The 230686-nt window shown below is 68.1% G+C and carries 201 protein-coding genes and 3 tRNA genes (2 of these 204 cut by a window edge); 107 read left to right on the top strand and 97 right to left on the bottom strand.

Features of this window, described 5'->3' with window-relative positions; genetic code table 11:
• Positions 1–877, bottom strand: the 5' portion of a protein-coding gene (locus tag QO015_RS09305; protein ID WP_266282392.1) for a thiamine pyrophosphate-binding protein. It extends 1541 nt beyond the left edge of the window; only the first 877 of its 2418 coding nucleotides appear in the window; it begins with the start codon at positions 875–877; the stop codon falls past the left edge of the window.
• Between the two features lie 147 nt (positions 878–1024).
• On the opposite strand from QO015_RS09305, the gene QO015_RS09300 reads away from it, so the two are divergent.
• Positions 1025–2116 carry an Ldh family oxidoreductase gene (locus tag QO015_RS09300; RefSeq protein ID WP_266279865.1) on the top strand — a complete coding sequence of 364 codons (1092 nt, stop codon included), beginning with the start codon at positions 1025–1027 and terminating at the stop codon, positions 2114–2116.
• An 11-nt stretch (positions 2117–2127) separates the two neighbouring features.
• Here QO015_RS09300 and QO015_RS09295 read toward each other — a convergent pair whose 3' ends face one another.
• On the bottom strand, positions 2128–4260 hold the full coding sequence (locus QO015_RS09295) for an acyltransferase family protein (protein ID WP_266279866.1): 2133 nt from the start codon (positions 4258–4260) through the stop codon (positions 2128–2130).
• A 178-nt stretch (positions 4261–4438) separates the two neighbouring features.
• Between QO015_RS09295 and QO015_RS09290 the strand changes: the two genes are divergently transcribed.
• Positions 4439–5407, top strand: coding sequence for an alpha/beta hydrolase (locus tag QO015_RS09290; protein ID WP_266279868.1), 969 nt, complete (start codon positions 4439–4441; stop codon positions 5405–5407).
• Positions 5408–5934: 527 nt separating this feature from the next.
• Here the strand turns inward: QO015_RS09290 and QO015_RS09285 are convergent.
• The 4 genes from QO015_RS09285 to QO015_RS09270 form a co-directional block, all read right to left on the bottom strand.
• Entirely contained in the window at positions 5935–6744 is an 810-nt protein-coding gene (locus QO015_RS09285; RefSeq protein ID WP_266279869.1) for a hypothetical protein, read from the bottom strand.
• A gap of 182 nt (positions 6745–6926) precedes the next feature.
• Positions 6927–8726 (bottom strand): sulfatase family protein, encoded by a 1800-nt coding sequence (locus tag QO015_RS09280; protein ID WP_266279870.1) that lies wholly within the window; start codon positions 8724–8726, stop codon positions 6927–6929.
• 245 nt (positions 8727–8971) lie between these two features.
• On the bottom strand, positions 8972–10789 hold the full coding sequence (locus tag QO015_RS09275; RefSeq protein WP_266279872.1) for an amidohydrolase: 1818 nt from the start codon (positions 10787–10789) through the stop codon (positions 8972–8974).
• Positions 10790–11077: 288 nt separating this feature from the next.
• A complete protein-coding gene (locus QO015_RS09270) occupies positions 11078–11281 on the bottom strand; it encodes a DUF3329 domain-containing protein (protein WP_266279873.1) in 204 nt (67 codons plus the stop codon).
• 242 nt (positions 11282–11523) lie between these two features.
• On the opposite strand from QO015_RS09270, the gene QO015_RS09265 reads away from it, so the two are divergent.
• The gene (locus QO015_RS09265; protein ID WP_266279874.1) at positions 11524–13347 is read left to right on the top strand and encodes a putative bifunctional diguanylate cyclase/phosphodiesterase; all 1824 of its coding nucleotides are present in this window, start codon (positions 11524–11526) and stop codon (positions 13345–13347) included.
• Here the strand turns inward: QO015_RS09265 and QO015_RS09260 are convergent.
• Positions 13331–14353: an FUSC family protein gene (locus tag QO015_RS09260; RefSeq protein WP_266279875.1), complete on the bottom strand. Its 1023-nt coding sequence runs from the start codon at positions 14351–14353 to the stop codon at positions 13331–13333. The two genes, QO015_RS09265 and QO015_RS09260, sit on opposite strands and share 17 nt — an antisense overlap.
• A 10-nt stretch (positions 14354–14363) precedes the next feature.
• Positions 14364–15344, bottom strand: coding sequence for an HlyD family secretion protein (locus QO015_RS09255; protein WP_266279876.1), 981 nt, complete (start codon positions 15342–15344; stop codon positions 14364–14366).
• Positions 15345–15514: 170 nt separating this feature from the next.
• On the opposite strand from QO015_RS09255, the gene QO015_RS09250 reads away from it, so the two are divergent.
• Both QO015_RS09250 and QO015_RS09245 read left to right on the top strand, forming a co-directional pair.
• Positions 15515–16882, top strand: coding sequence for an aminotransferase-like domain-containing protein (locus tag QO015_RS09250; protein WP_266279878.1), 1368 nt, complete (start codon positions 15515–15517; stop codon positions 16880–16882).
• Between the two features lie 185 nt (positions 16883–17067).
• Complete coding sequence (locus QO015_RS09245; protein ID WP_266279880.1) at positions 17068–17433, top strand: DUF983 domain-containing protein; 366 nt, start codon at positions 17068–17070, stop codon at positions 17431–17433.
• Between the two features lie 4 nt (positions 17434–17437).
• On the opposite strand, the gene QO015_RS09240 is transcribed toward QO015_RS09245, so the two are convergent.
• On the bottom strand, positions 17438–18802 hold the full coding sequence (locus QO015_RS09240) for a M24 family metallopeptidase (RefSeq protein ID WP_266279881.1): 1365 nt from the start codon (positions 18800–18802) through the stop codon (positions 17438–17440).
• Between the two features lie 69 nt (positions 18803–18871).
• Complete coding sequence (locus QO015_RS09235; RefSeq protein ID WP_266279883.1) at positions 18872–19894, bottom strand: LacI family DNA-binding transcriptional regulator; 1023 nt, start codon at positions 19892–19894, stop codon at positions 18872–18874.
• Positions 19895–20087: 193 nt separating this feature from the next.
• Between QO015_RS09235 and QO015_RS09230 the strand changes: the two genes are divergently transcribed.
• The 5 genes from QO015_RS09230 to QO015_RS09210 all read left to right on the top strand — a co-directional run bounded on the left by QO015_RS09230 (position 20088) and on the right by QO015_RS09210 (position 27212).
• A complete protein-coding gene (locus QO015_RS09230; RefSeq protein ID WP_266279884.1) occupies positions 20088–21356 on the top strand; it encodes an ABC transporter substrate-binding protein in 1269 nt (422 codons plus the stop codon).
• 252 nt (positions 21357–21608) lie between these two features.
• Positions 21609–22514 (top strand): carbohydrate ABC transporter permease, encoded by a 906-nt coding sequence (locus tag QO015_RS09225; protein ID WP_266279886.1) that lies wholly within the window; start codon positions 21609–21611, stop codon positions 22512–22514.
• 12 nt (positions 22515–22526) lie between these two features.
• Complete coding sequence (locus tag QO015_RS09220) at positions 22527–23381, top strand: carbohydrate ABC transporter permease (protein WP_266279888.1); 855 nt, start codon at positions 22527–22529, stop codon at positions 23379–23381.
• A gap of 50 nt (positions 23382–23431) precedes the next feature.
• The gene (locus tag QO015_RS09215; protein ID WP_266279889.1) at positions 23432–26065 is read left to right on the top strand and encodes a GH116 family glycosyl-hydrolase; all 2634 of its coding nucleotides are present in this window, start codon (positions 23432–23434) and stop codon (positions 26063–26065) included.
• Positions 26066–26075: 10 nt separating this feature from the next.
• A complete protein-coding gene (locus tag QO015_RS09210; protein WP_266279890.1) occupies positions 26076–27212 on the top strand; it encodes an ABC transporter ATP-binding protein in 1137 nt (378 codons plus the stop codon).
• Positions 27213–27302: 90 nt separating this feature from the next.
• Here QO015_RS09210 and QO015_RS09205 read toward each other — a convergent pair whose 3' ends face one another.
• Complete coding sequence (locus QO015_RS09205) at positions 27303–28181, bottom strand: phosphotransferase family protein (RefSeq protein WP_266279892.1); 879 nt, start codon at positions 28179–28181, stop codon at positions 27303–27305.
• Complete coding sequence (locus QO015_RS09200; protein ID WP_266282393.1) at positions 28178–29077, bottom strand: amino acid ABC transporter substrate-binding protein; 900 nt, start codon at positions 29075–29077, stop codon at positions 28178–28180. The genes QO015_RS09205 and QO015_RS09200 overlap by 4 nt, the downstream gene beginning before the upstream one ends.
• Positions 29078–29169: 92 nt before the next feature.
• Here QO015_RS09200 and QO015_RS09195 point away from each other — a divergent pair, with 92 nt between their 5' ends.
• Genes QO015_RS09195 through QO015_RS09185 form a run of 3 tightly spaced genes read left to right on the top strand, consistent with a single transcriptional unit; the run spans position 29170 to position 33826 of the window.
• A complete protein-coding gene (locus QO015_RS09195; RefSeq protein ID WP_266279893.1) occupies positions 29170–30756 on the top strand; it encodes a transporter substrate-binding domain-containing protein in 1587 nt (528 codons plus the stop codon).
• Complete coding sequence (locus QO015_RS09190) at positions 30753–31907, top strand: ATP-binding protein (protein ID WP_266279895.1); 1155 nt, start codon at positions 30753–30755, stop codon at positions 31905–31907. Before QO015_RS09195 ends, QO015_RS09190 begins: the two co-directional genes overlap by 4 nt.
• Positions 31904–33826, top strand: coding sequence for a PP2C family protein-serine/threonine phosphatase (locus QO015_RS09185; RefSeq protein WP_266279897.1), 1923 nt, complete (start codon positions 31904–31906; stop codon positions 33824–33826). The genes QO015_RS09190 and QO015_RS09185 overlap by 4 nt, the downstream gene beginning before the upstream one ends.
• Positions 33827–33834: 8 nt before the next feature.
• Here QO015_RS09185 and QO015_RS09180 read toward each other — a convergent pair whose 3' ends face one another.
• Positions 33835–34179, bottom strand: a complete 345-nt coding sequence (locus QO015_RS09180) for an STAS domain-containing protein (RefSeq protein ID WP_266279898.1) — start codon at positions 34177–34179, stop codon at positions 33835–33837.
• Positions 34180–34366: 187 nt separating this feature from the next.
• Here QO015_RS09180 and QO015_RS09175 point away from each other — a divergent pair, with 187 nt between their 5' ends.
• From QO015_RS09175 to QO015_RS09160, 4 genes are all read left to right on the top strand, one after another.
• Positions 34367–36124 carry a uracil-xanthine permease family protein gene (locus tag QO015_RS09175; RefSeq protein WP_266279899.1) on the top strand — a complete coding sequence of 586 codons (1758 nt, stop codon included), beginning with the start codon at positions 34367–34369 and terminating at the stop codon, positions 36122–36124.
• Between the two features lie 42 nt (positions 36125–36166).
• Positions 36167–36979 (top strand): class I SAM-dependent methyltransferase, encoded by an 813-nt coding sequence (locus QO015_RS09170; RefSeq protein WP_266279901.1) that lies wholly within the window; start codon positions 36167–36169, stop codon positions 36977–36979.
• Between the two features lie 20 nt (positions 36980–36999).
• Positions 37000–37773 carry an SDR family NAD(P)-dependent oxidoreductase gene (locus QO015_RS09165; protein WP_266279902.1) on the top strand — a complete coding sequence of 258 codons (774 nt, stop codon included), beginning with the start codon at positions 37000–37002 and terminating at the stop codon, positions 37771–37773.
• 78 nt (positions 37774–37851) lie between these two features.
• Entirely contained in the window at positions 37852–38511 is a 660-nt protein-coding gene (locus tag QO015_RS09160; RefSeq protein ID WP_266279904.1) for a class II aldolase/adducin family protein, read from the top strand.
• On the opposite strand, the gene QO015_RS09155 is transcribed toward QO015_RS09160, so the two are convergent.
• From QO015_RS09155 to QO015_RS09110, 10 genes are all read right to left on the bottom strand, one after another.
• Positions 38487–39206, bottom strand: coding sequence for an HAD family hydrolase (locus tag QO015_RS09155; protein WP_266279906.1), 720 nt, complete (start codon positions 39204–39206; stop codon positions 38487–38489). The genes QO015_RS09160 and QO015_RS09155 overlap by 25 nt on opposite strands.
• 11 nt (positions 39207–39217) lie before the next feature.
• Positions 39218–40690, bottom strand: coding sequence for a mannitol dehydrogenase family protein (locus tag QO015_RS09150; protein ID WP_266279908.1), 1473 nt, complete (start codon positions 40688–40690; stop codon positions 39218–39220).
• Between the two features lie 82 nt (positions 40691–40772).
• Entirely contained in the window at positions 40773–41780 is a 1008-nt protein-coding gene (locus QO015_RS09145) for an ABC transporter ATP-binding protein (RefSeq protein WP_266279910.1), read from the bottom strand.
• Positions 41781–41800: 20 nt separating this feature from the next.
• Positions 41801–42631: a carbohydrate ABC transporter permease gene (locus QO015_RS09140; protein WP_266279911.1), complete on the bottom strand. Its 831-nt coding sequence runs from the start codon at positions 42629–42631 to the stop codon at positions 41801–41803.
• 12 nt (positions 42632–42643) lie between these two features.
• A complete protein-coding gene (locus QO015_RS09135) occupies positions 42644–43519 on the bottom strand; it encodes a carbohydrate ABC transporter permease (RefSeq protein ID WP_266279912.1) in 876 nt (291 codons plus the stop codon).
• Between the two features lie 156 nt (positions 43520–43675).
• Positions 43676–44995: an ABC transporter substrate-binding protein gene (locus QO015_RS09130; RefSeq protein ID WP_266279914.1), complete on the bottom strand. Its 1320-nt coding sequence runs from the start codon at positions 44993–44995 to the stop codon at positions 43676–43678.
• Between the two features lie 304 nt (positions 44996–45299).
• Entirely contained in the window at positions 45300–46241 is a 942-nt protein-coding gene (locus QO015_RS09125) for a sugar-binding transcriptional regulator (RefSeq protein ID WP_266279915.1), read from the bottom strand.
• A gap of 134 nt (positions 46242–46375) precedes the next feature.
• Positions 46376–47257: a nitrilase family protein gene (locus QO015_RS09120; protein ID WP_266279916.1), complete on the bottom strand. Its 882-nt coding sequence runs from the start codon at positions 47255–47257 to the stop codon at positions 46376–46378.
• Positions 47258–47267: 10 nt separating this feature from the next.
• The gene (locus QO015_RS09115; RefSeq protein ID WP_266279917.1) at positions 47268–48038 is read right to left on the bottom strand and encodes a glutamine amidotransferase; all 771 of its coding nucleotides are present in this window, start codon (positions 48036–48038) and stop codon (positions 47268–47270) included.
• 72 nt (positions 48039–48110) lie between these two features.
• Positions 48111–48713, bottom strand: coding sequence for a cupin domain-containing protein (locus tag QO015_RS09110; protein ID WP_266279919.1), 603 nt, complete (start codon positions 48711–48713; stop codon positions 48111–48113).
• A 158-nt stretch (positions 48714–48871) separates the two neighbouring features.
• Between QO015_RS09110 and QO015_RS09105 the strand changes: the two genes are divergently transcribed.
• From QO015_RS09105 to QO015_RS09085, 5 genes are read left to right on the top strand one after another with little or no spacing between them, the layout of a single operon-like run.
• The gene (locus QO015_RS09105) at positions 48872–50209 is read left to right on the top strand and encodes a hydantoinase/carbamoylase family amidase (protein WP_266279920.1); all 1338 of its coding nucleotides are present in this window, start codon (positions 48872–48874) and stop codon (positions 50207–50209) included.
• Complete coding sequence (locus tag QO015_RS09100; RefSeq protein ID WP_266279921.1) at positions 50206–51210, top strand: ABC transporter substrate-binding protein; 1005 nt, start codon at positions 50206–50208, stop codon at positions 51208–51210. The genes QO015_RS09105 and QO015_RS09100 overlap by 4 nt, the downstream gene beginning before the upstream one ends.
• Positions 51211–51232: 22 nt before the next feature.
• Positions 51233–51949 carry a M24 family metallopeptidase gene (locus tag QO015_RS09095; RefSeq protein WP_266279923.1) on the top strand — a complete coding sequence of 239 codons (717 nt, stop codon included), beginning with the start codon at positions 51233–51235 and terminating at the stop codon, positions 51947–51949.
• Positions 51946–52722, top strand: a complete 777-nt coding sequence (locus QO015_RS09090; RefSeq protein ID WP_266279925.1) for an ABC transporter ATP-binding protein — start codon at positions 51946–51948, stop codon at positions 52720–52722. The genes QO015_RS09095 and QO015_RS09090 overlap by 4 nt, the downstream gene beginning before the upstream one ends.
• Entirely contained in the window at positions 52715–53518 is an 804-nt protein-coding gene (locus QO015_RS09085; RefSeq protein WP_266279926.1) for an ABC transporter permease, read from the top strand. The genes QO015_RS09090 and QO015_RS09085 overlap by 8 nt, the downstream gene beginning before the upstream one ends.
• A 43-nt stretch (positions 53519–53561) precedes the next feature.
• Here the strand turns inward: QO015_RS09085 and QO015_RS09080 are convergent, their stop codons facing one another.
• Positions 53562–54986, bottom strand: a complete 1425-nt coding sequence (locus QO015_RS09080) for an arylsulfatase B (protein ID WP_266279927.1) — start codon at positions 54984–54986, stop codon at positions 53562–53564.
• Between the two features lie 279 nt (positions 54987–55265).
• Between QO015_RS09080 and QO015_RS09075 the strand changes: the two genes are divergently transcribed.
• Positions 55266–56924, top strand: a complete 1659-nt coding sequence (locus QO015_RS09075) for an electron transfer flavoprotein-ubiquinone oxidoreductase (protein WP_266279928.1) — start codon at positions 55266–55268, stop codon at positions 56922–56924.
• Between the two features lie 42 nt (positions 56925–56966).
• On the opposite strand, the gene QO015_RS09070 is transcribed toward QO015_RS09075, so the two are convergent.
• The 4 genes from QO015_RS09070 to QO015_RS09055 all read right to left on the bottom strand — a co-directional run bounded on the left by QO015_RS09070 (position 56967) and on the right by QO015_RS09055 (position 61442).
• Entirely contained in the window at positions 56967–57989 is a 1023-nt protein-coding gene (locus QO015_RS09070; protein WP_266279929.1) for an ABC transporter permease, read from the bottom strand.
• A complete protein-coding gene (locus tag QO015_RS09065; protein ID WP_266279931.1) occupies positions 57986–59503 on the bottom strand; it encodes a sugar ABC transporter ATP-binding protein in 1518 nt (505 codons plus the stop codon). Before QO015_RS09065 ends, QO015_RS09070 begins: the two co-directional genes overlap by 4 nt.
• Before the next feature lie 60 nt (positions 59504–59563).
• Positions 59564–60592: a sugar ABC transporter substrate-binding protein gene (locus QO015_RS09060; protein ID WP_266279932.1), complete on the bottom strand. Its 1029-nt coding sequence runs from the start codon at positions 60590–60592 to the stop codon at positions 59564–59566.
• Positions 60593–60761: 169 nt separating this feature from the next.
• The gene (locus QO015_RS09055) at positions 60762–61442 is read right to left on the bottom strand and encodes a GntR family transcriptional regulator (RefSeq protein ID WP_266279934.1); all 681 of its coding nucleotides are present in this window, start codon (positions 61440–61442) and stop codon (positions 60762–60764) included.
• Here QO015_RS09055 and QO015_RS09050 point away from each other — a divergent pair.
• From QO015_RS09050 to QO015_RS09035, 4 genes are all read left to right on the top strand, one after another.
• Entirely contained in the window at positions 61441–61884 is a 444-nt protein-coding gene (locus tag QO015_RS09050; protein ID WP_307289461.1) for a UxaA family hydrolase, read from the top strand. The two genes, QO015_RS09055 and QO015_RS09050, sit on opposite strands and share 2 nt — an antisense overlap.
• Entirely contained in the window at positions 61884–63092 is a 1209-nt protein-coding gene (locus tag QO015_RS09045) for a UxaA family hydrolase (RefSeq protein ID WP_266279936.1), read from the top strand. Before QO015_RS09050 ends, QO015_RS09045 begins: the two co-directional genes overlap by 1 nt.
• A 13-nt stretch (positions 63093–63105) precedes the next feature.
• Complete coding sequence (locus QO015_RS09040; RefSeq protein WP_266279938.1) at positions 63106–63762, top strand: RraA family protein; 657 nt, start codon at positions 63106–63108, stop codon at positions 63760–63762.
• A gap of 132 nt (positions 63763–63894) precedes the next feature.
• Entirely contained in the window at positions 63895–64860 is a 966-nt protein-coding gene (locus tag QO015_RS09035) for an acetylxylan esterase (RefSeq protein ID WP_266279939.1), read from the top strand.
• Positions 64861–64863: 3 nt separating this feature from the next.
• On the opposite strand, the gene QO015_RS09030 is transcribed toward QO015_RS09035, so the two are convergent.
• The 6 genes from QO015_RS09030 to QO015_RS09005 all read right to left on the bottom strand — a co-directional run bounded on the left by QO015_RS09030 (position 64864) and on the right by QO015_RS09005 (position 71850).
• Positions 64864–66378 (bottom strand): xylulokinase, encoded by a 1515-nt coding sequence (locus QO015_RS09030; RefSeq protein WP_266279940.1) that lies wholly within the window; start codon positions 66376–66378, stop codon positions 64864–64866.
• A 4-nt stretch (positions 66379–66382) separates the two neighbouring features.
• Complete coding sequence (gene deoC, locus QO015_RS09025; RefSeq protein WP_307289452.1) at positions 66383–67108, bottom strand: deoxyribose-phosphate aldolase; 726 nt, start codon at positions 67106–67108, stop codon at positions 66383–66385.
• Between the two features lie 79 nt (positions 67109–67187).
• On the bottom strand, positions 67188–68072 hold the full coding sequence (locus QO015_RS09020; RefSeq protein WP_266279942.1) for an SIS domain-containing protein: 885 nt from the start codon (positions 68070–68072) through the stop codon (positions 67188–67190).
• A gap of 29 nt (positions 68073–68101) precedes the next feature.
• Positions 68102–69106 (bottom strand): ABC transporter permease, encoded by a 1005-nt coding sequence (locus QO015_RS09015; RefSeq protein WP_266279943.1) that lies wholly within the window; start codon positions 69104–69106, stop codon positions 68102–68104.
• Positions 69107–69173: 67 nt separating this feature from the next.
• Complete coding sequence (locus tag QO015_RS09010) at positions 69174–70760, bottom strand: sugar ABC transporter ATP-binding protein (RefSeq protein ID WP_266279945.1); 1587 nt, start codon at positions 70758–70760, stop codon at positions 69174–69176.
• Between the two features lie 28 nt (positions 70761–70788).
• The gene (locus tag QO015_RS09005; protein ID WP_266279947.1) at positions 70789–71850 is read right to left on the bottom strand and encodes a sugar ABC transporter substrate-binding protein; all 1062 of its coding nucleotides are present in this window, start codon (positions 71848–71850) and stop codon (positions 70789–70791) included.
• A gap of 280 nt (positions 71851–72130) precedes the next feature.
• On the opposite strand from QO015_RS09005, the gene QO015_RS09000 reads away from it, so the two are divergent.
• Genes QO015_RS09000 through QO015_RS08980 form a run of 5 tightly spaced genes read left to right on the top strand, consistent with a single transcriptional unit; the run spans position 72131 to position 76158 of the window.
• Positions 72131–72751: a glucose-6-phosphate isomerase family protein gene (locus QO015_RS09000; RefSeq protein ID WP_266279948.1), complete on the top strand. Its 621-nt coding sequence runs from the start codon at positions 72131–72133 to the stop codon at positions 72749–72751.
• Between the two features lie 9 nt (positions 72752–72760).
• Entirely contained in the window at positions 72761–73408 is a 648-nt protein-coding gene (locus tag QO015_RS08995) for a bifunctional 4-hydroxy-2-oxoglutarate aldolase/2-dehydro-3-deoxy-phosphogluconate aldolase (RefSeq protein WP_266279950.1), read from the top strand.
• Positions 73405–74391, top strand: coding sequence for a shikimate dehydrogenase family protein (locus QO015_RS08990; protein ID WP_266279952.1), 987 nt, complete (start codon positions 73405–73407; stop codon positions 74389–74391). The genes QO015_RS08995 and QO015_RS08990 overlap by 4 nt, the downstream gene beginning before the upstream one ends.
• The gene (locus tag QO015_RS08985) at positions 74391–75338 is read left to right on the top strand and encodes a phosphoglycerate dehydrogenase (RefSeq protein ID WP_266279953.1); all 948 of its coding nucleotides are present in this window, start codon (positions 74391–74393) and stop codon (positions 75336–75338) included. The genes QO015_RS08990 and QO015_RS08985 overlap by 1 nt, the downstream gene beginning before the upstream one ends.
• Positions 75328–76158 (top strand): MBL fold metallo-hydrolase, encoded by an 831-nt coding sequence (locus QO015_RS08980; RefSeq protein ID WP_266279955.1) that lies wholly within the window; start codon positions 75328–75330, stop codon positions 76156–76158. The genes QO015_RS08985 and QO015_RS08980 overlap by 11 nt, the downstream gene beginning before the upstream one ends.
• A gap of 9 nt (positions 76159–76167) precedes the next feature.
• Here QO015_RS08980 and QO015_RS08975 read toward each other — a convergent pair whose 3' ends face one another.
• From QO015_RS08975 to QO015_RS08960, 4 genes are all read right to left on the bottom strand, one after another.
• Positions 76168–77331, bottom strand: coding sequence for a mandelate racemase/muconate lactonizing enzyme family protein (locus tag QO015_RS08975; protein WP_266279956.1), 1164 nt, complete (start codon positions 77329–77331; stop codon positions 76168–76170).
• Between the two features lie 67 nt (positions 77332–77398).
• Positions 77399–78286, bottom strand: a complete 888-nt coding sequence (locus tag QO015_RS08970) for a carbohydrate ABC transporter permease (RefSeq protein ID WP_266279957.1) — start codon at positions 78284–78286, stop codon at positions 77399–77401.
• The gene (locus tag QO015_RS08965; RefSeq protein WP_266279959.1) at positions 78283–79209 is read right to left on the bottom strand and encodes a carbohydrate ABC transporter permease; all 927 of its coding nucleotides are present in this window, start codon (positions 79207–79209) and stop codon (positions 78283–78285) included. The genes QO015_RS08970 and QO015_RS08965 overlap by 4 nt, the downstream gene beginning before the upstream one ends.
• 1 nt (position 79210) lies before the next feature.
• Positions 79211–80497, bottom strand: a complete 1287-nt coding sequence (locus tag QO015_RS08960; protein WP_266279961.1) for an ABC transporter substrate-binding protein — start codon at positions 80495–80497, stop codon at positions 79211–79213.
• Between the two features lie 690 nt (positions 80498–81187).
• Here QO015_RS08960 and QO015_RS08955 point away from each other — a divergent pair.
• From QO015_RS08955 to QO015_RS08905, 11 genes are all read left to right on the top strand, one after another.
• Positions 81188–81898 (top strand): FadR/GntR family transcriptional regulator, encoded by a 711-nt coding sequence (locus QO015_RS08955; protein WP_266279963.1) that lies wholly within the window; start codon positions 81188–81190, stop codon positions 81896–81898.
• A gap of 258 nt (positions 81899–82156) precedes the next feature.
• Positions 82157–83137, top strand: coding sequence for an aldo/keto reductase (locus QO015_RS08950; protein ID WP_266279964.1), 981 nt, complete (start codon positions 82157–82159; stop codon positions 83135–83137).
• A 260-nt stretch (positions 83138–83397) separates the two neighbouring features.
• Positions 83398–84555, top strand: a complete 1158-nt coding sequence (locus QO015_RS08945; RefSeq protein WP_266279966.1) for a mandelate racemase/muconate lactonizing enzyme family protein — start codon at positions 83398–83400, stop codon at positions 84553–84555.
• An 82-nt stretch (positions 84556–84637) separates the two neighbouring features.
• On the top strand, positions 84638–85534 hold the full coding sequence (locus QO015_RS08940) for an NAD-dependent epimerase/dehydratase family protein (RefSeq protein ID WP_266279968.1): 897 nt from the start codon (positions 84638–84640) through the stop codon (positions 85532–85534).
• A 94-nt stretch (positions 85535–85628) separates the two neighbouring features.
• Complete coding sequence (locus QO015_RS08935; protein WP_266279969.1) at positions 85629–85799, top strand: hypothetical protein; 171 nt, start codon at positions 85629–85631, stop codon at positions 85797–85799.
• 132 nt (positions 85800–85931) lie between these two features.
• Positions 85932–86606 carry an HAD family hydrolase gene (locus QO015_RS08930; RefSeq protein WP_266279970.1) on the top strand — a complete coding sequence of 225 codons (675 nt, stop codon included), beginning with the start codon at positions 85932–85934 and terminating at the stop codon, positions 86604–86606.
• Between the two features lie 308 nt (positions 86607–86914).
• Positions 86915–87919, top strand: coding sequence for an alpha/beta fold hydrolase (locus tag QO015_RS08925; RefSeq protein WP_266279971.1), 1005 nt, complete (start codon positions 86915–86917; stop codon positions 87917–87919).
• Between the two features lie 195 nt (positions 87920–88114).
• Entirely contained in the window at positions 88115–89014 is a 900-nt protein-coding gene (locus QO015_RS08920) for a DUF3313 domain-containing protein (RefSeq protein WP_266279972.1), read from the top strand.
• Between the two features lie 97 nt (positions 89015–89111).
• Positions 89112–89357, top strand: coding sequence for a DUF982 domain-containing protein (locus QO015_RS08915; RefSeq protein WP_266282394.1), 246 nt, complete (start codon positions 89112–89114; stop codon positions 89355–89357).
• 90 nt (positions 89358–89447) lie between these two features.
• Entirely contained in the window at positions 89448–90599 is a 1152-nt protein-coding gene (locus QO015_RS08910; RefSeq protein WP_266279973.1) for a Gfo/Idh/MocA family protein, read from the top strand.
• An 8-nt stretch (positions 90600–90607) separates the two neighbouring features.
• On the top strand, positions 90608–91369 hold the full coding sequence (locus QO015_RS08905; RefSeq protein ID WP_266279975.1) for an SDR family NAD(P)-dependent oxidoreductase: 762 nt from the start codon (positions 90608–90610) through the stop codon (positions 91367–91369).
• A gap of 6 nt (positions 91370–91375) precedes the next feature.
• Here QO015_RS08905 and QO015_RS08900 read toward each other — a convergent pair whose 3' ends face one another.
• Positions 91376–92158, bottom strand: a complete 783-nt coding sequence (locus QO015_RS08900) for a DeoR/GlpR family DNA-binding transcription regulator (protein ID WP_266279976.1) — start codon at positions 92156–92158, stop codon at positions 91376–91378.
• A 116-nt stretch (positions 92159–92274) separates the two neighbouring features.
• Between QO015_RS08900 and QO015_RS08895 the strand changes: the two genes are divergently transcribed.
• The 7 genes from QO015_RS08895 to QO015_RS08865 all read left to right on the top strand — a co-directional run bounded on the left by QO015_RS08895 (position 92275) and on the right by QO015_RS08865 (position 99389).
• Positions 92275–93528 (top strand): carbohydrate kinase family protein, encoded by a 1254-nt coding sequence (locus tag QO015_RS08895; protein WP_266279977.1) that lies wholly within the window; start codon positions 92275–92277, stop codon positions 93526–93528.
• Positions 93529–93574: 46 nt separating this feature from the next.
• Positions 93575–94603 carry a tagatose 1,6-diphosphate aldolase gene (locus QO015_RS08890; protein ID WP_266279979.1) on the top strand — a complete coding sequence of 343 codons (1029 nt, stop codon included), beginning with the start codon at positions 93575–93577 and terminating at the stop codon, positions 94601–94603.
• Positions 94604–94605: 2 nt separating this feature from the next.
• Positions 94606–95358: an SDR family NAD(P)-dependent oxidoreductase gene (locus tag QO015_RS08885; protein WP_266279981.1), complete on the top strand. Its 753-nt coding sequence runs from the start codon at positions 94606–94608 to the stop codon at positions 95356–95358.
• A 122-nt stretch (positions 95359–95480) separates the two neighbouring features.
• Complete coding sequence (locus QO015_RS08880; RefSeq protein ID WP_266279982.1) at positions 95481–96794, top strand: ABC transporter substrate-binding protein; 1314 nt, start codon at positions 95481–95483, stop codon at positions 96792–96794.
• Between the two features lie 62 nt (positions 96795–96856).
• The gene (locus QO015_RS08875) at positions 96857–97729 is read left to right on the top strand and encodes a carbohydrate ABC transporter permease (RefSeq protein ID WP_266279984.1); all 873 of its coding nucleotides are present in this window, start codon (positions 96857–96859) and stop codon (positions 97727–97729) included.
• Positions 97726–98562, top strand: coding sequence for a carbohydrate ABC transporter permease (locus QO015_RS08870; protein ID WP_266279985.1), 837 nt, complete (start codon positions 97726–97728; stop codon positions 98560–98562). Before QO015_RS08875 ends, QO015_RS08870 begins: the two co-directional genes overlap by 4 nt.
• A gap of 14 nt (positions 98563–98576) precedes the next feature.
• The gene (locus tag QO015_RS08865) at positions 98577–99389 is read left to right on the top strand and encodes a sugar phosphate isomerase/epimerase family protein (RefSeq protein ID WP_307289430.1); all 813 of its coding nucleotides are present in this window, start codon (positions 98577–98579) and stop codon (positions 99387–99389) included.
• 52 nt (positions 99390–99441) lie between these two features.
• On the opposite strand, the gene QO015_RS08860 is transcribed toward QO015_RS08865, so the two are convergent.
• Both QO015_RS08860 and QO015_RS08855 read right to left on the bottom strand, forming a co-directional pair.
• A complete protein-coding gene (locus tag QO015_RS08860; protein ID WP_266279987.1) occupies positions 99442–99720 on the bottom strand; it encodes a hypothetical protein in 279 nt (92 codons plus the stop codon).
• Positions 99721–99792: 72 nt separating this feature from the next.
• Positions 99793–100161: a hypothetical protein gene (locus tag QO015_RS08855; protein WP_266279989.1), complete on the bottom strand. Its 369-nt coding sequence runs from the start codon at positions 100159–100161 to the stop codon at positions 99793–99795.
• Between the two features lie 262 nt (positions 100162–100423).
• Between QO015_RS08855 and QO015_RS08850 the strand changes: the two genes are divergently transcribed.
• The 4 genes from QO015_RS08850 to QO015_RS08835 all read left to right on the top strand — a co-directional run bounded on the left by QO015_RS08850 (position 100424) and on the right by QO015_RS08835 (position 104041).
• Positions 100424–100672 (top strand): BrnA antitoxin family protein, encoded by a 249-nt coding sequence (locus tag QO015_RS08850; protein ID WP_266279990.1) that lies wholly within the window; start codon positions 100424–100426, stop codon positions 100670–100672.
• Positions 100673–100828: 156 nt separating this feature from the next.
• The gene (locus QO015_RS08845) at positions 100829–102922 is read left to right on the top strand and encodes an FUSC family protein (RefSeq protein ID WP_266279992.1); all 2094 of its coding nucleotides are present in this window, start codon (positions 100829–100831) and stop codon (positions 102920–102922) included.
• A 19-nt stretch (positions 102923–102941) separates the two neighbouring features.
• The gene (locus QO015_RS08840; protein WP_266279994.1) at positions 102942–103172 is read left to right on the top strand and encodes a DUF1656 domain-containing protein; all 231 of its coding nucleotides are present in this window, start codon (positions 102942–102944) and stop codon (positions 103170–103172) included.
• Positions 103163–104041, top strand: coding sequence for an efflux RND transporter periplasmic adaptor subunit (locus QO015_RS08835; protein WP_266279995.1), 879 nt, complete (start codon positions 103163–103165; stop codon positions 104039–104041). Before QO015_RS08840 ends, QO015_RS08835 begins: the two co-directional genes overlap by 10 nt.
• An 88-nt stretch (positions 104042–104129) precedes the next feature.
• Here QO015_RS08835 and QO015_RS08830 read toward each other — a convergent pair.
• The 3 genes from QO015_RS08830 to QO015_RS08820 form a co-directional block, all read right to left on the bottom strand.
• Positions 104130–104206 (bottom strand) — tRNA-His (locus QO015_RS08830).
• A gap of 160 nt (positions 104207–104366) precedes the next feature.
• Positions 104367–104867: a phasin family protein gene (locus QO015_RS08825; RefSeq protein WP_266279997.1), complete on the bottom strand. Its 501-nt coding sequence runs from the start codon at positions 104865–104867 to the stop codon at positions 104367–104369.
• Between the two features lie 286 nt (positions 104868–105153).
• Positions 105154–105534: a phasin family protein gene (locus tag QO015_RS08820; RefSeq protein ID WP_266279998.1), complete on the bottom strand. Its 381-nt coding sequence runs from the start codon at positions 105532–105534 to the stop codon at positions 105154–105156.
• Positions 105535–105744: 210 nt separating this feature from the next.
• On the opposite strand from QO015_RS08820, the gene QO015_RS08815 reads away from it, so the two are divergent.
• Positions 105745–108753, top strand: coding sequence for an ATP-binding protein (locus tag QO015_RS08815; RefSeq protein WP_266280000.1), 3009 nt, complete (start codon positions 105745–105747; stop codon positions 108751–108753).
• A gap of 8 nt (positions 108754–108761) precedes the next feature.
• Complete coding sequence (locus QO015_RS08810) at positions 108762–109691, top strand: glutaminase (protein ID WP_266280001.1); 930 nt, start codon at positions 108762–108764, stop codon at positions 109689–109691.
• A gap of 12 nt (positions 109692–109703) precedes the next feature.
• Here the strand turns inward: QO015_RS08810 and QO015_RS08805 are convergent, their stop codons facing one another.
• The 7 genes from QO015_RS08805 to QO015_RS08775 all read right to left on the bottom strand — a co-directional run bounded on the left by QO015_RS08805 (position 109704) and on the right by QO015_RS08775 (position 117682).
• Complete coding sequence (locus QO015_RS08805; protein WP_266280002.1) at positions 109704–110552, bottom strand: phosphogluconate dehydrogenase C-terminal domain-containing protein; 849 nt, start codon at positions 110550–110552, stop codon at positions 109704–109706.
• The gene (locus QO015_RS08800) at positions 110549–111949 is read right to left on the bottom strand and encodes a four-carbon acid sugar kinase family protein (protein ID WP_266280004.1); all 1401 of its coding nucleotides are present in this window, start codon (positions 111947–111949) and stop codon (positions 110549–110551) included. The genes QO015_RS08805 and QO015_RS08800 overlap by 4 nt, the downstream gene beginning before the upstream one ends.
• Positions 111946–113196, bottom strand: coding sequence for a ribulose-bisphosphate carboxylase large subunit family protein (locus QO015_RS08795; protein WP_266280006.1), 1251 nt, complete (start codon positions 113194–113196; stop codon positions 111946–111948). Before QO015_RS08795 ends, QO015_RS08800 begins: the two co-directional genes overlap by 4 nt.
• Entirely contained in the window at positions 113189–114235 is a 1047-nt protein-coding gene (locus tag QO015_RS08790) for a Gfo/Idh/MocA family protein (RefSeq protein WP_266280008.1), read from the bottom strand. Before QO015_RS08790 ends, QO015_RS08795 begins: the two co-directional genes overlap by 8 nt.
• Positions 114232–116133 carry a D-apionate lactonase family protein gene (locus QO015_RS08785; RefSeq protein ID WP_266280010.1) on the bottom strand — a complete coding sequence of 634 codons (1902 nt, stop codon included), beginning with the start codon at positions 116131–116133 and terminating at the stop codon, positions 114232–114234. The genes QO015_RS08790 and QO015_RS08785 overlap by 4 nt, the downstream gene beginning before the upstream one ends.
• Before the next feature lie 327 nt (positions 116134–116460).
• A complete protein-coding gene (gene nanR, locus QO015_RS08780) occupies positions 116461–117192 on the bottom strand; it encodes a transcriptional regulator NanR (protein WP_266280011.1) in 732 nt (243 codons plus the stop codon).
• A gap of 55 nt (positions 117193–117247) precedes the next feature.
• Positions 117248–117682 carry a DUF1801 domain-containing protein gene (locus QO015_RS08775; protein ID WP_266280012.1) on the bottom strand — a complete coding sequence of 145 codons (435 nt, stop codon included), beginning with the start codon at positions 117680–117682 and terminating at the stop codon, positions 117248–117250.
• 98 nt (positions 117683–117780) lie between these two features.
• Here QO015_RS08775 and QO015_RS08770 point away from each other — a divergent pair, with 98 nt between their 5' ends.
• Entirely contained in the window at positions 117781–118980 is a 1200-nt protein-coding gene (locus QO015_RS08770; protein ID WP_266280013.1) for an acetate/propionate family kinase, read from the top strand.
• Between the two features lie 3 nt (positions 118981–118983).
• On the opposite strand, the gene QO015_RS08765 is transcribed toward QO015_RS08770, so the two are convergent.
• From QO015_RS08765 to QO015_RS08700, 14 genes are all read right to left on the bottom strand, one after another.
• Complete coding sequence (locus tag QO015_RS08765; RefSeq protein WP_266280015.1) at positions 118984–120045, bottom strand: GGDEF domain-containing protein; 1062 nt, start codon at positions 120043–120045, stop codon at positions 118984–118986.
• Positions 120046–120151: 106 nt separating this feature from the next.
• The gene (gene arfA / locus QO015_RS08760) at positions 120152–121660 is read right to left on the bottom strand and encodes an arabinosylfuranosidase ArfA (RefSeq protein WP_266280016.1); all 1509 of its coding nucleotides are present in this window, start codon (positions 121658–121660) and stop codon (positions 120152–120154) included.
• Positions 121661–121745: 85 nt separating this feature from the next.
• Positions 121746–122687 (bottom strand): ArsR/SmtB family transcription factor, encoded by a 942-nt coding sequence (locus QO015_RS08755; protein WP_266280018.1) that lies wholly within the window; start codon positions 122685–122687, stop codon positions 121746–121748.
• Between the two features lie 271 nt (positions 122688–122958).
• Positions 122959–123684, bottom strand: coding sequence for an SDR family oxidoreductase (locus tag QO015_RS08750; RefSeq protein WP_266280019.1), 726 nt, complete (start codon positions 123682–123684; stop codon positions 122959–122961).
• 27 nt (positions 123685–123711) lie between these two features.
• Complete coding sequence (locus QO015_RS08745; RefSeq protein WP_266280021.1) at positions 123712–124485, bottom strand: SDR family NAD(P)-dependent oxidoreductase; 774 nt, start codon at positions 124483–124485, stop codon at positions 123712–123714.
• Between the two features lie 33 nt (positions 124486–124518).
• A complete protein-coding gene (locus QO015_RS08740) occupies positions 124519–125556 on the bottom strand; it encodes an NAD(P)-dependent alcohol dehydrogenase (protein WP_266280023.1) in 1038 nt (345 codons plus the stop codon).
• Between the two features lie 90 nt (positions 125557–125646).
• The gene (locus QO015_RS08735; protein ID WP_266280024.1) at positions 125647–125856 is read right to left on the bottom strand and encodes a DUF2160 family membrane protein; all 210 of its coding nucleotides are present in this window, start codon (positions 125854–125856) and stop codon (positions 125647–125649) included.
• A 19-nt stretch (positions 125857–125875) separates the two neighbouring features.
• Complete coding sequence (locus tag QO015_RS08730; RefSeq protein ID WP_266280026.1) at positions 125876–126712, bottom strand: carbohydrate ABC transporter permease; 837 nt, start codon at positions 126710–126712, stop codon at positions 125876–125878.
• Positions 126709–127590 (bottom strand): carbohydrate ABC transporter permease, encoded by an 882-nt coding sequence (locus QO015_RS08725; RefSeq protein WP_266280028.1) that lies wholly within the window; start codon positions 127588–127590, stop codon positions 126709–126711. Before QO015_RS08725 ends, QO015_RS08730 begins: the two co-directional genes overlap by 4 nt.
• A 108-nt stretch (positions 127591–127698) precedes the next feature.
• Positions 127699–129114, bottom strand: coding sequence for an extracellular solute-binding protein (locus tag QO015_RS08720; protein WP_266282396.1), 1416 nt, complete (start codon positions 129112–129114; stop codon positions 127699–127701).
• Between the two features lie 315 nt (positions 129115–129429).
• On the bottom strand, positions 129430–130353 hold the full coding sequence (locus QO015_RS08715; protein WP_266280029.1) for a helix-turn-helix domain-containing protein: 924 nt from the start codon (positions 130351–130353) through the stop codon (positions 129430–129432).
• A 170-nt stretch (positions 130354–130523) separates the two neighbouring features.
• Positions 130524–132155 (bottom strand): GMC family oxidoreductase, encoded by a 1632-nt coding sequence (locus QO015_RS08710; RefSeq protein WP_266280030.1) that lies wholly within the window; start codon positions 132153–132155, stop codon positions 130524–130526.
• Positions 132152–133246 (bottom strand): alcohol dehydrogenase catalytic domain-containing protein, encoded by a 1095-nt coding sequence (locus QO015_RS08705; protein WP_266280031.1) that lies wholly within the window; start codon positions 133244–133246, stop codon positions 132152–132154. The genes QO015_RS08710 and QO015_RS08705 overlap by 4 nt, the downstream gene beginning before the upstream one ends.
• Before the next feature lie 133 nt (positions 133247–133379).
• Entirely contained in the window at positions 133380–134396 is a 1017-nt protein-coding gene (locus tag QO015_RS08700) for a LacI family DNA-binding transcriptional regulator (RefSeq protein ID WP_266280032.1), read from the bottom strand.
• 181 nt (positions 134397–134577) lie between these two features.
• On the opposite strand from QO015_RS08700, the gene QO015_RS08695 reads away from it, so the two are divergent.
• From QO015_RS08695 to murJ, 7 genes are all read left to right on the top strand, one after another.
• Positions 134578–136935: a family 78 glycoside hydrolase catalytic domain gene (locus QO015_RS08695; RefSeq protein ID WP_266280034.1), complete on the top strand. Its 2358-nt coding sequence runs from the start codon at positions 134578–134580 to the stop codon at positions 136933–136935.
• A gap of 95 nt (positions 136936–137030) precedes the next feature.
• Positions 137031–138311: an ABC transporter substrate-binding protein gene (locus tag QO015_RS08690; RefSeq protein WP_266282398.1), complete on the top strand. Its 1281-nt coding sequence runs from the start codon at positions 137031–137033 to the stop codon at positions 138309–138311.
• A gap of 70 nt (positions 138312–138381) precedes the next feature.
• Positions 138382–139293: a carbohydrate ABC transporter permease gene (locus QO015_RS08685; protein WP_266280036.1), complete on the top strand. Its 912-nt coding sequence runs from the start codon at positions 138382–138384 to the stop codon at positions 139291–139293.
• The gene (locus QO015_RS08680; RefSeq protein WP_266280037.1) at positions 139290–140117 is read left to right on the top strand and encodes a carbohydrate ABC transporter permease; all 828 of its coding nucleotides are present in this window, start codon (positions 139290–139292) and stop codon (positions 140115–140117) included. Before QO015_RS08685 ends, QO015_RS08680 begins: the two co-directional genes overlap by 4 nt.
• Positions 140118–140270: 153 nt before the next feature.
• Positions 140271–140573: a hypothetical protein gene (locus QO015_RS08675; RefSeq protein WP_266280038.1), complete on the top strand. Its 303-nt coding sequence runs from the start codon at positions 140271–140273 to the stop codon at positions 140571–140573.
• A gap of 204 nt (positions 140574–140777) precedes the next feature.
• Positions 140778–141026 (top strand): hypothetical protein, encoded by a 249-nt coding sequence (locus QO015_RS08670; RefSeq protein WP_266280040.1) that lies wholly within the window; start codon positions 140778–140780, stop codon positions 141024–141026.
• Between the two features lie 143 nt (positions 141027–141169).
• Positions 141170–142807, top strand: a complete 1638-nt coding sequence (gene murJ / locus QO015_RS08665; protein ID WP_266280041.1) for a murein biosynthesis integral membrane protein MurJ — start codon at positions 141170–141172, stop codon at positions 142805–142807.
• A 43-nt stretch (positions 142808–142850) separates the two neighbouring features.
• Here the strand turns inward: murJ and QO015_RS08660 are convergent, their stop codons facing one another.
• The 5 genes from QO015_RS08660 to QO015_RS08640 are packed head-to-tail and all read right to left on the bottom strand — an operon-like array spanning position 142851 to position 148768.
• Positions 142851–144515: a GH32 C-terminal domain-containing protein gene (locus tag QO015_RS08660; RefSeq protein ID WP_266280043.1), complete on the bottom strand. Its 1665-nt coding sequence runs from the start codon at positions 144513–144515 to the stop codon at positions 142851–142853.
• Between the two features lie 23 nt (positions 144516–144538).
• Positions 144539–145432, bottom strand: a complete 894-nt coding sequence (locus QO015_RS08655; RefSeq protein ID WP_266280044.1) for a carbohydrate ABC transporter permease — start codon at positions 145430–145432, stop codon at positions 144539–144541.
• The gene (locus tag QO015_RS08650; RefSeq protein WP_266280045.1) at positions 145429–146352 is read right to left on the bottom strand and encodes a carbohydrate ABC transporter permease; all 924 of its coding nucleotides are present in this window, start codon (positions 146350–146352) and stop codon (positions 145429–145431) included. Before QO015_RS08650 ends, QO015_RS08655 begins: the two co-directional genes overlap by 4 nt.
• Before the next feature lie 60 nt (positions 146353–146412).
• A complete protein-coding gene (locus QO015_RS08645; protein WP_266280046.1) occupies positions 146413–147708 on the bottom strand; it encodes an ABC transporter substrate-binding protein in 1296 nt (431 codons plus the stop codon).
• Positions 147709–147754: 46 nt separating this feature from the next.
• Entirely contained in the window at positions 147755–148768 is a 1014-nt protein-coding gene (locus QO015_RS08640) for a LacI family DNA-binding transcriptional regulator (protein WP_266280047.1), read from the bottom strand.
• A gap of 171 nt (positions 148769–148939) precedes the next feature.
• On the opposite strand from QO015_RS08640, the gene QO015_RS08635 reads away from it, so the two are divergent.
• Positions 148940–149509 (top strand): hypothetical protein, encoded by a 570-nt coding sequence (locus QO015_RS08635; RefSeq protein ID WP_266280048.1) that lies wholly within the window; start codon positions 148940–148942, stop codon positions 149507–149509.
• Positions 149510–149534: 25 nt separating this feature from the next.
• On the opposite strand, the gene QO015_RS08630 is transcribed toward QO015_RS08635, so the two are convergent.
• Positions 149535–151820 carry an EAL domain-containing protein gene (locus tag QO015_RS08630; protein WP_266280049.1) on the bottom strand — a complete coding sequence of 762 codons (2286 nt, stop codon included), beginning with the start codon at positions 151818–151820 and terminating at the stop codon, positions 149535–149537.
• Positions 151821–152540: 720 nt separating this feature from the next.
• Between QO015_RS08630 and QO015_RS08625 the strand changes: the two genes are divergently transcribed.
• Positions 152541–152696, top strand: coding sequence for a hypothetical protein (locus QO015_RS08625; RefSeq protein ID WP_266280051.1), 156 nt, complete (start codon positions 152541–152543; stop codon positions 152694–152696).
• Positions 152697–152779: 83 nt separating this feature from the next.
• Here the strand turns inward: QO015_RS08625 and QO015_RS08620 are convergent.
• From QO015_RS08620 to QO015_RS08580, 9 genes are all read right to left on the bottom strand, one after another.
• A tRNA-Phe gene (locus QO015_RS08620) sits at positions 152780–152855 on the bottom strand.
• Between the two features lie 99 nt (positions 152856–152954).
• A complete protein-coding gene (gene yacG / locus QO015_RS08615) occupies positions 152955–153203 on the bottom strand; it encodes a DNA gyrase inhibitor YacG (protein WP_266280052.1) in 249 nt (82 codons plus the stop codon).
• Positions 153204–153229: 26 nt separating this feature from the next.
• Positions 153230–153883 (bottom strand): Maf-like protein, encoded by a 654-nt coding sequence (locus QO015_RS08610; RefSeq protein WP_266280053.1) that lies wholly within the window; start codon positions 153881–153883, stop codon positions 153230–153232.
• A gap of 329 nt (positions 153884–154212) precedes the next feature.
• Positions 154213–154623: an arsenate-mycothiol transferase ArsC gene (locus QO015_RS08605; RefSeq protein ID WP_266282399.1), complete on the bottom strand. Its 411-nt coding sequence runs from the start codon at positions 154621–154623 to the stop codon at positions 154213–154215.
• A 72-nt stretch (positions 154624–154695) separates the two neighbouring features.
• Positions 154696–155184, bottom strand: coding sequence for a UPF0262 family protein (locus QO015_RS08600; RefSeq protein ID WP_266280054.1), 489 nt, complete (start codon positions 155182–155184; stop codon positions 154696–154698).
• Between the two features lie 50 nt (positions 155185–155234).
• Positions 155235–156527 carry a histidinol dehydrogenase gene (gene hisD, locus QO015_RS08595; RefSeq protein ID WP_266280056.1) on the bottom strand — a complete coding sequence of 431 codons (1293 nt, stop codon included), beginning with the start codon at positions 156525–156527 and terminating at the stop codon, positions 155235–155237.
• Positions 156528–156632: 105 nt separating this feature from the next.
• Positions 156633–157097, bottom strand: coding sequence for a DUF2948 family protein (locus QO015_RS08590; RefSeq protein WP_266280058.1), 465 nt, complete (start codon positions 157095–157097; stop codon positions 156633–156635).
• Between the two features lie 111 nt (positions 157098–157208).
• The gene (murA, locus tag QO015_RS08585) at positions 157209–158498 is read right to left on the bottom strand and encodes a UDP-N-acetylglucosamine 1-carboxyvinyltransferase (protein ID WP_266280059.1); all 1290 of its coding nucleotides are present in this window, start codon (positions 158496–158498) and stop codon (positions 157209–157211) included.
• A 176-nt stretch (positions 158499–158674) separates the two neighbouring features.
• Positions 158675–158884 (bottom strand): hypothetical protein, encoded by a 210-nt coding sequence (locus QO015_RS08580; RefSeq protein ID WP_266280061.1) that lies wholly within the window; start codon positions 158882–158884, stop codon positions 158675–158677.
• Positions 158885–159388: 504 nt separating this feature from the next.
• Between QO015_RS08580 and QO015_RS08575 the strand changes: the two genes are divergently transcribed.
• Positions 159389–159463: transfer RNA gene (locus tag QO015_RS08575), tRNA-Thr, on the top strand.
• 18 nt (positions 159464–159481) lie between these two features.
• Here the strand turns inward: QO015_RS08575 and QO015_RS08570 are convergent.
• Positions 159482–160432: a LysR family transcriptional regulator gene (locus QO015_RS08570; protein ID WP_266280062.1), complete on the bottom strand. Its 951-nt coding sequence runs from the start codon at positions 160430–160432 to the stop codon at positions 159482–159484.
• 93 nt (positions 160433–160525) lie between these two features.
• On the opposite strand from QO015_RS08570, the gene QO015_RS08565 reads away from it, so the two are divergent.
• The 22 genes from QO015_RS08565 (at position 160526) to QO015_RS08460 (ending at position 182512) form a co-directional block, all read left to right on the top strand.
• Positions 160526–161530 carry a dioxygenase family protein gene (locus QO015_RS08565; RefSeq protein ID WP_266280063.1) on the top strand — a complete coding sequence of 335 codons (1005 nt, stop codon included), beginning with the start codon at positions 160526–160528 and terminating at the stop codon, positions 161528–161530.
• A gap of 3 nt (positions 161531–161533) precedes the next feature.
• The gene (locus QO015_RS08560; protein WP_266280064.1) at positions 161534–162493 is read left to right on the top strand and encodes a VOC family protein; all 960 of its coding nucleotides are present in this window, start codon (positions 161534–161536) and stop codon (positions 162491–162493) included.
• Positions 162490–163149, top strand: a complete 660-nt coding sequence (locus QO015_RS08555) for an alpha/beta hydrolase (RefSeq protein WP_266280065.1) — start codon at positions 162490–162492, stop codon at positions 163147–163149. The genes QO015_RS08560 and QO015_RS08555 overlap by 4 nt, the downstream gene beginning before the upstream one ends.
• Entirely contained in the window at positions 163146–164210 is a 1065-nt protein-coding gene (locus tag QO015_RS08550) for a maleylacetate reductase (protein ID WP_266280067.1), read from the top strand. Before QO015_RS08555 ends, QO015_RS08550 begins: the two co-directional genes overlap by 4 nt.
• Positions 164211–164236: 26 nt before the next feature.
• Entirely contained in the window at positions 164237–165508 is a 1272-nt protein-coding gene (locus tag QO015_RS08545) for an ABC transporter substrate-binding protein (protein ID WP_266280068.1), read from the top strand.
• 64 nt (positions 165509–165572) lie between these two features.
• Positions 165573–166289 carry an ABC transporter ATP-binding protein gene (locus QO015_RS08540; RefSeq protein ID WP_266280069.1) on the top strand — a complete coding sequence of 239 codons (717 nt, stop codon included), beginning with the start codon at positions 165573–165575 and terminating at the stop codon, positions 166287–166289.
• On the top strand, positions 166289–166993 hold the full coding sequence (locus tag QO015_RS08535) for an ABC transporter ATP-binding protein (protein WP_266280071.1): 705 nt from the start codon (positions 166289–166291) through the stop codon (positions 166991–166993). The genes QO015_RS08540 and QO015_RS08535 overlap by 1 nt, the downstream gene beginning before the upstream one ends.
• On the top strand, positions 166990–167853 hold the full coding sequence (locus QO015_RS08530; RefSeq protein ID WP_266280073.1) for a branched-chain amino acid ABC transporter permease: 864 nt from the start codon (positions 166990–166992) through the stop codon (positions 167851–167853). The genes QO015_RS08535 and QO015_RS08530 overlap by 4 nt, the downstream gene beginning before the upstream one ends.
• Before the next feature lie 10 nt (positions 167854–167863).
• Entirely contained in the window at positions 167864–168928 is a 1065-nt protein-coding gene (locus QO015_RS08525) for a branched-chain amino acid ABC transporter permease (protein WP_266280074.1), read from the top strand.
• Entirely contained in the window at positions 168928–170682 is a 1755-nt protein-coding gene (locus QO015_RS08520; RefSeq protein ID WP_266280075.1) for an FAD-dependent oxidoreductase, read from the top strand. The genes QO015_RS08525 and QO015_RS08520 overlap by 1 nt, the downstream gene beginning before the upstream one ends.
• A gap of 11 nt (positions 170683–170693) precedes the next feature.
• The gene (locus QO015_RS08515; RefSeq protein WP_266280076.1) at positions 170694–171584 is read left to right on the top strand and encodes an intradiol ring-cleavage dioxygenase; all 891 of its coding nucleotides are present in this window, start codon (positions 170694–170696) and stop codon (positions 171582–171584) included.
• 10 nt (positions 171585–171594) lie between these two features.
• Positions 171595–172413, top strand: a complete 819-nt coding sequence (locus QO015_RS08510) for an SDR family NAD(P)-dependent oxidoreductase (RefSeq protein ID WP_266280077.1) — start codon at positions 171595–171597, stop codon at positions 172411–172413.
• Positions 172414–172481: 68 nt separating this feature from the next.
• Positions 172482–173789 carry an ABC transporter substrate-binding protein gene (locus tag QO015_RS08505; protein WP_266280079.1) on the top strand — a complete coding sequence of 436 codons (1308 nt, stop codon included), beginning with the start codon at positions 172482–172484 and terminating at the stop codon, positions 173787–173789.
• 25 nt (positions 173790–173814) lie between these two features.
• The gene (locus QO015_RS08500) at positions 173815–174543 is read left to right on the top strand and encodes an ABC transporter ATP-binding protein (RefSeq protein ID WP_266280080.1); all 729 of its coding nucleotides are present in this window, start codon (positions 173815–173817) and stop codon (positions 174541–174543) included.
• Positions 174540–175268, top strand: coding sequence for an ABC transporter ATP-binding protein (locus tag QO015_RS08495; RefSeq protein WP_266280081.1), 729 nt, complete (start codon positions 174540–174542; stop codon positions 175266–175268). The genes QO015_RS08500 and QO015_RS08495 overlap by 4 nt, the downstream gene beginning before the upstream one ends.
• A complete protein-coding gene (locus tag QO015_RS08490; protein WP_266280083.1) occupies positions 175255–176112 on the top strand; it encodes a branched-chain amino acid ABC transporter permease in 858 nt (285 codons plus the stop codon). The genes QO015_RS08495 and QO015_RS08490 overlap by 14 nt, the downstream gene beginning before the upstream one ends.
• A gap of 2 nt (positions 176113–176114) precedes the next feature.
• Entirely contained in the window at positions 176115–177146 is a 1032-nt protein-coding gene (locus QO015_RS08485) for a branched-chain amino acid ABC transporter permease (RefSeq protein ID WP_266280085.1), read from the top strand.
• Positions 177147–177157: 11 nt separating this feature from the next.
• A complete protein-coding gene (locus QO015_RS08480; protein WP_266280086.1) occupies positions 177158–178174 on the top strand; it encodes a zinc-dependent alcohol dehydrogenase in 1017 nt (338 codons plus the stop codon).
• 12 nt (positions 178175–178186) lie between these two features.
• Positions 178187–178972, top strand: coding sequence for an alpha/beta fold hydrolase (locus QO015_RS08475; RefSeq protein WP_266280087.1), 786 nt, complete (start codon positions 178187–178189; stop codon positions 178970–178972).
• A 30-nt stretch (positions 178973–179002) separates the two neighbouring features.
• On the top strand, positions 179003–180223 hold the full coding sequence (locus tag QO015_RS08470) for an acyl-CoA dehydrogenase family protein (protein ID WP_266280089.1): 1221 nt from the start codon (positions 179003–179005) through the stop codon (positions 180221–180223).
• Between the two features lie 104 nt (positions 180224–180327).
• Entirely contained in the window at positions 180328–180876 is a 549-nt protein-coding gene (locus QO015_RS08465; protein ID WP_266280090.1) for a flavin reductase family protein, read from the top strand.
• Positions 180877–180883: 7 nt separating this feature from the next.
• Positions 180884–182512: a GMC family oxidoreductase gene (locus tag QO015_RS08460; RefSeq protein ID WP_266280091.1), complete on the top strand. Its 1629-nt coding sequence runs from the start codon at positions 180884–180886 to the stop codon at positions 182510–182512.
• Positions 182513–182524: 12 nt separating this feature from the next.
• Here QO015_RS08460 and QO015_RS08455 read toward each other — a convergent pair whose 3' ends face one another.
• The gene (locus QO015_RS08455) at positions 182525–183286 is read right to left on the bottom strand and encodes an IclR family transcriptional regulator domain-containing protein (protein ID WP_266280092.1); all 762 of its coding nucleotides are present in this window, start codon (positions 183284–183286) and stop codon (positions 182525–182527) included.
• A gap of 143 nt (positions 183287–183429) precedes the next feature.
• Between QO015_RS08455 and QO015_RS08450 the strand changes: the two genes are divergently transcribed.
• From QO015_RS08450 to QO015_RS08435, 4 genes are all read left to right on the top strand, one after another.
• On the top strand, positions 183430–184161 hold the full coding sequence (locus QO015_RS08450; protein WP_266280093.1) for a 3-oxoacid CoA-transferase subunit A: 732 nt from the start codon (positions 183430–183432) through the stop codon (positions 184159–184161).
• A 4-nt stretch (positions 184162–184165) separates the two neighbouring features.
• The gene (locus QO015_RS08445) at positions 184166–184837 is read left to right on the top strand and encodes a 3-oxoacid CoA-transferase subunit B (protein WP_266280095.1); all 672 of its coding nucleotides are present in this window, start codon (positions 184166–184168) and stop codon (positions 184835–184837) included.
• Between the two features lies 1 nt (position 184838).
• Positions 184839–186041 (top strand): 3-oxoadipyl-CoA thiolase, encoded by a 1203-nt coding sequence (pcaF, locus tag QO015_RS08440; protein ID WP_266280097.1) that lies wholly within the window; start codon positions 184839–184841, stop codon positions 186039–186041.
• Between the two features lie 118 nt (positions 186042–186159).
• Positions 186160–187203 carry a L,D-transpeptidase family protein gene (locus QO015_RS08435; protein WP_266280098.1) on the top strand — a complete coding sequence of 348 codons (1044 nt, stop codon included), beginning with the start codon at positions 186160–186162 and terminating at the stop codon, positions 187201–187203.
• 24 nt (positions 187204–187227) lie between these two features.
• Here QO015_RS08435 and QO015_RS08430 read toward each other — a convergent pair whose 3' ends face one another.
• Together QO015_RS08430 and QO015_RS08425 are read right to left on the bottom strand one after the other, a co-directional pair.
• Complete coding sequence (locus tag QO015_RS08430) at positions 187228–188697, bottom strand: DHA2 family efflux MFS transporter permease subunit (RefSeq protein ID WP_266280099.1); 1470 nt, start codon at positions 188695–188697, stop codon at positions 187228–187230.
• A gap of 108 nt (positions 188698–188805) precedes the next feature.
• Positions 188806–194406 carry a PDDEXK-like endonuclease domain-containing protein gene (locus tag QO015_RS08425; RefSeq protein ID WP_266280101.1) on the bottom strand — a complete coding sequence of 1867 codons (5601 nt, stop codon included), beginning with the start codon at positions 194404–194406 and terminating at the stop codon, positions 188806–188808.
• Positions 194407–194596: 190 nt separating this feature from the next.
• On the opposite strand from QO015_RS08425, the gene rhaM reads away from it, so the two are divergent.
• Both rhaM and QO015_RS08415 read left to right on the top strand, forming a co-directional pair.
• Positions 194597–194914, top strand: a complete 318-nt coding sequence (gene rhaM, locus QO015_RS08420; protein WP_266280103.1) for an L-rhamnose mutarotase — start codon at positions 194597–194599, stop codon at positions 194912–194914.
• Positions 194915–195036: 122 nt separating this feature from the next.
• Entirely contained in the window at positions 195037–195783 is a 747-nt protein-coding gene (locus tag QO015_RS08415; protein WP_266280105.1) for an SDR family NAD(P)-dependent oxidoreductase, read from the top strand.
• Here QO015_RS08415 and QO015_RS08410 read toward each other — a convergent pair.
• The 3 genes from QO015_RS08410 to QO015_RS08400 form a co-directional block, all read right to left on the bottom strand.
• On the bottom strand, positions 195777–196949 hold the full coding sequence (locus tag QO015_RS08410) for a dihydrodipicolinate synthase family protein (protein ID WP_266280107.1): 1173 nt from the start codon (positions 196947–196949) through the stop codon (positions 195777–195779). The genes QO015_RS08415 and QO015_RS08410 overlap by 7 nt on opposite strands.
• Before the next feature lie 108 nt (positions 196950–197057).
• Complete coding sequence (locus QO015_RS08405; RefSeq protein WP_266280108.1) at positions 197058–197714, bottom strand: TetR/AcrR family transcriptional regulator; 657 nt, start codon at positions 197712–197714, stop codon at positions 197058–197060.
• Between the two features lie 5 nt (positions 197715–197719).
• A complete protein-coding gene (locus tag QO015_RS08400) occupies positions 197720–199657 on the bottom strand; it encodes a beta-galactosidase (RefSeq protein ID WP_266280109.1) in 1938 nt (645 codons plus the stop codon).
• Positions 199658–199922: 265 nt separating this feature from the next.
• On the opposite strand from QO015_RS08400, the gene QO015_RS08395 reads away from it, so the two are divergent.
• The 5 genes from QO015_RS08395 (at position 199923) to QO015_RS08375 (ending at position 206203) form a co-directional block, all read left to right on the top strand.
• Positions 199923–200975, top strand: a complete 1053-nt coding sequence (locus QO015_RS08395; protein ID WP_266280110.1) for a LacI family DNA-binding transcriptional regulator — start codon at positions 199923–199925, stop codon at positions 200973–200975.
• A gap of 105 nt (positions 200976–201080) precedes the next feature.
• Positions 201081–202283, top strand: coding sequence for an ABC transporter substrate-binding protein (locus tag QO015_RS08390; RefSeq protein WP_266282401.1), 1203 nt, complete (start codon positions 201081–201083; stop codon positions 202281–202283).
• 93 nt (positions 202284–202376) lie between these two features.
• A complete protein-coding gene (locus QO015_RS08385; RefSeq protein WP_266280112.1) occupies positions 202377–203306 on the top strand; it encodes a carbohydrate ABC transporter permease in 930 nt (309 codons plus the stop codon).
• A complete protein-coding gene (locus QO015_RS08380; protein WP_266280114.1) occupies positions 203306–204169 on the top strand; it encodes a carbohydrate ABC transporter permease in 864 nt (287 codons plus the stop codon). Before QO015_RS08385 ends, QO015_RS08380 begins: the two co-directional genes overlap by 1 nt.
• A gap of 51 nt (positions 204170–204220) precedes the next feature.
• A complete protein-coding gene (locus QO015_RS08375) occupies positions 204221–206203 on the top strand; it encodes a glycoside hydrolase family 127 protein (RefSeq protein WP_266280115.1) in 1983 nt (660 codons plus the stop codon).
• 106 nt (positions 206204–206309) lie between these two features.
• Here the strand turns inward: QO015_RS08375 and QO015_RS08370 are convergent, their stop codons facing one another.
• A complete protein-coding gene (locus tag QO015_RS08370) occupies positions 206310–206720 on the bottom strand; it encodes a histidine kinase (protein WP_266280116.1) in 411 nt (136 codons plus the stop codon).
• A gap of 285 nt (positions 206721–207005) precedes the next feature.
• Here QO015_RS08370 and ppk2 point away from each other — a divergent pair, with 285 nt between their 5' ends.
• Positions 207006–207845 (top strand): polyphosphate kinase 2, encoded by an 840-nt coding sequence (gene ppk2 / locus QO015_RS08365; protein WP_266280117.1) that lies wholly within the window; start codon positions 207006–207008, stop codon positions 207843–207845.
• A 56-nt stretch (positions 207846–207901) separates the two neighbouring features.
• Here ppk2 and QO015_RS08360 read toward each other — a convergent pair whose 3' ends face one another.
• The gene (locus QO015_RS08360; RefSeq protein WP_266280118.1) at positions 207902–208927 is read right to left on the bottom strand and encodes a hydroxyacid dehydrogenase; all 1026 of its coding nucleotides are present in this window, start codon (positions 208925–208927) and stop codon (positions 207902–207904) included.
• 150 nt (positions 208928–209077) lie between these two features.
• Between QO015_RS08360 and QO015_RS08355 the strand changes: the two genes are divergently transcribed.
• The gene (locus QO015_RS08355) at positions 209078–209599 is read left to right on the top strand and encodes an MgtC/SapB family protein (protein ID WP_266280119.1); all 522 of its coding nucleotides are present in this window, start codon (positions 209078–209080) and stop codon (positions 209597–209599) included.
• Here QO015_RS08355 and QO015_RS08350 read toward each other — a convergent pair whose 3' ends face one another.
• The 5 genes from QO015_RS08350 to QO015_RS08330 all read right to left on the bottom strand — a co-directional run bounded on the left by QO015_RS08350 (position 209600) and on the right by QO015_RS08330 (position 222624).
• Entirely contained in the window at positions 209600–210169 is a 570-nt protein-coding gene (locus tag QO015_RS08350) for a DUF1345 domain-containing protein (protein WP_266280120.1), read from the bottom strand. It abuts the gene before it with no gap.
• Positions 210170–210300: 131 nt separating this feature from the next.
• Positions 210301–212532: a penicillin-binding protein 1C gene (pbpC, locus tag QO015_RS08345; RefSeq protein WP_370877408.1), complete on the bottom strand. Its 2232-nt coding sequence runs from the start codon at positions 212530–212532 to the stop codon at positions 210301–210303.
• A gap of 147 nt (positions 212533–212679) precedes the next feature.
• The gene (locus QO015_RS08340) at positions 212680–218181 is read right to left on the bottom strand and encodes an alpha-2-macroglobulin family protein (protein WP_266280123.1); all 5502 of its coding nucleotides are present in this window, start codon (positions 218179–218181) and stop codon (positions 212680–212682) included.
• Positions 218182–218345: 164 nt separating this feature from the next.
• Positions 218346–219269: a response regulator transcription factor gene (locus tag QO015_RS08335; RefSeq protein ID WP_266280124.1), complete on the bottom strand. Its 924-nt coding sequence runs from the start codon at positions 219267–219269 to the stop codon at positions 218346–218348.
• Complete coding sequence (locus QO015_RS08330; RefSeq protein WP_266280126.1) at positions 219262–222624, bottom strand: hybrid sensor histidine kinase/response regulator; 3363 nt, start codon at positions 222622–222624, stop codon at positions 219262–219264. Before QO015_RS08330 ends, QO015_RS08335 begins: the two co-directional genes overlap by 8 nt.
• Positions 222625–222924: 300 nt before the next feature.
• On the opposite strand from QO015_RS08330, the gene urtA reads away from it, so the two are divergent.
• The 5 genes from urtA to urtE all read left to right on the top strand — a co-directional run bounded on the left by urtA (position 222925) and on the right by urtE (position 228967).
• Positions 222925–224220, top strand: a complete 1296-nt coding sequence (gene urtA / locus QO015_RS08325) for an urea ABC transporter substrate-binding protein (RefSeq protein WP_266280127.1) — start codon at positions 222925–222927, stop codon at positions 224218–224220.
• A 201-nt stretch (positions 224221–224421) separates the two neighbouring features.
• Positions 224422–226041 (top strand): urea ABC transporter permease subunit UrtB, encoded by a 1620-nt coding sequence (gene urtB, locus QO015_RS08320; protein WP_370877456.1) that lies wholly within the window; start codon positions 224422–224424, stop codon positions 226039–226041.
• 214 nt (positions 226042–226255) lie between these two features.
• On the top strand, positions 226256–227413 hold the full coding sequence (urtC, locus tag QO015_RS08315; protein WP_266280128.1) for an urea ABC transporter permease subunit UrtC: 1158 nt from the start codon (positions 226256–226258) through the stop codon (positions 227411–227413).
• Positions 227410–228228 (top strand): urea ABC transporter ATP-binding protein UrtD, encoded by an 819-nt coding sequence (gene urtD / locus QO015_RS08310; RefSeq protein ID WP_266280129.1) that lies wholly within the window; start codon positions 227410–227412, stop codon positions 228226–228228. Before urtC ends, urtD begins: the two co-directional genes overlap by 4 nt.
• A gap of 43 nt (positions 228229–228271) precedes the next feature.
• The gene (gene urtE / locus QO015_RS08305; protein ID WP_266282403.1) at positions 228272–228967 is read left to right on the top strand and encodes an urea ABC transporter ATP-binding subunit UrtE; all 696 of its coding nucleotides are present in this window, start codon (positions 228272–228274) and stop codon (positions 228965–228967) included.
• Here urtE and QO015_RS08300 read toward each other — a convergent pair.
• The 3 genes from QO015_RS08300 to QO015_RS08290 all read right to left on the bottom strand — a co-directional run.
• Complete coding sequence (locus tag QO015_RS08300) at positions 228957–229151, bottom strand: hypothetical protein (RefSeq protein WP_266280130.1); 195 nt, start codon at positions 229149–229151, stop codon at positions 228957–228959. The genes urtE and QO015_RS08300 overlap by 11 nt on opposite strands.
• Positions 229152–229284: 133 nt before the next feature.
• Entirely contained in the window at positions 229285–229908 is a 624-nt protein-coding gene (locus tag QO015_RS08295) for a 2-dehydro-3-deoxy-6-phosphogalactonate aldolase (protein ID WP_266280131.1), read from the bottom strand.
• A gap of 8 nt (positions 229909–229916) precedes the next feature.
• Positions 229917–230686: the 3' portion of a 2-dehydro-3-deoxygalactonokinase gene (locus QO015_RS08290; protein ID WP_266280132.1), read on the bottom strand. 181 nt of this gene lie beyond the right edge of the window; 770 of the gene's 951 nt are visible here — the last part of the coding sequence; its start codon lies beyond the right edge, outside the window; its stop codon occupies positions 229917–229919.

Here is a 230686-nt window from a genome sequence, read left to right as displayed (position 1 = left end):
GGCTCGCGAGTTCGGCGTCGCTCCGCCGCTCGACGAGCGCCGTCACCGCCCCCTGGTCGCCGATCTCGTCGAGGAGGCGCCTGCGCCACGCTGCGCCGCCCTGGAAGCAGAGCGCGGAATAGAGCTGGTTGGGGCAGTTGTCGATCCAGTCGCGCAGGCGCTCGCCGCCCGGCTCCGCGAAGGCGGCCTCGAGCAGGCGGCCATATTTCAGGATCACGACGTCCCAGCCGAAATTGCCGAAGATCGCCTCGAAGCGCTCCCACAGGCCCTCGCGGACGACGGCATCGAGGCTCTGGCGGTTGTAGTCGACGATCCACCAGCAGTTCCGCAGGCCGTGCTTCCAGCCCTCGAGCAGCGCCTCGAAGATGTTGCCCTCGTCCATCTCGGCGTCGCCGACGAGCGCCACCATGCGACCCGCCTTGCGCCCGCCGGTCCAGCCCTTGGCGCGGACATAGTCCTGCACCAGCGCCGAGAACAGCGTCTGGGCCGCGCCGAGGCCGACCGAGCCGGTCGAAAAATCGACGTCGTCGGTGTCCTTGGTGCGGGAGGGATAGCTCTGCGCGCCCTTGAAGGCGCGGAAGGCCTCGATCTTCTCGCGGCTCTGGCGACCGAGGAGATATTGGATGGCATGGAAGGCCGGGCTCGCATGCGGCTTCACCGCGACGCGATCCTCCGGCCGCAGCGCCTCGAAATAGAGTGCCGTCATGATGGTGGCGAGCGAGGCGGACGACGCCTGATGGCCGCCGATCTTGATGCCCTCGTCGTTGGGGCGCAGGTGGTTGGCGTTGTGGATCATCCAGGCGGAGAGCCACAGGACCTTCTTCTCCAGCTCGGCGAGGATGGCGGCGGGCCGCCCGGTCTCGGTCAGGACATCCATCGGCACGGCAACCTCCCTTGCTCGTCGCGAACGAGAGATTATCGCCGCTTTGCGCCGACGTCGAACGAAGATGACGCGAGGCGCCGGTCCGTGATACTCGGCTTGCCCGGTAAGGCCCCGGCGCGGCGGCCGGCGAGGACGAGAAACATGACGGCAGCATCGGGCGCGGCTCCGGCGGCGGAATTCAGGGCGAGCGGCGCGGCCGTTCGCGGCTTCATCGAGACGGCGCTCAGCGCTGCCGGCAGCGAGGCGACTCAGGCCGCCTCGGTCGCCGATGCGCTGACGCAGGCGTCGCTCCGCGGCGTCGACAGTCATGGATGCCGGCTGCTCGTCCACTACGCCAAGGTCGTGCGCACCGGCCGCATCAACCCTTCCCCGGCACTCGGCGCCAAGCTCACCGGTCCCTCGACCGTCATCGTCGACGGCGACAACGGCTTTGGCCATCACGCGAGCTTCTTCGCCATCGACGAGGCCATGCGCCTTGCGCGCGAGACCGGCATCGCGGCGGCGGCGGTCGTCAACTCCTCGCATTTCGGCGCCGCCGGCTGCTATCCGATGCGCGCGGCGGCGGCCGGCCTGGTGTCGTTCGCCTTCTGCAATTCGGACAGCTTCGTGCTGCCGCATGACGGAGTCGCGCCGTTCCACGGCACCAATCCGCTGTCCTTCGCCGCCCCGGTGACGGGCAACCGCCCCTATCTCTTCGACATGGCCACCAGCATGGTTCCCTGGAACCGCGTTCAGGACATGGCTGCGAAGGGGCTGAAGCTTCCGGCCGATGTCGCGGTGGACGCGACCGGCAAGCCGACCGTCGAGCCGCTCGAATCGGCGGCGCTGCTGCCGCTCGGCGGCCTCGCCTTCGGACACAAGGGCGCCGGCCTCGCCTCGGTGATGGAGATCCTGTCCGCCGTCATGACCGGCATGCCGCATTGCGCCGACCTGCTCGGCATGGTCGGCCCGGACTGGACCACCCCGCGTCGCCTCGGCCATTTCTTCATCGTCATCGATCCGGAGCGCTTCGTTCCGCGCGCGCTCTACGACGCCGGCATGGCCGCCTATCTCGCCAATCTTCGCGCCTCTCCGGCGCGGGACGGCAAGAGCGTCATGGCGCCCGGCGATCGTGAGTGGAAGGTCGAGGCCGAGCGGAGCGCGAACGGAATTCCGGTCGCGCCGGCGCTGAAGGAGGCCTTCGACACCTTGGCCGGGGAACTGTCGATCGCGCCGCTGCCGCCGGTCGCCTGAGCGGCCGCGCGCTACGGCGCCGGCTGGCTCGCCGTCGCCGCCGCGGTTCCGAACGCCCAGGCGAAGTCGGCCGGAAAGGCGTCATAGACCGCCTTGGCGCCGATCGCGTTGACATGGTGGTCGTCGAAGAACGCGATCGCCCCGTTCTTCTGCGGCATGCAGAGGCGCGCATCGCAGAAGACGTCGATCGGGTCGACGAACCGGGCGTTGGCGAATTCGCCGACGATGCCGCGCATGATCGCCACCGTCTTGGCGCGCCGCGCGTCTTCCTCCGCGCGGGGAACGCCGCAGCGGTCGGTCGAGAAGCCGAGCGCCTCGCTGAGATCGATGCAGTTCAGCGGGTCGGTGCGCTCGAACTTCGGCAGCGGTCCGAGCACGAGCATCCGCCGCGTGCCATCGGCCGTGAAGCGCTGGAGCATGGCGCGGAGGGCGGAGCCGAAGCGCTCCTCGGCCCAGGCCGTGTCCGGCCCGTGATAGAAGCTCGGAACGGCTTCCCAATAGCCGTCGAAGATCGCGAAGCCCGCCTCGGTCCCGAGCTGCGGCAGGAAGCGGTCGAGCCGTTCGGCCATCGGCCCGCAGGCAGCATCGTCGCGGCTGGCAGCGGGATCGAGCATCAGGTTCTGAAGATTGCAGCCGGGGCCGGTGATCTGCAGCAGCCGCGTCCCGTTCCGCTCGGCCTCGAAGCCGAGGCGGGGCTGCATCGCCAGCGCATGCGAATCGCCGAAGAGAACTCCGAGCGACCCCGGCTCGGCGAGACAGGCCAACTGCGCGTCGAGCGATGTCGAAAGGCAGCCGCTGCGGCCGGCGACATCGGCCGCGTCGATGCGGGCCGTCGTCGGGTCGGTACGCGCGCGGTGATAGCCGAGCTCGGCGATCCCGGTGCCCGCGAGCGCCATGAATACGGAGGCGGCGACGCCGCCAAGCGTGATGCGCAAGGCGAGGCGGCTTCCCGGTGCGAGCGTGGAGCGGCGGCGCCAGGCGAGGATCGGCAGCTCGATGAGGATGCGCGTCGCCACGGCCAGCAGCACTGCGAGGGCGACCGCTACGGCGCTCACCAGGGCGGGCGGCGCATCGGTCGGCAGCAGGCGGCCGAAGACGAGCAGCGGCCAGTGCCAGAGATAGAGCGCATAGGAGATCTGGCCGACGAAGACGACCGGTGCCAGCGACAGCAGCCGGCTCGACGGCGACCGAGGATCGACGAGGCCGGACAGGATGACCAGCATGGCGCCGAGAACCGGCAGCAGCGCCGCATAGCCGGGATAGCCGAGCACGCGATCCTCGGTGCCGGTCCCGACGCCCAGCCAGCCGAGGCCGACGAAGCCGACGGCCAGAGCGATCATGGCGAGGCCGGCGAGCCCGGCAAGGCCAGCCATGAGGCGCGAGCTGCGCAGCCAGGGCGTCGCGGCGGCAGCGGCGATGACGCCGCCGGCGACGAATTCCCAGACGCGCCACCAGGCCAGGAAGAAGGCCGGGTTACGCTCGGCGACGCGCAGGTCGACATCGGGCGGCGTGAAGAGGATGCAGCCGATCAGGCTGGCGATCGCGATGATCGTGGCGGCGAGCCCGAGCAGGCGGCGAGGGCGCCACGAGCGCCGGCGGGCGAGGGCGAACAGCCCGGCCATCAGCAGCGGGACGACGAGGTAGAACTGTTCCTCGACCGCCAGCGACCAGGTGTGCAGAAGCGGCTTCAGATCGGCGCTCGTGTCGAAATAGCCGCTGCTCAGCCAGAAATAGACATTGCTGAGAAAGGTCGGCGCGAACACGGCCGATCGGGCGAGGCCGCGTAGGTCCGCTGGCGAGCGCAGGAGGATCGCGGCGATCGCGACCGTGACGGCCAGCATCACGAAATAGGCCGGCAGGATGCGCAGCGCGCGCCGGGCATAGAAATCGAAGATGCCGAAGCGCCCGGCCTCGAGGCCGGCCACGATCTGGTTGATGATCAGGAAGCCGGAGATGACGAAGAAGATGTCGACGCCGACGAAACCGCCGCCGACGCCCGGCACGCCGGCGTGATAGGCAACCACGGCCACGATCGAGATGGCGCGAAGGCCGTCGACATGGGGCTTGTAGCCGCTCTCGGCCGCGGTGACGGGCCTGCCGGGTGATCGGCTTTCGCCAGGGTGGGCATCGGCGCCGAGGCGCATGCGGTAGACCCCGCACTGGGGAGAAGGACGCCGCCTTATGCGTCAGCGGCCGCGCGCTCGCAAGCCTGCGGCAGCCGGGCCACCGGCTGGTCATGCCGCCGATATCGCCATCCGCCCGCTCCGCCTGCTATGTACGGCGCGGCCGGCCGATCGGCCGGCCGGAAGCGCGAGAGACGAAATGCGAGAAGACGACGTCATTCCTTCGGGAGCCCTGTCGCGGCCGCTTGCCGCGCCGCTCGTCGAGGCCGCGCGCCTCAGGGCGGAGGGGCCGCAACTCGACGAGCGCGACGTGGCGCTCTCCCGCCGCCAGTTCGTCGAAGCACGATTGCCGCTCCGGAGCGGCGACGGCATCGTCACCGAAGATCGCACCATCCCGGGTCCCGCCGGTCCGATTCCGGTCCGCCTCTATCGCCGCGCCGGCGCCGAGGGTCCTCTGCCGATCCTCGTTTATTTCCACGGCGGCGGCATGGTGCTCGGCAATCTCGATTCGCACGATCTCGTCTGCCGCCGCCAGGCGGAGCGCGCCGATATCCTCGTGATGTCCGTCGATTACCGTCTCGCGCCCGAGCATCCCTATCCCGCCGCCACGGAGGACGCCTATGCGGGCCTCGTCCATGCGGCGCGGTTCGGCGCCGAGCTTGGCGGCGACCCGGCCCGCATCGCGGTCTCGGGCGACAGCGCCGGCGGCATGCTGACGCTCGCCACCGCGCTGATGGCCCGCGACCGCGGCGGTCCGGCGATCCGTGCCCTGTTTCCGATCTATCCGATGGCCGATCTCGTCGATATCGGGCTGTGGCCGAGCTATGAGCGCCATGGCGATGGCTCGACCGGCCTCACCACCCGCGACGTCGCCTGGTTCGCGGCGCAGTACTGCCCCGATCCGGCCTTGCGCGCCGAGCCCACGGCCTCGCCCATCCGTGCCGATCTCGCATCGCTGCCGCCTGCCTTCATCGCCGTCGCCGAATATGACGTGCTCAGGGACGAGGGCGTCGCGCTCGCGCGAAAGCTCGCCGAGGCGGGTGTCGAGGTCGAGTTCGTTCAGGTCACGGGCGTCAATCACGGCTTCATCGGCAGCGATCTCGGCCTTCCCGAGGTGGACGCCGTGTTCGATCGCGCGATGCCCTGGCTGATGGACCGACTTCGCTGACAGCTCGCTCTGAGCCGAGCCTGCCCGGCGCGCTGAAGGCTCGCCGGGCAGAGCATGACATCACGGCGGACGTCTCCGCCGCCTCAGACCGTGCATTGACCATCCGGACAGATTGCTCGACCGGATGGTCGGGAGGTCACCGACGGCCGCCGCCGCAGTCGTTGATGTTGCTCCGACCGTCGCTGCCGCAGGCGTTCACGGGGACATCCATCATCTGAACAGCGGCCGCATTGTTGCCGCTGCTGGCGCAGCCCGACAGGCCGCAGATCGCCGATACGCTCGATATGACCGCGAGCGAAAGAAGCATTACGCGCATTAAAACCATCCCGTTCCCGATGATAATTCACACCGCCACCCGGCCGCCTCGGGGAATGGTGCGGCGAGGGTCCGGTCCTTCGATCGGCAAGGCCGCGTCGCTCTTCGCGATGCGCAGTCGCCGAAATTCCTCCCTTTGCTCGGCGCTGACGCGGCCGGAGACCAAATGACAGTGCAAACCGCCTCGCGGCTCGAGGCCACCGCGTGCCGGCCTAGAAGGCCACGCTGAGACTGCCGCCGACCGCCTGGTCGGCGCCGCCGTCATACCAGTTGTCCTGATAGAAGATCGACGTCCGAACCGACTGCGTGATGTTCAGGTGGAGCGTGCCGCTCACGGTATTCTGCACGACATAGTTGCCTGCGATGTAGTTGCGGTTCTCGGGCAGATAGGAAAGAACCGCATACAGCGGCTCGGCCGGATGCAGGACAGCCGTCATCGTAAGGCCGTTGACGGGTTGCGGCTGGTAATACTGGGTCTGCGTCTGGTCGGTCGAATTGCTGAACTCGCCCAGCGAATAGCCGACCTGAAGCTGCGGCAGCCACGGCGCCACGTTTACGCTGACCCGGGGCTGAACCTGCCGGAACGTGCCGAACTCGTACTGCTCCATGGTGAAATTGGCGCCGAGCGCGATCCGCTTCTGGTCGGCGATGACCAGCGGAAGCGTATATTGCGGCGAGACGTAAGCCGCCCACTGATAGGTGTAGAGCGTGCCGAGGCCGAAGCCGGCCATCATGTTCAGGCTGAACTCATCGTTCGGGTGGTAGCCGAAGCCTCCGACGAAATTCCACAGTTCGATGGACGATTGCCGCTGGTAGAGCTGCTGTCCGAGCAGGGACCAGTCATCCGTCAGCTTGAAAGAGAGCTGCGCGATCTCGGTGTAGAGATCGGGCTGTGCGGGACCGCTCGTCCACGCCTGCACATTGCCGGAGATCGTCACCGGAAGCGGCCCGCCCTGACGGCTGAGATCGACCTGGTCGCTCGTCGCCTGCAGATGACGCGGATTGCCGAAGAAGTTCGTCATCGGCTGCGTCGCCGGTGCCTCGGCCGTCGTGCTCCGGGACGTACAGGTCCCGCACGGGGCCGATTGCGCGGCCGCGTGCTCGACGGCGCAACCCGACGACACCGCGGCGAGAATGGCCAGGAGCGTCCGCGGCCGAAGCCGCGGGCGCTGCGTCACCATCGCGCGATCACGCATCGCAGCGCCTAACGCTCACTCTTGGTCGGGAAGTACCACTTGCCATCCTTGATCGGGAGGAAGGACCCGTCATCCACGCCGACTTCCGCAGCGATGAGATCGTTCATGACCTTGTTCAGCGACACCAGCAGATCGCCATTCGTCTTGGTATCCATGGCGAGATTGTTCATCTCCTCTGGATCTTCCTGAAGGTCGTAGAGCTCCAGATCGTTCTTGGCGATCAGGTCCTCGAGGGTCGTCGGCGTGTTGAAGTCGGTCTGCCCGAAATAGCGGGAGAAGCGATAGCGCCCGTCGAAGATGCTCCGGATCCCCACGCGCTCCGAGAAGTCCGGATCGTTCTTCAGATAAGTCTGGATCTTCTCGTCATTGCTGACGCTGCCGGAGAAGGTCATCTTGACGAAATGCTCGGCCCAGGTGACGTCCTGGTAGGAGAGCATGTTGTAGTTGAACAGCGAGGCCGGCCTGATCGCATCGACCTTGGCGGTCGTCGGCGACGTCAGCAGGCCGGAAAAGTCGTGTCCCTTGAGACCGTCGGCGGCCTTGGCCTGCAGCGACGGATCCGCGCCGGTCAGCGCGATCAGCGTCGGCGCAAGATCGAGCTGCGAGGTGATCGCCTCGCAGCTCACGCCGCCCGGATAGGCCGGATGATAGATGATCAGCGGCACATGGTTCTGCTCCTTGTAGGTGCAGTTGCCCTTGCCGCGCATCTGGTGATGGCCGCCGAGTTCGCCATGATCCGCGTTGAACACGATGATGGTGTTCTTGTCCATGTTGTTGTCCTCGAGCGTCTTGAGGACATGCATGATCTGGCGGTCGCAGTCGCGGATGCAGTTGTAATAGTAGTTGCGCAGCACGTGCCAGCGGCGATCTTCGTCGGGCCACGCGCCCACCATCATGTCCTGGATTTCCTGGTAGATGGCATGCGCCTTCGGCCGGCCCGGCGCATCGAGCGGCTGGCTGCGGCTGAAAGGCAGCGGAAGATCATCCCAGCGCTCCTGGTAGAGCTGGTCTTCGGGCGTCGGGAAGATCTTGATCGCCGCGTTCTTCCCCTGGACGACATGCCCCGGAAGATCCGAGTTGATATACATGACGTCGTGGGGATTGACGAAATTGACGGCGAGGAACCAGGGCTGCCCCTTGGCCTGCAGCGCCTGACCCTCGCGCCGCATCCAGCTCCTGACGCGGTCGGCCGTGAAACCGTCGAACGTATAGCCGCCAAGGCCGCTATCGATCAGGTCGCCGACGCCGAAGAAATCGTCGAAGCCGTAACTCTTGATGATGTCGCGATAATCCGACATCGGCGCGTCGATCGGGTTCGTCGTCTGGTCGAGATTGGCGCTCATGTGCCACTTGCCCTGATAGGTCGAGTGGTAGCCGAGCTCGCTCATGCGGCTGCCGATCGTCGTGACCGACGTCTCCATGTCCGGCTGCCAGAGGTAGTTGAGGTTGTCGAAGATGCCGGAATGCTGGATGTGCTGGCCGGTATAGATGACGGAGCGGGCCGGCGAGCAGACGCAGGACGCCGACTGGTGGTTGGTGAAGGTGATGCCGCGTTCCTTGAGCCACTCACGCGCCGGAACCGGGAACGGCCATTTCGGGAAGAAGTGCTCCTGGTCCACCAGGATGAAGAGAATGTTGTAGCCGCCGGGCGGCGAGACCGGCGCCTTGATCGGCTGCGCCTGAACCGTGTCGGCCTTGGCCGGCGCGGGCGTCGCGGAGCCGAGCATGGTTGCGCCGACCAGCGTTGCCGGGGCCTTGCCGAGCAGATCCCGACGAGAAATGCCGTTGGAGGAATTGTTTTCAGACATCGACTAACTCTCGCAAAGGATGGCGCCGAGCGCTGTTACCCCGATAGAAAGATACTTAGGCGGCTGCAAAACGCTGAAATTATTGGAGTTTAACGGGTGTTTCCGTGAGCATTCTTTGCCGAGTTACTCCTGTGCCGCAATGGCGCATCAGGAGATGACGGCTGCAAATCCTGCCCGGTGTGGCTATTCGGCCGATCCGGCCGGTCGTTCCGGACCGTCGGGTGCAACCGACGGCCCGGCTCCGGCTAGGCCTTGTGGCGGACGACGCCGTTCATCATCCCGAGATCGACCCTGGTCTTGTGGATCTCGTGCGGGTCGATCGTGAGGATGTTGCGGTCCAGCACGATCAGATCGGCCATCTTGCCCACCTCGATCGAGCCGATCTGGTCTTCCATGCGCAGCTGGTAGGCGGCGCCCATCGTGTTGGCGTGGATCGCCTCTTCGACGGTGAGGCGCTCGTCCGCGGGGCTGAGCACAGGCGCGTCCGGCTGCCCGATCAACTGGCGGGTGACGCCGACCTGGATGGACTTGAGCGGCTCGTAGGTCGAGAAATAGCCCGCCGCCGGCCAGTCCGTGCCGAACGAGACGCGTCCGCCCTGGTTGAGGATCGTCTTGGTGCGGTAGAGCTTGCTCGCGCGCGGCTGGCCGTAGCGGACGACCATGTTGCCGAGCGTGTCGGGATCGGCCGACGACCAGTTGGCCGAGAACTCCGCCGTGACGTTGAGCTTGGCGAAGCGGGGCGCGTCGGAATCCTCGACATAGACGAGATGGGCGATCGCGTTGCGCCGGTCGCGCGGCGGATTGGTCGCGATCGCCTTTTCGATCGCGTCGAGCGCAACGCGTGCCGTCCGTTCGCCGCAGGCATGGACATGCACGTCGAAGCCGGCGGCGTCGACCATGCCGATCAGCTCGTGCCACTGCTCTTCCGTGAAAGGCGAACCACCCGTCGAATCCGGCTTGTCGGCATAGGGTTCGATGAGCCAGGCCGTGTAACCACCCTGCGAGCCGTCGCCGACGATCTTGACCACGTCGACATGCACGAGCTCGCTCGCCATGCGCTTGTTGAGGTCCTTCATCGTCTCGACGGTGTTGTCGATCGGCATCGACTTCACGGAATAGGAGCACGACACGCGGAAGGGCAGGACTCCCCGCTTCTCGGCATCGATATAGCGCTCGATGATCCCGCCCTGGTCGCTGCCGACCGGCGGGACGCCGGCGTCGAACACCGTGGTGATGCCGGCGGCCGCCGCCTTGGGCAGCCAGGTCTCGAGCAGCTTCGCCATCGTCTCGGCGGTGATCGGCTCGACCGCGTTGACCAGCCCGAGCACCGCGTTGACCTCGAGCACATAGCCGGTCGGATCGCCCTTCTGGTCGCGGGCGTAGTAGCTGAAGCCCGGAATGGGGTCGGGCGTCTCGCGGCTGACGCCGGCCATCTCCAGCGCCTTCGAGTTCGCCCAGAGGCTGTGGCCGTCGATGGCGAAGAAGAAGGCCGGGCGGTCGGGCAGGATGCGGTCGAGATCGGCACGCGTCGGCCCCTCGGCCGGGAACATGTCGACGCGCCAGCCGAAGCCGCGGATCGGGCCGGTCGGATGCGCCTTCGCATATTCCTCGATCGCCGCGAGCGCCTCGGCGCTGTTGGCGAGCTGGAGATCGACGCCCGAAGTCAGGAACGCGCCGAGGAACGGATGGGTGTGCCCCTCGACGAAGCCCGGCATCAGCAGCCGGCCATTCAGGTCGATGATCTCGGTCTTCGGCCCGGCCATCGCCATGGCACCGGCCTCGTCGCCGACATGGACGATGGTCTTGCCGCGGATCGCGACCGCCTCGGCCGAGGGCGCCGCGCTGGAGACCGTGTAGATGGAGCCGTTGCGGAAGATGAAATCGGCCGGGCCGTCAGCGGCCGATGCCGTTTCCTGTGCCGAGACATCGGTCGCGAGGAATGCCGGCGCAAACGCGGCCGTGGCCGTGAGGGCCGCCCCGCCGCGCAGGATCGACCGGCGACTGAGCGTCCGCCTCTGGCCGAACGCTTCGAAATGGGGCGCCCAATCGCAGGCAATACACATGGATTCCTCCCAGAAGATGTATGAGCGCCGGGCGCACCGGCCGTAAATTGATGATCAGGCCGACGTGAAATCATTCGCCCCGAAAGTCAGGTCGATTTGCAGACAGGGGATGCTAATATTGCGTTGAGAAAAGATCGAAGACTTTTCTGTTTTTTAGGGGTCGGACAGGAGTCAGATTAGGGCCTCGCGGGGGATATCGTCCCTCCGCGCCTGAAAAGGCCCCTTGCCGCGGCTCTGTCGCGCGGCCGGCCCGCCTGCTCTCGAGCGGGCGCTCCCGTTCGCCAGGCGTCAGGCGGCGTCGCCGCTCTTGCCCGCTGCGTCCCAGCGCAGCAGATAGGTCCACACCGCATAGGCGAGCAGGCCGCCGACGATGACCATCCACATCTGCTCGCCCACGACGAGCGCCTCATAGGCGAACCAGGCGGCGACGATGGCGACCAGCAGGATGCGTCGCCACAGCGGCGCGAAGAATGTCCGGTCGTTGCTGTGCATCGCGATCTCCTCCGACGGCGCTTCGGGTGGCGCCTGAAGTCTTGTCGCGGCCGCTTGTCACGGCGTCAAGCCGTCGTGAAACGTTAATCCGGATCGACGCATGCTGGGACGATTGCGCGTCCTTCGGGCTGGCGCGATCATCGGTGTCGTTACGCGGGGCCGGAGCCGGGGAACCGGATGCCGGATCGGACATTCAGGTTTCGATCGGTCGCGAGCCGCTGCTCCGGCCGGGGAGGGGCGCCATGAGCGAACCGATCGGGAGCGTCGTCCAGCAGTTTCAGAATGAGATTCTGGAGGCGATCGCGCTCGGGACGCCCCTGGACGATGTCGCGAACCTCGTCTGCCGCCGCGTCGAGACGCTCGCGCCCGGCGCAATCTGCACGCTGGTCCGGATCCGTGGCGGCGCGCTCCATCCGCTCGCTGCGCCGAGTCTGCCCGCGTCCTATTCGCAGGCGCTCGAGGGGCTTGCGATCGGTCCGACCGTCGGCTCCTGTGGAACCGCGGCATGGCTTGCTCGTCCGGTGACGGTCCGCGACATCGCCGCTGACCCGCTGTGGGACGATTACCGCGCGCTGGCACTTCCCCTCGGCCTCGCCGCCTGCTGGTCAAGTCCGCTGCTCGCCACGGACGGAACGGTGATCGCGACCTTCGCCCTTTACTTCCGCGAGACGCGCGGCCCGTCTCGGTTGGAGAAGCAATTGGTGGAGGCTGTGGTGCATCTCGGCGCCATTGCCATCGAGCGGAGCGATGGCGAAGAGATCCGCCAGCGCCTCTCCCGCTTCGATCCCCTCACCAATCTGCCCAACCGTCGCTCCTTCGAGACGGTGCTCGGCGATCTCTGCGCCGATCCGGCCTCGCATTTTGGCCTGCTTCTCCTCGGCCTCGACAGGGTGGAAACCTTCGTGCCGGCCATCGATGATCCCGGCTCGGATCGGCTCGTCGCGGAAATGGCCGAGCGTTTGTCCCGCCTCGATCGCGGCTTCTGGCCGGCCAGCCTCGGAGGCGACCGCTTCGCCGTCATCGTCGATCCCTGCCTCGATCACGCCTCGCTGAAGGAGGCCGGCGAGTCCGTGATGGCAGCGCTGCATGGCCCCGCCGGACGATCGCGCTTCGGCCCCCTGGACCAGGGGGTCGCCATCGGCGGCGCGCTGTTTGGGCCTGATGGCATTGCGCCGGAGTTCCTGCGCCTCAACGCGGAACTGGCGCTCGCTGCGTCGCGGCGCAGCGGACGGCGCGGCTATCTCCGCTACGAGCCTTCCATGGGGGAGGTTGCGGAGCGGCGCCGTGCCTTGCTGCGCCAGGTGGCGACGGCCCTTGACGAAGATCGCATCCTGCCCTTCTACCAGCCATTGGTGCGCCTCGACAGCGGCCGTATCATCGGTCTCGAGGCCTTGCTGCGCATGCGCCGGCGAGACGGTGCCATCGTGACGGCGGGCGATTTCCAGGCGGCCTTCGCCGACCCCGGCCTCGCTCGCGCCATGACGGATCGCATGCTGGCGGAGGTTGCCCGCGACATGGCGGCGTGGCTCGATGCCGGCATCGATTTCGGCCATGTCGGCGTCAATCTCTCGATGGCCGATTTCGCCGAGGAGGGTCTGGCGGAGCGCCTCGTGGGCGCCTTTGCCTCTGCCGGAGTTCCGCCTGGTCGCGTCGTGCTCGAGATCACGGAACTGGTGGCGATGGACGATCCATTCCGCGACGTCGCGGACACGGTCGGCAGTCTGCGCCGGAGCGGCTTCCTCGTCGCGCTCGACGATTTCGGCACCGGCTTCGCCTCGCTGACGCATCTGATGGCGCTGAAGACCGACGTCATCAAGATCGACCGGTCGTTCATCGACCGGCTGCTGATCGACCATGACAGCGCCGTGATCGTCGCGGCGATGATCGATATCGCGCAGCAGCTCGACCGGCGCATCGTCGCCGAGGGCATCGAGACGCGGGCGCAGGCCGAGCGGCTTGCCGAGATGGGGTGCCGCCTCGGCCAGGGCTTCCTTTATGCCCGCGCGGCCGATGCCGCGACGACGCTGGTGCGACTCTCGGAAAGCGTCCTCACGCCGGCGGCCTGACGGCGTCGGCGGTCGGCTTCTTCCTGGTGATGGCCCAGGTCACCAGAGACATCAGCGAGACCCCGAGAACGATACCGACCAGCCTGCCGAAGGGCGGGCCGATCGAGGAGGGCGGCCCCGTATCCACGAGCGTCACGAGATAGGCGATGGCCGACTGGGTGCCGACATAGGCGTTGGGCGAGCCGGCGAGATGGATGCGCGCGAAGACGAAGAGGCCGATCGCGAGGCACATCAGCCACCAAAGGAAATTGGTCGCGTCGATCCCGATGACCACCAGGCCCGTGATGCCGCCGATGATGCAGCCGAGCACGCGCTGCAAGCCGCGCCGGCGGGTGGCGCCCGCGTCGATATCGACGACGATGAGGCTGGAGATCACGACCTGCGTCAATTGCGGCAGCTGGAACTGCGTCCAGCACACGAGGATCGCCAGCGTTCCGAGGCCCGCGGCGACGGCGAGCCGCATCGCGTCTTCCGGCCGGATGGTCGGCGGATGCGCGACCAGATGCGCGCCCTTGCGTTCGTCGCCGCCCAGCGCCCAGCGTGCGAGCGTCGCCACGACCACGCCGGTCATGATCTCGAAGCAGCGGTTCTCGGCGAAGGCGTGGAGCTCCGCCGGCGAGACCATGCTGGACACGATCACGATCAGGAAGGTGACGGCGCCGTAGAACCAGGCATAGGCATAGGCGCTGCGCTGGCGGGCATAGATTCCGAACCCGGCAGCGAGCATGGAGGCGAGCGCCTGCGCCACCGGCAGGCCCTCCAGCAGCTGCGCGCCGTAATAGCCGACGAACACGCCTGCGAATGTCCCTGCGATGCGCAATATCCCCTTCGTGAAGAGTTCGTCGCGGTCGGCATGCGCGATGACGACGGCGCTGAGGCCGGCCCAGTAGGGATTCTCGAAGCCGGCCGCGAGCGCGACGAGGACGGCCCCGACGACGCCGACCATGGTCGCGAAGGCGCGCCGCGTCAGCGGATCGATCCCGCTGCTTTCCGTTGGCGCGGCCACGCCTGGCGCCTCAGAACCAGATCAGCGCGCGGGCATCGGCGCCGAGCGGCAGCGCCTCCCCGGCGGGCAGGTCGTCCAGCGTGATCTCCACCGGGAAGCGGCGCGGCAGTCGCACCCAGTCCGTCGAGGGATCGACATAGGGGATGATCCGCTGCGCGTCGGGCGAGCGCGCGATTCCCGCCGCGATGCCGCTGACATGGCCGCCGACGATCCGCCAGGGGCGCGAGCCGATGGTGACCCAGACATCCTGCCCGAGCTTCAGATGGGAGAGATGCCGCTCCGCGACATTGGCGACGATCCGCGGCCGCTCGGCGGTGACGATGGCCATCACCTCGTCGCCGGCCGCGAGCGAGTCGCCCCTCCGCCGGGTGAAGGGGGCAATCCGTCCGTCCACAGGGGCCGCTATGTCGGTCTTCGAAAGCCGATAGCGCGCCTTGCCGAGCGCGGCCTCGGCTGCGCTGAGATCGGCATTGGCGACGGTCACGCGCTGGTTGGCGACGCCGAGATCGGACTGCGCGACGGAAAGGTTGGCGCTCGCCGTCGCTGCGTCGCGGACGGCCTCGTCGAGGGTCGCATCGGTCGAGAAGCCTTCGCCGCTCAGGGCGCGCGAGCGCGACAGCGCCGCATTGGCGTTGCTCAGCACCGCCTCGGCCGACACGACGGTCGCCTTCGCCGCCGCCACCTGGTCTGTAGCCAGCGCGAGCCCGGCCCTGGCCTGCGCCAGCGTCGCCTCGGCCTCGGTCACGTCGAGCGCATAGGGCGTCGTCTCGATGGTGAACAGCGGGTCGCCCGTCTTGACGGCCTGGTTGTTCTCGACCGCGATGGCCGCGATCGGTCCGTCGACCTCGGCAGAGAGGACCACCACGTCGGTCGTGACATAGGCGTCGCCGGTATAGGCGAAGAACTGCACCGAGAGTTCGTAGAGGGCGAAGAACAGGATCACCACGCCCACGATGAGGCGGACGGGGTGGTCGAGCAGCCGTCGCAGCATGCTGTCGTCTCTGCGGTTCGTGGGAGGACCGGTCGCTGCAATCTGCCGCGCCGGGCCGGGCCTGTCCATTGCCTCTCTTTCGTCGAGAAACGTTGACGAATGTTGACAAATGTCTTCCATACAATGCCATTTTGTATGGATATTCGGCATTCGAAACAGGCGAGGGCGCGTTGGCCGACTGGGTTCCGAAGGTGAGCGGCCGCTCCGGTCCGGTCTATCGGGCGATCGTCGATGCGCTCGGCGACGATATCGCCGCCGGCCGCATCGCGGAGGGCGAGCGGCTGCCGCCGCAGCGCCAGCTCGCCGCCGCGCTCGGCATCGATTTCACCACGGTGACCCGCGCCTATGCGGAGGCGCAGCGCCAGGGGCTCGTCGAGGCCCGGGTCGGGCGGGGAACCTTCGTGCGCCGCCGCGCCGCGCCGCTGCCGTCCGGCCGCATCGACCTCGCGATGAACCTGCCGCCGCGCCCCGTCGATCCGCGGCTCGCGCGGCGGCTGTGGCGGAGCATGACGGAGCTCGGCGACGAACGCGGCATCGACCTGCTGATGCGCTACCAGGCACCGGGCGGGACGGCGGAGGATCGCGCGGCCGGCGCCGCCTTCCTCGCGCCCCGGCTGCCGGGCCTCGATCCGGCCCGCGTTCTGGTCGCGCCGGGGGCGCAGGGAGCGCTCGCCGCGCTGATGCCGCTCGTCGCCGCGCCGGGCGAGACCGTCCTCGCCGACACGTTCACCTATCCCGGCTTCCGGGCGCTTGCGGCGCGGCTCGGCCTCGCCCTCGCGGGCGTTCCGGCGGACGAGGAGGGCATGGACCCCGCCGCGCTCGACGCGCTCGCCGGCACGACGGCCGCGAAAGTACTCTATATCAACCCCACGCTCGCCAATCCGACGACCGCGACGATCGGCACCGCCCGCCGCGCTGCCATCGTGGCGGTGGCGCGGCGTCGCGGTCTCGTGATCGTCGAGGACGATGCCTATGGCGCGCTGCCGGCCTCGCCGCCGCCGCCCTTCGCAGCGCTGGCGCCCGATCTCGCCTGGCATGTCGCCGGCCTTGCCAAATGTCTGTCTCCGGCGCTGCGCATCGCCTATTGCGTCGCGCCGGACGAGCGTTCCGGCGAGCGTCTCGCTGGCGCCATCCGCGCGGTCGCGACCATGGCTTCGCCGCTCGCCGCGGCGATCGCGACACGCTGGATCGGCGACGGGACGGCCGCCGCCATGCTGGAGGCGATCCGCGCAGAGACGGTCGCCCGGCACGCGCTCGCGACCTCGATGCTGCCGCCCGGGCTGCTGCGTGCGGACCCCGCCGCCTTCCATGGCTGGCTGACCCTGCCGCCGCGCTGGCGGCGCGGCGAATTCCTGGCCCGGCTGGGCGGCCTCGCGATCGGCGCCGTTCCGAGCGAGGCCTTCGCGCTCGGGCCCGCGCCCGAGGCGCTCCGCCTCGGCTTCGGCGTCGCGCCGGACCGCGAACGCTTCACGGAGGGCCTCGCCCGTATCGCCGCCCTCCTCGCCGAGGAACAGGCCGACGAGGCCCTGGTTGTGTGACAGACCGGCTGCGGCGCATTGTCAGGCTTCCGCAGGGCAAATTGTATGCATACATTACGCCCGTCCGGCTCCCCGGAGCGAGAGGGTTTTCGTCAATGTCCGATCGACAGGATTCAACGTCCGATCAACAGGATTCAACGAATCGCGACGTTTTCAGACGTTCCGAATGGCCGCCCATCAGTCCGATGCGCGCCGGTCTTCGTTGCCGCTGCCCGCGATGCGGGGAGGGTCGCCTGTTCGACGGGTTCCTCAAGCTTCGACCCTCATGCGAGGTCTGCGGTCTCGACTATTCCTTCGCCGACCCGGCGGACGGTCCTGCCTTCTTCGTCATCTGCTTCGGCTGCATCCCGAGCGTGGTCATGGCGCTGTGGATCGAGACGGCATTCTCCGCTCCCTACTGGGTGCATCTCTTCACCAGCCTGCCCTTCATGCTGCTGACCTGCATTCCCCCGCTGAGGCCGCTGAAGGGCTGGCTGATCGCCAGCCAGTATTATTACAAGGCCGAGGAAGGGCGCCTCGCCGACCCGCCCTCGTCGCGAGGCGCCGACTGAGCGCTCAGTCGCGCGCCAGCAGCCGGTCCGACGCCAGCCAGAAGGGCGGCAGGCAGAGCGGAGTCGAGGAGAGCGGAAGGATCGACGGCTTCAGGGCAACGCCGATCTCGTCCGCCATGAAGGCGCGCCGGGCCTCGATCCGCGCCGCCACCTCGGGATAGAGAGCGGCGAGTTCGGCGCGCAGCGAGGCGTCGGCGAAGGTGACGGCGTCCTCGCAGTTGAGCGCCCAGCCGTCGGGCATCGGCACCGGGATCACATCGATCTGGAACGGCATGCCCGAAGTAAGTCGCTCGGTCGAGCCGGGGCGGACGGGCGAATGCACCCATTCGTCGTGGCCGACGAGATGGCCCGGATTGAGGGCCGAGCCGAGCCCGCCGCGGGCGAGCGTCGCCGTGACCTCCTCGAAGAGGTCGCCGCCGGCGACGCCGATATCGGCGGTCTCGTACCACGATAGCAAGCCGGCGAAATAAGCCTTCGCGACGTCGAGGAAGGCGTCGTCGCCATCATTGGCGAGGCCGGCGCGCGAGGAGAGGCCGCCCCAGTAGCTGACCGCCGTGGTGACGCCGTCGCCGCGCCGCACGATCCGCCCCGTCGGGCTGCGCAAACCGACGACCGGCTCGCCGGCGCGGGCCGAGGCGAACATGACATGGGCGTTCAGAGCCTCGCCGGCATAGCCCATCCGCGCCGTGGCGGCATATTCGCTGTCGCCGTCGCGAAGGCCGGAGACGATGCGCCAGACGGCGGCGGAGGCGCGGGCGGCGCCCCATTCGCCGGCGGCGATCTGGTGCACGTCGACGACGGCTCTCAGGCCCGTCTCGGGATGCATCAGCACGGGTGTGACGTCGCTCACCGCAGCCGGATCGCCGACGACGAGGCGAAGCGTATCGACCACCAGCGCCGACGCCTGGAAGCTCGGCAGCGGCCCTTCCCATTCCTCGGCGCCGAGATACTTCCAGCCGGCGAGACCGATCGTGGCGCCGCGGCCGATGCCGCAGTCGCGCAGCACTGCCGCGAGATTGGGTTTCCGGCTCCGATCCTGGCCCATGAGGCTGAGGGTCTGGCAGAGCACGATCTCGATTCCCGCCAGGCCCGCAAGCGGCGCGTAGGACTGGCACTCGTTGCCGACGACGAGGATGCGCCGGTCGCCCGGTCCGAGCAGCAGCAGCGCCTCCTCGAAACGCGGCTCGAAGCCGGTGAGGAAAGCGATATTGGCGTTATGCTCCCGGTCGGCATAGACGACGACCCAGTCGGTCCCGGCGCGCTCCGTCAGCGCCCGCGCACGGGCTTCATAGGTCGCGGCCGGAATGGCCGGACGGTCGAGCGGCACGCCGAAATCGGGGATTCGGACGGTCCGCAGCGAAATGGTCATGACGTTTCCTCTGGCTTCTCGGCTCTTCCCGTCAGGCTGCCCGATCGGCGCGGGGCTGTCGAGCGGCGATCAGGCGGGAAGCGGCACGAGAGGGGCAGCGGTCGATTCGCGAATGACGAGCCTCGGATCGAACATGATTCGTCGTCCCGTTGGCGGGCGCTTGCTGGCGATTTGGTCCAGAAGGGTTTCGATGGCGCATTCGGCCATTTCGGCCGCCGGCATCGAGACGACCGTCATCTGCGGGTTCATGATCTCCGGCCACTCGAAATCACCGATTCCGACGAGGGATATGTCGCGCGGACATGCGAGGCCCGACGACACGACGGCTCGCATCATGCCCACCATCATGAGGTTGCTGAAGGCGAAGATGGCGCTCGGCGGCTCGGGGAGCGCGAGCAGCGCGCGGCAGGCCTCGAAGGCCTGGCTCTGGTCGAAATTGGCGGCCACGATCAATTCCGCCTGAGGCTCGATTCCATGTGCGCGCAGCGCATCGAGGCAGGCCTCCAGCCGCTCCTCATGGGTCGAGACATGCGGCCGCCCGCTGAGCACACCGATCCGGCGATGGCCGAGGCCGGCGAGATAATCGATCGCGATCCGGCTGGCCTTCGCCTCGTTGAGGGTGATGGCGTCATAGGGCGTCGCCGGGACATTGCTGCTGAAGAGCACGGTCGGCACATTGATTTCGCTCATGAGGCGCTGACCATGCTCGGCGTCAGACCGCGTCGAGATCAGGATCATGCCGGCGACCCGCTGCGCGCGCATCATCTTCAGGATGCGCATCTCGTGGTCCACGTCCTCGTCGGTATTGTAGACGAAGGTCATGTAGCCGGCCCGCATGCAGACCGTCTCGATGACGCGCGCGACCGTCGAGAAGAACGGGTTGGTGATGTCCGGCAGGATCAGCCCGATCAGCCGGGAATCGCCGCTCCGAAGCGCTTTCGCGGCGCCGTGGGGGAGATAGCCGATCGCGGCGATCGCGTCCTCGACCCGCTGGATCACCTCCTCGCTGACCGGCGCCGAACGGTTGATCACCGCCGAGACGGTCGATATGGCGACGCCGGCGCGCTGGGCGACATCCTTGATGGTAGGCACGATTCCTCACTTGCGTTCTCAGGTCGCCAGTGTATTACTCGAAACGTTTCGTGCAAGCGCCATGACGCAAGACGATCCGCCGAGGAGGGCTGATCGCCGGCCATTGGGCTCACGCGGCACGAAACGTTTCGACAACGATGGGGCAGCCATCGGACGCCGGCCCCCGAGGCTGGTGCGAGCGGAGGAGAGGAACGTGCTCAGGAAACTTGCGAAATATGCGCTGTCGGCCGCGCTCGGCCTTGCCGCTGTGTCGGCGGCGAGCGCCCAGTCCGACGAGACGGCGACGCTGAAGCTGATGTCCTTCGGCGGCGAGGCGCAGACGACAGCGATCAAGAACGCCATCGCGCGCTTCAACAAGAACTATCCGAACGTCAAGGTCGAGCTGACGATGGATCCCATCTCGACCGGCTGGGGCGACTATGTCACCCGCGTTCTCAGCCAGTTCAACGCGCGCAACGCCGCCGATGTCTACGGCACGGCGATCGAGACCTTCCGCACCTTCGAGACGAGGAAGCTCTTCATCCCGCTCGACGACTACATCGCGCAGAATCCGGGCTATTCGGATTTCGCGCCCAGCCTGTTCCAGCAGTCCTCCTGGGAAGGGAAGACCTATTTCATCCCGATCGGCTGGAACAACATCATGATCAACTACAACCGCACCCTGTTCAAGGATGCGGGGCTCGATTATCCGAAGCCGGACTGGACCTGGGACCAGTTCCGCGAGACGGCGAAGAAGCTGACCAAGCGCGACTCGGCCGGCAATGCCGTGCAGTTCGGCTATGAGGTGCCGAACCAGTTCTTCTTCGTCCAGCCCTGGTTCTTCTCGAACGGCACGTCGATCCTGACCGACGACTGGAGCCATTCGAACATGCTCGATCCGAAGGTCGCGGAATCGCTGCAGTTCCTCAAAGACCTGATCCATGTCGACAAGGTCTCGCCGATCCCCGGCAAGGATACGATGGACAACCAGTTCAATGCCGGCCAGGTCGCCATGATCTCGCGCGGCCACTGGATCATCGAGAACGCCAAACGCGCCAAGCTCGACATGGACGTGACCTTCCCGCCGCAGAAGGAGACCGGCATCACCGTGATCGGCTTCGGCGGCTATGCCGTGTCGCGCACCTCGGAACATCCCGAGCTCGCCAAGGCGCTGGTCACCGAGCTGACCTCCTTCGAGACGCAGAAGGAGGAAGGCGAGGGCGGCGGCGGCGTTCCGGGCCGCAAGTCGGCGGCCGATACCGAGGCGTTCCTCGCCTTCCCGCCGAGCGCCGCGCTCTATTACCAGTCGCTGCCCAATACCAAGCCCGTTCCCTCGCCGGCCAACTTCCAGGAAGTCGAGAAGATCTTCATCCGCAACTATCAGGCCATGATGGCGGACGAGATCTCGATCGCCGACGGCGTGAAGAAGACGCATGAAGAGCTCGAAGCCTCCTTCAAGCGCCTGGCCGCCAAGGGCGGCTAGGGGCGACGCGTCCGGCGGCGTTCGCCGGTCGCGGAGCTGACCTTCCCCCTCTCCCGCCGCGCGGGAGAGGGCCGGAACGAGGGCGTTCTTCGCCGTCTCACGGGGAGAGTCCGCAGCGAAGGTCCGGGTGGGCGGCATCGCCGGACGGTCCGAAAACCCTCGCCCGCCGCACGTTTCGAGCACGTCGACCTCTCCTTAAGCGAGGGGTGAAGGGCGCATGCCGCCTGTCACTGTCATTCACGGACGAGAGCCATGACCACGATCGCCGCCAATCGGCCGTCGGAACTGAGAAGGGCGCAGGCGCGCGCCGGCTATCTCTTCATCCTGCCGAGCTTCGTGCTGTACCTGACCTTCGTGCTCGCGCCGGTGATCGTCACCTTCCTGCTTTCCTTCACTTATTACGACGCGATCGACGGCGCGAGCTTTGTCGGGCTCGACAATTTCGTGCGCTTCCTGACCGACGAGCGCTCGCTGCAGATTTTCTGGAACACGCTGCGCTTCACCTTCTTCGCCGTCACCTTCAATGTCGGCGTCGGTCTGGCGCTCGCGATGGCGCTGAACCGCGCCATGCCGGCCTTCCTGCTCTATTTCTTCCGCCTCGCCTTCTTCCTGCCGGTGATCATCGCCGCCGCCTTCGTGTCGATCGTCTGGGGCTATTTCTATGGCGATGATCTCGGCGTCATCAATTACTACCTGATCCGCCTCGGCTTCGCCCCGGTGCGCTGGCTGACCTCGTCCTCGACGGCCATGATGTCGATCATCATCATGGATGTCTGGAAGAACACCGGCTTCTTCATGATCATCTTCATCGCCGCATTGCAGGGCGTGCCGAAGAACATCATGGACGCGGCGGTGATGGACGGCGCCAACTGGTGGCGGCGCTTCTCCAGGATCATCCTGCCGTTCATCTCGCCGGTGATCTTCTTCAACATCGTCTATGCCTCGATCGGCGCCATGCAGGTCTACGAGTCGATCGTGATCCTGACGCAGGGCGGGCCGGGCGATTCCACCCGCTCGATGTCGATCCTCATCGTCGAGGAAGCGTTCGGCTCCTTCGAGATCGGCTATGCGGCCTCGGTCTCGGTCGTGCTCACCCTCGTCATCCTCGTCATCACCTCGCTGCAGCTCATCGCCTCGCGGCGCTGGGTCAGCTACTGAGGCGCGCCAGCCATGTTCTCCAAGGGATTGCAGACAAGAGCGACGGCCCGCTGGGTCGACTGGGGCATCATCGCGGTGATGGCGGTGATCGGCGTCTTCATGCTGATGCCGTTCCTGTGGCTGTTCTCGATGTCGTTCCGCCCGGTGGCGGACGCCTACAAGATGCCGCCGAGCTTCATCCCGCCGACGCTCGACTTCACCAATTACCGCGCGGTGCTCGCCTCCGACGTGCCGTTCCTGCGCATCTACTGGAATTCGGTCCAGATCGCCGTGCTCGTCACGGTCGGCCAGCTGGTGACCTGCACGCTCGCCGCCTTCGCCTTCGCGCGCCTCTCCTTTCCCGGCCGCGACAGCCTCTTCTTCGTGATGCTGATCGGGCTGATGTTCCCGGCCCAGGTGACGATCATCCCGATCTATCTCGGCTATGCGCAGACGGGGCTCCTCAACCAGCCACTCGGCCTCGCGCTCATGTATCTGACCTCGTCCTTCGGCGTCTTCCTCGTGCGCCAGTTCATGCGCTCGCAGCCGAAGGCGCTGGAAGAGGCGGCGCTGATGGATGGCGCCGGCTATTTCAAGATCTTCTGGCGCATCTCGCTGCCGCAATTGCGGCCCGCGCTCTCCGCGCTCGGCATCATCACCTTCACGCAGACCTGGAACTACTATTTCCAGGCCCGCGTGCTGCTCGAGCCGCAGGACGCCATGACGCTGCCCGTGGCGATGGACATGCTGCGCGGCTTCATGGGGCAGGGGAACCTCTCCATGGTCATGGCCGCCATGAGCATGGCCGTGCTGCCCGTGATCCTCATCTTCCTTGTCGCGCAGAAGCTGGTGATCGAGGGCGTCACCATGAGCGGCATCAAGCACTGACGCGGCCCCGCGCTGCCAACAGACACGTCTTTCAAGAGGGAATGCCTTTGATGCTGGACGATCTCGACCGGATCGACGACCGCTTCGTCTTCCGCGGCGCCCGCCGCCGCTATGCCGTGTTCCCGCTCGGCGGCATCGGATCCGGCGGCTTCTCGCTGACCGGCGCCGGCCGGATGGTCGACTGGTCGATCCGCAACCGCCCGGAGCTGCACCAGTTCAACGGCTACAGCCATTTCGCCATCAAGGCGGAGCAGGACGGCAAGCTCCTGAAGGCGCTGGTGCTGAACGGACCCTATGAGGGGACGCCGACCGGCTCGCCCTCGATCCGCAAGTTCGACGGCTTCGGCTTCGGCGCCAATCGAGACTCGATGGCCGGCGTGCCGCATTTCTCGGACGTGACGTTCGTCGGGCGCTTTCCCGTTGCTGAATACGCCTTCCACGACGAGCGCTTCCCGGGCGACGTGACGATGCGGGCGCTCTCGCCCTTCATCCCGCACAACGACCGCGATTCCTCGCTGCCGGCGGCGATGTTCGCCTTCGAGGTCGAGAACACCACCGACGCGCCGATCACCTATGTCATCGCCGGCACGCTCGGCAATTTCGGCTGCGACAGCGGCATCCACCGCTTCGTGCAGGCGGACGGCACCTCGGCGCTGCACCTGACCTCGGCCGACGAGAACCGGCCGCCCGAGCAGCGCGGCGATCTCACGATCATGACCGACGCCGAGGATGTCGAGCATGTCGACTATCACTTCCGCGGCCAGTGGTTCGACAGCCTCTCGCTCTACTGGCGCGAATTCGCCCGCGCCGGCCGCATGCCCGAGCGTCACTACGACAAGCCGCGGCAGGTGAGGAACATGTTCGCGCAGCCCGAGCACGGCACGCTCGCAGCGCGCGTCACGGTGCAGCCCGGCGAGAAGAAGACGGTGCGCTTCGTCATCGCCTGGAACTACCCGCTCGGCTCGATCTACTGGTACCGCCGCGACAAGCCGGACAGTCTCGAGACCGAGGGCTCGAAGCCGACCTGGAAGAACTATTATGCGACCGAGTGGGCGGATTCGCTCGCCTCGGCGAACGACGCCTTTGCGCGCTGGGACAGCCTTTCGGGCGAGACCATGGCCTTCCGCGACGCGATGTTCGGCGCCGCGATGCCGGCCGAGATCATCGATGCCGCGACCGGCACCATGGGCCTGCTGCGCACCGCGACGGTGATCCGCCTCGAAGGCGGCGAACTCTGGGGCTGGGAGGGGCAGCACGAGCGCGAGGGCTCCTGCGAGGGATCCTGCACCCATGTCTGGAACTACCAGCAGGCGCTCGCCTCGCTGTTTCCGGCGCTGGAGAGGAGCCTCCGCGACACCGAATGGCGCTACAACCAGCTGCCGAATGGCGGGCTGACCTTCCGGCAGCGCCTGCCGCTCGGCTCGGGCTTCGACATCATCGGGCCCTGCGCCGACGGCCATTTCGGCGCCATCATCAAGACCTTCCGCGAATGGCGGCAGTCGGGCGACGATGCGTGGCTGGCCGGGCACTGGCCGAGCATCCGCCGGGCGCTCGACTATGCCTGGTCGAAGGACAATCCCGATCTCTGGGACCCCGAGAAGACCGGCATCCTCTGGGGACGCCAGCACCACACGCTCGACATGGAGCTGTTCGGGCCCAACTCCTGGCTGTCCTCGATCTATGTCGCGGCGCTGAAGGCGGCCTCCGAGATGGCGGCGGTGATGGGCGAAACGGACTTCGCGGCCGAACTCGCCGAGATGGCGAAGCGCGGCGGCGCCACGATCGACGAGACGCTCTTCAATGGCCGCTGGTTCGCCCAGGCGCTCGATCTCTCCGACAAGTCGTTCATCGAGCCCTTCGACAAGGGCCGCGCCGCCGGCGTTCTCGCCGACAGCTTCATGGATGCCTACTGGTCGGAGGAATACAGCGAGATCAAGTACCAGATCGGCGACGGCTGCCTCACCGACCAGATCCTCGGCCAGTGGCACGCCGATCTGTCCGGCATCGGCGACATCCTCGATCCGGCCAAGGTCGCGACGGCGCTGAAGACGATCTTTGACGAGAGCTTCCGGCCCTCGCTCGTCGATCACTTCAACCCCTGCCGCGTCTATGCCTATGAGAACGAGGGCGGCACGCTGCTCTGCTCCTATCCGGATGGCGCGCATGAGCCGGCGGTTCCCGCGCCCTATGCCGAGGAGGTGTGGACCGGTCTAGAGTACATGATCGCCTCCCACATGATCCTGCGCGGCCTCACCGAAGAGGGGCTCACCATCGTCCGCGCCGCCCGCGACCGCCACAATGGCGGCAATCGCAGCCCGTGGAACGACATCGAATGCGGAAGCTACTATGCCCGTTCGCTGTCGAGCTATGCGCTGGTCAAGGCCTGGACCGGCCTTTCCTTCGACCAGCGCGATGGCATCATCGGCTTCGCGCCGAAGGGCGCCGTCGAGGGCCGGCATTTCTGGTCGGCCGGCAAGGGCTGGGGCGAACTGGTCGTCGAAGGCGGCGAGGCGCGGCTCACGGTGAAGGGCGGCTCGCTCGAGATCGGCCGCCTGTCGCTGCCCTTCCTCGCCGGAGAGGTGACGGTGGACGGCACGGCGACGGCGCGGGAGGGCGATGTCGTCGTCCTGCCGCAGGCGGTGCGTCTCGGCGCCGGCGAGACGCTGACGTTGCGGGCGGGCTGAGGAGAGGACGATGGCAAGGCTGGAACTCAAGGCCGTCCGCAAGAGCTACCAGGCGGTCGAGGTGATCCATGGCATCGATCTGTCGGTGGAGGACCAGTCCTTCACCGTCTTTGTCGGGCCGTCCGGCTGCGGGAAGTCGACGCTCCTGCGCATGATCGCCGGCCTCGAGGAGGTGACCTCCGGCGAGGTCCATATCGGCGGCCGGCGCTGCGACCACCTTCTTCCGTCGGCGCGCGGCATGGCGATGGTGTTCCAGTCCTATGCGCTCTACCCGCATATGAGCGTCTACGAGAATCTCCGCTTCGGCCTCGTCAACCAGAAGACGCCCAAGGCGGAGATCGAGCGGCGGATCAACGAGGCGGCGGAGATCCTGCAGATCGGACATCTCCTGCAGCGCAAGCCCTCGCAGCTGTCGGGCGGCCAGAGCCAGCGCGTCGCCATCGGCCGCGCGATCGTCAAGGAGCCGGAGGCGTTCCTGTTCGACGAGCCGCTCTCCAATCTCGACGCCGAATTGCGCGTGAAGATGCGCAGCGAGATCGTCGCGCTGCACCGGCGGCTGAAGTCGACCATGATCTATGTGACGCATGATCAGGTCGAGGCCATGACCATGGCCGACCGGATCGTCGTGCTGCGCGACGGCGTCGTCGAGCAGGCCGGCGCGCCGATCGAACTCTATGCGCGGCCGAAGAACCGCTTCGTCGCCGGCTTCCTCGGCGCGCCGCAGATGAACTTCCTTGCGGCCCGGATCGAGGCGGCGACGCCGGACGGGCTGCGGCTCACCGTCGACGAGGGGCGAGGCACGATCCTCGCCGCCGTCGCCGGCAATGCCGGGCTTGTCGGCAAACCGGTGACGATCGGCATCCGTCCCGAGCACCTCGTCCATACCGATGACGGCCCGCTGCGCTGCCGCCTGTCGGCGCGGGAGCTGCTCGGCGCGGAGACGATCCTGTTCTCGCAGCTTCAGAGCGGCGAGCGCATCACCGCCTCGCTGCGCGGTATCCACGACATCGCCGAGGGCGCGATCGTCGGCTATGCGGCGCCGCCCGGCTATGTGCATGTGTTCGGCGAAGACGGTCTCGCGCTGCCGCCGCTCCGCTCGTGGCGCGAGGATTACGGCGCCGCCAAAGGCCGCGCCAGCGCGGCGTGACGCGCTGCGGTCTTGTCGTGAGGGGAATCGACGGTCCGAGAGGTGCCGACCGCAGCCGATCCGCCAGGCGTGCCGTCGCGACGCGCCCTCTCAGGCCGGTACCGGAAGCGCCGAGAACCGCTCGATCTCCGCTGCCATTGCCGCCGCTCCGTCGTCGCCGATTGCGCTGAATTCGGCGAATTCGGAGAGCCGCAGCATGGCGGCGAGGAGATGAACGCGCCGGCGGTCGATCGACAGGCCGGTGCGGGTCTCGTAGGCGTCGATGATGCGGGCCACGAGATCGGCGGAGATCCAGCCCGGATAGACGAAATCCTGGTGCAGCGGGCCGAAGCCGGAATCGGCGAAGTCGTAGAGGCCGTTCAGCTGTCCCGCCGCGTGGTCGAAGGCCATGTTCCAGCCATGGGTGTCGAACATGCCGAAGACCTCGCCATGCGGATCGGGCGGCAGGGCGGCAACGGCGGCGATCACCGCGACCGCCCAGTCCCGCAGGGCGTCGGGCAGCGCGTCCGCGCCGGCACGGATGGCATCGGCCGGCAGCCAGGGCTTGACCGGCCGGCCACCGGACAGCCGCATCGCCGCGCGGTCGAGGGCGTGCATCTCGGCATAGAAGAGGGCGAGGTCGGCCGCGAGCCTCGCGCGGGTCGCTTCATCCAGCCGGTCGTAGTCCGTGGCGAGCAGGTGGTCTCCGGCGATCTTGTGGTGGCGCGAGAAGAGCGGGTTGCTGGCGACGAGCACGAGATCGGGCACCGTCATCGTCAGGCGGGCGCGGATCGCGCCGAGCAGCGCGGCCTCGCGCAGCAGAGCCTGCTCGGCCTCCTGATGGCGGGGAAACCTGAAGACGAAACGGTCATCGACATCGAGCGCCACGCTGTCGAAGCCGGCACCGAGGATGCGGTGCGGCAGGCCGGCGAGGTCCGGGAAGACCTTCGCCACCCGCTCCATCAGGGCGTCCGGATCCGACTCCGTCATCGGGCCCAGATATTGGACTGCAGAAGATAGTCGCGGGTCGAGCGGTCGAGCGGATAGACCATGACGCCGCCGCGGCCGAACCACTTGTCGTGCAGTTCCATGTAGCGGCCGCGATAGTCGGCGAGCCCGTCCTCGAGCTTGACGATGGTGTGATTGACGAAGTCGCGCCAGTGGCTGTCGTCCTGCGGGAGGATGCAGGCCATGGTCTCGTTGCCGAAGGGCGCGGCGCGTGGCAGCAGCACGACGCTGCGACCCGGCTCGAACTTGCGCGACAGGCCGAGCAGCACGACGCCGATATTGGCGACGCCCTGCACCTCGCCCTTGCCGAGCGCGGCGAACGCCGCGTCCATGGTGGGGAAGCTCTTGATGCGGACGCCCGGCAGCGCCTCTTCCAGGATCGTGGCGGTCGTCGTGCCTTCGGCGACGCCGATCAGCATGTCCTTCGGGTTGGGCGTCGTGCGCAGCGTGTCGCGGAAGGCGAGGATGCGCGTGCCGTCGCGGAAGATCGGCACCGAGAAATCGACCTGCTTCTCCCGTTCCCAGGTCGGCGTCGTGATCTCGCAGACGATATCGAGCTTGCCTTCCGCGACCTGCTGGATGCGGTTGGCCGGCGTGATCACCGAGAGGTCGAGCGTGACCGGCCGGCCGAGCGACGCCTCGGCGGCGGCGCGAATCTCCTCGATCAGGTCGACCGAGAAGCCGACCGGCTTGCCGCTGCCGTCGTCATAGGCGAAGGGGATCGCGTCGGCGCGGGTCCCTGCGCGCAGCACGCCCGTTTCCTTCAGCCGGTCCAGCGTTCCGGCGGACGCAACCTGCAGGACTGCGAAGAGGGCGAGGAGCGCCGACAGAACGCGCCGGCCGAGGCGAGGCCGCCGAGCCGAGAAAAAGAGAACCATCACGCCGCGATGCTCCCGATGGAGAAGCCCTTCTTCATCGGATAGCCTTTATCATCGGTTCGGACAATCGACCGGCGGGCAGGGAGGCGGGGTTGGCGAAGGCGAAGCGGCAGGCGGGCGGCCCGGCGCTGCTGCTTTGCGCCCTTTTGCTCGGCATCGTGACCCTCGTCACGGGCGCGCTGCCGGCACGGGCCGACCGGCTCGACGAAATCCGCGCCCGCGGCACGCTCGTCGTTGGCGTCAAGACGGACTACGAGCCCTTCGGCTTCCGCGATGCGAGCGGCGAGACGGTCGGATTCGACGTCGATGTCGCCAGGGGCCTCGCCGATTCGCTCGGCGTCGGGCTGAAGCTCGTGCCGGTGACGAGCGCCAACCGGTTGCAGAAGCTCACCGGCGGCGAGGTCGACGCGGTGGTGGCGACGCTCGGCGACACGATCGACCGCCGCCGCATCGTGCGCATGATCGAGCCCGGCTATTACGGCGGCGGCGCCAGCGTGATGGTGCCGCAGCAAAGCCCGATCCGGACCTGGACGGATCTCCGCAACCGCTCGCTCTGCGCGGTCCAGGGCGCGCTGTGGAACCGCCTGATCGCCACGCGCCTCAATGGTCACATCGAGGCCTTCGGCAGCGTTCGCGACGCCGAACTGGCGCTGCGGGACGGCGCCTGCGAGGGCTGGCTCTATGACGAGGCGGCGTTGCAGCATCGCGTCGAGAGCGGCGAATGGCCGGGCTATCGCCTGCTGACGCCGGATTTCGTCTCGCCCTGGGCCATCGCGGTCGCCGGCGACGGTCGTCTCGCCACGGCGTTCGAGGATCAGGTCGCCGCATGGCTGCGCGACGGTCATCTGAAGGCGCTCGAGGCGAAGTGGAAGCTGCCGCCCTCGGCCTATCTCGTCGAGGCGGGGGCGCTCTGGTCGGCACGCGACGCCTCGGGCGACTATGTCTGCCGCCGGGGCGCGGATGGCAGCTGGCCGCTCGCCTGCCGCGAACTGAACCTCATCGAAGCTCAGCAGGTGGTCGGCCTCGCCGGCCTTGCGCTGGCCCTGCGCGACCGCCTCGGCCTCGACGTCACGCCCTTCTACGACCCCTATCACCGCGCTGGCCTGCTGCACGGACTTCTGACCACGCTGGCACTCGCCGCCTCGGTGCTCGTCGGCAGCCTCGCCGTCGGCGCGGGCGGCGCCTTCCTGCTCGCCCGCCGCCTGCCGCTGGCGACGCCGCTGCTCTATGGCGTCCTCGCGGTGATGCGGATGACCCCGCCGCTGCTCCAGCTCTATCTGGTTTTCTTCGGCATCGGCGGCCTCGTCGCCGTGCATGGGCTGACGCTCTCCGCCTTCTGGACCGCCGTCGCGGTTCTCTCATTCTATTCCGGCGCCGCCAACGCCGCCGTGCTCGCCGAGGCATGGGAGACGATCGCGCCGGGCTCCGCGCACCGCATGAAGCGCGTGCTGCGGCTCGCCCATCCGGCCGTGATGGGCTCCTGCATCAACATCGTGAAGGCGACGGCCATGGCAAGCGCCATCGCGGTTCCCGAACTCGTCCATGCCAGCGCGGCGATCGCCGCCGACTATGGCAATGGCGCGGTGATGATGAACATCCTGCTCGCCGTCTATGTGCTGATCGTGCTCGCGGTGGCGCATCTCTTCACGCTCGTCGAGCGGCGGATGCTCTCGCGATGAGCCCATCCGAAATCCTCGCGATGCTGTGGGCGTGGACGCCCTATCTCGGCGTCGGATTCCTGATCAATATCGGCATCTCGCTGCTGACCATGGCGATCGGTACGCCGCTCGGCATGCTGCTGGCGCGCGGCCGCCAGCGCGGCTCGCGGCTCGCCGGCGCGCTCACCGCCGCGGCGCGCGTCCCGCCGACCTTCGTGCTCATCTATTATCTCGCCTATGTCGTCCCGCCGCAGGTGACGCTCGGGAGCGTGGCGCTGCCGATCCCCGACTGGCTCAAGGCCTCGGTGGCGCTCGCCGTGGCGGTCACGGGCTTCGTCTCCGACAATGCGCTGTCGGCGTTGCGCCATCTGGAACGCGGCGAGCGGATCGAGGCGCTCTACTTCATCCCGGCCTGGACGACCTACCTGCTCATCATCGTGATGGCGTCCTCGACCGCCTCGGTGATCGGCGTCCCGGAAATCGTCCACCGCGCCAACACGGTCATCGCCGCGATCGGCGATCCGGGGGTGATCCTCTGGATCTATCTCTATACGATGCTGTGGTTCCTGGCGCTCTGCTGGCCGTTGGCCCGGCTGATGGGCTATGCCAAGCTGCGGCTCAGCCGGCGGGCCGGCTCGGCCACCGGGACGCGCGCCGATCTCGGCGAGACGACGCGCCTCGCCGAGGACGCCTTGATGGCCATGCCCGAAGGAGACGAACCCTTGAGCGGCGAACCGGTGCTGGACCTTGCCCTAGACCTGCCGGTCTCGAACGATTCGATCGCCGTCATCCAGTCGGGCGTCGAGGAGGCGGGCGAGGGCGTGCTCGATCCGGCGGCCGTCTTCCGGCTCACCCTCGCGGTGGAGGAACTGGTCACCAATGTCGTCAAATATGGCGGCGCGGCCGACGGCCGGCTGCAGGTCGGCATCTATCGCCGGCCGGACGACGTGACGGTCGAGCTCACCTATGGCGGCGAGGGTTTCGACCCGTTCCGCGACGCGCCGCCTCCCGATCTCGGCGCCTCGGTGGAGACGCGGCCGATCGGCGGCCTCGGCGTGCATCTCGTCTCGCAGATGATCGACCGCGCCTTTTATCGGCGCGAGGGGGACAGGAACGTGCTGCGCCTCGTCATGATGCGCGCCGGCGCCGTCAAGGGCGGGATCGTCGCGTGACCCTCACCAGCCGCCTCGTCGTCATGGTGGCGAGCTGCATCGCCTTCGCCATCATCGTCGTCTCCGTGGTGTTCGGCCTGCTCGGCCGCAACGCGCTGATCTCGCAGGCGGAGGCGCAGGCGACGGTTGTGGCGCGGATCATCGCCGAGAGCGCCCGCCTCTCCGAGGTGGCGCTCGAGGAGGCGCAGGAGGTGGTGACGGACGTCCTCACGACGACCGCGCTCACCGCCGACCATGTCGAGCAGTCGTCGCTGCCCGATCTCAGCGACCGCTTCGCGGAGATCGTCGCGCGCGGCAATCTCGACGCGATCTGGCTGATCGATTCGAACCTGCGCATCCTCGCTTCCTCGGTCGGCGACTATGACGCGGTGATCAGCGGGCAGAGGCTGCCCGAGCACCTCTCGCCCGAGGCGCTGCAAGCGCTCGTGAGCGGCCGCCGCTTCAGCGTCGATTTCGGGCCCGCCGTCGACGGCGTCCGCTATGTCGGCGTCCGCGCGGGGAAAGGCCATGCCGTCATCGTCGGCCAACCGGTCGCGGTGCTCGACGCCGTGCGGGCGGCGAACAGCGTCCCCGTGCTGATGGAAGCGCTGCTCGACCGCAACGACATCATCTCGATCGAGGTGCGCGACGACCAGCAGAAATCGCTTGGCCAGGTCGGCGCGGAGAAGACGCCGCCCGATCTCGCCGATCTCGCGGCCGACGTCGTCGCAAGCGGCAATCCCGCCTCGGAGCTGCATGGTCGCCATCTCTGGGTCGCGGCGCCGATCCGCGACACGGCGGGCATCGTCATCGGCTCGGTGACGATCGAGATGTCGGGCCAGCGGCTGGAGGAACTGCTCAACAACCTGCTCCTCTACGGCATCGGCGCGGCGGCGCTCGTCTTCGCGGTCGGCGCCGGCATCGCGGCGCTCTCGGCGCGGCGGATCGCACGGCCGGTCGCCGCCATGACCGAGGCCGCGCATGCGATGGAGGCGCGCAGCTTCGAGACCGGCAGCCTCGACACCGTGGCGCGACGCACCGACGAGGTCGGCACGCTCGCCCGCGTGTTCCAGGCCATGGCGGTCGAAGTGCAGCGCCGCGAGGAGGATCTCGAGGCGCAGGTGAGGGCGCGCACGCTGGAGCTCGAACAGAAGAACGAACTGCTCGAGGCCTCGGCCCGCCGCGTGGAAGCCGAGCTTCAGGCCGCGAAGACGCTCCAGGCCGCGATGCTGCCGACCGCCCTGCCGCCCAACCCTGCCTATGCCGGGACCGCTGCCATGGTGCCGGCGCGCGAGATGGGCGGCGATTTCTACGACTTCTTCTCGCTCGACGACAAAAGGCTCGGCATCGTCATCGCCGACGTGTCGGGGAAGGGCGTTCCCGCCGCCTTCTTCATGGCGATCTCGCGTACCGTCCTCCAGGCGAGCGCGCAGGACGGCGGCACGCCCGGCGTCTGTCTCGCCCGGGCCAATGCCGCGCTCTGCGCCCGCAACCCGATGGAGCTGTTCGTCACCGCCTTCTACGGCATCCTCGATGTCGAGACCGGCGAACTCGCCTATGCCAATGGCGGCCACAACCCGCCGCTGATGATCCGCCGGGCCGATGGCGACGTGGTCGAACTGCCGCGCACCGGTGGCATGGCGCTCGGCGTGCTGCCGGACATGCCCTATGCGGAGAAGTCCGCCATGCTGAGGGCCGGCGACACGCTCTTCCTCTATACCGACGGCATCTCGGAGGCGATGGACGGCGAGGGCCGCGAGTTCGGCGAAGGCCGCATCGAGGAGACGCTGCGCTCGGCGGCGCTGCTGCCGGTCGACCGGGTGCTGACCGCCGTCACCGGCGCGGTCAGCGCCTTCGTCGCCGGCGCCCCGCAATCCGACGACATCACCTGCCTCGTGGTCCGCTATTTCGGCCCGCCGGCCGAGGCGCTCGCTTCGTAGGCGGCGGCTCAGGCGCCTTCGCTGCGCTTCACGGCCTCGGCGCGGTTCGGCGCCACGTCGAGGATGTTCAGGAAGCCGCTGATCTCGAACACGTCCTTGATGTTGGGCTGGAAGCCGGTCAGCACCAGCCGGCGGCCAGCCTGCTTCATACGCTTGGCGACCACCAGAACGATTCGGAGGCCGGCGCTGGAAATGTAGTCGAGGCGCGAGAAGTCGATCACCACGCCGCCGCTTCCTTCCGCCAGCTTTCCGAGGAGCTGCTGTTCGACGGCAGACGCATTCGCGCTGTCGAGCCGGCCGAACAGATCGATGATATGGGCCGATCCGACGCTCTCGAACGTAACGTTCATCATCACTCCAATTTCATGAGGCTTGGCGGTAACGGTACGCCGGGGGGCCGCACCATCCGCAAAAAACCGTTTGCACCCTTTTCGCGACCGGGCAATCCTGCGAGCGGCGTCGAGCCGGGACGAGGAACAGCATGCATCGATCGGATTGTCGCGGCAATGTCCGCCGCGTTGGGAGCAGGCTCGTCCCGCAATGATCTCGCTGAAGCTGCCTCCCTCGCGGCCCCGCCGGCGGCCGCATGAGCTGTCCTTTTCCGCCGACGAGAAGCCCCCGCTCGCGACCTCGCTGACGCTGGGTTTCCAGCATGCGGTGATGGCGCTCGGCCTTCTCGCCTATACGCTGGCGCTCGCCCGCAGCGCCTCGCTCAGCGTCGACCAGACGCGCGACCTGCTCGCCGTCACCATCATCACCATGGCGATCGGCACCGCGCTTCAGGCCTGGGGTGGGCGATTCGGGTCCGGATCGCTGATGATCCACATGCCCTCGGTGTTCATGGTGCCGCTGGCGACGCCGGTGATTGCGGTCACCGGGCCGGGCGGCATGGTGACGATGACGGTCATCTCGGCGCTCGCGACGCTCGGCATCGCGCCGCTGCTGCCGCGGTTGCGCGGCCTGTTCCCGCCGATCGTCGCCGGCCTCGTCGTCCTCATCGGCGGCATGTCGCTGGTCGGCGAGGCGGTCGAGCATTCCTGGAGTCTCGGCCACGATTTCGTCATCGACGTTCCGAGCCTCGTGATGTCCTCGGTCACGCTGGCGCTGATCGTCGGCCTCTCCGTCTGGGGCAACAAGCGACTGAAGCTGCTGGCGCTGCTCATCGGCGTCATCGGCGGCATCGCCGCCGCGGCGGCCATGGGGCGGCTCGAAGGCGGGGCCGTGCTGCTCGCGGCGCCGCCCGTTTCGGTGCCGAGCCTCGTCGCGCCGGTCTTCGACGTGCCGATCAGCCTGCTCGTCGGACTCGCCTTCATCGCCATCCTGACGCAAATCGACACCGTCGGCAGCCTCATCCTGCTCGACCGAATGGACGATGCCGATTGGCGTCGGCCCGACATGAAGCAGGCGAGCCGCGGCGTGTTCGCGGCCGGCGTCGCCGATTTCATCGGCGGCCTGCTCGGCTCCATGCCGACCGCGACTTCCTCGGCCAATATCGGCCTCTGCCACGCAAGCGGCGTCACCAGCCGCGTCGTCGGCCTCGCCACCGCCGCCATCCTGATGCTGATCGCCTTCCTGCCGCAGGCGACGCTGGCGCTGACGCTGATCCCGACGCCGGTCATCGGCGCGATCGAGCTTTACGCCGCCGCCTTCCTGATGGCCGCCGGCATCGACCTCATCGCCTCGCGTGAACTCGACACGCGCGGCATCTTCGTCGTCGGCCTGTCGCTGCTCGGCGGCGTCACGATCCTGCTGATGCCGGGCCTCGCCGAGAAGGCGCATCCCGCGCTCCGCCATCTGGTCGGATCGGGCTTCATCGTCACCGGCGTCATCGCCATCGTCCTCAATCTCTTCTTCCGTCTCGGCATACGCCGCGAGGCCAAGGTCGCGCTGACCGCCGACGGCCCGCCGGTCTCGATCCAGATCACCGATTTCGTCGAGGAGATGGGCGGCGCCTGGGCGGCGCGGCGCGATGTGGTCCGCCGCGCGGCGCTCGCCGCCGTCGAGGCCGCCGAAGCGATCGATTCGGCCGGTGCCGACCGCCGAGTGAAGGCCATCGGCGGCAGCTTCGACGAGCTCAACCTCGATATCGTGCTGATCCATTCCGGGCCGCCGATGCCGGTCGGCGACGTCGCGGCGGCGGATCTCGCCAGCCTCCTCGACGGAGACGACGATTCGGCGATCGACGCCGCCATGTCCAGCATTTCCGGGACGCTCCTTCGCCGTCTCGCCGACCGCCTGTCGAGCGGTCCGGGCCCCGACCCGGGCACGTCGATGCTGCGCCTTCATTTCGAGCACTGAGCGCAGCCCGCGCGCCGCGATTGCGAAAGGCTGCCCATCGCCATGTCCGCAGGGAGAGGTCCGGAGGCCGGGGACGGCGAACTGCTGCCCGACATGGCCGAGAGCTACGACGCCTATTTCTCGTCGGGCCTCTATCAGCGCCGTTATCCGCGGCCGAACCGCCGCACATTGCGCTTCCTCGAGAAGCTGCTGCCACAGGGTGGCCGGCTGATCGACTATGGCGCCGGCGAGGGGCGCTACTGTCTGGCGCTCGCCCGCTCGCGCGCCGCGAGGGTCGTGGCGGTGGATATCAGCGCGGTGGCGCGCGCCCATCTTCAGGAGCGGATCGCGGCCGAGGGGCTTTCGGACCGGATCGCCGTGACCGATGCCGAGGGCGCCGCCTATGAGGCGCTGCTCCCCGGTCGGGCGAGCTTCGACGTGGCGCTGCTCGGCTTCGGTGTGCTCGGCCATGTCGCCGGGCGGGCGAACCGCATCGCGCTGATGGACGAACTGCGAGGGAACCTGAAGCCTTCGGGCCGGCTGGTGCTGGGGCTTCCGAACCGCCGTCGGCGCTTCCGCGCCGCACAGGCCGAGTCGGCTGGCCTCCCGGGTCTCGAGCCCGGCGATATCCGCTATCGCCGCGACGATGGCGGCCGCGCGATCGCGCTCTTCTACCATCTCTATGAACGCGAGGAGATCGGCGCCGAACTGGCGGCGGCAGGCTTCGCACTCGAGCGGCTCACCATCGAGAGCGTACTGCCGGAATATGCGGTGACCCACAATCCGCTCGCCGGCTGGCTGGACGACCGTCTGTCGGCGATCCTGCCGGTCGACCGGGGCTATGGTTATCTGGTCGTCGCGCGACCCGCGCGCTGACCGAGGAGGGAGGATCGATCATGACGAAGCTGCCGGATTTCAGCCTGTCGGGACGGGCGGCGCTGGTGACGGGGGCGGGGCGGGGCATCGGCCGTGCCTCGGCGCTGGCACTCGCCGCAGCCGGGGCCGATGTCGCGCTCGGCCTTCGCGATGCGTCGTCGGATGGCGGGCTCGTCGCCGAGATCGAGGCGCTCGGGCGCCGCGCGTTGTCGCTTCAGCTCGATGTCCGCGATCTCGGTGAGGGGCGCGCGGCGATCGATGCCACGATCGAGGCCTTCGGCCGGCTCGACATCCTCGTCAACAATGCCGGCGGCGGCATTCCCATGGCGCCGATCGAGACGGTCGGCGAAGAGGATTTCGACGCCGTGCTCGACGTCAATGTCCGCTCGACCTTCTTCCTGTCGCAGCATGCCGGCCGGCACATGATCGCCAACGGCCGCGGCGCCATCGTCAATATCGGCTCGCAGGCCGGAGCGGTCGCGCTGCCGGGGGAGGGCGTCTACTGCCTCTCCAAGGCAGCCGTGGCCCATATGACGAAGTGCTTCGCGGTCGAGTGGGGCCGCCACAATGTCCGCGTCAACTGCGTCGCGCCGACCTTCATCCACACCGACGGCACCAAAGCGATGCTCTCGGACCCGGATTTCCACGCCGACGTCATCGATCGCATCGCGGCGCTGCACCGGATCGGCGAGCCGCACGAGGTCTCCGGCGTCGTCGCCTTCCTCGCCTCCGACGCCGCCTCCATGATCACCGGCCAGACGCTCCTGGTGGATGGCGGCTGGACGGCACGCTGACGCCGCATTGACCGGCGGCGGACCGGCTGCCATGAGGCGGCCGGCCATTTCGCAGCCGCCCATCTTTCAGGAACGCCCATGACCGAGCTCGACCTCCGCCGGGAGATCATCGCCCATTGCCTCAGGATGAATGCGGCGGGGATCAACCAGGGCGTCTCGGGCAATATCTCCGTGCGCTTCGGCGAGCGCATGCTGATCACGCCGACCTCGATCCCCTATGACCGCCTCCTGCCGGAGGACATCGCGTCGATGTCGCTCGCCGGCAACGACGGCGCCTTCGAGGGACCGAAGCCGCCGTCGAGCGAATGGCGCTTCCATCTCGACATCATGCGCTCGCGGCCCGAGGTCGGCGCGATCGTGCACACGCACCCGACCTATTGCACCAGCCTCGCCATCGCGCGTCGCTCGATCCCGGCCTGCCACTACATGATCGCGATCTTCGGCGGGGACGACGTGCGCTGCGCCGACTATGCCACCTACGGCACCGAGCAGCTCTCGGCCAATGTGCTGAAGGCGCTGGAGGACCGCTCGGCCTGCCTTCTCGCCAATCACGGCGCCATCGCGACCGGCTACGACCTCGCCAACGCCTTCTGGCGCGCGGTCGAACTGGAGACGATCGCCCGGCAGTATTTCAATGCGCTGCTGATCGGCGGGCCGGTGCTGCTGACGGCGGAGGAGATGAAGGACACCTTCGCCAAGGGGCTCGGCAGCAACTATGCCGGACAGCGCGCGCGCTGAGCGCGGAGCGCGTCGAAGCGCGAGAGGACGGCCGGCATGTCGTCCATGCGGTCGAAGACGATCTCCGGCTGCAGGTCGAGGATGACCGGCCTGAGCTTGCCGGGCGCGACATGCGAGCCGCCGAGAAAGGCCGCGACGATCATGCCGGCGGCCTTTCCCGCCTCGATCCCGGCGGGGCTGTCCTCGATCACGAGGCAATCCTCGGGTGCGGCGCCCATCTTCCCCGCCGCAAAGAGGAAGAGGTCCGGCGCCGGCTTGCCGCGCGCGACCATGGCGGCGTTGAAGATGTTGGGCGCGAAGCGGTCGGCGATCCGCTCCTTGGCGAGCGCGACTCCGAGGCGCTCGATGGCGCTGGACGAGGCGATGCAGGTCGGACGGCCGAGCCCGGCGAGCGCCGCGACCACGCCCGGCATCGGCTGCACGTCGCGGCGGATGCGCTCCAGGAGCAGTTCCTTGTAGGCGGCGACTTCGACATCGGAGAGGCGGATGGCGTAGTCGCGGTCGAGCAGGGCGGTCACCGTCGCCCAGCTGCGGCCGAGGAACTTGCGGTAGACATAGTCCTCCGCGACCGGCAGGCCGATGCCCTGCAGGAACTCCGCCAGCGCGGCGATGGCCACGGGCTCGCTGTCGACCACGACGCCGTCGCAGTCGAAGATCACCAGTCCGGGGCCGAGCGGCGCGGGCTCGTCGCGCATGGGCGTTCCCGTCACCCCGCGAGATAGCGCTCGAGCGTCGCCCTGGTGCCGTCGCGCCACAGGGCGTTCAGCCAGCCGGCGAAGGCCTCGCGGAAGACGGCGTTGCGGCCGACGGCGCCATAGATGTCCTCCATGGCGAGCCAGGCGTCGGGGTTGTCCTTCGCTGCCGCCGCGGTCTCGGTCATCCGCTCCCAGTTCGGATCGTTCGGGGCGATGGTGGCGCCGCTCTCGGTGGTGCCGAAGCAGTAGCGGCACCACAGCGCCGATTCGAGCGCGAGGCCCGAGATCGGGAGGCCCTGATCGAGCCGGTCGGCGATGGTCGGGATGATGAATTTCGGCTGCCGGTTCGATCCGTCGAGGCAGAGGCGGCGCACGGTGTCGCCGATCTTCGGATTGGCGAAGCGGCGCTGGATCAGCGCGAAATAGGCGCTGGTATCGGTATCCGGCACCGGCGGCACCACCGGCACGATCTCCTCGCGCTCGATCTTCTCAAGGAAGGCGGCGACGAGCGGATTCTCCATCGCCTCGTGCACGAAATGGATGTCCATCAGACCGGCCGGATAGGCGATGACCGCATGGCCGCCGTTCAGGATGCGGATCTTCATCATCTCGAACGGCGTCACGTCCGGCACGAACTGGACGCCGACCTCTTCGAGGCGCGGCCGGCCGGCGGGGAAATTGTCCTCCAGAACCCATTGGCGGAAATCCTCGCAGAACACCGGCCAGGCGTCTTCGATGCCGAAATCGGCGGCGAGCAGTGTCCGCTCGCGATCGCCGGTCGCCGGCGTGATGCGGTCGACCATGCCGTTCGGGAAGGCGACGTTCTGGCGGATCCAGGCGGCGAAACCGGGGTCGGAAAGGGCGGCGACGCCGACGACGGCGTTGCGCGCGGCGGCGCCGTTATGGGGAAGGTTGTCGCAGCTCATGACGGTGAAGGGCGCGATGCCGGCGTCGCGGCGGCGGCGGAGGCCGGCGGCGATGAGGCCGAACACCGTCTTCGGGTCGGCGGGGTTGGCCCCGTCGGCAGCGATCTGCGGATGCGCCGGGTCGAAGGCGCCGGTCGCGGCGTTCACGAAATAGCCGCCCTCGGTCACCGTCATCGAGACGATGCGGATCGCCGGATCGGCGAGCTTGTCCAGGATCGCCGCGCGGTCCTCGGGCGGGATCGTCGCGATCATCGAGCCGGTGACGCGGGCGTCCGAGCGATGCGCCTCCTGCTCGACCAGCGTCGTCAGCAGGTCCTGGCCGGCGAGCACGGAGGCGATGCGCGTGTCGTGCTCGGTGACGCCGGTGCCGATGATCGCGAAGTCATGGTCGCGGCCGGTCGAAAAGAGATCGTCGAGATAGGCGGCCTGGTGGGCGCGGTGGAAATTGCCGATGCCGAAATGCAGGATGCCGGCCGAGAGGGCCGACCGGTCATAGCCGGGCACGCGCGCCTTCGCTGCGATGGCGGGCAGTGCTTCGGTGCTGAGCTTGATCGCCATGGCGGTCTCTTCCTGTTCGGGCTTTGGTTCGTTGAGTCGCGGCGGATCATCCACAGCCGCGCCGGCAGTTTCAATGTCCGTTTCAGGCGGCGCGGATGGCGCGGCCGTCGCGGTCGAAGCGATGCAGCCGCGCGGGGTCCGGCGTCAGCACGACGCTGTCGCCCGTGCGGAGCCCCGCTTCGCCCTGCGTGCGCACCGTGACGAGGCCGACATCCTTCACGTCGACATAGAGGAAGGTATCGCTTCCGAGATGCTCGGCGACGCTGATCGCGCCGCGCCAGCCCTCGCCCTCGCGCCCGACCAGCAGATGCTCCGGGCGGATGCCGACCGTCGCCGCGCCATAGCCCTCCGCGATGCGCCCGCCGACGAGGTTCATCTTTGGCGAGCCGATGAAGCCGGCGACGAAGAGATTGTCCGGCCGGTCGTATAGCTCCAGCGGCGAGCCGACCTGCTCGACCCGGCCTGCATTCAGCACGACGATCTTGTCGGCCATGGTCATGGCCTCGACCTGGTCGTGCGTCACATAGATGGCGGTGGTGGCGAGCGCCTTCTGCAGCCGCGCGATCTCGATGCGCATGTTGACGCGCAGCGCCGCGTCGAGATTGGAGAGCGGTTCGTCGAACAGGAAGCCCTTCGGCTCGCGCACGATGGCACGGCCGATCGCGACACGCTGGCGCTGGCCGCCCGAGAGCTGGCGCGGCTTGCGGTCGAGATATTGCGTGAGGTTCAGCGTCGCCGCCGCCGCCTCGACCTTGCGCGCGATCTCGTCCTTCGGCAGCCCGGCCATCTTGAGGCCGAAGCCGATATTGCCGCGCACGCTCATATGCGGATAGAGCGCATAGGACTGGAACACCATCGACAGGCCGCGCTTCATCGGCGGCAGGTCGGTGACGTCGGTGCCGTCGATGAGGATGCGCCCGCCGGTGACGTCCTCGAGCCCGGCGATGAGCCGGAGCAGCGTGGACTTGCCGCAGCCCGACGGCCCCACGAAGACGACGAAGGCGCCGTCCTCGACCGTCAGGTCCACATTGGAGATGACCTTGACGTCGCCGAAGTGCTTCTCGACGCCTTGAAGGACGATCTTGCCCATCTTGTTCTCCTCCCCCTCGGCTACTTGACGGCGCCGAATGTCATGCCGCGGACCAGTTGCTTCTGGCTGAACCAGCCGATCACAAGGATCGGCGCGATGGCGAGCGTCGAGGCCGCCGAAAGCTTGGCCCAGAACAGCCCCTCGGGGCTCGAATAGGAGGCGATGAAGGCCGTCAGCGGCGCGGCGTTCGCGGCCGACAGGTTCAGCGTCCAGAACGCCTCGTTCCAGGCCAGGATGATGTTGAGCAGCAGCGTCGACGCGATGCCGGGGATCGCCATGGGCAGCAGCACATAGACGATCTCCTTCCAGAGCACGGCGCCGTCCATGCGCGAGGCTTCGAGGATGTCGACCGGGATCTCGCGGAAATAGGTGTAGAGCATCCAGACCATGATCGGCAGGTTGATCAGCATCAGGATGCCGGTGAGGCCGGCGAGCGAATCGAGCAGGCCGAGATTCTTGAAGATGAGATAGATCGGCACCAGCACGCCGACGGCCGGCATCATCTTGGTCGAGAGCATCCACATCAGGATGTCCTTGGTCCGCCGGGTCGGCGCAAAGGCCATCGACCAGGCGGCCGGCACCGCGACCAGGAGGCCGATCAGCGTCGAGCCGACCGAGATCACCACTGAATTGAAGAAGTGGCGGAAATAGTCGGAGCGCGCCTGCACCTCGAAGAAGTTCTCGAGCGTCCAGTGCGGCGGCAGGAAGGCCGGCGGGAACAGGATCGCGTCACCCTCGGTCTTGAAGGCCGTGAGGATGGTCCACAGGATCGGGAAGAAGAGGATCAGCGCCACGATCCAGGCGAGGATCGTGAAGGTCCATTTCTTCTGCGGGCTGACGGCGCGGGCCATGGGTCTCTCTCCTCACGCTTCGAGGTTCTTGCCGACCAGGCGGACGAGGAAGATGGCGACGATATTGGCGAGGATGACCGCCACGACACCGCCGGCCGAAGCGCCGCCGACGTCGTAGTCGAGCAGCGCGAGGTGATAGATGAGATAGGCGATGTTGGTGGTGGCGTAGCCCGGCCCGCCGCCCGTCGTGACGAGGATCTCGGCGAAGACGGAGAGCAGGAAGATCGTCTCGATCAGGATGACGACCGTGATGGCGCGGGCGAGGTGCGGCAGCGTGATATAGACGAAGAGGCTCGCGAAGCCGGCGCCGTCCATGCCGGCCGCCTCCTTCTGCTCCTCGTCGAGCGATTGCAGCGCGGTCAGGAGGATCAGCGTCGCGAAGGGCAGCCACTGCCAGGCGACGATGAGGATGATCGAGAACAGCGGGTAGGTCTCGAGCCAGGCGACGGGCTGGAATCCGAGGCTCGTCGCGATCCAGGCGAAGATGCCGTAGTTCGGGTTCATCAGCATGTTCTTCCACACCAGCGCCGCGACGGTCGGCATGATGAAGAACGGCGAGATGACGAGGATGCGGACGATGCCCTGCCCGTAGATGAACTGGTCGAGCAGGAGGCCGAGCAGGATGCCGCCGACGACCGTGATCGCCAGCACCGACAGCGTGAGGATCAGCGTGTTGGCGAAGGCCTGGAAGAAGGCGGGGTCGGTCAGGAAGTAGCGGTAGTTGGACCAGCCGGCGAAGCCGACATTCTCGGGATTGAGCAGGCTGTAGTTCTGGAACGAATACCAGAGCGTCAGGACGAGCGGCACGATCATCCAGATGAAGAGGATCACCACCGCCGGCGTCAGCATGGCGCGCGCCAGCCGGCGCGTATTCACCGTCGCAGCCATTTCCTGCCTCCCCTCGCTTCCGTTCCCGTCCCGAATGCCCGGCGAGCGGCTCGCCTCGCGCCCCGCCTCCTCGGGCGGGCCAGGCCGGCTCTTCTTCCCGTCGGGCCCTGAAAAGATGCCCGGGACCGAGGTCCCGGGCCGTTGGTGTCGGGAGGCCTACTTGATGTAGCCGGCCCTGGTCATGGTGCGCGTCGAGGCGTCCTGCGCCTGCTTGAGCGCGTCGTCGACGCTGGTCTGCCCGGCGAGTGCCGCCGAGAAGAACTTGCCGACGGTGTCGCCGAGACCCTGGAACTCGGGGATGGCGACGAACTGGACGCCGGTATAGGGCACCGGCTTCACGGTCGGATGCGTCGGATCGGCGGCCTCGATCGAGGCCAGCGTCATCTCGGCGAAGGGCGCGGCGCTCGTGTAGTCCTTGTTGGCATAGAGCGAGGCGCGGGTGCCGGGCGGGACATTGGCCCAGCCGTCCCTGGAGGCGACGAGGTCGAGATAGCCGGGGCCGGTCGCCCAGGCGATGAACTTCTCGGCCGCCTCGGTCTTCTGCGAGCCGGCGGGGATGGCGAGCGACCAGGCCCACAGCCAGTTGCCGCGCTTGCCGAGCCCGGTGTCGGGAGCGAGCGCGAAGCCGACCTTGTCGCTGACCGTCGAGGCCTTCGGATCGGTCACGAACGAGCCGGCGACCGTGGCGTCGATCCACATGCCGCACTTGCCCTGCTGGAAGAGGGTCAGGTTCTCGTTGAATCCGTTCGACGAGGCGCCCGCCGGGCCGGCCGCCTTCATCAGGTCGACATAGAACTGAAGCGTGTTCTTCCATTCGGGCTGGTCGAACTGCGGCTTCCACTGTTCGTCGAACCACCGCGCGCCGAACGAGTTCGACATGGCGGTCAGGAAGGCCATGTTCTCGCCCCAGCCGGCCTTGCCGCGCAGGCACACGCCGTTGATGCCGTTGGCGCGGTCGGTCATCTTCTCCGCGGCCTCGCGGATGAAGTCCCAGGTCGGCGTCTCGGGCATGGTCAGCCCGGCCTTCTCCATCAGGTCCTTGCGGTACATGACGTAGCTCGACTCGCCATAGAAGGGCGAGGCGTAGAGCTTGCCGTCGGCCGAAAGACCGCCGCGGATCGCCGGCAGCAGGTCGTCGACCTTGTAGGCGTCGCCGAGATTGTCGAGCGCGACCAGCCAGCCATTCTTGGCCCAGATCGGAACCTCATAGGTGCCGATGGTCAGCACGTCGTACTGGCCGCCCTTGGTGGCGATGTCGGTCGTCACCTTCTGGCGAAGGACATTCTCCTCGAGCGTGACCCACTGCAGCTTGATGTCGGGATTGGCCTTGGTGAAGTCCTCGGTCAGGCCCTGCATGCGGACCATGTCGCCATTGTTGACGGTCGCGATCGTCAGCGTGGTCTCGGCGATCGCCGGTCCGGCCGCGACGAGCGCGAGCAGCGAGGCGACGCCCGCGAGGTGTCGGTAATGTCTCATAGCATCCTCCCTGTGCCGAGCATTTGCCCGGCGGACGGGAAAATACTCACAATTGGACGCGCACGGTCAACGAAAATCGATTGTGCGTCGCACAAGGGTTGTGGTGCGGCCGGAGATGTCCTTGAGGGCGAGGCCGAGCGCCGTCTCCTGTGCGACAGGAGGAAAAGGGACGCCTGCCCGGGCCCGGTCGGGGCATGCACGACGTGCCCGATGCTGGCGCCACGAGCGCCCTTCATTGGCGGAGACGAGCGCCGCCATGACCGGAGGTCTGGCTAAAGATGGGGCTCGATCATCCGTCGGCTCTTCAGCCGTCCAGCAGCATCGTCGCCATGGCCTCGTCAGTGATGAGGCCGTTCACGAGGCGGCCGGCGAGGGCGGCGCCGATGGCGCGGCGCTTGCGCTCGCCGGCGGCGATGCCGATCACCAGGCCGCGGTCGCGGTCGGGAATCGGCGCCGAGGCGACGCGGGCATTGCTGCCGATCTCGAGGATTCGTCCCTCGCCGTCGAAGGCCCAGCCAATGATCTCGCCGACCGCGCCGGATTTTTCCAGCGCCGCCTGCTCATCGGCGCTGATGAAGCCGTCCTGCACCATCGCCGCGTCGCTCGCCATGTGGCCGATGCCAAGGAAGGTCACTTCGGCGCGCTCGGCGAGGGCGAGCGTCGGACGGATCATGGGCTGGGCATGCAGCGTCTCGCGCTCGCCGCGCGAGGAGGCGACGACCGGGAAGGGCAGGGGAAAGGTCGCGCCGCTGATGCGCCCGGCAAGCGAGTAGATCACGCTGTGATGCGAGGTCGAGCCGTCGGGCAGGATCGAGCCGGTGAGCGAGACGATGCGATGCTGCGGACAGTCGATATGCAGCATTTCCTCGACGGAGGCCTGCAGCGAGCGGCCGGTGCCGATCGCCATCACGAGCGGCGCCTCGCGGCGCAGCCAGCGCTCCATCTCCGTCGCCGCCGCGCGGGCGATGCCGCCCACGGCGCCGGGCGCAGCCGGGTCCGAGGGGACGATCTCGCAATAGCTGAGGCGATAGCGTTCGGTCAGCCGCGCGGCGAGCTCGAGGCAGGCGGCGATCGGGTGATCGATGCGGATCTTGACGAGGCCCTCGGACACCGCCAGCGACACGAGGCGCTGCGCGGCCTGGCGCGAGACGCCGAGCTTCACGGCGATCTGGTCCTGCGTGTTGCCGCCGACATAATAGAGCCAGGCGGCGCGGGACGCCTCGTCCAGCCTCTCCGAAGAAACCATCCGCCTCGGGCCCCCGTTCCGTCGTCGCTCGCTGTCGCCGGCCCGAAGAGCGCGGCGCGGCGGCAGGCTAAGGGCGCGCCCCGGCCGCTGTCCACGCCGAATGCGACGGTGCGGCTACGTGGTGCCGGTGTTGTTCAGTACCAGCCGGGCTTCGCGCCGCTGCCCAGCATCTCGTCATAGACGTCGCGGCGGCGGTCGCGCATCACCTGGTTGAAGTCGTTCCAGTTCCGCTTGCGGCGCGCGTCGGCGAGGTTGATGGTCGCGACGAGGACTTCTTCGCTGTCGCGGCTCGCCGGGCCGGCGACCGGCCAGCCGGTGTGGCCGACGACGAGGCTCTGGCCGATGAAGGGCTGGCCGCGCTCAGTGCCGACGCGGTCGGCGCAGACGACGAAGAGGGAATTGCAGTGCGCCGCGCCCATGGCGATGATGTTGGCCATCGCCTCGCGGTTGGGGTCCTGGCCGGGGATCGGCACCCAGTTGGTCGGCACGCAGACGATCTCGGCGCCCTGCAGTGCCGCGAGGCGGAAGCTCTCGGGAAACCAGCAATCGTAGCAGATGTGGCAGCCGATCCGCCCGAAGGGCAGGTCGAAGACGGGGAAGCCGAGATTGCCGGGCGCGAAATGCAGCGCCTCGTCGCCCCACAGATGCACCTTGCGATAGCGCCCGATCAGCCCGTCCGGGCCGAGGATGACGGCCGAATTGTAGAGGAGCTCGCCCTCGCGCTCGGTGATGCCGGCGACGATGTGGAGACCGAGGCGGCGGGCCGTCTCGATCCAGAGCTGCGTCGAGCGCCCGTCCGGAATGCTCTCGGCGAGCGCGCGCGCCTCCGCCCGGCTCTCGAACACATAGCCTGTGTTGCAGAGCTCGGGCAGAACGACCAGCTTCGCGCCATGCCCCGCCGCCTCCTCGATGAGCGCGACGGAGCGGGCGAGGTTGGCTTCGACCTCGCCGATCCTCGGCTCCATCTGGATCGCCGCCACCGTGAGCGGCGCTTCCTTGACGCGGGTGGCTGGCATCGGCGTCTCCTCAGTCGCGGGCGGTCGCCCAGTCGATCATCTGCGCGAACAGCTTGCCGTAATCGGGCCAGGCGACGAATTCCGGCGGCAGCCAGTGCGGACCGACATCGGAGGTCCAGACGACGCTGCGCCCCTTGCCGTGGCGGCGGGTGGCGAGGAGCGGCAGCGCGCCATATTCGCCCGAAACGGTCGCGAGCACCTCGGCGTCGTCCTTGGCGACGACCTCGTTGAAGCCGAGCAGCGGCGGCCACTCGGCCGGGAGACCCGCGAGGATCGGATGCGAGGACGCGCCGGTCACCACCGGCGTGAAGCCCTCCGGCACCTCGATGCGGTCGTCATAGGGATGGCAGGTGACGGGCAGCACCGCCTCGACGGCCGTGCCGCGATAGCGCGCGGCGCCGTTGATGCCCTGGAACGAATAGTAGCCGCCGAACATCAGCAGCGCGCCGCCCTCGCTCACCCATTCGGCGAGCGCCTTCAGCCGGTTCGGCGTCCGCTTCGAGGCGAGCCAGGTGTCGGGATGCAGCAGCAGCGTGTTGGCGCCGATATCGGAGAGGATGACCGCGTCATAGGCGCCGATCGCCTCGACGGTCTGCGGGAAATCGCGCTGCGCCTCGTGCGAGGGCATGAAGGTGACGTCGTAGCCGAGACCCTTCAGCGCGGCGATCAGCGGATCGGCGCCGGTGTGATAGGTGACCGACTGGAACTGGTCGAAGCCTTTGACATGCGTCGCCGAAGACACCCACGATTCGCCCGCCAGCAGGATCTTGCGCCGCGCCATCAGTCGTTCTCCCTCTTGTTTTGCCGCGCCTACAGTGGCGGCGGTGAAGTCAAAGTCAAGTGACTTGAATGATTAGAAAGTGGGCGGCGTATTGACCCAGAAGATGCTGGCCCGGACGCTGCCCGGATTGCGGTAGTGGTGCGGCAGATCGGAGTCGAAGACGAAGCTGTCGCCCTCCTTCAGACGGAAGGCGCGCTGGCCGACGGTGAGCTCGACCTCGCCGCAAATGAGATAGCCCACCTCCTCGCCGACATGCCGGATCGGGCCCGCGCTCTCGCCGCCCGCCTCGATATGGTGGATGTTGCACTGGAGGAGGTGGCCGGGGGAATAGGGGATCACGCGTTCCAGCGTCACGCCGTCGCCCTGGCGCAGCGGATCGAGCGCGATCAGCGGCCGCGCGCCGGCGCGGAAGATGATGCCTTCCTCGCCGTCGACCTCCTCGAACATCCAGCCGATATTGGTTTCCAGCACCTGCACCAGCCTGTGGAGCATCGGCAGCGAGGGCGAGGCCTTGCCGTTCTCGATCTTGGAGAGGAGGCTCTCCGAACAGCTGGCCGCTTCCGCCACCGCCTTCAGCGTCATGCCGCGAATCTGCCGCGCCAGCTTCAGCCGCATGCCGAGCCGCATTTCGGCCGTGAGCACGACTTCGTCCGCGCGCATCGCCTTCCTGCTCATGTCCATTCCATCCCGATGGCGACGGCCGGCGCGGGGGCGGGGGACGTCGGTTCACGCACCTTGATTGACAAGCGTTCAAGTCTCTTGAATGATGCCGGGAAAAGCAGAGCCGGGCAAGCGCTGGACGCCGGTCGGGACGATAGCAGGGGTCAGGGGCCATGTCGCCCGCTTCAACCATGTTTCACGCCTCGGCGCGTGGCGACGGCGCGTCCGTTCCCCGGATCGACGGCGCGCGGCTGATCGAGCGGATCGCGGCCTTCGCCGCCCTCGGCGGGCTCGCGAATGGCGGCGTGAATCGTCCCGCCTTCTCGCAGGCCGACCGCGCCGCCCGCGCGCTCGTCGCGTCGATCGCGGCGGAGCGGGGCTTCCGCGTCTTCCAGGACCCGATCGCCAATCTCTTCCTCGCCCGGCCGGGCGCTCCCGATCTCCCGCCGCTGCTGATCGGCAGCCATCTCGACAGCCAGCCGACCGGCGGCCGCTTCGACGGCGCGCTCGGAACGCTGGCCGCGCTCTCGGCCCTCGAAGCGATCGAGGACCAGCGGATCGCGACCGGGGTCCCCGTCGAGCTGGTGGTCTGGGCGAACGAGGAAGGCAGCCGCTTCTCGCCGGGCACCATGGGCTCGCAGGCCTTTGCGCGCCGCGCATTGCCCGACGCTGGCCTTCGCGACGCCGACGGCGTGACTCTCGGCGAGGCGCTGGCCGCGACCAGGGACGCGCTTCCCGGCGCCGCGGAGCGCCCGCTCGGCTTTCCCATCGCCGGCTATCTCGAACTGCATATCGAGCAGGGGCCGATCTTGGAGGCGGCCGGCCTTCCGATCGGCGTCGTCGAGGCGGTGCAGGGCGCGCTCTGGCTCGAAGTCACGGTGACGGGCGAGACGGCGCATGCCGGAACGACGCCGCTTGCCGCCCGGCACGATGCCGTGGCGGCGCTGGTCGAGGCGCTCGCGCGGCTCGGCGCGACCGTCATGGAAGCGGACCCCGCCGCGCGGCTCACCATCGGCCGTCTCGCTTCCGAGCCGGATTCGATCAATGCCGTGCCGCGGCTCGCCCGCTGCACGATCGACCTCCGCCATCCCGATGCCAGCCGTCTCGCGCAGATGAGGGCCGAGGTCGAGGCCGCGGTCGCGGCGGCGGCCGCCGGCCATGGCTGCGCCGGCGACATCCGCCCGCTCTTCTCGGCGCCGCCCACGGCCTTCGACCCGATGATGGCAGACGCGATCGCGGGGGCCGCCGCGCGGCTCGGACTCGGGTCGATGCGCATGGTTTCGGGTGCGTTCCACGACGCGCTGCCGATCGCCGGGCTCGCCCCGGCGGCGATGATCTTCGTGCCCTGCCGCGGCGGGGTGAGCCACAACGAGCGGGAGCATGTCGAGCCGGCGCAGTGCATCGCCGGCGCCGACGTCCTGCTCGGGGCGGCGATCGAGGCTGCACAAGGGCTGGCCCGCGGCGCCAGCTCCGCGGATCGACTTCAACGCGACAAGAGGAACAGCGCATGAGCATGAAGCTGACGAGACGGAGCGTCGTGGCGGGCCTTGCCCTCGCCGCGGCCTTTACGGCGACGCTTGCGGCCCCCGTCCCCGGCGAGGCCGCCGAACTGAAGAAGGTGACCTTCGTCCAGGAATGGCCGACGCCGGACGGCTTCTGGATCCCGTGGATCCTCGGCTCCAAGAAGGGCTTCTATGCCGAGGAAGGCATGGAGATCGAGATCGTCGTTCCGCCGACGGTCGCCGACACGATGAAGTTTCTCGGCACCGGCCGCGCCGATGTCGCCTTCACCACCGTCATGGACGTAATCTTCGCGCGCGGCGAGCAGGCGCCGGTGGTGGCGATCGCTCGCTATGGCCGCGGCAACAACTGGGGCATTCTCAGCTCCGAGGGCAACAAGCTCACGGTCGCCGATCTGAAGGGCAAGCGCATCGGCATCTACAACGACGCCTGGACCAAGGCCCAGCTCGGCATGATGCTCGCCGACGCCAAGCTGACGCTCGACGATGTCGAGATGGTCGCCGCCGCCGACGACACCGTGCCGCTCCTCCTGCAGAAGCGGGTCGACGCCATCACCGGCATCACCAATGCCGAGGGCACCGGCATGGCGACCACCGGCGGCCAGAAGCCCGAATTCATCGCCGCCACCGACCATGGCGTGCCCAACACGCCGATCTTCATGCTGGCCGGCAACGAAGACTGGCTGAAGGCCAATCCGGATCTCGCCAAGGCCTTCCTGCGCGCGACGGCCAAGAGCATGCGCTACGCTGCCGAGCATCCTGACGAGGGCGTCGCGGCGTTCCAGGATCTCTATGCCAAGGCCTATGACGCGAAGTTCATCACGCAGCAGTGGAAGGACACGATCCCGCTGTTCGGCGCGCTCGGCGACGATCTGCTCGTCAACGACGAGAAGGACTGGACGGCACTGCTCTCCGCGCTGACCAAGTTCGAGGTCGTCAAGGACGTCGGCCCGGCGACCAGCTACTTCACCAACGCCTATCTGGCGCAGTAGGCGCAAAACGGAGGAAACGAGGATGTCCGGACAAGGCACCGTCAAGCGCATCACACCGGCCTGGACCTACAAGCCGGGTCCGGACGTCTCCGACACGCCTCCGCCCGGCCTGGTCCGGGCGCAGGCCCTCGCCCGGCAGGCGGCGGCCGTCGGCCTCGCCGCGCTCGATGTCGGCATGACCGAGGAGCATATCGACCTCGTCGTCAGCGAGTTTCTCGCCGAGAACGGCGTCGAGCATGTGTGGACGATCACCAATGTCGGGCTCGGCGAAAACACCAAGATCTGCTTCCCTACCAAAGGGCCGGGGCAGCAGAAGGCGGCCGAGCGCGACGTGCTGATGCTCGACGTGCACCCGATCACGCCCGACGGCCACTGGGCCGACTGCACGCGCTGCCGCGTGCTCGGCGACTGGCCCGAGGCGCGGAAGGCGCTCGCCGACCTCGAGGCGATCCACGCCAGGACGCTGGCCTTCTGCAAGCCCGGCATGCCGGCGAAGGACCTGTTCGGCTTCTGCCACGACCTGCTGAAGGCCGACGGCTTCGTGCTGCTCGACCTTCTGGGCAATATCGGCCATTCGCTCACGGCCGGCGCCGCCTATCTCCACAACTTCATCGATGCCGGCAACGACACGCCGATGTGGGGCGCCTGGGCGGTCGAGCCCTTCGCCGAGCGCGAGGGCATCGCGGTCAAGGTCGAGGATCTCGTCTGGTTCGGCCGCGAGAGCTGCGTGGTTCTGTGACCGACAAGCTGGCCCTCAAGGGCATTACGCAACGCTTCGGCGAGACGCTCGCGCTCTCGCCGACCGATCTCTCGATCGCGCCGGGCGAATTCGTCTCCGTCGTCGGCCCGTCCGGCTGCGGCAAGAGCACGATGTTCAACATCATCGCCGGCGTCCTGAAGCCGAGCGGCGGGCGCGTGCTCATCGACGGCCGCGACGTGACGGGCCGGGCCGGCGAAGTCGGCTACATGCTGCAGAAGGACCTGCTGCTGCCCTGGCGCACCGTGCTCGACAACATCGTGCTCGGCGCGCTTCTCAAGGGCACGGCGGGCCGCAAGGAACGCGAGGAGGGCGTCGCCCTGGCGCGCCGCTACGGCCTCGGGGACTTCATCAACCACTATCCCTCGGCGCTGTCGGGCGGCATGCGGCAGCGCGTGGCGCTGATGCGCACGCTCGCCATGCACCGCGACGTGCTGCTGCTCGACGAGCCGTTCGGCGCGCTCGACTCGCAGACCCGCTTTGCCATGCAGCAGTGGCTGCTCTCGGTCTGGGAGAGCGAGCGGCGGACCATCGTGTTCGTGACGCACGACATCGACGAGGCGGTGTTCCTCTCCGACCGCGTCGTCGTCATGTCGCCGCGGCCGGGCCGCATCCGCGAGATCCTCGACGTGCCGATCGCCCGGCCGCGTCCCGTCTCGACGCTGACGAGCCCCGTCTTCAGCGCCATCAAGCAGCGCGTCATCGATCTCATCTACGAGAAGACGCCGGACATCGCCGGAGGTGGTCATGACTGAGCGCGGCGCGCTGATCCTGAAGATCGCCTATCCGGCCATCGCCCTCCTGGTGGTGGTCGCCGGATGGCATTTCGCGGTCTCGTATTTCGCGATCCCGCGCTATGTGATGCCCTCGCCGGCCGACGTGGCCGCGCATATCGCCGACGACTGGCCGGCTCTGCTGCGCGGCTTCTGGGTGACCTTCGTCGAGTTCCTGCTCGGCTTCCTCGCCGGCGCGATCGCGGGCTTCGTCTTCGCGGTGATGATGGATGCGTTCCGACCGGTGCGCGGCATCCTCTATCCGATCCTCATCACCAGCCAGGCGATCCCGATCGTCGCCATCTCGGCGGCGCTGACGATCTGGCTCGGCTTCGGCCTCGCGCCGAAGCTGGTGATCGTGGCGCTGGTCGTGTTCTTCCCGGTGGTCGTGAACGTGCTCGACGGCCTCGCCTCGGTCGACCGCGACATCCTCAACCTCGTCCACGCCATGGGCGCGTCGCGGGCGAGTGTCTTCCGCCATGTGAAGCTGCCGGCGACCTATACGCCGCTCTTCTCCGCGCTGAAGCTCTCGGCGACCTTCAGCGTCACCGGCGCGGTGATCGCGGAATGGACCGCCTCGACCTCCGGCGGCATCGGCGCCTATCTGCTGCAGGCCAACTCGCGGCTCAACACGTCCGGCACCTTCGCGGCCATCGTGTTCCTGGCGCTGCTCGGCCTCGTCAGCTTCCTCATCGTCATCGCCGCCGAATATGTGCTGACGCCCTGGCGGCAGGGCTCCAAGGCCCGGCGCTGGTCTCCGAGCTACTGGAAGGACTGAAGCGGGCGACCGGCCGGAGGCGAACCCCCGGCCGGTCGGGCACTCAGTCGAACTGGTCGTAATAGGCTTCGGTGTTGGGCAGCACCGGATCGCCGGCATCGCGGCCGAGATAGGACTTGAACGTCGCCTCGAAGAACTGCGACGGCTTCATCTCCGCGGCGAGCTGCTGGATGCGCGCCTGCAGCTTCGCGACGATCTCGGGATTGGCGGCCGCGAGATTGGTCTTCTCGCCCGGATCCCTGGCGATGTCGAAGAGCTCGATCCTCGCCGGCAACGGCGTGTTCCAGACGAGCTTCCAGTCTCCGTCGCGCACCGCGCCGCGGAACATCTCGACATTGTAGACGACCTCGCTGCGCGGCGACGGTGCGCCGGTGCTGATCGCCTGCCACTGGTCGATGCCGTCGAGCGGCTTGGTTCCGTCCGTCGAGGCGCCGGCCTGCCTGGCGAGCGTCGGCAGCATGTCGACGACATGGATCGGGCCGTCCACCTCGCCCGCCTTGATATGGCCCGGCCAGTTGGCCAGCGCCACGACGCGCGTTCCGCCCTCGTAGAGCGAGCCCTTGCCGTCGCGGAACGGAGCGTTCGAGGCCGGCAGCTCGCCCTTCGGGCCCGTGCCCTCGCCGGCGAACAGCGCGTTGCGCACGCCGCCATTGTCGCTCTGGAAGACGATGATCGTGTTGTCGCGGAGGCCCTTCCGGTCGAGCGCCGCCAGCACGTCGCCGATCTGCCTGTCCATCGCCGAGACCATGGCGGCATAGGTGCGGCGGTTCGGGTCGGCGATGTCCTTGTAGGTCTCGACATCGGCCTCGGGCGCCTGAAGCGGCGTGTGCGGCGCGTTGAAGGCGAGATAGAGGAAGAACGGCTTTTCGGGGCTGCGGCTGTCGATGTAGCGCACCGCCTCCTCGCCGATCAGCGTCGTTGAATAGCCCTTCTCGTCGAGCGGCTTGCCATCGCGATACCAGTCCGGAACGCCGTGCACCTCGTGGGTGTAGTAGTCAATCTCGCCGATCAGCGGGCCATACTGGTAGTCGAAGCCGCGCGCGTTCGGCAGCAGCGCCTCATTGGCATGGCCAAGATGCCATTTGCCGATGATGGCAGTGTCGTAGCCGGCCGATTTCAGCACCTGCGGCAGCAGCTTCTCGTCGGTCGGGATGCCATAGGTCTGGTCCGGCAGGATGACGAAGCTCTGCAGGCCGTAGCGCAGCGGGTAGCGGCCCGTCATCAGCGCGGCGCGGGTCGGCGTGCACATCGGCTGCGCGTAGAACTGCTCCATCCGCGCGCCGCCGGCCGCCAGCTCGTCGATGCTGGGCGTGCGGATCTCTGATCCATGGAAGCCGACATCGGCATAGCCGAGATCGTCGGCGACGATATAGACGATATTGGGCGCGCGCTCCGCGGCGAGCCCGACCGTCGCCGAAGCGGCGATGGCGAGGGCCGCGATGGCGATCCTGCGCAACAGATGTGACACGTCGTTTCCCCGATCACTGGGCCCGCGCCCGGCGCGGGCCTTTCCCCGATATGCCGGCGGCCGTCCCACGACTGGCCCGCCCGGCAAGGCCCGTGGTTTAGCGTCCGCTTCGGGCGCAATCGTGACGATCCGGCACCTTCGAGGACGAAATTCGCCGGCGCCGGGCGATTGCGCGCCCGGCGCGCTGGCGGCTGCCGCCTCTCCTGGTGTATTGCGGGCGGGCGCCGGCCGTGCTCGCCACGGGCCGGCAACCCTCACGAAGCTTGCAGGGAGAAGGGGATGACGGCGGACGAATTGCCCGCGCGCGAGAGAATGGAATTCGACGTCGTGATCGTCGGCGCCGGCCCGGCCGGACTCGCCGCCGCGATCCGGCTCAAGCAGCGCGCGCCGGACCTCTCCGTGGTCATCGTCGAGAAGGGTTCCGAGGTCGGCGCCCATATCCTCTCCGGCGCCGTCATCGACCCCGTCGCGCTCGACCGCCTGCTGCCGGAATGGCGGAGCGAGGAGACGCCGATCCGGACGCCGGTCACCGAGGACCGCTTCCTCTATCTCGGCCCCGCCGGCAGTGTCCGCCTTCCGGCCTTCGTCATGCCGCCGCTGATGTCCAATCACGGCAACTATGTCGTCTCGCTCGGCAATGTCTGCCGCTGGCTGGCCGGCAAGGCCGAGGCGCTGGGGGTCGAGATCTATCCGGGCTTCGCCGCCGCCGAGTTGCTGTTCGACGAGAGCGGCGCCGTCATCGGCGTCGCGACCGGCGACATGGGCGTCGGCCGCGACGGCGAGCCGGGTCCGAACTACCAGCGCGGCATGGAGCTGGTCGGCCGCTACACGCTGATCGGCGAGGGCGCGCGCGGTTCGCTCGCCAAGCAGCTGATCGCCCGCTTCGGCCTCTCCGAAGGGCGCGAGCCGCAGAAGTTCGGCCTCGGCATCAAGGAACTGTGGCAGGTCGATCCGGCGCGTCACCGGCCCGGCCTCGTGCAGCACTCCTTCGGCTGGCCGCTCGACAATTCGACCGGCGGCGGTTCCTTCCTCTATCACCTCGAGGACAACCAGGTCGTGGTCGGCCTCGTCGTCCATCTCAACTACCGCAATCCCTATCTCTCGCCGTTCCGCGAGTTCCAGCGCTTCAAGACGCATCCGGCGATCGCGCCGCTGTTCGAGGGCGGGCGCAGGATTTCCTATGGCGCGCGCGCCATCACCGAGGGCGGCTGGCAGTCGGTCCCGAACCTCGCCTTCCCGGGCGGGGCGCTGATCGGCTGCTCGGCGGGCTTCGTCAACCTGCCGCGCATCAAGGGCAGTCACAATGCGATGCTGTCGGGCATGCTGGCCGCCGATCATGTCGCCGCCGCGATCGGCGCTGGCCGCGCCCATGACACGCTTGAGGACTACGAGGCCGCCTGGCGCGGCTCGGACATCGGCGCCGACCTCGCCAGGGTGAAGAACGTCAAGCCGCTCTGGTCGCGGCTCGGCACGTTCGGCGGCATCCTCGCGGGCGGCGTCGACATGTGGGCCTCGACGCTGTTCGGCGGCTCGCCGATCGGAACGCTGAAGCACGGCAAGGCCGATTTCGCGGCGACGGAGCCGGCGGCCAAGGCCCGCGTCATCGACTATCCGAAGCCCGACGGCGTCGTCAGCTTCGATCTCGCCTCTTCGGTGTTCCTGTCGAACACCAATCACGAGGAGGACCAGCCGGTCCATCTGAAGGTCGCCGACTCGCTGCTGCAGAAGACCTCGGAGCACGACGTCTTCGCGGGGCTGTCGCAGCGCTACTGCCCGGCCGGGGTCTATGAGTGGATCGAGGGGCCCGAGGGGCCGCGCTACCAGATCAACGCGCAGAACTGCGTCCACTGCAAGACATGCGACATCAAGGACCCGAACCAGAACATCACCTGGACGGTGCCCGAGGGCGGCGGCGGCCCGAACTACCCGAACATGTGAGTAAGGCCGCGGCGGGCTGCGAGCGCCGGCCGCGGCTGCCCCTCAGTTCTGCGGCGTGCCGGATGTCAGGCGCGCCACCATCAGCGCGCCGAGGATGATCGCGCCGTAGATGGCCTGGATCCAGAAGGACGGCACCTGCGCCAGCGTCAGCAGGTTCTGCACGACGCCGAGCAGCAGCACACCCGTGAGCGCGCCGAACATGGTGCCCTTGCCGCCGTCGAGCGAGATGCCGCCGATCACCGCCGCCGCGAAGACGGTGAAGATCATGCCGTTGCCCTGGTTGGCGCTGATGGCCCCGACATAGCCGGTGATGACGAGGCCGCCGATCGAGGCGAGCACGCCGGCCAGCACATAGACGCCCCAGGTGATGCGCTCGACGCGGATGCCGGCGGCGCGCGCGGCCTCCGGATTGCCGCCGATGGCATAGAGCGCCCGGCCGAGCCGATGATATTTGAGCACGATGCCGGCGATCAGGAAGGCGAGGGCGGCGAGCCACACCGCGAGCGGGATGCCGAGGAAGGTGACGATCATCAGCGCATAGAAGGCGTCCGGAAGGTCGAACAGCGTGCGTCCCTTCGAGGCGCCGACCAGCATGCCGCGCAGGATGATCAGCATCGCCAGCGTGACGATGAAGGCGTTGAGCTGCAGGCGGACGATCAGGAAGCCGTTGACGAAGCCGACCAGCGCGCCGATCGCCAGCACCATCAGGATGCCGACGAAGGTCGGCAGTTCGAGGCCGAAGCCGTTGCTCGCCACCGGCAGCACGACCAGCGCCCCGATCGCGGGGGCGAAGCCGGCGGTCGATTCGAGCGACAGGTCGAACTTGCCGGTGATGATGATGAGCGATTCCGCCAGAACGACCAGCGCCAGCGCCGCCGACGAGGTCAGGATCGTCGTGATGTTGGCCTGGGTCAGGAAGGCGGGGCTGACGAGCGCGCCGGCGATGACCAGCACGACGAGAGCCGGCAGCAGGGCGAGATCGCGGATGCGGCCGGCCAGCGCGCGCGATGACGGGGTCCGCGCCGGACCGATCGAGGCGGAGGCGGCGGAGGGCGTGGTGCTCATAGGGCCTCAATTCCTTCTATCGAGGCGACGAGCGCATTGTCGCTCCAGCCCGCCTTGTGTTCCGCAACGATCGAACCGTGGCGCATCACGAGCACCCGGTCGCAGGTCCTGAGGTCCTCGACCTCGCTGGAGACGACGAGGATCGCCTTGCCGGCGGCGCGCATGCGCTCGACGACGCCGAGAAGCGCTTCCTTCGACTTCACGTCGACGCCGGCAGTCGGGTCCATGAGCACGAGCACCGCCGGATCGTTGGCGAGCGCGCGGCCCATGACGACTTTCTGCTGGTTGCCGCCCGACAGGCCCGAGACGAGCTGTTCCGGCCCCTGCGTCACCACGCCGAGCGAGCGGATCGTCTCCTCGGCCCGGTTCCTGCGCTTGGCTGGCGGGATGAAGCCGAGGGGTCCCAGCAGCCGGTTGATGGTCATGGTCGTGTTGTCGGCGATCGGCATCGAGAGCACGAGGCCCTCCTTGTGCCGGCTCTTGGGCACGCAGCCGACGCCGAGCGAAAGCGCCGTCGGGACGTCGCCGGAGGGCAGGGTGCGGCTGCCGATGCGGATCGTCCCGCCGCGATAGCGCCCGAGCCCGGCGATCGCCTCGGCGACGCCGACGCGCCCGCTCGATGTCGAGCCGGAGAGCCCGACCACCTCGCCGCTGCGGACGGTGAGGCTGACATCGCTGAAATCCTCGCCCGAGATCCGCTCGACGGTGAGCGCCACCGGCGCGGTGGGGTCGGGCACGCGGCCGGCGGCGTCGGCGATGTCGAGATGGACGTTCTCGCCGGTCATGGCCTCGATCAGGCGGCTCTTGGGAAGGTCCGCCACCGGCGCGGTGACGATGTGGCGGGCATCGCGTAGCACCGTCACGGTCTGGCAGATCTCGTACACCTCCTGCAGGTGATGCGAGATGAAGAGGAAGGTGACGCCGGCCGCCTGCAATTCGCGGATGCGGACGAAGAGGCGTTTGATCTCCTCGCCGTCGAGCTGCGCGGTCGGCTCGTCGAGAATGATGAAGCGGGCGCCGTAGGACAGGGCACGCGCGATCTCGACCAGCTGCCGCGCCTCGACGCGGAGGTCGCCGGCCCGCATGTCCTCCGGGACGGAGACGTTCCAGCGGTCGAGCAGAGCGCGCGCCTCGCGCCGCAGCGTCGGCCAGGAGATGAAGCCGCGTTGCAGCGGCTGACGGTTGATGAAGAGGTTCTCGGCGACCGTGAGGTCCGGGATGATCGTCGAATGCTGGTAGACGCAGGCGACCCGCTGGCGCCAGCCCTCGCGATCGGACAGCGGCGGCGCCGGCTCGCCCGAGAAGCGGACCTCGCCGGTATCGGAGGCGCGCAGGCCCGTAAGGATGCCGACCAGCGTCGACTTGCCGGCGCCGTTCCGGCCGACAAGCGCGTGGGATTCACCGGCATGGACGCGGATGCCGGCATCGCTGAGCGCGATGGTGGGGCCGTAGCGCTTGGAGACGCCGATCGCCTCGACGATCGGCGGCGCGCCGCCCGATGGGGGCTCTTGCATGGCGTTGGGCTTCCTGGGGGAATGAAGGGCGCGCGCCCGCGAGGGGCGCGCGCCTGATCGTCAGAGCTGGTTGGCCCAGAAGCTCTTGTCGTCGACATTCTCCTTGGTGACCAGCGGCGCGGCCAGCTGGTCCTCCAGGACGCCCGGACGGACCTCGACGATGGTCGAATCGTGGTCGGTCGGGCCGGGCGCGAAGGTCTTCCCGTCCATCGCCTGCTTCAGATACATGATGCCGTACTTGGCATAGAGGTCGGCCGGCTGCGAGACGGTGGCATCGATCTCGCCCTTGCGGATGGCGTCGAACTCCTGGGGAATGCCGTCATTCGAGACGATGACGATGTGTCCCTCTTCGCCGGCCGGCTTCAGCAGGCCCTTGCGCTTCAGCGTCTGCAGGGTCGGCGCCAGGAAGACGCCGCCGGCATGCATGTAGATCGCCTTGAGGTCCGGGTTCGAGTTGAGGATCGCGTCGAGGCCCGCCGCGGCATCCTCGCCCGACCACGCCTTGGTCGGCACCTCGAGCTGCGTCAGCTTGGGATAGTTCTTGGTGATGCAGTCGCGGAAGCCGTTGCCGCGGTCGCGGCCGTTGATCGAGGCCTGGTCGCCCATGATCTGCAGGACGGCGCCTTCCTTGACATGGTCGCCGATATATTTGCAGGCCTTCTCGCCATAGGCGAGGTTGTTGGCGCGCACCACGATCGCCACCGGTCCGTTGTCCGGCGCGACGTCGACGGCCACCACCTTGGCGCCCGCCTTTTCCGCGGCCTTCAGCACATTGCCGGCGGCTGCGGATTCGAAGGGCGAGAAGATGATGCCCTTGGCGCCGAGCGACAGCGCGTTCTGCACGCCGGTGATCTGCTTGGCCGTGTCGAATTCGGAGTTGAACGGCTCGAGCAGCTCGACGCCCTGCGCCTTGGCTTCCTCGATGATGTACTTGTTGTAGGACGTCCAGAACGGCGAGGTCAGCGTCGTGAGATCGACCGCCACCTTGCCGGATTCGGCGCTTGCCGTTCCGCCGAGGCCGAGCGTTGCCGCTCCGGCGACGAAGAGTGCGCCGGCGATCGCGGCCGGGCCCGATTTCAGAAGCGTCATTCTTTCCTCCCTGGTGTGTTCTTTCTTGGTGTCTTCTTGCTTCCTCGTGCCGCCGCGTGGCCGCCCTTCTTCACGAGGGCGAACCTTGCGGCGGCGACGACCTCCTCCCGAAGTCGCCCCTTCCGGGACATGCGAAAAGGGCGGCATCCTCCGATGCCGCCCTTCGCCTTCAGCCTCGAACCGGCAATTCCTCCGGCGCGCGCGACACCATGGCGTCGCGGCTCGCCGTCAGATGCGCTTTCAGCGCATCGAGCGTCGCTCTTGCGTCGCCGCGTTCGATCGCCTCCACGATCGCCGCGTGCTCGCGGGTGGTGCGCTCCAGCGTGTAGGTCTTGAGCGTGAAATTGCGGATGGTCTGCGTCTGGCGCTGCACGATGCGGTGCCAGCCGGCGATGGTATCGTTGGCGCCGAGCTGCACCAGCGCCTCGTGGAACTCGCGGTCGAGCCTGATCGCCTCGGCGAGCGCCTCCCCGTTCTGCTTGCGCACCTCGGCGACATGCGCCTCGAACAGCGCCCTGAGGCCGGCCGCAAACGACGGCGTCACCCGGCCGGCCGCGAAGGCGCTCTCGGTCGCATGCAGCTCCAGCAGCATGCGCGCCTCGAAGATCTCGACGATATCGGCGGGCGTGAAACGGCGGACCACGGAGGCCCGTCGTGCCGTCCCCTCGACCAGCCCGTCGCGCTCGAGCTGGGCGATCGCCTCCTTCACCGGCGTCTGGCTGATCGCGAGCTTGTCGGCCAGCTCGTCGGCGAGCAGCCGCTCGCCGCCGCGCAGCCGGCCGGACACGATCTGGCTGCGCAGCTCTTCATAGGCCTGTTCGGCGAGGGTCGATCGCTTCAGCGCTCTCATGGAAACGAGCCTCGCAGCAAACTCGGCGCCTCGCAATAAAAAATATTCTGTTTCCGATTTTGCGGCGATGCGCTACCGCTTGGCCGGGACGAGGGGCGGCCACCGCCCCGGCATCGGGGAGGAAGCCGTGCCCGCCGAGACCGACAAGCGCCTGCTTTTGCTGGACGAGGCCGACAATGTTCTCGTCGCGCGGTCGAGGATCGCGGCTGGCGAGGACATCGCGGTCGAGGGCAACACGGTCCGTCTCGCCGCGCCGCTGGCCATCGGCCACAAGATCGCGCGGCGGCCGATCGGTGCCGGCGAGAAGATCGTGAAATACGGCGCGCCGATCGGCTCGGCCACCGCGGCGATCGCGCCTGGCGCCCATGTGCATGTCCACAACGTGAAGAGCGATTATACGCCGACTTACCATCTCGTCGGCGCAGAGGCGGAGGGCCGGTGATGGGCAACGCGGGGGAGATGCGCGGCTGGCTGCGCGCCGATGGCCGCAAGGGCATCCGCAATGTCGTCGCGGTGGGCTATCTGGTCGAATGCGCCCATCACGTCGCCCGCGAGATCGTCGTGCCGTTCCGCGATCGCGACGTGCATGTGATCGGCTTTCCCGGCTGCTATCCCAACGACTACGCGCAGGCCATGATGGAGCGGCTCTGCACGCATCCGAATGTCGGCGCGGTGCTGCTCGTTTCGCTCGGCTGCGAAAGCTTCAACAAATATGCGCTGGAGCGGGTGGTGCGGGCGAGCGGACGGCCGGTGAAGACCATCGTCATCCAGGCCGCCGGCGGCACGCGCAAGTCGATCGACGAGGGGCGCGCCTTCGTCGCCGAGCAGCGGGCGCTGCTCGACGCTGAGCCGACCGTCCCGATGGCAGTGAACGAGCTCGTGATCGGCACGGTGTGCGGCGGGTCCGACGGCACGTCCGGCATCACCGGCAATCCGGCCGCCGGCCGCGCCTTCGACCAGTTCGTCGCCGAGGGCGCCGCCTGCATCTTCGAGGAGACGGGAGAACTCATCGGCTGCGAGCACATCATGGCCGCTCGCGCCGCGACGCCGGCGCTCGGCGCCGAGCTCGAGGCGAGCGTCGCCAAGGCCGCGCGCTATTATGCGACGCTCGGCTACGGCTCCTTCGCCGCCGGCAACGCCGATGGCGGACTGACGACGATCGAGGAGAAGTCGATGGGCGCCTACGCCAAATCCGGCGCCTCGCCAATCGCCGGCCTCATCAAGCCGGGCGACATCCCGCCGCGCGGCGGTCTCTATCTGCTCGACGTGGTGCCGGACGGCGAGGTGCGGTTCGGCTTCCCCAATATCAACGACAATGCCGAGATCGCCGAACTCATCGCCTGCGGCAGCCATGCCGTGCTGTTCGTGACCGGCCGCGGCTCGGTCGTCGGCTCGGCGATCTCGCCGGTCGTGAAGATCTGCGCCAATCCGGAGACCTACCGCCGCATGGCCGACGACATGGATGTCGATGCCGGCCGCATCCTCGAGGGCAGGGCGAGCCTGGACGAGGTCGGCCGCGAGATCCACGATTGCGTGGTCTCGCTCGGCGCCGGTGCGCGCACGCGCTCGGAAGAACTCGGCCATCAGGAATTCATCCTGACCTACAAGTCGTTCGAGCCGATCGGCCCCGCCTGCCTTCCCGCTGCCTGACGAGGACACTGCCATGACGGCCGCAAGGACGCTCACCGAACGGCTCGAGGCCTGCTACACCGGCGTCGTCCACGACGTCATGCGGGCCATGGGCCTTTCGGACTTCACGCTGCCGCCGGAACTGCGTCCGATCCTGCCGGAGCGCGCGATGGCCGGTCCGGCGTTCACCATTCTCGGCAAGGTCGACCCTTCGGCCGACGCGCATGAGACGCTGCTCGCCTGGACGGGACTGCTCTCGCAGGCGCCGGCCGGCGCGATCTGGGTCTCGCAGCCCAATGACGACCGCGTCGCGCATATGGGCGAATTGTCGGCCGAGACGCTGAAGAACAAGGGCGTGCGCGGCTGTGTGGTCGACGGCTTCGCCCGCGACGTCAACTTCCTGCTCGAGATCGGCTTCCAGACCTGGTGCCGGGGCTTCACGCCGCGCGACATCGTCGGCTACTGGCTGCCGGCGGCGACGAATGTGCCGGTCGAGATCGGCGGCGTCGCGATCGCGCCGGGCGACTATCTGGTCGGCGACCGCGACGGGCTCATCCGCATTCCGCGGGCGATCGCCGAAGAGGTGGCCAGCCGCGCCGAGGCCGCCATCGCGACCGAGAATCTCGTCCGCAAGGCGATCCTCGCCGGCGTCGACCCGCAGACCGCCTATCTCACCTACGGCAAGTTCTGAGCCATCGCTCCCGGGGCGCCATGCGGCGCCGCGGGGTGGACATTTTCCGGCAAGCGCGCCGGGCGCATCTCCCTGCCTTGCCAAAGCCGCGACGGCGGCGACACTGGGCCGGCACGATTCGGGAGAGAGTCCATGCCGCTTTATGATCTCAGCATCGCGGAGCTTCGCGCCTATCGCGGCGAGGTCGTCCGTCCGGACGATTTCGATGCCTTCTGGTCCGCAACGCTGGCGGAGGCGCGCGCCGTTCCGCTCGCGGCTCGCTTCGAGCCCTTCGATGCCGGGCTGAAGATCGTCGAGGTCTTCGACGTGACCTTTGCCGGCTTCGGCGGCCATCCGGTCAAGGCCTGGCTGATCCTGCCGCGCCAGCGCGAGGGGAAGCTCCCCTGCGTCGTCAAATATATCGGCTATGGCGGCGGCCGCGGCTTCCCCCACGAGCATCTGCTGTGGCCGGCCGCCGGCTATGCCGTCTTCGTCATGGATACCCGCGGGCAGGGCAGCAGCTGGTCGAAAGGCGATACGGCCGATCCGGTCGGCTCCGATCCGGCGCATCCGGGCTTCATGACCCGCGGCATCCTCTCACCGGAGACCTATTATTATCGCCGCGTCTTCACCGATGCGGTGCGGGCCATCGAGGCGGCGCGCAGCCATGATGCCGTCGACGGGGCGCGCATCGCCGTCACCGGCGGCAGCCAGGGCGGCGGCATCTCGATCGCCGCTTCCGCCCTCGACGGCTCGCTGAAGGCTTTGATGCCGGACGTGCCGTTCCTGTGCGATTTCCCGCGCGCCGTCGGCCTGACGCCGCGCGATCCCTTCCCGGAGATCTCGCGCTTCCTCGCGGTGCATCGCGACAAGGTCGAACGGGTCTTCGCGACGCTCGCCTATTTCGACGGCGTCAATTTCGCCTCGACCGATTCGACGCCGGCGCTCTATTCGGTGGCGATCATGGACACGATCTGCCCGCCCTCGACGATCTTCGCCGCCTACAACGCCCATGCCGGCGCCGAGAAGGCGATCCGCGAATATGGCTTCAACGACCACGAGGGCGGCGGCGCCTTCCAGGATCGCGCGCAGCTCGACTGGCTCTCCGGCCGGATCTGACCCTCAGCGGCGAAGCGGCGCCAGAAGCGGCGCGAGCGTCGCCTGCGCGGCGGCGCTCGCGCGATAGGCGGCGACCATGGCCGCGACCCGCTCGCGGCGGCCCTCCTCAGGCGCATGCTCGTCCGCGCCGCCATGCGCCCGCATCACGGCCGAGAAATCCGGCCAGATGCCGAGGGCGACCATGGCGAGGCTCGCGGCGCCGAGCGAGGCCGACTGCTGGTCGACCGATGTCTTGACGATGCGGCAGCCGAGAATGTCGGCCATGACCTGCCGCATCAGCGGATGCCGCGCGCCGCCGCCGACGATCGTCATGGTCTCGCTGACCGACGTGAGCTTCCGCAGTTCGTCGAGCGCGACGCGGAGGCCGAGCGCGATGCCCTCGATCGTCGCGCGGGCGATGTCGGCGCGGGTGTGGCCGAGATCGAGGCCGAGAAGGGCGCCGCGGATCTCCGGCCCGCCCTCGAGGCTCGTCCCGCCGCCGAGCGTCGGAACGAAGACGAGGCCGCTGGCGCCGAACGGCGCCGTGCCGGCCTCGGCGAACAGCGTCTCGTAGCTTGCCGCCGACTGGCCGGTCAGCACGTCCTTCATGAACGCGAGGCTGGTGCCGGACGAGAAGATCGACGTCGCCGAAATGACCTGACCCGGCACGACATGCGCGAAGGCGAAGGGCCGCACGCGCGCATCCAGCACCGGCCTCGCGGAGGAGACCGTCAGCCAACTCGACGAGCCCATCGAGCAGTAGAAATCGCCCTCGCGGAAGGTGCGGGCGCCGAGTGCCATGCAGGAATTGTCAACGCCGCCGGCGATGACGACGACATCGCGCGGAAGGCCGAGCTCGGCCGCGACCTCGGCAAGCAGCGTGCCGAGGATCTCCGTGGACGGCACGACGTCCGGGAAGAGCGAGCGATCGACGCCCGCCGCGGTCAGGATCTCGTCCGAGAAGAGGCGCCGCTGGAGGTCATAGGCGCCGCTGCCCGAGGCATAGGAGGGATCGGTCGCGTGGCGGCCGGTGAGGCGGAGATTGATGTAGTCCTTGCTTCCCGCAATCGAGCGGGTCCGTGCCAGGATCTCCGGATGGTGGTTGCGCAGCCACAGGATCTTGAACAGCGGGTAGAGCGCGGCCGGGAAGCCGTTGCCGGTGAGGCCATACCAGCGGTCGGCGTCGAAGCTGCGGAAGAAGGCTTCGGCCTCGGCCCCGGCGCGCGCGTCGGACCAGATCGGCACGCGGCGCAGCAAGGGCTCGTCGTCGGCACCGAGCGGGATGCAGCCGAGGCTGTGGCCCGAGATGCTGATCGCGCCGACGGACGAGGCATCGACGCCGTCGCTCGCGACGAGCGCGCCGATGCTGGCGACGACCGCGTTCCACCAGTCGCCGACATCCTGCTCGTGATAGCCGGGCGCCGGATAATGGGTGCGATAGGCCTCGACCCGCTCGGCGAGGCAGGCGCCGGTAGCATCGAAGAGCGCCGACTTGACGCCGCCGGTCCCGAGATCGAGGGCGAGCACCGTGCGCGTCATCGCCTCAGCCCTGCGCCTGGATCGGGAGCCGCCCGCCCGGCAGCGCGCGAACGCGCTCGACGAGTTCGGTGGCGGAAGTCGTGTTGATGCCGAATCGTGTCACGCCCATGCCGACCATGGCGGCGACCGTGTCGAGATCGCGGATGCCACCGGATGCCTTGATGCCGGCGCGTCCGGCGACGACGGCCGCGATACGGCGGATGCGCGGCAGCGTCGCCGCGGCCGGCGTCCAGCCGGTGCCGGTCTTGACGAAGGCGGCGCCGCTCGCCGCGACGATCTCGGCCGCCGTCTCCATTTCGGCGTCGGTGAGATGGTGCAATTCGATGATGACCTTGATCGGGACCGGTGCCGCCGCCTCGATCACCGCGGCAACCTCGTCTCGGACGTAAGCAAGATCGCCCGACTTCAGGCGGCCGACATTCATCATCAGGTCCAGTTCGTCCGCCCCGGCCTCGCGCAGCGCCTTCGCCTCGGTGACCTTGATCGCCGTCATGTGGCCGCCGGCCGGGAAGCCGATCGGCCCGCCGACGAGCGTCCGGCCACCTTCAGGGATCAGCGAACGGAGCAGCGGTACGAAATTCGGCAGCGCATGCGCCGCGACAAAGCCCTGCGCCACCGCGAGATCGGCGAGCGAGCGGACATCGGCTTCGGTGTGAAAGGCCTGAACGGCGCTGATGTCGATCATTTGCGCTAGATCGGCGGCGCCGAGGCTGGACGGAATGGCGGGCATGGGCGTCGATGGGTCCTGTACTGTTGCTACAGACGGCGCGGGCGCGGAGTCCGGCACCGCCCGGGCTGCCGGCGGGCGGTCAGATCCTGGAGGTGGAGCGCATATGCGAGAGCGTGCGCTTCATGCGCTTGAAGCTCTCGACATGCGTCTCGCCACGCCGGAGCGCGACGGCCGTCGAGAGGATGTCGACGACGACCAGCGCCGCGATCCGCGAGATGGTCGGCGTGTAGATATTGGTGTTCTCGAGCGTCTCGGTGAGCAACACGATGTCGGAGGCATCGGCGAGCGGGCCTTCGTTGCCGGTGATGCCGATGACGGTGGCGCCGTTCTCGCGCGCGAGCTTCGCGACCTCGACGGTCGAGCGCGTGGTGCCGGTGTTGGAGATCGCGACGGCGACGTCGCCGGGCTTCAGGATCGAGGCGACCATCACCTGCTGGTGCGAGTCGATCTCCGCGCCGCAGGGCACGCCGAACAGCGGGAACTTCTGCTGCGCGTCCATGGCCACGATGCCCGACGCGCCGAAACCGAAGAACTCGATCCGCCGCGCCGCGAGCAGAACATCGACCGCGCGCGAGAGCGCCGCCGAATCGAGCCGGTTGCGCGCCCAGTCGAGGCTGGTCATCGTGTAGTCGAAGATCTTGCGGGCGACGGCGTCCGGGCTGTCGGCGTCGGTGATGACCGAATGCGTCGCCGGGACGCCGAGCGCCAGCGCCTGGGCGAGCCGCAGCTTGAAATCCTGGAAGCCGTCGCAGCCGACGGCGTTGCAGAAGCGGATGACCGTCGGCTGGCTGACATCGGCGAGCTGCGCCGTCTCGGCCACGGTCGCCGAGAGGATGCGGCGCGGATCGGCGAGGATCGTGTCGCAGACCTTGCGGTCGGATTTCCGGAGCTCGCCGCGCATCGCGCGCGCGACCTCGAGGATATTGCCCGTGCCGCCGACAAAGGCGGAAACATGTGGCTGCATGATCGAACGCTCCCCCGCCGGCCGCTCTCCTACCGCGAGCGCGACCGGAAGATGCCGACGAACGATTGCATGATGCCGGCATTGCGGAAAGAGCCTTGCCGGACCTGATCGAAGATGGCGGCGAGGACGATGACGAGGCCGACGCTCATCTGCTGCAGGAAGGGCGAAAGCTCGAGCAGGATGAACGCGTTGCGCAGCGCGCCGAGCAGATAGGCGCCCAGCATGGCGCCAAGGATCGAGCCGCGGCCCCCGGAAAGGCTGGCGCCGCCGATCACCACCGCGGCGATCACGTCGAGCTCGAGTCCGGTGCCGGCCTGCGCCTCGGCGACGCTGACCTGCGCCGTGTAGACGATACCGGCGATGGCGGCGAGCGCCCCGGAGACGACGAACACGGCGATGCGCGTCGAGGCGATCGGAATGCCCGAGAGCCGCGCCGCCTCGTCATTGTCGCCGACGGCGACGATGCGCTGGCCGATCACGCTGCGCTTCAGCACGAACTGGCCGACGATCACGAGGCCGATGAAGATCAGCACCTGGACCGGGATGTCGAGGAAGCTGCCCTGGCCGAGAAACATCACCTGCGGATCGACCATGATCGGCAGGCCGCCGGAGATGACCTGCGTCAGGCCCCGCGCAACGGAGAGCATGCCGAGCGTCGCGATGAAGGAGTTGACGCGGAAGAGGACCACAATGAGCCCGTTCACGAAGCCGGCCGCGGCGCCGACGCCGATCGCGAGCGCGACGGCGATCCACGGATTGAGCCCCGCAGCCATCAGCCAGGCGCCGCAGAGGCCGGAAAGGCCCATCACGGAGCCGACGGAGAGGTCGATCTCGCGGGCGATGATCACGAAGCACTGGCCGATCGACATGATGCCGACCACCGCGACCGCGACGAGCACGTTGCGCAGGTTGTCGGTCGTCAGGAAGTTCGGGTTGACGAAGGAGAAGGCGACCGACAGCACGACGATGACGCCGACGAGCCCCGCTTCCTGGCCTTTGAGAAAAGGCAGGCGCCTCAGCCTGGCGAAACCCATGCGATGTCCCTCACTGCGTGTTGCCGGATCGCCGCCTTTCGCGGGTCCGTTGGAAATGCTGCTCATGTCAGGTCGTGCCCAATGTCGGGGCGAGGTCCGATGCGAGGGCGGTCGCCCCGGCGTCTTCGATCTTCTCGCCGAGCGCCGATGCGACGACGCGTGCCGCCTCAGGGCCGCGCGCGAGGCTGTCGGCGATCGTCCCGCCGCGCACCACGACGATGCGGTCGGCGAGCTGGAGGATCTCGTCGAGTTCGGAGGAAACGAACCAGACGGCGAGCCCCCGCTCATGCGCCAGCGCGCGGATGAGGCGGTACATGTCGGCCTTGGTGCGGACATCGACGCCGCGTGTCGGCTCGTCGAGGATGACGAGCGACGGATTGGAGGCAAGGGCGCGGGCGAGCAGCACCTTCTGCTGGTTGCCGCCCGACAGCGTGCGGATCGGCACGTCGACGGTCTCGGCCTTGACGCCGATCTCGTCGGCGCTCGCCTGCGCGAAGGCGCGGCGCTTGCGGTCCGAGAAGAAGCCGAAGCTGCCGAAGCGGTCGAGCACGTTCGAGGTCAGGTTGAAGGAAATGTCGTGGCCGTAGAAGACGGAGGTGCGGCGCTCCTCGCTGATGAAGGCGATGCCGCCCTTGAGGGCATCGCGCGGCGAGGCGAAGCGCACGCGCCGGCCATTGAGGCTGACCGTGCCGCCGAGGAGCGGATCGGCGCCGATGATGGCGCGGATGATCTCGGTGCGGCCCGAGCCGACCAGACCGGCCATGCCGACGATCTCGCCGGCATGGATGTCGAAGGAGACATCCGAGAAGGCGAGGCCGCTCGCCTCGCGAACGGAAAGGACGGGCACCGCGTCGGCCTTGAGCGCGGGCCGCGATTCGGCCTCGCCGATATCGAGCGCCGCCTTCAGCCGTTCGCCGGCCATCAGCTGGATCGCCCGCGTCTTCGGCAGAGCCTCGACCGAGCCTTCGCCGACCTTTCGGCCGTCGCGCATCACGATCACCTCGTCGGCGATCTCGTAGACCTCGCCGAGGCGATGGCTGACGAGGACGACGGCGGTGCCGCGATCGCGCAGGCGCCGGACGATGTCGAACAGACGGTCGGTCTCTTTGCGCGTCAGGCTGGAATTGGGCTCGTCGAGGAAAAGGACATGCGGATCGGCAGCGAGCGCGCGGGCGATCTCGACCAGCTGCCGCTCGGCCGCGGAAAGGCCGGTGCAACGCCCGTCGAGATCGGGGAGGTCGTTCTCGAGGCCGAGGCTCGCGAGGAGGGCCTTCGCCTCGCCGACCAGCGCGCCGCCGCGATGGAGACCGCCGGCGGTCCGGCTGCCGAGCCGTGCGAGGAAGATGTTCTCCGCCACCGTCATCTGGGTGACGAGCTGCGGCTCCTGATGCACGACCGCGATGCCCATCGCCTTGGCGGCGAGCGAGCCGGCGAGGCGGACGGGCGTACCCGCCACGCGCACCTCGCCGCGATCGGGCTGGTGGACGCCGGAGCAGACGCGGATCAGCGTCGACTTGCCGGCGCCGTTCTCGCCCAGGAGCGCCGTCACCGCGCCGCGGCGAAAGCGCATGCTGACATCGGAGAGGGCATGGACCGAGCCGAAGCTCTTGTCGACCGAAACGACTTCGAGGGCGATGGGCATTTCGGTGGACATGGCTTCGACCCGGTCGATGCGTGTTGCGTCAGAGCTTCGGCACGGCGCCGAGCGGCTGCATTTCGGGGTCGAGCTTGTCGACGTTTTCCTTGGTCATGAACAGGCTGACCGCGGGCTGGAGAATCTCGGCAGGCTTCTGCTGCGCGACGATGTTGTTGAAGAGCGCGATGGCGACGTTGTAGCCTTGGCCGAACTCGTCCTGGCCGGTGGCGCCATACATGCTGCCATCACGGATCGCCGCGATGTTCTCCTTGGTGAAGTCGTAGCCGATCACCTTGACGCTGTCCTGCTTGCCGGCCGCCTTGACAGCCTGCGCGGCGCCGAACGGTCCGCCGGCCGTCGCATAGATGGCGACGAGATCGGGCGTCGAGGTGAGGAAGTCCTTGGCCGCGGCGAAGGTGGCGCCGGCCGAATCCTTGGCCTCGACGCCTTCGCCGATCACGGTGAGCTTGCTGCCCTGAAGGCCCTCGACGAAGCCCTTGCGGCGCTGCTCGGAGCCCGGCGCCGTGAACTGGCTGACGATGATGCCGACCTTGCCTTCCTTGTCGCCGACCGCCTTGATCAGCTCGGCGGCGGCGTTCTTGCCGGCCGCGACCTGGTCCTGCGCATAGTCGATGACGCCGCCGGCCTCTTCCACGCAGGGGAACAGCGTGTTGTAGGCGCCGAGCGAGATCTTCTTCTCGTCGGTCAGCTTCTTGACCAGCGCGCAGTTGCCCTCGCCGGCGATGAAGAAGCCGATGCCGTTATAGCCCTGCGTCGCGGCGGCGTTGATCGCCTGGTTGACGGTGGGGACGTCGATATTGGCGCCGCCGACGATCCACTTCACCTCGCCGCCGCGCGACTTCAGCACCTCGTTGGCAGTCTCGGCGCCCTTCTGGACGGCGACCCAGTAGGGATTGTTGGCGAAGCCGATGATGGCGATCTTCGCCTTGGTGCCCGCCTCGTTGGCGACCGGCTCCGGCCGGCCGGCGATCGGCGCCATGTCTTCGGCGAGCACGGCACTCGTGCCCGCGACGAGCGCGGCGGCCGAGGCGAGGGCCAGCATCGAGGCGCGCAGGCCAGAGGCATGCGTGCGGAACGAAACGGTCATGCGAATTCCTCCCGGATTGTGACGGCCTGCATCACCGCGCGCAAAGGCGCGTGACGGGCCGCAATTGGCGTTGGGGTGCCTGGCGGGACTCCGGCCCGATATGGGGGCGGCCTGCCTCCCGCAGGCGCCGATCCTGCGATCGGTTATGTACTCATACTACACAAATGCCGCGCATCAAGCCAACAAATAGGCTTCGGAACCCGAAATTAGTCGTCATATCGCTCATTCATGTTGCATATGAAGTCCGGAACGGTAATTTCACTACCGAATGGAGGTTCCCATGGCTGTACCCCCGACGTCCCATCGCATCGATCCGGCGACCGGCGTCCTCTCCTCTCCGACGGGCCGCTACGAGAAGCGGCTGGCCGAGCTCGCCGGTATCTATGCCGATGCCGACGCCTTCGCGGCGGCCCTCGCCGAGCGTGGCGACAGCATCGTCTATGCCGTGCACGAGGTGCGCCCGGCCGCGGCGCGCGGCGACCTGATCTTCGGCACGACCTTCATGGAGCCGGGCCGGATCGGCGACGAATTCTACGTGACGCGCGGGCATATCCACGCCCGCGCCAACCGGCCGGAGACCTATTACGGCGAGGCGGGCGAGGGGCTGATGCTGATGGAATCGCCAGAGGGCGAGACCAGCATCCTCGAGGTCCGGCCGCGCGTGATGGTCTATGTGCCGCCGCTCTGGATCCACCGCTCGGTGAACACCGGGTCGGCGCCGCTGGTCATGAGCTTCTGCTACCCCGCCGATGCCGGCCAGGACTATGGTCTCATCGCCCGCTCCGGCGGCATGGCGACCCGCATCCTCGCCGATGGAACCGGCTGGAAAGCCGTTCCGAACGCTGACTACCGGCCGCGCAGCGCGGCCGAGATCGACGCCATTCTCGCCACGCAGGACTGATCACAGCCGATGTCCATCTTCGACAGCCTTTCCGCCCATGCCGTGGTGCCGGTCATCGCCCTCGACGACCCGGCAGCCGCGCTGCCGCTCGCTGATGCGCTGATCGAGGGCGGCCTGCCCGTTGCGGAGATCACCTTCCGCACCCCGGCCGCCCGCGCCACCATCGAGGCCATCGCCAAGGCGCGGCCCGAAATGCTGATCGGCGCCGGGACGGTGCTGAGCGAGGCGCAGGTCGACGAGGCGCTGGACGCCGGTGCGCGCTTCGCGCTTTCGCCGGGCCTCGACCGCGAGGTGCTCGCGCATGCCGCCGCGCGGGGGCTGCCCTTTGCTCCCGGCATCATGACGCCGACCGATCTTCAGGCGGCGCTCCGGGCCGACTGCCGCATGGTGAAGTTCTTCCCCGCCATGCCGGCCGGCGGGCCGTCGATGCTGAAGAACATCGCCGCTCCCTATCTCCACACCGGTATCCGCTTCAACCCGACCGGCGGCGTCACGCTCGACAATCTCGCCGAATGGCTGGCGCTGAAGGAGGTGGCCGCCGTCGGCGGGACCTGGATCGCGACCCGCGCCGACATCGCGGCCGGCAATTTCGCGAGGATCGCCGAGAACGCGCGCGCGGCCGTCGCCCGCGTCGCCGCGGTCAGGGGGAAGTCATGAGCACCATTCCAGCTCTGGGCACCCTGTCCGCGCCCTATGCCCCCGCGACGCGGCCGACCTTCTATTTCATCGGCGTGACGACGGCGAAGTCCTCGATCATGAAGGTGTTCCCTGAATGGGCGCGCCATCTCGGGCTCGGCGATGTCGAGATGAAGGGCATCGATTTCGTGCCGCATGACGATCCCGCGCGCTATCGCGAGGCCGTCACCTTTCTGAAGAACGACCCGCTCTCGCTCGGCGCCCTCGTCACCACGCACAAGCTCGACCTCTACGATGCCTGCCGCGATCTCTTCGACGAGATCGACCCGCATGCCGCGCTGATGGCCGAGACGAGCTGCCTCTCCAAGCGGGGAGGGCGGCTCGTCTGCCATGCCAAGGACCCGATCTCCTCCGGCCTTTCGATCGACGGTTTCCTCGCGCCGGGCCATTTCGCCCGCACCGGCGCGGAGCTGTTCTCCATGGGCGCCGGCGGCTCGACCATCGCCATCACCTGGCACCTGATGCAGGCGAGCCGCGGCGCCGATCGCCCCTCGCGCATCGTCGTCTCGAACCGCTCGCAGGCCCGCCTCGACCATATCGCCGCCATCCACCGCAGGATCGGCGCCCACATCCCTGTGGAGTATCGCCTTGCGCCCGATCCAAGCGACAACGACGCGATCCTCGCCACGATGAAGCCCGGCAGCCTCGTCGTGAATGCGACCGGCCTCGGCAAGGACGCCCCCGGCTCGCCGCTCACGGATGCCGCGCGCTTTCCCGAGGAGGCGGTCGTCTGGGAGCTCAACTATCGCGGCGAGCTCGTCTTCCTCGATCAGGCCCGCGCGCAGGAAAAGGCGCGCCGCCTGCAGGTCGAGGATGGCTGGACCTATTTCATCCATGGCTGGACACAGGTGATCGCCGAGGTGTTCGACATCGAGATCCCGACCTCGGGTCCCGAATTCGACGCCATCGCGGCCATCGCCGCCAGGGCGACGGGGCGCGGCTGATGGACCGCATTCTCGTCACGCCCCGCTCGCTCTCGCGTGGCGGCCATCCGGCGCTGCGCATGCTGGAGCAAGCCGGCTACAGCCTCGTGATGCCCGCGCCCGGCTCGCTGCCGGACGAGGAGACGCTGATGGCGGCGCTGCCCGGCTGCGTCGGCTGGCTGGCCGGCGTGGAGCCGGTCAGCGAGCGCGTCCTCGACGCCGCCGATCGCCTGCGCGTTATCAGCCGCAACGGCACCGGCGTCGACAATCTGCCGCTCCGCGCGCTGGAGACGCGGGGCATCGAACTGCGCCGCGCCGAGGCGACCAATGCCCGCGGCGTCGCCGAACTGGCGCTCGCGCTGACGCTTTCGGGCCTCCGCCAGATCGTCTGGACGCATGAGGGCATGCGCAATGGCGGCTGGCCGCGCCTCATGGGCCGCGAGATGTGCGACGCGACGGTCGGCATCGTCGGGCTCGGCGCCGTCGGCGCGACGCTGGCGCAGCTCTGCCTCGATCTCGGCGCGCGCGTGCGCGGCTATGATCCCTTCGCCAATGCCGACCGCGTGACGCATCGGAATTTCACCCGCGTCGACCTCGACGAGGCCATCGCCGGCGTCGATGCCGTCTCGCTGCACGCGCCGATGCCGGAGGACGGCCGCCCGCTGCTGACCGCCGGCCGCATCGCCGCGATGGCGCCGGGAACGGTGCTCGTCAACACCGCCCGCGCCGGCCTCGTCGACGAGACGGCGCTGCTCGCGGCGCTCGAGAGCGGGCGTGTCGCCTGCTATGCTACCGATGTCTTCGACAAGGAGCCGCCCGATCCCTCGCCCCTTCTGGCGCATCCGCGGGTTGTGCTCACGAGCCATATCGGCGGTTTCACCGACGCCTCCGTCGAGCGCTGCACCGTCCGGGCGGTCGCCAATCTCATCGACGCGCTTGGCCGGAACGCGCAGACCGATGCGCATTGAGCGGAGGCCCGGCTTCCCGAAGCCCGGCGAGCCGGGCCTGTTCTGGCTCGGACAGGCCGGCTTCTGGATCGAGACCGGCCGGCACCGGATCCTGATCGATCCCTATCTCTCCGACAGCCTCGCCCGGAAATATGCGGGTCGTGCCAACGACCACCGCCGCATGATGCCGCCGCCGGTCGCGGTGGCCGACCTGCCGCGGCCGGACCTCGTTCTGGTCACGCATGCGCATACCGACCATATGGACGGCGAGACGCTGCGGCCCCTGGCCGAGCGCCATCCCGGCCTTCCCTTCATCGTTCCGGCGGCGAAGCTCGCCACTGCCCGAGAGCGGATCGGCAGCGATGCGCTGCTTCTCCCCGCCGAGGCCGATACGCGCATCGAGCCGGTCCCGGGCATCGCGGTCACGGTATTCCCGGCCGCGCATGAGACGCGCGAGCGCGACGCGGATGGGCGCGATCTCTTCCTCGGCTACGGCATCGAGGCGGAAGGCCTCAGTGTCTATCATTCCGGCGACACCATACCGTTCGACGGTCTCGCAGAGCGCCTTGCGCGCTTCGCGCCCGATATCGCGCTTCTGCCCGTGAACGGCCGCGATGCCGAAAGGCTCGCCGCCGGCATTCCGGGCAACATGACGCTCGGCGAGGCGATCGACTGCGCGCGGCAGGCCGGCGCCGCCTTCCTGGTGCCGCACCATTTCGGCCTGTTCGCCTTCAACACCATCGACGAATCCGTCATCGACGGCGCCTCGAAGGCGATCTCGTCGCCGGCGATCGCGAAACCCGTCGCCGGCGAGACCCTTGCCGTCCTGCTGGACGGGTGATCGGCCGCGCTACGACCGCTCGCCGAAGCCCTCGAACACGTTCGCGCGCAGATAGTCCATGTTCATCGTGATGCCGAGCCCCGGGGCGCGGCTCAAGTGGATGCGGCCGCCGCTGTTGTCGAGCGGCGTCTCGATGATCGGGTCGTAATGCGAGAGGTCGCAGTCGCTCGTCTCGATGCGATAGAAGTTCGGCACCGTCATCATGACATGCGCGCCGGCGGTGACGTTGATCGGGCCGCTGGCGTCATGGGGGCTGATCGGCACGTAATAGGCCTCGGCCAAAGTCGCGATCTTCTTCAGTTCGCTGATGCCGCCGGTCCAGGTGACGTCGGGCATCAGATAGTCGGCGAGTTCGTTCTCGAGGATCGGAATGCACTCCCAACGGGTGTGCAGCCGCTCGCCGACGGAGATCGCGGCCGACACCTTCTCACGCACCTGGCGCAGCGCGTGATAGCTCTCGACCGGCACCGGCTCCTCGAACCAGTCGATCTGGCCCGCCTCCTCGAGCGAGCGGCAGAGCCGGACCGCCGTCGGCACGTCGAAGCGGCCATGCGCGTCGATCAGGATCTCGACCTCGGGGCCGGCGGTCTGGCGGATCAGCTCGGTGAGCTCGGCCGCCTCGCGCTCGCCCTTCTTGGAGAGATAGCCGTCGAGATAGCCGTGCGGCTCGCTCGCGCGCTGCTCATAGGTCGGGAAGGGGTCGAACTTGATGCCGGTATGGCCGGAATCGGTGATGCGCTTGATCTCGGCGATCACCCCTTCCTTCGAGGTGAACTTCGACTGGTCGGGATGGGTGTAGATGAGGACGTCGTCGCGCACCGCGCCGCCGAGGAGTTCATAGATCGGAACGCCCCGCAGCTTGCCGACGATGTCCCACAGCGCGATGTCGATGCCGCTCACCACATGCGAGGCGGCGCCGCGCGAGCCCATATAGGTGAAGGAGCGGAAGATCTTGTGCCAGATCTGCTCGATGCGCGTCGGGTCGTCGCCGACGATGAGGTCGTTGAGCTGACGCAGGATGGCGGCGACGGCGCGGTTGGCCGGCTTCGTCGTGGTGGTGATCTCGCCCCAGCCCGAGATGCCCTCGTCGGTTCTCACTTCGACGAAGAGGAACTCGCCCCAGTAGACGCGGTCCACCTTCACGAGCCAGGGGATGACCTCGGTAATCTTCATTTCCGTCCCTTTTGCCTTGCCGGGCCGCGCTTCGCCCCATGGCGGCGCGGCCGCTTTCGATTGTCCGTCAGCCGCGCACGGCGCCCGTGACGAGCCCCTTCACGAGGAGGCCCTGGGCGAACCATACGAAGATCAGCGTCGGGATGACCATCATAACGCCGGCTGCCGACATGGCGCCCCAGTCGATGCCGAATTGCGACACGAAATTGGTGAGCCCGACCGGCAGCGTCTGAGCCGCTTCCGAGGAGGACAGCGTCAGGGCGAGCAGGAGGTCGTTCCAGGTGAAGAGGAAGGTGATGACCGCGGTCGCGCCGATGCCGGGGGCGATCAGCGGCGAGACGATCTGTACGATGATGCGGAGCGTGCTCGCGCCGTCCATCTGCGCCGATTCCTCGATCTCCTTGGGCAGGTCCTGGATGAAGCCCATCAGCAGCCAGATCGCGACGGGAAGCTTCGAGGCGGTATGCGCGAGCACGAGCGCCGTCAGCGTATCGAGCAGGCCGATCGAGGCGAACACCGCGAAGAGCGGGATGGCGAGCGCCACGACCGGGATCATGCGCATGATGAGCAGGATGCTGACCACGACCTTGGCGCCGGGCAGGTTGAACCGCGCCATGGCATAGGCGCAGGGCACGGCGCAGAGGATCACGAGAACCACCGTCGCCACCGAGACGATGACGGTGTTCCAGAGATAGTTGTCGAGGCCGTACTGGCTGAAGACGGCGACATACTGGTTGAAGGTGACCGATTCCGGCAGCACCCGCACCGGCACCGCGAAGATGTCGGCCGAGCTTCTGAGCGAGGTCAGCACCAGCCAGATCAGCGGGAAGATGGTGAGGAGGACGGTGCCGATCAGCACCAGGTAGCGGATCACGAGGCCCGCCGTGATGCCTTCGCGCAGCGCCGGGCGGCCGCGCCGCCGGCGGAGAGGGGAAGCGGTGGCGGATGCGGTCATGAGGTCCTCCTCAGTCTGCGCCGCAGCCATGGCAGCCCGTAAAGGAGCGCCAGGAAGATCAGCGACATGAACAGCGCGATATAGGAGACGGCCGAGGCATGGCCGAAGGACGCGCTCTGGAACGCCAGCAGATAGGCGTTGACGGTGACGAGGTTGGTGGCGCCGCCCGGACCGCCCTGCGTCATCAGCCAGATGACGTCGAAGGTGCGGAACGTGTCGATGATGCGGAGCATCAGCACGATCATGATCACCGGCCGCAGCAGCGGCAGCGTGATGTGCCAGAAGATGCCCCAGGACGAGGCGCCGTCGACCTGCGCCGCCTCGATCGGCTCCTGCGGCAGCGACTGCAGGCCGGCGAGGAAAAGCAGCACGAGGAGCGGCGTGTTCTGCCAGATATCGGCGATCATCACCGAGACGAGCGCCCAGTTCGGGTCGGACAGCCACGGCGCCTCGGGCAGGCCGAGGAAGCGGAGCACCGCGTTGACGAGCCCGTACTGGCCGTTGAACAGCCAGCGGAAATTGAGGCCGACCACCGCCGGGGCGATCATCGGCGGCACGAGCAGCAGCGTGCGGGCGAGCTTCAACCCGCGCAGCTTGCCGTTGACAAGCACGGCGACGCCGATGCCGGCCACGACCTCGATGGCGATCGTGACGAAGGAAAAGATCAGCTGGACGCGCAGCGTCTGCTGGAAGCCGAGGCTGTTGAACGTGTCGCGATAGTTGGAGAGCCCTACGAAATACTGAGACGGCGAGGCGAGATCCCACCGGTAGAAGCTCATCACGAAGGAATAGCCCAGCGGATAGATCAGGATCGCGATCATCGCGATCAGCGCCGGACTGGCGAGCAGGTAACCCTTCTGCCAGCTCGGCGCCAGCGACGAACCTCGCCGCTGGCGCCCCGCCGGCCTTGCGGCCGTGGTCATGCTAGTTATAGGCCCCGGCCTGCGTCATGATCTGCAGGGCTTCGGCGGCGGCCTGGTTGAGCGCCTCCTCGGGCGTCTGCTGGTTGCTGAGCGCGCGCTCGATGGTCGAGAACATCAGCGTGCACACGCGGGAGAAGCCGGGCAGCTTCGGCCATTCCTTGCCGGTGGCGATGGTCTGCTCGAGCTGCGCAAGCCACTCGGCCTTGGCGCCGGTCGCTTCCGAGACGACCTGCTTGGCGACCGAGAGGCGGCTCGGGAAGTTCGAGTATTCGTTGAAGTTCAGCAGCTGGGCCTCGGGGCTCACCGTATACTTGATGAACTCGACGGCCGGCGGCTTGCGCTTCGACATGCTGTTGAGCGCCATGGCATGCGAGATGGCGCAGGAGATCGCGGTCTTGTTGCGCACATAGGGCGCCGTCGACCACTTGCCGACCACCTTCGACGTCTCGGGATTGGCGAGTGTCGCGAAGGCGCCCGGCCAGTCGAACGTGTCCATCACCGCCCCGGAGGAGAACTGCGTCGAGTTCTCGTTCCACTGGTAGGAGACCGCGTCCGGCGGCACGACCTTCCACTTCTGGATGAGGTCGCGGTAATAGGTCAGCGCCTCGATGCCGGGAGCGGCGTTGAAGGACGGCTTGCCCTGGTCGTCGACCCAGTCGCCGCCCGCCTGCCACAGATAGTCGGAGAAGGTGCGCTGCGCCGGATCGCCCTGGCCGGGGACGACGAGGCCGTAATAGCCGTTGCCGGTCAGCTTCTGGCTGACATTGACGAGGTCCTCCCAGGTGACCGCCGCCTTCAGCCCGTGCTCGGCATAGACGTCGGAGCGGTAATACTGGGTGCGCGCATCCATGTTGCGCGGAATCGCCGCGAGGTTCTTCGTCTTCGGGTCGACGAGGTAGTCGATGCCGACCTGATAGAAGTCCTTCAGTTCGTCGGCGGTGAAATACTCGTTCAGCGCCCCGAAATAGTTGAAGAAGGAGTCGATCTGCGCGGTATGCGTGCTGAATACGTCATAGAGCGGGCTTCTCGCGGCGCCGAGCGTGACGATCTTGGTGGTGAGCGGCGTGAACTCGAGCAGGTCGTACTTGACCTTGATGCCGGTCTTGGCGGTGAAGTCAGCGACGACCTTCTCCCAGTATTTGGGATAGAGCGGGCCGCCGGTGATGAGCAGGGCGCGGATCTCGTCGGCGTTCTGCGCCTGAGCGATATAGGGCGCCGCGAGGGTCGAGCCGCCGATGACGGCGGCGCTTCCCCCGAGGAATCCACGCCTCGTAAGCCTGATGGACATCGTAACCTCCCTTTTTTCGGTTCGTTGGCATCGCCCGCAGCCGTCCAGCTCCTCCGCGACGGCTCCGGGAAATTCTCAGGGTGCCGGGCGACCCGGCCACGGCGGTCGCTCCGAACCGCATGCGGAAATCGGCCGTGACGGATCCGCGGCGGCATGGCGCCCGGAACGGGATTTGGCCGGAAGCGGCGCAGGCGGTCGCGAACGCTGGATGCAGCGTCGGAACATCGGCGAAACGGGCATTGCTCCTCCCCACGGCCGGGACGGCCGGTGCGAGCTTCGGACCACGCTGTGTGCAGCGCTTATATGCTTATCGACTTGTCCGATAAGATGATGCTACTATCGCCTCGCATGCAGGTCAAGCACGCTGCCGTTCTTTGCCTGACCGAGCCTGTGGCGCCGGGGTTCCGGTCTTTCGCGGCAGCGAAACGGGTTTGGCGAGGCCGATAGGCGCATTCGCCGCGCGGCGGAGGGTTGTGGAGCGCGTCAGTCTCAGTCATCAAGAATGGAGCGGGCCCCCGGCGGTCGGGCCGCCCGCCGGACAAGCGACGGGGTGGCGGCGATGACATCGCCGGCAGTGGGGCCTGGAATCGACGGAGTGCCGCGTCGCGGCATGGTGCGGATTGCGCCGACTCCCGCCATGATGCGTCTCTCTCCGTTCGCGCGAGTCGAGGGGGCGCCACGACGGTGCAGATGAAGGTCCAGCTCCGCACGCTGCCGACGCAGGTCGCCGGCGTTCTCATCCGCCGCATCGCGAGCGATGCGTTCACGGACGGGCTGGTGCCGTCGGAGCAGCAGATTTCGGTCGAGTTCGGCGTGTCGCGGGCCGTCGCGCGCGAGGCGCTGAAGATCCTGAGTTCCCTCGACATGGTGGAGATCGCGCAGGGGCGCCGCGTCACCATCCGCCCGATCGCCGAATGGGACTATCTGAGCCCGCTTCTCATCGAATGGCTGCCGCAGGAGCAGGTGCACGACCTGCTCGTCGAACTGCATCACGCGCGGCTGATCTTCGAGCCGGCCATCGCCGGAGAAGCGGCGCGGCGGCTGACCGAGGCCGATCTCAAGCGGCTCGGCGCCATCCTCGCCGCCATGGGGGGCCACGAACGCGAGCCCGACGTCTATGTCGAGCTCGACTTCGACTTCCACATGGAAATCTGCCGCGCGACGCGCAACCGCATTCTCGACCGCTTCATGTACTCCTCGCGCTGGTGGCAGCTGGCGAGCCGCCGCGTGTCGAACCAGGCGCCGGACGCGCTGCCGACCGCGACGCGCCAGCACCGCGCCATCTACGAGGCGCTGGCGGCGCGCGATGCCGCCGCCGCCGAGACGGCGATGCGCATCCATCTCGAAGTGACGCTGAAGGCGATCGCCGAACTCGACCTCGATATCGTCGACCGGGGCTGAGACAGGCCGGGCCTATCCCGCCAGGCGCCTTTCCCAATGGGTGCCTTTCCGAACGGGTGTCGAAGACAGTCATGGATGGCCGCGACGAGCGCGGCCATGACGGATTTCCGCGTCGATGCAGCCGCCGTATGCGGGGCCTCGCCCGAAAAGCACGCTGCGTTTGTCCAAACTGACTTGTCAGATGAGCGGATAACCGTATAAAAGAACAAGGAGACGAGGCGGCCGCCTCAATGGCCGTCCGGACTTGGGAGGAAGAGAATGCAATATCGCCGTCTGGGCGGATCGCCGGTCGAGGTGTCGGAAATCGGCCTCGGCACCTGGGGCATGTCGGGATCGTTCTGGGGCGCGGCCGACGACGCCGAATCGATCCGCGTCATCCATCGCGCCCTCGATCTCGGCGTCACGCTGATCGACACGGCCGAGGCCTATGGCGCCGGCCATTCCGAGGAGGTCCTCGGCGAGGCTCTGGTCGGCCGCCGCGACAAGGCGGTGATCGCGACCAAGGTTGCCCCGAACCATCTCGACCCGGCCGACGTCCTCGCCGCCTTCGAAGGGTCGCTGAAGCGCCTCAAGACCGATTACATCGACGTCTATTTCATCCACTGGCCGCATCCCGACTATCCGATCGGCGACACGATGGGCGCGCTCGAGAAGCTGCGCGGCGAGGGCAAGATCCGCGCGATCGGCGTCTCCAATTTCGGCATCAAGCAGATCGAGGAGGCGAACCAGCATGGCACGATCGACGTGCTGCAGCCGCCCTACAACATGCTCTGGCGCGAGGTCGAGGCGGAGATCCTGCCCTATTGCCGCGAGCACGCCATCGGCATCATTCCCTATAGCGGCCTCGCGCAGGGGCTCCTGACCGGCACGCTTCGTCCCGATACCGAATTCGCCGAGGGCGACGAGCGGCGGACGACCGTGCTCTTCCAGCCGGGCACCTACGAGAAGGCGCTGGCGGCGGTCGAGGGCCTCCGCCCGATCGCGGCCAAATATGGCAAGACGATCCCGCAGCTCGCGGTGCAGTGGCTGACCAGCCGCCCCGGCGTCAGCTCGCCGCTGCTCGGCGCGCGCACGGTGCGCGAGATCGAGGAGAATGCCGGCAGCGTCGGCTGGACCATCTCCCCGGAAGATGTCGCTGCGATGGAGGCGCTGACCGCGCCGGTCTGGGCCGAGATCGCGTCCAAGGGCGACATGTTCGGCTATTGGACCCGTCATCACCGCCCGCGCGCACAGAAGTAGCGCCGGGCGACCCGGAATCCCCGCGCGTCCGCCTTCTCCTCCTCCGCGCCAGTGCCCCGGCGCGGAGCCCTCCTCCACGAGGGCGGCGCGCGGGGTGACCGCCCACCGGGGCGGCGCCTCGCGCCGCTTCGCGACATTCAGGGTTTCCGCGCAGCCGATGACGTGGCGCGGCCGACCATCCAGCATGCGCCGAGACGCGTCCGGGCAGGAATGATCGCCGCGGGTGCCGCGCCACCGATCAGACGAGGGAGAGAGTTTCCATGAAGATCACCGACATCAAGACCGCCGTGGTCGCCTATCACGGCCACGCCACGCTGGTCCGCATCGACACCGACGAGGGGATCTACGGCATCGGCGAGGCCAATCCGGATGCCGGCGCCGCGGCGATCGTCGGGCTGATCTCCGAGCTGAAGCACGAGCTGATCGGCGAGGATCCGCGCAATGTCGAATATTGCTGGGACAAGCTGCGCCGTGCGCACATCTTCTCCGGTGCGCAGTCGGGCGTGTTCCTGATCGCGCTGTCGGGCATCGAGATCGCGCTCTGGGACCTCGCGGCGAAGGCGGCCGGCCAGCCGCTCTACCGCATGATGGGCGGCAAGTATCGCGACAAGATCCGCCTCTATGCCGATTGCGGCGATGGCGACGAGAAGTCCGGCTCGCCGGCCGGCTGCGCCGCGCGCGCGAAGCGCATGGTCGCCGAGGGCTTCACCGCGCTGAAGTTCGACATCGACAATCTGAACCATCCCGCCAAGTTCGACCGGATGAACCATACGGCGAACAATGCCGAGATCCGCACCATGGTCGAGCGCGTGCAGGCGGTTCGCGAGGCGATCGGCCCCGATATCGACCTCTGCATCGACCTGCATGGCCGCTACGACGTGCCGAGCGCCTGCCGCATCGCCTGGGAGATGGAGCCCTTCAACCTGCTCTGGCTCGAGGAGCCGATCCCGGCCGAGAATGTCGACGCGCTCCGCCAGATCCGCTCGCGCAGCCGCACGCCGATCTGCATCGGCGAGAACCTCTACATGCGCTGGGGCTTCCGCGAGATGATGCAGCAGCAGGTCGCGGACGTGATCATGCCCGACGTGCCGAAATGCGGCGGCCTCGCCGAGAGCAAGAAGATCGCCAATCTCGCCGAGATCTACTACCTGCCCTTCGCGCCGCATCTCGTCTCGACGCCGATCGGCACCATGGCGACCGCGCAGACCTGCGCCGTCGTGCCGAATTTCCTCGTGCTCGAATGGCATGCGCTGGAAGAGCGTGAGGCCTGGGACAGCTATGTGAAGCTGCCGAACGGCGCCAAGTCGATCGTCGAGGACGGCCACATCGTCATCCCCGACACCCCCGGCATCGGCGTCGAGCTCGACATGGACGGCGTGCGCCGCCATGCCGTCCCCGGCTTCGGCATCTTCGCCTGAGGCAAGGCTCCAAGTCGAGAGACCGGGGCCGCGACGCGGGCCCGGCTCTTCCGAAGGGCTCGGACAAGGGGCGAGGGTTCCCATGGGCAAGCGCATCGTCTTCACGGGCGGCAGCGGCAAGGCCGGCCGCTTCGTCATCCCCAATCTCGTCGCCAGGGGCTACGAGATACTCAATCTCGATCTCGTGCCGCTGGACTTCCCCGGCGTCGAGACGATGATCGTCGATCTCTCGGACAGCGGCGAGGCGTTCAACGCCCTTTCGAGCCATTTCGGCTTCCCCGAATACTTCTCGGGCAAGGGCAGGGCGCCGATCGACGCGGTCGTGCATTTCGCGGCGATCCCCCGAATCTTCGCGCGGCCGGACAACGCGATGTTCCGCACCAACGTCCTCTCGACCTACAACGTGATCGAGGCCGCCACGAAGCTCGGCATCCGCAAGATCGTCACCGCCTCCAGCGAGACAGTCTACGGCATCTGTTTCGCCGAGGGCGACCGGGACTTTGCGAGCTTCCCGGTCGACGAGGAGAGCGATGCCGATCCGACCGACAGCTATGGCCTGTCCAAGATCGTCGGCGAGAAGATCGCCCGCTCCTTCGCCTCGCGCAGCGGCGCCGACATCTATGCGCTGCGCATCGGCGCGGTGACGGCGCCGGAGGACTACAAGCGCTTCGCCGCCAATCTCGCCGATCCGCTGTCGCGCAAGCGCGACGCCTGGAGCTATATCGACGTCACCGACCTCGCCGAGATCGTGCATCGCTGCATCGAGACGGACGGGCTCGGCTTCCAGGTGTTCAACGCCACCAACGATCGCATCATCGCCAACGAGCCGACCGAGGAATTTCTGGCCAAGCATCAGCCGCAGACGCCGCTGACCCGGCCGCTGCCCGGCCATGAGGCGCCGCTCTCCAACCGCAAGGCGCGCGAACTCCTCGGTTTCCGCGAGGCGGGCGACTGGCGCCGCTTCGTGCCGACGAGCTGACCGGACGGCGCTTGCCTCGAGGCGGCGGCGCGGTCCATCCTGCGCGGCGAAGGCCTGGCCGTGGAGGCGCGGGCCACGCGCCTTGGAGGATCGGATGATTGCGATCGGGTGTCTCGCGCCGATCATTCTCGGCGTCGGCGGTGTTCTCGTCGGCAATGCGTTCGCCGGCAGCGCCGGCGCGATCTGGGGCGGCGTCGCCGGGCTCTTCGGCGGCGGTCTCATCCTCGGCGGGGTTGGCTGGGTCGCGAGGCAGATGAAGGAATGACGTTCCGGCCGCATGGCCGGCATCGCCGCCTTCCGCCCTTCATCCCCGCGCTGCTTCGTGCCATATCTCGCGCCGTCCGCGGCCGAGCCCCAGCATCCCCCCGCGCCGGGACCAACAGCTGAGGAGTTTCGATTGTCCGGCACGGATCTTTTTCCCGGCGCGTCCTTTGCCGCGCTCCTGTTCGACATGGACGGAACGCTCCTGTCCTCGATCGAAGCGGCGGAGCGGATCTGGTCGCGCTGGGCGGCCCGTCACGGGCTCGATGTCGAGACCTTCCTGCCGACGATCCATGGCAAGCGCGCGGTCGAGACGATCGCCGAGCTCGGCCTTCCCGGTGTCGATGCCGTCCGCGAGGCGCATGAACTGACGCTCGCCGAGATGGACGACATGGGCGGCATCCGCGCCATCGACGGCGCGGTCGATTTCCTCGCCGGACTGCCTGGCCATCGCTGGGCGATCGTGACCTCGGCGCCCCGCCCCCTCGCGCTTCGCCGCCTCGCGGCAGCCGGCGTGCCGGTGCCGGAACTGCTGATCACGGCCGACGACGTCGTGAACGGCAAGCCGCAGCCGGACTGCTATCTCCTCGCCGCGAGCCGTCTCGGCGTCGATATCGCCGCTTGCCTCGTAGTCGAGGACGCGCCGGCCGGCATCGCCGCCGGCGAGGCGTCGGGCGCGCGCGTCCTCGTGGTGGCGGCGACGCATCGCGAGGAAATGGCGACGCCGCATCCGGTCATCGGCACCTATGCCGAACTCGTCGTGGCGCTCGACGGCGACGGGGTGCGGGTGCATCGCGCGCCTGCGGCCTGAGGCCAGCCAGGCCATCGCCGCAGCACGGCGGCACCGACGCCTTTCTGCTTCCGACGCCGCGCACGACGGCCAATCGGCGCCGCGCGCCGGCCGGCGCATCCGTTCGGCCATCCAGCCGCGACGCCCTCGCTTGTGTCTCCTCGGTTTTGTCCGGCGGGAGTATCGTCGGCTGTCGCATCCTCCCCCGCCAACGCCGGAGAGTACGGCCAGAGATGTTCCCGGCCTCTTCCGCGGAACCGCCTTCTCCGGTCGCGGTTCGAGAGGATGGGCGCGGCAGATCGCGGCCGCGACGATCGAAGGAGTGCGTCATGATCAAGGGCATGGGCGGGGCGGTCGCCGCCGCCGTGACGAAGCGAACGCGGGCCGCGCGGAAGCGGTCGGTCTCGCTGCTGCCGCTGGTGGTGGCGGCGTCGTTCGCCGGGCTCGCCGCCTATAATCATGTCCGCGCCCGGCAGGCGGTGCTCCGCGCGCTGCGCGGCCGGCTCATGCATGTCGGCGCGGTGCGCCTGCATGTCCTCGACGAAGGCGTGGGCATGCCGCTCGTGCTCCTGCATGGCAATGGCTCGGCCGCCGAGGATTTCGTCGCGAGCGGCCTCATCGGGGCGGCATCGGGGCGCTACCGCGTGCTCGCTTTCGACCGGCCCGGTTTCGGCGCGAGTTCCCGTCCGCGCGGCCCGATCTGGACGCCGGCCGCGCAGGCGGATCTCATCCATGCGGCGCTTCGGCAACTCGGCATCGAGCGCTATCTCGTGCTCGGCCATTCTTTCGGCGCATCCGTCGCGCTCGAATGTGCGCTGCGCCATCCGGAGGCGGTCGCGGGCGTCATCGCCGTCTCGGGCTACTATTTTCCGAAGCCCCGCCCGGCGCTTGCGTTCGCGTCGCTCCCGGCCGTTCCCATCCTCGGCACCATCGCGCGCTATACGGTCCTTCCCCTTCTCGCGCGGAAGACCTGGCCGCTGGTGCTGGAGAAGATGTTCCGCCCCGCGCCGATCGCGCCACGCTTCTCGGCCTCGCTGCGCGAGCTCGCCTGCGGTCCGGAGGGGCTGCGCTCGGTCGCGGCCGAGTCGGCGCTCCTGATCGCCGCCTCGGCCATGGTGCCGGACTACAGCCGCATCACGGCGCCGGTCGGCATCCTCGCAGGCGACGCCGACGATCTCATCGATGCCGCCGAGCAGGCCGGGCTGCTCAAGGCCGCCATTCCCGGCGCCCTGGTCGACATCGTCCCGCATGCCGGGCATATGGTGCAGCAGACGGCGCCGGACGCCGTCCTCGCCATGATCGACCGCATCGAGACCGCGCGCCGCGCCGCCTGAGCGCCTTCACCAGGGAACCGATCCGTCGCGGGCGTCGCGCCGTATAAGGCGCGAAAAGAGGGCCGGATGACCGCCCGCCGCCATCTGTCATGGGCCGCGACGCGCGTCCGTGATGGTGCGGCCCGGCGCGAATCATGCCCTATTCGGCGCGGCGGTCCCGGCACGGACGGCCGGAATCCCACACGAGGCCACGGCATGACATTTCCTTCCTCCGAGCAGACCAGCCCGACCGCGCGGCCGTCCCGAGCGGCCGGACGCCGCCTGGCGCGCGCCGCGCTCGCCGCGGCCGCGCTGGCGCTGCTCGCGGGATGCGCGTCGGTGCCTCTTTCCTCGGGGGCCGGCCTCACCTCGACGGCACGGCTCGGCCAGGAGAGCGGCAGCTTCGGCAAGACGCGCAGCTTCGCCGACAAGCAGGCCCTTGCGGCCGCCCGAACGGTCCGCATCGTGCCGACCACGCTGTCGGCGCAGGCGGCGAGCCGCGTTCCCAAGGCGGCGGACCGGGTGCTCGTCTCCAACGCCATCGACCGCGCCACCTGCATCGCACTCAGCGACCGGTTCGAGATCGTGGCGGGCAACCAGCCGGCCGATCTTTCCGTGCACAGCATCGTCGCGGACATCGTGCCGACCGACAAGGTGCTGGCGGGCGCGTCGGTCGCGGTCTCGCTGGGCAGCAGCTTCGTGCTGCCGGTTGGCGCGCCGCGCCTGCCGCTCGGCCTCGGCGGGCTGTCGATGGAAGGCGAGGCCCTCGACCGGTCCGGCCAGCAGGTCGCCGCGCTGGTCTGGGCCAAGGGCGCCAATTCGCTCACCACCAAGCCGCGCGTCTCCGATGTCGGCGACGCCTATGCGCTCGCCTCGTCCTATGGCGGCGCGCTCGCGACGCTGCTCGCCAAGGGCACGCCGCCGCCGGACGTCAACATCGCCATTCCCTCCGGCCAGCGGGTGCAGTCCTTCCTGGGCGGCAAGCCGAAATATGCCGCCTGCGACGCCTTCGGCCGCCAGGCCGGCATTCCCGGCTTCGTCAGCGGTATGGTGGGCGCCCCGCCGGAATGGACGGATCCCTCCGCCCGCGCCCCCGCTCCCGCGCCCGCGCGATAGAACGGGATCGCGCGCCCCGGCCCTGTGCGACGGAGCGCACTACTTGACGGAACCGCGCGCCCGGTCGGACCTTGAGAGGGATGATCCGGTGAGGGCGATGATGCATCCGATCGAGCGTGTCTCCGTCTGGGAGACCGTGACCCGCCGACGGCGGCTGACCAATGTCGAGGAAGCCGCGCGATGGCTGCTGGAGAGGTGGCCGACCGGCACGGTCAAGCCGCGCAGCTACGGCAAGGCACTGCGCACCTGTCTCGACGTCCTGAACGGCAAGGCTTCGCCCGCCAGCGCCCGCGAAGCGCTGGTCAAGGTCGCCGACGACGCCGGTATTCTCGACCAGGCATGAGCCTGCGGGCAGCACCGATGATTCTTGCAGAGAGCCGCAAAATGTTGCATCCATGCCGGCGGCGACAGGCATCCGGCCGTCGCGCTGCGAATGGCGGGTTGGACGATCATGCGGCTTCGCGTCGGCATCGTGGGTTGCGGCAATATAGCGGAGACCTATCTGCGCAACGCCAGGATGTTCCCGGGCGTCGAGCTGACGGCCTGCGCCGATCTCGTTCCCGAGGCGGCGACGCGGCGGGCTGACACCTATGGATTGCGCGCCCTTGCGGTCGATGAGCTGATCCGCTCGGACGAGGTCGATCTCGTCCTCAATCTCACCATCCCGGCCGCGCATTTCGACATTTCCTCGGCCGCGCTCGCCGCCGGCAAGCACGTCTTCACCGAAAAGCCGCTCTCGGTCTCCTTCGACGAGGGTCGGCGACTGGTCGATATGGCGGAAGCGCACGGGCTCGCGCTCGGCTGCGCGCCGGACACCTTTCTCGGCGCGGCCGGCCGCATGGCGCGGCGGCTCATGGACGAGGGCGCCATCGGTCGCGTGGTGACGGGGACGGCCTTCATGATGTCGCGCGGCATGGAGCACTGGCACCCCAATCCGCAGTTCTACTACCAGCCCGGCGCCGGTCCGGTGCTCGACATGGGCCCCTATTACCTGACGATGCTCGCGACCCTGCTCGGTCCGGCGCGGCGCGTGACGGCGATCGCGACGACGGGCGAGGCCGAGCGGCTCATCACCGCGCCCGGCCCGACATCCGGCACCCGCTTCTCGGTCGGAACGCCGACCACGGTCCATGCCGCGCTAGAATTCGCGAGCGGCGCCGTGGTCGCCGTCGGCATGAGCTGGGACGTGTTCCGGCATGGCAACCATCCGATCGAGCTGCACGGCACCGAAGGGTCGCTTCGCCTTCCCGACCCCGACACCTTCGGCGGCACGGTGGCGCTCAGCGAACGCGGTGGCGACTGGCGCGAGATGCCGACGGACCAGTTGCTCAACGGGCGACACAACTGGCCCTTCGACAAGCCGGATCGCGCCAACTACCGCATGCTCGGCGTCGCCGATCTCGCCGCCTCGCTCGCCGGGAAGCGCGCGTCGCGCGCGTCGGGCAAGCTGGCGCTGCATGTGCTCGAGATCATGGAGGCGATCCTTTTGTCCGCCGCGGAAGGCAAGCCGCGTCCTCTCACCACCACGATCGACCGCCCGCCGGCCCTCTCCGAGGCCGAGGCCGCGGCGCTGCAGGCCGCCTGAGGACCATTATGAGTGACATCGCGACCTATCCGAGCCTCAGGAACCGCACCGTGCTCGTTACCGGCGGCGGCGGCGGCATCGGCGCCTCCATCGTCCGCCATTTCGTCGCCCAGGGCTCGAAGGTCGGCTTCCTCGACATCGACGAGACGGGCTCGAGGGCCCTGGTCGCCGAACTGGAAGGCGAGGGGACCGTTCATTTCGAGCCTTGCGACATCACCGATATCGAAGCGCTGCGCGCCGCGATCGGCCGCGTCCGCGAGCATCTCGGGCCGATCACCATCCTCATCAACAACGCCGCCCATGACGAGCGCCACGCCATCGAGGACGTGACGCCGGACTATTGGGACCAGCGCCTCGCGGTCAATCTCAAGCACCAGTTCTTCGCGGCGCAAGCCGTGATGGGCGACATGAAGGCGGCAGGCGGCGGCGCCATCGTCAATATCGGCTCCAATTCCTGGATGCAGTCGCGCGGCGGCATGCCGGGCTACACGACGGCGAAATCGGCGATCGTCGGGCTGACGCGCAGTCTCGCGCGCGATCTCGGGCCGTTCAACATCCGCGTCTGCTCGGTCGTGCCCGGCTGGATCATGACGGAGCGGCAGGTCAGCCTCTATCTGACGCCGGCGGGCGTCGCCGACCTGATGCAGGGCCAGTGCCTCAAGCGGCCGCTGCAGGTCGAGGACATCGCGCGGCCGGTGCTGTTCTTCGCCTCCGACGAGGCGTCCGCCTGCACCAACCAGTCCTATGTCATCGACGGCGGCTGGGTCTGACGCCCCTCAGGGCGCGACGATCACCTGAACCTCCGCCTCGGCGAGCGCCTCGGCCATCGGCTCGGGCGGCGTCGCGCTCGTGACGAGGATGTCGATCTCCGAGAGCGGCGCAATGGCCGCGAAGGCGCTCTGCGTGAACTTGGTCTCATCGGCGACGACGATGGTGCGCCGCGCCGCCCGCATCATCTCCGAGATCATGGCCGCCTCGGCGACGGTCGCCGTCGAGATGCCGCGCGAGGGGTGGATGGAGCGGACGCCGATCACGGCGGTGTCGACATGGATGCGGTCGGAATGGGGGAAGATCACCGGCCCGATCATGACCCGCGACACGCTGAACAGCTCGCCGCCGATCGCATAGACATTGGTGAAGGCGCTGGTGTCGATCTGGTCGAGGATCGACACCGAATTGGTGATGAGCCCGACGGAGCGGTCGGCCGGAAGCATCAGCGCGAAGGCCAGCGTCGTCGAGCCGCCATTGACCATCAGCGTCTCGCCGCTCTCGATGAGCTGCGCCGCCGCCGCGGCGATCCGCGTCTTGGCGTCGGCCTGCGTCACGATGCGGTCGGCGACCGGAACGATCCCGGCGCCCTCGGCGCGCACGGCGCCTCCATGCGTCCGGAGCACCGCACCGCTGCTGGCCAGCGAGTCGAGATCGCGGCGGACGGTGTCGGTCGAAACGCGAAACAAATCGGCAAGTTCCGGCACGGAAACGCTGCCCTGCTCGGCGACGAGACGCAGCATTTCCGTCCTGCGGCTGAGCGGCAGGGCGACGGCGGACCGTCTCTTCATTCGGAATCTCCTTTTGCCGTCATGCTACCGGAAGTCGCTTGACGATGCCAATGGATCATCCTAAAAACGCATAAAGACGCAAAACACAGAATAAAAGCGCAAAAGAGGAAACGCGCATGGGTGCCGCCGACCGGGTCTCGGCCGATCTCGAGGGTTTCGATCGCCTTTGGCGTCGGCGCTTTGCCGAGACCGCGGCGGCGATGTCCTCGCTCGCCAGGGCGGCGCGGCCGGTGCTGCTCGGCTTCTCGGCCTTCGTCGACGCCTCCGTCCGCCTCGAAAAGGCCGTCCTCCTGTTCGCGCCCGATGCGCCGCTGCCGGCGCGCGATCTTGCCGGAGAACTCCTTGCCCGTATCCGCGCCGGTCGCGGCGGCGAATACAGCATCGACTGGCCGACCGGCGACGCCTGGCTGGCGGAGAACCTGCCGCACGACATCGGTGCCGGCGGCACGTCGGCCCAGATCGCCAAGGCCTTCGGGATTCTCGGCGCGCCGGCCCTTCTGGCGCTGGCCGATCGCAGCCCGGCGCAGCTTGCCGTGCTCGATCCCGGCATCCTGATCGCGGAGGGCGGGTCTGCCCGCCCGCTGGCGGAGATCGCGCCGGACCCCGCGCGCGCCAAGGCGCGTCACTGGATCTTCGAGTCCACCGCCGGAACCGAGGTTGCCGGCGAGGTCGTGAGCCGCTCGACGCGCGTCATCGTGCGCCTTGTCGACGACGTGCCCGAAAACGACCCCGCCTTCGCGGCGCTCAGCCTCGACATGGCCCGCAATGCCGGCGCCGCGGCGATCTCCAGCCTCGTCTCGACACCCGATCACCTGCTGCCGCAAACGCTGGCCCGTGTCGCGGATCTCGCGCGCGGCTGGCGCGCCGCCGGACTCGGCTTCGTGCATATCGAACTCGCCGACTACGGCCACCGGCCGCATCTGCCGGCCATGATCCTCGGCAGCCTCGCCGGGCTCGTCACCTCGGTCGGCATGAGCCTGTCCGAATGGCGCGTCATCGGCAAGGGGCCGGCCGAGCCCGGCCCGATGGCTGCGTTTGCGCGCCGCCATGGCCTCGCGCGGCTCTGCGTCCATGCCGACGATTATGCGCTCGCGGTCACGACGGGCGACGCCGAGCGCGAGGCGAGGGCGCTGTTCGCCGGCTGCGTGCTGGCCGGTGCCCGCGCCGCGGCCGGCCGGCCGGTCCGGCCGCAGGACATCCCCGCCGATGCCGTCTTTTCGCCGCCGCCGCAATTCGGCGGAGCGGCCGATGGCTATGCCGCCGTCACTTGTCCGGCTCCCTGGCTGAGTCGGCCCGCCAGCACGATCGGGCTCGGCGACACCTTCCTGGCCGGGACGCTTCTCGTTCACTGCCAGCCGCCGGGCAGCTAGGCCCGAACCTCTCACCCCCTTCGATTTCGTTCCCAAGGAGACTTCCGTGACCTCTGCCGCGCCCGCCCGCCTTCAGGGCTCGATGCCCTCGCTCGACCCCGGCAAGATGCGCGGTCTGCAGCGCATCACCACCAGCGACGGCTTCTTCGTCGTCCTCGCGCTCGACCATCTGATCTCGTTCAAGGACATGTTGGCCGACGACCGCTCGAAGGTCAGCTACCAGCAGGCCGTCGACGCCAAGCTCGAACTGGTCAACGCAGTCGCGCCGGTCGCCAGCGCCTTCCTGCTGGAAGCGCAGTTCAGCCTGGCGCAGGTCATCGCCTCGCGCGCCCTTCCCGGTTCTGTCGGCCTCATCGCCTCGATCGAGGGCGAGGGCTTCGACACGGTCGACGGCGAGCGCCGCACCCGCTTCCGCCCCCACTGGACGACGCGCAAGATCAAGATGCTCGGCGCGGATATGGAGAAGCTGCTCTGGTTCTACCGCTCCGACGCCAAGACGGCCGAGGCGCAGCGCCAGGTCGTGCGCGATCTCGTCGCCGAATGCGCCGAGCAGTCGCTGCCCTTCGTCGTCGAGCCGATCTGGTACGCGCTGCCGGGAGAGGACACCAAGAGCACGGCCTGGAAGGAGCGCCGCGTCGAGGGGATCATCGAATCCGCGCATATCGCGGCCGAATTCGGCGCCGACATGCTGAAGGTGGAGTTCCCCGGCGACGTCTCCACGCCGGAGGGCCGCCGCGCCGCCGCCAAGGCCTGCCAGCGCCTCAATGACGGCATGGTGCAGCCCTGGGTCATCCTTTCGGCCGGCGTCGGCTACGAGGAATTCCGCACGCAGGTGGAAGTCGCCTGCGACGCCGGCGCCTCGGGCTTCCTCGGGGGGCGCTCGATCTGGCAGGACGCGGTCTCGACCCGCGACCCGGCGGCGCGCGCCGTCGCGGCCAGGGAGGCGGCCGCCCGCCTCGCCGAGCTGACCGAGGTCACGCGCCGTCATGGCCGTCCCTACGCCCCGGCGGTGACCGGCGACCAGCTCGCCGCCGCCTTCCCCGACGGCTGGTATTCCAGCTGGCAGGAGGCCTGAGCATGACCGGCTTCTCCGGGAAGACGGTGCTGGTCACGGGCGGCGCCTCGGGCATCGGCCGCGGCATCGTCGAAGCGTTCATCGAGCAGGGCGCCCGCGTCGCCTTCACCTATGCCTCGAGCGGCGCGCAGGCGGCCGAGATCGTCGCCGCGCATGGCGAGGCCAAGGCGCTTGCGCTTCAGACCGACGCCACCGACGAAAACGCGGTGGCCGAGGCGGTGGCGCGGACCAATGCCGCCTTCGGACGCATCGACATCGCCGTCGGCAATGCCGGCGGGCTGCTGAAGCGCAGCAAGGTGGCCGAGTGCTCGCTGCAGCTCTGGAACGAGGCGCTCGCCGTCAATCTCACCAGCGCCTTCCTGCTGGCGAGGGCGGTCGTGCCGCAGATGACCGAGGCGAAATCGGGCGCGATCGTGCTGATGAGCTCGCTCGCCGCCCATGACGGCGGTGGCGCCGGCGCATCGCACTATGCGGCCTCCAAGGGCGGCGTGATGACCTTCGTCCGCGCGCTCGCCAAGGAGGTCGGCCCGGACGGCGTGCGCGTGAACGGCGTCGCCCCCGGCCTCATCGGCACGCAGTTCCACGACCGCTTCTCGACCGCCGAGGGACGCAAGGCGACGGTCGAGCGCACCCCCATGCGACGCGAGGGCACGCCGGCCGATGTCGCCGCCGCTGTGCTCTATCTCGCATCCCCCGCGGCCGGGTTCATCGCCGGCGAGATCATCGAGATCAATGGCGGGCTGGGCGCCTTCTAGGCGATCCAGTCCGCACGATTGCGTTATTTTGCGTCTTTATGCTTGACGCTGCCGAGGAGCGCGGCAAGCATGATGCAAAAAACAGCTGGCGAATGATCGCCGGCACCAAAGGGAGAGAGGAAATGACCAGGACACCGAAGACCCCCGCCAGCGGGAAGGGTGGAATCCAGCGCCGTCAGTTCATGATGGGCGCCGGCGTCGCCGCGGGCGCCGCCGCGCTCGGCATGCCGCGCCTCGCGCGCGCCGCCGACCGTGTCGAGATCAGCTTCGCCAGCGCCAAGTTCCAGGGCACCGAGTCGATCGGCAACGTCGTCGACACCTTCAACGAGTCGCAGAGCAAGATCTTCGTCAAATATATCGAGCTGCCGCCGCCGAGCTCCTCGACCGAGGTGCATCAGGCGCTCGTCCAGCAGCTCGCCCGCAAAAACGGCTCGCCCGACGTCTTCACGCAGGACGTGATCTGGATCGCCGAATTCGCCGCTGCCGGCTGGGCGCTGCCGCTCGACGAGTATTTCGGCGGCGTGAAGAACCAGTTCTTCGACGGCACCATCGATGCCTGCACCTATGACGGCAAGCTGACCGCGCTGCCCTGGGGCATCGACTCCGGCATGATGTTCTACCGAAAGGATCTGCTCGACGAGATCGGCGCCAAGGTTCCGACGACCTGGGCCGAGATGACCGAGCAGGCGATGAAGCTGCAGGCCGACAAGAAGGTGAAGTTCGGCTTCCTGTGGCAGGGCAAGCAGGCGGAAGTGCTGGTCTGCGACGCCGTCTCGGTGCTCGCCTCCAACAATGCCTCGATCCTCGCCGGCGACGGCCGCTCCTCGACGCTGGCAAGCGACAAGGCCGTCGAGGCGATCCAGTTCCTTCACGACACGATCAACAAGTACAAGATCAGCCCGGCGGACGTGCTCTCATGGGACGAGGAGCCCTCGCGCGCGCCCTTCACCGGCGGCGAGGCGGCGTTCCTGCGCAACTGGTCCTATGTCTATGTCCTGGCGCAGGACGCGAAGTCGTCCAAGGTGCCCGGCAAGGTCGGCGTCGCCCCGCTGCCGCATTTCGAGGGTGGCAAGAGCGCCGGCTGCCTCGGCGGCTACCAGTACGGCATCAACGCCAACACCAAGCAGCGCGAAGCGGCCGTCGAGTTCCTCACCTGGATGGCCTCGCCGGAGACGCAGCTCCGCTTCGCCCTCAAGATGGGCATCGCCCCGACCCGCCCGGCCGTCTTCGACAACGAGACGCTCGGCAAGGAGCAGCCCTTCATGCAGTCGCTGAAGACGGTGTTCACCGGCGCAACGCCGCGCCCGAAGACGCCGAAATATCCGCAGGTCTCGCTGGCGGCCCAGTCCGGCATCTCCCGCGCCCTCGTCACCGGCAAGGTGAAGGAGGAGCTGGAGGCGGCAGCCAAGAAGATCGACGCGATCGTCTCGAAGTAATGACAGCGCGGTCCCTCCCGGCCGCGGCGCTGGCCGGTCCCCCTCGGGGGGCCGGCTGGTCGATGCCGCGTCTCGCGCCCTTGCTGTTCCTGCTGCCGATCGCCGTCTCGCTCGGTTCGGTGTCGCTGTACCCGATCCTGAACGGCCTCTGGCTCTCCTTCACCAACACCTCGCTGGTGACGCAGGAGCACGATTTCATCGGCCTCGAGAACTACGCGCAGCTGCTCGGCGACGATCTCTTCTGGAACGCCTGGCGGCACACCGTCTATTTCACCGTCGTCTCGACCCTCGCCGAGACCATCCTCGGCCTCGTCATGGCGCTGCTCCTCGTCGAGCATTTCGCCGGCCGCTCCATCGTGCGCGCCGCGATGCTCGTGCCCTGGGCGATGCCGACGGTCGTCACGTCCAAGATGTTCGGCTGGCTGTTCGACGGCCAGTATGGCGTCGTCAACTGGGCGCTGCGCAGCAGCGGCCTCATCGCCGAGAACATCAACTGGTACGGCTCGATCGACCACGCGATGACCACGATCATCATCGCCGATGTCTGGAAGACGGCGCCCTTCATGGCGCTTCTCCTGATGGCCGGGCTGCAGACCATCCCGAAGTCGCTGATCGAGGCGGCGCGGATGGACGGCGCCGGACCGGTCGCGACCTTCATCCATGTGCGGCTGCCGCTCCTGATGTCGACGCTCCTGATCGCCGGCATGTTCCGCGCGCTCGACGCCTTCCGAGTCTTCGACCTCGTCTATGTGCTGACCGGCGGCGGCCCCGCCGACGCGACCGAGACGCTGTCGACGCTGTCCTACAAGACGCTCTTCTCGGCGCTGCAGTTCGGCTACGGCTCGGCCATGGCGACCGCGATGTTCATCACCGAGGCGCTGATCGCGATCGGCTTCGGCTTCTTCATCATGCGCAAGATGCGGGCGCCGCGATGATCTACGAGCGCAACCGTCTCCAGACGATCCTCATCTATTGCGGCGGCCTGCTGATCCTCTTCTGGTCGGCGGCCCCCTTCCTGTGGCAGCTCTCGACCTCGTTCCAGAACGATGTCGAGCTGACGGCCGCGACGCCGTCCTTCATCCCCTCGCCCCTGACCTTCGACCACTACGCGAACATATTCGTCGAGAAGAGCTTCCAGCTCTATCTGCGCAATTCGCTGATCGTCGCCGGCTTCACGACGCTGTTCTGCCTGGCGGTCGGGGCCATGGCCGGCTTCGCCCTGTCGCGCCTCGACATCAAGGGCCGGTTCGGCATCCTCGCCGCGATCCTCTCGGTATCGATGTTCCCGCAGATCGCGATCGTCGGCCCGCTCTATCTGCTCGCCTCCGACCTGGCGCTGCTCGACACCTATTCCGGCCTCGTGATCACCTATGTCGCGCTCGGCGTGCCGCTCGTGACCTGGGTGATGTTCGGCTATTTCGACACGCTGCCGCGCGAGATCGACGAGGCGGCGCGCATGGACGGCTGCTCGACCGTCGGGCTCTTCTGGCGGATCATCCTGCCGATCTCGGCTCCGAGCCTCGTGACGACGGGCCTACTCGCCTTCATCGCGGCCTGGAACGAGTTCATGTTCGCGCTGGCCTTCACCTCGAACATCGACCACCAGACCGTCCCGGTCGGCATCGCGAATTTCACCAATCTCCATTACATCCCGTGGGGCGACATCGCCGCCGCCTCGATCGTGGTGACGATCCCGCTGGTTCTCCTGGTGCTGCTCTTCCAGCGCCACATCATCGACGGACTGACGCAGGGCGCGGTGAAGGAATGACGAAAGGTGCACCCATGCTGAAGCCGGCCTGCCAGACCTATACCTGGGAGATGCTGGGCGATGCCTTCCGCGGCGAGCCGGACGATCTCCTCGCGGCGATCGGCGCGGCCGGCTACCAGGGCATCGAGATCACCGACACCATGATCGGCGCCTATGCCGGCCGTCCGGGCGCCTTCGCCGAGGCGCTGGCGAAAAACGGCCTCGTGCTCGTCGCCTTCGCCTGCGGCAGCTCGTCCGGCTTCACCGAGGAGGCGGCGCTGGCGGAGGATCTCGCGATGGTCGAGCGGGCGCTTGCCTTCACCGCCGCCTTTCCCGGCGCGGTGCTGTCGCTCGGCAGCGCGACTGTCATGTCGCCCGGCCCGCGCGAGGCGAAGTTCGCCGCCGCCGCGCGCTTCTACAACGCCGCCGGCGAGGCCGGCCGCCGGCATGGCGTCACGGTCGCCTTCCATCCGAGTTCGCACCACGACACGCTGCTCGAGACCCGCGCCGACTATGACCGCATCATGGAGCTGACCGACCCGACGCTGATCGGCTGGGTGCCCGACACGGGCCACATCCTGCGCGGCCGTCAGGACATCCTCGATACGCTCGAAACCTATGCCACGCGCATCCGCTACCTGCACCTGAAGGATGTCGATGCCTCCGGCCACTGGGCGATGCTGGGCGCGGGCGCTTGCGACATTCCCGCCGTCGTCGCAACCGTCGCGAAAGCCCCGAACTTCAACGGGTGGCTGGTCGTCGAGGAGGAATCCGAGGAAGCCGGCCGAGACCCCGCCGCCGCGGTCGCCAAGAACCGGCGGATGCTGAAGGATGCTGTGGGGGTCTAGCGGCCGTCGAGCATTCTTCGCGAGGGGCGGCCCGCCAGCCCGCCGCTGCACTTCACCAACGATGCGGCGGGTGAGGCCTGAGCGGCACCACCGGCACGATCGGCACGCTCATGGCGTCGTCGATGCTGTCGTACCACATCTGGTCCTGGTGCCTGAGCTTTGCGCGGTCGGCTGCCGCGGCCCGCTTCAGGCAGTCATTGTAGCGCTTGGTCTTGTCCCCGAATTGCTCGCGGCAACCCTGTTCGACCGACGCCTGGTATCGTTCCCAGGTGTTGCAGCCTGACAGGAGCGCCAGGCCGAAGAGCGCGATCACCAGTCTGCGCGCCATCATGGGAGGGGTCCTCCGCGCTTCGCCATCGGGTATCGCCCGACCTCGCATCATCCCACGGCGGCAGGCTCGCCGCTAGCGATCGAGCGCAATGCAGTTGAGAGCGTGCGCGCCCGAGCGCTCGCCGAACCTCAGCCGCAGATCAGGCCAGGTTTCGAGATCGACGGCCCGGGCGACAGCCGCCTCGATGACGCGGCCGGACGCGGCCGAGAGGTCGGGGTCGCCGTCGGCAAACGCCCGCTCGATCGTGTCGAACGCTGCCTCGTTGCGTTCGGCGTCGGATCGTGCAGCATCGTCGGCCAGTCTGTGTCCGAGAGCGAGCAGCGTCAGGGGCGCGACCGCCTCGTTCCCGACAGAAGCGCTGTGGACATCGTTGCGGGCCTCCTTCAGGCCAAAGGAAGAGGCCGCCAGTTGATCGATGAATCGTTCGACCCTCGATTTCATGATGATCCCTCTCGAACGTCGGATGGTCGACCTCGCTTCAACGCGCGACATTCCCGTCGCGTTTCATATGAATGAAGGCGCGCCCCGGGAAAGACGGTTGTCGCCAGCCGATGTCCGGTCGCGACGGGGATCCGCCATCGGGGCGGCGCATCAAGGGTGGCGCGCTCCGGAGCGTCGGTCCGAGCGGACTGGCCTCGCGCTGCCGCCGATTATCGCCTATGCCGCCACATGCCCTGGAAGGGCGAGAACGCGAGGAACGCACATGACCACGGATCGGCCCCGCCGCCCCAAGGACCCCTTTGCCGCCGCCGAGGCGATGTTCGCGAAGAAGCGGCAGCCGGACATCGGCACCGGCGCGCTTCCGACGGCGAAGGAACTCGTCTCGATCAGGATCGATCGCGACGTGGTCGAGCACTTTCAGGCGAATGGCCCGGGCTGGCAGGAGCGGATGAACGCGGCCCTGCGGGCCGCTGCGATCGCGGACGGGATGGACCCCTTGCCGAAGGAATAGATTCTCACCGACATTGCGACTCGCTGCCGCTCGTCGACTTCGGAGCCGGAGAGACCGAAGGCCCGGTGCCCGACGCGAAACGGCCGCATGGAGCGGCGCCTTGTGATGGCAGGAATGCGAACAGGCGCGGGGGCGTCGGCAGCGTCGGAAGGAGTCGTGGCGCGGCCGCTCGTTCCGGTCGACCTCGGCTGGCGCAACATCGTCTTCTCGCTGCGCACGGCGGCGGCGGCCGTGCTGGCGCTCGCGATCTGCTACCGGATCGAGCTCGGTGACCCGCAATGGGCGGCTCTCACCGTCTATCTGCTCGCGCAGCCGACCGTCGGCGCCGCGCTCTCGAAGGGCCTGTGGCGGGCCATCGGAACCGTGCTCGGAGGCATCACGGGGCTCGGCATCGTCGCGCTCCTCGCCGAGGCTCCGGAGCTTATGGTCGGCGCGACGGTGATCGTCGTCTTCGTCAGCTTCTATCTCGCCTCGCGCCTGCGCAATTTCGTCTCCTACGGTGCGCTGCTCTTCGGCTACACGACCATCCTCGTCGCCTATGAAGGATCGTCCAGTCCGCTCGATGCCTGGATGGTGGCGGGCGACCGGACGGCGGCGATCCTGATCGGCATCGGCTGCGGCACGCTGATGACCGTCCTCGTCCTGCCCCGCTATGCCGGCGACGCGCTGCGCGCATCGCTGGCCGGCACGCGGCGCGACCTCGCGCATTACGCGGCGACGGCGCTGCGGCTTTCCGCGACGCCGGCCGAGTTCGCCCGGATACGCGGCCGTATGGTCACGCGGGTCGTGCAGTTCGATGCGCTCCGCGCCTCGGCGCTGTTCGAGGCGCCGGACATGCGCGCGGACGGACCTCGCCTGCAACGCATCGTGCACGAGTTCCTGCTCGTCCTCTCCGTGGCGCGGGGCCTCCATGTCCGGATCGACGCCTTCGCCGGCGACGCGGCGGCCGGCGTCGAGACGCGGGTGCGGCCGGTGCTGGAAGGCCTCGCCGCACGGATCGACGCCCTCGCCGCCGATGGGGCGCGACGGCCCGATGCGGCCACCCTTCGCCACGAGGCCGCGGCCGCCGCGGCGTCGCTGAAGGCGAGCGGCCGCGAGATCGACGCGATGGCGGGGCGCGTCCCGTTCGATGCGCTTGCGAATGGGCTGCTCATCCTCCGCCGGGCCGGCGAACTCGTCGAGGCGCTGGCGCTGGCAACGATGATCGACGCCTCCGGCGCCGGCGGGCGAACCGTCCGCCAGCCCGCCTCCAGGCCCGGCGCGCCCAATCGCGAGCCGCTGCTGCTCGGGCTGCGCGGCGCCGCCGCCATCCTGCTGCTGACGGTCATCTGGATGGCGACGGGGTGGTCGGAAGGCTTCGCCGCCGTCGCGGGCGGTGTCATCACGCTGTTCCTGTCCGTCAACCAGGACCGGCAGATCGACGCGGCCCTGCCGTTCCTCACCGGCACCGCCATCGCCGTCGCCGCGTCCTATCTCGTATTCGTCTTCGTCCTGCCGGGCCTCGAAGGCTTCGGCGAGCTGGCGGTGGTTCTGATGCTGCTTCTGCTGCCGGCAGGATTGCTCGCCGGAACGCCCGCGACGGGGGCGCTCGGCACGGCGATCGGCGCCATGGGCATCTCGCAGCTCTCCACCGGCAATCTCTACGTCCTCGACGAGGCCGGCTTCGTGAGCAACGCCTTCGCGCTGCTCGGCGGCATGGCGCTCACCCTGCTGGTGCTCGCCATATGGCCCGTCACCTCGGCGGCCCGCCGCGGCAGCGCATGGCGCCGCGCGGTCGGCGCCGTGCTGCCGGGCGTGGCGCGTGGCGCGATCCCGCCGCGCGAGGGATCGGCCGAGATCGTCTCCCTGCTCGCGGCGCTCCTGCCGCGCCTTACCCTCAGCCAGCAGCGCGACGAGGATTTCTTCCGCGGCAGCCTCGGTGTCGCCTCGTCATGCATCGAGATCGGGAGACTGCGCGTCCTGAGCCGGGACGCCGCCATGCCGCCCGACGCCGCCGCCGGCATCGCCGCCTTCCTCGAGGCATTCGCCGCGACGCTGGAGCGGCTCGGCGTCGCCGCCCGCGACGACCAGGCCGCACTCGCGGCAGCGGAGGCGGCCATTGAGGCGTTGCGTGCCGACCTCGCCGGCCGCAGCATTGCGCCCGGCGAAGCGGCGACAGCATTGCTGCAGGCGGGGGCGTCGGTCCGGTTCCTGGCCGACCGATTCACGATCGACCGGGCCTATCTCGCCCGCCGGTTCGACGATGGCTGAGGGGAGGGAAGCAGTGTTCATGCAGGCGCCCGGCCTCGGCCTCTTTCCCGACACGGTCCTGTTCGGCTTCTATCTTCCGCCGGTCATGCTCTGGGCGGTGCTCGCGCTCGTCCCGTTCCTGATCCTCCGGGTGGTGCTGCAGCGCTTCGGCCTCTACCGCTTCGTCTGGCATCGCGCCCTGTTCAACGTCGCGCTCTACGTTCTCCTTCTGGGCGGCATCGTCTATCTCGGAGTTCCGGCATGGCTCTGACCTCGATCATCCGCGTGGCGGTCACGCTCGTCGCCGTCGTCGCCGCCGGCCTTTGCGGCTGGTGGCTGTGGACGCTCTACACCTTCTCGCCCTGGACGCGGGATGCGCGCGTTCTCGCGACCGTCGTCTCCGTCGCGCCGGACGTTTCGGGACCGATCACGACCTTCAACGTCACGGACAACCAGAAGGTCGCCAAGGGTGACGTGCTGTTCGTGATCGACCAGCAGCGTTTCGCGCTGGCGGTGCAGCAGGCCGAGGCGACGGTGGCCGACCGCCAGTCGGCGCTGAAGCTCGCCGAAGACGACGCGCGCCGCGATGCCGAAGTAATGGCCAGCGATCCGAGTGCCATCTCCGGCGCGACCGCCGAGAACTCGCAGGCCAAGGCCGATCAGGCGGCGGCGGATCTGCGCATCGCCGAGGCGGAACTGGCGACGGCGAAGCTGAACCTCGAGCGCAGCACGGTGCGTTCACGCGTCAACGGATATGTCACGAACCTGACGGCCGGCTCCGGCGACTATGCGATCGCTGGGACGAGCGTGCTGGCGCTGGTCGATAGCGACAGCTTCTATGTCTATGCCTATTTCATGGAAACGAAGCTGCCGGAGATCAGGATCGGCAGCCGGGCCGAGATCCGCCTGATGGCGGGGGGCGTCAGGCTCGGCGGGACGGTCCAGGGTTTCAGCCGCGCGATCGCCAATCCGACCGCCTCGGGTGGCCTGCTGGCGACTGTCGACCCGAACTTCGAGTGGATCCGCCTCGCGCAGCGCATCCCGGTTCGCATCGCCCTCGACGACGTTCCGCCTGACGTGGAGCTGATCAGCGGTCTTTCGGCGACCGTGGTCGTACCGCCGAGCGCGCCGGGACGCTGAGCACGCTTCGCGCCAAGGCGCCTGTCACCGCGCACGCCACCAGTGGCGGGGCGCGCTGCGCGGACTGCTCAATGCGGGGAGATTGCTTTGGTACAGCTGGGTGGGCTCGAACCACCGACCTTCGGAGCCACAATCCGACGCTCTAACCAACTGAGCTACAGCTGCCTACCTTGAAAGCGAGCGGAACCTAGAAGCATTGGCGGCGCGTTGCAAGTGCTAACAGCGCGTCGGTTCCGCTTTCCCCAGCGCGCTTCGGAGGCGGCGGGGCATCACGAAAAAAGGCGCCGGCGGGACCGCCGGCGCCTTCGAATGTCGCGGCAGCCGCTCAGTTGAGCGTGGTGCCCTTCAGCGCCTTCTCGACGCTCGCCTTGACCGGACGCGAGGCGTCCGCGACGAACTTCTGCGAGAAGTCCTGCATGTCCTTGACCTGGGCCGCGAAGGCCTCGGTCTGCTTGCGGGCGAAGCCCATCTGCAGCTCGAGCACTTCGGCGAAGGTCTTGGCGCCGAGCAGCTCCTTCGCGAAGGCGAAGGAGGCGTCGCTGTGGACCTTGGCCGCGTCGAGCGACTTGTGGCTGAGCTCGACCATGCCGCTGCGCGCCGTCTCCACGCTGTCCTCGAAGGCCTCGGTCGCCTCTTCGGCGGCAGCCTTTATCTTGGCGTAGGCGTCCTTGCTGCCGGACAGCGTCTTCTCGGCGAGGTCGCGGAAGGCAGCCGGCATCTCGGCGGTCGGGAAGTTGAAGCTGAACGCCTCGAAGGGCGCCTCGAAAGCCTTGGCGGCCTTGGCGGCGGCGGTCTTGGCGGGCTTCGCGGCAGGGGTATCGGTCATGTCGGCTCTCCTTGAGAATGCGTCGATCTCGAGAGCGAGAGAGCCGTGACAGACGATCCGTTCGGCTCCAGTCGAGATGCCTCACATATAGCCAGTCACCTTGTGCATTGCAACATCATTTTGCGACGCACAAGGGGATTCGCGTTCATTCTTTCTGTCGCGAAACGGCAATTTTGCTGAGGCTCGCATTAATTCGGCACCGTCTTGCCGGCTCAGCATGCTGCACTGCGATGCCGCTCAAACGGGCAGTGCCGCTTAGCTGCGCATCACGCGGCCGGCGCCGCGGTCAGGGTTTGACCTTGGCGGCGAGATCGCTCGCGGCTCTGGTGATCGCCTCGCCGACGGAGCGCGTCTGCGCCTCGGCCGCCGAAACCTGACGCTGGATGAACTCGCTGTGGATCGCCTGCAGTTCCTCCAGCGTCCGCGCGCGGACCATCTTCTGGGCGAATTCGAACGACGCGGCGAGGTTTTCCTCGAGGAAGCCGATCGCCTGCTTGTTGGCCGTGCGGGCCTCTTCGTGCACGGATTTCGCGGAGGTCTCGGCCTTGTCGACGGCCTTCACGGTCGCCGCCATGAAATCGTCGAAGGCCTTGCGGGCCTGATCGACGCTCTTGTCGGCGAAGGTGCGCATCGCCTCGGGAATATCGAATTCTGTCTCTTTGGCCATCGCCTCGTCCTCCGCGGCTGGGGCGGACAGCATAGCCCCATCGGAAGGCTGTGAAAACGTGTCGGAGATTAACCAAGCCCTTCGAGTCCGTCGGGCAAAAGAGGCGCGTGCATAGACCTTGCCGCGCCGGCAATCTATTAGAGTCTTGTTAAGCAATCAGACTGTTGCGGCATGCCGGGACCGATCCGGAGCTTGGGAGCCCGACCGACGATGAGCGGACGCGATCATGCCTTTCTCGAGCTGGCGGCCCTGCCGGCGCTGGGATCGGCCTTGTTTGCGCCCCGTCCGGTTCTGCTCTTCTCGGCCGACGGGCGGCGAATCCTGTTCGCCAATGCGGCCGGCGCGCGGTTCTTCGGCGAGCGGCGGATCGAGGATCTCCTCGATCGACGCTTCTCGCCTGCGCTTCCGGCCACCATGCAGATCGCCCGCGCGGCGCGCAGCCTCGCGCCCGGCGCGGCGAGGCTGGAGCGCATCCGCTTCGCCGTCGGGGCAGGGCTCGCGAGCCATGCCGCCGAATGCCGGCGCATCGCCCTTCCGGACGGCGAGCCCGCCATGCTCGTCGCGCTTCCCGAGAGCCGCGAGCGGCCGGCGGCGCGACAGGCGGCGGAAGATCTTGTGGCTGCGCTCGCCGAGGAGGACTGCGCCGTCGCCGTGCTCGATGCCGAGGGCGCCGTGCTCGCGGAACGCGGCGGCGCCGCCTGGCTGGTCGACGGCGAGGCGGCGGTCGCCGAACTCGTCGGCTCTGCCGCACGGCGCGGCGAGAGGCTGGCGCGGCGTGCACTCCGCATTGGCGACATGCGCCGTCCTGCCGGGCTGGCGGTTTTCGAGGATCAGGACAGCCGCTTCCATCTCCTGGTCGTCGGACCGGGCGAGCGGGTGCTGGTCGAGCCGGCCGCACCGGGGGAGCCCGTCCACCTGGCCGAGCCGGCGGCGATCGAGGCCCCGGACGTCGAGCCGGAGCCCACGGCCGCTGTGTCCGCGCCGTCCGAAGCGGTCGAGCCGCCGCCTCTGATCGACCGCGCGGCCGCCGGGATCGAGGTCGCGGAGGACGCGACGCCCGAACCGGCCATCGCGTCCGAGGCCGAAGTCGAACCCGAGGCGCAGCCCGAGCCCGTGTCGCAGTCCGAGCCTCAGCCGGAGCCGTCGGGCGGCTTCCGCTTCGCGCCGCCGCAGGGTCCGGTGCGCTTCGTGTTCCAGATGGACGCAGATGGGCGCTTCACCTTCGTGTCGCCGGATTTTGCCGATGTGGTCGGCCCGGCTTCGGCGATCGCCGTCGGAGAGACCTGGGGCGAGATGGCCGCCCGGCTCGGCCTCGATCCGACAGGCGCCGTGGCCGGGCTCATTGCCCGCCGCGACACCTGGAGCGGCGTGACGCTCGATTGGCCGGCCGAGGACGGCGAGCATTTCGTCGCCGTCGATCTCGCGGCCCTGCCGGCTTTTTCGCGCGACCGGCTGTTCGAGGGCTATCGCGGCTTCGGGGTCATCCGCCGCTCGGACCGCCCCGAGGCGCCGCCCGCGCCGGTCGAGAGGCCGCGCAGCGCCATGCAGCCGCAGGGCTCCAATGTCATCCGCCTGGCGCGGGCGCTGCCCGCAACCGAGACGGACCGGCTGTCGGTGCCCGAGCAGGATGCCTTCCGCCGCATCGCCGCGGCGCTGAGCAGCCCGTCCGCCCCGCGTCCGCCCGCAGCCGCCCCCCAGCCTCCAGCTTCTGAGGCGACGGCTCCTGAAACGGCAACGTCCGAGGCGGCGACGACCGAGCCCGCCGGATCGGTTCCTTCCGCGACCGGGACACCGGCCCCCGAGGCCGTCGCGGCGGCGATCCCCGATCAGGTCGCGGAGACCTCGTCCGATCAGCCTCCCGAGGCCGAGGCCGAGAGCGGCCCGGCGGAGGCTCCGGCCATCGAGCCGCCGCCGGCCGAAGCGCCGGATGCGCCGTTCGTGCCGCACGAGATCGAGGCCGCCGCGGCGGACACCACTTCGCAACCCGAGCCCGAGCCCGCGCCAGCAGCGACGGAGGTTGTCGCCGAGACGCCACCCGCCGAGGCAGCCGTGCCCGCCTCGCCTTTGCCGGATCCGCTGCGCGAGGCCGAACTCGCCCATGCCCGGCAGCGCATCGTCGAGCTCGAGGCGATCCTCGATACGGCGACCGACGGCATCATCGTCGTCGACCAGGATGCCCGGATCGAGCGCATCAACCGTTCGGCGGAGGCGCTGTTCGGCGTCGAGTCGGCGTCGGTGGCAGGCCTCCGCCTTCCCGATCTCCTCGCCGAGGAAAGCCGCCAGTCGGCGCTCGATTATCTCGACGGCCTGGCGCGCAACGGCGTCGCCAGCGTGCTCAACGACGGCCGCGAGGTCATCGCGCGGGTGCCGCAGGGCGGGCTGATCCCACTGTTCATGACGATGGGCCGGCTGCCGGAAACGGGCAAGTTCTGCGCGGTGCTGCGCGACATCACGCAGTGGAAGAATGCCGAGGGCGAGCTGATCAACGCCAGGCGGGCGGCCGAAAGCGCCTCGATGCAGAAGTCGGACTTCCTCGCCAAGGTCAGTCACGAGATCCGCACGCCGCTCAACGCCATAATCGGTTTCTCCGAGGTGATGATGGAGGAGCGCTTCGGCCCGATCGGCACCGAGCGCTACAAGGAATATCTGCGCGACATCCATGTCTCCGGCGCGCATCTGATGAGCCTCCTGAACGACCTGCTCGATCTCTCCAAGATCGAGGCCGGCAAGCTCGATTTGAATTTCGAGTCCGTCGCGCTCAACGACATCGTCATGGAATGCGTGGCGCTGATGCAGCCGCAGGCCAATCGCGAGCGGATCATCATCCGCACCTCGCTGTCCGGCCAGGTACCGAATGTGGTCGCGGATCCGCGCTCGATCCGCCAGATCGTGCTCAACCTCGTCTCGAACGCGGTGAAGTTCACGCTCGCCGGCGGTCAGGTCGTCGTCTCGACCGCCATGGAGCCGCATGGCGAGGTGAGCCTGCGCATCCGCGACACCGGCATCGGCATGTCGGAGAAGGACATCGAGACGGCGCTGAAGCCGTTCCGCCAGCTCTCGACCTCGCGCGAGCGGCGCAGCGACGGCACCGGGCTCGGCCTGCCGCTCACGAAGGCGCTGGTCGAGGCGAACCGGGCTTCCTTCGTGATCGATTCGGCCGTAGGGCAGGGGACGTTGATCCGCATCACCTTCCCCGCGACGCGGGTGCTGGCCGGATAAGGGAGCGCATGCCCGAGCTTCAGACTGTCCTCGACGAGATCGCCGCCGAGGCGCGCGCGGCGACCGAGCGCGGCAAGGTCGCCGCCTATATCCCCGAGCTCGCCAAGGTCGATCCCGGCCAGTTCGGCATCGCGGTCCTCACCCATGACGGCGCGCTGTTCACGGCGGGCGACGCCGATCTCCCGTTCTCGATCCAGAGCGTCTCGAAGGTGTTCACGCTGACGCTGGCGCTCGGCCAGGTCGGCGACACGCTGTGGAACCGCGTCGGCCGCGAGCCCTCGGGCAATCCGTTCAATTCGATCGTCCAGCTCGAATATGAGCACGGCATCCCGCGCAATCCGCTGATCAATGCCGGCGCGCTGGTCGTCACCGACGTGATCCTCGCCGGCTACAAGCCGCGCGAGGCGATCGGCCTCATCCTGCGCTTCATGCGCTCGCTGGCCGACGACGAGAGCATCGTCATCGACATGGACGTGGCGCGCTCGGAACAGGAGACCGGCTTCCGCAACCGCGCGCTCGCCAACTACATGAAGGCCTACGACAATATCCGCCATCCGGTGGAGATGACGACGGGCGTCTATTTCCACCAATGCGCCATCGCCATGAGCTGCCGCCAGCTCGCGGTGGCCGGCAGCTTCCTCGCTGGCCAGGGGCGTCATCCGCTGACCGGCCAGAAGGTCGTCTCGGCCGAGCGGGCGCGGCGCATCAACGCGCTGATGCTCACCTGCGGCCACTATGACGGCTCGGGCGATTTCGCCTTTCGGGTCGGCATTCCGGGCAAGAGCGGCGTCGGCGGCGGCATCCTCGCCATCGTGCCGGGCAAGGCGTCGATCGCCGTCTGGTCGCCCGGCCTCAACAAGGTCGGCAATTCGCTGCTCGGCTCGCGGGCGCTGGAGCGCCTCGCCCGCGCCATGGACTGGTCGATCTTCGGCCCGTAGCTGCCGCGCCGCTCAGGCCGCCTGCTTCGGGTTGCAGATGTCCTTGACCGAGGCCATCACGGCTTCGGGGCTGAACACGGCTTCGAGCCAGTTGTCCTTGAAGATCAGCGGCCGAGCCTCGCGGATGGCATGCAGCGCGCCGTCCGAGAACTTGCCTTCCTTGAAGATGCCGAAGGCGATGGCGAGCTCGATCTGGATATGGCCGAGCATGAAGTCCATCGCCGCCTCGCGCGGAACGCCGCGCCGCACCGCCTCGTCGGTCGCCTCGCGCAGCGCCAGGCACAGCGTCGCGCCCACGGTCTCCGACATCGCCGGCTCCATGATGGCGATATTCTCCAGCGAGCAGCGATGCGCCCGCGAGACGGGGGCATAGATCGTGCGGGCGACCTCCTCGCAGAGCGCGTAATGCTCCTCCGGCCCCTGGACCAGCGCGCAGACGATCGCCTGCGGGTCGCTGACGCCGCCGAAGAAGTCGCGCTGGCCGTCGGTGACGTTCTCGGGGAAGACGGACGGGTGGCAGGGATGGGTGACGAAGGTCGTCACGTCGGCGCGGTCCGGCATCTCGCCGGCATAGGGCGCCGCCGCGTCGAGGACGATCAGCGCGGTGCCCGGCCGCACGCGGCCGATGATCTGGTGCGCGACCTTGCCGATCAGCCGGTCCGGGACCGCCAGCACGACGACGTCGGCGCCGGCCAGAGCCTCGTTCTCGCCGACGCAGTCGGCGCCGATGGCCTGCTTCAGCCGTTCGCGGCCCTCGGCCGTGATCTCGACATGGTCGACGGAAAAGCGCGAGCCCCTGAGATTGGTGGCGAGCCGGACGCCCATTTTGCCGCCGGCACCGAGTAGCGCGATCTTGGTCATGCTGCCTTGCTCCTCGCGGCGACGGTTCCGCCGCCGCCATTCCTGATTGACGTGAAATAGTCCGGCGCGCCCATCTGCCCGCCCTTGAGCGCGATCTCGAGCGGCGCACGCGCGGCGTCCGCGAAATGGGCGCGGCAGAGCGCGGCGCCGGGAACCGTGGGCGCGAGGGCGGTCAGCGCGCGGATGCCGAGCGCGAGCGCGCCGTAGCCGGAGGTGTCGCCGCCGGCGATGACCGCGCGCGGCAGCCGCGCTTCCGCGATCAGCCGGCCGAGCAGGGCGCCGAGCCCGCGCCCGATGCGCTCGTTGACGGTCGCCGCGTCGAGCCCGCTCGTCGCGATGGCTTCGTTGACTTCCGCCACGGCCGGATCGTCCGGCCCCTCGGCCGTCGCGACGATCGGCGCGCGACCGCGGCCGAGCGCGGCGAGTGCCGCCGCCTCCACGCGGCCGAGTTCCGCCTGCCACGCCGCTGCGTTAACGGCGCGGCTGGCGTCGAGCCGGACGATCTCGAAACCTGCGGCGGCAGCATGGGCGATCTGCGCCGCGGTCTGCGGCGCGCAGGAGCCGGAGACGACGGCCATCCGTTCCGCCGGACCGGCCGAGGGCGCGGCCGGCGCGGCATCGATCAGTCCGGCCTCGCGCCAATGGGCCACCAGCGCATATTCGATCCCCTGCGAGCCGATCGCAAGCAGCCGCTCGCCGCGGTTCTCCCAGACGAGGCGGCCGGCGCAAGCGAGATCCTCGTCGTCCATGACGTCGATGGCGACGATGTCCGCCCCACCGTCGCGCGCGGCGGCGAGCGCCGCGCCGGCATCGCGATGAAGGCCGAGCCGATCGACGAGGCCGATTGGCCGCGTGGTCTGCAAACCGAGATGGCGGCGGACATCCGCCTCGTGCATCGGGGTCACGGGGTGGCGGCTCATGGTCGGATGCCGGTCGAGCCGGTAGACCGCGCCGTCATAGAGGGCGAAGAGCGTACCGAAGGCCTGGTAGCGGCCGATCGGCGGCGCCGCCACGACCAGCGGATGCCATGCGCCGCCGAGGATGGGCGCGGCGAGATCGACGGCGCGGCCGATGGAGCCGACATGCGGCGCGGAATCGAGCGTCGAGCAGATCTTGTAATGGCTGACCGGCGCGCCGATCCCCGCGAGCGCCGAGAAGACCGGCGGCAGGTTCTCGTCCATCCAGGCGGGCGGCTTGGAGCGGGCGATGCCGGCGATGCCGATGCCGCGCGCGCCGGGAAAGCGGGCGAGGTCCTCGGCGGTCGGAATGTCGAGAAAGAGCACCGAGGCGAGGCCGGCAAAGGCCAGCACTTCCATGGTCGCGGCCGAGCCGGTGAAGTCGTCGCCATACCAGGCTACGAGGACACCCTCCGGCAACTGGTCCGCAGGCGCCGTCATGACCGGCCTCCGAGCGCCGCCGCGAGCGCGGCGTGGTCGCGCGCATGGGTCTCGAGCGGGATGCCCGCCATGGCGGCGGCCCAGGATTGCCTGAGGCTCTCGACGCCGGCGGCCGGGCCGTCGGGATGAGCCATGATGCCGCCGCCGGCCGCATAGATGAGGTCGGTGCTGCCGAGCGCTGCGAAAGTCGCCGGCGGCTGCCGCACCGTCTGACCCGAGGAGAAGACAGGCATGGCGATGCAGGGCTTGTCGGCGAACATCGGCGTCAGGCATGCGCGTGCCGAGGCGATGACGCTCTCGTCGCTTTCGGCGAACTTGTTGGCGAGGCCGTTGACATGCATGTGGTCGGCGCCGGCCAGCCGCCAGAACTTCTGGAAGGCGACATAGGAGAAGCCGAGCGCTGGAGCGCGGGACAATGCGCCCCAGCCGTTGCGATGGGCATGGATCGGCAGTTCGCTGTGGCGGCCGAGCGCGATCATGCCGGAAAGGCCGACCGCGTTGATCGAGGCCATCACGCAGGTGCCGCCTTCGGCGAGCACGAGATCGTGGCGCCGCCGCATCTCGTCGATCTCGCCGGAGAGGTTGAAGGCGAACATCACCTTCTTGCCGGAGCGGTCGGCATGGTCGTTGACCACCCGCATCACGGCGCGCACCCGCTCGTCGAACGGGCAATGCAGGCCGTCGGCCTGCAACTCGTCGTCCTTGACGAAGTCGATCCCGGCCTCCGCGAGGAGGCGCACGAGGTCGGCGGTCTCGGCCGGCGAGAAGCCGACGCTCGGCTTGACGATGGTGCCGATCAGCGGCCGTCCTTCGACGCCGGCGAGGCGCCGCGTGCCCTCGATGCCGAATTTCGGCCCCGGATAGGCGGCGGCGAAGGCGGCGGGGAGGCGGATGTCGAGGAGGCGCAGGCCGGAGAACTGCTTCAGCTCGAAGAGATTTCCGGCGACCGTCGCCATCAGGTTCGGCAGCGAGGGCCCCATATTGGCGAGCGGCCAGGAAAGCGTCGCCCGCGCCAGCAGGATGCGCCGGCCGTCCGGATGGCTGGCGCCGGGAAGGCTGGGCTCGGCCCGCTCCCCGACGATCTCCAGCGCCTCGATGCGCGCAGCCGAGCGCTCCTTGAGCTCGGGCGTCTCGCCGGGCACCGGAACGAAGGTGCCCGACGACTGCTCTCCGGCCATGACCTCGACGGCGACGCGCGGATCATGCGCCGTCTCGACGAGATAATCGGCCTCGATGCGTTCAACCATGTCCCGTCTCTCGCCATTCGCTCATGCGGATCACGCTGCCGCTCGCGGCGGAATCGTAGGAGGCGAGCGCCAGCGCCATGGTGCCGAGATTGTGCGCGCCGGAGGGCTGCGCCTCGGCCTTGCCGTTCAGCACGTCGACGAAGTGGCGGTTGAACGCCGCGACGCTGCGCTGCACGACCTGCCAGGGCTTGGCGCCCCAGGCCGGCACCTCGACATCGACATTGGTCTCGAAGCTCGATCCGGCGTGATGCTCGATGAGCCGATAGCCACGCAGCAGCTCCAGCGTGCCCTCGGTGCCCTCGACGACGGCGGTCGTCTCCGGGAACGGATCGGGGTCGTATTTCGCGAAGGCGGAGCACTCGACCACCGAGGTCGCGCCCCCGACATGGCCGAGCAGCGAGGTGAACGAGTCCTCTCCGCGCACGATCGGATTGATGCGCTGCGTGCGGCAGGCGAGCGTCTCGACCTCGCCGACGAGATAGCGGGCGAGATCGTAGAGATGCAGCCCGATATCCATCAGGCTGAGGCGCTCGACCTCGGTGAGATAAGGCTGGTTGGCGTAGTAGTCGAAGGCGTGGCGGAACGAGATGCGCGCATAGACGGGCTTGCCGATGCGGCCCGCCGCGATCCGCTCGCCGAGTTCCACGAAGGGCCGCTGCCAGCGGAAATTCTCGTGCACGGCGAGCGGCACGCCGGCCGCCTCGCAGGCCCGCACCATGGCCTCCGCATCGGCATAGGTGTCGGCGAACGGCTTCTGGCAGATGGCGGCGACGCCATGCCGGGCCGCGAGCTCGACGAGTTGTTTGTGGAAGGGCGAGGTGGTGACGACATCGACGAAGTCGAGCTTCTCGGTGCGCAGCATCTCCTCGGCGTCGCCATAGGCATGCGGCACGCCGAAATCGGCCCGCATGCGCTCGGCCTTGGCCGTGTCGCGGTCGCAGACGGCGACGATTTCCGCGCCCTCGACTTCGGCCCAGCCATGCATGTGATTACGCGCGAAGAAGCCGCATCCGATGAGGGCGCCGCGACGGACAGTCATGAGAGATCTCCGGTGAAGGCCAGGAAGGCCGTGGACGAGGGTGCAAGCGTCATCCTATCGACGACTGCGGCCGGACGATCCAGGAAGTTCGCGTCGAGCGCGGCGGCGGGGCGGCTCTCTTCGTCGAGCATCAGGCAGGCGGCGGGAGAAGCGAGCGCGATCGTCACGGGCCGGAGGCCACAATTGGCGATCACCGCCTCGCGTCCGCTGGCGATGCCCATGACATGCGCCGGCAGGCCGGAGAGGCTCCGCCGCGGCGGGCCGGAGCGTTCCGCCAGCCAGCGCACCACATGATAGAGCGGGAAGACGCGCATCCCCTCCGTCAGCGCCGGCCAGGGCTCGGCCGTTTCCTCGCGCACGATGCCGAAGGCGCCGGTCGGCGAGCCGAGCGCGAGCGCCTCGACGGCGGACCCTTCCGTCGCCGCGACGGCGCCGACCGCGAAGGCGGCGGCGAAGAGCGTCGCCCGTCGCGGATCGGCCTTGGCCATGGCCAGGGGCCGGGCCGCCGGGTCCGGCGCGCGCTCCGGTCCATAGGCGTTCGACCGCATGCCGATCGAGACGAGGCCGAGCCGGTAGGGCCTGCCTTGTCCGATCGCCGCGGCGCTCGCGAAGATCGCCGGCAGCGCCTCCAGCGTCTCCATCACCGACCGGTCGTCGGCGGCATGCACGATCGCCGTCGTGCCGTGACCGACATAGTCGACCAGATCCGCCGGCGGCCGGCAGCGGTTGAACTCGGTGAAGCTCGTCAGCATGCCGCCGCCGATCCGCGCGGCCGGGAACACGGCGCGAGCGGCCGCGATCGCCGCCTCGGGCCGCGGCCCGTCCGGCCAGGGGCCGGAAGGCTGGTAGGAGGAAAGATACGCCTCCGGCAGCGCCAGAACCCGCTCCGGGGCGATGCCGGCGGCGTCAAGCGCGCCTCTCAGCCGTCCCAGCGCTTCGAGAGGATCGCGGCCGACGACGACGGCCTCGAGGTCGACGCCCCGTCCGCCGCAGATCGTTGCCAGGGCGGAGAGCCGTTCGGCCGCCACATCCGTGGAAACGCGCAGCGACAACCGGCCGATGCCGGCTCCGGCGAGGAGCGCCATCGCCTCGGCCCCGGCGACAGCGTCGGCATCGACGGCGAGCGTGACCTCCGGCAGGCGGCCGATCTCCGGCCCGAGCGCCAGCGGTTGCGCGGCTGCGGTGCCGCCCGCCGCCTTTGGCGCGCCCGTGCAGCGGATCGCGATGCGCTGGGCGACCGTGGTGCCGGTCTCGATCGTGTAGGGCGTCGGCAACGCAAGCGGCCGGCAATAGGTCTTGAACGAGGCGTCCGACCAGTTGCGCTGGTCCTCCATTTCGAAGACCTCGCCCTCGAAGGCGATCTCGACGCCGATGCCGCCGATCTCGTGTCGGAGGCCCGCGATGTCGAAAGCCGGCTGGGCCGGCTGGATCAGCGCCGGAAAGCTGGCCTGCTCGACGCTGCCGTCGCCATGCCGGATCGCGAGCGTCGTCCCGGCGACGCCGGCGATGGGATGCAGCAGCGTCAGCCCGGCGCGGTTCGTCGCGATATCCCGGACGGCGGTGATGGCGGCGGTGACGGCGAGGCTGCCGTCCGAGGCGCCTGCCGCCGTCAGCACGATCGTCGCGCTGCCGTCCTCCAGCACGAAGCGGCGCTCGTAGCGAAACGCCTGCCCGCTCTCGTCGAAGTGCTCGTCGCCCGCCGTCGCCGCCAGCGTTCCCCAATGCGCGTCGCGCACCAGGCAGTTGATGCCGCGGACGACCTCGACGCCATGCCAGCGGACGCCGCGCAGCATGCCGTCGTCGATCTCGACCGTGAGCGGGCCGGCCGAAAGCCGGCGCGCGGCTGCGCCGTCGGCATCCTGATCCGATGCAAGAGGCCGGGATCGAGCGTCGCCCATGGTCCTCCCCGCGGCGCGATCTTATGATGGAACAGTGATTATACCAGAAGACGAGTCGTCACAAGCGCCTTGCTGACGGCATCGACGCGGCGAGCGGGCAGAGGCCGGGAGAGAGCCAGCAAAGGAGCGAGAAAGGGAAGGGCCGGCAACGGGGAGCCGGTTGGCCGAGCCGCCATGCTCAGCCGCTCGCCCCGCTTCGTGACGAGGCGGCGACGCCAAGATCAGATCGAGGCTGTGAAGCTCAGGCGCGCACAGACCGTCATGACGGGCCGCATCTGTTCCGGCTGCGACCACGAATGATGCCGCCGCGCGTTTCCCGGCGCCCTCTCAGGTTTCGGAGGGGCGGGCGAAATTGTCCTGATGATAAAGGTCGTTGGCGCGATACAGATGGTCGCTCATCGCCTTGGCTGCCCCGGCGACATTGCCGGCGGCGATTTCCTCGACGATCTGACGGTGCTCGGCGAGCGTCAGCTTCTCGAGGCCTGGCACGCGCAACAGGTCGACATGGAAGCTCTGCAGCCATCGCAGCAGCGCCTCGCTCAGCGAGGTGAAGATGGGATTGCCGCTGATGGCCGCGATCTCCCGATGGAAACGCGCATCCAGCTGCAGGAAGACGGCCGGGTTGTGGCTCTGCGCCTCCTGCGCATCGATGGTGCGCTTGAGGCGGGCGACATCGGCGGGCTTGGCTCGCTGCGCCGCGATCCGTGCCATCTCCATCTCGAAGGTCGCGCGTGCCTCTTTGAGATGGGCGAGGCTGGCCGGCGAATGCGACAGGATGTGGCGCATCGATTCCGACATCTGCTCGACCATGCGGCCGAAGGAGGGCTCGGCGATGCGCGCCCGCTCGCCATGGCGGATCTCGACCAGCCCCATGCGCTGCAGGCTCTGCATCGCCTCGCGGATCGCCGGACGGCCGACGCCGAAGGCCGTCATCAGGTCGCGCTCCGAGGGCAGCGCGTCGCCGGGCCCGAGGCGCTCGGTCTCGATGATCGCGAGCAGCCGCTGCTGCACCTCGTCCGAGAGCTTCCGGCGCTTGATCGGATCATGTTCAGTGGTCATACCAGTATCATCCGCCGAAGCCGGCGGCTTGGCAAGCACCGGCCTGCCGCGGCTCTCAGGCTTTCCGCTTCTTTGTGCCGGTTTCGAGGTTACGCGCGATTGCCGCCTGGACGAGTGCCGTCAGCGCATCCGCGTCGATCGCCCCGCTTTCGCGGATGTCGATCGCGCGGCGGGTATTGCCCTCGAGGCTGGCATTGAAGAGCCCCGCGGGGTCGGGCAGCGCGGCGCCTTTGGCGAAGGTCAGCTTGACCACGGCCTTGTAGGTCTCGCCGGTGCAGATGATTCCGCCGCGCGACCAGACGGGGACGCCGCGCCACTTCACCTCCTCGACGATCGCGGGATCGGCGCCGCGGATGATCGCGCGCAGCCGCGAGAGCACTGGCCCGCGCCAGTCGCCGAGCGCGGCGATCCGCGCATCGATCTCGGCCGAGGCCGCGTTGGTGTCGGCCGTATCGGCGGTGGTCGCGCGAGCCTCCTTGTCGCCAGTCATGCTCCGTCCTCCTTCGGGGGCTATAGTCGTGCGAGGGAGCCGGCACGGTGGCGGACCCGTCCGCGACGGCTCCGAGCCGCCACTTCACTGGAGGAACGATGAGCGACGCCATCCTCGTAATCAATGCCGGAAGCTCGAGCATCAAGTTCAAGCTCTACGCGCTCGGGGCGGGCGAGGCGCTCGATACCGTCTTTTCCGGCGTGCTCGACGGCATCGGCGGAGACGCGCGGCTGAAAGCGAAGGACGGCGATGGCAGGCCGCTGGACGAACGGAGCCTCGACAAGGGCGCCGCCGCCGATTCCGGAGCCGCGCAGAAGATCGTCATGGACTGGCTGGAGGATCGACTCGGCGGCCACGAGATGATCGGCGTCGGCCATCGCGTCGTGCATGGCGGTCCCACCTTCACGCATCCGGTCGTGGTCGACGGTGAGGTCATGAAGACGCTGGAGAGCTTCATCCCGCTGGCGCCGCTGCACCAGCTCGGCAATCTCGATCCGATCCGCCTCCTGATGAAGGAGCATCCCGGCCTGCCGCAGGTCGCCTGCTTCGACACCGCCTTCCATCGCGATCATCCGGAGCTTTCGGACCGCTTCGCGCTGCCGCGCGCGCTCTATGACGAAGGCGTGCGCCGCTACGGCTTCCACGGGCTCTCCTATGAATATGTCGGCGGCGCCCTGCGACGCCTGGCGCCCGAGATTGCGGATCGCCGCGTCGTCATCGCCCATCTCGGCTCCGGCGCCTCGCTCTGCGCGCTCCAGGGGGGCCGGAGCATCGAGACGACCATGAGCTTCACGGCGCTCGACGGGATCCCGATGGGAACCCGGTCCGGCGCGGTCGATCCCGGCGTCATCCTGCATCTCATCGAGCAGAAAGGCATGACGGCGCACGATATCGGCACCATGCTCTATCGCGAGAGCGGGCTGCTCGGCCTCTCCGGGATCAGCAACGATGTGCGGACGCTGCTCGAAAGCGACGATCCGCGCGCGGCGATGGCGCTCGATTTCTTCTCCCGCCGCGTCGCCCAGGCGGTGGCCTCGCTCGCCGTCTCCATCGGCGGTCTCGATGCGCTCGTCTTCACCGCCGGCATCGGCGAAAATGCACCGGACATCCGCCGGCGCGTCGTCGAGGCGCTCGCCTTCGCCGGCCTCGCGCTCGATGCCGAGGCCAATGCGCGATCCGATCTCCATGTCGAGACGAAGGGCAGCCCCGTCGCCATCCTCGTGGTGCCGACCGACGAGGAGCGCATGATCGCGCGTCACACGCGGGCCCTGTTGCTCGCGGCAGGCGAAGGCGGCTGAGCCTCAGCTCGTCCTGACGGTGGCGCGGCCGCCCGCCTTGGCCGCGTAGAGCGCGCGATCGGCCCGTGCGAACCATGCCCTGGCGTCGTCGTCGGCCTCGAGGGTCGCGGCGCCGATGCTGGTGGTGAGCCGGCCGCGCTTCGGATGCTCGATGCCCGCCGCCGCCAGCGCTTCCAGCAGCGATGCCGCGACGGTCAGGGCGCCGGCACCGTCCGTACCCCCCAGGATCAGCGCGAACTCCTCGCCGCCGATGCGGGCCGCGAGATCGTCGGGCCGCCGGGCGACCCCCCTCAGCACCGCTGCGAAGTCGGCGAGCGCCGCATCGCCCGCGGCATGCCCTGCGGCGTCGTTGACCTCCTTGAAGTGGTCGAGGTCGATGACGAGCAGCGAGGCTTCGCTACCGGTACGGCGGCTGCGGCGCAGCGTGCGCGTCAGCTCGGAATCGAACATCCGGCGATTGGCGAGGCCGGTGAGCGCGTCGGTATTGGTCAGCCGGTAGAGTTCGGAATTGCGCTGCGCGAGGATCAGTTCGTGGCTGGAGATCGCCGCGAGGTCGTGAAGAACGTCGGTGCTGAAGCCGTCCGGCGCGCCCGCGCGGGCATTGACAATGCAGAGCGTGCCGATGACATGGCCGTGCTCGCCCCTGAGCGGCACGCCGGCATAGAAGCCCCAGGTGCCGGCCTCGACGACCGGGTGACCGGCGAGGGCCGGCACAGCCCTGAGATCGTTGATGACGACCTCGGCATCCGTGGCGATCACCAGCGTGCAAAGGCTTTCGGAGCGCGGCAGCATGTCAGGCAGGCGTCGGCCGCTCTGAGCCTTCAGCCATTGCTGGTCGGCGTCGACGAAGCTCATGTAAGCCGCATCCGCGCCATAGACCCGCGATGCGATGCGCGTGATGCGGTCGAACCGCTCCTCGGCTGGCGTGTCGAGAATGGCGTAGCTGTAGAGTTCGTTCAGCCGCTCGGCCTCGTCGGCCGGCGCGGCGGGGGCATTCCACATCGAGGGGCTCATGGTCTGTTGCTGCGCAACATCCCAGATGCGGGTGCGAATGGGAAGACGCAAGGCCGAAATCCGGTCCGGCCAGTCCCCGCAAGCGGTCGCAGTTCGCGCAGATTGAGCGGCGGCCCGCGGTGAGCGGGCCGCCGTCAGCTTCCGAAAGCCCCAGCGCTCAGAGCGCGAGGCGGATGACGTTGTAGGAGAGCGGCGGCAGCTTGGACTTCAGCGTGCCGTCTTCCACGATCGTGCCGGACACCGTTTTCGGCGCGACATTGTCCGGATTGGCGGCCGTGTTGACTGCGCGCAGGTCCGGATGCGTCATCTGGATGTGCTCGACGACCCGCGCCCCGGCAAAGCCCTGCAGCGAGGCCGAGAGATCGAGACTGTCCGTCAGGTGGCGGTTGACCACGAAGAAGGTCAGCGCGTCGCCCGCGGTCGAGCGCACCGCCGAGAGATCGAGATAGGGGATGTCGTCGCCGAAGGCGCTGTCATAGGTCGGTCCGTCGACGACGGCGTTGAGCGCCGTGCCGCGGCCATAGAGCGAGGCATAGAGGAACGGATAGTAGATCGTCTGCTTCCAGGCCGGGCCGCCCTTCTCGGTCATGATCGGCGCGATCACGTTCACGAGCTGCGCGATGCAGGCGATCTTCACCCGGTCGGCGCGGCGGATGAAGGTGTTGAGGATGCCGCCGACCTGCAGCACGTCCTCGAAATTGTAGATGTCCTCGAGGAGATGCGGCTCGTCCGGCCAGACGTCGCCCTCCAGGATCTTCTTGTCGGCTTCGCGGCTGTGATACCAGACGTTCCACTCGTCGAAGGAGATCGTGACGTTCCGCTTGGAACGCTTCTTCGCCTTGATGAAGTCGATCACGCCGGCAATCGTGCCGATATAGCGGTCGAGCTTCTCGGCCTTGGCCAGATAGCCGAGCGTGTCATGCTCGACATTGGCGAAATACATGTGCAGCGAGATGTGGTCGACCGAATCGTAGGTGTGCTCGAGGACGGTCGCTTCCCACTGCGGATAGGTCGGCATGTCGGAGTTCGACGAGCCGCAGACGATCAGCTCCAGCGAGCGGTCGAACAGGCGCAGCGCCTTGGCGGTCTCGTTGGCGAGGCGGCCATATTCGTCGGCCGTCTTGTGCCCGACCTGCCAGGGGCCGTCCATCTCGTTGCCGAGGCACCAGAGCTTGACGTTGTGCGGGTCGGCCCAGCCATGCTTGCGGCGCAGGTCGCTCCAGTAGGAGCCGCCGGGATGGTTGCAGTATTCGACGAAATTGCGCGCCGCATCGAGGCCGCGCGAGCCGAGATTGATGGCCAGCATCGGGTTGGTGCCGGCCTTCTTGCACCAGTCGACGAATTCGTTGACGCCGACGGCATTGTTGTCGCGCGTCTTCCAGGCGAGATCGAGCCGGGTCGGGCGATCCTCGCGCGGGCCTATGCCGTCTTCCCAGTTGTAGGCGGAGACGAAATTGCCGCCGGGATAACGCACATAGGGTGTGTTGATGGCGCGGACGAGGTCGATCACGTCACCCCGGAAGCCGTCGGCATCGGCGGTCGGATGGCCGGGCTCGTAGATGCCCGTATAGATCGCGCGCCCCAGATGCTCGAGGAACGAGCTGTAGATGCGATCATCGATCGCGGAGAGCGCGAAGTCCTTATGGACGATCACGTTCGCTTTCACGGCAACCTCGCTGTGCGTTTTCCCGGATTTATATATCAAGTTTTCCGATATATACCGGAAACTATGGTCCGTATCGCGACGTCTGTCAATCGCGCCGGGCGCCGTCGCGGTGCAGCCGCATGACAATATCCTGGTCGAAATTGCCGAAACCACGTCCGAAAATGTTGACTCCACCGGGGTGGATTGCATTTTCCGCGATGCCGATCCGAAGCCGGATCGAGTGGTGGCCCTCGATGTCGAGATCGGCCAGCGTCACGTCCGACACCCGCTCGCCATCGATGAAGGCCCCGCGATCCGAGACGGTCCAGGTCTTCAGCTTGCCGTACTGCGAGCCTTCGAGCTTCCACCAGCGCGGCGTGAAGAGCCCGCGCTTGTCGCCGAAGTCCCCCGGCGAGGTCCATGTGCCGATGGCGACGTTGTTGACCCAGAGCGTGATGTCGGAGGGCCAGTCCGGGTTGGTGCCTGGGACCTCGGATGAGAGCTCCATCGTGAAGTCGATCGCGTCGATCGTCTCGTTCAAGATCCTGGCATTGTTGGGAAATTTGTATTCGACATAGCCGCGGCGGAACCAGACGAGGCCCGCCTGCATGCGCCGCGGATCGAGGAAGAAGTTCGGCACGTCAAGGAGGCCGATGATGCCCTCCGCCGAGCAGAGCCCGCAGGGGGCCTCGACGGCGCAGCTGGTGTAGAGGCCGATCGGCATCGCCACCTCGATGACGTCGTCGACCGGCGCCTCGCTCTCGAGGTCGAAGCGGATCGCGATCTCGTCATAGCGCGCCGAGCAGATCTTCTGGTGGCCCTTGCGCGCCTTCACGGTGCGCGTCTCGATGAGCGCGGCCTCCTCCAGCGCCAGCACGCTCGTCGCCACGGTCGACTGCGGCAGCGACAACGCGGCGCTGATTTCGTTCACGTTCATCGGCCCCTTTGCACTCAGCAGCCGCAGGATGTCGATCCGCGCGGGGGAGGCGAGGGACCGCAGGACGGCATGGCTGTCGGCGGCTCGGAGCGTGAGGAAGTTTCGCTTCAAGGACGGGATCCGGACGAGGATATCTGTAGGATTGATATCATCGATCCTGATAATGTCCATCAATCGGGCAGGCGATGGACGGAAGCGGGCGGGACAGGGGCTCGGCTGCCGTTTCGTTGGCCGAGGTGAGAAACCGGAAAAATCACCCCGTTCCCCGTTACCGCCGCGTCCGGTTGACGCGCTTCCATCCACCCTGACAACCGCAGGAAGAGCGGATGGTTCCGAGCGGCGGAGAGCCGCCGCCCGGCCGCGTCGCGTCGACGCCGCCCGATCAGTTGACCATGAAGCCGCCGTCGACCGGCATCGTGATGCCGTTGATCATCGAGGCGCGGTCAGAGAGCAGGAAGAGGATCACTTCGGCGACCTCGTCGGGATCGGCGAAATGGCCGACGGGAATACGCTTCATCATCGGGTCGGACTTGGCCGGATCGCTCCAGGCCTTCACGGCCATCGGCGTCAGCGTCACCGTCGGATTGACGGCGTTGACGCGGATGCCCATGCGGCCGAGCTCGTTGGCCATCGCGCGCGTCATGGCATCCATGGCACCCTTGGAAGCGCAGTAGGCGGTGTGGTCCGCGAAGCCGATCCAGGACGAGATCGACGAGACATTGACGATGGCGCCCGGCAGGCCCTTCTTGACGCGGTCGCGCGCATATTCCTGCGCCACGATCATCGGCGCGCGCGCGTTCACGGCATAGAGCATGTCGAAATCCTCGACCGGCAGGTCGAGGAAAGAGGCGAGGGCCGTCGTGCCGGCGTTGTTGACGAGGAAATCCGCCGGCAGCGCCTCGAGTGCGGCCCGGCGGGTCGCCTCGGCATCGGCGAGGTCGACCGCGATGCCGCGCGCGCCGATCTCTTCGGCGAGGCTGTCGAGATCGGCCTGCGAGCGCGAGATCGCGACCACCTCGGCCCCGCGCGCCGCCAGCATCTTCGCCGTCGCGCGGCCGATGCCCTTGCCGGCGCCGGTCACCAGAACGCGCTTGCCGCTGAAATCCATGTGTCTTCTCCCTTGATTGGTTGGCGCCTACCAGGCGGTAAAGCCGGCATCCGCCTGCACGATCGAGCCCGTCATCAGGCTGGCTGCGTCCGAGGCGAGGAAATGCACGACGGATGCGATCTCGTCTGGCCGCCCGAGCCGCCCCATCGGTGTATCGCGAAGCCAGGCCTCGACCATGCCCGGAATCTCGTAGGCGAATTTCGTCAGCGGCGTCTCGATATAGGTCGGCGCCACGGCGTTGACGCGGATGCCGTGCGGCGCCCATTCGGTGGCGAGCGACTTCGTCAGGTGATGCACGGCCGCCTTGGAGGCGTTGTAGAAGGCCTGCTTCTGCGGCCGGTTGACGATGAAGCCGGACATCGAACCGATATTGACGATCGACCCGCGTCCGGCCGCGATCATGTGGCGCCCGAAGGCGCGGTTGCACCAGAAGACGCCGTTGAGATTGACGTCGATGACGTTGAGCCAGTGCTCGTCGGTCGTGTCCTCGGCGGCGACGCCCGACCGCGCGATGCCAGCATTGGCGACGAGGATGTCGATCCGTCCGAGCCGGGTGGCGAGCGCATCGGCAAGCGCGGTGACCTCGGCCGAACGGGTGACGTCGAGGCTGGCGAATTCCGCCTCGACGCCCTTGCCGCGCAGCGCCGCCAGCGCCTCGGCGCCGGCTTCAGGGTCGAGATCCGCGATCACGACATGCGCGCCGGCCTCGGACAGAGCTTCCGTGATCGCGAGGCCGATGCCGCGCGCCGCGCCCGTCACGATGGCGACGCGGCCGTCGAGTCTCAGCTTTTCGAGATACATCCCGCCCCTCCCAAGGCGATCCGCCGACCGATGTCAGTCCGGCATCTCGATCTGGATCTTGACCTCGCCTGCCGGGGACTGAGCGGCATATTCGAACGCCTCGACGCTCTGGGCAAAGGGGAACGTCCGGGTGATCAGCGGCGAGACATCGATCGCGCCCGAAGCGAGCATCGCGACGCAGCGCGGATAGACGTGGGCGTAGCGGAAGATATGCTCGACGCGGGCTTCCTTGATCTGGCCGGCGGCGACGTCATAAGGCACCGGTTCGAGCGGGATGCCGATGAAGACGACGGTGCCGCCCGGAGCAAGCGGCTCGAACACGCCGGCCGCGGCGCGGGTGTTGCCCGAGCATTCGAAGACGATGTCGGCGCCCCAGCCGGCGGTCTCCGCGCGGACGAAATCGACCAGCGACTGCTTGGCGACGTTCACCGCATCGACAGCGCCGAGCTTCCTGGCGATCGCGAGCTTGGTGTCGTCGACATCGCTGACGATGACGCGGGCGCAGCCGGCCGCCAGCGCTGCGAGCACGGTGACGAGGCCGATCGGCCCTGCGCCGATCACGACCGCGATGTCGCCGGGCTTAACCCGCGCCTTGGTGGCGCCATGGACGCCGACCGCGAGCGGCTCGACCATCGCGCCGGCCGCATAGGAGACGTTGTCGGGCAGCTTGAAGGTGAAGTCGGCCGGGTGGACGACGCTCGGCCGCAGCACGCCATGGATCGGCGGCGTCGCCCAGAAGCGCACGGCCGGATCGAGATTGTAGAGGCCGAGACGGGTCGCGCGCGAGGCGGGATCGGGCAGGCCCGGCTCCATGCAGACTCGGTCGCCCACCGCGAGCTCGGTGACGGCGCTGCCGACCTCCTCGATGATCCCCGAAGCCTCATGGCCGAGGATCATCGGCTCGCGCACGACGAAGGGGCCGATGGCACCATGCGTATAGTAGTGGACGTCGCTGCCGCAGATGCCGACCGTCTTCAGGCGGATGCGGACGTCGCGCGGACCCAGCGTCTCCTCGATCGGGAAGTCGCGCAGCGAAAGACGGTTCTTCTCTTCCAGAACGAGCGCCTGCAAGGTCGTCACTCCAGCTTGGACGCGGCGCGGCGCCGAGCGCGCGGCCGCGAGGGGTTGCGTCGAGGATGGGCCGTGGCCGCCGGGGAGCGGTCAGCCACGGGCGATAATGAGGGCTCCGACGATCACGGAGATCACCGTGGCCACATACAGCGAAAGGTCCTGTTCGACAAAGCGCATCCAGAACAGATGGATTGCGACAAACACGACCACCGCGATGAACACGCGATCGAACGCATTCGTATGGATCGGCAGGAAGCCCTCCGGCTTCTTGGCAGTGGTGGCAGGCGGCAGATCGCTCATGTCAGTGGCTCCTTGCCGTTCAACCCTTGACGGCGCCGAAGGTGAGGCCCGCCACGATGTGCTTCTGCACCAGCGCGAGGAACAGCACGGCCGGGATCAGCGTCAGCATGGCGGTCGCCGCCATCTGGCCCCAGTTCGTGCCGGTCACGGTGACGAATTCGGCGAGGCCCGTGGTGATGGTGCGGGCATGCACCGATGTCAGCGTCGCGGCGAAGAGATACTCGTTCCAGGCGAAGACCCAGGTCAGGATCGCGGTCACCGCGAGGCCCGGCCGCGCCAGTGGCGTGATGACGTGGAAGAGAACCTGCCAGGTCTTGGCGCCGTCCACATAGGCCGCCTCGTCGAGCTCATGCGGGATGGCGTCGATCACGCCGCGCATGGTCCAGATGGCGAAGGGCAGGTTGAAGACGCAGTAGAGCAGGATGAGGCCGATGCGCGTGTCGAACATCTTCCAGTCGCCGACGACGAAGACCTGCGTGTAGAGCAGGAAGAGCGGCAGCAGGAAGGCCGCCGGCGGCGCCATGCGGTTGGTGATCGTCCAGAAGAAGACGTTCTCCTTGCCGACCAGCGGATAGCGCGACAGCGCATAGGTGGCGAACAGCGCCAGCGTCGTGACCAGGAGGGCATTCGACGTCGCGATGACGATCGAATTGAACATGAAGCCCTGATAGGTCGTGTTGGTGATCGTCGCCCAGTAGTTCTCCGAGAAGAAGCTCTTGATGATGAAGCTCGGCGCGCCGAACAGCTCCACACGGCTCTTGGCCGAGACGACGAACATCCAGTAGATCGGGAAGAGGGTGATCAGGCTCGAGAACACCCAGAACGCCAGCGAAAGGGCGGGACGGTCGCGCTTCATTCGGTCCTCCTCAGGTCGCGGCGGGCGACGAGGCCGGCATAGAGCAGCCAGCACAGCACGATGGTGAGATAGAGGGTGATCAGCGACATCGCCGAGCCGTAGCCGTAATCGGTCTTCGGGAAGACGACGCGCCAGATATAGAGGCCGACATAGCGCGTGGCCGCGCCGGGACCGCCGCCGGTGAGCATCCAGACCTCGTCGACGGTGCGCATGGCATCCATGAGGCGGATGAACACGGCCGAGAGAATGGCCGGCTTCAGCATCGGCAACGTGACGTACCAGAAGGTCTGGAAGCGGTTGGCGCCGTCGATCTGGGCCTGCTCGAAGGGCTCTTTCGGCATCGAGGACAGGGCGGCCAGCAGCGTCAGCGTGACGAGCGGCGTCCAGTGCCAGACATCCATCACCACGGTGGTGAAGAAGGCCTGCTGAGGGTAGCGGCTGATCAGGAAATCGATGCCGAACCACTTGTCGAGATAATAGGGGATGGGCCCGAGTCCCGGCACCGTCATCAGCCGCCAGGTGGCGCCGACCGCGACCGGGGCGATCATCAGCGGCAGCGTGTGGATGGTGCGGAAGAAGCCCTTCAGCGGGAAGTTGCGCATGAAGAGCTGGGCGAGCGCGTAGCCGAGGATGATCTCGCTCACCACCGCGAAGACGCCGAAGCGCAGCGTGTTCCAGAGCGACATCAGATAGCCGGTATCGAAGACCAGCTCGCGGTAGTTGTTGACGCCCGAGAAGCGCGGCGTCGGATCGGCCGCGAACGAATTCCAGTCGAAGAAGCCGACGACCAGCACATAGATGAACGGCAGAACGCCGAACACGAAGAGAATGAACAGGGTCGGCGCCAGAAACAGCCAGCCGACGGATTGGGGGCGCATGGGCTCGATCTCCGGGGACGGCCTGCCTGAAGCTTGCGCGGGCCGACAGGGAGCGGCCCGCGCCGGACCGGCGCGATCCCCGAAGGACCGCGCCGGCCGTGTCGCTGGTTACTTGCGATAGCCGAGCTTGGTCAGTTCCTGCTCGGCAGCAGCCGCCATCTGGTCCAGGGCGTCGGAGGCCGAGAGCTCGCCCGTGATCGCCTGGTAGAAGAACGGGGCGGTCGCCTCGCGGACCTGCGCGTGGAACGGATAGGGCGGGGCGCCGGCGAAGAGACGGCCGTCATTCTTCATCAGCGAGTAGTAGCCGTCCGTCTTGGCGTCCTGCGCAACGACCTTCGGATCGTCATAGGTCGCCTGATGCGTGATGCGCGAGCCCGCAACCGCCCAGTCGGCCTGCACCGAAGGCTGAGCGATGAACTCGAGGAACAGCAGCGCGGCGTCCTTGTTCTTCGAGGAGTGCGGGATGCCGAAGGCACCGCCGTCATAGTAGCCGATATAGCCCTTGCCGGACTCGGCCGCCTCGAGCACGCCCGGCTCGAGCGGCGGCAGAGCCACGCCGACCTTGCCCACGACCTTCGACTTGGTGTCGTTGGTGGCGATCCAGGCGGCGTTCTCGCCATAGACGAGACCCTGAGCGGTGCGGCCGGCGGCGAAGGTCGCCGCGACTTCGTCCCAGGTCGAGGCCGTCGACTCCGGCGGTGCGTCGGGCAGCAGGCTCAGCCACCATTCCAGCGCCTTCTTGGACTCGGGGCTGTTCATCGAGCCGCCATTGGCGACGGAGGCGGCATAGTTCTTCGAGGGATCGATGCCCCAGTTGTAGACGCCGAAGGTCGGCGCGACGCTTTCGAAGAACTCGTACCAGGAGGCCGGATGGCCGGTATGCGCCTGGACCGTCGAGCCCCAGAACTCGCCGCCATTGTCCTTGCCCCACGCCGTGAAGAAGTCGGCGATGTCCTTGTACTGCTGATGCGTCTTCGCCGGAGCGAGGTCATAGCCGTACTTGGCCTTGAAGGCGTCCTTGACCTTGGCGTCCTCGAAAAGGTCCTTGCGATAGAGATAGACCTTGATGAAGGCTTCCATCGGCACGCCGAAGATGTCGCCGCCTTCGTTCTTGAAGTAGTTGACGAAGGTGGTGAACATCGCTGGGTCGAAATCGGGCGACTTCAGGTTGGGCTTCTCGGCCAGCGACTTGGTGATGTCGACCAGGAAGTTGCGGGCGAGGTAGGAATAGACGATGTCCTGCTCGATATAGACGAAGTCATAGATGCCGGTATTGGCCTCCATGTCCTTGATCGCCTTGTCGTACATCTGGTCCCAGGACGTGGCCTCGAACTCGACCTTGATGCCGGTCTTCTTGGTGAATTCCGGAGCCAGCACGTCCTTGACGTAGTTCGACGGCGGGGTGCTCTCCGACACGCCGTGAATGGTCGTGCCCTCGAGACCCTTGGCGGCATCCGACCAGAAATCGGCCCGCGCCTCGCCGGCGCCGACCAGCAGTCCGGCGACCGCGGCGCCGAACATCATGCGTTTCAGTCCTGACATTCCTCTTGCCTCCCATAGAATGTCGCGGGGTGATACGGGCAGAATCCGGCTGACGACGGAACGGCGATGTCTTCGCCTTCCGAAGCAACGTCGGATCGTGCTGTCTCAGATCCCCGATGATCGGGGACATTCCCCAGTTGAGCATAGAGCGAACGGCTTGACTTCCTCCAAGCCCTGGCCTTTGCCGATACCCGAACGCTCGATGAAGACTCTAGAAGACGGGTTGCCGTCTCACTACGCGGATTCCAGGTCTCTCCTGTACAATTTTGATCGCATCACCGACAAAGCGGCGGCGGGTCAGAGGCGCGCCTCCGCCAGCACCTCGATACGCGTCGTCGTGCCGATCCGGCGGGCGTCGCGACGATAGGCCGAAGGGGAGCGGCCGCAGATCTTGACGAACTGCCGGTTGAAATTGGCGATGTTGTTGAAGCCGACCTCGAAGCAGATATCGGTGATCGGCATGTCGGAATTGGCGAGCAGGTTGCACGCCGCGTGGACCCGCATGCAGTTCACGTAGCGCGCGAAGGTGTGGCCCGTCTGCTTCTTGAAGAAGCGCGAGAAGGCCGTCGCCTCCATGCCGCAGAGCGCCGAGAGCTGGGTCAGGCGGATCGGCTGCGCGGAATGCTCGAGGATGTAGCTGATCGCGGTCTCGATCTTCTCCGAAGAGCGCGTCTGCTGGCCGGGCGAGGGCGCGGCACGCGAGAGCGTGCGCCGCTCGGACGGATTGCGGGCGAGCACCGTCATCAGCTCGAGGAACATCAGAAGCCGCTGCGCGCCGCGCGCGGCGCCGATCGAACGGAGCAGGCGCCGCCCCGCCTCGGCGGTGGCGCCGGAGAACTCGATGCCGCGCTTCGCATCCTCGAAGAGTTCGCCGACCGCGTCGAATTCCGGGCAGAGCCCGGCGACCTTCTCGGCGAAGTCGGGGCTGAACTGGATCAGCATGTCGCGATTGGGGACCCGCTCGCCCGGCTGGATGCGGCTCACCCAGTTATGCGGAACGCCAGAACCGGTCAGCACCAGGCTGCCGGCCTCGAAGGCGCCGACATAGTCGCCGATCATCATCTCGCCGGCGCTGGCCTGGATGAGGTGCAGCTCGAACTCGGGATGATAATGCCACTTGGCGAGATGGTGCGGGTAATCGTGCACGTTCCAGCGGAACGATTCCTCCGGCGCGCACACGATGACTTCAAAATCAGGAACGATTCTGCGCTCGAAGCCCATGGTCATCCTTCCCCTGGCAAGCGCCGGCCTGACCGCGACTGTCGTCCCGGTGAACCTGCGCTGGTCTCCTCCTCACCGCGTCCCGGTCTTCGCCAGGATCGTCGGCCTCCAGAACTCCCGAATTCACGTCTGCAACAAGGCGAACCTACACCATCCTCACGTCTTCGGCATCAGGCCACGCTCGCGAGGGCGGCATCGGCGGCGATGAAGTCCACCGCGCGGCTCGCCAGTGCCATGACGGGCGCATTGGTGTTGCCCGAGGGGATGGCCGGCATGGCAGCGCAGTCGATGACGCGCAGCCCGGCGACGCCGCGCACCCTGAGGCGCGTGTCGAGCACCGCCGACGCGTCGCCGTCGGACCCCATGCGGGCTGTTCCGATCGGGTGGTAGTTGGTCTTGACCGTCTTGCCGCAATAGGCGGCGAGGGCTGCGTCGTCCTCGAGCGCCGCGCCGGGCAGCAATTCCGTGCCGATCTTGGCAGCAAGCGGCTCCGTTGCGAGGAGCGTCCGCGCGAAGCGCAGCGAGGCGATGGTGAGGTGCAGATCTTCCGGATCGCCGAAGAAATTCGCGTCGACCAGCGGCATCGCCGCCGGGTCGGCCGAACGGAGGCGGACGCTGCCGCGCGCCTTCGGGCGCAGCAGGCAGGAGGTGAGCGTCACACCATAGGTCGGCTCGGCGCTCGACACGTCGCGGTCGAGATAGACGATCGGCGCGCAATAGAGCTGGATCGTTGGCCGCTCGCCGCCGTCCGGATCGTAGAAGAGGCAGGATTCGATGCCCGTCGTCGTCACAGGGCCGGTGTTGAAGAGAAGATATTGCAGGCCGTTGCGGATCATGTTCCAGCCGCGGTCCTGGCCGAAATAGCCGCTCGGGCCGCGTGTCGTCGCGATGACCGGGACCTCGTGGTGATCCTGCAGCATGGCGCCCACGGGGAGATCGGCAACGACCGGCAGTCCGAATTCCTTGAGATGCGCGGCCGGCCCGATGCCCGACAGCATCAGGAGCTTGGCGGTGTTGTAGGTTCCGGCAGCGACCAGCACCTCACGCTCGGCGATGGCCGAACCCTCGCCGGTCGGCGTTCGCCAGACGATGCCCGTCGCGCGGCCGTTCTCCATCGTGATGCGGTCGACGCGGGCATCGGTGACGATGGTGAGGCGCGGGTCGCTGCGCAGAGGGGCGAGGAAGGCGGTGACGGCGTCGCATCGCTCCATGCGGCCGTTGATGAGGCCCATCGTGTGCTGCATCACGCCGACGCCGGCCTGGCGGGCGCCGTTGAAGTCGGGATTGTACGGGATGCCAGCGCCCTGCGCGGTCAGGATATAGTCCTGCGTCGTGTCGCAGAGGCTGCCCGGGTCGGAGACGTGCAGTCCGCCCGAGATGCCGTGATAGGCGTCGTTGAACTTGGAATTGCGTTCCAGCGCCCGGAAATGCGGCAGGAGATCGGCATAGGACCAGCCGGAACCCCCGCCGAGCATCGCGTCCCAGCCGTCATAGTCCTCGCGCTGGCCGCGCATATAGACCATCGCGTTGACCGCGCTGCCGCCGCCGAGCGCCTTCGCCTGCGGAACGATCGGCGCGCGACCGCCCAGCCGCGGCTGGGCGACCGTGTGGTGCATCTCGAGATAGTCCTCGCGACCGAGATACTTCATGTAACCGGCCGGCATCCGCATGACGCGCGCCGTCTTTTCCGGCCCGCGCTCGACGATCAGCACCCGGAAGCCATGCTCGCGGACGAGACGCATGGCGGCAACGCAGGCCGCCGAACCTCCGCCCGCGATGATGTAGTCGTAGCGGCCGCTCATCGATTGGCCCGGTAGCCCGGACGCATCAGCACTTTGATGGAATCGAGCGAGATCGCCATCTTCAGCGCCTCGTCCCAGTCCTCCAGGGCGTAGGAATGGGTGACGACGCCATCCGAGGTGACGAGGCCGCGCGACAGGAGGTCGATCGCGATCGGATAGCAGTAGGGGCCGAGATGGGCGCCGCGGATATCGAGCTCCTTGCGGTCGCCGATGATCGACCAGTCGGCGGTCGTCTCCGACCCGAATACCGAGAACTCGACGAAGCGCCCGAGCTTGCGGATGATCTTCAGGCCCTGCGTGACGCCCGAGGGGTGGCCGGTATTCTCGATATAGACGTCGCAGCCATAGCCACCGGTGAGGGAGCGCACGATCGCCTCGGCATCCTCGCGGCCCGGATTGATCGTCACCTCGGCGCCGTAGCGGCGCGCGAGCGCGAGGCGCTCGTCGACCATGTCGATGACGACGAGTTTCCTGGGTGTCTTGAGCCGCGCCACCTGCGTCATGAGAAGGCCGAGCGGACCGGCGCCGGCGATGACGACGACGTCGTCGAGCTGGATGTCGCCGCGATTGACCGTGTGGATGGCGCAGGACAGCGGCTCGATGATCGCCGCGTCCTCGAGCGGCATCTCGGCCGGGATCTTGTGAACGCGGGACGTGGCCGGATAGAGCATGTATTCGGCGATGCCGCCGTCGGCGACCTGCCGCTGGAATCCGAAGATGTTGTGCACCTCGCACATCCAGTACTGCCCGGAGCGGCAGAAACGGCAGCGGTCGCAGGGCACGATCTGCTCGGCGATCACGCGGTCACCGATCGCGACCCCGTGGTATTCACCGGCACCGGGGCCGAGCTCCTCGACCGTGCCGAAGAACTCATGGCCTGGAATGACCGGCGGCTTCACGTAAGGGTTGTCGCCGCCCCAGAACATCGGCGCGCCGGCCCAGCATTTGCAGTCGCCAGCGCAGATGCCGCAGGCATCGACCCGCACCACGATCTCGCGCGGGCCCGCCTCGGGCATGCCCACCCGCTCGACGCGATAATCGCGGGGGCCGTGGCAGACCACGGCCGTCATCGTCCTGTCCAGTCTCGTCATCGCTCCCCCTCCCGGCCGCTCCTCCGCGGCTTTGTCGGGACAAGGCGCGAAGTCTAGGAGCGGGCCATCGTCGCGGCCACGATCAATTGCCCCCGAACCTGTACTTTTTTGAGCCCATTGGTACCGATTTGGCCTAGTTGCCGGTCGACACGGCGTTCTTGCGCACCGTGCTGGCGCGCACGACGAGGCGCGGGGTGATCACGAGGTGCTCGGCCTCCTCGCGGCCCTTGATGCGCTCGACGAGAAGTCGCGCCGCCTGCAGCCCGAGCAACTGACCCGACTGGTCGATCGAGGTGAGCGCGTTCTGGGCGAGGTCGCAGTAGCGGGTGTTGTCATAGCCGACGATGGCGACGTCGTCGGGAACCGAAAGGCCGAGCTCGCGGGCGACCGAGAGCGCCTCGAAGGCGATGAAATCCGTCCAGCAGAAGATGGCCTCCGGGCGCGGGCGACCCTGCAGCAGCTGGCGCACGAGCGTTCGGACTTCGCGCGGCGCCTGCTCCGCCATCACGACCGAAATGTAGCGGCCGAGGCCGGCCTCGGTCATCGCGGCGCGATAGCCGATCTCGCGGTGATAAGTGACCTGGCTCTCGTTGAACTGCAGGTCCTGGCTGAAATAGACGATCGAGCGATAGCCCATGCCTGCGAGATGCTGGACGATCAGCCGGGCGCCGAGCTGGTCATCGTCGTTGACGGTGTCGAACCGCGTGGGGCCGACCGGGTGATGCGCCATGACGACGGTCGGTGCGCGCTCTGCGATGGCCGCGACGCGGTCGATGGTCATCCGCGGCCCGAGCAGGATCAGTCCATCCATCTGCCGGTCCAGCATCGCGTCGACGAGTTCGAGCTCGACGGCCGGCGAGGATTGACCGACGCCCAGCAGCGGCTGGTATTCCGTGCGCTCCAGCGCCGCGTCGATGCCGGCCATGATGTCGGCGAAGAACGGATTGGTGAGATCGGGCAGGATCACGCCGAGCGTATAGCTCTGCCCGCGCATGCCGCGCGCCGCGGCATGGGGCCGGTAGCCGAGCCGCGTGATCGACTCCTGCACCTTTGCCCGCAGCGCGTCGCTGACGCCATAGGCGTTGCGCAGCACCTTGGACACCGCCGCCACGGACACGCCCGCATCCGCGGCCACCGTCCGGATCGTCACGCGCGCGCTCGGTTTTCTCGGTGCCATCTCGTCCCTCCAGATCGCTCCTCTAGCAGGACGCCGCGCGGCGCGGAACTGGCAGCCCCGCTTGACTCTGACGTGTAGAACGATTTACGTATAACGGTCTACGGGTCGCGTGAGGAACGGCATTGCCGATGACGGCCCGGCAAGGGAGGAAGAGATGCACGACGCCATGCCCCCGCATGCGGCGATAGAGGCTGCCCGTCCGGACGCGATCCGCTGGACGGCGCAGATGATCCGCCCGCTCACCGATGCCGGCGTCGGCACGCAGGCGTCCTTCCTGCGCCGGCGCTTCACGCTGTCCGGCGTCGGCGGCGGCGAGACGCTCCATATCAGCGCCCTGGGGCTCTACCGCGCCTTCATCAACGGCAATCGGGTGGGCGAGGACCTGCTGACGCCGGGCTGGACCGCCTATGACAAGCGGCTCTCCTACCAGTCCTACGACGTCGCCGATCTTCTCGTCGCCGGCGAGAACGTCATCGACATCTGGCTCGCCGATGGTTGGTATCGCTCGCAGATGATGTGGGCAAAGCAGCATGCGCTCTACAACACCTGGGGCGACCGGATCGCCGCCATTGCCGAGCTCCGGGCCGGGCCCGGCGGCGATGCGCCGCTGCTGCTCGCGACCGACGCCACCTGGGAGAGCGGCCTCCTGCCGGTGCTCAAGAGCGGCATCTATTTCGGCGAGATCTACGACGCCCGCCTCGACGAGCTGAAGGCGATCTCGGGCAGCGCGGCGCTTCCCTTCGATGCCGCCCGCCTCGTCGCCTACGAGACCGGCGGCGTCCGCGAGCTCGCGCCCCTGTCGCCGGTCGATGCCTGGGAGGACGCCGAGGGCCGGCGCCTCTACGATTTCGGCCAGAATTGCGGCGGCTACGTCGCCTTCCGCGTGCGCGGCGAACGCGGCGCCGAGATCATCGTCGAGCATGCCGAGATTCTCGATCAGAAGCGCAATCTCGACAATACCAACTATCGCAGCGCGCCGGCCCGCGTCGAATATGTGCTGAAGGGCGAGGGCGAGGAGAGCTATCGGCCGATCTTCACCTTCCAGGGCTTCCGCTATGCCCGCGTGACGGTCGCGGGTCATGCCGAGATCCTCGAGATCGTCTCGGTGCCGATCACCTCGGCCGTGACGCCAGCGGGCGATTTCACCAGCGGCAATCCGCTGGTGAGCCGCCTCGTCCAGAACACGATCTGGTCGCAGCGCTCCAACTTCATCGAGGTGCCGACCGACTGCCCGCAGCGCGACGAACGCCTCGGCTGGACGGGCGACGCGCAGGTCTTCGCCCCCACCGCCTGCTATCTCCATGAGAGCCACAGCTTCTGGGTGAAGTGGCTGCGCGACGTCATGGCCGACCAGCGCGAGGATGGCGCGATCGCCCATGTCGTGCCCGATCCGACGCGGATGCGGCCCGACGCCTATCCCGGCTTCTTCGGCTCGACGGGATGGGGCGACGCCATCTGCATCGTGCCATGGACGCTCTACGAGCACTACGGCGACCGCGATATCCTCGCCGAGACGCTGCCGGCCATGGTGAAATGGGTCGATTTCATCTGGTCGATCAGCAATGCGCCCATCGTCAGGCCGCCGCGGCCCTGGGGTTCTCGGGGCTTCACCTTCGGTGACTGGCTGCAGCCGAAGGGGCCGAGCGAGAAGCCGTTGCCGACCATCGGCGACGACGCCGCGGCGACGATCTATCTCTATATCTCGTCGCGCCTGACGGCCCGCGTCGCCCGCGTCGTCGGCGATACCGCCGTCGAGGCGCGGATGTCGGCAATGGCCGACGCGGTGAAGGCGGCTTTCGCCACGGAGTTCATCGCGCCGTCCGGTCGCCTCGTCTATGACGACCAGACCTCCTATGCTCTGGCGATCCTGCACGACCTCATTCCCGAGGCGCAGCTTCCTGCGGCGATCGACTATTTCAAGGCGACGATCGCCCGGGCGGGCGGTCGGATCGGCACCGGCTTCATCGGCACGCCGGCCCTGCTCCCCGCTCTCGTCAAGGCCGGCGAGGCGGCGCTTGCGGAAGAAGTCTTCCTTCAGGAAGGCGTTCCGGGCTGGCTCTACCAGGTGAAGAACGGGGCCACCACGATCTGGGAGCGATGGGATGCGATCCGCGAGGACGGCACGCCCTTCGACCCGGCGATGAACTCCTACAACCACTACGCCTATGGCGCCGTCTGCCAGTTCCTGTTCGAGCAGGCCGCCGGCTTCAGGCCCGATCCCGAGAAGCCCGGCTTCCGCCACATCGTCTTCGAGCCGCTCGTCTGGCCGCGCCTCGGCCCCGTCAGCGCGCAGCACGATTCCGCCGCCGGCCGCATCGAGGCCGGCTGGTCGGTCGAGGGCGATCGGGTCCGCTATCGCGTCACCGTGCCGTCCGGCGCGGAGGCGACGCTGGTGCTGCGGCCCGGCTATCGCGATGCCGCCGTGGACGGCGCATCGGTCGCGACGCCGGAGGAGGGCGCACGGGTGCCGCTCGCCGCAGGAACGCATGAGGTGACGTTCCGCATCGCATGAGGTTCGCCGGCGCGGGGAGGCGCCGGCGGGAACGAGGAGGAGCGCCTCGCGAAACGCGGGCGCAAGGAGGAGGAAACGTGATGACTGCTCACAGGATGCGCCTTGCGGCGCTCTCGGCCGGCGCCGGTCTTGCGCTTGCCGCCATGGTGTCTGGGCCCGCGCTCGCCGAGGAGGTGACGCTGAGCTTCCTCATTGACAACGGTCCGCAGACGGTCGCGGCGGCCGAGAAGGTCGTCGAGGCCTTCATGGCGGCCAATCCTGACATCAAGGTCGATATCGAGACTCGCCCCGGCGGCGGTGACGGTGACAACATCGTCAAGACCCGCCTTTCGACCGGCGAGATCGGCGATGTCTTCCTCTACAATTCGGGATCGCTGTTCCAGCAGATCAATCCGCAGAAATACATGGTCGACCTGACCGCCGAGCCCTGGCAGGCCGACATCCAGCCGGCGTTCCAGAACGTCGTCACGGCCGGCGGCAAGCTCTATGGCGCGCCGTTCCAGACCGCGATGGGCGGCGGCGTCCTCTACAACAAGAAGCTCTATGCCGATCTCGGGCTCCAGGTGCCGAAGACCTGGGCCGAGTTCATGGCCAACAACGAGAAGATCAAGGCGGCCGGCAAGGTGCCGGTGATCCAGACCTTCAAGGATACCTGGACCAGCCAGCTCTTCGTGCTCGGCGACTTCTTCAACGTCCAGGCGGCTGTGCCGAGCTTCGCCGAGGACTACACGGCCAACAAGGCGAAGTTCGCGACGACACCGGCGGCGCTGAAAGGCTTCGAGCATCAGGCGGAGGTCTTCAAGGCCGGCCATCTCAACAAGGATTTCGGCGCCGCGACCTTCGACGACGGCCTCAGAATGCTCGCCTCGGGCGAGGGCGCCCACTACCCGATGCTGACCTTCGCGCTCGGCGCGATCCAGACGGCCAATCCCGACGCGGTCAAGGATATCGGCTTCTTCGCCCTGCCGGGCGACGACGCCGCGAAGAACGGCCTCACCGCCTGGATGCCGCCGGGCATCTACATCTCCAACGAGAGCGAGCATGTCGACGCGGCCAAGAAGCTCGTCGCCTTCATCGCCTCGAAGGAGGCGTGCGACCTGCAGACCGCGGCGGTCGGCGCCACGGGGCCCTATCTCGTGAAGTCCTGCGCGCTGCCGGCCGACGTGCCGCCCATGGTGTCCGACCTCCAGGCCTATTTCGACAAGGCGGGCGCAGCCGCTCCGGCGCTCGAATTCGTTTCGCCGGTCAAGGGGCCTTCGCTCGAGCAGATCACGGTCGAGGTCGGCTCGGGCATCCGCTCGCCGGCCGAGGGCGCGGCGCTCTATGACGAGGACGTCAAGAAGCAGGCGCAGCAGCTCGGCCTGCCCGGCTGGTAGGCCGTTCCTGACGCCTAACAAAGGCCGGCGCGCATGCGCCGGCCCCATCCCGCCGGGAGGAGCGTCGACAATGACCAGCCTTGCCGCCAGCCCCGCGATCGGCGCCGACCGTGTCCGTCGACGCGCCGTCCGGACGGTCTATCCGAACTGGTTCTACCTTCCGGCCGCCGTCATCTATGCGGTGCTGTTCCTGTTTCCGACCATCGCATCGCTGTTCTTCAGCCTGACGCGCTGGACGCTATCCGAAGCGACCTTCATCGGCCTCGACAATTTCCGCCAGTTCTTCCGCGAGCCCTTCCTCATCCAGGGCCTCGTCAACACGCTGATCTATGCGGTGGTGACGTCGGGGCTGAAGGTGGTGCTCGGGCTGCTGCTCGGCGTCCTGCTCACCTCCGAGATCATCGGCCGCGACTATCTGCGTTCGGTCGTGTTCTTTCCGGTGCTCGTTTCCACGGTCGGCGTCGGCATCACCTTCACCGTGCTGATGCACCCCACCGGCGGCCTCATCAACCAGTCGCTGGCGGCCATCGGCATCGAGGGGCCAGGCTGGCTGACGGATCCGCGCTTTGCGCTGCTCTCGGTGGCTCTGGTCGATGTCTGGAAAGGCGTCGGCCTCGCGACGGTCATCTATATCGCTGGCATCGTCTCGATCCCGCGCGACTATTACGAAGCGGCGCTGATCGACGGTGCCGGGGCGTTCCAGCGCTTCTGGAACGTGACGCTGCCGCTGGCGCGCCCGGCGACCGTCACCGTCGTGATCCTGTCGCTGATCGGCGGCCTGCGCTCCTTCGATCTCATCTGGTCGATGACGCGCGGCGGACCCGGCTTCACCTCCGACGTCATCGCCTCGGTGATCTACAAGCAGTACCAAGCCGGCTTCTATGGCCTCTCCACCGCCGGCAACGTCGTGCTGTTCGTCCTTGTCGCGCTCATCGTCGTGCCGCTCTCGGCCGTGCTCAATCGCAGGGAGGTTGCCCGATGAGGAACCGCGGCGGAACGCTGATCGGCGCGGCGGCGATCCTCGGCTCGATCGTCATCTTCATCGTGCCCTTCGCCTTCATCCTGATCACGGCCCTGAAGGACAAGCAGCAGGCCTCGCTGCGCGACTTCTCCTGGCCGACTTCCTTCCACTTCTGGAGCAATCTGGTCGAGGTGGTAAAGGCGCGCGACTACATGCTGATCACCGCGCTCATCAACTCGACCATCCTGACGGTGGCGAGCGTGACCTTGCTGGTCGTGCTGGGCGCGATGGTGGGCTTCGTCATGCAGCGCCGGCCCTCGGTCTGGACCGGCGTCGCCAATTTCCTGGTTCTCGCCGGCCTCATCATGCCGCCGGCCGTCGTTCCGACGATCTGGACGCTGCAGGGGCTTGGCCTTTTCAAGACGCTGCACGGCATGATCCTGATCGAGGTCGCCTACGGTCTCGCCTTCAGCGTGCTGCTCTTCCGCGCCTTCGTCTCCACGATCCCGCGCGAGATCGACGAGGCGGCGATCATCGACGGTGCCGGGCCGCTCGATCTCTTCTTCCGCATAATTCTGCCGCTTCTGAAGCCGGTCATCATCACCGTCATCGTCGTGCAGTCCGTGGCGATCTTCAACGACTTCACCAACCCGCTCTACTATCTGCCCGGCAAGCAGAACGTCACCGTTCAGCTGACGCTCTACAATTTCCAGAGCATGTTCGATACGTCCTACAATCTGCTCTTCATGAACATCCTGATCATCACGATCCCGCCGCTGATCGTCTTCCTGTTCTTCAACCGCCAGATCGTGGTCGGAATGACCGCCGGCGCTGTGAAGGGCTGATCCCTCCTCAAGCCCCTTGCGCCTGACGGTTCGCGTCGCCCGCCGCCTTCCAGCGGCGGGCGACTGCTTTTATCGCTCTACTTGACGTGGGAAAAATTCCCACACATAAGGATGTGACGGCATTGGCCGGCTTGAGTGAAGTGGAGCGTCGACATGCTCGACATCGGAAGAACTCGGGGGTTCGCCTGGTGCGGCGGGGTGGAGATCGAAGCCTCGCCTCCACTTTCCGCCGTGCGTCGCCAGGCGGACATCCGGCGGCGGGACGGGGAGAGGGCGGACATCCCACGCCGCTTTCGGCCCCGTCTCGCCGCCGGGTTCGACGACGCTGTCGATGAAGGTCTCAGCGATTTCGACCGCATGGCGCCCAGGGTATCGGTCGCATTGATGATCGCACTCGCGGCCCTGTTCCTTGTCGCCTCGTTCCTCTCGCTGCTGGCTGCCGTTCTCGGGGGTTGAAGCGCATCGCGCTGTCGCAAAAGGACAAACAGCCCTCTGCGAAGCCTGATATGGAATTGCGCGGGGACGCAGCGCGGCCGTCTCGGGGGTCCGGTTCGCCGGATGGGTGGCTCGCGCGCGTCCCCGCCTTCGCCGTCATCCTGCAACCGGGCGGAGGCTCGGGCGTTGCCCGGCTGCTCCGATCACGGGGCGCGAAAGGACCATATGTTCTCCATCTTCCAGCAGTGGACGCTCCTCGCCCTCGAGTCGCAGGAGGTGATCATGTTGCGGACCGCCCGGCTCGCACGCAGCGATGCCGGTGCCATGACCGAGGCGCGTCGGATGGTCTTCGAGAAGGTTGACGCCGCCGAGCAGGCCATGGCCGCACTGATGATGGGTCAATCGCAGCTGGCTGTGGTGCGCGGCTATCGCCGCCGTGTGCGCGCCAATGCCCGCCGCCTGTCCAAGGGCTGAGCGAGATGGCGCGGGAGCGCGACGCCACCCGGCGGCAGACAGGCCGGCCCAGCCGGGCCACGTCAACCCTGTGACGGTCGGCGGCCTTGCTTTTGCCTGTCGGCGACCGGAAAAGACCCCGACATCTCGCCGGGGTTCACCGATTGGCCGATTCGCCGCCCGCCGCCAACAGCCGCAACCGCACGATCGCCATCGCGTCGGCGATCTGGGGCGCCTCGATCTTCCTGTCGCGCATCATCGGCCTCGTCCGCGAGCAGATCGTCGGACGAACGCTCGGCGCGAGCCGCGAGGCGGATCTCTATTTCGCCTCCTTCACGTTGCCGGACTTCCTCAACTACCTGCTCGCCGCCGGCGCGCTCTCGATCGTCTTCATTCCGATTTTTCTCGAGCACCTGCAGAAGGGCGACGAGGACGGCGGCTGGCGTGCCTTCAGCGTCATCGCCAACTTCATCGCCGTTGTCGGGACTCTTGGCATCGTGCTGATGATGGTGTTCGCGCGGCCGCTCGCCGGCATCGTCGCGCCGGGCTTCACCGAGGCGGGGGAGATCGACACGCTGGTGCGCCTCATGCGCATCATCCTGCCGGCACAGTTCTTCCACATCGTCGGCGGCCTTCTCTCGGCGACGCTGCAGGCGCAGGACCGCCATGCGCTGCCGGCAACCGCGCCGCTGGTCTATTCGGTCGGCATCATCCTCGGCGGACTGCTCGGCGCCACGTTCGGCTTGGGCGCCGACGGCTTCGCCTGGGGCGTGCTGGTCGGCTCGATCGTCGGGCCATTCGGCATGCCGCTCTATGGCTGCCTCCGCCATGGCATGCGCTGGCATCCGACGCTGTCGTTCCGCAATCCCGATCTCGGCCGCTACCTCTTCCTGTCGCTGCCGATCATGCTCGGCTTCTCGATCGTCCTCGTCGACCAGTGGATCATCAAGAACCAGGCGTCTTTCCTGCCGGCGGGCGACCTCTCCTATCTGCAATATGCGCGCACGCTGATGAATGTACCGATCGGCGTCTTCGGGATGGCGCTCGGCGTCGCCTCCTATCCGACGCTGTCGCGTACGGTCGCCAGCGGCCGCATCGACGAGGCCTATGGCGTGCTCGTCCATGCGGTTCGCCTCATGCTGGTCGCGACCTTCGCGGCCGAGGTGGCGATCACGCTCGCGGGCTTCGAGGCCGTCTATCTGATATGGGGCGCCTTCGCGAGCCGCTTCACGCCTACCGACGCCGCCGCCACGGCGACCGTGCTCTCTTTCATGTCGATCGGCCTGTGCGGCTGGGCGGCGCAGACGCTGATCGGCCGCGGCTTCTACGCCCTCGGCAGCACCTGGATGCCGACGATCATCGGCACCATCGCGACGATCGTGTTGATCCCGCTCTATGTCGTCCTTCGCCAGCAGGCCGGCGCGGTCGGGCTCGCGATCGCCAGTTCCGTGGCGATTCTCGCCTATGTGCTGGTGCTCGGCTTCATGCAGCGCCGCCGCTTCGAGCGCGAGGCGAGGGCGCGCGGCCAGGTGCTGCCGAAGGAGGCCGGCATGCTCGACGGCGCGGCCCGCGCCGGCGCGGCCGCGGCGATCGCGATCGCCGCGGGCCTTGCCTTCAGGACGGTTCTCGTCGACTGGCTGCCGGGGCTCGGAATCGGCGTCGTCCTGCTGCGCGGCGCCATGCTCTCCCTTGCCGGCATCGCTTTCTATGCGCTGCTGGCCCGGCTGTTCGGCCTCAAGGAATTGGCCGAGGTCACGGCTCGGATCACCGCGCGCTTCAAGCGAAGGCGCAAGCCGGCGTAACTGTCGCCGGCAGCAGGGGCCGAGCCTGAGAGTGGCCCTTGCTTCAGCGAAGCGGCCTCAGATCGTACAGCCGGCCGGTCGCCGCGGCGACCGGCGCGTCCAGGCGGATCGCGGAAACGGGCTCGTCGCTGTCGATGCGTTTGGTGAAACAAAACCGACCATTATCAACATAAATCTCGATCAATCCGACATCGACGAACATTCGCAGCGTCGTCGGGCGGACGTCCTCGACGAAATAGCGCGGCGAGGGGCGCTTGCCCGGCGGCACGAAGTCGAGCTCCAGCTTGTCGCCGTCATAATCGAGCGCGACGCCGAACGTCGGATGGTCGAAGGCGAGGCGGAAGGGTGCGCCGGGTTCGCCGATTTCGATTTCGATCTCGCCGAGCCCATCGGCGAGCGGCATCGCGCTTCCATCGGCGGTCAGCGGGCGAGGCGGCTGCGGCAGGCGCAGCTCGGCGACCGCTTCGATGGGCGGCGTCGACAGCGCCCCCTCCTGCCAGACGAGCCGGCGCGGGAAGGTCATGCAGCTCGGGAAGTCGTGCTCCTTGAACACGTCGGTCCAGTTGGCCGCCCATGAGATGCCGAATGGACCATTGGCGCCGGCGATGCCCTGGAAGGCGTAGCAGTCGGTGCCGTGGTCGAGTTCGTCGCGGCGGATCGGCGTGAAGCGCGCGCCGTCGAAGCGGCCGGTGAGCGCGATGGTCATGTTGCGGCGGCGGCTCACCTCGTCGCGCGAGCCGAGCATGCCGAAGATCAGCACGAAGAGACCGTCGCCCTCGCCGTCGAGCGCCACCATGCAGGGGCATTCCGCGGGCAGCTTCTGCGTGGTCGGCTCGCTGTGCAACACGCCCACGAAGCGCCAGCCCTCGGCGCCGTCGGCACTGTCGCTTTCATAGAGCAGCACCAGCGCGGCCTGGTCGTCGCCGCCGCCGAGCAGCATCTTCCAGCGGCCGTCCGGTCCCTTGAAGACATAGGGGTCGCGGAAATCCTTGCGGTATCCGGGAAGGTCGGGCGTTTCCGTCACCACCGCCGTGGCCGCACCCGGCGCGAGGAGATCGGTCGAGACGGCGGTCATTTGCCATTCCCAGTTCGGCGTGCGGTCGTCCTCGCGGTCGGTGTAGAAGACGCGCAGCGAGCCGTCCGCCGCCGGCACGGCCGAGCCGGAGAAGACGCCGCCGACCTTGGCGTCGGAGGCGAGAAGCTCGGCCCGCGGCAGCAGGAAGATCGGCTGGTCGGCCCAGTGGATGCCGTTGCGCGACGCCGCATGGCCCCAGTGCATCGTGTTCCAACGCAGGCTGTGCGGATAGTGCTGGTAGAAGAGGTGCATGCGCCCGCCGACCTCGGAGAGGCCGTTCGGATCGTTCATCCAGCCGAAGGGCGGCGCGAGATGCAGCCGGTAGCGGGGCGAGACCTGGCGGTTGCGCTCCGTGGTGAAGAGCGTGCGGATGCCTTCGTCGATGACGCGCGCCGGATCGAAGGCATAGACGAGCGACACCGCCGTCGCTGCCTCGTCGAATTCCAGAACCGCGGGGCCATCCGCGAGGTCCGCCGCCTCGCTGCGCGTGAAGTCGTCCGAGCGCGGGCCGGCGAGGACGATCGTCCCGCCGCCGGCCGTCGTCAGCGTCACGCGCGAGGCGGCCGCCGCGCCGAGGGGCTTCTGGAAGACATGCAGGGTTTCGCCCTGGCGGACGGCGAGATCGATCTTCATGGACGTCGTCCCTTGTTGCGGCATCAGCCCTTGACGGCCGAGGAGATGAAGGAGCTGACGAACCAACGCTGGAACGCCAGATAGAAGATGAGGACCGGGATCATCATCATGACCGAGGCGGCCATGGCGCTGTTCCAGTAGACGCTGTCATGGCCGAAGAACGAGGCGATGCCGACCGAGATCGGCCGCGCGCGATCGGTCTGCGTCACCATCAGCGGCCACAGATACTGGTTCCACGTCTCGATGCCGAGCAGGATCGCGACGGTCGCGAGGACCGGCAGGCTGATGGGCAGGAACACCGACCAGTAGATGCGGAACGGCCCCGCGCCGTCGACGGTCGCCGCGTCGTAGATGTCGCGCGGCACCTGGATGAAGAACTGGTAGATCAGGAAGATGTAGAGCGGGCTCGCCATGAACGGCAGGATCTGCGCCGCGAAGCTGTCGGAGAGCCCGACGCGGTTCACGATGGTGAGCAGCGGCAGGACGATCGATTCCTGCGGGACGATATAGAGCGCGATGAGCGCCGTCAGGATCACCGCGCGGCCGGGCAACCGCCCCCAGGCTAGCACGAAGGCGGCCATCGAGTTCAGGAACACGCCGCCCAGCACGGTCACGAACAGGATGATCAGAGAATTCAGCAGGTAGCGGCCGAAAGGCAGGGCGCCGGAGAAGGTCCAGACGTCGCGGAAATTCTGCAGCGACGGATCGGAGACCCAGAAGGCGCGGAACGAGCCCATGTCGGCGAGGATCTGGAAGCGGTCCGGCTTCAGGCTCGCCACCGCCAGCAGGAACAGCGGCGAGATGACGACGAGGGCGAGGATGGAGACCGCGACGACCGCGATGACGCGGCTCCAGTCGCGCGGCACGGGCCGCGAAGGAGCCGGGGCGAGGGTGGCGGGATGCGAGATCGAGGTCATTTGCGGTCCCTCACCACGAAGCGCTGCACCAGCGAGACGATGAGAACGATGAAGAAGAGGATGATGGCGACGGCGGAGGCGAGGCCGAGCCGCTGGTTCACGAAGCCGGCCGTGAACATGTAGTGGACCACGGTGTCCGTCGTGCCGCGCGGGCCCCCCTGGGTCAGGATGTTCACCTGCGTGAACAGCTTGAACGCCTGGATGGTCGTGATGATGAGCACGAAGATATGCGTCTGGCGAAGCGAGGGCATGGTGACGTGCCAGAAGCGCTGCCAGCGATTGGCGCCGTCGAGTTCGGCCGCCTCGTAGAGCGATTCCGGAATGCCCTGGAGCCCCGCCAGATAGACGATCATCTGGAATCCGTAGGCCTGCCAGGCCGAAAGAAGCACCAGCGCCGGCATCGCGAAGCGCGGATCGCCCAGCCAGTCGATCGGGCCGGCCATGCCGAAGGAGAGCACCGAGAGGATCTGGTTGAAGGGACCGGTCGGATACTGGAACAGCGTCGCCCAGATGACGCAGACGACGACCATCGAGGTGATCGCCGGCAGGAAGAACAGGCCGCGGAAGACGTTGCGGAACGGCAGCTTGGTGTTGAGGATCAGCGCCACGGCGAGCGCGAAGCCGCATTGCACCGGCAGAACCATCAAGGTGAAGCGGGCAACGTTCCAGAGCGCGACCCAGAACTCGTGGTCGGACAGGATATTCTGGAAATTGTCGAGCCCGACGAAGCGCGGCGGCACCGGCCGCGGGATCAACCGCTCATTGGTGAGCGCGATCCGGAACGAGGACAGGAAGGGCAGCAGCAGGAAGACGGCGATGAGTGCGAGCGCCGGCAGCAGCATCGCCGCTTCCTGCACCCGTCCGCCGAACAGCGCGCCGCGCCGGCCCGCGCCACCGGCGGGCACCGCATCGATCGACATGGATTCCTCCCGGTTTGGAATGGGCCGCGCCGAGGCGCCGGCGCGGCCCGCTCGTCAGGCTCAGTTGCCGCCGAAGGGCGGATAGCCGTCATTGTCCTCGATATCGGCGTCGATTTCCTTGGCGGCCTTGGAGAGCTCGTCCTTGGCGTCGGCGCCGTCGAAGATGTTGTTCATCGCCTTCTGGAAGGCGAGGGTGATGGTCGGATAGGCCGGATGCGGAGGACGCGGCACGGCGCTCTTCGAGGCCTGCTCGAAGGCGAGCGCCATGGCGCCGCCCGGCGCATAGAGGGGCGAATCCGCCGCGAAGGATTTCAGGCCCGGGAAGCCGGCATGCTCGCGATAGGCGGCGCGATAGTCGGGGTCCTGCAGCATGAAGGACAGGAACTTGCCGGCCAGCGCCGGATCCGAGGCGTTCTTGGTGATCGCGTAGATCCAGGTGCCGTTCGGGCTGGCGCTCTTCTCGCCGAATTTCGGCAGCGGCACCACGACGACGTCGTCGCCCATCTGGGCCTTCGCTTCGGCATAGAACCAGTGCCCGCCCCAGGCGAGCGCGGCCGGCCGGCCTTCGGCATAGAACTGGTTGCCGCCCGCCGACTGCGGCACGACCCAGCCCTTCTGCACCCAGCTCTGCATCATCTTCGCAGCCTCGACGCAGGTATCGCCGTCGAGCGTACCCTCGGCCTTCCAGGTCGTGCGGTCGATCAGGTCGCAGCCGAAGGATTCGAGCACCGGCTCATAGGCATAGGTGATCCATTCGGTCTTGGTGCCGTAGGAGCGGAAAAGGTCGATCGGCCACTTCACGCCCGGTGTCGTCGAGAGCTTCTCGAGCAGCGCTTCGAACTCGTCCTTGGTCCAGGCGTCCTCGACCGAGGTCGGGATGCGGACGCCGAGGTCGGTCAGCTGCTTGCGGCTCGCATAGAGCGCGACGGTCGAATCGACGAGCGCGACGGCATAGAGCTGCTTGTCGACCGGATAGGTCCCCTGCGAGACGTTCGACGCCGTCATGTCGTCGAGCACCGCCTTGTCGATGAAGGGAGCGATCGGCTGGATGAATCCGGACCAGACATAATTGGCCAGGAACGGCGCATCGAGCTCCATGATGTCGGGCAGGGCATTGGCGGAGACCGCCGCGCCGACCTTCTCGTTATAGGCGTCGTGCGGCGTGTTGATCAGCTCGATGGTCGTGCCGGGATTGGCCGCCTCGAACTTCTTCGCCGTGTCGGTGATGATCTTCACCTCATAGGGGTCGCCCTGGAACATGAGCTTCAGGGTGGCCGCCTCGGCCGCCGAAAGGCCGGCGAGGCCGGCGCCGAGCGCCGTGGTGAGCGCCGTCAGGCGCAGTAAACGATTACCCATCCGTGACATTGACTTCCTCTCCCTCATGCAGCCGGTCCGCGGCGCTTCACACCGAAGCGCGTTCGACGAAGCGGAACGGAATCTCCTCGACGGCCTCAGCCGGCGCCTCATGCCCGGCGAGGATCTCGGCGGCGCGCCGGCCCATGGCCCGGTGCGGCAGCGCCATCGTGGTGAGCGGGGGATCGAGCCTCGCGGCGATCTCCACCTGATTGTCGAAGCTCGCGACAGCGACGTCGTCCGGGATCGCGAGGTCGTGGCGGCGCAACGCGCCATAGACCTCGAGCGCGACGCGGTCGTTGCCGCAAAGGATCGCGTCGGGACGGTCGGCCCGGCCGAAAAGCTCGGCGACATGTTCGAAGACGAGGCTGCGCGCCTGGCCGGAATAGGTGCCGCGCGTCGCCGGCCGAACGAGCGATTCGTCGACCGCGAGGCCCGCGGCCGCATGCGCGTCGCGAAAGCCCGCGCCGCGCAGCTCGCCGGCCAGAAGGCCGGGCAGGTTGATGAAGGCGATGCGCCGCCGGCCGCTGGCGATCAGATGGCGCGTGATCGTCGCCGCCGCCTCGCGCTCGGCCGGGACCAGCGAGGGGATCGTGTCTTCCGTGTCGCGGCAGTTGATCATCAGGCGGACGGCGTCGCGGGCTGCCGGTGGCAGCTCGACGACCTGATGATACATCGTGGCGTAGGCGATCGCCTGCGGCATCAGCCGCTGCAGTTCGGCGATGCTCGCCTCGACGGGCCGGCCGCTCCCGGTCGACGTCACGATCACCGACAGGCCGTCGGCGCGCATGGAATTGTCGAAGGCGCGCATGATCTCGGTCGCGAAGGGCTGGGTGATGAGCCCGTCGGCGACGATGCCGATGATCGGCATCACGCCGCGCCGCATGCCCCGCGCCACGAGGTTCGGCACATAGCCGAGCTCCTCGGCGAGCGCGCGGATGCGCTGACGGGTGTCGCTCGACATGCGGATCGAGCCGTCGCCATGCAGCGCACCGGAAACGGTCTTGACGGAAACGCCAAGCCGGCCGGCAATGTCCTGCAGGGAGACCTTGGCGCGAGACATAGAGATTGGCGTTTCCGCGTTGGGTTATCGTTTACTCACGTCTAGCTCAACCGCTTTCCGTGTCAAGACCCCCTGATCGCGTGCGGGGCGTGAGCTAGATCAGGATGGGGACTGACGACCGGCGGGAAGCTGCCGGGGCCGGATCGGACGATCCAAACGGGGGAAACGAACATGCGAGCTATCAAAGGTCGGGTGACGGCTATTCTTGTCGGAGTCGCCGCCGCCACAGCCGCTCTTTGCGGAACCGTCGCATCCGCCGCTTCGTCGGGCGGCTCGCTCGAAGACGCCTGTGCCAAGGAAGCGGCGACGCGTCTCAAGGTCGGGCGCAATCTCGTCACGACACTGCCGGGTGAAGCCTATCAGGGCCAGACCATCGTCACCGGACAGACGCCGCCATCGGGCGATAACGTGACGTCCTTCCAGTGCCGCTTCGACAAGAAGGGCAAGCTCGCGAAATTCCGCGCCTATCCGCCGGCCGGCGGCGGACCCGCGCCGGCCGAAGCGGCGCACGGCGCCATCATGGACCAGAGCGTCCCCAAGGCGGCGCGCAATGCCTGCCTCAAGGCGGTCGCCAAGGTGACCAACAACACGCAGGTCGCGATCACCGCGATGATCTTCTCGCAGGCCAATTCAGAGGTCACCGTCGGCGTCGGTCCGCAGAAGGCGCCCTGGCGCTGCCTCGTCTCGAATTCCGGCGTCGTGCAGGAGACGATGTCGCTCGCCGACGAGGGTGCGCTCTGACAGCGACCGAAGGGGAGGGGCGGCCTTAGTGAACGGGCGTGGGGCGGCCGATCAGGTAGCCCTGTGCGAATCGGCAGCCATGGGCCCTGAGCCAGGCCAGTTGGCCTTCCGTCTCGACGCCCTCGGCGACGACGTCGATCGACAGCTGCGCACAGAGCCCGAGCACGGCATCGACGATCGCTCGCGCGCGCATGTCGATTTCCAGATCCTCGACGAAGCCGCGGTCAAGCTTGATCTTGGCGATCGGCAGGCGGTGCAGGTAGGAGAGGGACGAATAGACGGCTCCGAAGTCGTCGATCGCGACCTGCACGCCGAGTTCGCGCAGCCCGGCGAGCAGCGCGCTGGCGCGATCGGGCTCGTCGATGACCACCCGCTCCGTGAATTCCAGCCAGAGGCGGTCCGCCGGAAGGCGGCTTTCGGCCAGCGCCGCGGCGACGATCGCGACGAGATCGCCCTCGCCGACCCAGCTCGACGCCACATTGACCGAGATCCAGCCGCCATCGTCCCGCCGCGCCGCTTCCTGGCAGGCCTTGCGCAGCACATACTGGTCGAGCCGCTGCCAGAGGCCGCTCCGCTCGGCCGCCGCAGCGAAGCGGTCGGGCGAAACCGGTCCCTCGCCGGGGCGGTTCCAGCGGCAGAGCGCCTCTCGGCCGACGATCGTCCGATCGGCCGCGGCGACGATCGGCTGCCAGACGAGCGTCAATGCGCCGATGTCGATCGCGCTCGCCAGCGAGTCGACAAAGCGCTGCCGCTCCGTCCGCTCATGCTCGATCGCGGCCGAATAGCGGATCGCCGAGCCGTCGTCGCGCTCGCGGGCGACCTCGAGCGCGATCTCCGCCGAACGCACCAGCGTCTCGATCGAACTGCCCCGCCCTTCGATCACCGCGTAGCCGCAATGCGCGCCGAGCGGCACAACGGCTCCGTCGATCTCCGCGGCGCCGCCGAGGACGATCAGGGCGCGCTGCGCGAAGCTGGCGATCTCGTCGTCGCTGCGTCCGTCGGTGACCAGCAGTCCGAATGTATCGCCGGCCATGCGCGCGACGAAGCCCGGCGGCAGCAGGCCGGCGATCCGGCGCGCGGCGATCAGGATGCGGGCGTCGCCGATCGCATGGCCGAACCGCTCGTTGATGCCCTTCGATCCGGAGAGATCGAGCAGGACAAGCGTGACCCCTTCCGGCGAGGCCTGCATTTCCTGCATCGCGCGGCGGATGAGGGCGAGGCGATCGGTGAGACCGGTGAGCGCATCGTGATCCGCGATCCAGTCGGCGCGCTGCTTGGCCTTGACCGCCGCCGCCTCCGCCTTCCGGAGCCGCGTCACGTCCATGAAGATGCCGTCGGCGGAGCCGTCGCCGCGGTCTTCCCTCACCTGTGACTTGGCGTGTAGCCAGCGGATGGTCCCATCGGGATGCCGAAAGCGGAATTCCTCGTCAAACGGTCCCTGCTCCCGAATTGCGATTGCCATCGCCGACCTGATGCGCGGTTCGTCATCCGGCAAGATCCTGGTGATGACGGCGTTGCTGTCCTTCATGAGCTCGTCGGCAGAGACGCCGAGCACCTCATCCACCCGGCCCGCGACAAGCTGGAAACGCGGCAGGCCGTCGACGCCAAACACCCGCCGATAGATCACGCCCGGCACGTTGGCAATGATCCCGGCGAGTCGATCGTTGCTCTCGCGGATCGATCGTTCCATCTCAAGCCGGCGCTCTTCGAGGAGGAGGACGAGCGCGGCGACGAAAGTGAGAAGCGGGATGACGGCTATGACAGCCTTCGTCGCCGCGAAGAAGGAGATTGAGGCGGTGGCCTGGTCAAGGCTGCTGACAATCGATGGGAGCGCCATGCTTGCCGTTGCCCAGATGGCGAGGAATACGCCCATGCCGAGGCTGACTGGCTTGCGGGGCTCCGACGCCGCCGACGGACCCCAGCCGCGCCAGAGCGCCGCGATGGCGCTGCCGCAGAAGGCGAGGATGATGACCGCAACGCCGGGCGCCGTGCCGGCCCCGCCAAGGGCGACTCGGGAGCCGGCGGCGATCACCAGGGTGAGCAACCCGGCCGGAAGCCCGAAGAAAGGCGCCGACAGCACCAGCGGCACGGCGCGAACGTCGAGCAGGAAGCCGTTTTCGCTTCCGATCGGCCAGACCATGCAGACAGCCGAGAACAGCCCGAAGGCAAGACCACACCCAAGTCGCTGCAGGGGAACGTCGTGTGAACCGAGCCGGGCGATGATATAAGCTAGAAAGATAATCAGCGCGGCGAAGATCGCTGCGCTGCGGAGCAGCCCATCGAACACGAGATGAAAGTGGACTTCGTCCAACTGCTCCTCCTGAGAGCGCGCCAGGAAATCTCAAGCAAGCAGGTTAGCCGCAGGCGTGTTTGATCTCACGCAAGGTTTGACCCATCGATCGAACATCTGTCGCGAACTCGCAAGGGAAATATACAGCAACTGCAATGTGGGGTTGATCATGATCAATCTCTTGTCATGTGTCCGAAGCGAGCAGGGAGGCTCTCTCCCGCCGCGGCGCGCCGTGCACCGGCGATGGTGGGCGCTTGAGAGACGGATGACTGACGATCAGGGCGAGGTCGCATCGCCGGGCATGTGCGAGCGCATCCGGCGGGCACCATCCGGCGCGGTCCGGACCCGTGCGGCGATCCACTCGCGCCGGGGACAGGGCTCAGTCAGGATTTGTCGAGATCGAGGGAGGGATCAGCGATCACGGACCAGCGAGGCGGGGAAGCGCCGATGCCTCCTTCCCGTCCGGACGAGATGCAGGCGAGCTGGGACCTGAGGATCGGTAAGACCCGTCCCACCGCAGGGGACGGCGCGCTGGACGCCCGCCGGCGTCGTCACGGCCGGCATCGCCCCCTCCGCGATCCTGCTTTCGCTGGTTGCGCTGGCGGAGTGCTCCGCCGCGACTGCAGGCCGAACCCCGGATCGGCGCGCCGCCAGAGGCTGCACGGATCGGAGAACGGGCTGGCGCGTTGCGGGATCAGGCGGACGCGATCGCCCCGCCGCCCGCATCACCCGGAGGCCATCATGCGGATCGTCCTTCTCCTCGGCGCCCTCGCATTCGCGATGCCGACACTCGCCGCCTGCACCACCGCCAACCCGAACTCGCGCATCTACCAGACGATGAACAACCAGCCGAATGTCTGCGGCAAGGGCTTCAAGCGCGACATCGACGCCTGCTGAGACCGCAACAACGGCTCAACGCCCAGCGTCTGTGAACACGAGGCTAGCCTGGCCTGATTTTCGTCGGATCGGGAGGAGATAGGTGGTGCCTGGGGGCGGAATCGAACCACCGACACGCGGATTTTCAATCCGCTGCTCTACCAACTGAGCTACCCAGGCCCACGCGCGAAGCGCCTTGGCGCCGCGGGAACAGCGGCCTTATAGGGGAGGCGGCGGGGGCTGTCCAGAGGGCGAAAGCGGCCTGTGGATGGCGCGGCGTCAGCTCTCGTAGCGGCCGCCCTGGTCAGCCGGCGAATCGTCGTCGGAGGCCAAGGCGCTCTCCTCCGTCTCCACGGCGGGGATCGCATAGGAATTGCTCAGCCAGCGGTGCAGGTCGACATCCTTGCAGCGCTTCGAGCAGAACGGATAGGCGTCGCGCTGCGAATCGCGACCGCAGATCGGACAGGGGCGCTTGGCCCGGAGCGGGAGGATTTCGGCGGCGCGCGCCGGCTTGGTCTCGTCGGTCATATGGCTTTCAGCGGGAACGTCGCGTCTCAGGCCGGATCGATCCAGCCCTTGCGCGTCGGGAACCCCTCTCCCTCGAGCATCGTCATGGTTTCGAAGAGCGGCAGGCCGACCACGCCCGTATAGGAACCGACCAGCTTCACCACGAAGCCGCCGGCGAGGCCCTGGATGGCATAGCCGCCCGCCTTGCCGCGCCACTCCCCCGACTTCAGATAGGCATCCGCCTCGGCCCGCGAAAGACGCTTGAAGCGGACCTTGGTCTCGACCAGCCGCACGCGGATCGTGCCCTTCGGCGTCGCGAGCGCGATCGCCGTATAGACATGGTGCGAGCGGCCCGAGAGGAGCAGCAGGCAGTCCGCCGCCTCGTCCTCGAACTCGGCCTTGGGCAGGATGCGGCGGCCGACCGCGACCACCGTGTCGGCGGCAAGGAGATAGGCGCCGGCCATCGATGGGTCCTTCGCCGCGACCGCCAGAGCCGCCTCGGCCTTTGCCCGCGCGAGGCGCTTGGCGAGGCTGCGCGGCAGTTCGTTCTTGAGGGGCGTCTCGTCGAGCGAGGCCGGCAGCAGCCCGTCCGGCTCGATGCCGGCCTGCGCGAGGAGCTGAAGCCGGCGCGGGCTGGCGGAGGCGAGCAGAAGCTTCGGCGTCGGGGCCTTGGGCTTCGAGGCGTTGGGCGTCACTGTCATGGTCGTTCCGGACATGGTCCCGACAGTCTCTAGAGCCTTTCCTGGCTTGCTGGAAGCGCTCTGCCGTCCTGATCCGGGCCAAGGTCGAGGGCTTTGGCGACGGCCGTAGCCGGGGTACGGCCGAGACGAAGACCGAAGAATTTGGCCCGGGTCAGGACGGCCCTTCGGGTTTTCCGCTGGCGGGCGCCCGCTGTGCCGGCTGCCTTGCCCGATGCAAAGGCATCGGGCTGCGGCACCCTCCTTGCGGATCGCGCGCGCCAGTGGAGAAACAGAGCGATCCCAGGAAGCCAGGAAAGGCTCCAGAGAAGTCGGCGCCGCTTGCGAAGCGCTCAGTTGCCCGTCGGCGTCCAGCCGAAGCGCGCCTTGATCCGCTCGGCAAGCTGGTCGCGCACCGCGCGATAGGCTTCGAGGATCTGCTCGCGGCTGCCGCTGACGAGCGTCGGGTCGGGGGTCGGCCAGTATTCGACGCTGACCGCCATGCTGCGCGTCAGTTCCAGCGCCCGGTGATGCGCCTCCGGCGACAGCGTGATCACGACGTCGAAATTCGTGTCCTCGAGGTCCTCGATCGTCTGCGGCCGGTGGCGCGTGAGATCGATACCCTGCTCGTCCATGACCGCGGTGGTGAAGGGGTCGGCCTCACCCTTGCGCACGCCCGCCGAGGCGACATAGAGCCCGCGCGGGAAAAGCCGCCGCATCAAAGCGGCGCCCATCGGCGAGCGGACGCTGTTCATGCCGCACATGAAGAGCACGGACCGCGGCGGGCGCGCCGCCGTGCCGGGGTCGGGGCTCGGCGGCGGTGCGGCGTCCAAGCCTCAGCCTTTCCAGTGCAGCGCGCAGACGAGCGTGAACAGGCGGCGCGCGGTCTCGAAATCGACCATGATCTTGCCGGCGAGCCGCTCCATCAGGAGTTTCGAGCCCTCGTCGTGGACGCCGCGCCGGCCCATGTCGATCGTCTCGATCTGGCTCGGCGTCGCGGTCCGGATGGCGGCGTAGTAGCTGTCGCAGATCGTGAAATAGTCGCGCACGATGCGGCGGAGCGGCGTCAGCGACAGGAGGTGCAGCACGAGCGGCCGGTCTTCGGCATCGCGGATGTCAAAAACGAGGCGGTTGTCACGCACGGCGAGATGCAGGCGATACTCGCCCGCCGCATGGCCGGGCAGGACGAAGCGGTTGTCCTCCACGAGATCGTAGATCGCGATGCGCCGCTCATGCTCGACATCGGCCGTCGAGCGCCCGATGGAGCCCGGGTCGAGCTCGACCGCGACGAGCCGTCCCGCTTCGCCTCCGTTGTCCTCCGCCATCGCCGGACGCTCCCTCGGACGCGCCTCTCCGGCGCCGCTCGCCGATCCTGCTACAGATTGAGCCGGATCGCCACCGAGCGGGCATGGGCGCCGAGCCCCTCGGCCTCCGCAAGCGTGATCGCCGCCGGACCGAGCGCGCGGAGCTGCTCCGGGCCGGTGCGCAGGATCGAGGTCCGCTTCATGAAGTCGAGCACCGACAGGCCCGACGAGAACCGGGCCGAGCGCGCCGTCGGCAGCACGTGGTTGGAGCCGCCGACATAGTCGCCGATCACCTCCGGCGTCGAGCGGCCGATGAAGATGGCGCCGGCATTGCGAACACCGGCGAGCAGCGGCTCGGGATCGGCGACGGCGATTTCGAGATGCTCCGGCGCGATGCGGTTGGCGAGCGGCAGCGCGGCCTCGAGGTCGTCCACCACGATCACCGCGCCGAAGTCGCGCCAGCTCGCCGCGGCCGTCTCGCCGCGCGGCAGCGTCTTCAGCTGCCGCTCGACGGCCGCCTCGACGGCATCGGCGAGCGCCGCGTCGTCGGTCATGATCATGGCCTGCGCGGCCGTGTCGTGCTCGGCCTGCGCCAGCAGGTCCGCCGCCAGCCAGTCGGGGTCGTTCGCGCCGTCGGCGAGGATCAGCACCTCGGAGGGGCCCGCCATCATGTCGATGCCGACCGTGCCGAACACCTGCCGCTTCGCCGCGGCGACATAGGCGTTGCCGGGGCCCACGATCTTGTAGACGGGGGGGATGGTGGCCGTGCCATAGGCCAGCGCGCCGATCGCCTGCGCCCCGCCGATCCGGTAGAGCTCGTCGACGCCGGCGAGCTTCGCCGCGACGAGGACGAGCGGATTGACGACGCCGTCCGGCGTCGGGACGACCATGACGACGCGGTCGACGCCCGCGACCTTGGCCGGCACGGCGTTCATCAGCACGGAACTCGGATAGGACGCGGTGCCGCCCGGCACATAGAGACCGACCGCCTCGATCGCCGTCCAGCGCGAGCCGAGCTCGACGCCGAGCGCATCGGTATAGCGGTCGTCCTGTGGCTTCTGGCGCTCGTGATGGGCGCGGATGCGGTCGCGTGCCAGCGTCAGCGCGGCGCGGGTCTTGTCCTCGACGGCGAGCTCGGCGGCCGCAAACTCGGCCTCGCCGACGGCGAGCGTCTCGGGCGTCAGCGGCAGGCGGTCGAAGCGGGCGGTGTAGTCGATGACCGCCTGGTCGCCGCGGGCGCGCACATCGGCGAGGATGGTGCGCACCGTGCTGTCGACATCCTCGGACACCTCGCGCTTGGCGGCGAGAAGCGCGGCGAAGCGCGCTTCGAAATCGGCGTCGGACTGGTGAAGGCGAATGGCCAAGGCACTGCTCCTGCTGGCACGGCACGCGGCCGCGACGCGGGAGTGTCTAGCGCCTCTGCCTCCTGCGGGAAAGGTCAAGGAGGAGGCAGTCGGTCACGCCCGCGCTCAGGCCTTCATCGTCTCGGGCGCCGCGTCGATATCGTGCTTGGGGCAGCAGGCAGTGGCCCAGGCCGGGCCGAAATCGCTGATCGCCGCCTCGATGCATTCGACATCGAGCGCGATCGCGCCGCCGCCGGCGAAAATCAGCGTCACCGTGCCGCCGGGCGCCTCGGCCGGATCGAAGGCGATGGCCAGAAGATCAAGCACGGCATCGGGATTGGAGCGATCGATGCCCGAGGAGCGCACGCCGCGCACATTGTCGAAATGGAAGCCGGCGCGCCGCCGCTCCCAACTCTTCTTCAGCGTGCCCTCGGCGGGTTTTTCCCAGACGAAGCGGTTGATCACCGCCGCGAAGCGCCGCTCGCGCGGCAGGAAGGTCATGTCGCCGACCTTCAGCACCGCGTCCTGCACATGTGCCGAGACGACCGCGAGATCATCCTCGTCGAAGGCAACGAGCTTCAGCCGATCCATCGTGACGCACCCCAGATTGTGACTGCAAGTCAAACCCGGTCATCCGGGCCTGCTAACCTGACGCCAAGGTGGGATGCGCCGTGCAATTGCGCAAGAAGAGGGCGCGAAGACTCAGCCGCTGATGCGTTCGATGGTCGCGCCGCAGCGCGAAAGCTTGTCCTCGAGCCGCTCGAAGCCACGATCGAGATGATAGACGCGGTTGACCATCGTCTCGCCCTCGGCGGCGAGGCCCGCGATGACCAGCGAGACCGACGCGCGCAGGTCGGTCGCCATCACCGGTGCGCCCTTCAGCACAGGAACGCCGACGATGGTCGCGTTCTGCCCGTCGAGATGGATCTCGGCGCCGAAGCGGGCGAGCTCCTGCACATGCATGAAGCGGTTCTCGAAGATCGTCTCGCGGATATGCGAGGTGCCATGCGCGCGGCAGACGAGCGCCATCAGCTGCGCCTGCAGATCGGTCGGGAAGCCGGGGAACGGCTCGGTGACCACGTCGACGGGGCGCAGATCCGCGCCGTTGCGATAGACGCGGACGCCGGAATTGGTGACCGTGATCTCGGCGCCGACCTCGGAGAGGATCTCCAGCGGCCGCTCCAGCGTATCGCCGCGTGCGCCCTCGAGCAGCACGTCGCCGCCCGTCATCGCGACGGCCATGGCATAGGTGCCGGCCTCGATGCGGTCCGGCATCACTGAATGGCGCGCGCCATGCAGGCGGCTGACGCCCTCGATGCGGATGGTCGAGGTGCCGGCGCCGCTGATCTTCGCGCCCATCTTGATGAGGCAGTCGGCGAGATCGACGATCTCCGGCTCGCGCGCGGCGTTCTCGATTGTAGTCTCGCCGTCCGCGAGCGTCGCCGCCATCATGGTGACATGCGTCGCGCCGACCGTGACCTTCGGGAACACGACGCGGCCGCCCTTCAGCCCCTCGGGGGCGCGGGCGATGACATAGCCGGCATCGATCTCGATCGAGGCGCCGAGCGCGGTGAGCGCCTCCAGGAAGAGATCGACCGGGCGCGTGCCGATGGCGCAGCCGCCCGGCAGCGACACCTTGGCGAAGCCCTCGCGGGCGAGCAGCGGCCCGATCACCCAGAAGCTGGCGCGCATCTTGGAGACGAGATCATAGGGCGCCGTCGTGTCGACGATGGTGCGCGCCGTGAAATGCGCCGTCTCGGAGGAAAGCTCCGGATCGCCGATCCGCTTGCCCGAGATCGTCATGTCGACGCCGTGATTGCCGAGAATGCGCTTCAGGAGCGCGACATCGGCGAGGCGCGGCAGATTGGCCAGCGTCAGCGTCTCGTCGGTGAGAAGGCTCGCGATCATCAGCGGCAGGGCGGCGTTCTTGGCGCCGGAAATCGGGATCGTGCCGTTGAGGCGCGCGCCGCCGACGATGCGAATCTTGTCCATGAAGGGGGACCCCGTTTCTCGAATCAGCGCGCGACGTCTAGCCGCCGAACGTTCAGAAGGCGCCGTTTACCTGACGATTGCGGCCGACTCAAGGATCGCGGGGGCGCGGGCAAGGGTGCAGCAGGCCCCTGAGGCGAGCCGGCGTGGTCCCGCGCAGGCACGCGCCGCGGCGCGCCTCAGGGCGTCTCGTCGTCCTCGTTCGCTGCGAGGTCGGCGCCGGGCAGGGCCGCGCGGGCAGCCGCCTTGCGCTTCATGAGATTGGCCTTCAACGCCGCGGCGAGCCGCGCCTCGCGCCCCGCCCGCTCCGTCTCGCCCCGCGGTGAAGAGCCTGGCTCGCTTCGCGGGGAAGAACCGGGCCGCACTTTCTCGTCCTTCGGATCCATCATGCGCCGAAAATCCCGCCTTCGCCCCGGCTTGGCAAGAGGGCATGGTCCGGAGCCGGAGCCGGAGCCGGAGTAGGGGCAGGGGCAGGGGCAGGGGCAGGGGCAGGGGCAGGGGCAGGGGCAGGGGCAGGGGCAGGGGGTGAGTTCCTCCGGATCGGCCGTTACGACAGCGACAGCATCCGGTGAGCCGTCATGGCCGGGCTCGACCCGGCCATCCACGTCTTCCTTGCGTCATCCGTCCCGGCCCGCCACGCTGAAAGTCGTGGATGCCCGGGTCAGGCCCGGGCATGACGCCCTGGAACGGGTCGCGGCGATCCGGTCGAGATGGAACACGCGGAATGAGGCCGCAGCGCCCGGTCGGCGGCCCAAGCGGTCGACGCCCGCGCGTCGAAGTCGGTGGGAAACGACGGCTTTCGCGCGACGGGGTCCGAAGGCGGCTTGATCCCCCGCCACCTCTGTGGCAGATAGGCCGCCGTCCGCGCCGGAGCCCCGCTCCCGCGCCCCGGCGCTGCAGTAGCTCAGTGGTAGAGCACTCCCTTGGTAAGGGAGAGGTCGAGAGTTCAATCCTCTCTTGCAGCACCATTTAGCCTGCCTTCAGCCCTACCTTCCCCAAACCACCGCGTTCTCGTGGCGCTTGATGATGTGTTTCAGGTCTTCGAACGCGGCCGTGACGTAGCCGGCGAAGCGTTCGGCGGCGGCGGAGCGGGGGCCGCCGGTGCGGCGGAGGATGCCGAGGGAGCGGTTGGGTTGCGGGATCTCGTAGGGGAGGACCGTGACGCGGTTTTCCTTCCTCTGCGCGAAGACGACCGAGAAGGGCAGCACCGCGAGCGCGTCGGTCTCGGCCAGATAATTGATGACGCTCATCAGCGAGCCGCCTGAATAGCGCACATTCAAATCCGACATGCCGATGCTCATCAGGATCATCTGCAGGTCGGACATCAGCGGCGAGCCGGGCAACGGCGCGACCCAGGGGAAGCTCGTCAAGTCGTGGGCGCGCAGGCGGCGGTTGCGCAGCAGCGGATGCTGCGGGCGGCAGGCGACGATGTTGCGGCCGGGCAGGATCTCGGTGAACTCGAAGCCCGGCCCGAGATCGAGCACGCCGATCGGCACGATGCCGAGATCGATCTGCCGGCCTTCGAGCGCGGACACCATCTCGGGCAGGTTGAGATAGCTCTGCTGGATGGTGATCTCCGGCTCGTGGTTCTGGAACTCGCCGATCATCCGGCTGATCATCGCATCCATGAAGAAGGGCACGCCGCCGACGCGCACGACGCCCTTGGTGCCCTTCATGAAGCCCTGCACGGCGTCGGAGGCCTTGCGCGAGGCGGCGATCATCACGCGGCCCTGCGCGGCGAGCTGGGCGCCGAGCGGCGTCGCCTGGAGCGGCCGCCGGCCCTTCATGAACAGCGGCTCGCCCACGCGGGCTTCCAGCATGGCGAGCGAACGGCTCACCGCCGGCTGGGTCAGGCCCAGCATGGCGGCCCCTTCCGAGACGCCGCCGGCATCGAGCACGGCGGCGAGCTGCATCAGGTGGCGCTCGTTCAGCCTCATACCAAAATGCTATATTGACCGCGCCACAACTCATCAAGCCTCGTCAAACCGCGTGCTACGCCTTCATCCAAGGGGAAGGGAGGCCCCGCGGGAATGCACGGCCAGGGCGAGAGCCAGGGACAGGGAGGCGCTGAGGGGAGGGAGCGCGCACGCGGCCACGCCAACGGGCGGGCCGCCGACGCCGACCTCGCCGCCGCCGAGGGTTCGGGCAGCGCCGACGCGGCGCCGGCCGATGCCGGCGCGTTCGCGACCGAGGCCTTCCTCGCCCGGCTCGCGCCCGATACGCCGCTCCGCCTCGCCGAGACGGCCACGGCCGGCGTCGGCATGCTGCATGCCCTCGTCGCCCAGCTGCGGCCGACCAGCGAGGAATTCCGCCTCGCCATCGATTTCCTGACCGAGGTCGGCCACTATGCCGATGCGCGGCGCCAGGAATGGGTGCTGTTCGCCGATGTCATCGGCGTCTCCTCGCTCATCGAGCGCCTCAATCATCCGCGCCCCGAGGGCGCGACGCCGAACACGCTCGCCGGTCCCTTCTATCGCCCCGACGTGCCGGAACTTCCGCTCGGCGCCAGCATCTCGCGCGACGGCCGCGGCGAGCCGCTCCTCGTCAGCGGACGTGTCGCGAGCCTCGACGGCGCGCCGCTCGCCGGCGCCCGCGTCGAGGTCTGGCAGGCGAATGCCGATGGGCTCTACGAGAACCAGGAGCCGGACCGGCAGCCGGAATACAATCTGCGCGGCCGTTTCGTCGCCGACGGCGAGGGGCGCTTCCACTTCGCGACCGTGCGGCCGAAGGGCTACAGCCTGCCCGCCGACGGGCCGGTCGGCCGGCTGATGGCCGCGCTCGGCATCGGGCTCGAGCGGCCGGCGCATATCCATTTCCGCGTGACGTCGCCCGGCCACGAGACGCTCACGACGCACATCTTCGACGGCAGCGACTCGGCAATCAGCCGCGACGCCATCTTCGGCGTCCGCGAGGGTCTCGTCGCGGAATTCCGGCCGGCCGCCTCCGAGCGGGGGCGGCGCCGCTACACACTCGACTTGAATCTCGTGCTCTGCCCGCAATCGTCGCAGCGCATGAAAGAAACCGGGAGGAGATGACGCATGGCACAGGTCAGCGGATACCATCATCTGACGATGTCGACCGATGGCGCGCAGGAAGACTTCGATTTCTATACCAAGGCGCTCGGCCTGCACTCGGTGAAGCGCACGGTGCTCTTCGACGGCGTGATCCCCGTCTATCACCTTTACTACGGCTCGCCGAACGGCGACGCCTCGACGATCATCACGACCTTTCCGTTCCGCAAGCCCGGCGTGTTCGGCCGGCGCGGCACCAACCAGTCGCGCACGATCATGCAGTCGATCCCCGTCGGCGCCGCCGATTTCTGGGTCGAGCGGCTGAACAAGCGCGGCATCGAGGCGACCAAGCTGACCCGCTTCGGCGCCGACCGCGTCGCCTTCGCCCATCCCTGCGGCATCCTGCACGAGCTCGTCGAGAGCGACGGCGACAGCCGCGAGCCGATCACCAACGAGAAGCAGGGCATCGGCCGCGACCACGGCATCAAGGGCATCTATGGCGGCGCCGTCGCGGTGACCGACCGCACCGCGATGGACGATTTCCTCACCATCGCGCTGCCGCTGGAGAAGGAGGCCGACACGCATGAGGGCCTCGTCTTCCGCGTGCCGGATGCGAACGGCGTCGTGCAGCGCGTCGAGGTGATCGTCGATCGCGACAGCCCGCAGGGCACCTGGACGCTCGCCGGCGGCACCATCCATCACCTGGCGCTCAACACCGGCAACGAAGAGAACCAGCTGAAGCTGCGCGCCCATATCGAGGGCCTCGGCTTCACGGACATCTCCGAGCAGAAGGACCGCAACTACTTCAAGTCCTGCTATGTCCGTTCGCCCGGCGGCGCGCTGTTCGAGCTCGCCTGGACGACGCCGGAAGGCTGGGCCAAGGACGAGCCTCCGGGCGCGATCGGCAAGACGCTGGTCTTCCCGCCCTGGTTCAAGGATCGCGAGGACGAGCTGCGCGCCGGCCTGGAGCAGGCGGAGTTCGCATGACGTCCGAGCCCGGACCCCTGAGGATCGGGCCGACCGGTCCGTCGGCGAAGGCGCTCTGCGTCTTCGTCCACGGCCGCGGCCAGACGCCGGAAGACATGGAGGCGCATGTGCTCGCCCGCCTCGGCGCGGACGACATCGCCTTCGTGCTGCCGCGCGCACCCAAGGGGGCCTGGTACCAGGCGCGCGCCGTCGATCCGCTCACGCCCGTCGCCCGGGCCGAGCTGGCGACGGCGCTCGATCATCTCGCGGCGGCTGTGGCGGCGGCGCGCTCGGCCTATCCCGGCCTGCCGCTTCTGCTCGCCGGATTCTCGCAGGGCGCCTGCCTCGCCATCGAATATGTCTGTGCCGGCCTTCCGGCGCCCGAGGCGCTGGCCGCCCTGACGGGCTGCCGCGTGGGCGTCCCCGCCGATGGCCGCGCGAGGGGCGCGCCGCGCGGGCTTCCGGTCTATCTCTCCGGCGCCGATGCCGATCCCTGGATCCCGGCCGAGGCGGCGGCCGACGCCATCGGCTCGCTCGCCGGGCAGGGCGCGGTGCTGCGCGCCGATCTCTTCCCCGGCCGGCCGCACGAGGTCTCGGATACCGAGATCGCGATGCTGCGCGGCATGCTGGACGATGTCGCCGCCGGCCGGACTCCCCGCATGGAGGCGCCGCGATGATGCAGGAATTCGTCTTTCCGGGTCTCACCACCCGTGTCGTGTTCGGTTCCGGCACCATGAGCCGGGCGGGCGAAGAGGTGCGCCGGCTCGGCCACGAGCGGGCGCTGGTGCTCTCCACGCCGCACCAGAAGGCGGATGCCGAGCGGCTGGCGGAAAGCCTTGGCGATCTCGCGGCGGGCGTCTTCGCCGGCGCCGTCATGCACACGCCGGTCGAGATCACCGCGGAGGCGGTCGAGGCCTATCGCGCGAGCGGTGCGAGCGCGGTCGTCAGCCTCGGCGGCGGCTCGACGACGGGCCTCGGCAAGGCGATCGCCGTTCGCACCGGCGCCGATCAGGTCGTGATCCCGACCACCTATGCCGGCTCGGAGATGACCGACATCCTCGGCGAGACGGCCAATGGCGAGAAGACGACGCGCCGCTCGCCGGACATCCGGCCCGAGACGGTGATCTATGACGTCGACCTGACGCTGTCGCTGCCGGTCGGCCTGACCGTGACCTCGGCGATGAACGCCATCGCCCATGCGATGGAGGCCTTCTACGCGCCGGACCGCAATCCGGTGATCGAGCTGATGTGCCGCGACGCGATGACCGCCTTCCGCGACGGCATTCCGCGCATCATCGCGAGCCCGCATGATCACGACGCGCGGGGGCGCGCGCTCTACGCCGCCTGGTGTTGCTCGACGGCGCTCGGCTATGTCCAGATGGCGCTGCATCACAAGCTCGCCCATGTCTTCGGCGGCTCGTTCGACACGCCGCATGCCGAGACGCACGCGATCCTGCTGCCCTACACCACCGCCTTCAACGAGGAGGCCGTGCCCGACCTGCTGTCACCGATCGCCGAGGCCTTCGGCGGCGGGTCGGCGGCCGGCGGCCTCTATGATTTCGCCCGGAGCATCGGCGCGCCGCAAAGCCTCGGGGAGATCGGCATCGAGGAAGCCGATCTCGACCGGGCCGCGGCGATCGCGGTGAAGAACGCCTACCAGAACCCGCGGCCGCTCGAACGGGCCGCCATCAGGGATCTCCTCCAGGCGGCGTGGGAGGGACGCCGCCCGGGGCGCTGAAGAAGAGAAGAACGAGGGAGGAACAGATGATCACGAGACGCAATTTCCTGAAAGCCGGCGCGGCGACCGGTGCGGCGCTCGCCGTCCCCGCCCTTGCCGCGCCCGCCATCGCGCAAGGCGCCAAGATCAAGCTCGGCTACGTGTCGCCGCAGACGGGGCCGCTCGCCGGCTTCTCCGAGAGCGACGCCTTCAACATCAAGGCCTTCCTGGCCTCGGATGCCGGCAAGAATTTCGAGGTTCTGGCCAAGGACAGCCAGTCCAACCCGAACCGCGCCGCCGAGGTCGCAAAGGAACTGATCGTCGACGGCGAGATCGACCTGATGCTGGTCGGCTCGACGCCGGAGAACACCAACCCCGTCGCCACCACCTGCGAGGCGGAAGGCGTACCGGTCGTCTCGACCATGGCGCCCTGGCAGCCCTGGTTCATCGGCCAGCAGGGCAATCCCGGCGACCCGGCGTCGTGGAAGCCGTTCAACTACGCCTATCACTATTTCTGGGGTCTCGAGGACATCATCGCGACCTATACGTCGATGTGGAAGCAGCTCGCGACCAACGGCAAGGTCGGCGGCCTCTTCCCGAACGATGCCGACGGCAACGCCTGGGGCGATCCGAAGAACGGCCTGAAGCCGGGCCTCGAGGCGGCGGGCTTCTCGCTGGTCGATCCCGGCCGCTACCAGAACCTCACCGACGACTTCACGGCCCAGATCAACGCCTTCAAGTCGGACGGCGTCGAGATCGTGACGGGCGTCGTCATCCCGCCGGACTTCACGACCTTCTGGAACCAGGCGCGGCAGCAGGGCCTGAAGCCGAAGGCGGTGACGGTCGCCAAGGCGATCCTGTTCCCGCAGTCGGTCGAGACGCTGGGCGATGCCGGCAACAATCTCTCGTCCGAAGTCTGGTGGTCGGCCTCGCATCCCTTCAAGTCGTCGGTCACCGGCCAGAGCTCGGCCGAACTCGCCGCCGCCTTCGAGGCGGAGACCAAGCGGCCCTGGACGCAGCCGATCGGCTTCGTGCACTCGCTGTTCGAGGTCGCGGCCAATGTCATGGGCCGCGTGTCCGATCCGACCGATGCCGATGCCGTCGCCGCCGCGATCGCCGCGACGAACATGTCGACCATCGTCGGCAAGGTGGTGTGGGACGGCAAGGGCGTGCCGCCCTTCGCGGCCAAGAATGTCTGCAAGACGCCGCTCGTCGGCGGCCAGTGGCGCAAAAAGGAGGGCGGCTTCGATCTCGTGATCGTCGACAACTCCAACGCGCCCGAAATCCCGGCCGGCGGCAAGATGGAGCCCCTGTCCTGACCGATCGGGCGCGGCGGGCGGCGCAGAGCCGCCCGCTTCCGATCCGTGAAAAGGCATGGAACCGATGATCCTCAGCCTCGACAGCGTGTCCAAATCCTTCGGCGCCCTGAAGGTCGCCGACGGCGTGACCTTTGCTGTCCCCAAGGGCGAGGCGCTCGGCATCATCGGCCCGAACGGCGCCGGCAAGTCGACGCTGTTCAACCTCATCACCGGAAACCTGCTCGCGAGCGGCGGACACATCACCTTCGAGGGACGCGACGTGACGCGGCTGCCGGCGATGGAGCGCGTGCGCATGGGCGTCGGCCGCTCCTTCCAGATACCGCAGCCTTTCGAGGGGCTGACCGTGTTCGAGAATCTCCTGACCGCCGCCACCTTCGGGCGAGGCGGGCGCGAGGCCGAGATGGTGGAGGATTGCGCGCGCATCCTCGAGGAGACCGAACTGCTGAGGAAGGCGAACGCCGTCGCAGGCAGCCTCAGCCTGCTCGACCGCAAGCGGCTCGAACTCGCCCGCGCGATGGCGACGGGACCGAAGCTGCTGCTCCTCGACGAGATCGCCGGCGGGCTCACCGAGGCGGAATGCACGGCGCTCGTCGCCACCATCCGCGGCATCCATGCCGGCGGCACGACGATCATCTGGATCGAGCATGTGCTGCACGCGCTGACTTCGGTCGTCCAGCGCCTGCTGGTGCTCGATTTCGGCCGTGTCATCGGCATCGGCGCGCCGGACGAGATCATGGCCTCCAGGGAAGTGCGCGAAATCTATCTGGGGCTCGAGGTCTGATGCTGCTCGAGACCCGCGCCCTCACCGCAAGCTACGGCCAGTTCCGCGCCCTGTTCGGCGTCGACATCGCCGTCGATGCCGGCGAATGCGTAGCCATCATCGGCGCCAATGGCGCCGGCAAGTCGACGCTGATGCGCTCGATCACCGGCGTGCTGCGCAACGAGCCCGGCATGGTGCTGCATCGCGGCGAGCCGATCGGCGCGCTGCCGGCCGCCGATGTCCTGAAGCGGGGCATCGCTATGGTGCCGGAGGGGAGGAAGCTCTTTCCCTCGCTGACGGTCGAGGAGAACCTCCTCATCGGGGCCGGGGCGCGCAAGGCGGCGGGCCCCTGGAACCTCGACGCGATCTACGATCTCTTCCCGATCCTGCGCGAGAGGCGCCGCAACCCCGGCACGGCGCTTTCCGGCGGCCAGCAGCAGATGGTCGCGATCGGCCGCGCGCTGATGTCGAACCCCGAACTGCTGCTCTGCGACGAGATCAGCCTCGGCCTCGCGCCGGTGGTCATCCGCGACATCTATGCGAGCCTGCCGCGCATCCGCGCCGGCGGCGCGGCCGTCGTGCTGGTCGAGCAGGATATCGGCAAGGCGCTCGCCGTCGCCGATCGCATCTACTGCATGATGGAGGGGCGCGTGACGCTCACGGCGCCGGCCGGCACGGTGTCGCGCGAGGCCATCCATGCCGCCTATTTCGGAGCCGCGGCATGATGATCGTCGACACGCTCGTCCAGGGAATCCTGCTCGGCGGCCTCTATGCGCTGTTCGCCGCCGGCCTCAGCCTCGTCTTCGGGATCATGCGGCTGGTCAATCTCGCGCATGGCGACCTCATCGTCTTCGCGGCCTATCTGATCCTGCTCGGCGTCTCCACGCTGGGGCTCTCGCCCTTTCTCGCCGCCCTCGTCGCGGCGCCGCTGATGTTCCTCGCCGGATGGCTGCTGCAATCGCTGGTGCTCAACCGCGTGCTCGGCAAGGACATCCTGCCGCCGCTCCTCGTCACCTTCGGGCTCTCTGTCGCGTTGCAGAACGGCCTGCTCGAGGCCTTCTCGGCCGACAGCCGCCGCATTCCGGCCGGGACGCTGGAGGGCGCCTCGCTCGATCTCGGCGTCGTCACGGTCGGCGTGATGCCGCTCCTGACCTTCGGCTCGGCGATCCTCGTCATCGTCGTCCTCAATGCGATCTTCTATCAGACGGCGCTCGGCCGCGCGTTCCGCGCCACTTCCGACGACCCAGTCACCGCCTCGCTGATGGGCATCGAGCCGAAGCGCGTCTTCGCGGTCGCGACCGGCCTCGCGATGGTCGTGGTGACGGTGGCGGCGCTCTATCTCGGCATGCGCGCCAATTTCGATCCCTCGATCGGTCCGGCCCGGCTGCTCTACGCCTTCGAGGCCGTGATCATCGGCGGGCTCGGGAGCCTCTGGGGGACACTGGCCGGCGGCATCATCATCGGCGTCGCGCAGACGCTGGGCGCCGCGATCAACCCGGAATGGCAGATTCTCGCCGGCCATCTCGCCTTCCTGGCCGTCCTTCTCGTCAGGCCGCGCGGGCTCTTCCCGCGCGCGGTGGATTGAGGAGGCGCCGATGTCCATGCCCACGGCCTATCGCCTCACTACCCGCACCAGAGCGGGCACGATCACCGGCCTCGTCGCGCTTGTCCTCATCGCCGTCGGCTTCGCGCTGCCGGCCTTCGTTTCGCGGAGCACGATCCAGGACCTGTTCTTCATCCTGACCATGCTGGCGCTGGCGCAGCTGTGGAACCTCCTCGCCGGCTATGGCGGGCTGGTCTCGGTCGGGCAGCAGGCCTTCGTCGGCATCGGCGCCTATGCGATGTTCGCTGCCGTCATCCTCCTCGGCTGGAATCCGGTCGTTGCGATCCTCGCCGGCGGCGTCGCGGCGCTGCTCCTCGCGATCCCGACCGCCTTCTTCGCCTTCCGCCTGCAGGGCGCCTATTTCGCCATCGGCACATGGGTGATCGCCGAGGTGACGCGCCTCCTCGTCGCACAATGGAAGGCGCTCGGCGGCGGCACGGGCACCTCGTTGCCACGCGAGGCGACGGGCAACATCATGGGCGTCGATCTCGTCCGCGCGCTGTTCGGCGTGCGCGAGGCGGCGGCGCGCGACATCCTCGCTTATTGGCTGGCGCTCATCCTCGCGGTCGCGATCACCGGCGGCATCTACTGGCTGCTCAGGAACCGCCTCGGCCTGGCGCTGGCGGCGCTGCGCGACAACATCGATGCGGCGCAGTCGGTCGGCGTCGACGCGGTGCGGCTCAAATGGGCGGTGTTCCTGCTGGCCGCCGCCGCCACCGGCCTCGTCGGTGGCCTCGTCTTCATGCAGACGGCGCGCATCTCGCCCGGTGCCGCCTTCGCGGTCACCGACTGGACCGCCTACGTCATCTTCATCGTCGTCATCGGCGGCATCGGCACCATCGAGGGTCCGATCGTCGGGGTGATCGTCTTCTTCCTGCTGCGCTCCGCGCTCGCGGACTATGGCAGCTGGTACCTGCTGACGCTCGGGCTCATCGCCATCGCCGTCATGCTGTTCGCGCCGAAAGGGCTCTGGGGCCTCGTCTCCTCCCGCACCGGCCTGCACCTGTTCCCGGTCCGCCGCAGGCTGTCCGGGCCGAAGATCCAAGGGGGAACCTGATGGCCGATATCGAAACCGACGTCCTCATCGTGGGCACCGGCCCGGCCGGCTCGGCCACGGCCGCGCTGCTCTCGAGCTATGGCGTCGCCAATCTCATCGTCAACCGCTACCGCTGGCTCGCCAACACGCCGCGCGCCCACATCACCAACCAGCGCGCCATGGAAGTGCTGCGCGATCTCGGGCCCGACGTCGAGACCGAGGCGATGATGCATGCCTCGCCCCAGGAGATCATGGGCGAGAACGTGTTCTGCGAGAGCCTCGCCGGCGAGGAGATCGGCCGCATGAAGAGCTGGGGCACGCACCCGCTCTCCAAGGCCGAGCATCTGCTCTCCTCGCCCTGCTTCATGAACGATCTGCCGCAGACCTTCATGGAGCCGATCCTGTTCAAGACGGCCTGCGCCCGCGGCACGCAGTCCCGCATGAGCACCGAATATCTTTCCCATGTTCAGGACGACGACGGCGTCACCACGACGCTGCGCGACCGCCTGACGGGCAAGGACCTGACCGTCCGCTCGAAATTCCTCGTCGGCGCCGATGGCGGCAACTCGCTCGTCGCCGAGCATCTCGGCCTGCCCTTCGAGGGGAAGATGGGCGTCGGCGGCTCGATGAACATCCTCTTCCGCGCCGATCTCTCGCGCTATGTCGCGCATCGGCCGAGCGTCCTCTACTGGGTCATGCAGCCCGGCGCCGATGTCGGCGGCATCGGCATGGGCCTCGTGCGCATGGTGCGGCCGTGGAACGAGTGGCTCATCGTCTGGGGCTACGACATCAACCAGCCGCCGCCGGACGTGACGCCGGAATTCGCGACCGGCGTCGCCCGCCAGCTGGTCGGCGATCCCTCGCTCGAGATCGAGCTGCTCGGCGCGAATACCTGGACCGTCAACAACTGCTTCGCGACCCATCTGCAGAAAGGCCGCGCCTTCATCATGGGCGATGCGGCGCACCGTCATCCGCCGTCGAACGGCCTCGGCTCCAACACCTCGATCCAGGACGGCTTCAACCTCGCCTGGAAGCTCGCCAAGGTGGTGAAGGGCCAGGCCGGCATGGGCCTCCTCGACAGCTACTCGGCCGAGCGGGCGCCGATCGCCCGCCAGATCGTGACCCGCGCCAACAAGTCGATCGCCGAGTTCGGGCCGATCTTCGAGGCGCTCGGCATGGATGGCGGCGTCGATCACGAGAAGATCCAGCGCAACATGGACGCCCGCGCCGACGCGACGCCGGCAGCCGAAAAGCAGCGCGAGGCGCTGCGCCAGGCGATCGCCTTCAAGAAATACGAGTTCGACGCGCATGGCGTCGAGATGAACCAGCGCTACCGCTCGAACGCCGCGGTCACCGACGGCGAGGCGGAACCGCCCTTCGAGAAGGATGCCGAGCTGCACTATCAGCCGACCACCTGGCCGGGGGCGAGGCTGCCGCATGTCTGGGTGTTCGACCGCGCCGGCCGCAAGGTCTCGACGCTCGACCTCACCGGCCATGGCGAATTCACGATCCTGACCGGCATCGGCGGCGAGGCCTGGGTCGAGGCGGCCGAAAAGCTCTCCGCCGAGCTGGGGATGCCGATCCGCGCCCATGTGATCGGGCCGCGCCGCCCGCTCGAGGACCATGTCGGCGACTTCGCCCGCGCGAGCGAGATCGGCGACAGCGGTTGTCTGCTGGTGCGGCCCGACCATCACGTCGCCTGGCGGGCGAAGACGATCGCCGCCGACCCGGCGGCCGAGCTTCGCCGCGTGCTCACCCACATCCTGGCGCGCTGAGGAGGACGGTCATGCCGCAGGACCACGAATACGGCTACTTCACCGAAGAGGACTCGGCCGACGTCGTCATCGCCCGCAACGCCAATGCCAAGGACGAGCGGCTGAAGGAGATCATGGCCGTCCTGGTGCGCAAGCTGCACGAGGCGGTCAAGGAGGTCGAGCCGACGCAGGAGGAATGGTTCCGCGCCATCCTCTTCCTCACCGAGACAGGCCAGATCTGCAACGAATGGCGGCAGGAATACATCCTGCTCTCCGACGTGCTCGGCGTGTCGATGCTCGTCGACGCCATCAACAACCGGAAGCCCTCCGGCGCGTCCGAATCGACAGTGCTCGGCCCCTTCCATGTCGACGACGCGCCCGAACTGCCGATGGGCGCCGACATCTGTCTCGACCAGAAGGGCGAGCCGATGTTCGTGCATGGCCACATCCTCGACACGAAGGGCAACCCGGTCGAGAACGCCAAGATCGATGTCTGGCAGGCCAATGACGAGGGCTTCTACGACGTCCAGCAGAAGGGCATCCAGCCAGACTTCAACCTGCGCGGCGTGTTCCGTACCGGCGCCGACGGCCGCTACTGGTTCCGCGGCGTCAAGCCGAAATACTACCCGATCCCCGACGACGGCCCTGTCGGCAAGCTGCTCGGCGCGCTCGGCCGCCATCCCTACCGCCCGGCGCATCTCCACTACATCATCACGGCCGAGGGCTTCGAGCCACTGACGACGCATATCTTCGATCCGGACGACCCCTACATCAATTCGGACGCCGTCTTCGGCGTGAAGAAGAGCCTCCTCGCCGAATTCGTGAAGATCGACGACGCGGCCGCGGCGAAGACCGTGGGGCTCGCTGCTCCCTATTACGACGTGGAATTCGATTTCGTGCTGGCGCGCCGGAAGGGCGCCTGAGGGGAAAGAGATGGCTGCTCTCGAGACAATGTTCGACGTCCGCGGCAAGTCGGTGATCGTCACCGGCGGCGCCAGCGGCATCGGCAAGGCCTATGCGGAGATCATGGCCGAGCATGGCGCCCGCGTCGCGATCTTCGACATCGATCCGGTCGGGCTGAAGAAGGCCGTCGCCGAACTGGGCGACAAGGGCTGGGATGTCTGGGGCGAGATCGTCGATGTCGGCGACCGGCCGGCCATGGCGGCGGCATTCGACCTCGTCGCCGCCCGCCACGGCCGCATCGACACGGTGTTCGCCAATGCCGGCATCGATCCCGGCCCCGGCTTCAACACGCCGACCGGCGAGCGCAACCCCGCCGGCGCCATCGAGAACATCCCCGACGAGCAGTGGGACCGCGGCATCGAGATCAACCTGACCTCGGTCTACACGACGGTGAAGAACGCCGTCCGCCACATGAAGGGGCATGGCGGCGGCGAGATCATCGTCACCTCCTCGATCGCCGCGCTCATCAACGAGAGCATCGTCGGCACGTCCTACATGCCGGCCAAGGCGGCGGTGAACCACTTCGTCCGCCACATGGCCATGGAACTCGGCGCCTACGGCATCCGCGTCAACGCCATCCTGCCGGGGCCCTTCATCACCAACATCGCCGGCGGACGGCTGCGCAACAAGGAAGACCGCGCCGCCTTCGAGAGCCAGTCGCTGATCGGGAGGATCGGCGATGTGGAGGACATCAAGGGACTGGCGCTGCTGCTGGCTTCGCCGGCCGGCGCCTATTTCACCGGCTCGCTCATCGTCATCGACGGCGGATCGCTGACCCGCATGACCTGAGCGCGCCCAAATGCCGGACGGCCAGGGAGGGCCGGACGGAAGCGAATATCCAGAGGGAGGATACCGGAATGACCTACTACAACAGGATCCTGAGATCGGGCATCGCGCCGAGCCGGCGCAGCGTGCTGAAGGGCCTCGCGGCCAGCGCCGCGGCCTCCAGCCTGGCGCTGCCCGGCTATGCTCGGGCGGAGACGGCCGGCAAGATCAAGGTCGGCTATATCAGCCCGACCACGGGCCCGCTGGCGCTTTTCGGCGAGACCGACGGCTATACGCTCGGGAAGATCCGCGCCGCGCTCGGCGGCAAGCTCGAATCCTCGAACGGCAAGACCTACGAGATCGAGATCCTCGACCGCGACAGCCAGTCGAACCCGAACAAGTCGGCCGAAATCGCCGGCAATCTCATCCTCAACGACGAGATTCACCTGCTGCTGCCGGCCTCGACCACCGACACGATCCTGCCGGCGGCCGAGCAGGCGGAGCTCTACGAGACGCCTTGCCTCTCCTCGGGCGCGCCTTGGCAGGCCGTCGTCTTCCCGCGTGGCGGCGGCAAGCAGGAGTTCAACTGGACCTATCACTTCTTCTGGGGCCTCGACGAGGCGCTGAACACCTTTGTCGGGCTGTGGAACGGGCTGGAGACCAACAAGAAGGTCGGCATGCTCTTCCCCCAGAACATCGACGGCGAGACCTGGGGCAACGACGAATACGGCCTGCCGGTGCCGACCAAGAAGGCCGGCTACGAGGTGTTCGTTCCCGGCTACTTCCAGCCGCGCACCAATGACTTCTCGGCGCAGATCGCCGAGTTCAAGAAGAACAATTGCGAGATCATCGGCGGCATCACCTATCCCGACGATCTGAAGACCTTCGTCACGCAGTGCAACCAGCAGGGCTTCAAGCCGAAGGCGGTGACCGTCGCAGCGGCGCTGCTCTTTCCGAGCGGCGTCGAGGCGATGGGACCGCTCGGCAACGGCATGTCGTCGGAGGTCTGGTGGACGCCGGCCTTCCCGTTCAAGTCGTCACTGACCGGCGAAGTCAGCCGCCAGCTCGCCGACCAGTGGGAGGCCGACACCAAGAAGCAGTGGACGCAGCCGCTCGGCTATTCGCATGCGCTGCTCGAGGTGGCGATCGACGTGCTGAAGCGCTCGTCCGATCCGCTCTCCCGCGAGGCCAACCGCGACGCCGTCGCCGCGACCAATCTGCAGTCGCTTGTCGGACCGATCAAGTTCGACGGCTCGCCGCACAAGAATGTCTGCAAGACCCCGATCTTCGGCGGCCAGTGGGTGAAGGGCACCAAGTGGCCCTATGACCTCAAGATCGTCGACAACTCGGTCAACACGCTCTTCACGCCCGAGCAGAAGATCGTTCCGATCGCCTGGTGAGATGATGCGGGACGCGGGGGGAGCGATGGACAAGAATGTCCTTCTCGAGGTGCGCGGCGTGTCGAAGTCCTTCGGCGCCGTCCGCGTCCTGCATGAGGTCAGCTTCGACGTCAATCGGGGCGAGGTGCTCGGCATCCTCGGCCCGAACGGCGCCGGCAAGACGACGCTGTTCAACATGATCAGCGGCGACCTGAAGGTCTCGGGCGGCGAGATCCATCTCGCCGGCCGGGCGCTGCGCGGCGAGCCGACGTTCCGCCGATGCAAGATGGGGATCGGGCGCACCTACCAGATCCCGCGCCCCTATTCGGGCATGACGACCTTCGAGAACCTGCTCGTCGCCGCGGCGTTCGGCGGCGGGCGCTCGGAAAAGGAGAGCTACGCCTTCTGTGCCGCCGTGCTTCGGGAGTGCGAGCTCGCCGACAAGGCCAACCGCCAGGCGGGCGCGCTGACGCTGCTCGACCGCAAGCGGCTCGAACTCGCGCGGGCGCTCGCCTCCGACCCGAAGCTCCTGCTGCTCGACGAGATCGCCGGCGGGCTCACCGACGACGAGTCGAAGGCTCTGGTCGGGCTCGTCCGCCGCATCCGCGACCGCGGCGTCACCATCGTCTGGATCGAGCATGTCCTGCACGCGCTGCTCGCCGTCGCCGACCGGCTGATGGTTCTCAATTTCGGCGAGCGGATCGCCGAGGGGCCGCCTGCCGAGGTCATCGCGCTTCCGGAAGTGCAGCGCGTCTATATGGGGATCGAGGCATGAGCGCCGTCCTGTCCACGCATGGATTGATCGCCCGCTACGGCGATTTCCAGGCGCTCTATGGCGTCGATGTCGAGCTCCATGCCGGCGAGGCCGTGGCGCTGATCGGCGCCAACGGCGCCGGCAAGTCGACCTTCCTGCGCGCCGTAATGGGCCTTCTGCCCGTTGGCCGCGACATGGTCCGCCTCGACGGCGAGCCGGTCGGCGGGACGTCGGCGGACCGCATGGTGAAGCGCGGCGTCGCCATCGTGCCGGAGGGGCGGCGTCTCTTCACCGGAATGTCGGTCGACGACAACCTGAAGGTCGCCATCGACCAGGCCGCGCGCCTCGGCGCCAAAGGCGGCTGGTCGCTCGAACGGCTGCACCGCCTGTTCCCCATCCTGAAGGAGAAGGCGAAGACGCCGGTGCAGAGTCTTTCCGGCGGCCAGCAGCAGATGGTGGCCATCGGCCGCGCGCTGCTCTGCCAGCCGCGGGTCCTGCTCTGCGACGAGATCAGCCTCGGCCTCGCGCCGAAGGTGATCCGCGAGATCTATGCCGCGCTGCCTGAAATCCGCGGTGCGGGCACGGCGATGATCCTCGTCGAGCAGGATGTCGGCCTCGCGAAGGAGGCGACCGACCGCCTCTACTGCATGCTGGAAGGCCGCGTGACGCTGTCCGGCCGCTCGGCGGAGGTCACGCGCGAGGCGATCGGCGAAGCCTATTTCGGAGCAGGCCATGCAGTGGTTTGACGCACTGGTGCAGGGCATCCTGCTCGGCGGGATGTATGCGCAATACGCGCTCGGCATGGCGCTGATGTTCGGCGTGATGCGGATCGTCAATATCAGCCATGGCGATCTCGTCATCCTGCTTTCGCTGATCGGCATCTCCATGGCGGCCGCCTGGGGGCTCGGGCCGCTGGCCGTGCTGGCGATCCTCGTGCCGCTCGGCCTCTTCCTGGGCTGGCTCCTGCAGAAGGCGGTGCTGAACAAGGTGGTCGGCAGCGATCCGCTGCCCTCGCTGATCGCCACCTTCGGCCTCTCGATCGCGCTGCAGAACCTGATGCTCCAGATCTGGTCGGCGAACAGCCGCTCGCTTCCGGGCGGCGGCATCGAGAGCCGGTCGGTCGATATCGGCGGCATCTATATCGGCCTCCTGCCGGTCATCGTGCTGGTGGTGGCGGTCGCCCTCACCTGGGGTCTCGATCTCATGCTGAAGAAGACCCGCTTCGGCCGCGCGCTGCGGGCCGCGGCCGCCGATGTCGAGGCGGCGGCGATGACGGGCATCAATCCGCGTGCCGTCTATGCGCTGGCGACCGCGGTCGCGGTCGGCATTCTCGGCTTTGCCGCCGTCTTCCAGTCGCTCCGCTCGACCGTCGCTCCGGCCGATGGCGCCGCGCAGCTCATCTACGCCTTCGAGGCGGTGATCATCGGCGGCATGGGCTCGGTCTGGGGCGCCTTCATCGGCTCGATGGTGCTCGGCATCTCGCAGGGCATCGGCTTCCGCATCGACCCCGGCTTCGGCGTGCTCGCCGGCCATCTCGTCTTCCTGATCGTGCTGGCGACCCGCCCGCAGGGCCTGTTCGGAAAGGCATGACAATGACAGCGATCTCAAACGCCGCCGCCGCCATTCCGGCCCCCGCCGTCACCGTCCGTCGGCAGACGAATTCGGGCCGGATTGCCATGACACTGGCGATCACCGCGCTCGTCGCCGTCGCGGTCATGCCTTGGTGGGCCTCGACCGGCACCATCCGCATGATCCTGGAGCTGTGCTGCTACATCGCGGTCGCGCAGATGTGGAACCTGCTCGCGGGCTATGCCGGCCTCGTCTCCGTCGGCCAGCAGGCCTTCATGGGCGCGGCGGGCTATGCGCTGTTCGTCCTCGCGCAGACATTCGGCATCAACCCGTTCCTGGCCGTGCTCCTGTCGCTGATCGTCCCGGCGGTGCTCGCCGTGCCGCTCTATTTCCTGCTGCACAGGCTGGACGGACCGTACTTTTCGATCGGCACCTGGGTCGTCGCCGAGGTCTTCCGTCTCGTCGCGTCCAACCTGCCGCTGGTCAATTCCGGCGCCGGCATGTCGCTGCGCGTCATGAGCCAGTATTCCGCCTTCGAGCGCAACGTCGCGATGTCGCTCCTCTGCGCCTTCATGCTGCTCGTCACGCTCGGCGGCAGCTACTGGCTGCTGCGCTCGCGCTTCGGCCTCGCCCTCATCGCGATGCGCGACAATCCCGTCGCGGCCGCCAGCCAGGGCGTCGACGTCGCGCGGCTGCGCTTCCTGGTCTATGTCGCCGCGGCGGTCGGCTGCGGCCTCGCCGGCGCGGTCTATTTCATGGCGCAGCTCCGCATCAACCCGCCCTCGGCCTTCGATCCGATGTGGGCCAATGTCGCGATCTTCATCGTCATGATCGGCGGCATCGGCTCGATCGAGGGCGTGCTGATCGGCTCGCTGATCTTCTTCATCGCCGATCGCTGGTTCGGCGAATATGGCGCGACCTATTTCGTCGTGCTCGGGCTGATGACGCTTCTCGTCGCGCTCTATGCCCGCACCGGCATCTGGGGCCTTCTCTCGCGCCGCTTCGACGCGCCGTGGTTCCCCTTCCGCCGCATTCTCGTCGACCCGAACCGCTGAAGGGGACCGCCATGAGAGTCGCCATCTTCGACGCCGTCGGCAGCCCGCTCCGCATCGGCACGATGCCGGAACCGGCACCGGCCGAGGACGAGGTCGTGCTCCGCGTCGCCGCCTGCGGCATCTGCGGCAGCGACCTGCACATCACAGAGGATCCGGCCGCCTTCGGCATCACGCCCGGCTTCGTGCTCGGCCACGAGTTCGCCGGCGAGGTGGTGGCGCGCGGATCGGCCGTCTCGGACCTCGCCATCGGCGACCGTGTCGCGGTGGTGCCGATGCGCGGCTGCGGACGCTGCGAGGCCTGCCGGCGCGGCGACCCGGCCCGCTGCGCCGAGATGGTGCTGATCGGCGGCGGCTACGCCGAATATGTCGCCGTCGCCGCCCGCCAGTGCCAGCGACTGCCGGACGAGGTGGCGCTCGAGGACGGGGCGCTCGCCGAGCCGCTCTCGGTGGCGCTGCACTGCGTTATCCGGTCCGGCATGAAGGCCGGCGACAGCGTCGCCATCATCGGGGCCGGGCCGATCGGGCTCCTCGTCGCCTTCTGGGCCCGCCGCTTTGGCGCGCGCCATGTCGTCGTCGCGGACATTCACGAACATCAGAAGGAGCGCGCGCTGGCGCTTGGCGCGACCGGCTTCACGCTCTCGGATGCGCGGCTTGCCGAACGGCTCGCCGATCTTTGCGGCGGCGCGCCGGACATCGTCTTCGAATGCGTCGGCAAGCGCGGCCTGATCGAGGCGGCGGTGAAGGCGGTGCGGCTGCAGGGCACGGTGGTGGGGGTCGGGCTTTGCGTCGGCGGCGACAGCTGGGACCCGTTCCAGGCGCTCTCGAAGGAGATCAGTCTGCTCTTCTCCGTCTTCTTCCACCAGAGGAACGAGTTCGGACCGGCGCTCGATGCGCTGGCCGGCGGCCCCTTCGCGCCACAGGCGCTCATTACCGACCGCATCGACCTGTCGCCCGTGCCGCAGGTCTTCGAAGGTCTTCGTCGTCGCACCACTCAATGCAAGGTGCTGATCCAGCCGGAACAGGTTTGAGGAGGAACATCCATGGCGGCTTTCGAGACGCTCGAATTCGACATCGGCGGCGTGAGGACGGTCGTGAAGGCGATCGGCAGCGGCAAGCCGGTGCTGTTCCTGCACGGCGCCGCGACGCTGGAGGGCTTCGACTTCGCCGAAGGACTCGCCGACCGCTTCCGCGTCCTGGCGCCGAGCCATCCCGGCTTCGGCTTCTCGGGAGAGGCGCCACATGTCGCCGGCATGGCCGACATGGTGCTCCATTATCTGAACCTTCTCGATGCGCTTGACCTTGCCGAGAAGCCGCATCTCATGGGCTTTTCCATGGGCGGCTGGATGGCGGTCGAACTGGCGGCGCTCGGCCGCGAGAAGTTCGACAAGGTGGTGCTGGTCGCCCCGGCCGGCCTCAACGATCCGGAGCATCCCGCGACCAATCTCGGCGCGCTCGCCCCGCAGGACCTGCCGGGCTACCTCGCCCATGACGTGACGGTGGCGCTGCGCTATTTCCCGGACGGCACCGACATCATCTTTGCCGAGCGCTTCGGCGCCGACCGCGCCCGCGAGGGCGAGACGCTCGGCCGCCTGCTGGCGCCCTTCGGCATGGGCCACCCCAATCTTCGCCGCTTCCTCGCGCGCATCACCAATCCGGCGCTCGTCGTCTGGGGTGCCGAGGACAGGCTGCTGCCGGCGAGCCAGGCCCCGCTCTTCGTCGAGGCGCTGCCCCATGCGCAGCTGATGATCGTCGAGGATGCCGGCCATTTCGTCATGCAGGAGAAACCGGAAACGCTCGGAAAGATCGGCGACTTCCTCGCCGGCTGACCGCTGCCACATCGAAGAGGAGGACACGACATGAACAAGCCGATCAGGCACGGATATTGGGGCTCCGCGGTCGACTACCGCGACCTTCTGACGAAGATCGAGGAAATCGGACCGATCCTCGAGAAGAACGCCGCCGCCGACGAGGAGAAGGGCGAGCTGACGGCGGAGAGCTTCGAGGCGCTGAAGCCGCTGCGCTTCTCGCATCTGCTCGCCACCGAGGCGCTCGGCGGCGCCCAGCTGCCGCCGACGCAGGTGCTGGAACTGCTCGCCGCCGTCACCTGGCATTCCGGCTCCGCCGGCTGGGTGTCGATGGTGCATTGCTGCATCGGCGCCATGTCGGCCGCCTTCCTGCCCGACAGCGCCGTCGAGCGCCTGTTCGGGCCCGGCACCGACAACCGCTTCTCGGGCCAGGGCGCGCCGCTCGGCATGCTGAAGAAGGTCGAGGGCGGCTATCGCCTCACCGGCAAGTGGAGCTATGGCAGCGGCTTCAGCCACGCCACCTATTCGCACAGCGCCTGCTTCGTCGACGATGGCACCGGCAAGCCGGCCAAGGACGAGAACGGCAACGTCATCGTCATGTGCGCGCATGCGCCCATCGAAGAGCATGTCCAGCTCGGCAACTGGGACGTGCTCGGCCTCGGCGGCACCGGCTCGATCGACTATGCGGCCGAAGACGTCTTCATCGCCGAAGACCTCGTCTTCCCGATCCTGACCGCGCCGCCGCAGCGCCTCAAGGAACTGTTCTCGCTCGGCGTCGTCGGCCTCGCCGCGATCGGGCATACCGGCTGGGCGCTCGGAACGGGCCGCCGCATGCTGGACGAGATCGCGAAATTCGCGCGCTCGAAATCCGGCCGCGCCGGGCTCCTCGGCGAGAGCGAGAAGTTCTGGTACGACTATGGCCGCGCCGAGGCCCGCTACCGGGCGGCGCGCGCCTTCGTCTTCGAGACCTGGCGCGACATCGAGGCGACCGTCGAGGCCGGCACCGCCGTCACGACGCAGCAGATCAGCCTGGTCCATCTCGCCAAGTCCGAGATCCACGAGGCTGGCGTCGACATCTGCAACTTCGCCTATCGCGCCTCGGGCGGCGCCGGCCTCAGGGCGGGCGTCATCCAGCGCACCTTCCGCGAGATGATGGTGGCGGCGAACCACTTCACCATCGCGCCGTCGATCGTCACCTCGGCCGGCCGCAATATCGGCGGCCAGTGGACGAACCGCGTCTGGCAGTTCTACGACCTGATCGAGAAGAAGTAAGCCAGGAGCCTTCCGGCGCGAGGCGGGTTCCGCTTCGCGCCGGGGATTTTCGGGACCGGGCGGCATCGCGCCGTCCGGTCCGCCTTCCTCCGAAGGAACATGCGATGAGCCAGCCGAACCCGATGACCGATGCCTTCCGCGAGGCCTTTCGCCGACATCCGGCCGGCGTCGCCGTGATCACCGCCGATCCGGGCGACCGGCCGGTGGCGATGACGGTGTCGTCGCTGATCTCGGTGAGCGCCGCGCCCCCCGTCGTCGCCTTCTCGCTCTCGACCCGCTCGGCGTCCTCGGCGCCGCTGCTGAAGGCCGAGACCATGGTCATCCATCTGCTGCGCTTCGCCGATATCGAGCTCGCCCAGCTCTGCGCGACGAGCGGTGCCGAACGCTTCGGTCCCGGCATCGCCTGGGAACGGCTGCCCACCGGCGAGCCGCGCTACACCCGCGTCTCGACCTGGTTCCGCGCCAAGAAGCTCGGCCTCCTGCCCATCGACGGGGCGACGCTGGTCGCCGCCGAACTGCTCGAAGGCGATGTGAGGGGCGGGGACGATCCGCCGGAGCATCACTCGCTCGTCTATCTCGACCGGCGCTGGCACCGGCTCCACAAGGAGCTGGAAGGCGCGATCTCGCTGTTCGATTCCTCGCATTTCGTCTGAGCCCCCGATGACCGATCCTCTCGGCGGGGCGGCCGATTTCGGCGCGTTCGACGTCATCGTCGTCGGCGCCGGCTCCGCCGGCTGCGTCATCGCCAACCGCCTTTCGGCCGATCCCGCGCGTCGGGTGCTGCTCGTCGAGGCGGGCAAGGGCGACAACCATCCCTGGGTCCATATTCCGGTCGGCTATCTGTTCGCGATCGGCAATCCGCGCCTCGACTGGGGCTTCCGCACCGAGCCGGTGCCGGGCCTGGGCGGGCGCAGCCTGCTCTATCCGCGCGGCAAGGTCCTCGGCGGCTGTTCGTCCATCAACGGCATGATCTACATGCGCGGGCAGGCGGCCGACTATGACGGCTGGCGTGCGCTCGGCAATCCCGGCTGGGGCTGGGACGAGGTACTGCCGCTCTTCCGCCGTTCGGAGCACCATTTCGGCAAGGCCGATGCCGCGCACGGCAGCGAAGGCGAGCTGCGCGTCGAGCAGCAGCGGCTGCGCTGGCCGATCCTCGACGAGGTGGCGCGGGCGGCGGTCGAGATGGGCATCCCCGCCACCGCCGATTTCAACGCCGGCGACAACGAGGGCGTCGGCTACTTCCCGGTCAACCAGCGGCGCGGCATCCGCTGGAACGCCCGAAAGGCCTTTCTCGATCCGGCACGGCGGCGGCCGAACCTCGTCGTGCTCACCGAATGCCATGTCCGCCGACTGATCCTCGAGGGGCGGCGTGCCACCGGCATCCTGTTCACACGCGGCGGCAGCGCCTTCCGGGCCTCGGCGCGGCAGGAGGTGATCCTGGCGGCCGGCGCGATCGGCTCGCCGCAGCTGCTGGAATTGTCCGGCATCGGCGATCCGGCGCATCTCGCGGGCATCGGCATCGAACCCGTTCATGCGCTTCCCGGCGTCGGCGAGAACCTGCAGGATCACCTGCAGCTTCGCACCATCTTCGCGGTGACGGGCGCGCGCACGCTGAACGACCGCGCGGCAACGCCCTGGGGCAAGGCGGGAATCGCCCTGCAATATGCGCTCACGCAGAGCGGTCCGATGGCCATGGCGCCGAGCCAGCTCGGAATCTTCACGCGCAGCGGCCCCGAGCACAACCGCGCCAATATCGAATATCACGTGCAGCCGCTGTCGCTCGATGCCTTCGGCCAGCCGCTGCACCGGACGCCTGCGCTCACCGTCTCGGTCTGCAATCTGCGGCCGACGAGCCGCGGCGCGACTCATGCGACCGCGCCCGACGCCGTCGCGGCGCCGGCCATCCAGCCCAACTATCTCTCGACCGAGGCCGACCGGACGGTCGCAGCCGAGAGCATCCGCCACGCGCGTCGCCTCATGGCGACGCGGACCATGGCGCGGTACCGGCCGACCGAGGTGAAGCCCGGACCGGGCGACGAGAGCGACGCGGCGCTGGCGAAGCTCGCCGGCGAGATCGGCACCACGATCTTCCATCCCGTCGGCACCGCGCGCATGGGCAGCGATGACGCTGCCGTCGTCGATCCGGAGCTGAGGGTCCGGGGGATCGGGGGCCTTCGCGTGGCCGATTGCTCGATCATGCCGACCATCGTCTCGGGCAACACCCACGCCGCAGCGGTCATGATCGGCGAGAAGGCGGCCGAGCTTGTGATCGCCGCCGGGCGGGGCTGACTGGCGCAGGCGCTAGCGCAGGATCTCCTGCATGCGCGCCTGCACGCGCTTCAGCGCCGGCAGATAGCGCGTGCCGAGCGCGGAGACCGGCTCGCCGCGCGCCGGCAGGCCCAGATTGACCGCCGCCACCGTCACCCGCCGCGCCGAGAGAAGCGGCACGGCGATGGACCAGAGTCCCATCTCGACTTCCTGATCGATGATCGCGTGACCGTCGGAGCGTACGCGCGCGATCGCCGCCATCACCGCCTCGGGATCGGTCAGCGTCAGCGACGTGCGCTGCGGCAAGGGGCCGGGACCGAGGCGACTGCGCGCCTCATCCTCGGGGAGTGCGGCGAGCAGCACGCGGCCCATGGAGGTGCAATAGGCCGGAAGCCGCGAGCCCGGCATCAGCGCGATCGACATCACCTTCCGCTGCGCGGCGCGGGCGACGTAGACGATCTCGGACCCGTCCAGGATCGACACCGACGAGCTTTCGCCGATCTCCTCCGAGAGTTCGTCGAGCAGCGGCTGCACGAGCTGCGGCAGCGGCATGGTCGCGAGACAGGCGGTGCCGAGCCGCAGCACGCGGGGTGTCAGCGTGAAGAACTTGCCGTCGTAATCGGCATAACCGAGCTCCCACAATGTCAGCAGGCAGCGCCGCGCCGTCGCCCGGTCGAGGCCCGAGGCCTCGGCGACGGCGCTGATCGACTGACGCTGCCGCTCGGGCCGGAACGTCTCGATGACCGCGAGGCCCTTGGCGAGCCCGCCCATCATGTCGCGTTCGGCCACGGCCATGCGATGTCTCCGTTTGAGCGATAATCGAACAAATGAAGCATATCGCACAAATCGCATGGACGGAAGCCGGTTCCCGGCCTATCGCTGGGCGGAGCGAACGACACGCGCGGCCTCGATGGCCGGCGCAGCATCGGGGATCCTGCATGGACAAGAGGGTGGCGAGCCTGGCCGACGCCGTTTCCGGCATCGCGGACGGCATGACGGTCATGATCGGTGGCTTCGGCGGAGCCGGCGCGCCGATCGAACTGATCCACGCCCTGATCGACCGCTACCGCGCAACCGGTCATCCCGGCGGCCTCACGGTGATCAACAACAATGCAGGCAACGGCCATGTCGGCCTTGCCGCGCTGATCGAGGCGGGGATGGTGCGGAAGCTCGTCTGCTCCTTCCCCCGCTCGGCCGATCCGGTCGTGTTCACCGAGCTCTATCTCGCCGGCAAGATCGAGCTGGAGCTGGTGCCGCAGGGCACGCTTGCCGAGCGCATCCGCGCCGGTGGCGCCGGTATCCCGGCCTTCTACACGCCGACCTCGTTCGGCACCGATCTCGCGAAGGGCAAGCCGGTCGCGGAGTTCGAGGGCCGCTCCTATGTGCAGGAGCGCTGGCTGAAGGCCGACGTCGCGCTGGTGAAGGCGGAGATGGCCGACACGCATGGCAACCTCACCTTCCGCGCCGCGGCGCGCAACTTCAACCCGCTGATGTGCATGGCGGCAGCGGAGGCGGTCGTGCAGGCACGCCGCGTGGTCGAGGCCGGGGGCATCGATCCGGAGATCGTCGTGACGCCCGGCATCTTCGTCCAGAAGGTGCTGGAAGTGTCGGACCCGGCACAGGAAGAGGACCTGAACCTCGCCCACGCCCGCTACCCGCTCGGAGGCTGAGACGATGTCGGCAAGACTTTCCAGCAACCAGATCGCCTGGCGCGCCGCGCAGGACATCGCCGACGGTGCCTATGTCAATCTCGGCATCGGGCTGCCCGAGAAGGTGGCGCAGTATCAGCCGCCGGGGCGCGAAGCCATCTTCCACACCGAGAACGGCATCCTCAATTTCGGCGAGCCGCCGCCGAAGGGCGAGGAGGACTGGGACCTCATCAATGCCGGCAAGCGCGCGGTGACGCTGAAGCCCGGCGCCGCCTTCTTCCATCATGCCGACAGCTTCGCCATGGTGCGCGGCGGCCATCTCGACGTCGCCATTCTCGGCGCCTACGAAGTGGCCGAGAACGGCGACCTCGCCAACTGGTCGACGGGACCGAAGGGCGTTCCGGCCGTCGGCGGGGCGATGGACCTCGTGCATGGCGCCAAGCGCGTCGCCGTCATCACCGATCACGTCACCAAGGACGGCAAGCCGAAGCTGCTGAAGCGCTGCTCATTGCCGCTCACCGGCGTCGGCTGCGTGACGCGCATCTACACCTCGCTCGCCGTCATCGACGTCGTGGGCGGCCGCTTCGTGCTGCGCGAGAAGCTCGCCTCGCTCTCGCTGGAGGACCTGCAGGCACAGACCGGCGCGCCCCTCGCCATCGAAGGCGGCATCGCCGAACTGATCGCTCCGGAGCTCTGAGATGTCGGAAGCCTATATCTGCGACTATGTCCGCACGCCGATCGGCCGTTTCGGCGGCGCGCTCTCCTCGGTACGGGCCGACGATCTCGGCGCGATTCCGCTGAAGGCGCTCGTGGCGCGCCATGCCGCCCTCGACTGGGCGGCGGTCGACGACGTGATCTTCGGCTGCGCCAACCAGGCCGGCGAGGACAACCGCAATGTCGCGCGCATGTCGCTGCTGCTCGCCGGTCTGCCGCTCGAAATTCCCGGCACCACGATCAACCGCCTCTGTGGCTCCGGCATGGACGCCGTGATCACCGCTGCCCGCGCCATCCGCTCCGGCGAGGCCGAGCTGGTCGTGGCGGGCGGCGTCGAGAGCATGTCGCGCGCGCCTTTCGTGATGCCCAAGGCGGATACGGCCTTTTCGCGCCATGCGGAGATCCACGACACGACGATCGGCTGGCGCTTCGTCAATCCGCTGATGAAGGCGCAGTACGGCGTCGATTCGATGCCCGAGACGGGCGAGAACGTCGCCGAGGATTATGCCGTCTCGCGCGAGGACCAGGACCTTTTCGCCGTTCGCAGCCAGCAGAAGGCGGCCGAGGCGCAGGGGAACGGGCGCCTTGCCCGCGAGATCACCCCCGTCACGATCCCGCAGCGCAAGGGCGATCCCATCGTCGTCGAGCGCGACGAGCATCCGCGTGCCACGACCATCGAGGCGCTCGCCAAGCTGCCGACGCCCTTCCGCAAGGGCGGCACGGTCACCGCCGGCAACGCCTCCGGCGTCAATGACGGCGCCGCCGCGCTGATCGTCGCCTCCGAGGCGGCGGCGAAGCGGCATGGCCTCACGCCCATCGCCCGCATCCTCGGCGGCGCGGCGGCCGGCGTCCCGCCGCGCATCATGGGCATCGGGCCGGTTCCGGCCTCGCAGAAGCTGATGGCGCGGCTCTGGCTTTCCGCCGGCGATTTCGACGTCGTCGAACTCAACGAGGCGTTCGCTTCGCAGGGGCTCGCGACGCTCCGCCAGCTCGGCATCGCCGACGATGATCCGCGCGTGAACCGCAATGGCGGCGCCATCGCGCTCGGTCATCCGCTCGGCATGTCGGGCGCACGCATCACCGGCACCGCGGCGCTGGAACTCGGCCTCACGGGCGGAAGGCGGTCGCTCTCGACCATGTGCATCGGCGTCGGCCAGGGCATCGCGATCGCGCTGGAGCGGGTGTGACCCCTCACGCAGGCGTGCGATGCCGCAGCGCGACAAGCGCGCGGAGAGGGTGTTAAGGAAACGGCGCTATGATGCGCGCGCGACCAAGGTCGGTCGCGGCGATGACCGGACGGCGCCGATGGCGGGTTTGCGTAACTTTCTGATCCTCTGCTTCGCGGGGCTGATGCTGGCTGCCTGCACCACGGGCGAGCGCGACACGCGCGGCATCCAGCCGATTCCGGCCAAGCTGGTGCAGGAGATGCGGGCCAAGGGCATGACGCCCGCCGACCCGATCATGGTCCGCATCTACAAGCAGGAGAGCGAACTCGAGATCTGGAAGCGCGACCGCAGCGGCAGCTATTCGCTGCTGAAGACCTATCCGATCTGCCGCTGGTCCGGAAAGCTCGGCCCGAAGAAGCGCGAGGGCGACCGTCAGGCGCCCGAGGGCTTCTACATGGTCAACATGCCGCTCATGAATCCGATGTCGCAGTTCTACCTCTCCTTCAATCTCGGTTATCCGAACCAGCTGGAGGAGGCTCTCGGCTATGAGGGCGCGGCGCTCATGGTGCATGGCGCGTGCTCTTCGTCCGGCTGTTACGCCATGACCGATGCCGGCATCGCCGAAATCTATGCCGTCGCCCGCGAGGCGCTGCGTGGCGGGCAGACCGCCTTCCAGGTGCAGGCGCTTCCTTTCCGCATGACGCCGCAAAACCTTGCGCGCCACCGAGACGATCCGAACATGACCTTCTGGCTGAACCTCAAGCAGGGCTCGGACCAGTTTGACGTGACGCGTCAGCCGCCGCGCGTCGCGGCCTGCGCCAGCCGCTACGTCTTCGGCGCAAAGCCGATCGATCCTGCCATGCCGTTCGATCCGCTCGCCCCCTGTCCGCCCTATGAGGTCGACAGCAGCGTCGCGACGCAGGTCGCGGCCAAGGCCGAACGCGACAAGGCCGCCGTCGCGGCGCTGTCGGCGAGCGTTCCGGTCACGCCGGCGCTCGCCTATTCGGATGGCGGCATGCACGAAGCCTTCCGCACCGTCCTGCGCGACAAGGGACCGGAGAAGCTCGGCGCCATGACGTCGAGCAGCGTGCCGGTGAGCCGGCCATCCGCCGCGCTCGCCGATCCCTATTCGACGGCGCCCGTCGATCCGCAGACCACCGCGAGCGTCGCCGGCCAGCAATAGGGCCGGCGGAGCGCCCGTTTTCCGTCAGTGCACCACCGGCCCGGCCGCGGCGCCTGCAGGACGGCGGACGAGGAAGGCCGCCGCCAGCGCCGCCAGCGAGATCACCGCTCCGCAGAGGAAGGCGGTGGCGATGCCGGAGGCGAGCGCCGCCTTCGCATCCTCGCCGCCGGCCGCTTCCGCCGTCGCCCTCAGCGTCATCACCGCCACGAACAGCGCCGTCCCTGCGGCGCCGGCCACCTGCTGCGTCGCGCCGATCATGGCGCTGCCATGCGAGTAGAGCTCGGGCGGCAGCGCACCGAGGCTGACGGTGAAGAGCGGCGTGAACATCAACGCGAGGCCGATGCTGAGCACCAGATGCGCCGCGAGCAGCATCCAGTATGACGTCGAGGGCCCGACAAGGGTGAGGCTCCACAACACGCCGACCAGAAGGAACGCGCCGGGAATGACCAGCGGCCGCGGCCCGAACTTGTCGAACAGGCCGCCCACCGTCGGCGCGCAGAGGCCCATGATGAGCCCGCCCGGCAGCAGGAGAAGGCCGGTTTGCAGCGTCGAGAGGCCGAGCACGTCCTGAAGATAGATCGGCAGCAGGATGAAGGCGCCGAACATCGCCATCATCAGGATCGCCATCATGACGGTCGCGATGGTGAAGGTCGGATTGGCCAGCGTCCTGAGGTCGAGCAAGGCGCGGTTCTGTCGCTCCAGCCGGCGCTGGCGCCAGACGAACAGCGCGATCACGACCACGCCGACCGCCAGCGGGATCGCCGGATGCATCGCGGTCGGGTGCAGCGCGCCCTCGCCGAGCTGGCTGAGGCCGTAGACGAGGCTGCCAAAGCCGACGGCCGACATCAGCACCGAGAGGAGGTCGATCGGCACCGCGCGGGGCTCGGTCACGTTGACGATCCGCTTGGCGCCGATGGCCAGCGCCGCCAGCGAGATCGGCAGCACGAGCAGGAACAGCCAGCGCCAGTCGAGCACCGAGAGGACGAGGCCCGACAGGGTCGGGCCGATGGCCGGCGCGACCGAGATGACGATCGAGATGTTGCCCATGGTGCGCCCGCGCGTTTCCGGCGGAACGAGGTTCATCACCGTGGTCATCAGCAGCGGCATCATGATGGCCGTGCCGGAGGCCTGCACGATGCGGCCGATGACCAGCACCGTGAAGCCGGGCGCGAGCGCGCCGATCAGCGTGCCGGCCGAGAACAGCGACATCGCGAGGATGAAGATCGGCCGCGTCTGGATCCGCTGCAGCAGGAGGCCCGTGATCGGGATGACGACCGCCATGGTGAGCATGAAGGCGGTGGTGAGCCACTGCGCCGTGCTGGCGGTGATCGAGAGGCTCACCATCATCCGCGGCAGCGCCACGCCCATGATCGTCTCGTTGAGGATGACGACGAAGGCGGAAACGAGCAGCAGGCCGATGACGAGCCGGTTGCGCGCGGCCAGTTCGTGCGGCAGGGGAACGGCCGGCGCCGCTTCGCTCGAGATGTCGGTCATGATGGATCGCCTTGGCAGGAAAGCAGACGTGGTGTCACGCCCCCGAGGACGTTTCTCGTTGGCAGATTCCGACGCCCGCGGCAATCCATTCTCGAAACGGACCGCGCCTCAACCGGCTATGCGCCCGACGATCTCGCAGACCTCCTCGAAATAGCGCTTCCGCTCGGCGCCATTGGTGTTGCGACGCAGATATTGCGGCACGCGGCTGTACCAGTCCCCATCCTCCAGGATTCGCTGTTCGACGAATGTCTCGATGAGTCCGGCGCGGAGCAGCGACCGCTCGGGCTCCCAGCCCTCGATCGACGGAGCGATGACGCGGTCGCGGAAGGCGGCGAGCGCCATGCGCGCTTCGGCGGGCGAGAGGCGTGGGGCCGTCCAGGGTTCTGGAAGCGGACCGGCGTCGCCGTCGGCTGCAGGCTCGGCAGGCACGGCCTGCGGTGAGGGCCCGTCCTCGGCGACAAGCGCCGGCCGCGAAGATGCGTCGTCGAACGTCTCCGCCGCGAGGGCGTCGGCAGGTGCGGGTCCCGGGGTTTCCGGCTCGCGAGCTTCCGGCTCCGGCATCGTCGCGTCGCCGGTGTCGAAAGCGTGGAAGCTCTCCGCAAGGCGCGGCTCGGCCGCGAGGCGGCGGAGCTCGGCGGCGAGCAGTTCAGCCTGCCGGTCGGGATTGTCGAACCAGTCCGTCGACCAGACCCGGAGGATCGTCCAGCCGAGGCCTTCCAGCACGTCCTGGCGCAGCCGGTCGCGGTCGCGCGCGCTGCGGCCCGAATGATACTGTGCGCCGTCGCATTCGATGCCGGCGAGATAATGCTCCGGCCGCGCCGGATCGATCACGGCGAGGTCGATGCGATAGCCGGAGACGCCGACCTGATGGCGCACGGAAAATCCGAGCCGCTCGAGCCGGTCGGCGACATGGATCTCGAAATCGCTGTCGGGCTCTCGTTCGGTCGCGACGCCCTCGGCCCGGCCGCCCGTCTCGACATAGGCGAGGTAGCGCTTCAGGAGATGCACGCCGCGCGAGGATGTTTCGGACGGCCTCACGTCGCCGGAATCCATCGACGTCACCAGGCCGATGCGCCGACGCGCCCGCGTGAAGAGCACGTTGAGGCGCCGGTCGCCCTGCTTCTTCGCCACGGGTCCGAAGCGCTGCATGACGGGACCGTCGCTCTCGCGCGGCCCATAGGTGAGCGAGATGAGGATATAGTCGCGCTCGTCGCCCTGGACGTTCTCGAGATTCTTGATGAAGACGGGCTCGCCGCGTTCAGCGACCTTCTTGCGATAGGTCTCCGCCGCCTCGTCGCCGGTCCACCTGAGGCGCATCTCCTCCTGGATGAGTTCGGCCTGCTCGCCGTTCATCGCGACGAGCCCGAGGGTCGGCGGCTCCTCGTCGCCGGCATGGCGATGCATGAAGCGCAGGGCCTCGTCGGCGATGCGCTGCGCCTCAGGCGCGTTGCGGCGCTGCTCGAACACGCCGCGCACGCGGATGCGGTCTATCGAGAAGGAGCCGGGCGAAGCGGCCGGGAACGTGATCAGCCGCCGGCCTTCCGGCTCGTAGATCTCGCGGTTGGAGAAGGCGATCAGGCTCTCGCAGCGGCTGCGATAATGCCATTTCAGCTGACGAAGCTGGCGGAACGTCTTGTGGCAGGCCTCGAGGATCGACTCGTCGTCGCTGTCGTCGTCGCCGTCGAGCCCGTCCGCGTCCGCCGCCGTCCGCTGGAAGAAATCCGTCGGCGGCAGCTGCTTCGGATCGCCGACCACCACGATCTGGCGCGCCCGCAGCATGCCGCCGAGCGCGTCCTCGGGCCGCATCTGCGAGGCCTCGTCGATGACGAGCAGGTCGAAGGTCAGCGCCCTCGCGGGCACGAACTTCGCCAGCGACAGCGGCGACATCATGAAGCACGGCTTCAGCGCCTGGACCGAGCGCCCGGCCTGACGCATGAGTTCGCGCACCGGCCGGAAGGCTTTGACCTTGCCGAACTCGTTGTTGAGGAAGGGGGATTCGGTCCAGGTCCTGCGGGGACCATAATCCGATCCCGGCAGAGCCTGGCGCCCGATGACGGCGGCCCTCACGGCGAGGCGGTCGCGATCGCGCCGCTGCCGGTCGCGCTTGCGGAATTCGCTGCGATGAGCGGCGAGCTTCGCGCCGCCGGTCCGCGAGAGAATGCGATCGGTGCGCCGCAGCTGCTGGCCGCGCTGCTCGGCGACGAGGCCGGTGAAGAGCAGCGGCAGCTCGGCGGTCTGCACGCCGCGCGCTTCCGCCTCGGCGAGGAACGGCCCGAGGCCCGCCTGTTCCGCATCCTGCCGCGCGCTGCGGACGCCAAGCCACTGGCTGAGCTCGTCGCGCCGTCCGGCGAGGGCGGCGACGCTCTCCCCGAGCGCCTTCAGATCCTCGCCGTCGAAGCCCTCGACGCCGAACTCGCGCGCGATGCCGGCGATCTCGGCGCGGATGGCCGCGAGAAGCGGCCGCGTCGCTGCGACGTGTTCGGCGAGCGCATCCCTGACAGCACCCCCGCCGGGCCGCGCCAATGCGGCTGCCAGCGAGGACCTATCCGTCGCAGCGAGGCGATCGAGCCAGTCGGCGGCTTCGTCGAAGCCCGTGCGGTCGCTCCGGATCATCGCGGTCAGCGACGCATGCGGGTCGTGCGCAAGCGCCAGCTCGGCGGCCTCGAGGGCCGAAAGATCGCCGAGCGATGTCTCGATGTCGCTCCAGCTCGCCTCGACCGCTGCCAGCCGCCGCTCGTCGTCCCCGGCGAGCAGGGCCGTATCGGCATCGCGCGCGGCGAGGATCGCGTCGCCCAGCTCGGCGATCGGCGTCGTCCCGAAGCGCTGCCGCTGCTCGCGGGAGAGGCGGACATAGGGCGCGACCGACGGCACCGCGCGCACCAGCCCCTCGATGGTGGCCGCGCCGCCTTCGGCGAGGCGCTCGGCGATCAGCTGACCCCCGGCGACCGGCAGGATGAGGGCGATCGTATCGTCGAGGCTTTTTCGCGCCGCTGCGGCCGCCCCGAAGGGCGTATCCAGTCCGCGCCAGAGGCGGCCGAACAGAGCGGGCAGCGTCCGGTCGGCGAGGAAGGCGCCCAGCTCGCGCGCATGATCGGCAAGGGTCTCGTAATCCTCGGCCGGCAGGCGCATGCGCGGCGGCAGCCCGAGCTGGGCGTTCACGGCGTCGACGAGCCTGGTTCCGGCAAAGAGCCGTGAAAGGCCCGATCTTCCCGCCTCGGCCGCGGCCGCGTCCAGCGCATCGGGCGCCGGCCAGTCGCCCTTCACGCCGGGAAAGCGCCCGCGCCACGAGGCCTCGTCGGCAAGCAAATCCGCCGCGGCCGCCGCGACGTCGGCAAGGCGCGGCCGGTCTACCCTGACCTCGCCGAGCCAGGCTCGGATATCGGCGTCGATCGGGCCGAGCGCATGCCCGAGAAGATAGAGACAGGGCAGGGCCGCAGCCGGAAGCGTTTCCGGAAGGCCGAGCCGCCGCGCAGCCTCCACTGCCGTGGCGGCGGCGGCGATGGCGTGTTCCGCCTCGCGGGCCGCTTCCTCGACCATCTGGTAGGTCTCGGCAGGCCAGGCCTCCCGCTGCTCGGTGGCGACGAGCGGCAGGCTCACCGCGGCCAGCCTCCGCAGCTCCATGTCGGACGCATCGAGCCCGGCCGGAAGGTCGAGCGCAGCCGCGAGCGTGTCTGCTTCCGCGATCTTCGCCGAAAAGCGCAGTGCAGCGGCAGGCTCGAACGGCGCGAGCGCCGCGAGCCAGGCATCGGACGGCGCCTTGCGGGGAAGGGCATCGTGCAGGGCCGCCGCCGCGTCCAGCGCCGAGGCCGACGTGGCATCGAAGGGCGGTGCCGACGCCTTTGCTGCGAGTGCGCTCAGCGCGTCGCGAAGCCGTTCGAACGCGTCGCCGAGCCCGTGCGTCAGGCCTGGATTGGCGTCAGCGGGAAAGTGGAGCCGCGACCAAGAGGATGTGGTTATAGGGCCGAACGCCTTCTCGAAATCCGCAACCTCGCTGCAATAGCGGTCGAGCCGGCCGAGTGCCTTCTGGAACGCGGCCTCGCCGACAAGAACCTCGCCCGCGATGTCCGTGCGACGGAAGAGGGCGAGTCGCTCGCCGAGATCGCCGCGCGCCCGGACCGCCCGCCAGAACTGGTCGAATGGCCGCCCGACCTCGGTCTCGCGGTGCAGCGCCTCGAGATAGGCGCGAATGTCACGGCGCGCCTCCTCCCAGCCGATGTCGGTCGCCATGGCGGCGCGCTTCTCGGAATATCCGCGTTCATGCCGCTGCTTGAGGCTATCGATGACCCGCTTCGGCACGGCCTTGTCGGAATGCACCTCAAGGCAGAAATCGCCGAGCCCGACCTCGTCGAGCCGCCGCTTCACGACCTCCAGCGCCGCCATCTTCTCGGCGAGGAAAAGCACGGTCTTTCCCTTCGCCAGCGCATTGGCGACGATATTGGCGATGGTCTGCGACTTGCCGGTTCCGGGCGGTCCCTGGATCACGAGGTTGTTGCCGGCCATCACGTCGACGACCGCGCTGTGCTGTGAGGCGTCGGCGTCGAGAACGAGGTAGGGCGCGACCGCCTCGACGGCCGGATCGTCGATGTCGTGATCGTCGGGCGCCGAGGCGAGGCCCGCGCCGCCATCGCCCGCGATCTCGGTGCCGCGCAGGATGGCGCCGATGAGTGGCGATAGGGCAGGGTGGCCGGCCCATTGTGCCGGCTCGAGATCGGCATACATCGCGAGGCGGCCGAAGGCGAAATGGCCGAGCGTCACGAAGCGGCGCACGCGCCAGTCACCACTCTCCGCCGCGACGGCCTCGCGGACCGCCTCGAAATAGGCCTCGACGGAGCCTGGGCCGTCCTCATCCGCCGCGAAGGCCGGGAGGACGATGCCGAAATCGGTGAGGAGCTTCTTTTCGAGCGAGAGATTCGTCTCCGCGAGACCCGCCGCCGAAAGGGCATGGACGATGCGTCCGCGCACCTTGCGGGCTTCGAGGCGGACGGGAAGCAGGAGCAGCGGCGCATGCATACGCTTCTGCACATCGCCGCGCTCGGCCCATTCCAGGAAGCCGAACACGAGGAAGAGCGTCGAGAGTCCCATCTCCTGCTCGGCGAGACGCGCCGTATCGGCGATGCGGTCCAGCACGGCCTCGAGCGTATCGGGCCATTTCAGCGTCTGCAGCGCCCGGTCGGCGTGGCCCTCCTTCTGCCGTGCGGCCGGAAGCTCGATCGAGGGGTCGATGCCGAGCGATCGGGCATGCTCGACGGGATTGACGGTGCGGCGGCTCGGCCGCGGCGGCATTCCGAGCCGCTCGCGGAGCCGCGCCCGAAGACGGTTTTCCGCTTCGGCCAGCGCATATTCGTCGGCTCGGCCGGTCGCCTCGAGCGCCTCGATCTCGGTCAGATAATCGACATCGGCAACGCGGGCGTGGTCGAACTCGCTCCGGAACTCCTCGGTATCTTCGTCGGCCGGCATGCCCTCCGGTTCCGGCAGCGGCGCCATGTCGACCGATCCGCCCCCCGCCAGATGGCGATGGATCTCCTCCGGAACCTCGTCGACGATCTGGAGCTGGCTCTTCGAGCTCGGACGATGCCGATAGTTGAGCATCGGATTGGAGAGGCGCATGTCGAGCAGCCGGTCGCGCATCTGCTCGTAGATGCGCGACAGACGGGCGGCCTCGGCATCGTCAATCGCATTGGCCGGCCGCTTCTCGCTCTCGTTACGCATCGGCTCGCCCGGTTCAGCGGAAAGTTGTAGTTCGATCAACCTTTCTATCCGCTCGGTGATCGATGGCAAATGTCCGTGCGACTCGCATCAGGCAAAGGGTCGAAGCTTGCCCGGTGGCGCGGCAAAGGGTTAGCTCGGGGTCTCCGCTCGTCCGGCCAGGTGCCGGCCCCTCTCAGCCCACGAGTTCAAAATGCCCGAACGCATCGCCTTCCGGATGAAGGTCCATCCCGGCCGGATCGAGGAATACAGAAAGCGGCACGACGAATTGTGGCCCGAGATGGTGGCGGCGCTGAAGGCGGCCGGCATCTCGGACTATTCGATCTGGCACGATCCCGAGACGGATTGCCTCTTCGCGACGCTGGTGCGGACAGACGACCACACCATGGACGCGCTGCCGGACACCGAGGCCAACAAGCGCTGGTGGAAGTTCATGGACGACATCATGGACTATGGCCCGGACGGACGCCCGACCGTCGTCGCGCTCGACCGCGTTTTCCAACTGGATTGAGCGCGCGAAGGCTGTTCGGCGGCGACGAACTATCGGAGAATGCGCTCCCGCATCGCGGCCGGCGCATTCAGGACGTCGTCCGTCTCCACAATAAATCGTTTGAAAGGGAGGCTTCACCAGCCATGAACCAGATCGATCTCGTCGGCCAGACCGCGGTCGTCACCGGCGGCGCGCAGGGCATCGGCTTTGCCATCGCCGAGCGCCTCGTTGCCTCGGGTGCGAAAGTCGCGCTCTGGGACATGCGAGCCGACATGCTGGCCGAGGCCGTCGCGAGGCTCGGCCAGCCGGCCGCCGCCGTCGAGGTGAACATCACCGATTACGACGCGGTCGTCGCGGCCGTGGCCGAGACCGAGCAGAAGGTCGGCCCGATCGAGATCCTCGTGCATTCGGCTGGCATCGCCGGCAAGAACGCGCCGCTCGACGAATATGACCTCGGCGAGTGGAAGCGCGTCATCGACGTCAATCTGAACGGCGCCTTTCACGTCAACCGCGCCATCCTGCCGGGCATGAAGGCCCGCAACTACGGTCGCATCGTCAACATCGCGTCGATCGCCGGCAAGGAGGGCAACCCCAACGCCTCCGCCTATGCCGCCGCCAAGGCGGGTGTCATCGGCATGACCAAGGCGGTCGGCAAGGAAGTGGCGAAATACGACATCGCCATCAACTGCATCACGCCCGCGACGGCCAAGACGCGCATTCTCGACGAGCTGAAGCCCGAATTCATCGACTACATGCTCTCGCGCATTCCTCGCGGCCGCTTCCTGGAGGTCAACGAGGCCGCCAACATGGTCGCCTGGCTGGTGAGCCGCGAGAACAGCTTCACCACCGCCTCGGTGTTCGACCTGTCCGGCGGCCGCGCGACCTACTGATCGATCCCGCCGAGCTTCAGGAGCGACGCCATCCGGGCCGCGGCGCGGTCCGGATCGGCGAGGCAACGGGCCGCGTCGGCGAGGCGGAACAGCTCCGCGAAATGGATCAGCGAGCGGGCGCCCTGCTGCCCGCCCGCCATCAGGAAATGATCCTGGTGGCCGTTGAGGAATGCCAGGAAGACGACGCCCGTCTTGTAGAAGCGGGTGGGCGCCTTGAAGATGTGTCGCGACAGCGGCACCGTCGGGCCGAGCAGGTTGTGAAAGGCCTCTTCGTCGCCCGCCCCGAGTCGCTCCAGCGCGGCCGAGGCAACGGGCGCGATGGCGTCGAAGATGCCGAGCAGCGCATGCGAATGGCCCTCGGCGTCGCCGGCGATAAGTTCCGCATAGTTGAAATCGTCGCCCGTATACATCTTCACGCCGGCCGGCAGCCGCCGGCGCATGGCGATCTCCTTCTCGGCCGAGAGAAGCGAGATCTTGATGCCGTCCACCTTGTCGGCATGCGCGCCGATGATGGCGAGTGCCGTCTCCATGGCGGCCATATGGTCGGTGCTGCCCCAGTAGCCGGCGAGCGCGGGATCGAACATCTCGCCGAGCCAATGCAGCACGACCGGCTGGCGGACGCCGGAGAGGATGCGGCCATAGACGCGGGCATAGTCGTCCGGGCCCCTGGCGGCGCGGGCGAGCGCCCGGCTCGCCATGAGGATGATCTTCCCGCCGGCCGCCTCGATCGCCTCGACCTGCGCCTCATAGGCGGCGATCACATCGTCGATCGTGACGGATGGGCCGGGCTCCAGCTGGTCGGTTCCGGCGCCGCAGGCGATGACCGCGCCCGGCCGGGTCTTCGCCTCGGCGATCGCGCGCTTGGAAAGCTCCAGCGCATCCGGCCAGGAGAGTCCCATGCCGCGTTGCGCCGTATCCATCGCCTCGGCGACGCCGAAGCCGAGATCCCAGAGATGATGGCGGAACGCCAGGGTGCGTTCCCAGTCGAAGGCCGTGTCCAGGAACGGATCGTTGTCGGCGAGCGGGTCAACGACGACATGCGCCGCCGCGTAGGCGACGCGCGGAAAGCGCGGCGCGGTTCCCGCCTTGGGCGGCGGCAGCGGCTTGCCCGTGAGGGTGTAGGGCTCGATCGCGCCGGACGCGGCCGGCAGACGGATGGTGGTCATCGCGCGCTCCTCCGGGCACGCGACTACGGTCGCGGCCACTTGTAACCAGTTAGTTACAAGTGGCCGTCGTCGCTGTCAAGCGGCCCGGTTCAGGCCTGGATTTGGGGTTCAAGCCCGGGCGAAGGCGAGCACCACCTCGGCAATATGCGCGCGCCATGCCTCCAGCCGCTCGGGCTCGGCGAGGTCGCGTCCGAAGATCGCGCCGAGCGTCCAGCGGTTGGACAGGTAGAAGGCGCCGAGCGAGGCGATGGTGACATAGATGTCGACCGCGTCGAGGCCGGGGCGGAACAGCCCCGCCGCCGCGCCGCGCGCCAGAACGCGGTCGAGATCGCCGATGAAGGCGACATGCATGGCCTTCAGCCGCTCCGAGCTCGCGACATGCTTCGCGCGATGGAGGTTTTCCGTCGCGAGCAGGCTGAGGAAGTCGGGGTTCTCGAGATAGTAGTCGAAGGTGAAGGCAGCGAGCCGGGCGAGGCTTGCCTCGGGCTCGAGGTCATCGAGCCGAAGCTCGGCCTCGGCGGCGCGGATGCGGGAATATTCGGCCTCAAGGGCGGCGCGGTAGAGCGCCTCCTTGTTCCCGAAATAGTGGTAGAGCATCCGCTTGTTGATGCCGGCGCGCGCCGCGATGGCATCGACACGCGCGCCGGAGAGGCCGTTGGCGGCAAATTCGTGCGTCGCCGCCGCGAGGATGGCACGCTGCGTGCCATCCGGGTCGCGGGTCGCCGCCGTGCGGGACGGAGCCGCCGGCTCGTCCGCGCCGCGCATCGGGCTCAACCCTCCCAGCAGGCGAGATCCTGCGGAGCGATGGTCGCCCCGCCCAGCCTGAAGCGCTTGCTCTCCGCCTCCGGCACCGTCCAGGGCTCGGTGCCGTAGTTGAAGGCGAAGGTGAGATCGCCACGACGGCGGATGCGGATCGTGTCCGGCGGGATGGGCAGCGCCGTGAGCCCGGCGCGGGGCAGGGCGAGCGTCTCGACGATGGCGCCGAGAAGGTCGGCCTCCGGCCAGGTCGCGACATAGATGAACCGGTCATGCGCGACCACCGCCGCGCCGCCATCGTCGAAGCTCGCGACCGGCGCGAGCTCGGTCTCCAGCCATTCGCGCCAGCGGCCCGCGCCGCCGGCGACATCGCCCGCGACCGCATGGCGGCCGGGGCGCATGGAGGCGACCTGCGTCACCGTGATTGGCAGAAGCTCGGCGAGCGGGCCGGGCGGCAGGTTGTCCGGGAAGGCGAAGTCGCGCGTCTTGGAGCCCGCGCGGGGGCCGATCAGCACGGTGGCTTCGGTCGCCTTCAGCGCCTGCAGCATCGCCGGCGAAACATGCGGCAGGCTCGGCAGCAGCACGAGGCTGTAGGCCGAGAGATCGGCGCCGGGCGGAACAATGTCGACATCGAGCCCGAGCCGCCGCACGGCCTCGTACCAGCGATAGCTGATCTCCTCGTGGCGGTAGTCGGCGCCCTGCGGCTGGATGCGGGTGATCCAGGAAGCCTCGTAGTCGAAGACGAGCGCGACGGGCGAGGGGCGGTTCTCCGGCAGCGGGCCGAAGGCCGCGAGTTCGACGCCGACCTGTGCCGCTTCCTCGCCGCCGACCGAGCGAACGCGATCGGGCCGGTTGAGGCCGGCATGCATCTGCTCCTGGGCGAACGGCGCCTGGCGCCAGCGGAAATACGAGACGACCTCGGCGCCATGCGCGAAGGCCTCCCACGCCCACAGCCGCACCATGCCCGGCATCGGCACCGCGTTCCACGGCGCCCAGTTCACCGGGCCCGGCTGCTGCTCCATGACCCAGAAGCGGTTGCCGGCCATGCCGCGATAGAGATCGTGATGAAAGGCCGGCACGTCGGGATGCGAGGTGCGCGTGAAGCGGGCGCGCTCCTCCTCCGAGAAGGGGAACTTCTCCAGGAAGCCGAGCGGATAGGAATCCCAGCTCGCGAAATCGAGCACCTCGCTGACCGCGTAGTGATCGAAATCGTGGAAGAAGCCCATATAGTTATGCGTGACGAAGCGGCCCGGCGACAGGCGGCGCAGGATCGCCGTCTGCATCTCGTTGTAGCGGACGACTTGCTCGGACGAGAAGCGCCAGAAATCGAGCCGCGCGGCGGGGCCGGTCTCGGTCACGGCGGCCACCGGCAGCACCGCGTCGTCGAAGCTCGAAAGCTCCATCGACCAGAAGACGTTGCCCCAGGCCTCGTTGAGCGCGTCCGGCGTCTGGTAGCGACGCCGCAGCCAGCTTCTGAAGGCGGCGAGATCCTCCGGGCCATAGGAGAGGATCGTATCGTGGCAGCCATATTCGTTGTCGGTCTGCCAGCCGGCGACATGCGGGTTCTGACCGTAGCGCTCGGCGAAGGCAGTCACGATCCGCGCGCTCTCGCGCAGCCAGACGGCGCTCGAGAAGGTGTAATGACGGCGCGATCCGAAGCCGCGCGGCCGCCCGTCCTCCCCATGCGGCAGGATCTCGGGATAGAGGTCGACCAGCCATTTCGGCGGCGTCGCGGTCGGCGTGCCGAGCACGACCTTGAGGCCGGCCTTCCCGAGCGTCTCGATGGCGCGATCGAGCCACTCGAAGGTGAAGCGGCCCGGCTCAGGCTCGACGCGGCTCCAGGCGAACTCGCCGATGCGAACATAGCGGATGCCGAGCGCCGCCATTTCCGCGGCGTCGCGTTCCCACCAGCTCTCGGGCCAGTGTTCGGGATAGTAGCAGACGCCGAGCATGTCAGGGTTTCCGTGAAGGCGGGTTGAGGTCGGAACGCCTTATAGCACTGCCGGAAGGCGGCCGGGGAAGAGGTGGGGGAAGACAGTTTTCGACGGCGCCAAAGAGCATGCGGACGACGGACGAATTGCTCTTGATTCACGCAAAATCTGCCGATAGCGTGCAGTGAGAAAAGGGTTTCTCACCCCATGCGGGGCGAACGCTCAGCAGCGTTCGCCCTTTTTGGGTGCAGAGTGAGAAAAGCTTTTCTCAGGAGGGGTGGAGCGCATGGCCGAGGGGATGGAACGCGAGGGGATCGCGCCGCGCAAGCGGCCGGTCACGCTGCGCGACGTCGCCGAGGAGGCCGGCGTCAGCCTCGCCACCGCCTCGAAGGCCCTGAACGACCAGGGCCGCATGACCGCCGAGACGCGCGCGCGCATCCAGGAGACGGCGCGCCGGCTCGGCTTCCGCCCGAACGGCCTCGCGCAGAGCCTCTTGCGCCAGCGCAGCTTCACGGTCGGCATGCTGACCAACGACACCTATGGCCGCTTCTCGCTGCCGCTGATGGCCGGCATTTCCGAGGCGCTGGTCGACAACGGCGTCTCGGTCTTCCTCTGCAATGTCGAGGACGATCCGCGCCTCGGCCAGTTGCATGTCGACGCGATGCTGGAGAAGCGCGTCGACGGCATCATCGCGACCGGCAAGCGGCTCGACCGCCGCCTTCCGATCGATCTCTCGCAGCTCGGCGTGCCGGTCATCTATGCCTTCACCGAGCCGGATGCCGATGCGATCGCCTTCGTCTCCGACGACGAAGGCGGCGCGCGGCTGGCGGTGGAGCATCTCGTCCGGCTCGGGCGCCGGCGCATCGTCCATGTGACCGGCCCGGCCCGCTTCGCGGTCGTCCACCAGCGCGCCGCGGCCTATCGCGCGGTGCTTGCGGAGGCGGGTCTTGCCGAGGCGCCCGTCATGATGGGCGACTGGACCGAAAGCTGGGGCCGCGAGGCGGTCGACATCCTGTTTTCGCAGGCAGCCGATGGTCCCGACGCCATCTTTTGCGGCAATGACCAGATCGCGCGCGGCGTGATCGACGGCCTGCGCGAGCGCGGCATCGACGTGCCGGGCAGCGTCGCGGTCGTCGGCTTCGACAATTGGGAGATCGTCGCGGCCGAGGCGCGTCCGCCGCTGACGACGGTCGACATGAATCTCGCCGCGCTCGGCCGCGAGGCCGGGCTGACGCTGCTCTCGCTCGTCGACGGCAAGCCCGTCGAGCCGGGCATCAGGAAACTGCCGTGCCGGCTGGTGGTGCGGCAGTCATGCGGTCGTCCGCCGGGCGACCAGTAGGAAATCCTCGTCCGCCCTGCAGGAGGAACATGCGGGGCGGCGATCAACCGGGAGGGAAGACGAATGAAGCATTTCAAGGGACTGGTGGCGGCGGGCGCCGCGCTTATGTCCATGACCGCGCTCGCCTCGGCAGCCGAGACGGCCAATATCTGGGTCCGCGCCGACGGCTCGAACTTCATGCCGCAGATCGTCGAGGCATTCAACAAAAGTCACGAAAATCAAATAAAACTCGACATTATTCCGAACGCGGAGCTGGTCCAGAAATACGCGACCTCCGTCGCGGGCGGCACCGCGCCCGACGGCTTGTCGCTCGACCTGATCTACACCCCTGCCTTCGCGGCTGCCGGCCAGCTCGAGGACATCACGGACTGGGCGAAGGGCTTGCCCTATTTCAAGGACCTGTCGCCCGCCCATGTGAAGACCGGCACCTACAAGGACCGCATCTACGGTCTGCCCTTCTCGGCGGACAGCTCGGTCCTGATCTGGAACAAGGACCTCTTCAAGAAGGCCGGTCTCGACCCCGACAAGGGGCCGACCAACTGGGCGGAGATCGAGGCCGACGCCGAAAAGGTCAACGGGCTCGGCGGCGACATCAAGGGCTTCTACTTCTCGGGCGCCTGCGGCGGCTGCAACATCTTTACCTTCACCCCGCTGGTCTGGGCGTCGGGCGGCGAGATCCTGTCCGAGGACGGCTCCAAGGCAACCCTCACCGATCCCAAGCTGCGCGAGGCGATCGACTTCTATCGCGGCATGATCGCGAAGGGTCTGGTGCCGGAGGGCGCCCAGACCGACAACGGCTCGAACTTCTTCGCAGCCTTCGCGGCCGGCAATATCGGCATCGCACCGTCGGGCGCCTTCGCCATCGGCGCGCTTAACACGCAGTACAAGGATCTCGACTACGGCGTCACCTTCCTTCCGGGCAAGGACGGCGGCTGGTCGTCCTTCGCCGGTGGCGACAACTTCGTCTTCACCAAGGGTACGCAGAAGGCCAAGGTCCTGCAGGAGTTCCTCGACTTCGCCTATTCGCTCGAGGGCCAGACCCTGCTCGCCAGCCGGGGTAGCCTCCCGGTGCGCAACGACATCGCCAAGGAAGCCCTGAAGGACCTGGATCCGCGCTACCAGATCGCGGCCGAGGCGATGGCCAAGGGCAAGACGCCCTATTCGGTGGTGTTCAACGACATCATCAACTCGGCCAATGGCCCCTGGGCTCAGATGATCAGCGAAGTCTTCTACGGCGATGACGTCGACGGCGCGATCGCCAACGCCCAGGAGACGATGCAGGGCATTATCGACGGCGCCGGCAAGTAATCGGCGAACCGTCCGGACGGGGGCGCGCCGTGCCCCCGTCTCCCGATCGGGCCGCGCCTGGTCCCTGCCAGAACGCCTCTCCAGGAGAGCGCCATGTCTTCCATCCCATCGAGCGCGGCAAGCGGTCCGGCACGAGCGGCGCGAAAGACGCGGACCGACCGCAGCCAGTGGGTCGGCCTGCTCTATATCGCACCCGCGATTGCGCTGGTGACGGTGTTCTTCGTCATCCCGCTCGGCATGACCGCCTGGATGTCGCTGCACAACTGGCCGCTGATGGGCGGGCACAGCTTCATCGGTCTCGACAACTATGTAGCGATCGCCAAGGACACGCGCTTCTGGAACGCGCTCAAGTTCACGCTCTACTACACGGTGATCATCACCATCGCGATCTTCGCCGTCGCCTTTCCCCTGGCGCTGTTCGTCGAGCGGCCGGGCAAGATGACGGGCTTCTACCGGACGTCGTTCTTCCTGCCGGTGGTGGTCGGCTTTGCGTCGGCGAGCCTCTTGTGGTCATGGCTGCTCAATGTCGATTCCGGCCTCTTCAGCCCCGCCGCCTACCAGCTTGGCCTGACGCCGAAGAAGGTCAACCTGATCGCCACATTCGACACCGCCTTCTGGTCGGTCATCGTCATGGTGGTCTGGAAGGTGGCCGGCTTCACCATGGTCATCCTGATGACCGGCCTGCAGTCGATCCCAGGCGACCTGACCGAGGCGGCCAAGATCGACGGCGCCAATGCCTGGCAGCGCTTCACCCAGATCACGCTGCCGCTGATGCGGCGGACGCTAGCACTGGCGCTGATCCTCTCCGTCGCCGGCTCGATCCTCGCCTTCGACCAGTTTTACATCATGCTGCGTGGCGGCCCGCGCAACTCGACGATCACGGCGGTCTACTGGATCTTCAACCAGTCCTTCGTGTCGTTCAAGCTCGGCTACGGCGCGGCGCTGTCCATGGTGCTGCTCGTGATCCTCGTCGTTCTCAGCCTCATCCAGCTCCGCCTCTTGCGCAATCCGGAGGGCACCTGATGGCCGCCGCCACCATCGCCGCCGATCGCGGCTCGCTCGGCCGGTTCCTCGCGCGCCATTCGATCGGCCTGTTCCTGTCGGCGATCTTCATCGCGCCGATCTTCTGGACGCTGCTGTCCTCGCTGAAGCCGCCGCCGGAGGCGCGGCAGCCGCCGCTGCCGCCATGGCCGACGACCGGCTTCTCGATCGAGAACTATGTCGCGCTCGACAGCTTCGGCGCCGGGCTCTGGCATTCGGCGCAGAACAGCATCTTCGTCTCGGTCTCGAGCGTGCTGCTGACGGCGGTGATCAGCCTCTTGGCCGGCTATGGCTTCTCGCGCTTCACCTTCCCGTTCAAGAACCTCTTCTTCATCATGATCCTCTCGACGATCATGATCCCGTTCCAGTCGATCCTGACGCCGATCTTCCTGCTGCTTGCGACCTTCAAGCTGCAGAACACGCTGACCGGGCTCGTGCTCGTCTATGTGACGCTGCAGATGCCGTTCTCGATCTTCATGATGCGCAATGCCTTCGACGCGGTGCCCAAGGAGATCGAGGAGGCTGCGCGCATCGACGGCGCGCGCAGCGTGGCGCTGCTCACCCGCATCATGCTGCCGCTGGTCTGGCCCGGCCTCGTCACGGTCGCGCTCTTCGCCTTCCTCAACACCTGGAACGAATTCATCGCCGCGCTGGTGCTGATGACCGACCAGGAGAAATTTACGCTGCCGATCATGATGACGGCGGTGCAGTCGGGCCGCTTCGGCGCCATCAACTGGGGCGCGGTGCAGGCCGGCGTCACGGTCATGATGATCCCCTGCCTGATCCTCTTCCTGCTGTTGCAGCGCTTCTACATCCGCGGCCTCACCGCCGGCGCGGTGAAATAGGCGCGGCCCCCCAACCCGATCCGTTCAAGAAAAGACCCGAGGAGAGATTTCATGACTGCAGAGCCAGCCCCCGCGTCCCGCGAGGCGCCGCGCGCCCGCTTCCGCCCGCCGGCGGTGCCGCAGGTCGATGTCCGCGGCTTCTGGGGCAGCCGCGTCGACGCGGTCGCCGACAAGACGGCCGACATCCTCTATGAGCGCTGCGTCGAGGCCGGCATGCTTGACCAGCTCGATCCGGACCGGCCGGTGCCGGAACTGCGCATTCCCTTCATGTCGATGTCGCCTGCGGCCGTGACGTCGGGCAAGCCGACCTTCACGTCGGGAACCGTGACGACGCAGATGTTCTGGGATTCCGATCTCGGCAAGACGATCGAGACGGCCGCCTATTCGCTCTATCGCAAGAAAAATCCCGAGCTCGAGGCGAAGATCGATGCGGTCATCGACATGTTCGCCAAGCTGCAGCAGCCCGACGGCTATCTGTCGAGCTGGTATCAGCGCATGCAGCCCGGCCTGCGCTGGACCAATCTGCGCGACTGCCACGAGCTCTACTGCGCCGGCCACCTGATCGAGGGCGCGGTCGCCTACTACCAGGCCACCGGCAAGCGCAAGCTGCTCGACGTGATGGCGCGCTATGCCGACCACATCGACACGATGTTCGGCCCCGAGCCCGAGAAGAAGAAGGGCTATTGCGGCCATGAGGAGATCGAGCTGGCGCTGGTGAAGCTGGCCCGTGTCACCGGCAACGACCGCTACATGAAGCTCGCCAAGTACTTCATCGACCAGCGCGGCCAGCAGCCCCACTATTTCGACGAAGAGGCGCTGGCGCGCGGCTCGGACCCGTCGAAGTTCCACTTCGGAACCTATGAATACAACCAGTCGCACAAGCCGGTGCGCGAACAGGACAAGGTCGTCGGCCACGCCGTGCGCGCCATGTATCTCTATTCCGGCATGGCCGATGTCGCGACCGAGTTCCACGACGACACGCTGCGCGTGGCGCTCGACAAGCTCTGGGACGACCTCAACTCCAAGCAGCTCTACGTCACCGGCGGCCTCGGCCCGTCGGACGCCAACGAGGGCTTCACCGCCGACTACGACCTGCCCAACGAGACCGCCTATGCCGAGACCTGCGCGGCGGTCGCGCTCGCCTTCTGGGCAAACCGCATGCTCGGCATGGGGCCGAACCGGCGCTACGCCGACGTCATGGAACAGGCGATCTACAACGGCGCCATCTCGGGCATCTCGCTGGACGGTTCCCTGTTCTTCTACGAGAACCCGCTGGAGAGCCGCGGCCACCACAATCGCTGGAAGTGGCATCGCTGCCCGTGCTGCCCGCCCAATCTCGGCCGCATGATCGCGTCGATCGGCAGCTACATGTATGGCCAGGCCGAGGGCGAGATCGCCGTCCATCTCTATGGCGACTCGACCGCGCGGCTCGATATCGGCGGCAAGGAGGTGCGGCTCACCCAGACGACGCGCTATCCCTGGGATGGAGCCATCGGCATCACGGTCGACGTCGATGCGCCGACGCGCTTTGCGCTCAGCCTGCGCATCCCCGGCTGGTGCCGCAAGGCGTCGCTGAAGGTCAACGGCGAGGCCGTCGATCTCCAGGCCGTGACGATAGACGGCTATGCAAGGCTCGACCGCGAGTGGAAGGCCGGCGACAGCGTGGCCCTCGATCTCGAGCTCGCCGTCGAGCGCATCCACGCCCATCCGGAGGTCCGCCAGGACGCCGGGCGCGTGACGTTGAAGCGCGGCCCGCTGGTCTATTGCCTCGAGGCCGTCGACAACCCGATCTCGCTGAACCGCGTCGCGCTTCCGAGCGATGCGCCGGTCGATGCCCGCTACGAGGACGGTCTTCTGGGTGGCGTCGTCACGCTGTCGGCCAAGGCCAAGGCGGACGCGACGGCCGACTGGGGCGGCACCCTCTACCGCACCGAGCCGCCGAAGAGCGAAGAGGTCGCGATCAAGGCCGTGCCCTATTTCGTCTGGGACAACCGCGAGCCCGGCGAAATGTTGGTCTGGCTGCGCGGCGGCTGATCCGTTTCATCCGGCTCCCTCCCGCCGGATGGAAAACCTGCCGCACCGGGTGATCCCCCCGCCCGGTGCGGCCTTGTTTCGTGCCGGGCCGCCCCCGGGCCGAAGCTCATTTGACCGGCGGCGCCCAGTTCAGGAACAAGCCGATGTCGCCGGGAATTCCGCCAGGGAAATTGATCACCATCGCCTTCAGGTGATAGCCCTGCGGCCGGCCGAACTTCTCGTAGCGATCATAGAACTCGCGGGCCTTGCCCTGCAGCGTCTCCGGCCAGTCCGGCTCCGCATTGTTGATCGCGCGCCCGCCATCGGAGCATAGGCTCGAGGGAAAGCTGTAGACGAGCGCCTCCAGCTTGCCCTCCGACACCGCCGTGGCGACCACCCGCCGCACCATGGCGATCTCGGACTCCGTCACGGTGTGGCGCAGGAAATCCTCGGTGAAGTCCTGCAGCTTGTGCTGCGATTCCTCCCTGGCCTTGGCGCTGGCCTCGGCCTTCTCGAGTTCCTTGGCCAGCATGGCCATCCGCAATTCCTCGGCGCTAACCGGCATTGCATCCCGATCGATCTTCTCTTCGGTCACAGCGATGGTCTCCCCTTCCGACGCCCGAAATCACGGCTGCGCCGCGATGCATGTTTCGTCGACGATATTTTGCTGCACCGCGATGAATCCGACGATACGGATCCAAGTACGCGTCCAGTATATCGAAAAACACGATAACCCGCTAATCAGGATGTATATTGACCGGGATCAAGGTTGCGGAGCGGGTGTATCGTAGAGGACTCGACAGGAATTCAGGGGAGGCGAGGGATGAGCGACAAAGAACGTCGGACCAGCAAGCAGGATGCCGGCACTGCCGCCACCGATGGCGGCGCCGAGGCCCTTTCCCGGAAGGACTACGAGCACCGGCTGGAGAAGCTGCAGGGCGAACTGGTCGCCATGCAGGAATGGCTGAAGCGATCGGGCGCCAAGGTCTGCGTCATCTTCGAGGGGCGCGATGCCGCCGGAAAGGGTGGCGTCATCAAGGCGATCACCGAGCGGGTCAGCCCGCGCGTCTTTCGCGTCATCGCGCTGCCGCCGCCGACGGAGCGCGAGAAGTCGCAGATGTTCGTGCAGCGCTATCTTCCGCACCTGCCGGCGGCGGGCGAAATGGTGATCTTCGATCGCAGCTGGTACAACCGCGCCGGCGTCGAGCGCGTCATGGGATTCTGCACCGAGGACGAGTGCGAGCGCTTCCTCTCCAGTGTCGCCGGCGTCGAGAAGGCGATGGTCGAGTCCGGGATCATCCTCGTCAAATACTGGCTGGAGGTCGACCAGGACGAGCAGACGCGCCGCATCCGCTCGCGCATCGACGATCCGCGCAAGATCTGGAAGCTCTCGCCGATGGACCTTCTCTCCTACAGCCGCTGGTACGACTACTCCCGCGCGCGGGACGCCATGTTTATGGCCAGCGACAGCGAATGGGCCCCCTGGTATGTGGCGGACTCCCATTCCAAGCGTCGCGTCCGCATCGACATCATCACCCATCTCCTGTCGCTGATCCCCTACGAGCCGCTGCCGCACCATAAGATCAAGCTGCCGAAGCGGCAAAAGCCGGGCGACTATGTCGAGATCGAGTATGCGCGGCACCGCGTGCCGCAGGTCGCCTGAGACGGTTGAGCGATCGGTCTCAGCTCACCTTGGGGGCTCAGGTGACGCTGACGGGCTCACGTGACGCTGACGGGTTTGGAGCGGAGGCGGCTCGCCACGGCCGGATCGGCGCGGCGGCAGAGCTGGGGCGGCAGGCCGCGCATGATGAGCTCGGCATCGGCGACGGCCATGCGCCCGATGGCATAGAGCGCGTCCACCGTTCCGCCGGTGCGGTGGGCCGAGAGAATGAGGCCCTCCACCTTGCGCACCGGATCGTCCGGCGCCACCGGCTCCTCCGGGAAAACGTCGGTCGCGGCGCGGATATGACCGGAGCGGACGGCGTCGAGCATCGCGGGAAAATCGACGACCGCGGCGCGGCTCATCAGGAGAAAGGCCGTATCCTTCTGCATCATCGCGAACTCGCGCGCGCCGATGAAATGCTGGTTCTCGCTGGTGACGCTGGCGAAGACGAAGATCACCTTCGACGTCGACAGCACATCCTCCAGCGAAGCGGGACGGCAGTCGGCCCGCTCGATGATCTCGCCGGGCAGCCAGGGATCATAGACCGCGACGGGATTGCGGAACGGACGGATCAGGTCGCGGAGATTGCGGCCGAGATCGCCGAAGCCGATCAGCCCGACCGGCGCGCCGGCGAAGCGGAACGTGTCGCGATTGCCGGCGAGGCCGTATTCCTCGGTCCCCGCGCGCATAGCCCGGTCTGCCGCCGTGATGCCGCGGGCGAGGTCGAGCGCCAGTCCGAGCGCCGCTTCGGCCACCGGCGGGGCGAAGGCCGAGCCAGGCGTGATCACGGGAATCCCGCGCGTCTGGCAGGCCTCGTAATCGACATTCGGCAAGAAATTGGTCTCGACATTGATGATCGCCTTCAGCTTCGCCGCGCGGGCGATGCGCTCCGCGGGCATCGCCGTCTGGCCGAAGATCAGCGCCGTCTCCGGCAGCAGCGCATCGATGGTCGCATCGTCCATCGGCTTGTCCTCGGAGACGACGACGCGCCCGAGCCGTTCCAGCCGCGCCCGCACATCCGGTTCCATGATGAGATCGAGGGTCCGCGGCAGCGGATCGACCAGGATGACGGGGGGACTCATGCGGCGTTTCTCCAGGGATTTTCTTGTCGGCTTCGAAAGCGGCACAGAGGCTAGACCGGATTGCCGCGAAGGGAAATCGCCGCCTCCGCGGTTGCGATGGCTTTTTCGATCCGTCACTCTCGTCGCCGATCGCGGGGAGGAACCGAGCGCGTGACCTCAGTCGATTTCATCGACGCCTTCATCCGTCTCGGGCTCGCCAGCCTGTGCGGCATGCTCATCGGCATCAACCGCGATGTGAAGGCGAAGACGGCCGGCATGCGAACGCTGGCGCTCGTCGCGCTCGGCGCCGGGCTGGTCACCATGGTGGCGGCGACGCATCCCGAATTCAGCGGTCATCCCGATGCCGAGAGCCGCGTGCTTCAGGGGGTCATCCAGGGCGTGCTGGCGGGGATCGGCTTCATCGGTGCCGGCGCCATCCTGAGGCACGGGCGCCACGACGAGGTCGTGCATGGCGTCACCACGGCCGCGACGGTGTGGACGGCCGCCGCGCTCGGCATCGCCTGCGGGCTCGCGCGCTGGCCGCTTGTCGCGGTGGCGCTGTTCTTCGTCTTCCTGATCCTCATCGTCGCCAAGCCGATCGAGCGCTGGATCCTCGACTGGTTCGGCGTCGAGGAAAAGCCGAAGGCGCCTTCTCCGCCGCCGGCAGATGCGCCGCCGGCGGAGAGCCCCTGACTACTGCGCGAAGCTCGCGCCGATATTGACGGCGAGGGCCAGCAGTACCGTGTTGAAGACGAAGGACGCGATCGAGTGGAAGAGCACCACCACGCGATAATCCGTCGTCTTCACGCCGACATCCGAGGTCTGGAAGGTCGCGCCGATCACGAAGGAGAAATACCAGAAGTCCCAGATGCGCGGTTCCTCGTCGCCGGGAAAGTCGAGCCCGCCCGAATCCTTCTGCTCGCCCTCGCCGACCGGGGCGTAATAGAGACGGGCATAATGGAAGGCGAACAGCGCGTTCAGCACCGACCAGCCGAGCGGGATCGAGACCAGCGCCGTCGCGAGATGGAACGGCGGCGGCGAGCCTTTCTCGCCCAGCATCGCGAAAATCGAGAAGAACGAGAACATGATCGCGCCGAGCGTCAGCGCCATGATGATCATGATGCCCTCGTCCTCCGTGCGGGCGCGGGCGCGCAGCCGCTTGATATCGGCATGGAAGGCCATGGTCAGCAGCGCCGCGAAATAGACCGCAAAGAACACGTCGCCGGCGGCGACGGGCGCCAGCTTGGCGTCGAAGGGCGCCACGGCGCCATATCCGGTGATGGCGGCGAGGACGGCGATATAGAAGCGTCCGTGCTGGCGGACATGGGTGGGGAGGAGGGCGATCGCTGCGGCTCCGGAGTGGAGCGGTGCGGCATCCCCCGAAGACGCCCCGCTTATTCGACGAAAACGGTCACGCGGTCGGACCGACCGGCCGAATCGACCACCGAGAGCGTAACGAATCCCGGCCCGTCCGGCTCGTAGCTTTCCGAGCGGGCAAAAGGCGTCTGCGCGATCGGCGTGCCGTTGGCGAACCAGGTGAAGGGCGGCTTGCCGTTGCGGATCTTGATGACGAGCGGTCCGGGATCGCCGGCACGGATGCCGAGATCGACCTGGACGCCATCCGGCGGGAAGGCGATCTCCGGCCGGTCGGGCGCCTTGCCGGCCACGAGATCGGGCGTGCGGAAGCGCTTCAGCGGCGCGGGAAGATCGCCGTTCTGCGCGATCAGCGCCCCGAATGGCGCGGGCCGCAGCGGCGCACGGTCGCCGCCGATGCGGTCGAAACTCTCGAACAGGATCGGCGCCGCGGTGCCGATGCCCGAAAGGCCCGGAACCGGCGCGCCGTCCGCGCGGCCGACCCAGACGCCGATCACATAACGACCATCGAAGCCGATCGACCAGGCGTCGCGATAGCCGTAGGAGGTGCCGGTCTTGTAGGCGATGCGGCCGCGGGCACCGATGGTGGGCGGCGGCACGTCGGCGAGAATGTCGGAGACATACCAGGCGGCGAGGGGCTCCAGCACCGGCGCGCCCTCGGCAGCCGCCAGCGCCGGCCCGGCGCCGTCATGGAGCGCGATCGGCCGGCCGCCGCGGGCGAGCGCAGCATAGAGCGAGACCAGATCCTCCAGCGAGATGCCGACGCCGCCGAGGCCGATGGCAAGGCCCGGCGCCGAGAGATCGGGCAGCTTCGGCCGCGCCGCCGCCCGCTTCAGCCGCGCCACCAGCCGCGCCGGACCGACCGCGTCGAGCACGGTCACGGCCGGGATGTTGAGCGACTGCGTGAGCGCATCGTGGATGGTCACTGTGCCACGATAGAAGCCGTCGAAATTCACCGGCGCATAGCCACCGAAAGCGCTCGGCCGGTCCTCGATCAGGCTCTGCGGATGGGCGAGGCCCTGTTCGAAGGCGAGGCCGTAGATGAGCGGCTTCAGCGTTGAGCCGGGCGAGCGGATCGCGCGCGTCATGTCGACGAAGCCGTTGCGCGAGCCGTCCATGAACCCGGCGGAGCCGACCGAGGCGACGATGTCGCCGGTGACATGGTCGGCGACGAGGATCGCGACCGAGGCCTTCGGCCCGACCTTGGCGGCGCGGTCGGCGGCGAGCTGCTCGAGCTTCGCCTGCAGGCGCGCGTCGATGGTGAGCGCCAGGACGCTCGCCGACGGTGCGGCGCGGCGCGCCGCGTCGCCGAGATGGGCGGCGAGCATGGGGAAGGTCTTGCGCGCGGTGGCGATCCGCTCGGTGCCCGCCGCCGAGGCCGTGTCGGCGTCGATGAGGCCCGCGGCGACCATGCGGCCGAGCACGCGGTCGCGCGCCGCCCGCGCCGCTCCGGCATCGCGGTCGGGCCGCCGCGCCTCGGGCGCCTGGGGCAGGGCGACCAGCAGCGCCGCCTCGGCGACCGTCAGGCGCTTCGGTTCCTTGCCGAAATAGGCAAGGCTCGCGGCGCGGATGCCTTCGAGATTGCCGCCATAGGGCGCGAGCGCCAGATAGAGCGAGAGGATCTCGTCCTTCGACAGGCGGTCCTCGATGACGCGCGCGAAGAGCATCTGCCTGAGCTTGCCGAGTGGCCCCCGCGTCGGCGTCCCGTCGATGAGCCGCGCCACCTGCATGGTCAGCGTCGAGCCGCCGGAGACGATCTGGCCGCTCCGCGCCATCTGCAGCGCCGCCCGACCGATCGCGCGCCAGTCGATGCCGTGATGCTCCTTGAACCGCCGGTCCTCATAGGCCTGCAGCATGGCGATGAAGGCCGGATCGACATCGGCGAGCGCCACCGGCAGCCGCCAGCGTCCATCGGCGATGGTATAGGGCCGCAGCAGCCGACCGTCGCGATCGACCACGACGGCGGAGGTCGGCACCGCGTCCGGCTTCGGCACGGCCGGCAGGGTCTTCCCGATGTCGTGCACCACCCCGGCGACAAAGGCCGCCGCGAAATACAGGGCAGCTCCGAGAGCGAGGCCGCCGATCGCCAGCCTCCGCGGCCATCGCCGTCCTCGCCCGCCCCTTGCGGGCGAGGGTTGGAGTGCGGGGGATGGCGGGACCGGGCCCGACGCTTCGGGAGTTGCTCCGGCGCTGGCGCCCCCCTCTCCATCTCTCCCCCACGAGGGGGGAGAGGGCTCGGTCGCGGCCGGCATCGATGGGGTTCTCGCCGAGGGCGAGTTGGGGCTCTCGGCGGTATCCGGCTCCCCTGCCACGCGCTCAATGCGAGCGGCGGCTCCCTCTTCTCCCTCCCCCCTTCTGGGGGAGGGTCGGGGAGGGGGGAGCTCGGGCGCCGACATCGGCTACTTGGTGACCGTCGGGCCGACCACCTCGACGCTGCCGGTGTCGGTGTGCGCCTGGCGGTCGGGGTCGTACATGTCCTCGACGATCGCGGCCGGATGGACGAAACGGCCCGGCGAGACGGCGCGGACGCCATAGGCGACCGAGAACTCGACCGGATCCTCCGCGCTGCGCGTCAGCGCCGCCATGAAGCGGTCCGTCCGCGCCTCGGTATGGGCGACGCTGCGCTCGACCTGCAGCCACTCATAGCTGGAGGTGTTGCCCGAGCTCGAGATGTTGGGATTCTCGATCTCGAAGCCGGCGGGCAGCGGATCGACCACCATCAGCCGGCCGAAGCGCTTCTCGTCGGCGGTGACGGTGAGTACCACGACGAGCCGGTCGTTCTGCGCCACCGTCGCCGGGTCCGCCTCGGTGCCATCGGTGTTGTAATAGGTCCGCGTGATGGTGAAGCCGTCGCCGCCGGCCGGCTCGGGATCGAGCGGGATGCCGGTCAGCGTCAGCGCCGCGTCGAGCGGGATTTCAGAGGTGTTCTCGATCACCAGTGGCCGGCTCGCGACATCCGAGCCGAGGATCTTGCGATAGAGCGGCACCTCGGCCTTGTTGCCGTCGACGTCGAGCGACGCGCTCTGGAGATCCTTCATCAGCGAGGCCGCCGCCATCAGCATCCAGCCCTGCTCCTGGGTCGAGATGAAGCGGCGCTGGTTGCGCGTCTCGGCGACGGTGTCGACGAGCGCCGTCACCGCCGGCGTCTTTCCTTCCGTCTCGGCGACGAGTGCAAGCACGGCGGCCTGGTCGCGGAGCGCCGAACCGTAGTCGTCGCGATAGGCTGGCTGCGGACCGTAGCCCGCCTTCACGTTCTCGACCGCGACCTTGAACACGTTCTCGGCGCGGGCCTTGTCGCCATAAAGCGCGAGGCCGGCACCGATCTGCGCCTGGGCGAGCGGCGTCGCGAAATTGCCGAGCTTGGTCTCGCCGTAATAGCGCAGGTCGCCGATCGCCGCCTTGCCGTTCGCCGCCAGCACATAGAGGCTGTAGGCGACGGCCTCGCCGCCACGATCGAAGTCCTGCGCATAGCCGACGCGGTTCTGCAGATTGTCCAGCGCGTTGTTGAACGCGACGTCCGGCACGTCATAGCCGACCGCGCGGGCGCGGGTCAGGAAGTCCGTGACGAAGGCGTCGAGCCAGAGATCGTCATATCCCGGTCCCCAGAGGCCGAACGAGCCCGAAGCGGCCTGGTTGTCGAGGACATTGCCGATCGCCGCCTGCACGCGCTTGCGGATCTCGCTGTCCTGCGCGATGCCGATCGTCGCCGCCACCTGGTTCAGATAGAGCAGCGGCATGGCCCGCGAGGTGATCTGCTCGGTGCAGCCATAGGGGTAGCGGTCGAGCGAGGCGAGGATGGCCGCGACGTCGAGCTTGGCGGAACCGCCGACGGCGATTGTCGCGCTGGTCGTATCGGGCTTGAACTCGGCGAAGGCGCCGTCGTCGACCCTGAGCTTGGCTCCCGGCGCCATCGAGATCAGCGAGCGGCGCGAGATCGGCTGCCCGGCCGGGCGGATGCCGAGCATATAGGTGCGGCCGAAGCTCTCGCCGTTCGGCCCGTTGAGCGTCACGGTGATCTGATGGTCGCCGATCATCTCGGCCGTGATCGGCAATGCGACGCTGGTGCGCGCCTTCTCTTCTAGGCGGATGCCGCGATCGTCGTCGCCGGCCTGCATGGTGACGCCGGGCGCATCAACGGCCAGGCGGTAGTCACCCGCCGCGCCCTCGACATTGTCGAGCTCGACCAGGATGCGGCTGGCGTCGCCGGGCGTCATGAAGCGCGGCAGGCTCGCCATCACCACGATCGGGTCGCGGACGATGATGTCCTTTTCCGCATGGCCGACGCCATCCTTCGACCAGGCGATGGCCATCACGCGCACCGTGCCGTTGAAGTCGGGCAGGTCGAAGGTGACGGTCGCCTTGCCGTCCGCCCCGACCTTCACGATGCCGGAATAGTAGGCGATCAGCTTTTCGGTCGGGGGCGGCGCCTTGAGGCCCGCCGCGCCGCCGTCGCCGCCCGAGCGCAGCTTGCCGGGAATGCCCTGCATGCGGTCGATGAGCTGGCCGTAGAGATCGCGGAGCTCCATGCCGAGGCGGCGCTGGCTGAAATACCAGCCGTCCGGATCGGGGGTCTTGAAGGAGGTCAGGTTGAGGATGCCGACATCGACGGCCGCGACCGTGACGAAAGCCTCGGCGCCCGGCGCGAGATTGTCGATCGAGACCGGGATCGCCAGCGGGCCGCGCGGGCGGATCTGCTCGTCGGCGTCGAGCGTCACCTTGAGGCGGCGGTCGCCGGGATCGACGGGCACCCAGGCGAGGCCGAGCGCACGCGTCGGCATGCGCTTGGCGGCGACGTCCATCGGCCGGTAGAGCGCGGCGGTCACATAGGCGCCGGGGCCCCAGTTGGCGGTGACAGGCAGGTCGACGGTGGTGCCGCCTTCCGGGACGCTCACCGTCTTCATGTCGATGACGCGGTCGTCGATCACGAGAATCTGCGCGATGCCGGGGAAGCGCGGATCGAGCCGCAGCTTCGCGGTGTCGCCGACCTTGTAGTCGGGCTTGTCCATGGAGACGGCGAGCATGTCCGGCGTCTCGGACTGCGCCGAGGCGTCGACATACCAGCCGGCGTCGAAATCGACGCTGGACGAGGTGGCGAGTTCGTCGGAGAGCGAGACGGTCAGGCGATAATGGCCCCAGTCGACCTTGGCCGAGACCGGGGCGGAACCGCTGGCCGGGAGATCGACGGTGCCGTTCGCCACGCGGCTCGATGTCGTGATCGGCTCGTATTTCCAGGCGCCGTCGCGGCGATACCACTGGTAGTTGGTTTCGATCCGGTCGAGCGACCAGCTGGCGCCCGGTGCCGCGATCTGCGCGCCGTCGGCCCCGACTGCGATCAGCTCGAAGGCGGCATTGCTGCCCTCCGCCACGCTGCCGCCCTCGAAGCCCGGCTTGATGCCGATATGCGGGCCGCCGGCATTGGCTGGCAGCTTCAACCGTCGTTCGACGGCGCGGCCATTGGTGTCGGTCACGCGGACGACGATCTCGGCGTCGAAGAGCTTGGTCGTCTCCGGGAGTGCCGGCACCGTGACGTCGAGGGTCGCGCGGCCCTCCTCGTCGGTGACGGCCGTGCTGCCCAGCGAATCGCGCACCGCCTCGACCGGGTCGTCGGAGAGGCCGAAACTGTAGCCGGGATAGCCGGCGAGGCTGGTGGTCGGCGTCGCGATGAAATCGCCGTCGACGCCGAGGCCGACCGCGTTTGCGCCGTAGAGGTATTTGGCGGTGAGATCGATCGGGAACTCGTCGCCCGAGACGAGCCGCGTCGCCGAGGTGGAGAGCTCGAAGGCGATCCGCTCCGGCTCGAAATCATCGACCAGCGCCGAGATGTCGGCGAGGGCAGACCCTTCCGGGTCGGCGAAGAGCTGGAAGCGCCATGCGCCGCGCTGTGCGCCGTCCGGCAGCGTCACGTCGTCGCTGTAGCCGCCGAGGCCGCCATCGGGAAGCTGCTTGCGCAGGAACTCGACGCCGTCCGGGCGGTCGACGACGAGGGTGAGGGGCAGTCCGGGCACGGCGCGCGCCTGCGCGTCGCGCAGCAGCGCGGTGAGGTGCACCGTCTCGCCAGGGCGATAGATGCCGCGCTCGGTGGTGAAGAAGGTATCGAGCTTGCCCGGCGCCGGCCGGCCGTCGACGCCGCGGTCGGTGAGGTCGAAAGCGGTCTTCTTGAGATCGAGGAAGGCGTAGTCGCCCTTCTCGGTCTCGGCCACGAGGAGCTGGGGCGCCATGCCGCCGGTGCCGCGGGCGAGACCGGGCTCGAAGCGGACATAGCCGTCGGCATCCGTCCGACCCTCGCCGAGCACCTCGTCATTGGTCGCGACCAGCCTGACCTTGACCCCCGCGAGGCCCTCGGCGCTGTTCAGCGAGCGGACGATGGCGTGGATGCCGTCGGTGCCGGAAAGCGCCGACAGGCCGAGATCGGAGACGATGAACCACTGCGTCGCGAGGTCGCCGTAATAGCTGGCGTCGTTGGTCTTCGCCCGCGCCGTGATGACATAGACGCCCGGCTCGACGGTCTTCAGCGCGTCCCCGATCGGGATTGCCGTGGTGACCGTCTCGTTCAGCTTCGAGGTCACCTCGATCTCGCCGGTCCAGATCTCCTGGCCGGACTGGCTGGCGATCTGGTCGGCCGAATAGGTGTCGAGCTGGCGCAGGAAGGTGCCGTCGCGGACCGCGACCGCCACCGAGCGGTCGCCGATCCGGTAGACGGTGGCGGCGATCCGGTCGGTGTTGATCGAGTTGATCGGGATCGACGCGCCCTGGCCGGCGGGCAGCACATAGGCGTTGCCGGCGAATCCCGCCCAGGGGTCGCGGTCGCGCACATAGCTGGAGATTTCGGCCGATTGCGCGAGCGTCTCGCCATCGGCGGAAGGCAGGCCGGCGCGGATGCGCATCGTGTAGCGGTTGCCGTGCTTGAGGCCGCTGGCGCAGATCTGGTTGTCCTCGGGCTCGACGGCGAGGCCGCTGCCCCCTTCGACCACGACGAAATCAGCGAGCTTCGGATCGGAGACCGGCAGCGGATCGGAGAAGACGACGCACATGCGCGGCGTCTCGGCATCGGCGTCGACGCTGTTCGAGACGATGCGGAAGCCATGCTCGCGCACAGCCGTGTCGAGCGCGGTACGGATCGCCTTGTCCTCGCGCAGCGTCAGCGCGAAGCGATAGGTGCGGATCGCCTCGCGCCACATCTCGCGCTTCTCGAGCGCGCGCCCGAGAAGGCCGAGCGCCAGCACCTGGTCGCCGGCGCTCGCGGAGCGGAGATAGGCGTTGATCGCGGCAGAGGAGGCCGACTGCGCCGCCTGCTGCCGCTCGCCCGAATCCTGCGGATTCTGGCTGAGGAAGGCGGCCGCGAATTCGCGCCACACGGCCGGATCGTCGGGGAGGATGGCGAGCATCGCGCCGTAGGCGCGCGCGGCGGCCACCGCATCGCGGCCGATCGCCGGCGCCGCGGTGGTCTTCGCAATCGCGGCATAGCCGAAGCCGTTGGCCGGATAGGCGGAGGCGAGGCCGCCGAGCTGCGCCTTGGCCTCGTCGAAGGGGCCCGGCCCGAGGAAGGCCAGTTCGTCCGTGCGCTTGGTGGAGAGACTCTCGGCCACGGGCTTTACCGTGACGACGCGGCCGGCGATCGCGTTGACCGCGGATCCCAGCGGACCGAAGTCGTTCTTGAGGAAGCACCAGCGCGCCTTGGTGTTGTAGGTGAAGGCGCGGCAGCTGGTGTCGGAAGCGCAGGCCGAGGAGCAGGCCGCGACGTCGACATCCTTCAGAGTCTGGTAGTCGAAGCCGGCATAATCGGCGTTCTTCGTCGTGATGACGCTGCGGTCGGCCGCCGAGGCCGGGCCGCCGGATGCGAGGCCGCCCGCGGCGAGCAGCGACAGCGCCACGATCCTCAGAACGCGCTTCAGACGGACCATCGTCTCCTCCCGAGCAGGTCGCCAGCCTCAAAGGCGGCCGCAGTCTACGTCCGCGGCGGCGCCGGGTCAAAGCGCCGACGCTCACGCCGCGACTTGCCCAAGCCTTTGTCCAGACTCGCGATTTGCCGATTGCCGGAAGCGGCTGTGATAGCCGTCACAGGGCCTTACGCCTCGCCGAGCGCGGTCAGGGCCATCACCGCGGCCGAGGCCCGGTTCTCGACGCCCAGCTTCTGGTAGATCTGCTCCAGATGCTTGTTCACGGTGCGCGGCGAGAGGCCGAGGATGTCGCCGATGTCGCGGTTGGACTTGCCGCGCGCGATCCAGAACAGAACCTCTGCCTCGCGCGCCGTCACCGGGAAATGGCGGCGCAGCAGCGCTTCCCTGCCGCCGGAGTCCTCGCTCGTGAGGCGGAACAGGAACTCGTCCTCGCCGGTCGTCCCGAGATAGGTGAGCTGAAGCTGGCGCCCATCGGCCGAGACGATCGGCGCCGGCGGCGGCATGGTGCCGCGCTGGCCGACGGAGAGCTTGAGCCAGACCTTGACGTTCTCGGGCAGGAGAATGGTGCCGTTCTCGGCCGGCAGCGCCGCTTCCAGAAGCTTCACGGCCTGCGGCGTGCACCAGAGGATTTCACCGAGCCCATTCGCGGCGAGAAGGTAGCGCCCGGCGGTGTCGAGCGCGAGGCGCGCGCTCTGCGCCGTGCGGGCATTGGCGAGATGCACGCGGATGCGCGCCAGCAGCACGTCGAGCACGATCGGCTTGGTCACATAGTCGACGCCGCCGGCCTCCAGCCCTTCGACGATATGTTCGGGCTCCGCGAGGCCGGTCATGAAGATGACCGGCACATGGGCGAGCGCGGCATTGGCCTTGAGGCGGCGGCAGGTCTCGAAGCCGTCCATTCCGGGCATCACCGCGTCCATGAGGATGATGTCGGGCGTGATGCGCTCGACGAGGTTCAGCGCGCGCGCACCCTCGGTCGCGACCAGCACGGTGGCGCCGGAATGCTCCAGCGCATCGGTGAGGAAACTCAGCGTCTCGGGCGAATCGTCGACGACGAGCACGATGTCGCGGGCCTTGGAGATTTCAGCCATCGCCGCCGATCGCCTCCAGTGCGGACGTGTAGCCGTCGAAATCGAAGTTTCTCAGATGCGCGCGCATGGCGGCGACGAAGGCCCGGTTTTCGGCGTCGGCGTCGAGCTGGTCGAGCTTCGACTCGATGCCGCGGACATAGCCGATGCGCCCGAGATGGAGAAGCTCGGCCACATGCTCGGTGCCGGGACTGCGGAAGGGCGCCGCCTCTGTGCGCGGCTGCGCCGCCGCGGCGGCGTCTGAGATCCAGTCGAGCTTCAGCAGCGCCTGCACGCGGTCGAGCAACTGGCGCATGTCGAAGGGCTTCGCGAGTGCATCGTCGTGAACCGCATCCTCGGCGCTGCCCGGCTCCATCTCGCCGAGATTGGCCGAGAGCATGAGGATCGGCGCCTGCTGGCCGTCGGCGCGCAGCCGCCGCGCGAGCTGCCAGCCATTCATGCCGGGCATCGAGATGTCGAGCAGGAACAGGTCCGGCCGGATGTCGCCGGTGAGGGCGAGGCAGGCCGGCGCGTCCCCGACCGCCAGCACGATGAAGCCGAGCGGCTCCAGGATATGGCGCACCAGCTCGCGGTGATCCTCGTCGTCGTCGCAAACGAGCACCGTCCGCCGCGGTCCGTCATAGCCGTGGATATGCTGGGCCGGCTGCGGCAGCGGCGCCGTCGGCCGCTCGATCGAGGCGAGCATCAGCCGCACCTCGAAGCGGCTGCCGCGCCCGACCGCGCTTTCGACCGTGACGTCGCCGCCCATCAGCTGCGCCAGCATCTTGGTGATCGTGAGCCCGAGCCCTGTGCCCGGCACGGCGCGCGAGCGGGTCGAGCTGCCGCGCTCGAACGGCTCGAAGATGCGCTCGAGATCGTCCTCGGGGATGCCTGGGCCGGTATCCTCGACCGTGATCGTCGCGATCTGGTGGCGATAGGAGACCGCGAGGCGCACCGAGCCGTGCTCGGTAAACTTGATGGCGTTCGAGAGCAGATTGACGAGGATCTGGCGCAGCCGCTTCTCGTCGGTCGCGACGATGCCGGGCAGGTAGCGGGGCCGGTCATAGGAGAAGGCGAGGCCCTTGCCCTCCGCCTGGAAGCGGAACATGTCGACGATCTGGTCGAGGAAATCGTCGAGCCGCACCTCGTTGCGCTGCAGTTGCAGGCGTCCCGTCTCGATGCGGGAAATCTCGAGCAATCCGTCGATGAGGCCCGAAAGATGCTCGGCGCTCCTGCGGATGACGCGGATGCGGTCCTGCCGCGAGGGCGCGATCGTCTCGTCGCGCTCGAGGATCTGCGCATAGCCGAACACGGCGTTGAGAGGCGTGCGCAACTCATGGGAGAGGCCGACGAGATAGCGGCTCTTCGCCTGGTTGGCCGCCTCGGCCGCCTCCTTGGCACGCTGGAGCGCGGCGTCGGTGCGCCGGTGCGCCTGGATTTCGCGGAGCAGCAGCGTGTTCTGCCGCACCGATTCCTCCTGCGCGACGTGCCGGCTCTCATTGGCGAGCACCAGGAACCAGGAGGCAATGCCCGCGACGATGAACAGGATGAAGAAGGCCGCCCACAGCGTCTGGCCGATGATCGCGTCATGCGCGCCGCCATGCGCCGTCGCCTGCACATGGATCAACATCAGCACCAGGCTGATGACCGCCATGAACAGGGTAAGGATGCCGAGATACTGCACGATGCGCGGCGAGATGCGGGCCGCCATGGACGGCGGAAGCACGGCCGAGACGGCCGTCGACACCTGGCTCTGGAGCCGCGCATGCGGCTTGCAGAGATCGTGGCAGCGCGCGTCGAGCGAGCAGCAGAGCGAGCAGATCGGCCCCGAATAGGCGGGGCAGTGGGCCATGTCCTCGGGCTCGAACGGGTGTTCGCAGACCGAGCACACGATCTCGCGGCGCTGGGCCCATTCCGCGCGCGGCTTGCGCGCCAGGTAGTAGCGGCCCTTGGTGACATAGGCGATCGCCGGCGCGGCGACGAGCGCGAGGCCGAGCGCGATGAACGGCGCCAGCGCCTTCGCGACCTCGCCGAAGAGCCCGACGGCGGCGATCAGCGCCACCGCGGCGGCGATGGCCATCGCACCGACGCCGACCGGGTTGATGTCGTAGAGATGGGCACGCTTGAATTCGATGCCGGGCGGCGAGAGGCCAAGCGGCTTGTTGATGGCGAGATCGGCGACAATCGTTCCGAGCCAGGCGACGGCGACGACCGAGAAGAGGCCGAGCGTCTGCTCCAGCGCCCGGTAGATGCCGAGTTCCATCAGAAGCAGCGCGATGGCGACGTTGAACATCAGCCAGACGACGCGGCCGGGATGGCTGTGCGTCAGCCGCGAGAAGAAGTTCGACCAGGCGAGCGACCCGGCATAGGCGTTCATGACGTTGATCTTCAGCTGCGACACCACGACGAAGGCGGCGGTCAGGAAGATCGCGGCATCCGTCCAGGGCAGCACATAGCCGAAGGCGACGACATACATCTGCGCCGGCTCGGCGGCATGACTGGCCGGCACGCCGTGGCGGAGCGCCAGCACCGCGAGGAAGGAGCCGAACAGGAGCTTCGGCGCGCCGACGATGATCCAGCCGGCGCCCGCGAGCAGCGTGGCGATGCGCCCGCGCCGGCCGGTCAGGCCCTGTGCCGGCAGGAAGCGCAGGATGTCGACCTGCTCGCCGATCTGCGGCATCAGGCCGAGAATAACCGAGCAGGAGGCGCCGAAGGCCACGAGGCCGAGCCCATGGCCGCCATCGCCGGAGAGCCCCTCGAAGGCCAGCCACTCCGAGACCGAGCCGCCGTCCTGCCAGAGAATGAAGCCGACGGGCAGCAGGTTGAGCCCGATCCACAGCGGCTGCGTGGCGAGCTGAAAGCGGCTGATCCACGTGATGCCGTGCGTCACCAGCGGGATCACCGCCGCCGCCGAGAGAATGTAGCCGAGCCAGATCGGGATGCCGAAGGCGAGCTCCAGCGCCGTCGTCATGATCGAGGCTTCGATCGCGAACAGGATGAAGGTGAAGGTCGCGTAGATCAGCGACGTGATCGTCGAGCCGATATAGCCGAAGCCGGCGCCGCGCGTGAGGAGATCGATGTCGACGCCGTAGCGCGAGGCGTAGCGGGCGATCGGCAGGCCGGTCACGAACAGGACAATACCGACCACCAGCGTCGCGGCCAGCACGTTCGACGTGCCGTGCGAGAGTGTGATGGCGCCGCCGATCGCTTCCAGCGCCAGGAACGAAATGGCGCCGATCGCCGTCTGCGACACGCGTCCGGTCGAGAAGCGGCGCGCACTCTTCGCCGTGAAGCGCAGCGCGTAGTCCTCGAGCGTCTGGTTCGCGACCCAGCGGTTGTATTCGCGTCGGATCGGCAGGATCCGCTGTCGTCCCGCCATCGGCTCCCTGCCCAGTTTCGAGGCGTGCACAGTGTTCGGGCGACAGTAGCGGATCGCCGGGGCGGCGCAAAGGGCAGGCGGGGCCTCGATTCCTGCCGGGGCGAGCCGGTCGCTGCGCTGCGCCTACGTTAATCGACGTATATGCCGCACTGCGGAATTCCGCCGAAACTCCCTTCGAGCGTCATGGGCGGCGACCTCCACCGAACTCGCCCGTGCCGTTTCGGGAACGACGGAAACCAGAAACGACGCATCGCCCGGGCAAGCCTGCGGCGGCGTCCGAGCAGGGGGAATTCCTCGAAAATGTTGAAGCGATTTGGCCGAACCCTCGGCGCGCTTGCGACGGCGGCGATGATCGGCGCCGGCGTCTCCGGCGCCCACGCCGCCGACGATACGATCAAGGTCGGCATCCTGCACTCGCTGTCGGGCACGATGGCGATCTCGGAGACCACCCTCAAGGACACGGTGCTCTTCCTCATCGACGAGCAGAACAAGAAGGGCGGCGTCCTCGGCAAGAAGCTCGAGGCGGTCGTCGTCGATCCGGCCTCCAACTGGCCGCTCTTCGCCGAGAAGGCGCGCGAGCTGATCAGCCAGGACAAGGTCGCCGTCGTGTTCGGCTGCTGGACCTCGGTCAGCCGCAAGTCGGTTCTGCCGGTGTTCAAGGAGCTGAATTCGATCCTCTTCTATCCCGTCCAGTACGAGGGCGAGGAGAGCGAGCGCAACGTCTTCTACACGGGCGCCGCGCCGAACCAGCAGGCCATCCCGGCCGTCGACTACCTGATGAGCGAGGAAGGCGGCGGCGTGAAGCGCTGGGTGCTGGAAGGCACCGACTACGTCTATCCGCGCACGACCAACAAGATCCTCGAGGCCTATCTGAAGGCCAAGGGCGTCCCCGCCGAAGACATCATGATCAACTACACGCCGTTCGGCTTCTCCGACTGGCAGACCGAAGTGGCCGCGATCAAGAAGTTCGGCTCGGAAGGCAAGAAGACCGCGGTGGTCTCGACCGTCAACGGCGATGCCAACGTGCCGTTCTACAAGGAGCTCGGCAACCAGGGCATCAAGGCCGAGGACATCCCGGTCGTCGCCTTCTCGGTGGGTGAGGAAGAGCTCGCCGGCATCGACACCGCCCCGCTCGTCGGCCATCTCGCCGCCTGGAACTACTTCCAGTCGATCGACACGCCGGAGAACGAGGACTTCATCAAGAAGTGGCACGCGTTCATCAAGAACGACAAGCGCACGACCAATGACCCGATGGAAGCCACCTATATCGGCTTCAACGCCTGGGTCCAGGCCGTCGAGAAGGCCGGCACCACCGATCCGGACAAGGTCATCGACGCGCTGATCGGCGTCTCGGTGCCGAACCTGACGGGCGGCTTCTCCACCGTCATGCCGAACCACCACATCACAAAGCCCGTCTTCATCGGCGAGATCCAGGACAACGGCCAGCTCGACGTCGTGTGGCAGACCCCCGGCCTCGTCGTCGGCGACGAGTGGTCGGACTACCTGCCCGACTCGGCCGACCTGATCTCGGATTGGCGCGCGCCGATGTCCTGCGGCAACTTCAATGTCAAGACCGGCAAGTGCGGCGGTTCCTGATGGTGCGGTTCCCGACGGGCGGATCCTGACCTCCGCCTGACCGTCGGCGGCACGGCTCCTGCCGGACGACAGGTCCGACAGGCGCCGGCGCCGCCGGCGACGACGAAACGGGAAGGCGGCCTTCGCCTCCCGGCCTCCAGCGGCTGAAGGGTGTTTCGTGCGCCCGGCGCCGCTCCGCATCCCGGAGACAAGGCCTTGACGATGCTTCGCCTGCCCAAGCCGTTCCTCGTCCTGCTCCTCGCGCTCATGGCCGCCTTCGTCCTGATGCGCCCCGCCGCTGCCGCCGATATCCACGCCGAGGTCAACGCGCTCGGCCAGGGCGACTATGCAGCGCTGGAAAAGGCGATCGGCGCGCTCGCCGCGACCGGCGATCCGGCAGCCGCCGGCGTGCTCGACGCGCTGTCGAATGGCGATCTCTATGTCCGCAAGTCCGACGGCGCCGTGTTCAAGGCGACGCGGGCCGACGACGGCTACACGCTGATCGATCCGGTGACGGGCGCCGAGGCCGGCAGTGCCGGACGTTCCGACGTCACCAAGATCAGGGTCAACAACAAGATCCGCGGCGCCGTCCGCGCCGCGTCCGGCTCTCTGACGCTGATGAGCCCCGACCCGGCCAAGCGCCTTTCGGCCGCCAGCGACGTGCTGAAGAGCGGCGACCCGGCCCAGATCCCGCTGCTCGACGAGGCCATTTCCCGCGAGAGCGACGCCGGCATCAAGCGCGTGCTCGAGCAGGCGCGCGCCGCAGCGGTGCTGAAATCCGACCTTCCCTCCGCCGACAAGGTGGCCGCCGTCGGCGTCATCGCTGCGCGCGGCGACCAGGAGGCGCTCGGCATCCTGACGACGGCGTCGGGCAGCGATGATCCGGCCATCAAGGCCGCGGCCGAGGAGGCCGTCGCCTCGATCCAGGGCCAGCTGCAGCTCTGGCAGGGCGTCCAGAACATCTGGTACGGCGTCTCGCTCGGGTCGGTGCTGCTTCTCGCCGCCATCGGCCTCGCCATCACCTTCGGCGTGATGGGCATCATCAACATGGCGCATGGCGAGATGGTCATGCTCGGCGCCTACACGACCTTCGTCGTGCAGGAGACGATCCGGAACCACTATCCGGGCCTGTTCGACTGGTCGCTCGCCATCGCTCTGCCGCTCGCCTTCCTCGTCTCCGGCGCGGTCGGCATCCTGATCGAGCGCTCGGTGATCCGCTTTCTCTACGGCCGTCCGCTCGAGACGCTGCTCGCGACCTGGGGCGTGTCGCTGATCCTGCAGCAGGCGGTGCGCACCTGGTTTGGTCCCAACAACCGCGAGGTCGGCAACCCCTCCTGGATGTCGGGAACCTTCGACCTCGGCCATATCGCGATCACCTACAACCGCATGTGGATCGTGGTCTTCGCGCTCGGCGTCTTCGCGGTTCTGATGCTGGTGCTGAAGCGCACGCCCTTCGGCCTGCAGACCCGCGCGGTGACGCAGAACCGCCCGATGGCTTCCTCCATGGGCATCCGCACGCCCTGGGTGGACGCCTTCACCTTCGGCCTCGGCTCGGGCATCGCGGGCATCGCGGGCGTCGCGCTGTCGCAGATCGACAATGTGAGCCCCAATCTCGGCCAGAGCTACATCATCGACAGCTTCATGGTCGTGGTATTCGGTGGCGTCGGCAATCTCTGGGGCACGCTGGTCGGCGCCTTCACGCTCGGCATCGCCAACAAGTTCATCGAGCCCTATGCCGGCGCCGTGCTCGCCAAGATCCTGGTGCTCGTCTTCATCATCCTGTTCATCCAGAAGCGTCCGCGGGGCCTCTTCGCCCTCAAGGGCCGCTCGGTGGAGGCGTGATCATGCTGGCTCGGGCGATGCGATATCTGGATCTGCCGCTTCTCCGGCTGGAGACCCCCCTCTGCAGCTCTCCCCAACGAGGGGGGAGAGGGCTGGCCGAGCGCGTCATCGGGGTCGTGCATTCTTCCTTCACCTCCACCCTCGTGGGGGAGGCCGGGAGAGGGGGCGCCGGGGCCGCGCGTCGTGATCGGACCCATGCGAACGGAGCCGCGTCATGATCACCGCCTTCATTCTCCGCGGGCTCGACCGCAACACATGGATCGTGCTCGGCCTGCTGCTGGCGGTCGGCATCGTCCTGCCGCTCCTCAGCCTCACTGATCCGTCCTTTCCCCTGCACATCCCGACCTATGCCATCGCGCTGATCGGCAAATATCTGTGCTATGCGCTGCTTGCGCTCTCGGTCGACCTCGTCTGGGGCTATTGCGGCATTCTCTCGCTCGGCCATGCGGCGTTCTTCGCGCTCGGCGGCTATGCGATGGGCATGTATCTGATGCGCCAGATCGGCGCGCGCGGCGTCTATGCCAATCCGATCCTGCCGGATTTCATGGTCTTCCTGAACTGGCAGGAATTGCCTTGGTTCTGGTACGGCTTCGACCATTTCTGGTTCGCCGCGCTGATGATCCTCGCGGTGCCCGGGCTGCTCGCCTTCGTCTTCGGCTGGTTCGCCTTCCGCTCACGCGTCACCGGCGTCTATCTCTCGATCATCACGCAGGCGATGACCTATGCCCTGCTGCTCGCCTTCTTCCGCAACGACATGGGCTTCGGCGGCAATAACGGCCTGACCGACTTCAAGGACATCCTCGGCTTCAACATCCAGGCGCCCGAGACGCGGGGCGTGCTGTTCTTCGCCTCCGCGCTGGCGCTGGCGCTCGGCTTCCTGATCTGCCGCGCGGTCATCATGTCGAAATTCGGCAAGGTGCTGGTTGCGGTGCGCGATGCCGAGAGCCGCACCCGCTTCATCGGCTACCGCGTCGAGGGCTACAAGCTCGTCGTCTTCGTTCTCTCGGCGATGATGGCCGGCGTCGCCGGCTCACTCTATGTCCCGCAGATCGGCATCATCAACCCGGGCGAATTCGCGCCGGCCAACTCGATCGAGGCCGTCATCTGGGTGGCAGTCGGCGGCCGCGGCACGCTGATCGGGCCGATCGTCGGCGCGCTGCTCGTCAATTTCGGCAAGACCTGGTTCACCAGCGGCCTTCTCGCCGAATACTGGCTGTTCGTGCTCGGCGCGCTGTTCATCGCGGTGACGCTGTTCCTGCCGAAGGGCGTCGTCGGCACGCTGCTCGCCCGCAGCCGCCAGAAGCCTGCGCCGGGTGCCAAGCCCGATGCCTCGCCCATCGATGCCAGCCGCGCAGCGGAGGAAGGCGCATGACCGTGACGCTCGAACCGACCGCCCCGGCGACGCAGGCCGGGAAGGCAGGCCACGAAAAGGCCAGCCACGAAAAGGCGAAGAACTCGCTGCTCTATCTCGACGGCGTTTCCGTCTCCTTCGACGGCTTCAAGGCGCTGCGCTCGCTGTCACTGGTGATCGAGCCGGGCGAGATGCGGGCCATCATCGGCCCGAACGGCGCCGGCAAGACGACCATGATGGATGTCATCACCGGCAAGACCAAGCCGGACGAGGGCGACGTCTATTTTGCAGGCACGACCGACCTGACGAGGCTCGACGAGGCCGCCATCGCCTCGCTCGGCATCGGCCGGAAGTTCCAGAAGCCGACCGTCTTCGAGAGCCACACCGTCTGGGACAATCTCGAGCTGGCGCTCGCCGGCGTCCGGCGGCCGTTCGCGACGCTCTTTCACCGCACCAGCCGCAAGGAGATCGAGCGCATCGAGGAACTGCTCTCGATCATCCGCCTCGGCGACAAACGGAACTGGCTCGCCGCCAATCTCTCGCATGGCCAGAAGCAATGGCTGGAGATCGGCATGCTGCTGGCGCAGGAGCCGCAGCTTCTGCTGGTCGACGAGCCGGTGGCCGGCATGACCGACGCGGAGACGCGCGAGACGGCGGCGCTCCTGAAGGAGATCGCCAAGACCAAATCGGTGGTCGTGGTCGAGCACGACATGACCTTCGTGCGCGACCTCGACGTGAAGGTCACCGTGCTCCACCAGGGTTCGGTGCTCTCGGAAGGCACGCTCGACGCCGTCTCGGCCGATCCGACGGTGATCGAGGTCTATCTCGGAAGGTAGGGCGATCATGACGGAAGCCAAAACGATGCCCGAAACCGGGACCATGCTCGAAGCGAGGAATGTCGACCTCTATTACGGGGCGGCACAGGCGCTGCGCGGCGTCTCGATCACGGCCGAGAGGGGCAAGGTCACCTGCCTCATGGGCCGCAATGGCGTCGGCAAGACCAGCCTTCTGCGCGCCATCGTCGGCCAGAAGCCGATCGCCTCGGGCGAGATCGTCTGGGAAGGCAAGGTGCTCGGCCGCATGGCGCCCTATGACCGCGCCAGGGCCGGCATCGCTTACGTGCCGCAGGGCCGCGAGATCTTCCCGCTGCTCACGGTGAAGGAGAATCTCGAGACCGGCTACGCGCCGATTGCCCGCCGCGAGCGCTACATTCCGGACTACATCTTCGAGCTTTTCCCGGTCCTGAAGGATATGCTCGGCCGGCGTGGCGGTGATCTCTCGGGCGGGCAGCAGCAGCAGCTTGCGATCGGCCGCGCGCTGGTCACGCGGCCGCGCCTGCTCGTGCTCGACGAGCCGACTGAGGGCATCCAGCCCTCGATCATCAAGGATATCGGCCGCGCGATCGAATGGCTGCGCGCGCAGGGCACCATGGCTATCCTGCTCGTGGAACAGTATTTCGATTTCGCGCACGAACTCGCCGACACCTTCGCCGTGATGGATCGCGGCGAGGTGGTGGCTTCGGGGACGCAGGCCGAAATGGGCAGCGCCGAAGTGCGGGCTCACCTCACCGTGTGAGGTCGCACTCGAACAGCTGGCGGGCGCGCGGGCGCTCGCGGTTTTTTTCGGCGACGTCCCGGAAGAGCGCACGGATGTCGTCGGAACGCACGCCGTCGCTCGTCATCAGCATGGCGATGATCGGCTCCCGCAGGAGCTCGTTCAACGACGAATCCTTGCCGGTGCAGGTCGTGTTGTCGCTCATCACGGACCTCCTTCGCGTTCGGGCTGGCTCTGAACGAGCCGAACATGAAGGCTGACGATGACGATTGTAAGAAGCAACCGCGGCGCGCGGTTCACGATCGCTTGATGCTGCGGAGCGAAAGAGGATTGTCGCCTTATGCTGCGGCGTCGAAGGCGGCGACCACCTCGCGCGCCCGCGCCGCGACATCGGCGATCGAGGCGCCCGGCTTGTAGAGGAACGAGCCGATCCCGAAGCCGCTGCACCCGGCCTTGAGGAATTCGGAGAAGTTGTCGGCATTGGCTCCGCCGACCGCGAGTACGGGAAGATCCTTCGGCAGGACGGCCTTCATGGCGCGGATGCCGGCGGGGCCGATCAGCTCGGCCGGAAAGAACTTCAGTGCATCGGCGCCGGCGGCGATGGCCGAGAAGGCTTCCGTCGGCGTGAAGACGCCGGGATAGGATTCGAGCGCCAGCTCCTTGGTGCGGCGGATCACGGCGGGATCGGCATTCGGCGAGACGATGATCGTGCCACCACTGTCCTTGACCGAATCGACGTCGCCCGGCTTCAGCACCGTGCCCGCGCCCACCTTGGCGGCGCCGTTGGCGCGCTTCGCCATGGTCTCGATCGAGACGAACGGCTCCGGCGAATTGAGCGGCACCTCGATCAGCGTGATCCCGGCCTCGACCAGCGCGTCGAAGACCGCCGCCGCCTCGCCGGGGGCGATGCCGCGCAGGATGGCGACGAGCGGCCGGTGGCTGCCGAAGAGGGGATGGGTCATGTCTATCCTCACAGCATGGCGTTGGCGCGCGCGATGCGCACGAGGCCGAGACGAACCAGCGCCGACCCGTCGCGGGCCTCCGCCGCATGGCCGGCGACGGCGAAGGCGCTCATATAGGCGGCAGCGAGCGAGCGCGATCCGATGATGCGGATCGGCTGGCCGGCGGCGAGCAGGCCCGCCTGACGCGCCGCGGCGATCTCCCCGCCGATCACGAGACCCGAGAGATAGGCGAGGTTGTCGTCGCCCGAAACGCCGTCGAGCAGCTGGCGGACGCGGACCGAGAAGATGGCCGCGAGAAAGGGCAGCCCCTCGACGACGCTGCGCCGCACGGCGAGCGCGAAATGCGGGGACGCAGCGAGGTCGTCGGCGTGCTCGGCCACGGAATGGCGCAGGAACGACTTGCGCGCCAAGAGCTCGAACATCTCGCCGGTCATGAAGGTCTGGAAGCGGCCGATCGTGCCGTCGCCGACCGCCGCCCATTTGGAATGGGTGCCCGGCAGGATCGCGACGCCCCTGAAATCGGGCTCTTCCTCCATCAGTCCGACGAGCTGGGTCTCCTCGCCGCGGATGACGTCGCCGTCGCGCTCTGGCGAGCGCAGGACGATGCCCGGAACGATGGCGATCGGCCGGCGGGTCGCATCCTCGAAGCGGCAGAGCCCTGCGGCGAGCGCCGCGCTGGTCGCCGGCACCGGCACATAGGCGGCCTCGCGCCAGCCCTGGCGGCTGCCGACCATTCCGGCCATCAGCGCGGGGACACGCGGCCAGCCGGCCGTCAGGC

This window comes from Kaistia geumhonensis (genome assembly GCF_030815145.1).
In the GTDB taxonomy this organism is placed as follows: Bacteria; Pseudomonadota; Alphaproteobacteria; order Rhizobiales; family Kaistiaceae; genus Kaistia; species Kaistia geumhonensis.
This window is presented reverse-complemented; position numbering and strand designations above follow the sequence as displayed.

Bases quoted from the DNA above. Each gene is read 5' to 3' on its own strand.
- QO015_RS09275 (WP_266279872.1), bottom strand. From the start codon at position 10,789: ATGTGTATTGCCTGCGATTGGGCGCCCCATTTCGAAGCGTTCGGCCAG.
- QO015_RS08445 (WP_266280095.1), top strand. From the start codon at position 184,166: ATGTCGGCAAGACTTTCCAGCAACCAGATCGCCTGGCGCGCCGCGCAG.
- QO015_RS08395 (WP_266280110.1), top strand. From the start codon at position 199,923: ATGGCCGAGGGGATGGAACGCGAGGGGATCGCGCCGCGCAAGCGGCCG.
- QO015_RS08405 (WP_266280108.1), bottom strand. From the start codon at position 197,714: ATGCGCGGCGCGGACGAGCCGGCGGCTCCGTCCCGCACGGCGGCGACC.
- QO015_RS09190 (WP_266279895.1), top strand. From the start codon at position 30,753: ATGAGCCCATCCGAAATCCTCGCGATGCTGTGGGCGTGGACGCCCTAT.
- QO015_RS08375 (WP_266280115.1), top strand. From the start codon at position 204,221: ATGACTGCAGAGCCAGCCCCCGCGTCCCGCGAGGCGCCGCGCGCCCGC.
- QO015_RS08770 (WP_266280013.1), top strand. From the start codon at position 117,781: ATGAGCGACGCCATCCTCGTAATCAATGCCGGAAGCTCGAGCATCAAG.
- QO015_RS08580 (WP_266280061.1), bottom strand. From the start codon at position 158,884: ATGATGGATCCGAAGGACGAGAAAGTGCGGCCCGGTTCTTCCCCGCGA.
- QO015_RS08360 (WP_266280118.1), bottom strand. From the start codon at position 208,927: ATGAGTCCCCCCGTCATCCTGGTCGATCCGCTGCCGCGGACCCTCGAT.
- QO015_RS08940 (WP_266279968.1), top strand. From the start codon at position 84,638: ATGGGCAAGCGCATCGTCTTCACGGGCGGCAGCGGCAAGGCCGGCCGC.
- QO015_RS08495 (WP_266280081.1), top strand. From the start codon at position 174,540: ATGAGCGCCGTCCTGTCCACGCATGGATTGATCGCCCGCTACGGCGAT.
- QO015_RS08515 (WP_266280076.1), top strand. From the start codon at position 170,694: ATGCCGCAGGACCACGAATACGGCTACTTCACCGAAGAGGACTCGGCC.
- QO015_RS08530 (WP_266280073.1), top strand. From the start codon at position 166,990: ATGATGATCGTCGACACGCTCGTCCAGGGAATCCTGCTCGGCGGCCTC.
- QO015_RS08560 (WP_266280064.1), top strand. From the start codon at position 161,534: ATGGCACAGGTCAGCGGATACCATCATCTGACGATGTCGACCGATGGC.
- QO015_RS09010 (WP_266279945.1), bottom strand. From the start codon at position 70,760: ATGTCCACCGAAATGCCCATCGCCCTCGAAGTCGTTTCGGTCGACAAG.
- QO015_RS08340 (WP_266280123.1), bottom strand. From the start codon at position 218,181: ATGGTCCGTCTGAAGCGCGTTCTGAGGATCGTGGCGCTGTCGCTGCTC.
- QO015_RS08640 (WP_266280047.1), bottom strand. From the start codon at position 148,768: ATGTCTCGCGCCAAGGTCTCCCTGCAGGACATTGCCGGCCGGCTTGGC.
- QO015_RS09100 (WP_266279921.1), top strand. From the start codon at position 50,206: ATGAGCATGAAGCTGACGAGACGGAGCGTCGTGGCGGGCCTTGCCCTC.
- urtD (WP_266280129.1), top strand. From the start codon at position 227,410: ATGACCGTGACGCTCGAACCGACCGCCCCGGCGACGCAGGCCGGGAAG.
- QO015_RS08385 (WP_266280112.1), top strand. From the start codon at position 202,377: ATGTCTTCCATCCCATCGAGCGCGGCAAGCGGTCCGGCACGAGCGGCG.
- QO015_RS08820 (WP_266279998.1), bottom strand. From the start codon at position 105,534: ATGGCCAAAGAGACAGAATTCGATATTCCCGAGGCGATGCGCACCTTC.
- QO015_RS08870 (WP_266279985.1), top strand. From the start codon at position 97,726: ATGATCTACGAGCGCAACCGTCTCCAGACGATCCTCATCTATTGCGGC.
- QO015_RS08540 (WP_266280069.1), top strand. From the start codon at position 165,573: ATGATCCTCAGCCTCGACAGCGTGTCCAAATCCTTCGGCGCCCTGAAG.
- QO015_RS08650 (WP_266280045.1), bottom strand. From the start codon at position 146,352: ATGTCGATCGATGCGGTGCCCGCCGGTGGCGCGGGCCGGCGCGGCGCG.
- QO015_RS08865 (WP_307289430.1), top strand. From the start codon at position 98,577: ATGCTGAAGCCGGCCTGCCAGACCTATACCTGGGAGATGCTGGGCGAT.
- pbpC (WP_370877408.1), bottom strand. From the start codon at position 212,532: ATGCCGGCCGCGACCGAGCCCTCTCCCCCCTCGTGGGGGAGAGATGGA.
- QO015_RS09115 (WP_266279917.1), bottom strand. From the start codon at position 48,038: ATGGCGCGGCGCAAGATCCTGCTGGCGGGCGAATCGTGGGTGTCTTCG.
- QO015_RS08330 (WP_266280126.1), bottom strand. From the start codon at position 222,624: ATGGCGGGACGACAGCGGATCCTGCCGATCCGACGCGAATACAACCGC.
- QO015_RS08545 (WP_266280068.1), top strand. From the start codon at position 164,237: ATGATCACGAGACGCAATTTCCTGAAAGCCGGCGCGGCGACCGGTGCG.
- QO015_RS09160 (WP_266279904.1), top strand. From the start codon at position 37,852: ATGACCGAGCTCGACCTCCGCCGGGAGATCATCGCCCATTGCCTCAGG.
- QO015_RS08885 (WP_266279981.1), top strand. From the start codon at position 94,606: ATGACCGGCTTCTCCGGGAAGACGGTGCTGGTCACGGGCGGCGCCTCG.
- QO015_RS08505 (WP_266280079.1), top strand. From the start codon at position 172,482: ATGACCTACTACAACAGGATCCTGAGATCGGGCATCGCGCCGAGCCGG.
- QO015_RS08335 (WP_266280124.1), bottom strand. From the start codon at position 219,269: ATGGCTGAAATCTCCAAGGCCCGCGACATCGTGCTCGTCGTCGACGAT.
- QO015_RS08500 (WP_266280080.1), top strand. From the start codon at position 173,815: ATGGACAAGAATGTCCTTCTCGAGGTGCGCGGCGTGTCGAAGTCCTTC.
- nanR (WP_266280011.1), bottom strand. From the start codon at position 117,192: ATGACCACTGAACATGATCCGATCAAGCGCCGGAAGCTCTCGGACGAG.
- QO015_RS08450 (WP_266280093.1), top strand. From the start codon at position 183,430: ATGGACAAGAGGGTGGCGAGCCTGGCCGACGCCGTTTCCGGCATCGCG.
- QO015_RS08880 (WP_266279982.1), top strand. From the start codon at position 95,481: ATGACCAGGACACCGAAGACCCCCGCCAGCGGGAAGGGTGGAATCCAG.
- QO015_RS08680 (WP_266280037.1), top strand. From the start codon at position 139,290: ATGAGGAACCGCGGCGGAACGCTGATCGGCGCGGCGGCGATCCTCGGC.
- QO015_RS08935 (WP_266279969.1), top strand. From the start codon at position 85,629: ATGATTGCGATCGGGTGTCTCGCGCCGATCATTCTCGGCGTCGGCGGT.
- QO015_RS09165 (WP_266279902.1), top strand. From the start codon at position 37,000: ATGACGAAGCTGCCGGATTTCAGCCTGTCGGGACGGGCGGCGCTGGTG.
- QO015_RS08800 (WP_266280004.1), bottom strand. From the start codon at position 111,949: ATGACGGCGCCTGCGGACCAGTTGCCGGAGGGTGTCCTCGTAGCCTGG.
- QO015_RS09270 (WP_266279873.1), bottom strand. From the start codon at position 11,281: ATGCACAGCAACGACCGGACATTCTTCGCGCCGCTGTGGCGACGCATC.
- QO015_RS09150 (WP_266279908.1), bottom strand. From the start codon at position 40,690: ATGGCGATCAAGCTCAGCACCGAAGCACTGCCCGCCATCGCAGCGAAG.
- QO015_RS09220 (WP_266279888.1), top strand. From the start codon at position 22,527: ATGTTCTCCAAGGGATTGCAGACAAGAGCGACGGCCCGCTGGGTCGAC.
- QO015_RS09180 (WP_266279898.1), bottom strand. From the start codon at position 34,179: ATGATGAACGTTACGTTCGAGAGCGTCGGATCGGCCCATATCATCGAT.
- QO015_RS09280 (WP_266279870.1), bottom strand. From the start codon at position 8,726: ATGTCTGAAAACAATTCCTCCAACGGCATTTCTCGTCGGGATCTGCTC.
- ppk2 (WP_266280117.1), top strand. From the start codon at position 207,006: ATGAGCGACAAAGAACGTCGGACCAGCAAGCAGGATGCCGGCACTGCC.
- QO015_RS08945 (WP_266279966.1), top strand. From the start codon at position 83,398: ATGAAGATCACCGACATCAAGACCGCCGTGGTCGCCTATCACGGCCAC.
- QO015_RS08435 (WP_266280098.1), top strand. From the start codon at position 186,160: ATGGCGGGTTTGCGTAACTTTCTGATCCTCTGCTTCGCGGGGCTGATG.
- QO015_RS08380 (WP_266280114.1), top strand. From the start codon at position 203,306: ATGGCCGCCGCCACCATCGCCGCCGATCGCGGCTCGCTCGGCCGGTTC.
- QO015_RS09050 (WP_307289461.1), top strand. From the start codon at position 61,441: ATGGAAACGAGCCTCGCAGCAAACTCGGCGCCTCGCAATAAAAAATAT.
- QO015_RS08550 (WP_266280067.1), top strand. From the start codon at position 163,146: ATGATGCAGGAATTCGTCTTTCCGGGTCTCACCACCCGTGTCGTGTTC.
- QO015_RS09205 (WP_266279892.1), bottom strand. From the start codon at position 28,181: ATGACGGAGTCGGATCCGGACGCCCTGATGGAGCGGGTGGCGAAGGTC.
- QO015_RS08460 (WP_266280091.1), top strand. From the start codon at position 180,884: ATGACCGATCCTCTCGGCGGGGCGGCCGATTTCGGCGCGTTCGACGTC.
- QO015_RS09300 (WP_266279865.1), top strand. From the start codon at position 1,025: ATGACGGCAGCATCGGGCGCGGCTCCGGCGGCGGAATTCAGGGCGAGC.
- QO015_RS08685 (WP_266280036.1), top strand. From the start codon at position 138,382: ATGACCAGCCTTGCCGCCAGCCCCGCGATCGGCGCCGACCGTGTCCGT.
- QO015_RS08720 (WP_266282396.1), bottom strand. From the start codon at position 129,114: ATGATGTTCGGCGCCGCGGTCGCCGGACTGCTGGTCGGCGCCGGCGAG.
- QO015_RS08980 (WP_266279955.1), top strand. From the start codon at position 75,328: ATGCGCATTGAGCGGAGGCCCGGCTTCCCGAAGCCCGGCGAGCCGGGC.
- QO015_RS08965 (WP_266279959.1), bottom strand. From the start codon at position 79,209: ATGACCACGGCCGCAAGGCCGGCGGGGCGCCAGCGGCGAGGTTCGTCG.
- QO015_RS09255 (WP_266279876.1), bottom strand. From the start codon at position 15,344: ATGCTGCGACGGCTGCTCGACCACCCCGTCCGCCTCATCGTGGGCGTG.
- QO015_RS08610 (WP_266280053.1), bottom strand. From the start codon at position 153,883: ATGACAGTGACGCCCAACGCCTCGAAGCCCAAGGCCCCGACGCCGAAG.
- QO015_RS08600 (WP_266280054.1), bottom strand. From the start codon at position 155,184: ATGGCGGAGGACAACGGAGGCGAAGCGGGACGGCTCGTCGCGGTCGAG.
- murA (WP_266280059.1), bottom strand. From the start codon at position 158,498: ATGGACAAGATTCGCATCGTCGGCGGCGCGCGCCTCAACGGCACGATC.
- QO015_RS08835 (WP_266279995.1), top strand. From the start codon at position 103,163: ATGGCTCTGACCTCGATCATCCGCGTGGCGGTCACGCTCGTCGCCGTC.
- QO015_RS09210 (WP_266279890.1), top strand. From the start codon at position 26,076: ATGGCAAGGCTGGAACTCAAGGCCGTCCGCAAGAGCTACCAGGCGGTC.
- QO015_RS09075 (WP_266279928.1), top strand. From the start codon at position 55,266: ATGACGGCGGACGAATTGCCCGCGCGCGAGAGAATGGAATTCGACGTC.
- QO015_RS09170 (WP_266279901.1), top strand. From the start codon at position 36,167: ATGTCCGCAGGGAGAGGTCCGGAGGCCGGGGACGGCGAACTGCTGCCC.
- QO015_RS08725 (WP_266280028.1), bottom strand. From the start codon at position 127,590: ATGCGCCCCCAATCCGTCGGCTGGCTGTTTCTGGCGCCGACCCTGTTC.
- QO015_RS09035 (WP_266279939.1), top strand. From the start codon at position 63,895: ATGCCGCTTTATGATCTCAGCATCGCGGAGCTTCGCGCCTATCGCGGC.
- QO015_RS08815 (WP_266280000.1), top strand. From the start codon at position 105,745: ATGAGCGGACGCGATCATGCCTTTCTCGAGCTGGCGGCCCTGCCGGCG.
- QO015_RS08660 (WP_266280043.1), bottom strand. From the start codon at position 144,515: ATGAAGATCGATCTCGCCGTCCGCCAGGGCGAAACCCTGCATGTCTTC.
- QO015_RS08995 (WP_266279950.1), top strand. From the start codon at position 72,761: ATGTCCATCTTCGACAGCCTTTCCGCCCATGCCGTGGTGCCGGTCATC.
- QO015_RS09140 (WP_266279911.1), bottom strand. From the start codon at position 42,631: ATGGCCCGCGCCGTCAGCCCGCAGAAGAAATGGACCTTCACGATCCTC.
- QO015_RS09200 (WP_266282393.1), bottom strand. From the start codon at position 29,077: ATGGTTCTCTTTTTCTCGGCTCGGCGGCCTCGCCTCGGCCGGCGCGTT.
- QO015_RS08985 (WP_266279953.1), top strand. From the start codon at position 74,391: ATGGACCGCATTCTCGTCACGCCCCGCTCGCTCTCGCGTGGCGGCCAT.
- QO015_RS09000 (WP_266279948.1), top strand. From the start codon at position 72,131: ATGGCTGTACCCCCGACGTCCCATCGCATCGATCCGGCGACCGGCGTC.
- urtE (WP_266282403.1), top strand. From the start codon at position 228,272: ATGCTCGAAGCGAGGAATGTCGACCTCTATTACGGGGCGGCACAGGCG.
- QO015_RS09130 (WP_266279914.1), bottom strand. From the start codon at position 44,995: ATGAGACATTACCGACACCTCGCGGGCGTCGCCTCGCTGCTCGCGCTC.
- QO015_RS08645 (WP_266280046.1), bottom strand. From the start codon at position 147,708: ATGGGTAATCGTTTACTGCGCCTGACGGCGCTCACCACGGCGCTCGGC.
- QO015_RS08430 (WP_266280099.1), bottom strand. From the start codon at position 188,697: ATGACCGACATCTCGAGCGAAGCGGCGCCGGCCGTTCCCCTGCCGCAC.
- QO015_RS08570 (WP_266280062.1), bottom strand. From the start codon at position 160,432: ATGAGGCTGAACGAGCGCCACCTGATGCAGCTCGCCGCCGTGCTCGAT.
- QO015_RS08295 (WP_266280131.1), bottom strand. From the start codon at position 229,908: ATGACCCATCCCCTCTTCGGCAGCCACCGGCCGCTCGTCGCCATCCTG.
- QO015_RS08875 (WP_266279984.1), top strand. From the start codon at position 96,857: ATGCCGCGTCTCGCGCCCTTGCTGTTCCTGCTGCCGATCGCCGTCTCG.
- QO015_RS09030 (WP_266279940.1), bottom strand. From the start codon at position 66,378: ATGACGCGCACGGTGCTCGCCCTCGATCTCGGGACCGGCGGCGTCAAG.
- QO015_RS09015 (WP_266279943.1), bottom strand. From the start codon at position 69,106: ATGGGTTTCGCCAGGCTGAGGCGCCTGCCTTTTCTCAAAGGCCAGGAA.
- QO015_RS09005 (WP_266279947.1), bottom strand. From the start codon at position 71,850: ATGACCGTTTCGTTCCGCACGCATGCCTCTGGCCTGCGCGCCTCGATG.
- QO015_RS08775 (WP_266280012.1), bottom strand. From the start codon at position 117,682: ATGACTGGCGACAAGGAGGCTCGCGCGACCACCGCCGATACGGCCGAC.
- QO015_RS09295 (WP_266279866.1), bottom strand. From the start codon at position 4,260: ATGCGCCTCGGCGCCGATGCCCACCCTGGCGAAAGCCGATCACCCGGC.
- QO015_RS08555 (WP_266280065.1), top strand. From the start codon at position 162,490: ATGACGTCCGAGCCCGGACCCCTGAGGATCGGGCCGACCGGTCCGTCG.
- QO015_RS09215 (WP_266279889.1), top strand. From the start codon at position 23,432: ATGCTGGACGATCTCGACCGGATCGACGACCGCTTCGTCTTCCGCGGC.
- QO015_RS08465 (WP_266280090.1), top strand. From the start codon at position 180,328: ATGAGCCAGCCGAACCCGATGACCGATGCCTTCCGCGAGGCCTTTCGC.
- QO015_RS08675 (WP_266280038.1), top strand. From the start codon at position 140,271: ATGCTCGACATCGGAAGAACTCGGGGGTTCGCCTGGTGCGGCGGGGTG.
- QO015_RS08925 (WP_266279971.1), top strand. From the start codon at position 86,915: ATGATCAAGGGCATGGGCGGGGCGGTCGCCGCCGCCGTGACGAAGCGA.
- rhaM (WP_266280103.1), top strand. From the start codon at position 194,597: ATGCCCGAACGCATCGCCTTCCGGATGAAGGTCCATCCCGGCCGGATC.
- QO015_RS08670 (WP_266280040.1), top strand. From the start codon at position 140,778: ATGTTCTCCATCTTCCAGCAGTGGACGCTCCTCGCCCTCGAGTCGCAG.
- QO015_RS09290 (WP_266279868.1), top strand. From the start codon at position 4,439: ATGCGAGAAGACGACGTCATTCCTTCGGGAGCCCTGTCGCGGCCGCTT.
- QO015_RS08710 (WP_266280030.1), bottom strand. From the start codon at position 132,155: ATGAGCGGCCGCTACGACTACATCATCGCGGGCGGAGGTTCGGCGGCC.
- QO015_RS08425 (WP_266280101.1), bottom strand. From the start codon at position 194,406: ATGCGTAACGAGAGCGAGAAGCGGCCGGCCAATGCGATTGACGATGCC.
- QO015_RS09240 (WP_266279881.1), bottom strand. From the start codon at position 18,802: ATGACCATTTCGCTGCGGACCGTCCGAATCCCCGATTTCGGCGTGCCG.
- QO015_RS08625 (WP_266280051.1), top strand. From the start codon at position 152,541: ATGCGGATCGTCCTTCTCCTCGGCGCCCTCGCATTCGCGATGCCGACA.
- QO015_RS08860 (WP_266279987.1), bottom strand. From the start codon at position 99,720: ATGATGGCGCGCAGACTGGTGATCGCGCTCTTCGGCCTGGCGCTCCTG.
- QO015_RS08520 (WP_266280075.1), top strand. From the start codon at position 168,928: ATGGCCGATATCGAAACCGACGTCCTCATCGTGGGCACCGGCCCGGCC.
- QO015_RS09095 (WP_266279923.1), top strand. From the start codon at position 51,233: ATGTCCGGACAAGGCACCGTCAAGCGCATCACACCGGCCTGGACCTAC.
- QO015_RS08415 (WP_266280105.1), top strand. From the start codon at position 195,037: ATGAACCAGATCGATCTCGTCGGCCAGACCGCGGTCGTCACCGGCGGC.
- urtC (WP_266280128.1), top strand. From the start codon at position 226,256: ATGATCACCGCCTTCATTCTCCGCGGGCTCGACCGCAACACATGGATC.
- QO015_RS09285 (WP_266279869.1), bottom strand. From the start codon at position 6,744: ATGACGAACTTCTTCGGCAATCCGCGTCATCTGCAGGCGACGAGCGAC.
- QO015_RS08910 (WP_266279973.1), top strand. From the start codon at position 89,448: ATGGCGGGTTGGACGATCATGCGGCTTCGCGTCGGCATCGTGGGTTGC.
- QO015_RS08300 (WP_266280130.1), bottom strand. From the start codon at position 229,151: ATGAGCGACAACACGACCTGCACCGGCAAGGATTCGTCGTTGAACGAG.
- QO015_RS08480 (WP_266280086.1), top strand. From the start codon at position 177,158: ATGAGAGTCGCCATCTTCGACGCCGTCGGCAGCCCGCTCCGCATCGGC.
- QO015_RS08975 (WP_266279956.1), bottom strand. From the start codon at position 77,331: ATGAAGATTACCGAGGTCATCCCCTGGCTCGTGAAGGTGGACCGCGTC.
- QO015_RS08805 (WP_266280002.1), bottom strand. From the start codon at position 110,552: ATGACCAAGATCGCGCTACTCGGTGCCGGCGGCAAAATGGGCGTCCGG.
- pcaF (WP_266280097.1), top strand. From the start codon at position 184,839: ATGTCGGAAGCCTATATCTGCGACTATGTCCGCACGCCGATCGGCCGT.
- QO015_RS08475 (WP_266280087.1), top strand. From the start codon at position 178,187: ATGGCGGCTTTCGAGACGCTCGAATTCGACATCGGCGGCGTGAGGACG.
- QO015_RS08485 (WP_266280085.1), top strand. From the start codon at position 176,115: ATGACAGCGATCTCAAACGCCGCCGCCGCCATTCCGGCCCCCGCCGTC.
- QO015_RS08790 (WP_266280008.1), bottom strand. From the start codon at position 114,235: ATGACTGTCCGTCGCGGCGCCCTCATCGGATGCGGCTTCTTCGCGCGT.
- QO015_RS09265 (WP_266279874.1), top strand. From the start codon at position 11,524: ATGAGCGAACCGATCGGGAGCGTCGTCCAGCAGTTTCAGAATGAGATT.
- QO015_RS08690 (WP_266282398.1), top strand. From the start codon at position 137,031: ATGCGCCTTGCGGCGCTCTCGGCCGGCGCCGGTCTTGCGCTTGCCGCC.
- QO015_RS08855 (WP_266279989.1), bottom strand. From the start codon at position 100,161: ATGAAATCGAGGGTCGAACGATTCATCGATCAACTGGCGGCCTCTTCC.
- urtA (WP_266280127.1), top strand. From the start codon at position 222,925: ATGTTGAAGCGATTTGGCCGAACCCTCGGCGCGCTTGCGACGGCGGCG.
- QO015_RS08635 (WP_266280048.1), top strand. From the start codon at position 148,940: ATGCGAGCTATCAAAGGTCGGGTGACGGCTATTCTTGTCGGAGTCGCC.
- QO015_RS09105 (WP_266279920.1), top strand. From the start codon at position 48,872: ATGTCGCCCGCTTCAACCATGTTTCACGCCTCGGCGCGTGGCGACGGC.
- QO015_RS08730 (WP_266280026.1), bottom strand. From the start codon at position 126,712: ATGAAGCGCGACCGTCCCGCCCTTTCGCTGGCGTTCTGGGTGTTCTCG.
- QO015_RS08745 (WP_266280021.1), bottom strand. From the start codon at position 124,485: ATGTATCTCGAAAAGCTGAGACTCGACGGCCGCGTCGCCATCGTGACG.
- QO015_RS09120 (WP_266279916.1), bottom strand. From the start codon at position 47,257: ATGCCAGCCACCCGCGTCAAGGAAGCGCCGCTCACGGTGGCGGCGATC.
- QO015_RS09070 (WP_266279929.1), bottom strand. From the start codon at position 57,989: ATGAGCACCACGCCCTCCGCCGCCTCCGCCTCGATCGGTCCGGCGCGG.
- QO015_RS08705 (WP_266280031.1), bottom strand. From the start codon at position 133,246: ATGACGAGACTGGACAGGACGATGACGGCCGTGGTCTGCCACGGCCCC.
- QO015_RS08825 (WP_266279997.1), bottom strand. From the start codon at position 104,867: ATGACCGATACCCCTGCCGCGAAGCCCGCCAAGACCGCCGCCGCCAAG.
- QO015_RS08605 (WP_266282399.1), bottom strand. From the start codon at position 154,623: ATGTGCGGCATGAACAGCGTCCGCTCGCCGATGGGCGCCGCTTTGATG.
- yacG (WP_266280052.1), bottom strand. From the start codon at position 153,203: ATGACCGACGAGACCAAGCCGGCGCGCGCCGCCGAAATCCTCCCGCTC.
- QO015_RS09085 (WP_266279926.1), top strand. From the start codon at position 52,715: ATGACTGAGCGCGGCGCGCTGATCCTGAAGATCGCCTATCCGGCCATC.
- QO015_RS08535 (WP_266280071.1), top strand. From the start codon at position 166,289: ATGCTGCTCGAGACCCGCGCCCTCACCGCAAGCTACGGCCAGTTCCGC.
- QO015_RS09135 (WP_266279912.1), bottom strand. From the start codon at position 43,519: ATGGCTGCGACGGTGAATACGCGCCGGCTGGCGCGCGCCATGCTGACG.
- QO015_RS08840 (WP_266279994.1), top strand. From the start codon at position 102,942: ATGCAGGCGCCCGGCCTCGGCCTCTTTCCCGACACGGTCCTGTTCGGC.
- urtB (WP_370877456.1), top strand. From the start codon at position 224,422: ATGCTTCGCCTGCCCAAGCCGTTCCTCGTCCTGCTCCTCGCGCTCATG.
- QO015_RS08950 (WP_266279964.1), top strand. From the start codon at position 82,157: ATGCAATATCGCCGTCTGGGCGGATCGCCGGTCGAGGTGTCGGAAATC.
- QO015_RS08470 (WP_266280089.1), top strand. From the start codon at position 179,003: ATGAACAAGCCGATCAGGCACGGATATTGGGGCTCCGCGGTCGACTAC.
- QO015_RS09055 (WP_266279934.1), bottom strand. From the start codon at position 61,442: ATGAGAGCGCTGAAGCGATCGACCCTCGCCGAACAGGCCTATGAAGAG.
- QO015_RS08715 (WP_266280029.1), bottom strand. From the start codon at position 130,353: ATGGGCTTCGAGCGCAGAATCGTTCCTGATTTTGAAGTCATCGTGTGC.
- QO015_RS08895 (WP_266279977.1), top strand. From the start codon at position 92,275: ATGGGTGCCGCCGACCGGGTCTCGGCCGATCTCGAGGGTTTCGATCGC.
- QO015_RS08990 (WP_266279952.1), top strand. From the start codon at position 73,405: ATGAGCACCATTCCAGCTCTGGGCACCCTGTCCGCGCCCTATGCCCCC.
- QO015_RS08970 (WP_266279957.1), bottom strand. From the start codon at position 78,286: ATGACCGCATCCGCCACCGCTTCCCCTCTCCGCCGGCGGCGCGGCCGC.
- QO015_RS08390 (WP_266282401.1), top strand. From the start codon at position 201,081: ATGTCCATGACCGCGCTCGCCTCGGCAGCCGAGACGGCCAATATCTGG.
- QO015_RS09225 (WP_266279886.1), top strand. From the start codon at position 21,609: ATGACCACGATCGCCGCCAATCGGCCGTCGGAACTGAGAAGGGCGCAG.
- QO015_RS08915 (WP_266282394.1), top strand. From the start codon at position 89,112: ATGATGCATCCGATCGAGCGTGTCTCCGTCTGGGAGACCGTGACCCGC.
- QO015_RS08750 (WP_266280019.1), bottom strand. From the start codon at position 123,684: ATGGATTTCAGCGGCAAGCGCGTTCTGGTGACCGGCGCCGGCAAGGGC.
- QO015_RS09020 (WP_266279942.1), bottom strand. From the start codon at position 68,072: ATGCAGCCACATGTTTCCGCCTTTGTCGGCGGCACGGGCAATATCCTC.
- QO015_RS09060 (WP_266279932.1), bottom strand. From the start codon at position 60,592: ATGACGCTTCTGAAATCGGGCCCGGCCGCGATCGCCGGCGCACTCTTC.
- deoC (WP_307289452.1), bottom strand. From the start codon at position 67,108: ATGCCCGCCATTCCGTCCAGCCTCGGCGCCGCCGATCTAGCGCAAATG.
- QO015_RS09110 (WP_266279919.1), bottom strand. From the start codon at position 48,713: ATGAGCAGGAAGGCGATGCGCGCGGACGAAGTCGTGCTCACGGCCGAA.
- QO015_RS08370 (WP_266280116.1), bottom strand. From the start codon at position 206,720: ATGGCCATGCTGGCCAAGGAACTCGAGAAGGCCGAGGCCAGCGCCAAG.
- QO015_RS09040 (WP_266279938.1), top strand. From the start codon at position 63,106: ATGACGGCCGCAAGGACGCTCACCGAACGGCTCGAGGCCTGCTACACC.
- QO015_RS08490 (WP_266280083.1), top strand. From the start codon at position 175,255: ATGCAGTGGTTTGACGCACTGGTGCAGGGCATCCTGCTCGGCGGGATG.
- QO015_RS09145 (WP_266279910.1), bottom strand. From the start codon at position 41,780: ATGGGCAAGATCGTCCTTCAAGGCGTCGAGAAGCACTTCGGCGACGTC.
- QO015_RS08455 (WP_266280092.1), bottom strand. From the start codon at position 183,286: ATGGCCGTGGCCGAACGCGACATGATGGGCGGGCTCGCCAAGGGCCTC.
- QO015_RS08510 (WP_266280077.1), top strand. From the start codon at position 171,595: ATGGCTGCTCTCGAGACAATGTTCGACGTCCGCGGCAAGTCGGTGATC.
- QO015_RS09125 (WP_266279915.1), bottom strand. From the start codon at position 46,241: ATGGTTTCTTCGGAGAGGCTGGACGAGGCGTCCCGCGCCGCCTGGCTC.
- QO015_RS08565 (WP_266280063.1), top strand. From the start codon at position 160,526: ATGCACGGCCAGGGCGAGAGCCAGGGACAGGGAGGCGCTGAGGGGAGG.
- QO015_RS08400 (WP_266280109.1), bottom strand. From the start codon at position 199,657: ATGCTCGGCGTCTGCTACTATCCCGAACACTGGCCCGAGAGCTGGTGG.
- QO015_RS08900 (WP_266279976.1), bottom strand. From the start codon at position 92,158: ATGAAGAGACGGTCCGCCGTCGCCCTGCCGCTCAGCCGCAGGACGGAA.
- QO015_RS09175 (WP_266279899.1), top strand. From the start codon at position 34,367: ATGATCTCGCTGAAGCTGCCTCCCTCGCGGCCCCGCCGGCGGCCGCAT.
- QO015_RS08905 (WP_266279975.1), top strand. From the start codon at position 90,608: ATGAGTGACATCGCGACCTATCCGAGCCTCAGGAACCGCACCGTGCTC.
- QO015_RS08960 (WP_266279961.1), bottom strand. From the start codon at position 80,497: ATGTCCATCAGGCTTACGAGGCGTGGATTCCTCGGGGGAAGCGCCGCC.
- QO015_RS08695 (WP_266280034.1), top strand. From the start codon at position 134,578: ATGCACGACGCCATGCCCCCGCATGCGGCGATAGAGGCTGCCCGTCCG.
- QO015_RS08590 (WP_266280058.1), bottom strand. From the start codon at position 157,097: ATGGATCGGCTGAAGCTCGTTGCCTTCGACGAGGATGATCTCGCGGTC.
- QO015_RS08810 (WP_266280001.1), top strand. From the start codon at position 108,762: ATGCCCGAGCTTCAGACTGTCCTCGACGAGATCGCCGCCGAGGCGCGC.
- QO015_RS09065 (WP_266279931.1), bottom strand. From the start codon at position 59,503: ATGCAAGAGCCCCCATCGGGCGGCGCGCCGCCGATCGTCGAGGCGATC.
- QO015_RS08955 (WP_266279963.1), top strand. From the start codon at position 81,188: ATGAAGGTCCAGCTCCGCACGCTGCCGACGCAGGTCGCCGGCGTTCTC.
- QO015_RS09045 (WP_266279936.1), top strand. From the start codon at position 61,884: ATGGGCAACGCGGGGGAGATGCGCGGCTGGCTGCGCGCCGATGGCCGC.
- QO015_RS08920 (WP_266279972.1), top strand. From the start codon at position 88,115: ATGACATTTCCTTCCTCCGAGCAGACCAGCCCGACCGCGCGGCCGTCC.
- QO015_RS08735 (WP_266280024.1), bottom strand. From the start codon at position 125,856: ATGAGCGATCTGCCGCCTGCCACCACTGCCAAGAAGCCGGAGGGCTTC.
- QO015_RS08795 (WP_266280006.1), bottom strand. From the start codon at position 113,196: ATGGTTGAACGCATCGAGGCCGATTATCTCGTCGAGACGGCGCATGAT.
- QO015_RS09245 (WP_266279880.1), top strand. From the start codon at position 17,068: ATGCGCGCCGGTCTTCGTTGCCGCTGCCCGCGATGCGGGGAGGGTCGC.
- QO015_RS08850 (WP_266279990.1), top strand. From the start codon at position 100,424: ATGACCACGGATCGGCCCCGCCGCCCCAAGGACCCCTTTGCCGCCGCC.
- QO015_RS09155 (WP_266279906.1), bottom strand. From the start codon at position 39,206: ATGCGCGACGAGCCCGCGCCGCTCGGCCCCGGACTGGTGATCTTCGAC.
- QO015_RS08410 (WP_266280107.1), bottom strand. From the start codon at position 196,949: ATGACCACCATCCGTCTGCCGGCCGCGTCCGGCGCGATCGAGCCCTAC.
- QO015_RS08525 (WP_266280074.1), top strand. From the start codon at position 167,864: ATGTCCATGCCCACGGCCTATCGCCTCACTACCCGCACCAGAGCGGGC.
- QO015_RS08785 (WP_266280010.1), bottom strand. From the start codon at position 116,133: ATGGGCGACGCTCGATCCCGGCCTCTTGCATCGGATCAGGATGCCGAC.
- QO015_RS08655 (WP_266280044.1), bottom strand. From the start codon at position 145,432: ATGACCTCGATCTCGCATCCCGCCACCCTCGCCCCGGCTCCTTCGCGG.